Annotated in this window: 207 protein-coding genes, 7 tRNA genes and 5 pseudogenes (1 of these 219 cut by a window edge); 122 read left to right on the top strand and 97 right to left on the bottom strand. The window is 54.6% G+C overall.

Annotated features, from left to right (window positions below; translation table 11 throughout):
• The 5 genes from HFD87_RS16060 to HFD87_RS16040 form a co-directional block, all read left to right on the top strand.
• Positions 1-88: the 3' end of a hypothetical protein gene (locus tag HFD87_RS16060; RefSeq protein ID WP_167423661.1), read on the top strand. 221 nt of this gene lie to the left of the window's left edge; the window shows 88 of its 309 coding nt (coding positions 222-309); the start codon falls outside the window, past its left edge; its stop codon occupies positions 86-88.
• Between the two features lie 72 nt (positions 89-160).
• Positions 161-772: a hypothetical protein gene (locus tag HFD87_RS16055; protein ID WP_167423660.1), complete on the top strand. Its 612-nt coding sequence runs from the start codon at positions 161-163 to the stop codon at positions 770-772.
• Positions 773-842: 70 nt separating this feature from the next.
• Positions 843-1,823 (top strand): ArdC family protein, encoded by a 981-nt coding sequence (locus tag HFD87_RS16050; protein ID WP_167423659.1) that lies wholly within the window; start codon positions 843-845, stop codon positions 1,821-1,823.
• Between the two features lie 94 nt (positions 1,824-1,917).
• On the top strand, positions 1,918-2,865 hold the full coding sequence (locus HFD87_RS16045) for a DUF1281 domain-containing protein (protein ID WP_167423658.1): 948 nt from the start codon (positions 1,918-1,920) through the stop codon (positions 2,863-2,865).
• Between the two features lie 130 nt (positions 2,866-2,995).
• On the top strand, positions 2,996-3,691 hold the full coding sequence (locus HFD87_RS16040) for an SAM-dependent DNA methyltransferase (RefSeq protein ID WP_167423657.1): 696 nt from the start codon (positions 2,996-2,998) through the stop codon (positions 3,689-3,691).
• A 237-nt stretch (positions 3,692-3,928) separates the two neighbouring features.
• Here HFD87_RS16040 and HFD87_RS16035 read toward each other — a convergent pair whose 3' ends face one another.
• Both HFD87_RS16035 and HFD87_RS16030 read right to left on the bottom strand, forming a co-directional pair.
• Positions 3,929-4,540, bottom strand: coding sequence for an NADAR family protein (locus HFD87_RS16035; RefSeq protein ID WP_243207484.1), 612 nt, complete (start codon positions 4,538-4,540; stop codon positions 3,929-3,931).
• Complete coding sequence (locus HFD87_RS16030; RefSeq protein ID WP_167423656.1) at positions 4,537-5,601, bottom strand: hypothetical protein; 1,065 nt, start codon at positions 5,599-5,601, stop codon at positions 4,537-4,539. Before HFD87_RS16030 ends, HFD87_RS16035 begins: the two co-directional genes overlap by 4 nt.
• A 376-nt stretch (positions 5,602-5,977) precedes the next feature.
• Between HFD87_RS16030 and umuD the strand changes: the two genes are divergently transcribed.
• The 6 genes and pseudogenes from umuD (at position 5,978) to HFD87_RS16000 (ending at position 12,519) form a co-directional block, all read left to right on the top strand.
• Positions 5,978-6,412 (top strand): translesion error-prone DNA polymerase V autoproteolytic subunit, encoded by a 435-nt coding sequence (umuD, locus tag HFD87_RS16025; protein WP_167423695.1) that lies wholly within the window; start codon positions 5,978-5,980, stop codon positions 6,410-6,412.
• A gap of 608 nt (positions 6,413-7,020) precedes the next feature.
• On the top strand, positions 7,021-8,244 hold the full coding sequence (locus HFD87_RS16020; protein WP_167423655.1) for an ABC-three component system protein: 1,224 nt from the start codon (positions 7,021-7,023) through the stop codon (positions 8,242-8,244).
• Positions 8,241-8,729, top strand: a complete 489-nt coding sequence (locus tag HFD87_RS16015; RefSeq protein WP_167423654.1) for a three component ABC system middle component — start codon at positions 8,241-8,243, stop codon at positions 8,727-8,729. Before HFD87_RS16020 ends, HFD87_RS16015 begins: the two co-directional genes overlap by 4 nt.
• Positions 8,726-10,690 carry a DUF3732 domain-containing protein gene (locus HFD87_RS16010; RefSeq protein WP_167423653.1) on the top strand — a complete coding sequence of 655 codons (1,965 nt, stop codon included), beginning with the start codon at positions 8,726-8,728 and terminating at the stop codon, positions 10,688-10,690. Before HFD87_RS16015 ends, HFD87_RS16010 begins: the two co-directional genes overlap by 4 nt.
• Positions 10,691-10,837: 147 nt before the next feature.
• Positions 10,838-11,113 (top strand): annotated as a pseudogene (locus tag HFD87_RS16005) (DUF4113 domain-containing protein); the annotation flags it as partial.
• A 65-nt stretch (positions 11,114-11,178) separates the two neighbouring features.
• Positions 11,179-12,519 carry a hypothetical protein gene (locus HFD87_RS16000; protein WP_167423652.1) on the top strand — a complete coding sequence of 447 codons (1,341 nt, stop codon included), beginning with the start codon at positions 11,179-11,181 and terminating at the stop codon, positions 12,517-12,519.
• Between the two features lie 144 nt (positions 12,520-12,663).
• Here the strand turns inward: HFD87_RS16000 and HFD87_RS15995 are convergent, their stop codons facing one another.
• The 5 genes from HFD87_RS15995 to HFD87_RS15975 all read right to left on the bottom strand — a co-directional run bounded on the left by HFD87_RS15995 (position 12,664) and on the right by HFD87_RS15975 (position 18,002).
• Positions 12,664-14,007, bottom strand: coding sequence for a HEPN/Toprim-associated domain-containing protein (locus HFD87_RS15995; RefSeq protein WP_167423651.1), 1,344 nt, complete (start codon positions 14,005-14,007; stop codon positions 12,664-12,666).
• Between the two features lie 381 nt (positions 14,008-14,388).
• Positions 14,389-14,943, bottom strand: coding sequence for a lipoprotein (locus HFD87_RS15990; RefSeq protein WP_167423650.1), 555 nt, complete (start codon positions 14,941-14,943; stop codon positions 14,389-14,391).
• A 47-nt stretch (positions 14,944-14,990) separates the two neighbouring features.
• A complete protein-coding gene (locus HFD87_RS15985) occupies positions 14,991-16,196 on the bottom strand; it encodes a conjugal transfer protein TraF (RefSeq protein WP_167423649.1) in 1,206 nt (401 codons plus the stop codon).
• A 95-nt stretch (positions 16,197-16,291) separates the two neighbouring features.
• Positions 16,292-17,281, bottom strand: coding sequence for a conjugal transfer protein TraE (locus tag HFD87_RS15980; protein WP_167423648.1), 990 nt, complete (start codon positions 17,279-17,281; stop codon positions 16,292-16,294).
• A 172-nt stretch (positions 17,282-17,453) separates the two neighbouring features.
• Entirely contained in the window at positions 17,454-18,002 is a 549-nt protein-coding gene (locus HFD87_RS15975) for a pili assembly chaperone (protein WP_181955685.1), read from the bottom strand.
• 267 nt (positions 18,003-18,269) lie between these two features.
• On the opposite strand from HFD87_RS15975, the gene HFD87_RS15970 reads away from it, so the two are divergent.
• Together HFD87_RS15970 and HFD87_RS15965 are read left to right on the top strand one after the other, a co-directional pair.
• On the top strand, positions 18,270-19,751 hold the full coding sequence (locus tag HFD87_RS15970) for a conjugal transfer nickase/helicase domain-containing protein (RefSeq protein ID WP_371742450.1): 1,482 nt from the start codon (positions 18,270-18,272) through the stop codon (positions 19,749-19,751).
• A 30-nt stretch (positions 19,752-19,781) separates the two neighbouring features.
• Positions 19,782-20,741 carry a tyrosine-type recombinase/integrase gene (locus HFD87_RS15965; RefSeq protein ID WP_167423645.1) on the top strand — a complete coding sequence of 320 codons (960 nt, stop codon included), beginning with the start codon at positions 19,782-19,784 and terminating at the stop codon, positions 20,739-20,741.
• 282 nt (positions 20,742-21,023) lie between these two features.
• Here the strand turns inward: HFD87_RS15965 and HFD87_RS15960 are convergent.
• From HFD87_RS15960 to aspA, 6 genes are all read right to left on the bottom strand, one after another.
• Positions 21,024-21,099, bottom strand: a tRNA-Phe gene (locus tag HFD87_RS15960).
• Between the two features lie 107 nt (positions 21,100-21,206).
• Complete coding sequence (locus tag HFD87_RS15955) at positions 21,207-21,782, bottom strand: transcriptional regulator (protein WP_010672020.1); 576 nt, start codon at positions 21,780-21,782, stop codon at positions 21,207-21,209.
• Between the two features lie 63 nt (positions 21,783-21,845).
• Positions 21,846-23,546, bottom strand: coding sequence for a protein-disulfide reductase DsbD (locus HFD87_RS15950; RefSeq protein ID WP_033787517.1), 1,701 nt, complete (start codon positions 23,544-23,546; stop codon positions 21,846-21,848).
• Complete coding sequence (gene cutA / locus HFD87_RS15945) at positions 23,522-23,836, bottom strand: divalent cation tolerance protein CutA (protein WP_167423644.1); 315 nt, start codon at positions 23,834-23,836, stop codon at positions 23,522-23,524. Before cutA ends, HFD87_RS15950 begins: the two co-directional genes overlap by 25 nt.
• A gap of 64 nt (positions 23,837-23,900) precedes the next feature.
• Entirely contained in the window at positions 23,901-25,202 is a 1,302-nt protein-coding gene (locus tag HFD87_RS15940) for an anaerobic C4-dicarboxylate transporter (protein WP_167423643.1), read from the bottom strand.
• A 111-nt stretch (positions 25,203-25,313) separates the two neighbouring features.
• Positions 25,314-26,750, bottom strand: a complete 1,437-nt coding sequence (aspA, locus tag HFD87_RS15935) for an aspartate ammonia-lyase (protein WP_010251996.1) — start codon at positions 26,748-26,750, stop codon at positions 25,314-25,316.
• 328 nt (positions 26,751-27,078) lie between these two features.
• Between aspA and HFD87_RS15930 the strand changes: the two genes are divergently transcribed.
• The 5 genes from HFD87_RS15930 to HFD87_RS15910 all read left to right on the top strand — a co-directional run bounded on the left by HFD87_RS15930 (position 27,079) and on the right by HFD87_RS15910 (position 31,017).
• Positions 27,079-27,540 carry an FxsA family protein gene (locus tag HFD87_RS15930; RefSeq protein WP_010251992.1) on the top strand — a complete coding sequence of 154 codons (462 nt, stop codon included), beginning with the start codon at positions 27,079-27,081 and terminating at the stop codon, positions 27,538-27,540.
• Between the two features lie 460 nt (positions 27,541-28,000).
• Positions 28,001-28,294: a co-chaperone GroES gene (locus HFD87_RS15925; protein WP_022625257.1), complete on the top strand. Its 294-nt coding sequence runs from the start codon at positions 28,001-28,003 to the stop codon at positions 28,292-28,294.
• Between the two features lie 49 nt (positions 28,295-28,343).
• Complete coding sequence (gene groL, locus HFD87_RS15920; protein WP_010251987.1) at positions 28,344-29,993, top strand: chaperonin GroEL; 1,650 nt, start codon at positions 28,344-28,346, stop codon at positions 29,991-29,993.
• 217 nt (positions 29,994-30,210) lie between these two features.
• On the top strand, positions 30,211-30,366 hold the full coding sequence (locus HFD87_RS15915) for a DUF1508 domain-containing protein (RefSeq protein ID WP_010251985.1): 156 nt from the start codon (positions 30,211-30,213) through the stop codon (positions 30,364-30,366).
• A 303-nt stretch (positions 30,367-30,669) separates the two neighbouring features.
• On the top strand, positions 30,670-31,017 hold the full coding sequence (locus HFD87_RS15910; protein ID WP_052271181.1) for a DUF4156 domain-containing protein: 348 nt from the start codon (positions 30,670-30,672) through the stop codon (positions 31,015-31,017).
• A 53-nt stretch (positions 31,018-31,070) separates the two neighbouring features.
• On the opposite strand, the gene epmB is transcribed toward HFD87_RS15910, so the two are convergent.
• A complete protein-coding gene (gene epmB, locus HFD87_RS15905) occupies positions 31,071-32,099 on the bottom strand; it encodes an EF-P beta-lysylation protein EpmB (protein ID WP_033759609.1) in 1,029 nt (342 codons plus the stop codon).
• A 43-nt stretch (positions 32,100-32,142) separates the two neighbouring features.
• Here epmB and efp point away from each other — a divergent pair, with 43 nt between their 5' ends.
• From efp to HFD87_RS15890, 3 genes are all read left to right on the top strand, one after another.
• Positions 32,143-32,709: an elongation factor P gene (gene efp, locus HFD87_RS15900; RefSeq protein WP_010251979.1), complete on the top strand. Its 567-nt coding sequence runs from the start codon at positions 32,143-32,145 to the stop codon at positions 32,707-32,709.
• Positions 32,710-32,760: 51 nt separating this feature from the next.
• Positions 32,761-32,892, top strand: a complete 132-nt coding sequence (locus HFD87_RS15895) for an entericidin A/B family lipoprotein (RefSeq protein WP_003848306.1) — start codon at positions 32,761-32,763, stop codon at positions 32,890-32,892.
• 102 nt (positions 32,893-32,994) lie between these two features.
• Complete coding sequence (locus HFD87_RS15890) at positions 32,995-33,129, top strand: entericidin A/B family lipoprotein (RefSeq protein WP_003848302.1); 135 nt, start codon at positions 32,995-32,997, stop codon at positions 33,127-33,129.
• A gap of 55 nt (positions 33,130-33,184) precedes the next feature.
• Here HFD87_RS15890 and HFD87_RS15885 read toward each other — a convergent pair whose 3' ends face one another.
• The gene (locus HFD87_RS15885; RefSeq protein WP_010672015.1) at positions 33,185-33,709 is read right to left on the bottom strand and encodes a lipocalin family protein; all 525 of its coding nucleotides are present in this window, start codon (positions 33,707-33,709) and stop codon (positions 33,185-33,187) included.
• Positions 33,710-33,844: 135 nt separating this feature from the next.
• On the opposite strand from HFD87_RS15885, the gene epmA reads away from it, so the two are divergent.
• A complete protein-coding gene (epmA, locus tag HFD87_RS15880) occupies positions 33,845-34,822 on the top strand; it encodes an elongation factor P--(R)-beta-lysine ligase (protein ID WP_003848297.1) in 978 nt (325 codons plus the stop codon).
• Between the two features lie 151 nt (positions 34,823-34,973).
• Here the strand turns inward: epmA and degS are convergent, their stop codons facing one another.
• From degS to zapG, 3 genes are all read right to left on the bottom strand, one after another.
• Positions 34,974-36,035, bottom strand: coding sequence for an outer membrane-stress sensor serine endopeptidase DegS (degS, locus tag HFD87_RS15875; protein ID WP_010251964.1), 1,062 nt, complete (start codon positions 36,033-36,035; stop codon positions 34,974-34,976).
• 89 nt (positions 36,036-36,124) lie between these two features.
• Complete coding sequence (gene degQ, locus HFD87_RS15870) at positions 36,125-37,498, bottom strand: serine endoprotease DegQ (RefSeq protein WP_010251960.1); 1,374 nt, start codon at positions 37,496-37,498, stop codon at positions 36,125-36,127.
• Between the two features lie 110 nt (positions 37,499-37,608).
• Positions 37,609-38,010, bottom strand: coding sequence for a Z-ring associated protein ZapG (gene zapG / locus HFD87_RS15865; RefSeq protein WP_003848291.1), 402 nt, complete (start codon positions 38,008-38,010; stop codon positions 37,609-37,611).
• 178 nt (positions 38,011-38,188) lie between these two features.
• Between zapG and zapE the strand changes: the two genes are divergently transcribed.
• The 5 genes from zapE (at position 38,189) to sspB (ending at position 41,842) form a co-directional block, all read left to right on the top strand.
• Complete coding sequence (gene zapE / locus HFD87_RS15860; RefSeq protein WP_010672014.1) at positions 38,189-39,316, top strand: cell division protein ZapE; 1,128 nt, start codon at positions 38,189-38,191, stop codon at positions 39,314-39,316.
• A gap of 227 nt (positions 39,317-39,543) precedes the next feature.
• A complete protein-coding gene (rplM, locus tag HFD87_RS15855; RefSeq protein ID WP_008925400.1) occupies positions 39,544-39,972 on the top strand; it encodes a 50S ribosomal protein L13 in 429 nt (142 codons plus the stop codon).
• A gap of 15 nt (positions 39,973-39,987) precedes the next feature.
• Complete coding sequence (gene rpsI, locus HFD87_RS15850) at positions 39,988-40,380, top strand: 30S ribosomal protein S9 (RefSeq protein ID WP_008925401.1); 393 nt, start codon at positions 39,988-39,990, stop codon at positions 40,378-40,380.
• A 331-nt stretch (positions 40,381-40,711) separates the two neighbouring features.
• Complete coding sequence (gene sspA / locus HFD87_RS15845) at positions 40,712-41,353, top strand: stringent starvation protein SspA (RefSeq protein ID WP_009092481.1); 642 nt, start codon at positions 40,712-40,714, stop codon at positions 41,351-41,353.
• A 3-nt stretch (positions 41,354-41,356) separates the two neighbouring features.
• The gene (sspB, locus tag HFD87_RS15840) at positions 41,357-41,842 is read left to right on the top strand and encodes a ClpXP protease specificity-enhancing factor (RefSeq protein ID WP_010251939.1); all 486 of its coding nucleotides are present in this window, start codon (positions 41,357-41,359) and stop codon (positions 41,840-41,842) included.
• Between the two features lie 111 nt (positions 41,843-41,953).
• Here the strand turns inward: sspB and HFD87_RS15835 are convergent, their stop codons facing one another.
• Together HFD87_RS15835 and HFD87_RS15830 are read right to left on the bottom strand one after the other, a co-directional pair.
• Positions 41,954-43,711, bottom strand: a complete 1,758-nt coding sequence (locus HFD87_RS15835) for a sulfite reductase subunit alpha (protein ID WP_031592002.1) — start codon at positions 43,709-43,711, stop codon at positions 41,954-41,956.
• A 185-nt stretch (positions 43,712-43,896) separates the two neighbouring features.
• Positions 43,897-49,428: a glutamate synthase-related protein gene (locus HFD87_RS15830; protein ID WP_167423642.1), complete on the bottom strand. Its 5,532-nt coding sequence runs from the start codon at positions 49,426-49,428 to the stop codon at positions 43,897-43,899.
• Between the two features lie 889 nt (positions 49,429-50,317).
• On the opposite strand from HFD87_RS15830, the gene arcB reads away from it, so the two are divergent.
• Together arcB and mtgA are read left to right on the top strand one after the other, a co-directional pair.
• Positions 50,318-52,651 (top strand): aerobic respiration two-component sensor histidine kinase ArcB, encoded by a 2,334-nt coding sequence (arcB, locus tag HFD87_RS15825; protein ID WP_010251930.1) that lies wholly within the window; start codon positions 50,318-50,320, stop codon positions 52,649-52,651.
• An 888-nt stretch (positions 52,652-53,539) separates the two neighbouring features.
• Entirely contained in the window at positions 53,540-54,259 is a 720-nt protein-coding gene (gene mtgA / locus HFD87_RS15820) for a monofunctional biosynthetic peptidoglycan transglycosylase (RefSeq protein WP_010251926.1), read from the top strand.
• Positions 54,260-54,262: 3 nt separating this feature from the next.
• On the opposite strand, the gene npr is transcribed toward mtgA, so the two are convergent.
• The 11 genes from npr to HFD87_RS15765 all read right to left on the bottom strand — a co-directional run bounded on the left by npr (position 54,263) and on the right by HFD87_RS15765 (position 62,243).
• A complete protein-coding gene (npr, locus tag HFD87_RS15815) occupies positions 54,263-54,535 on the bottom strand; it encodes a PTS phosphocarrier protein NPr (protein ID WP_010251923.1) in 273 nt (90 codons plus the stop codon).
• Positions 54,532-55,386 (bottom strand): RNase adapter RapZ, encoded by an 855-nt coding sequence (gene rapZ / locus HFD87_RS15810; RefSeq protein WP_010251920.1) that lies wholly within the window; start codon positions 55,384-55,386, stop codon positions 54,532-54,534. The genes npr and rapZ overlap by 4 nt, the downstream gene beginning before the upstream one ends.
• A gap of 47 nt (positions 55,387-55,433) precedes the next feature.
• Entirely contained in the window at positions 55,434-55,913 is a 480-nt protein-coding gene (gene ptsN / locus HFD87_RS15805) for a PTS IIA-like nitrogen regulatory protein PtsN (RefSeq protein WP_010251916.1), read from the bottom strand.
• Between the two features lie 152 nt (positions 55,914-56,065).
• Complete coding sequence (gene hpf, locus HFD87_RS15800; RefSeq protein WP_010251913.1) at positions 56,066-56,353, bottom strand: ribosome hibernation promoting factor; 288 nt, start codon at positions 56,351-56,353, stop codon at positions 56,066-56,068.
• Between the two features lie 21 nt (positions 56,354-56,374).
• Positions 56,375-57,808, bottom strand: coding sequence for an RNA polymerase factor sigma-54 (gene rpoN / locus HFD87_RS15795; RefSeq protein WP_010251911.1), 1,434 nt, complete (start codon positions 57,806-57,808; stop codon positions 56,375-56,377).
• 48 nt (positions 57,809-57,856) lie between these two features.
• Positions 57,857-58,582, bottom strand: coding sequence for an LPS export ABC transporter ATP-binding protein (lptB, locus tag HFD87_RS15790; RefSeq protein WP_003851107.1), 726 nt, complete (start codon positions 58,580-58,582; stop codon positions 57,857-57,859).
• Between the two features lie 5 nt (positions 58,583-58,587).
• Positions 58,588-59,139, bottom strand: a complete 552-nt coding sequence (gene lptA / locus HFD87_RS15785; RefSeq protein ID WP_167423641.1) for a lipopolysaccharide ABC transporter substrate-binding protein LptA — start codon at positions 59,137-59,139, stop codon at positions 58,588-58,590.
• Positions 59,114-59,686 carry an LPS export ABC transporter periplasmic protein LptC gene (gene lptC / locus HFD87_RS15780; protein ID WP_010251907.1) on the bottom strand — a complete coding sequence of 191 codons (573 nt, stop codon included), beginning with the start codon at positions 59,684-59,686 and terminating at the stop codon, positions 59,114-59,116. The genes lptA and lptC overlap by 26 nt, the downstream gene beginning before the upstream one ends.
• Positions 59,683-60,249 (bottom strand): 3-deoxy-manno-octulosonate-8-phosphatase KdsC, encoded by a 567-nt coding sequence (gene kdsC / locus HFD87_RS15775; RefSeq protein WP_010251905.1) that lies wholly within the window; start codon positions 60,247-60,249, stop codon positions 59,683-59,685. The genes lptC and kdsC overlap by 4 nt, the downstream gene beginning before the upstream one ends.
• Before the next feature lie 13 nt (positions 60,250-60,262).
• Complete coding sequence (gene kdsD, locus HFD87_RS15770; RefSeq protein WP_010251903.1) at positions 60,263-61,246, bottom strand: arabinose-5-phosphate isomerase KdsD; 984 nt, start codon at positions 61,244-61,246, stop codon at positions 60,263-60,265.
• A 16-nt stretch (positions 61,247-61,262) separates the two neighbouring features.
• Positions 61,263-62,243 carry a calcium/sodium antiporter gene (locus HFD87_RS15765; protein ID WP_010251901.1) on the bottom strand — a complete coding sequence of 327 codons (981 nt, stop codon included), beginning with the start codon at positions 62,241-62,243 and terminating at the stop codon, positions 61,263-61,265.
• On the opposite strand from HFD87_RS15765, the gene HFD87_RS15760 reads away from it, so the two are divergent.
• From HFD87_RS15760 to murA, 8 genes are all read left to right on the top strand, one after another.
• Entirely contained in the window at positions 62,242-62,499 is a 258-nt protein-coding gene (locus HFD87_RS15760) for a hypothetical protein (RefSeq protein WP_124889623.1), read from the top strand. The two genes, HFD87_RS15765 and HFD87_RS15760, sit on opposite strands and share 2 nt — an antisense overlap.
• Entirely contained in the window at positions 62,471-63,286 is an 816-nt protein-coding gene (gene mlaF, locus HFD87_RS15755) for a phospholipid ABC transporter ATP-binding protein MlaF (protein WP_010251897.1), read from the top strand. Before HFD87_RS15760 ends, mlaF begins: the two co-directional genes overlap by 29 nt.
• 4 nt (positions 63,287-63,290) lie before the next feature.
• Positions 63,291-64,073, top strand: coding sequence for a lipid asymmetry maintenance ABC transporter permease subunit MlaE (gene mlaE / locus HFD87_RS15750; RefSeq protein ID WP_010251894.1), 783 nt, complete (start codon positions 63,291-63,293; stop codon positions 64,071-64,073).
• A 4-nt stretch (positions 64,074-64,077) separates the two neighbouring features.
• Complete coding sequence (mlaD, locus tag HFD87_RS15745) at positions 64,078-64,623, top strand: outer membrane lipid asymmetry maintenance protein MlaD (RefSeq protein ID WP_010251890.1); 546 nt, start codon at positions 64,078-64,080, stop codon at positions 64,621-64,623.
• 15 nt (positions 64,624-64,638) lie between these two features.
• Entirely contained in the window at positions 64,639-65,274 is a 636-nt protein-coding gene (mlaC, locus tag HFD87_RS15740) for a phospholipid-binding protein MlaC (RefSeq protein ID WP_010251887.1), read from the top strand.
• Positions 65,274-65,579, top strand: a complete 306-nt coding sequence (mlaB, locus tag HFD87_RS15735) for a lipid asymmetry maintenance protein MlaB (protein ID WP_010251883.1) — start codon at positions 65,274-65,276, stop codon at positions 65,577-65,579. Before mlaC ends, mlaB begins: the two co-directional genes overlap by 1 nt.
• Positions 65,580-65,692: 113 nt before the next feature.
• Positions 65,693-65,950 (top strand): BolA family iron metabolism protein IbaG, encoded by a 258-nt coding sequence (ibaG, locus tag HFD87_RS15730; protein WP_010251880.1) that lies wholly within the window; start codon positions 65,693-65,695, stop codon positions 65,948-65,950.
• A gap of 66 nt (positions 65,951-66,016) precedes the next feature.
• On the top strand, positions 66,017-67,276 hold the full coding sequence (murA, locus tag HFD87_RS15725) for a UDP-N-acetylglucosamine 1-carboxyvinyltransferase (protein WP_167423640.1): 1,260 nt from the start codon (positions 66,017-66,019) through the stop codon (positions 67,274-67,276).
• 73 nt (positions 67,277-67,349) lie between these two features.
• Here murA and HFD87_RS15720 read toward each other — a convergent pair whose 3' ends face one another.
• Positions 67,350-67,634, bottom strand: a complete 285-nt coding sequence (locus tag HFD87_RS15720; protein ID WP_022625265.1) for a helix-turn-helix transcriptional regulator — start codon at positions 67,632-67,634, stop codon at positions 67,350-67,352.
• A 237-nt stretch (positions 67,635-67,871) separates the two neighbouring features.
• On the bottom strand, positions 67,872-68,843 hold the full coding sequence (ispB, locus tag HFD87_RS15715; RefSeq protein ID WP_008925415.1) for an octaprenyl diphosphate synthase: 972 nt from the start codon (positions 68,841-68,843) through the stop codon (positions 67,872-67,874).
• A gap of 257 nt (positions 68,844-69,100) precedes the next feature.
• Between ispB and rplU the strand changes: the two genes are divergently transcribed.
• The 3 genes from rplU (at position 69,101) to cgtA (ending at position 71,100) form a co-directional block, all read left to right on the top strand.
• Positions 69,101-69,412 (top strand): 50S ribosomal protein L21, encoded by a 312-nt coding sequence (gene rplU, locus HFD87_RS15710; protein WP_008925416.1) that lies wholly within the window; start codon positions 69,101-69,103, stop codon positions 69,410-69,412.
• Positions 69,413-69,427: 15 nt separating this feature from the next.
• Positions 69,428-69,685, top strand: a complete 258-nt coding sequence (gene rpmA, locus HFD87_RS15705; RefSeq protein ID WP_003851093.1) for a 50S ribosomal protein L27 — start codon at positions 69,428-69,430, stop codon at positions 69,683-69,685.
• Positions 69,686-69,927: 242 nt separating this feature from the next.
• Entirely contained in the window at positions 69,928-71,100 is a 1,173-nt protein-coding gene (gene cgtA / locus HFD87_RS15700; RefSeq protein ID WP_003851092.1) for an Obg family GTPase CgtA, read from the top strand.
• Positions 71,101-71,172: 72 nt separating this feature from the next.
• Here cgtA and HFD87_RS15695 read toward each other — a convergent pair whose 3' ends face one another.
• From HFD87_RS15695 to HFD87_RS15675, 5 genes are read right to left on the bottom strand one after another with little or no spacing between them, the layout of a single operon-like run.
• The gene (locus HFD87_RS15695) at positions 71,173-71,592 is read right to left on the bottom strand and encodes a hotdog fold thioesterase (RefSeq protein WP_029519501.1); all 420 of its coding nucleotides are present in this window, start codon (positions 71,590-71,592) and stop codon (positions 71,173-71,175) included.
• A gap of 2 nt (positions 71,593-71,594) precedes the next feature.
• A complete protein-coding gene (gene dhbA / locus HFD87_RS15690; RefSeq protein WP_033759623.1) occupies positions 71,595-72,353 on the bottom strand; it encodes a 2,3-dihydro-2,3-dihydroxybenzoate dehydrogenase in 759 nt (252 codons plus the stop codon).
• Positions 72,350-73,204, bottom strand: a complete 855-nt coding sequence (locus tag HFD87_RS15685; RefSeq protein ID WP_167423639.1) for an isochorismatase family protein — start codon at positions 73,202-73,204, stop codon at positions 72,350-72,352. Before HFD87_RS15685 ends, dhbA begins: the two co-directional genes overlap by 4 nt.
• Before the next feature lie 18 nt (positions 73,205-73,222).
• Positions 73,223-74,839, bottom strand: a complete 1,617-nt coding sequence (locus HFD87_RS15680; protein WP_167423638.1) for a (2,3-dihydroxybenzoyl)adenylate synthase — start codon at positions 74,837-74,839, stop codon at positions 73,223-73,225.
• Between the two features lie 10 nt (positions 74,840-74,849).
• The gene (locus HFD87_RS15675; RefSeq protein ID WP_062759362.1) at positions 74,850-76,028 is read right to left on the bottom strand and encodes an isochorismate synthase; all 1,179 of its coding nucleotides are present in this window, start codon (positions 76,026-76,028) and stop codon (positions 74,850-74,852) included.
• 177 nt (positions 76,029-76,205) lie between these two features.
• Between HFD87_RS15675 and fepB the strand changes: the two genes are divergently transcribed.
• The gene (gene fepB / locus HFD87_RS15670; protein ID WP_060681576.1) at positions 76,206-77,174 is read left to right on the top strand and encodes a Fe2+-enterobactin ABC transporter substrate-binding protein; all 969 of its coding nucleotides are present in this window, start codon (positions 76,206-76,208) and stop codon (positions 77,172-77,174) included.
• On the opposite strand, the gene entS is transcribed toward fepB, so the two are convergent.
• Positions 77,169-78,413 (bottom strand): enterobactin transporter EntS, encoded by a 1,245-nt coding sequence (gene entS, locus HFD87_RS15665; RefSeq protein ID WP_033770868.1) that lies wholly within the window; start codon positions 78,411-78,413, stop codon positions 77,169-77,171. The two genes, fepB and entS, sit on opposite strands and share 6 nt — an antisense overlap.
• A 145-nt stretch (positions 78,414-78,558) precedes the next feature.
• On the opposite strand from entS, the gene fepD reads away from it, so the two are divergent.
• From fepD to HFD87_RS15650, 3 genes are read left to right on the top strand one after another with little or no spacing between them, the layout of a single operon-like run.
• Entirely contained in the window at positions 78,559-79,548 is a 990-nt protein-coding gene (gene fepD / locus HFD87_RS15660) for a Fe(3+)-siderophore ABC transporter permease (protein ID WP_073832255.1), read from the top strand.
• The gene (gene fepG / locus HFD87_RS15655; RefSeq protein ID WP_167423637.1) at positions 79,545-80,525 is read left to right on the top strand and encodes an iron-enterobactin ABC transporter permease; all 981 of its coding nucleotides are present in this window, start codon (positions 79,545-79,547) and stop codon (positions 80,523-80,525) included. The genes fepD and fepG overlap by 4 nt, the downstream gene beginning before the upstream one ends.
• Positions 80,522-81,313 carry an ATP-binding cassette domain-containing protein gene (locus HFD87_RS15650; RefSeq protein ID WP_033759634.1) on the top strand — a complete coding sequence of 264 codons (792 nt, stop codon included), beginning with the start codon at positions 80,522-80,524 and terminating at the stop codon, positions 81,311-81,313. The genes fepG and HFD87_RS15650 overlap by 4 nt, the downstream gene beginning before the upstream one ends.
• Positions 81,314-81,356: 43 nt before the next feature.
• Here HFD87_RS15650 and HFD87_RS15645 read toward each other — a convergent pair whose 3' ends face one another.
• From HFD87_RS15645 to fes, 3 genes are all read right to left on the bottom strand, one after another.
• Positions 81,357-85,286 (bottom strand): enterobactin synthase subunit F, encoded by a 3,930-nt coding sequence (locus tag HFD87_RS15645; protein ID WP_167423636.1) that lies wholly within the window; start codon positions 85,284-85,286, stop codon positions 81,357-81,359.
• Entirely contained in the window at positions 85,279-85,497 is a 219-nt protein-coding gene (locus HFD87_RS15640; RefSeq protein WP_029519500.1) for an MbtH family protein, read from the bottom strand. Before HFD87_RS15640 ends, HFD87_RS15645 begins: the two co-directional genes overlap by 8 nt.
• A 99-nt stretch (positions 85,498-85,596) precedes the next feature.
• Positions 85,597-86,802 (bottom strand): enterochelin esterase, encoded by a 1,206-nt coding sequence (gene fes, locus HFD87_RS15635; RefSeq protein WP_167423635.1) that lies wholly within the window; start codon positions 86,800-86,802, stop codon positions 85,597-85,599.
• A 250-nt stretch (positions 86,803-87,052) separates the two neighbouring features.
• On the opposite strand from fes, the gene HFD87_RS15630 reads away from it, so the two are divergent.
• The gene (locus tag HFD87_RS15630; protein WP_167423634.1) at positions 87,053-89,320 is read left to right on the top strand and encodes a TonB-dependent siderophore receptor; all 2,268 of its coding nucleotides are present in this window, start codon (positions 87,053-87,055) and stop codon (positions 89,318-89,320) included.
• Positions 89,321-89,384: 64 nt separating this feature from the next.
• Here the strand turns inward: HFD87_RS15630 and dacB are convergent, their stop codons facing one another.
• Positions 89,385-90,818: a serine-type D-Ala-D-Ala carboxypeptidase gene (gene dacB / locus HFD87_RS15625; RefSeq protein ID WP_010251813.1), complete on the bottom strand. Its 1,434-nt coding sequence runs from the start codon at positions 90,816-90,818 to the stop codon at positions 89,385-89,387.
• 249 nt (positions 90,819-91,067) lie between these two features.
• On the opposite strand from dacB, the gene greA reads away from it, so the two are divergent.
• A complete protein-coding gene (greA, locus tag HFD87_RS15620) occupies positions 91,068-91,544 on the top strand; it encodes a transcription elongation factor GreA (protein WP_010251811.1) in 477 nt (158 codons plus the stop codon).
• Positions 91,545-91,650: 106 nt separating this feature from the next.
• On the opposite strand, the gene yhbY is transcribed toward greA, so the two are convergent.
• Positions 91,651-91,944 (bottom strand): ribosome assembly RNA-binding protein YhbY, encoded by a 294-nt coding sequence (yhbY, locus tag HFD87_RS15615; protein WP_010251809.1) that lies wholly within the window; start codon positions 91,942-91,944, stop codon positions 91,651-91,653.
• Positions 91,945-92,071: 127 nt separating this feature from the next.
• Between yhbY and rlmE the strand changes: the two genes are divergently transcribed.
• The 17 genes from rlmE (at position 92,072) to HFD87_RS15530 (ending at position 110,093) form a co-directional block, all read left to right on the top strand.
• The gene (rlmE, locus tag HFD87_RS15610; RefSeq protein ID WP_010251807.1) at positions 92,072-92,701 is read left to right on the top strand and encodes a 23S rRNA (uridine(2552)-2'-O)-methyltransferase RlmE; all 630 of its coding nucleotides are present in this window, start codon (positions 92,072-92,074) and stop codon (positions 92,699-92,701) included.
• Positions 92,702-92,814: 113 nt separating this feature from the next.
• Positions 92,815-94,740 carry an ATP-dependent zinc metalloprotease FtsH gene (gene ftsH, locus HFD87_RS15605; protein WP_167423633.1) on the top strand — a complete coding sequence of 642 codons (1,926 nt, stop codon included), beginning with the start codon at positions 92,815-92,817 and terminating at the stop codon, positions 94,738-94,740.
• Between the two features lie 79 nt (positions 94,741-94,819).
• On the top strand, positions 94,820-95,659 hold the full coding sequence (folP, locus tag HFD87_RS15600) for a dihydropteroate synthase (protein ID WP_010671999.1): 840 nt from the start codon (positions 94,820-94,822) through the stop codon (positions 95,657-95,659).
• Positions 95,656-96,990, top strand: coding sequence for a phosphoglucosamine mutase (gene glmM / locus HFD87_RS15595; RefSeq protein WP_010251799.1), 1,335 nt, complete (start codon positions 95,656-95,658; stop codon positions 96,988-96,990). Before folP ends, glmM begins: the two co-directional genes overlap by 4 nt.
• 216 nt (positions 96,991-97,206) lie before the next feature.
• Positions 97,207-97,545, top strand: a complete 339-nt coding sequence (secG, locus tag HFD87_RS15590; protein ID WP_010251798.1) for a preprotein translocase subunit SecG — start codon at positions 97,207-97,209, stop codon at positions 97,543-97,545.
• Between the two features lie 37 nt (positions 97,546-97,582).
• Positions 97,583-97,669: transfer RNA gene (locus HFD87_RS15585), tRNA-Leu, on the top strand.
• Between the two features lie 59 nt (positions 97,670-97,728).
• Positions 97,729-97,805 (top strand) — tRNA-Met (locus tag HFD87_RS15580).
• A gap of 212 nt (positions 97,806-98,017) precedes the next feature.
• On the top strand, positions 98,018-98,470 hold the full coding sequence (gene rimP, locus HFD87_RS15575) for a ribosome maturation factor RimP (protein WP_167423632.1): 453 nt from the start codon (positions 98,018-98,020) through the stop codon (positions 98,468-98,470).
• A 24-nt stretch (positions 98,471-98,494) separates the two neighbouring features.
• A complete protein-coding gene (gene nusA / locus HFD87_RS15570; protein WP_010251792.1) occupies positions 98,495-99,982 on the top strand; it encodes a transcription termination factor NusA in 1,488 nt (495 codons plus the stop codon).
• 17 nt (positions 99,983-99,999) lie between these two features.
• Entirely contained in the window at positions 100,000-102,693 is a 2,694-nt protein-coding gene (gene infB / locus HFD87_RS15565) for a translation initiation factor IF-2 (protein WP_010251789.1), read from the top strand.
• 65 nt (positions 102,694-102,758) lie between these two features.
• The gene (gene rbfA, locus HFD87_RS15560) at positions 102,759-103,166 is read left to right on the top strand and encodes a 30S ribosome-binding factor RbfA (RefSeq protein WP_010251785.1); all 408 of its coding nucleotides are present in this window, start codon (positions 102,759-102,761) and stop codon (positions 103,164-103,166) included.
• Positions 103,166-104,110 carry a tRNA pseudouridine(55) synthase TruB gene (truB, locus tag HFD87_RS15555; protein ID WP_061901826.1) on the top strand — a complete coding sequence of 315 codons (945 nt, stop codon included), beginning with the start codon at positions 103,166-103,168 and terminating at the stop codon, positions 104,108-104,110. Before rbfA ends, truB begins: the two co-directional genes overlap by 1 nt.
• 131 nt (positions 104,111-104,241) lie before the next feature.
• Positions 104,242-104,511: a 30S ribosomal protein S15 gene (gene rpsO / locus HFD87_RS15550; RefSeq protein ID WP_003851063.1), complete on the top strand. Its 270-nt coding sequence runs from the start codon at positions 104,242-104,244 to the stop codon at positions 104,509-104,511.
• A gap of 310 nt (positions 104,512-104,821) precedes the next feature.
• A complete protein-coding gene (gene pnp / locus HFD87_RS15545; RefSeq protein ID WP_010251767.1) occupies positions 104,822-106,960 on the top strand; it encodes a polyribonucleotide nucleotidyltransferase in 2,139 nt (712 codons plus the stop codon).
• Between the two features lie 129 nt (positions 106,961-107,089).
• Positions 107,090-107,974: a lipoprotein NlpI gene (gene nlpI, locus HFD87_RS15540; protein WP_010251765.1), complete on the top strand. Its 885-nt coding sequence runs from the start codon at positions 107,090-107,092 to the stop codon at positions 107,972-107,974.
• A gap of 105 nt (positions 107,975-108,079) precedes the next feature.
• Positions 108,080-108,136: a protein YrbN gene (gene yrbN / locus HFD87_RS23180; protein WP_098053093.1), complete on the top strand. Its 57-nt coding sequence runs from the start codon at positions 108,080-108,082 to the stop codon at positions 108,134-108,136.
• A gap of 16 nt (positions 108,137-108,152) precedes the next feature.
• A complete protein-coding gene (locus HFD87_RS15530) occupies positions 108,153-110,093 on the top strand; it encodes a DEAD/DEAH family ATP-dependent RNA helicase (protein WP_010251762.1) in 1,941 nt (646 codons plus the stop codon).
• A 55-nt stretch (positions 110,094-110,148) separates the two neighbouring features.
• On the opposite strand, the gene HFD87_RS15525 is transcribed toward HFD87_RS15530, so the two are convergent.
• Positions 110,149-110,895, bottom strand: a complete 747-nt coding sequence (locus HFD87_RS15525; RefSeq protein WP_167423631.1) for an SDR family NAD(P)-dependent oxidoreductase — start codon at positions 110,893-110,895, stop codon at positions 110,149-110,151.
• A 174-nt stretch (positions 110,896-111,069) separates the two neighbouring features.
• Here HFD87_RS15525 and HFD87_RS15520 point away from each other — a divergent pair, with 174 nt between their 5' ends.
• Positions 111,070-111,990 (top strand): AraC family transcriptional regulator, encoded by a 921-nt coding sequence (locus tag HFD87_RS15520; RefSeq protein WP_033770876.1) that lies wholly within the window; start codon positions 111,070-111,072, stop codon positions 111,988-111,990.
• On the opposite strand, the gene HFD87_RS15515 is transcribed toward HFD87_RS15520, so the two are convergent.
• The 3 genes from HFD87_RS15515 to HFD87_RS15505 form a co-directional block, all read right to left on the bottom strand.
• A complete protein-coding gene (locus tag HFD87_RS15515) occupies positions 111,991-113,001 on the bottom strand; it encodes a luciferase-like monooxygenase (protein WP_010251755.1) in 1,011 nt (336 codons plus the stop codon).
• A gap of 120 nt (positions 113,002-113,121) precedes the next feature.
• Positions 113,122-114,000, bottom strand: a complete 879-nt coding sequence (locus HFD87_RS15510; protein ID WP_167423694.1) for a U32 family peptidase — start codon at positions 113,998-114,000, stop codon at positions 113,122-113,124.
• 9 nt (positions 114,001-114,009) lie between these two features.
• Positions 114,010-115,005, bottom strand: coding sequence for a peptidase U32 family protein (locus HFD87_RS15505; protein WP_010251751.1), 996 nt, complete (start codon positions 115,003-115,005; stop codon positions 114,010-114,012).
• Positions 115,006-115,209: 204 nt separating this feature from the next.
• Between HFD87_RS15505 and HFD87_RS15500 the strand changes: the two genes are divergently transcribed.
• Positions 115,210-115,734, top strand: a complete 525-nt coding sequence (locus HFD87_RS15500) for an SCP2 domain-containing protein (protein ID WP_010251750.1) — start codon at positions 115,210-115,212, stop codon at positions 115,732-115,734.
• Complete coding sequence (locus HFD87_RS15495; RefSeq protein WP_010251747.1) at positions 115,728-116,234, top strand: GNAT family N-acetyltransferase; 507 nt, start codon at positions 115,728-115,730, stop codon at positions 116,232-116,234. The genes HFD87_RS15500 and HFD87_RS15495 overlap by 7 nt, the downstream gene beginning before the upstream one ends.
• On the opposite strand, the gene HFD87_RS15490 is transcribed toward HFD87_RS15495, so the two are convergent.
• Positions 116,218-116,511, bottom strand: a complete 294-nt coding sequence (locus HFD87_RS15490) for a GIY-YIG nuclease family protein (RefSeq protein WP_031292823.1) — start codon at positions 116,509-116,511, stop codon at positions 116,218-116,220. The two genes, HFD87_RS15495 and HFD87_RS15490, sit on opposite strands and share 17 nt — an antisense overlap.
• A gap of 75 nt (positions 116,512-116,586) precedes the next feature.
• On the opposite strand from HFD87_RS15490, the gene HFD87_RS15485 reads away from it, so the two are divergent.
• Positions 116,587-117,015, top strand: coding sequence for a YhbP family protein (locus tag HFD87_RS15485; protein WP_167423630.1), 429 nt, complete (start codon positions 116,587-116,589; stop codon positions 117,013-117,015).
• 34 nt (positions 117,016-117,049) lie between these two features.
• On the opposite strand, the gene HFD87_RS15480 is transcribed toward HFD87_RS15485, so the two are convergent.
• Positions 117,050-117,571 carry a type 1 glutamine amidotransferase domain-containing protein gene (locus HFD87_RS15480; RefSeq protein ID WP_010251739.1) on the bottom strand — a complete coding sequence of 174 codons (522 nt, stop codon included), beginning with the start codon at positions 117,569-117,571 and terminating at the stop codon, positions 117,050-117,052.
• Positions 117,572-117,716: 145 nt separating this feature from the next.
• Here HFD87_RS15480 and HFD87_RS15475 point away from each other — a divergent pair, with 145 nt between their 5' ends.
• Positions 117,717-118,352: an NAD(P)H-binding protein gene (locus HFD87_RS15475; RefSeq protein ID WP_033759652.1), complete on the top strand. Its 636-nt coding sequence runs from the start codon at positions 117,717-117,719 to the stop codon at positions 118,350-118,352.
• On the opposite strand, the gene nrdG is transcribed toward HFD87_RS15475, so the two are convergent.
• Together nrdG and nrdD are read right to left on the bottom strand one after the other, a co-directional pair.
• Positions 118,344-118,811, bottom strand: a complete 468-nt coding sequence (gene nrdG, locus HFD87_RS15470) for an anaerobic ribonucleoside-triphosphate reductase-activating protein (protein ID WP_033778405.1) — start codon at positions 118,809-118,811, stop codon at positions 118,344-118,346. The two genes, HFD87_RS15475 and nrdG, sit on opposite strands and share 9 nt — an antisense overlap.
• Complete coding sequence (gene nrdD, locus HFD87_RS15465) at positions 118,808-120,946, bottom strand: anaerobic ribonucleoside-triphosphate reductase (protein ID WP_033759656.1); 2,139 nt, start codon at positions 120,944-120,946, stop codon at positions 118,808-118,810. Before nrdD ends, nrdG begins: the two co-directional genes overlap by 4 nt.
• 249 nt (positions 120,947-121,195) lie before the next feature.
• Here nrdD and HFD87_RS15460 point away from each other — a divergent pair, with 249 nt between their 5' ends.
• Complete coding sequence (locus HFD87_RS15460; RefSeq protein ID WP_167423629.1) at positions 121,196-123,574, top strand: beta-N-acetylhexosaminidase; 2,379 nt, start codon at positions 121,196-121,198, stop codon at positions 123,572-123,574.
• 33 nt (positions 123,575-123,607) lie between these two features.
• On the opposite strand, the gene galR is transcribed toward HFD87_RS15460, so the two are convergent.
• Positions 123,608-124,609, bottom strand: coding sequence for an HTH-type transcriptional regulator GalR (gene galR / locus HFD87_RS15455; protein WP_010251726.1), 1,002 nt, complete (start codon positions 124,607-124,609; stop codon positions 123,608-123,610).
• Positions 124,610-124,799: 190 nt separating this feature from the next.
• On the opposite strand from galR, the gene HFD87_RS15450 reads away from it, so the two are divergent.
• The 8 genes from HFD87_RS15450 to lplT all read left to right on the top strand — a co-directional run bounded on the left by HFD87_RS15450 (position 124,800) and on the right by lplT (position 141,866).
• On the top strand, positions 124,800-127,073 hold the full coding sequence (locus tag HFD87_RS15450) for a molybdopterin guanine dinucleotide-containing S/N-oxide reductase (protein WP_167423628.1): 2,274 nt from the start codon (positions 124,800-124,802) through the stop codon (positions 127,071-127,073).
• A gap of 279 nt (positions 127,074-127,352) precedes the next feature.
• Positions 127,353-129,092 (top strand): penicillin-binding transpeptidase domain-containing protein, encoded by a 1,740-nt coding sequence (locus tag HFD87_RS15445; protein WP_010251720.1) that lies wholly within the window; start codon positions 127,353-127,355, stop codon positions 129,090-129,092.
• Between the two features lie 420 nt (positions 129,093-129,512).
• On the top strand, positions 129,513-130,724 hold the full coding sequence (locus HFD87_RS15440) for an efflux RND transporter periplasmic adaptor subunit (protein ID WP_167423627.1): 1,212 nt from the start codon (positions 129,513-129,515) through the stop codon (positions 130,722-130,724).
• Positions 130,721-133,948, top strand: a complete 3,228-nt coding sequence (locus HFD87_RS15435) for an efflux RND transporter permease subunit (protein ID WP_167423626.1) — start codon at positions 130,721-130,723, stop codon at positions 133,946-133,948. Before HFD87_RS15440 ends, HFD87_RS15435 begins: the two co-directional genes overlap by 4 nt.
• Positions 133,945-137,046 (top strand): multidrug efflux RND transporter permease subunit, encoded by a 3,102-nt coding sequence (locus tag HFD87_RS15430; protein ID WP_167423625.1) that lies wholly within the window; start codon positions 133,945-133,947, stop codon positions 137,044-137,046. Before HFD87_RS15435 ends, HFD87_RS15430 begins: the two co-directional genes overlap by 4 nt.
• Before the next feature lie 3 nt (positions 137,047-137,049).
• Positions 137,050-138,438, top strand: a complete 1,389-nt coding sequence (locus HFD87_RS15425; protein ID WP_167423624.1) for an efflux transporter outer membrane subunit — start codon at positions 137,050-137,052, stop codon at positions 138,436-138,438.
• A gap of 90 nt (positions 138,439-138,528) precedes the next feature.
• Positions 138,529-140,679, top strand: coding sequence for a bifunctional acyl-ACP--phospholipid O-acyltransferase/long-chain-fatty-acid--ACP ligase (gene aas / locus HFD87_RS15420; RefSeq protein ID WP_010671792.1), 2,151 nt, complete (start codon positions 138,529-138,531; stop codon positions 140,677-140,679).
• Complete coding sequence (gene lplT / locus HFD87_RS15415; protein ID WP_010251689.1) at positions 140,676-141,866, top strand: lysophospholipid transporter LplT; 1,191 nt, start codon at positions 140,676-140,678, stop codon at positions 141,864-141,866. The genes aas and lplT overlap by 4 nt, the downstream gene beginning before the upstream one ends.
• A 76-nt stretch (positions 141,867-141,942) precedes the next feature.
• On the opposite strand, the gene ridA is transcribed toward lplT, so the two are convergent.
• From ridA to argF, 4 genes are all read right to left on the bottom strand, one after another.
• Positions 141,943-142,329: a 2-iminobutanoate/2-iminopropanoate deaminase gene (gene ridA, locus HFD87_RS15410; protein WP_033780485.1), complete on the bottom strand. Its 387-nt coding sequence runs from the start codon at positions 142,327-142,329 to the stop codon at positions 141,943-141,945.
• 72 nt (positions 142,330-142,401) lie between these two features.
• Positions 142,402-142,866, bottom strand: coding sequence for an aspartate carbamoyltransferase regulatory subunit (gene pyrI / locus HFD87_RS15405; RefSeq protein ID WP_010251684.1), 465 nt, complete (start codon positions 142,864-142,866; stop codon positions 142,402-142,404).
• 12 nt (positions 142,867-142,878) lie between these two features.
• Positions 142,879-143,814, bottom strand: a complete 936-nt coding sequence (gene pyrB / locus HFD87_RS15400; protein WP_010251681.1) for an aspartate carbamoyltransferase — start codon at positions 143,812-143,814, stop codon at positions 142,879-142,881.
• A 313-nt stretch (positions 143,815-144,127) separates the two neighbouring features.
• The gene (gene argF / locus HFD87_RS15395) at positions 144,128-145,135 is read right to left on the bottom strand and encodes an ornithine carbamoyltransferase (protein WP_167423623.1); all 1,008 of its coding nucleotides are present in this window, start codon (positions 145,133-145,135) and stop codon (positions 144,128-144,130) included.
• A gap of 160 nt (positions 145,136-145,295) precedes the next feature.
• Between argF and rraB the strand changes: the two genes are divergently transcribed.
• The 4 genes from rraB to HFD87_RS15375 all read left to right on the top strand — a co-directional run bounded on the left by rraB (position 145,296) and on the right by HFD87_RS15375 (position 149,024).
• Positions 145,296-145,712: a ribonuclease E inhibitor RraB gene (rraB, locus tag HFD87_RS15390; protein ID WP_010251675.1), complete on the top strand. Its 417-nt coding sequence runs from the start codon at positions 145,296-145,298 to the stop codon at positions 145,710-145,712.
• A gap of 54 nt (positions 145,713-145,766) precedes the next feature.
• Positions 145,767-146,528 carry a tRNA-(ms[2]io[6]A)-hydroxylase gene (locus HFD87_RS15385; RefSeq protein WP_010671789.1) on the top strand — a complete coding sequence of 254 codons (762 nt, stop codon included), beginning with the start codon at positions 145,767-145,769 and terminating at the stop codon, positions 146,526-146,528.
• Between the two features lie 371 nt (positions 146,529-146,899).
• On the top strand, positions 146,900-148,228 hold the full coding sequence (locus HFD87_RS15380; RefSeq protein WP_167423622.1) for an OprD family outer membrane porin: 1,329 nt from the start codon (positions 146,900-146,902) through the stop codon (positions 148,226-148,228).
• Between the two features lie 10 nt (positions 148,229-148,238).
• Positions 148,239-149,024 carry a histidine phosphatase family protein gene (locus HFD87_RS15375; RefSeq protein ID WP_167423621.1) on the top strand — a complete coding sequence of 262 codons (786 nt, stop codon included), beginning with the start codon at positions 148,239-148,241 and terminating at the stop codon, positions 149,022-149,024.
• On the opposite strand, the gene HFD87_RS15370 is transcribed toward HFD87_RS15375, so the two are convergent.
• The 4 genes from HFD87_RS15370 to pepA all read right to left on the bottom strand — a co-directional run bounded on the left by HFD87_RS15370 (position 149,019) and on the right by pepA (position 154,504).
• Positions 149,019-149,528, bottom strand: coding sequence for a GNAT family N-acetyltransferase (locus HFD87_RS15370; protein WP_045140829.1), 510 nt, complete (start codon positions 149,526-149,528; stop codon positions 149,019-149,021). The two genes, HFD87_RS15375 and HFD87_RS15370, sit on opposite strands and share 6 nt — an antisense overlap.
• A 79-nt stretch (positions 149,529-149,607) precedes the next feature.
• Entirely contained in the window at positions 149,608-152,463 is a 2,856-nt protein-coding gene (locus tag HFD87_RS15365) for a valine--tRNA ligase (protein WP_010671782.1), read from the bottom strand.
• Positions 152,464-152,468: 5 nt separating this feature from the next.
• On the bottom strand, positions 152,469-152,927 hold the full coding sequence (locus HFD87_RS15360) for a DNA polymerase III subunit chi (RefSeq protein WP_010251657.1): 459 nt from the start codon (positions 152,925-152,927) through the stop codon (positions 152,469-152,471).
• 65 nt (positions 152,928-152,992) lie between these two features.
• On the bottom strand, positions 152,993-154,504 hold the full coding sequence (gene pepA, locus HFD87_RS15355) for a leucyl aminopeptidase (protein ID WP_010251654.1): 1,512 nt from the start codon (positions 154,502-154,504) through the stop codon (positions 152,993-152,995).
• Between the two features lie 268 nt (positions 154,505-154,772).
• On the opposite strand from pepA, the gene lptF reads away from it, so the two are divergent.
• Both lptF and lptG read left to right on the top strand, forming a co-directional pair.
• Positions 154,773-155,873 (top strand): LPS export ABC transporter permease LptF, encoded by a 1,101-nt coding sequence (gene lptF, locus HFD87_RS15350; RefSeq protein ID WP_010671780.1) that lies wholly within the window; start codon positions 154,773-154,775, stop codon positions 155,871-155,873.
• Positions 155,873-156,949 carry an LPS export ABC transporter permease LptG gene (gene lptG, locus HFD87_RS15345; RefSeq protein ID WP_010251648.1) on the top strand — a complete coding sequence of 359 codons (1,077 nt, stop codon included), beginning with the start codon at positions 155,873-155,875 and terminating at the stop codon, positions 156,947-156,949. Before lptF ends, lptG begins: the two co-directional genes overlap by 1 nt.
• 148 nt (positions 156,950-157,097) lie before the next feature.
• On the opposite strand, the gene HFD87_RS15340 is transcribed toward lptG, so the two are convergent.
• The gene (locus HFD87_RS15340) at positions 157,098-157,733 is read right to left on the bottom strand and encodes an NADPH-dependent F420 reductase (protein ID WP_167423620.1); all 636 of its coding nucleotides are present in this window, start codon (positions 157,731-157,733) and stop codon (positions 157,098-157,100) included.
• Between the two features lie 101 nt (positions 157,734-157,834).
• Between HFD87_RS15340 and HFD87_RS15335 the strand changes: the two genes are divergently transcribed.
• Positions 157,835-158,743, top strand: a complete 909-nt coding sequence (locus HFD87_RS15335) for a LysR family transcriptional regulator (RefSeq protein WP_167423619.1) — start codon at positions 157,835-157,837, stop codon at positions 158,741-158,743.
• A 9-nt stretch (positions 158,744-158,752) separates the two neighbouring features.
• Here the strand turns inward: HFD87_RS15335 and HFD87_RS15330 are convergent, their stop codons facing one another.
• From HFD87_RS15330 to HFD87_RS15320, 3 genes are all read right to left on the bottom strand, one after another.
• Entirely contained in the window at positions 158,753-160,033 is a 1,281-nt protein-coding gene (locus tag HFD87_RS15330) for a DUF445 domain-containing protein (protein ID WP_033759683.1), read from the bottom strand.
• Positions 160,034-160,059: 26 nt separating this feature from the next.
• The gene (locus tag HFD87_RS15325) at positions 160,060-161,562 is read right to left on the bottom strand and encodes a helicase HerA-like C-terminal domain-containing protein (protein WP_031592610.1); all 1,503 of its coding nucleotides are present in this window, start codon (positions 161,560-161,562) and stop codon (positions 160,060-160,062) included.
• A 119-nt stretch (positions 161,563-161,681) separates the two neighbouring features.
• Positions 161,682-163,253, bottom strand: coding sequence for an ABC transporter substrate-binding protein (locus HFD87_RS15320; protein WP_167423618.1), 1,572 nt, complete (start codon positions 163,251-163,253; stop codon positions 161,682-161,684).
• Positions 163,254-163,942: 689 nt separating this feature from the next.
• Between HFD87_RS15320 and HFD87_RS15315 the strand changes: the two genes are divergently transcribed.
• The 3 genes from HFD87_RS15315 to HFD87_RS15305 are packed head-to-tail and all read left to right on the top strand — an operon-like array spanning position 163,943 to position 167,744.
• A complete protein-coding gene (locus HFD87_RS15315; protein ID WP_010251628.1) occupies positions 163,943-164,671 on the top strand; it encodes a gluconate 2-dehydrogenase subunit 3 family protein in 729 nt (242 codons plus the stop codon).
• A gap of 36 nt (positions 164,672-164,707) precedes the next feature.
• Complete coding sequence (locus tag HFD87_RS15310) at positions 164,708-166,477, top strand: GMC family oxidoreductase (RefSeq protein WP_010251625.1); 1,770 nt, start codon at positions 164,708-164,710, stop codon at positions 166,475-166,477.
• Between the two features lie 4 nt (positions 166,478-166,481).
• Entirely contained in the window at positions 166,482-167,744 is a 1,263-nt protein-coding gene (locus HFD87_RS15305) for a cytochrome c (protein ID WP_033769526.1), read from the top strand.
• A 41-nt stretch (positions 167,745-167,785) separates the two neighbouring features.
• Here the strand turns inward: HFD87_RS15305 and HFD87_RS15300 are convergent, their stop codons facing one another.
• From HFD87_RS15300 to HFD87_RS15290, 3 genes are all read right to left on the bottom strand, one after another.
• Positions 167,786-168,454, bottom strand: a complete 669-nt coding sequence (locus tag HFD87_RS15300; RefSeq protein ID WP_010671772.1) for a MarC family NAAT transporter — start codon at positions 168,452-168,454, stop codon at positions 167,786-167,788.
• Positions 168,455-168,478: 24 nt separating this feature from the next.
• Positions 168,479-169,114 carry a hypothetical protein gene (locus HFD87_RS15295; RefSeq protein ID WP_010251615.1) on the bottom strand — a complete coding sequence of 212 codons (636 nt, stop codon included), beginning with the start codon at positions 169,112-169,114 and terminating at the stop codon, positions 168,479-168,481.
• Between the two features lie 132 nt (positions 169,115-169,246).
• Positions 169,247-169,756 (bottom strand): DUF2501 domain-containing protein, encoded by a 510-nt coding sequence (locus HFD87_RS15290; protein WP_010251612.1) that lies wholly within the window; start codon positions 169,754-169,756, stop codon positions 169,247-169,249.
• Between the two features lie 545 nt (positions 169,757-170,301).
• Between HFD87_RS15290 and HFD87_RS15285 the strand changes: the two genes are divergently transcribed.
• Both HFD87_RS15285 and HFD87_RS15280 read left to right on the top strand, forming a co-directional pair.
• Entirely contained in the window at positions 170,302-170,703 is a 402-nt protein-coding gene (locus HFD87_RS15285) for a DUF2382 domain-containing protein (protein WP_010251609.1), read from the top strand.
• Positions 170,704-170,719: 16 nt separating this feature from the next.
• Positions 170,720-171,715, top strand: a complete 996-nt coding sequence (locus HFD87_RS15280; RefSeq protein WP_052271154.1) for a YsnF/AvaK domain-containing protein — start codon at positions 170,720-170,722, stop codon at positions 171,713-171,715.
• A gap of 104 nt (positions 171,716-171,819) precedes the next feature.
• Here HFD87_RS15280 and HFD87_RS15275 read toward each other — a convergent pair whose 3' ends face one another.
• Complete coding sequence (locus HFD87_RS15275) at positions 171,820-172,488, bottom strand: bifunctional 2-polyprenyl-6-hydroxyphenol methylase/3-demethylubiquinol 3-O-methyltransferase UbiG (protein WP_167423693.1); 669 nt, start codon at positions 172,486-172,488, stop codon at positions 171,820-171,822.
• On the bottom strand, positions 172,485-173,498 hold the full coding sequence (locus tag HFD87_RS15270) for an HNH endonuclease domain-containing protein (RefSeq protein ID WP_167423617.1): 1,014 nt from the start codon (positions 173,496-173,498) through the stop codon (positions 172,485-172,487). Before HFD87_RS15270 ends, HFD87_RS15275 begins: the two co-directional genes overlap by 4 nt.
• A 380-nt stretch (positions 173,499-173,878) precedes the next feature.
• On the opposite strand from HFD87_RS15270, the gene HFD87_RS15265 reads away from it, so the two are divergent.
• The 15 genes and pseudogenes from HFD87_RS15265 to HFD87_RS15200 all read left to right on the top strand — a co-directional run bounded on the left by HFD87_RS15265 (position 173,879) and on the right by HFD87_RS15200 (position 189,296).
• The gene (locus tag HFD87_RS15265) at positions 173,879-174,340 is read left to right on the top strand and encodes a hypothetical protein (protein WP_167423616.1); all 462 of its coding nucleotides are present in this window, start codon (positions 173,879-173,881) and stop codon (positions 174,338-174,340) included.
• 29 nt (positions 174,341-174,369) lie between these two features.
• Positions 174,370-174,756, top strand: a complete 387-nt coding sequence (locus HFD87_RS15260; RefSeq protein ID WP_243207483.1) for a hypothetical protein — start codon at positions 174,370-174,372, stop codon at positions 174,754-174,756.
• Between the two features lie 149 nt (positions 174,757-174,905).
• The gene (locus HFD87_RS15255; RefSeq protein ID WP_167423691.1) at positions 174,906-175,937 is read left to right on the top strand and encodes a DUF1176 domain-containing protein; all 1,032 of its coding nucleotides are present in this window, start codon (positions 174,906-174,908) and stop codon (positions 175,935-175,937) included.
• Between the two features lie 210 nt (positions 175,938-176,147).
• A tRNA-Leu gene (locus HFD87_RS15250) sits at positions 176,148-176,232 on the top strand.
• A gap of 953 nt (positions 176,233-177,185) precedes the next feature.
• Positions 177,186-178,547 carry a DNA cytosine methyltransferase gene (locus HFD87_RS15245; protein WP_167423615.1) on the top strand — a complete coding sequence of 454 codons (1,362 nt, stop codon included), beginning with the start codon at positions 177,186-177,188 and terminating at the stop codon, positions 178,545-178,547.
• Complete coding sequence (locus HFD87_RS15240) at positions 178,544-180,142, top strand: ATP-binding protein (RefSeq protein WP_207712411.1); 1,599 nt, start codon at positions 178,544-178,546, stop codon at positions 180,140-180,142. Before HFD87_RS15245 ends, HFD87_RS15240 begins: the two co-directional genes overlap by 4 nt.
• Positions 180,143-180,145: 3 nt before the next feature.
• Positions 180,146-182,404: a Z1 domain-containing protein gene (locus HFD87_RS15235; protein ID WP_167423614.1), complete on the top strand. Its 2,259-nt coding sequence runs from the start codon at positions 180,146-180,148 to the stop codon at positions 182,402-182,404.
• 1 nt (position 182,405) lies between these two features.
• Positions 182,406-183,371, top strand: coding sequence for a PD-(D/E)XK motif protein (locus tag HFD87_RS15230; RefSeq protein ID WP_167423613.1), 966 nt, complete (start codon positions 182,406-182,408; stop codon positions 183,369-183,371).
• A 280-nt stretch (positions 183,372-183,651) separates the two neighbouring features.
• Positions 183,652-184,398: pseudogene (locus HFD87_RS15225) on the top strand (transposase); the annotation flags it as partial.
• A 99-nt stretch (positions 184,399-184,497) separates the two neighbouring features.
• The gene (locus tag HFD87_RS15220; RefSeq protein ID WP_167423612.1) at positions 184,498-184,857 is read left to right on the top strand and encodes a type II toxin-antitoxin system RelE/ParE family toxin; all 360 of its coding nucleotides are present in this window, start codon (positions 184,498-184,500) and stop codon (positions 184,855-184,857) included.
• Positions 184,841-185,164, top strand: coding sequence for a DNA-binding transcriptional regulator (locus HFD87_RS15215; RefSeq protein ID WP_167423611.1), 324 nt, complete (start codon positions 184,841-184,843; stop codon positions 185,162-185,164). The genes HFD87_RS15220 and HFD87_RS15215 overlap by 17 nt, the downstream gene beginning before the upstream one ends.
• Before the next feature lie 524 nt (positions 185,165-185,688).
• Complete coding sequence (gene symE, locus HFD87_RS15210) at positions 185,689-186,018, top strand: endoribonuclease SymE (RefSeq protein WP_033770916.1); 330 nt, start codon at positions 185,689-185,691, stop codon at positions 186,016-186,018.
• Between the two features lie 731 nt (positions 186,019-186,749).
• A complete protein-coding gene (locus HFD87_RS15205; protein ID WP_073970690.1) occupies positions 186,750-187,277 on the top strand; it encodes a DUF2778 domain-containing protein in 528 nt (175 codons plus the stop codon).
• Between the two features lie 878 nt (positions 187,278-188,155).
• Positions 188,156-188,263: pseudogene (locus HFD87_RS23015) on the top strand (hypothetical protein); the annotation flags it as partial.
• 394 nt (positions 188,264-188,657) lie between these two features.
• Positions 188,658-189,296, top strand: a complete 639-nt coding sequence (locus tag HFD87_RS15200) for an acyl-homoserine-lactone synthase (RefSeq protein ID WP_031593697.1) — start codon at positions 188,658-188,660, stop codon at positions 189,294-189,296.
• Between the two features lie 14 nt (positions 189,297-189,310).
• Here HFD87_RS15200 and HFD87_RS15195 read toward each other — a convergent pair whose 3' ends face one another.
• Positions 189,311-190,003, bottom strand: a complete 693-nt coding sequence (locus tag HFD87_RS15195) for a LuxR family transcriptional regulator (protein WP_022625337.1) — start codon at positions 190,001-190,003, stop codon at positions 189,311-189,313.
• Positions 190,004-190,756: 753 nt separating this feature from the next.
• Here HFD87_RS15195 and HFD87_RS15185 point away from each other — a divergent pair.
• From HFD87_RS15185 to HFD87_RS15165, 5 genes and pseudogenes are all read left to right on the top strand, one after another.
• A complete protein-coding gene (locus HFD87_RS15185) occupies positions 190,757-191,113 on the top strand; it encodes a putative T6SS immunity periplasmic lipoprotein (RefSeq protein ID WP_062759409.1) in 357 nt (118 codons plus the stop codon).
• Positions 191,114-191,242: 129 nt separating this feature from the next.
• Positions 191,243-191,668 carry a hypothetical protein gene (locus tag HFD87_RS15180; RefSeq protein ID WP_167423610.1) on the top strand — a complete coding sequence of 142 codons (426 nt, stop codon included), beginning with the start codon at positions 191,243-191,245 and terminating at the stop codon, positions 191,666-191,668.
• Positions 191,665-192,465: a CDP-diacylglycerol diphosphatase gene (locus tag HFD87_RS15175; RefSeq protein ID WP_167423609.1), complete on the top strand. Its 801-nt coding sequence runs from the start codon at positions 191,665-191,667 to the stop codon at positions 192,463-192,465. Before HFD87_RS15180 ends, HFD87_RS15175 begins: the two co-directional genes overlap by 4 nt.
• A 305-nt stretch (positions 192,466-192,770) precedes the next feature.
• Complete coding sequence (locus HFD87_RS15170; protein ID WP_022625341.1) at positions 192,771-193,019, top strand: CopG family ribbon-helix-helix protein; 249 nt, start codon at positions 192,771-192,773, stop codon at positions 193,017-193,019.
• 3 nt (positions 193,020-193,022) lie between these two features.
• Positions 193,023-193,299: pseudogene (locus HFD87_RS15165) on the top strand (type II toxin-antitoxin system RelE/ParE family toxin).
• A 138-nt stretch (positions 193,300-193,437) separates the two neighbouring features.
• Here the strand turns inward: HFD87_RS15165 and HFD87_RS15160 are convergent.
• The 10 genes and pseudogenes from HFD87_RS15160 to HFD87_RS15120 all read right to left on the bottom strand — a co-directional run bounded on the left by HFD87_RS15160 (position 193,438) and on the right by HFD87_RS15120 (position 203,943).
• Complete coding sequence (locus tag HFD87_RS15160) at positions 193,438-194,298, bottom strand: ketose-bisphosphate aldolase (RefSeq protein ID WP_167423608.1); 861 nt, start codon at positions 194,296-194,298, stop codon at positions 193,438-193,440.
• Between the two features lie 5 nt (positions 194,299-194,303).
• Positions 194,304-195,728: a PTS fructose transporter subunit IIC gene (locus tag HFD87_RS15155; protein WP_132499306.1), complete on the bottom strand. Its 1,425-nt coding sequence runs from the start codon at positions 195,726-195,728 to the stop codon at positions 194,304-194,306.
• A gap of 107 nt (positions 195,729-195,835) precedes the next feature.
• Positions 195,836-196,309, bottom strand: coding sequence for a PTS sugar transporter subunit IIA (locus tag HFD87_RS15150; RefSeq protein WP_050498581.1), 474 nt, complete (start codon positions 196,307-196,309; stop codon positions 195,836-195,838).
• 18 nt (positions 196,310-196,327) lie between these two features.
• Positions 196,328-197,533, bottom strand: coding sequence for a PRD domain-containing protein (locus HFD87_RS15145; protein ID WP_229518688.1), 1,206 nt, complete (start codon positions 197,531-197,533; stop codon positions 196,328-196,330).
• Positions 197,534-197,659: 126 nt separating this feature from the next.
• Positions 197,660-197,839 (bottom strand): annotated as a pseudogene (locus tag HFD87_RS23080) (HTH domain-containing protein); the annotation flags it as partial.
• A gap of 282 nt (positions 197,840-198,121) precedes the next feature.
• Positions 198,122-199,513, bottom strand: a complete 1,392-nt coding sequence (uhpT, locus tag HFD87_RS15140) for a hexose-6-phosphate:phosphate antiporter (RefSeq protein WP_010251526.1) — start codon at positions 199,511-199,513, stop codon at positions 198,122-198,124.
• Positions 199,514-199,665: 152 nt separating this feature from the next.
• On the bottom strand, positions 199,666-200,994 hold the full coding sequence (locus tag HFD87_RS15135) for an MFS transporter (RefSeq protein WP_045140806.1): 1,329 nt from the start codon (positions 200,992-200,994) through the stop codon (positions 199,666-199,668).
• Between the two features lie 9 nt (positions 200,995-201,003).
• Positions 201,004-202,503: a signal transduction histidine-protein kinase/phosphatase UhpB gene (gene uhpB, locus HFD87_RS15130; RefSeq protein ID WP_010251520.1), complete on the bottom strand. Its 1,500-nt coding sequence runs from the start codon at positions 202,501-202,503 to the stop codon at positions 201,004-201,006.
• On the bottom strand, positions 202,500-203,093 hold the full coding sequence (gene uhpA / locus HFD87_RS15125; RefSeq protein WP_010251517.1) for a transcriptional regulator UhpA: 594 nt from the start codon (positions 203,091-203,093) through the stop codon (positions 202,500-202,502). Before uhpA ends, uhpB begins: the two co-directional genes overlap by 4 nt.
• Positions 203,094-203,274: 181 nt before the next feature.
• Complete coding sequence (locus HFD87_RS15120; RefSeq protein ID WP_010671734.1) at positions 203,275-203,943, bottom strand: YecA family protein; 669 nt, start codon at positions 203,941-203,943, stop codon at positions 203,275-203,277.
• A gap of 240 nt (positions 203,944-204,183) precedes the next feature.
• Between HFD87_RS15120 and HFD87_RS15115 the strand changes: the two genes are divergently transcribed.
• On the top strand, positions 204,184-205,437 hold the full coding sequence (locus HFD87_RS15115; protein WP_167423607.1) for a serine hydrolase: 1,254 nt from the start codon (positions 204,184-204,186) through the stop codon (positions 205,435-205,437).
• A 132-nt stretch (positions 205,438-205,569) separates the two neighbouring features.
• A complete protein-coding gene (locus HFD87_RS15110; RefSeq protein ID WP_022625353.1) occupies positions 205,570-206,076 on the top strand; it encodes an RcnB family protein in 507 nt (168 codons plus the stop codon).
• A gap of 59 nt (positions 206,077-206,135) precedes the next feature.
• Here HFD87_RS15110 and HFD87_RS15105 read toward each other — a convergent pair whose 3' ends face one another.
• The 4 genes from HFD87_RS15105 to HFD87_RS15090 form a co-directional block, all read right to left on the bottom strand.
• Positions 206,136-207,248, bottom strand: coding sequence for an FAD-binding oxidoreductase (locus HFD87_RS15105; RefSeq protein WP_022625354.1), 1,113 nt, complete (start codon positions 207,246-207,248; stop codon positions 206,136-206,138).
• A 19-nt stretch (positions 207,249-207,267) separates the two neighbouring features.
• Positions 207,268-208,029, bottom strand: a complete 762-nt coding sequence (locus HFD87_RS15100; protein WP_010671731.1) for an amino acid ABC transporter ATP-binding protein — start codon at positions 208,027-208,029, stop codon at positions 207,268-207,270.
• On the bottom strand, positions 208,022-208,828 hold the full coding sequence (locus HFD87_RS15095) for an amino acid ABC transporter permease (protein ID WP_010671730.1): 807 nt from the start codon (positions 208,826-208,828) through the stop codon (positions 208,022-208,024). The genes HFD87_RS15100 and HFD87_RS15095 overlap by 8 nt, the downstream gene beginning before the upstream one ends.
• A gap of 61 nt (positions 208,829-208,889) precedes the next feature.
• The gene (locus HFD87_RS15090; protein WP_022625355.1) at positions 208,890-209,702 is read right to left on the bottom strand and encodes an ABC transporter substrate-binding protein; all 813 of its coding nucleotides are present in this window, start codon (positions 209,700-209,702) and stop codon (positions 208,890-208,892) included.
• Positions 209,703-209,895: 193 nt separating this feature from the next.
• On the opposite strand from HFD87_RS15090, the gene HFD87_RS15085 reads away from it, so the two are divergent.
• Together HFD87_RS15085 and HFD87_RS15080 are read left to right on the top strand one after the other, a co-directional pair.
• Positions 209,896-210,981 carry a LacI family DNA-binding transcriptional regulator gene (locus HFD87_RS15085; RefSeq protein WP_033787430.1) on the top strand — a complete coding sequence of 362 codons (1,086 nt, stop codon included), beginning with the start codon at positions 209,896-209,898 and terminating at the stop codon, positions 210,979-210,981.
• Between the two features lie 149 nt (positions 210,982-211,130).
• On the top strand, positions 211,131-211,844 hold the full coding sequence (locus HFD87_RS15080; protein ID WP_167423606.1) for a GNAT family N-acetyltransferase: 714 nt from the start codon (positions 211,131-211,133) through the stop codon (positions 211,842-211,844).
• Positions 211,845-211,860: 16 nt separating this feature from the next.
• Here HFD87_RS15080 and HFD87_RS22820 read toward each other — a convergent pair whose 3' ends face one another.
• From HFD87_RS22820 to HFD87_RS15065, 3 genes are all read right to left on the bottom strand, one after another.
• Positions 211,861-212,700: a tropomyosin gene (locus HFD87_RS22820; RefSeq protein ID WP_181955684.1), complete on the bottom strand. Its 840-nt coding sequence runs from the start codon at positions 212,698-212,700 to the stop codon at positions 211,861-211,863.
• Positions 212,701-212,918: 218 nt separating this feature from the next.
• Positions 212,919-215,210, bottom strand: coding sequence for a phosphatidylglycerol--membrane-oligosaccharide glycerophosphotransferase (gene opgB, locus HFD87_RS15070; protein WP_167423605.1), 2,292 nt, complete (start codon positions 215,208-215,210; stop codon positions 212,919-212,921).
• 221 nt (positions 215,211-215,431) lie between these two features.
• On the bottom strand, positions 215,432-215,821 hold the full coding sequence (locus tag HFD87_RS15065) for a tautomerase family protein (RefSeq protein ID WP_010671724.1): 390 nt from the start codon (positions 215,819-215,821) through the stop codon (positions 215,432-215,434).
• 102 nt (positions 215,822-215,923) lie between these two features.
• Here HFD87_RS15065 and HFD87_RS15060 point away from each other — a divergent pair, with 102 nt between their 5' ends.
• A complete protein-coding gene (locus HFD87_RS15060; RefSeq protein ID WP_033787426.1) occupies positions 215,924-216,841 on the top strand; it encodes a LysR family transcriptional regulator in 918 nt (305 codons plus the stop codon).
• Here HFD87_RS15060 and HFD87_RS15055 read toward each other — a convergent pair.
• The gene (locus tag HFD87_RS15055) at positions 216,818-217,831 is read right to left on the bottom strand and encodes a glycosyltransferase family 32 protein (RefSeq protein WP_033780546.1); all 1,014 of its coding nucleotides are present in this window, start codon (positions 217,829-217,831) and stop codon (positions 216,818-216,820) included. The two genes, HFD87_RS15060 and HFD87_RS15055, sit on opposite strands and share 24 nt — an antisense overlap.
• Positions 217,832-218,335: 504 nt before the next feature.
• Between HFD87_RS15055 and HFD87_RS15050 the strand changes: the two genes are divergently transcribed.
• The gene (locus HFD87_RS15050) at positions 218,336-219,301 is read left to right on the top strand and encodes a hypothetical protein (protein WP_033759801.1); all 966 of its coding nucleotides are present in this window, start codon (positions 218,336-218,338) and stop codon (positions 219,299-219,301) included.
• Here HFD87_RS15050 and HFD87_RS15045 read toward each other — a convergent pair.
• Positions 219,283-219,837, bottom strand: a complete 555-nt coding sequence (locus HFD87_RS15045) for a histidine phosphatase family protein (protein WP_052271132.1) — start codon at positions 219,835-219,837, stop codon at positions 219,283-219,285. The genes HFD87_RS15050 and HFD87_RS15045 overlap by 19 nt on opposite strands.
• A 580-nt stretch (positions 219,838-220,417) precedes the next feature.
• Here HFD87_RS15045 and HFD87_RS15040 point away from each other — a divergent pair.
• The 3 genes from HFD87_RS15040 (at position 220,418) to HFD87_RS15030 (ending at position 223,913) form a co-directional block, all read left to right on the top strand.
• Positions 220,418-221,806 carry an MFS transporter gene (locus tag HFD87_RS15040; RefSeq protein WP_010251485.1) on the top strand — a complete coding sequence of 463 codons (1,389 nt, stop codon included), beginning with the start codon at positions 220,418-220,420 and terminating at the stop codon, positions 221,804-221,806.
• A gap of 86 nt (positions 221,807-221,892) precedes the next feature.
• A complete protein-coding gene (locus tag HFD87_RS15035) occupies positions 221,893-222,915 on the top strand; it encodes a LacI family DNA-binding transcriptional regulator (protein WP_029519642.1) in 1,023 nt (340 codons plus the stop codon).
• 11 nt (positions 222,916-222,926) lie between these two features.
• Entirely contained in the window at positions 222,927-223,913 is a 987-nt protein-coding gene (locus HFD87_RS15030; protein WP_045140801.1) for a nucleoside hydrolase, read from the top strand.
• A 155-nt stretch (positions 223,914-224,068) separates the two neighbouring features.
• On the opposite strand, the gene HFD87_RS15025 is transcribed toward HFD87_RS15030, so the two are convergent.
• The 3 genes from HFD87_RS15025 to HFD87_RS15015 form a co-directional block, all read right to left on the bottom strand.
• Entirely contained in the window at positions 224,069-224,533 is a 465-nt protein-coding gene (locus tag HFD87_RS15025) for a YbaK/EbsC family protein (protein WP_010671716.1), read from the bottom strand.
• Between the two features lie 94 nt (positions 224,534-224,627).
• On the bottom strand, positions 224,628-225,422 hold the full coding sequence (gene fhuF / locus HFD87_RS15020) for a siderophore-iron reductase FhuF (RefSeq protein WP_010251473.1): 795 nt from the start codon (positions 225,420-225,422) through the stop codon (positions 224,628-224,630).
• A 193-nt stretch (positions 225,423-225,615) separates the two neighbouring features.
• Positions 225,616-226,713, bottom strand: a complete 1,098-nt coding sequence (locus tag HFD87_RS15015) for a diguanylate cyclase (RefSeq protein WP_064690539.1) — start codon at positions 226,711-226,713, stop codon at positions 225,616-225,618.
• 231 nt (positions 226,714-226,944) lie between these two features.
• Between HFD87_RS15015 and HFD87_RS15010 the strand changes: the two genes are divergently transcribed.
• On the top strand, positions 226,945-227,229 hold the full coding sequence (locus HFD87_RS15010) for a DUF1435 domain-containing protein (RefSeq protein WP_010251467.1): 285 nt from the start codon (positions 226,945-226,947) through the stop codon (positions 227,227-227,229).
• A 161-nt stretch (positions 227,230-227,390) separates the two neighbouring features.
• On the opposite strand, the gene HFD87_RS15005 is transcribed toward HFD87_RS15010, so the two are convergent.
• The 4 genes from HFD87_RS15005 to rsmC form a co-directional block, all read right to left on the bottom strand.
• Positions 227,391-227,477 (bottom strand) — tRNA-Leu (locus tag HFD87_RS15005).
• A gap of 28 nt (positions 227,478-227,505) precedes the next feature.
• Positions 227,506-227,592, bottom strand: a tRNA-Leu gene (locus HFD87_RS15000).
• Between the two features lie 30 nt (positions 227,593-227,622).
• Positions 227,623-227,709: transfer RNA gene (locus HFD87_RS14995), tRNA-Leu, on the bottom strand.
• A 151-nt stretch (positions 227,710-227,860) separates the two neighbouring features.
• Entirely contained in the window at positions 227,861-228,892 is a 1,032-nt protein-coding gene (rsmC, locus tag HFD87_RS14990) for a 16S rRNA (guanine(1207)-N(2))-methyltransferase RsmC (RefSeq protein ID WP_060681682.1), read from the bottom strand.
• A gap of 106 nt (positions 228,893-228,998) precedes the next feature.
• Here rsmC and HFD87_RS14985 point away from each other — a divergent pair, with 106 nt between their 5' ends.
• The 3 genes from HFD87_RS14985 to yjjG are packed head-to-tail and all read left to right on the top strand — an operon-like array spanning position 228,999 to position 230,520.
• Positions 228,999-229,409: a DNA polymerase III subunit psi gene (locus HFD87_RS14985; RefSeq protein ID WP_022625367.1), complete on the top strand. Its 411-nt coding sequence runs from the start codon at positions 228,999-229,001 to the stop codon at positions 229,407-229,409.
• The gene (rimI, locus tag HFD87_RS14980) at positions 229,381-229,821 is read left to right on the top strand and encodes a ribosomal protein S18-alanine N-acetyltransferase (protein WP_010671713.1); all 441 of its coding nucleotides are present in this window, start codon (positions 229,381-229,383) and stop codon (positions 229,819-229,821) included. Before HFD87_RS14985 ends, rimI begins: the two co-directional genes overlap by 29 nt.
• 18 nt (positions 229,822-229,839) lie before the next feature.
• On the top strand, positions 229,840-230,520 hold the full coding sequence (yjjG, locus tag HFD87_RS14975) for a pyrimidine 5'-nucleotidase (RefSeq protein WP_010671712.1): 681 nt from the start codon (positions 229,840-229,842) through the stop codon (positions 230,518-230,520).
• The last annotated feature ends 166 nt before the right edge of the window (positions 230,521-230,686 follow it).

The following is a 230,686-nucleotide window of genomic DNA, read 5'->3' as shown; positions in this document are numbered from 1 at the left end:
CGGTACTTATGTAACTGCCCGCAAAGCCCTCAGAGCCGGGCGGCTGCTGGCGCAGCAGATGGCGGAGCTTCGCTACCGTTTTGACTGATGTTAACTGAATGACACTTCCCGGAGGGGCCTCCCCTCCAGGGGAGGTCACCTCCTTTTTAAAGGAGCTCTTATGATCCGTTTTACGTCGACTGAACTGCGCCCGCTGCTGACACAGAATCAGGGCAAAGGACGTCCGCTGATACTCGAAAAGAATCTGGGAATTTACATCCGAGTGCCGGATGACAATGGCTGTGCGGAATGGCTGAAAGCCTGGGCTGCCGGCTGCAATTCTGCCAGGGATGCTGACTGGTCAGCACTGTGCGATAAGTTAATACCTGAGAAGGAGTTTTCTTTCACCACATTCCTGGACCACAAAATATACGATGCCGTGCTGAACGAGCATCACGATTTGTACCTGAAGCCCGGAATTAATCAGGTGACTAAATCGCTGACCATTTACAAAGAAACCCAGCCACCACTGAAAGAGTATTTACCGGTTGCGGAATACCGAGATCAAGTACAGTGGCTTAACGAGCAGTCCCGCCTGCATCTTCGCGCCTGCGTGTGCAACGCAGAACGTCTCAGCTGGCGTTTGCAGGCACTGAAGGTTCTCGACAGGGTTATCCGCCTCGATTCTAAGCGTGCTAAACCTGAAGATCGTAAGCGGTTTGACAGCGCCGTTTATAACGTCAAATCAGATATTGACTCAATTATGTTCGACGGTTCAGTACGTCGTTACTGATTTTCCCACTCACCGGTGGCGCATTGTCCGCCACCGGGACAGATGCGCCGTTTTTTTAGAGACGCATCTCATGAAGAAAAAAACAGCCGGCCGTAAGGCCACAACGGAACAACAGACTGACCTTTATCAGCAGGTCACCGACAAAATCATCATCGCACTGGAAAACGGTGTACCGCCCTGGCGTCGGCCATGGCGATCGGCGCAGAAGGTTTACGGCAGCGGCTTACCGGTTAATGCCGTCACGGGCAGGTACTACAGCGGCGTCAACGTGCCGCTGCTGTGGATGGCTGCAGAGGAGGCAGGTTACGGAGCCGATCTCTGGCTGACGTATCAGCAGGCAAAGGCTGTCGGCGGACAGGTCAGAAAAGGCGAGCGGAGCGCGATGGCCATCATCTTCAAACCGTTCGAAAAGCAGCTCCGCGACGGCAATGACAGTCCGGTATTCAGGGACGGTGTGCCGATGATGGAAAAGCTGGCCATGATGAAGCCGCTGCAGCTGTTCAACGTTGCGCAGTGTGAAGGGCTTCCCGATAAGGTGTATGCACCCACGGTGAAGCAACCGGAAAGTGACGCTGAGGAATTCTCAACTGAGCAGCAGCAACAGGTTCTGGAAATCCTCAACGCAACCGGGGTGAAGTGCTCTTCTCACCGGCAGAACCGGGCGTATTACAGCCCGGGGGCAGATCGAATTGTGTTGCCCGCAACCTCACAGTTTCGTTCACCTGAAGACTACTGGTCCACGCTGTTGCACGAGCTGGTGCACGCGACCGGCCACCGCAGCCGCCTTGATCGTGAGGGAATAACCTCCTCATCAAGAGAGTTCGGTGATCCCGTATACGCCTTTGAGGAACTGATAGCGGAAACCGGCAGCGCGTTTCTTTGTGCGCATCTCGGCATTTTTGGTGAGGTGCAGCACGAGAGCTACCTGAACGGCTGGCTCAGCGTTTTACGTAACGACAAAAAAGCGTTCTTCCGTGCCTGCCGGCTTGCCCGGGAAGCGTCGGAATATCTGCTGAAGCAGCCGGGTGAAACCCGCATTGAAGCAGCGTAATTAACCCCGGCGACGTCAGTCGCCATCATCCCCCCTGAGGGCATCTTCCTCAGGGAGATGCCCTCTTTTTTAAACGCAAAAGAGGAGTTCAACGATGTTTTCATGGTGCAAAAACCGTCTGGAAATTACCGGTAAGTCTGTCTGCATCGATATCATGCAGTCGTGGATTGCCGGCACGGAAGTGCCGCTTTACCGCCACGCCATACGGCAGGCCATAAAGCTGTTTCTCGCCGGCTGTGCCGGCATACTCAAACCCGTTAAGGCAACGGAATACCGTGCTTATCCGGAGCTGGTTCCATCAGGCACCGGAGGCAGCACATCACCGAACCAGGCGTTTCAGCATTTCCTGGAGCTGCTTGAGAAGGACGCCTGGCTTGACGATACAACGCTCTCGCGAATGGACAAAATATGGGTACAGTCGGGCATCGGCGACGTTAAATGGGAGAGTATCCCTTATGCAGCCCGCCAGAAAATCGCCCGGCTTATGGCCGTTCACTACGCCGACTGGTTTGGCGTCGCCTCTGCGGGCGGTCAGTTTGACCCGCAGGAGCGCTGGGAGTGGCTCAGTATAATGCCGGACACAACCTGTCCGTGCGACATGCTGATGGTGATGCCGTCACGTCTGGCCACCGAGATTAACGGAGAAAATGGCCTCTTCTGCGGTCTTAACACCACGTCAGAACTCTATATCCAGCTTTACGGAACGGAGTTTCCTGCGGGGCATCGGTCGGAGTGTAGCCGTGACGATATCGGTTCGCTGAAGCTGACGTTCTCTTCTCCCTGGTATCCACCGTCGGCGGAAGTCATGGGGCAGATGTCGCAGAAGTTTGACTGTGAAATCCGTCACTACTGGCTCTCTCCGGATGCCGGCACGTCGGGCTATCACTGTTTTGACAGCGGTGACCACGTCGACAGCGGCCCTTATCCGGGGGAGGACGTGCAGTACCCGGTGAGTGAAGGGGCAAGGCTGTATCAGTTCAGTGCTGAAGCAGCTGCGCCGGCCGCCAGTGCCGTTGCACACTACCCCGGCGTTCGTGGTTAACTACCGACAGATCCTAATCACGGGTCTGTCAGACAATGGCCACAGCATCTGCTGTGGCCGCTTTTATCACCCGAAGGGGGAACATCGTTTCCCTTACGGGGCGTGTTCCCTTTTTTTCAGGAAAACACGCATGAGCGTCCGCATCGACAATGAGAAAGAATTTATCTCACTCTTTAACTCCATCGCCCGTGGCACCCGGCGTCTCCAGGTGTTTACAGACTTCATCAGCTGCAGCGTTATCGCCATTCAGAATGGCCTGCATTTTTGTGAAAAGCGCGAACAGAAATACATGGTTATCGTGGGCAAATACAAAAAAGAGGACGTTTCATCGATGGCCAGACTTCTGGCATACGTGGTGAACGGAATGGAAGAAAAAACCTGTGACTTTCTCGGACGCATTTACATGCTGCTTGAGCTGGGTGACAAAGACAAAGATCAATACTTCACTCCGTGGAACGTGGCGCTGATGATGGCGCAACTGCAACTCGGCAGGCCTGAAGAACTGTTCAGGGACAGGCCGTTTATCACGTTTGCTGAGCCCGCGTGCGGTGCAGGTGCCATGACGCTCGCATTTGCCAGCGTTCTCCGGCAGGCCGGTTATTCTCCGCACCGGCATATGTGGGTATCGGTTACCGATATCGATCCGCTGGCGGCGGGCATGGCCTATATCCAGCTTTCACTCTGCGGCATACCCGGAGAGGTTGTAATCGGGAATGCCTTGTGTGACGAACGGCGGCGGGTGCTGCTGACGCCAGTGCATTACTGGGAGGGATGGTCAGCGCGTCTGCGAGCACAGTCTGAAATCAGGAATGACGCAGCAGCCTAAAATGACTGCCCTTGAGGAATTGTGAAACGCGATAAAAGGACTAAATAATAAGTATTTATGGCCGGGTAACCGGCCTTATTTTTGTTAAATCACAGCCCCATCAAAAAAAATCATATCATCAATGTCCATTCCCCCTCATGTAACCAAAGGCTAGCTATTTCATTACGCCTGACTCACTAACATGGTTATCACATTCTAAATAAACACCCTTCGGCGAGGATGTGACTTATTAATCGCTCAAAAAAGTTGTGCTGTCGGTGGAGGTGGTTTATCTGTGGAATTTACAGGGGTAATTTTAGAACCCAATAAGTAAAATTGAGGTATTTTCAACGGCTGAACAATCGAGAATGCTTTCTTCCCATTTACTCTTGCCGCGTTTCTAGTAAACATCAGTATCCTGCCAAGAGCATTTACACCATAGAAATAATCATCTTCCTTTCGTGCTCCCCAAAAAATATCCTTCTCAGAATGCTCAACAATAAACTTGTCACCTGTGGACTCCAGTAAAAGATGGAATGAGTCCCAATTCTGGCAAAGCTTTGAAAAAACACTCCATTTCATAATTGATATTCGATTTGAATCCCATCCCTGTCTGGTGAAGTGCGTATTTTTTCTGGCGATATTTTTAGCTGTCATGGGGTTCGCCTCAGACAAAATCTCCATCTGAAGGGATGGATGGTTTGGAAAGCGACATGCTTGATAAAGAATCTCGCTTGATTGAATACGCATATTGTTAACGACCAAATCAAATCCAGCACACATATTTGAAAGGCCACCCCATTGTTCAGTTGTCTTTCTGAAAACAACTGACTCTGATGATTTATATAAGTTACAAACTTCTTTTTTCAATCGTGATTCCCTCGTCTTTTCATTAAGGGATACCAACAGTCAACAGCTGCATTTCCTGTTTCTTCATAGTTACCCCACCAAAAAACGAGAGGCGTATTGTTAGGGCAATTTCTATAAGAAAAAACATTCCCCCCAAAACCAAAACCATAATAAGTGCTAAACCCTAGCGGCTTCATTGATTTTTTTGGTGAAAGGCTATTACTGATAATGTCGAAGCCAATGGATGAAAAAATTCTTTCAATTCTTCTTCTGTCTGATTCATTGCCAAGAATACACTCATCATGCGAGCCAACTCTAAAGTAACCTGGCGTATATAATTCCACGCCTGTCAAGCCTTTCTCATCCAAGATCTCATTGCAACAACTTTCCTCAGGAAAATAAATGCTAGTATTCCATGAGAAATTATCTGAAATTGAATTTTCCACACGCCCCCAAAACAGAGGGTTGAACTTGAATTTAATATTAAGGTTATTTTCCTTAACAAATTTATCCAATCGTCTCCTTAAGCTATAAAAGCCATGCGAGTGAATAAGAAAAACAACAATTCTTATATTAACGTTATTTAACTCCAAGCGGCTTATAAAGTTTTCAATGTCATCACCAATTAACTTCCCGGAAAAAGAGAAGTCATCAAAATAGGTAATGTAATTAAATCCTGATAAATCAGGAAAATCATCATTGAGGAATATGACTTGGGGCAGAAAATTAATTTCATTCTGTACATACCCAATCAGTTTCTCTAAAACTTCACGTTGACTGCCACTACGCCTCTGAATGCTCAAAAAACAATCATTTCTAAATAGGTTATGGTTGTTTTTATTTTTGGCTACGCCTTGCAATAACTTATCGTAATGAACTTCTGAATAATAATTTTTAGAAAGTAAGTTATATGTATGCCTAAGAACAAACTCCCTGTCGTTCTGTTTGAACTGGGATATCCATTTTTTAACATGTTTATCAACGCTTTCAATACAATCCGCATGAATATCATCCGGTAGATTTCTATAATCTTTTATTATTGAAGATACACCTGAGATTAGTTCATTAATATCCTTGCCCATAACACGCTCCTTAAACAGATAAGGCCTTTAATAGTTACACTTTCATATTGTTTTTTATAATATCATAATTACATAAAACATAAATATTTGTAAAGTAAAATGAAGATCAACGTGAGCGATTCATTCACGGTTACAGATCTGGTATCGACGGACAACCTGGGCCACTTGAAAAAACTGAAGAAAGCTAAGTATGGCCGAAAAACAATTAATTTTTAAAATTTGTGATTATAAGCACACTTATTGTCCAGTAAGGCTTTCCGGTTTATTTTCAACTAATCATCGGCTTATCAGTATGACGTTGGAGTAGTCTTGACTGAGTTACAACTCTCGGGCAGTGCTGTATGTATAAACAGTAAAATTCATGAAATGCTATGACATGCTCATTTTACGCAAATTCCCGTTATGCCCGGTTTCGATAGAAGTACCACTCTATCTAGAATCATGTCAGGCAGGGTTCCCCTCGCCAGCTGTTGACTACATTGAGCGCGAGTTAGACCTGAATGAATACTGCATCCGTCACCCTTCGGCTACGTTTTTCGTCAGAGCATCCGGACATTCGATGTCGGACATCGGCTTGAAAGACGGAGCTCTGATGATTGTCGACCGTCCCGAGACGCCTGCACATGGCGACGTAGTGATTGCCGAAATCGACGGGGAGTTTACCGTGAAGAAACTCTTTATTTCGGCAAGGGAGCCGCGCGTCACGCTGCAGGCAATGAATCCTTCTTGTGCGCCTATTTACCCTGCCCCTGATGTGCTCCAAATCTTTGGGGTGGTAATGTACTTTGCTCACAAGACGCGGGATGCATGATGTTTGGCATTGTGGACGTTAATGGGTTTTATGCGAGCTGTGAAATGGTATTTCGGCCAGAAATTCAGGTTAAGTATTTGATAATTATATTAAATAATTATTTGAGTGGTGAGGGGCGTTAGTTAATTTGATGCTGTTCATGTCAGCAGCTCTGGAGTGTTTTTTTGGGTCTGCTATGAGCAAACATCAGACGTGTATTTATTGCAAAGGACGTCAAAAACAGCCATGCCTCATGATTAGATACGCCCAGAAGCAACAGCTCTCTTTATCGGCACTCTGAGTTAAAATAATATAATTCTTTGTTATTATTATATTTTGCATCATATTATTCCGCCCTTATTCTAAAGGTTGCTTCGCATTGAGGTTGCAATTCATATAGTTTTGACTTTTATAGTCCGGCGCGTTTAAATTTATTCTTCAAACCACTGACCTGCTCATTTCCTCACGGCAAGAGACATGCCTTTTCAGATAGTTAGTTTCTCACGAGTAGGCTTTATTTTCTTATTATCTGTGAGTAGTAATGGTTGAGCATTATGCGAACGGGCAACTGATGTGATTGTCTGATATTTTGCTCCTATTCATTCATACATACGCATAAGGACTCATGCATGTCCGGGACATCTACCGACAAATTTGCTGCCGGGGAGCAGGGGCTGGGATACATTTATCAGGCGCGCCTTGCGCTAATGCACCTGCTCCAAATGCCAGAAAATACGGCTATTTACCTCGAAAAAGATGACGATCTCGATTTTGTTGATTCTAGTGGCGACCAATCTCTGGCATCGCTGAAGCACAAGGCTCCGGGGGATAAGCTCACGGACCTCTCCACTGATTTTTGGAAGTCAGTGAATATCTGGATGGTGCGATACAAACGCGACGGCCGCATCACATCCAACCTCCGGTTCTTTTTGTTTACCACGGGTGTCGTGTCGGCTGACTCATTTCTCACACGCTTCCTGCCGGGCCAGCGCACTACTTCTGAAGACACCCCGACGCTCAGTGAGCGTGCGAGTGCTGTGCTGTCGAAATCAAAGTCGCAGCTTATCAAGCCTATCGCGGAAGCATTTGGTGCACTGGATTCATATGAAAAAGAAGACTTTCTTGAACGCATCCTGATTTTTGATGCGAGCCCTCGCATTGAAGATATCCCGACTCTTATCAGGGATAAGCATATGCGAAGTGTACGGCGTGAGCATCGCGGTTTTATCTTCGAACGACTCGAAGGTTGGTGGACTGATACTGTCATCAACCAGTTGACGGGCAAAAACGCGGACGGGATTTTCGGCTACGAAGTGTCGGACAAGCTGTCCAGCTTCTCTGAGGAATACAAGGCTGACAACTTGCCTATTACCTACCGAGGCAAATTGCCGTCTCAGGAAATTGATACGGACACCGATCCACGCTTGTTTGTTTCTCAGTTGCGTCAGATCGGCATATCCTCTAGCCGTATCAGAAGTGCCATTTTTGACTATTATCGCGCATATGAACAACGTTCGGCTTGGGCACGTGAAAATCTGCTAGTGTCGGGGGAAGTTGAGGAATACGAGGAACGCCTGACCGATGAGTGGGGGCGTTACCGGGATTTTGCGTTTGATCGGTTAACTGAAGGCAGTGCTGATGAAGCGCTGTGTGAGGCTGGAGCAATGCTCTACAACTGGGCCGAATTTGAAACGGGAAAGCTGGAGTCCTTACGCATCCGAGCGCTTGTGACCGAGCCCTACGTGCTTCGAGGTAGCTTCCACATCCTTGCTAACAACAAACCAAGCCCCAGAATATACTGGCACCCACTATTTCTTAACCGCCTTAATAACCTACTCGAAGGTCCCGAATGAAGCCATGGGACCAGAGACCTTTCGAGGTCCGTACTCTTTTCAACCCTGCATTTTGCGGTCTAGTCCTGCACCGGGCCTTGGCTGCTTATAACGAAGAAAAGTCGCAGGGTATGCCATTTTCACTGTCACTACTTGTGCTGCCACTGTGTCTTCACAAGGATTCCCGGGAGATAATTGCCAGTAATCCACGAAGCTACCTGCTGAAAACGATTGAAAATAACCAACAGATAATAGTCGGGTTTGCCAGTCGTGTGACACAAATGCTCCCCTATACATTCGAAGGGTTCGGCCTGCTGATGGAGAAAGGTTGCCTCGTCATAATGGAGGATGGCTGCATGAAAACCATCCCCAAAACAGTCCGCAAGACCATTACAGGGACCGATGAAAACGTCGCTTGCCAGAAAGTTGCGCGTATTGTCGGTAAAGAATTTGCGCGCATCGCCGACCGGGCAACCGTTTATACGACCTTTGGAATTCGTCCATGAAGATCAAATCCATCCATATCTACAGCCATGACGGCCAGCGCCGAGACCTTCCATTCAAGGTGGACGGTCTGAACGTGATTACAGGCAGTTCTTCGACCGGCAAGTCTGCGTTGTCTGACATTATTGAATACTGTATGGGGCGATCTTCATTTAACGTTCCTGAGGGGTATATTCGCGATACGGTAGCGTGGTTTGCTGTTATCTATCAGTTTGAGAATGAACAGGTCCTTGTTGCCAAGCCCACGCCCCCGCGTGGCGGCGCTAGTTGCAGCACAGCGATGCTCCGAAGAGGTGCCGAAGTGCCGGTGCCGGACTCGAACAGCCTGATTGTCAACACGGATGATGACAGCATCGTTGAATTGCTCTCGAGACTCTTGGGTATTCCTGAGAACAGGACCGATGTTGCGCTGGGACACAGCCGGGATAGCTATGATGCAAACGTGAAGCATACTTTTTACTACCTCTTTCAAAAACAAATGCTGGTCGCGAATAAAGATCAGCTTTTTTACCGACAGAATGAAGTTCAGCAGCCGCTGGCGATCCGGGACACACTTCCTATTCTGCTCGGCGTTTCATCGCATGATCGTTACGGTTTAGCAGCCAGCCTGCGAATCGCGCAGCGGGACCTGAAGATAAGCAACAAAAAACTCAACCAAGCGCGGGATGTCATCAGTACGTTGCATGAAAAGGCTATCGGCCTTTATTCGGAAGCATTGACCGTAGGCATAATTAATGAACGCAACATAGAAGCTCACGCAGATGCGGTTATTGACGCGTTAACATCTGTGCTTTCATGGACGCCTGAAACTAAGCTGGTTGAAGACGATGGCTTTATTAACCGTATTTCGCAGCTTGAGGATGAACTGGTTCAGTTACGAAAAAAACGCCGCAATGTTCAGCAAAAAATTGACGCAGCACGACAATTTTCCCGGCGAGCGGGCGGCTACGAAAACGAGGCGGGTGAACAGCGAGATCGCCTTGCCTCTATTAAAGCATTACCTAAAAACTCTGAAAGCGGAGAGTGGCAATGGCCCTTTTGCGACAGTAATTTATCCCTAGAAACTCCGCTAGCGACCGTTCTCCTCAGGGAACTGAAATCTCTCGAAGCAGAACTAAGCATAGCAAGCGGCCAGCGGCCCAAACTGGATGCATACCTGACTGAACTTAGGGAAGAGGTTGACAGGATCGCCGAAAACATCATGCAGAAGGAAGAGGCACTCTCCGCGGCCATTTCAGCCAACCAAACCATTGAAGATTTGGGTACGCGTAATGCCGCGGCAGCACGTGTGGTCGGGCGCATCAGTTTGTTTTTAGAGTCGCATCTGCCAAATGAGGAGCTGCTAAGACTGGAAGCCGAGAATCGACGTTATCAGAACAGGGTAAAAAGCCTGGAAGCGCAAATCGGTACCGATGACAGCGGTGAGCGGATGGCTTCCATACTAAATATCATCTCTGCGCAGGTGTTGAGGTATATTCAGGCACTTGATGGGGAATTCGGCCACTATCCTGCACGTTTAAATCTGACGCATCTGACGATCATATTTGATCTTCCTGAAAGGCCGGTTCCTATGAGCCGCACCGGTGGTGCGGAAAACCATCTGGCCTACCATCTTTCTGCGCTACTAGCCCTTCACCTATACGCTGCGCAGAATAAGCGCCCCTTACCAAAGTTCCTGCTAATCGACCAGCCCAGCCAGGTTTATTTCCCCTCACAGCAAGTATACAAGAGTGTTGACGGAACCGTGCAGAGCACAGAGGCCGATGCAGATATCAAAGCTGTGCATCGGTTGTTCAAGTTTTTACTGAAGTTTACGCAGGAGGATATTCCGGGATTTCAGATAATCGTTACAGAACATGCGAATTTGCGAGACCTATGGTTCCAGGATGCATTGGTTGAGGAACCGTGGACGAAGCCTCCCGCGCTCGTCCCCGAAGGTTGGCCGTCAAAGCCAGCGGGATGAGTCGTTGGCCACTTTTCATCTCATTCACTGTGATGCACGTACAGCGCTGGTGTGCAACCCGGTGGCACGTACATGGCAGTGAAAGAATAAAATAAATCATTTAGCACCCGTGCTGGATTGTATGCACCCTTAAAATGCAGGTCAGCACGGGTATGGATAAGCGGCCATCGCTTTGCGAAAGCAGGTGTTATGTTGAACGACTTCACCCCCTCCGGTGTTACCCACCTCAATCTTTTTGATGACGGTCAACCCAGAGCGAACAGCAAGCCTTTGATGCAGGTTATTGACCATATCAATCTGACTGGCATAGGGAATATCTGGTTTGCTGGAAGAGGCATACCGCCCGTATGGCAGATGAAGCGTGAACTGTTGTCACCTGCCTATACAACAAGATGGAAGGACATACTCGTAGCAAAACTTTAGGAATTCTAATATTGTTAAGAAACTTCGAATTGTTTTATTAACAAAGTTAAATTTAAGGCGGATGCATGGCACCTTTAGCAACTTATTTACCAGAATCACAAGTAATAACCTTAAAAAAAGACATAGATTGTTTTCAGGATCCTGATAATTTAAAGGGTTTTGCTAATCCTCAGAGCCTTAGTGTTTTTTTTCATGAATGGATACACTTCTTACACAACGTTTCAACTATAAATGGCCTTGTAGGTTTTTCGCAACAAATAGTCTTATGGTCCAATTTTAGGTGGTCTATAAATGAAAAAGGACATTGCATAGGATCTTTGCACAGAAATGATAATGAAAGCGAGGATAACTTAAAATTACTTAAGCATTATTTTTCAAGAGTGAAACCTGGTACTGGATATATCCCTAGTCATATAGACCCGCATGATATCAGTTTGCATTCATATGAGCTAAAAGCAGGAGTAATTACTAATGGTTATTGGGAGTTTACATCAAAAATAGCATGTAAGTTTATAAGTCAGGGCTCAATTTTTGATGTTGAGATAGGTGTTCTCGAGATCTTAGAGTCTATTGCTTACATGCTTGAAACTAGACTTGTCGAAAAAATGGATAGTATGCCATTAGCGTCACCAATTAAACCCTATCAACTCGTCTACATTTTTTCTAAAGGAATTTCCCCGAAACTTAAGAAAGATGAGATCATTTGCACCATGCTTACAGCACTACAGAACAATGACCCGGCTGCAATATTATTGGTGGCCTTAGAAACAATGAAGAACAGGAAGCGTAAAAAAAGAAAAAGTTTACTTAATGATATGGCAGTTAAATGCTTGACGTCTTTTGAAGACACTATTGATCAGCAATTTAATCAGATCAAAGATTTGTTACCTGTTAACGAGCCAATGGGTAACTTTGTCAAGTTAACTATAAAGAGGTTAAAAAGGAATTTGAATAAGAGAATTAAAAACCCTTTTTTCGAGTTATCGATAGTAGAGCATACTGCTAAAAATCCTAATTATTTAAATGAATGCATAAGGAAATATGGTGGGTGTGTTGTTATTTCGGAAAGATATGGTGACGATAATGAGGCGGGCCGGGATGTTATTTATGAGTTCATCCTTGATGAGCATGAAGCTGATTACAGCTTGGGACTTCAAATTGCCCGATCAAGTTTCCATTTTTTAGATGCTCATTTAGATCATTCAACGGGAAGTTTTAAAAACTCTCAAAATATTACATACAGCTGCAAATGTCCATTCTACAACACTTGTAGAGTAGTATTGAGAAATGACAGGCCTGAGATTTGTGCTAATAAACCATGGTTATCTATAGATGATAAACAAAATCTTGGATGTGTTTATGCCAGAGCTGTAAGAGCGACAGCACCGCCGCCTGTCAACTTATAGGCTATGAAACAGATAATATGATCTGCTTATAGGGGCAAGAGCTATAAATGGCCTCCTTATATCTCTGTTCTATAATTTTAATTAGAAAAGTGGAAAGAGGGTTTTTATTTCCACTTAACGATAATTTTCATTGTGAAATAAATTTCATTGATTTTTAAATAACCATTTACGCACTTCAGATTCTGCTATTTCACTACTAACTGCAACTATGGCCTTCAATACAGTGTCGAGCTTTTTAGTGTTATATTTGCCATTTTCAATGTCACTTTTTTTTGTTTGTAAGAATTTTTTTACATACCCCTCTTTCATGTGCAATGCACCTTGATACTTTCCAACACCTTCTTTGTAATTAGTCCACCTTATATGAGGAGGAGAGAAACCTTTAATATCGAAATCCAAATAGCACTCAATTGCTACCGCTCGACCATTTATATCTGTTTCCCGAATACCATCAGGACCTTCAGCCTTGAATTGTTTGAAAACATCCATGTCAGGTAAACTAAGGCATGACATATTTGAAGGGAGGTTTAATTTTCGTATCTTTTCAAGGGCTTCACAACCTTCCGCATCGTTATCTAAAAGAAAGATTATATTATTATGGACATCGATGCTAACAAGTCCTTCAGCAAACTTCACTAAGCTCGAAGCTCCTGAAAATGGATGGCGCTCACTAACATCAATGAATGTAAAAAAATCCTCAATGTCAGGCATCAGGAGACTAAACGCATGTCGCAAGATATGTATATCAGACGTACCTTCAGTGGCAATTAAAAACTTCTCAGAACGTGATGCACCGGGTTCAATATCATCTGCACTCGCCCAGCCGTTTTCAACTAAAAGTCCATAAGCCCACGTTAATAAGGTGTCTGCGTTTTTTTCGTTTTCAGCCATAAGTCGAAGAGCCGAATATGGATGTAAAAAACCTATAAGTTCCTTGAAGGATTCAATTTCTGAAGTACTCTGGTTAAAATGCCCACTGAAAAAAGGTATTCTTTTAAGCGTTGCTTCGTCATTAAACCTTCCTGTTACTATTTCTAGCCACTTTGCATTATTATATTCGGAAGTAAATTCATCCTGTAATTCATCAATATTGATGCTTTTTACAAAGGTAAAGAACTCATCGAAATCCATCCAGTCTTTTTTATTCGAGTTAGTAGGCGCATAAAGCTCTATTATCGCTCCCTGATCTTCCGTCACATCTTGGACGTAAAAGTTAAACTCATCTCGAACATTTTTTAGAGTAAAACCTAGAAGCTCAAGACGATTCTTAACTCTGCCTAAATTCCTTTGTAGCGCGATTTCCATAGCGGCCAGTGTGCTTTCGTCATCTGTATCATCGCTTTCGTCAAATGCATCATAATCGATGCCATCACTCTTCACTCTCTTAATGTCCTCTTTCTGAAAAAGAGAACCATGATCAATGCCTAGGCCGTTTTTACTATAAGTCACCGTCATGCCTGACAAATCGAGTGTAATTTCCGTTCCCATGACAACCTCTTGTTAGACCACTTAATTGCTATTATAAAGGTGATGTTGATATCTTAGTGTAATTCGCTCGAAAAATTACTGTATCTATATAGATATGGCGAATTTATCTTATACACGTTTTCATTCAGGCCCGCCCTTGGCAAGGGTCGAATCGCTTTAAGGTTGCTTCTTTACACCATATCAGAATCCAGTAAGTTAATCGTACTCAGCAAACATTCCATAAACCCTCCTGTGTCTCCCCGGAGCCAGTAGTAAATATGGTCATGTACAGTAAAGGGTTTACCGTAATGACTATGTGCATGCTCTGCGCAGAACACCTCATAGTCAGCATGCTCTTTCATGGTTCTGATGCACCGGACAATCCGGTGCCAACTCACAGCATTACTCCGCTTCACCGCGAACTGCCGCATGAATCTGACTGAAAAGACGCTTCGTCCAGGTATCAGTGACGTGCTTCGGATCGGATGAGATATAGGTTGATACAACAAAGCTCCCAGCTTTGTTGCCGGTGGCACCGGTGCCTTTGAACGTCCGGCGAACTTCAATCGTCAGCCTGTCATTTCCCGCCCAGTGCCTGGACATGCGGTAATAGTTGCCGGGCTCTACCGACCAACTTGTGCCCTCTGAAATGGCCGAGGCTGACCAGCCCGCATTCCCCTGTCCGCTGTTGCGCGCGGCAGCCACATCCCCGTCTGAGACGAAACCGAACTTTTCCTTAAGACGCATCGCCACCGTATCGACCGGTATCAGAACCGGCCCATACGCATCGCTGATCTGATTGCGTTTTTCCGGCGTGGTCTGGTCTTTTACATCTGAAGGCATTTGATGACCGTCATTCAGCGAACCGAACTGGCCGAGGCCGTTCATGAAGCTGCTGCAGCCGCTGAGCGAGGTCGCCAGCACAATGGCAGAGAGAGTAAGGGCTTTTTTTGACATGATATTCTCCGGTTCAGGTGCGGGCTGCAACCGGCAGCCCGTGTGCGTCAGAAAGTGAAAGAAAGCTGCGCGGCAGCACCGTAGCTGCTGTCTGTACCGGCCATGCCGGTCAGGTCGAGATGCACCACATTGAAAGGTGAAATCCCCACACCGGCGGTAAACATGCTCCGATCGCTGTTACGCATGTCTGCACGGTAACCGACACGCAGCTGCGCCCAGTCCCAGGCATTCAGCTCGGTGCCTACGCCGGCATACTGTGCTTTTTCATCCGAGGCAAAACCGCTGGCAGGTGTCAGGTCAACATCTGTGGCCAGCGTGACTAAACCATTGCTCCACGCCGTGCCGGCAGTCGCCTGCGGGCGGATCTGGAAAGTGTCAGTGATGCCGTTGATTTCGCGCGTATCAATGTCACGCGCCACCAGGTTCTGTCCGGTCAGTCCGACGGTCCACTCCGGCGTCAGCTGAGCCGCAAATCCGACATCGACGTTTGCGCCGCTTTCTGAACGCTTCCAGTCATTGCTGCGAAAATCTGACGCGCTGTAGTTACCGACGGAAACGTTATAGTTCCAGGTATCCACGCGCTGGACCTTTGGCGTGATGCCGACAGAAACCGGCGTTTCGCCCAGGGTAAACTGATGCGCAGCGGCGATACCGTATTCCGTGACCAGTGCGGCGACGCCCTGCGCCCGTGAGGTCATCTGGTCAATATCCGTCTGAGTGGGCGTGAAAATGCCGCTCTGTGCCGCGTCGAGATACGCCAGGTCACGTTGTGTGATATCGGTCCGGACTTTGGCCTGTCCCCAGCCTTTAACCACAAAGGCGAAAGGGAGGGTGTCATTCGGAATGGCAATCACCGCAGAAAGCCCGGCACTGGCATGCCCGCTGTCGCCGTCAACGTCCTGCAGGGATTGTTTCAGCGCAGCCGCCTGTCGTGAACTATTACCGGTGCCCGCTGAATCGCGGAAGTCGTCAAAGGTGGTTTTTACTCTGTCCAGTCCGTCACGCAGATTATCCGGATCGCTGATTTGTACTCCCACGCCCGGCAGGATAAGTCCGACATCGTCACTTCCATCATGGTGGGTCATCAGCGCGGGGTTGGCCAGCGCAGCGGCCAGATAATTTGAAGAAGCCACCCCGGTTCCCCCCATGGCGTCGTTACGTGCCTCGGTCCAGGTGGTTGCGGCATTCACTGACGGCACGGCCGAAGCCAGTAATGCGAGAATAACACTGCGTGTTAACAGTTTTGCTTTCATCAGTTATTTCCTTTTCTTGTTTTTGACAAAGGAGTTTCCCTGGTGCTGATGCACCAATTAAATAAACAGGCTTAGTTTTTTATTTTTAAATATTGTTAACCGAAGTTCATCACTTCTTTCAGATAGTCTTCCCATTCGGGAGTGGTATAAAAATCCGGGTTTCTTACCGGCTGCAATTCCTCCTCGCTCCACATGGCGCTTTGTCGGGTTATATGGTGACCCTTACTGTTTTCATCAATTACACATGAGGCCGAGTGCAACAAATCAGAGCCACCTCTCAGGCTATCAAAATTTCCGCCCGGCAATTTTCGAAAAGAAATTTCTACAACTCTTCCTTTTAATCGCAGCAATTCACAGAAAGAGAGAAAAGCACTTATCTCTGATTCACTGATAACGGAGTGCGGTATCACGCCGGTGAAGTAATTATTTTCAATGGATACGCCATTAATATATTTAATCCGGGTCGCTGTGATTACCATCTCCTGGCTGAGATTAATCGCTGGCTGACCTGTGTAATGCTGACGTCTGAAAAAGCATAAGGACTGAACCGCTGCACCTTTGTACGGCAGAAGGCATTGAGCAGCCTGCCAGAGGTCACGTAGTGAGATGGTCGGAACCGGAAGGATGTCCTCCCCGGCGAGCCATCCGGACTGAACACCAAACCATGACGAAAGCTGTTCCAGTACAGGCAGGGTCAGATGATCGAGAGTGCGCTCTCGGTTCTCCAGCACGCTCATGCCGATGTTGAGCTCAGAGAGCATTGTGGCCACCTGCGCCACATCAAGGCCGTGGCGGTCCATCAGATGCCAGAAACGCTCATAAATGCGGTTTACCGTGGCTTTGCGGGGCGCGGTCGTTTCAGTCATAACGCCCACGATGATGATATTGACCAGTTGTGAAACAGAGATACCGAGCCTGCTTGAAACCTGTTGCAAAAATTCCCGTGAGGCCGGCGGGAAACGTATAGCCACTGGCGGACTGCCGGTCTTCTTCCCCTCTGCGAACTGCTCAAGCAGCTGTCTCTGCTCGTCGGTCTGCTCTGAGACAAGTCGATAGAGTATTTCTGTCAGGTTGATGCGTTTCATAAAGGCCCTGGTGTTGGCTGAATGATAAAATATTTTGTTAATCTTTTTGTAGCCGGTGTGAATACAGTACCTGGCGGAACCGCGCGTTGTATAACGCGATATTTCGATCGTTCAGATCGAATACAGGCATGTATTCAGTGTGAATAATTCCCTTCAGGCCTGACAGCCGAAATTATTTTTCCGGTTCAGAAGATTTCCACAGCAGCATTACCGGCCATTCGCTGCGTGACGGACAGCGCCAGCGCCACTGCCTGAACAGGATTTCCAGCTGCATCAGGGCTCGGGTAGCGTCCCGGAAAGGTACACTCGTCAGCCGACTGCGGTAAGACCAGCCCCGCGCCGTCAGGTACGCCCTGAGTCTGGCCGCCCGCACCGGCGTCAACAGGTGCGAAGCAATGACAACGGTCTTTCCCTCCTGCAGCGCGGATTCCGCCGCCTCATATACGCCAGACCAGAACCAGCTCACGCGCTCAGGCGTCAGCCCCACGGTGGGCAGCCAGGGAGACAGGTGCACGGTGATGCGTTTTTTCCGGCTGAGCAGGCAGGGCCTGCGGTAGAACTGCCGCGTCACACAGTCGAGCGGCCTGAGCATAAACGGCGAGGCGGCCGTCAGCATCCATAGCGTCAGGACGCCGCCGGGACCAGCTGGCGTCAGCAGGCTGAAAGCCAGCGTGAGCGTCAGCCAGAGAATGAGGGTCAGGATAACCAGTCGTTGCTGCATGGGTGTGCTCAGTTTAATTAACGGAAGGTGCGCACAGCAAAGCACGGGACGTTAATGGCGTCCGTCGTAAACCCTGAATCCGGGGTGAAAAATTAAAGCAAGCGGGATGTCTGCCTGAGGCAGATAAGGGTTTAGGGTTGCAAACGACGCACGGTCTCATAGCGTTACGTCATTTCTGAAGCAGAACGAAAGGCAGTGACGATGGTGCGGGTAATGAAATGGCTGGCAGGCAGGACGGCGCTAAAGTCGACGACACAGCGGCTGAACATGGACGTGAAAGAGGTGGCGTTTCGCCCGGTCCTCACCGGCAGCGAACTGATGCAAACGGCTGAGCGGCGTAAGCTTCTGAAGATGCTGACGGAAAATAGCCCCCTGTCGCAGTCCGTGACGGAGGCCTGGTGGCTTCAGCCGGCACAGGCACTGCTTGCGTACGTACAGGACTGTCCTGCCGCGTGGCGCGGGCCTTACTCCGGGCCGGGGGGATTTGGCGACCTGAGCCTCAGCGTGGCGGTCAGGGCCGTCCGACTGGTCCGGGGCATGATGCTGCCGTCCGGCGCGACTTCAGAGGAGCAGTCTGAGCAGGCGCCGGGCTGGGTCTGTGCGGTGTTCTGGGCGGGGCTGTTTCATCATCTGGCCTGGCTGACGCAGGCCGAAGGTGCCACGGAAAAAGGGCGGGTGTGGTATCCAGGCTTTCAGGAGCCGGACAGCGCGTGGCGAATCCGGCCCGCAAAAGAGGTGCAGGTATCACAACTAACGGGCCAGTACATGGCCGCACGGCTGCTGCCGGCATCCGGCATGCTGTGGCTGCAGCGCTGGCCGGGTATCTCACACTCCCTGCTGCAGTTTATGGCGGGTGAGCGCGGCGGTGTGCTGTACGGCATTATTGCCGAGGCAAAGACAGGTGCAGGGTTCGGTGTCAGCGAATTATCAGATTTATCAGACAGGGCAGGTGTCAGTATTTCACAGGTGACGCAACCTGCTGAAATTCCCCCAAAATTAGCACACAATTCGCCAGTCCTTTTGTCGAGTCACATCATTTCAGCAAATGTTTCTGAATCAATTGGAAACGAAGCGGCAGCGTATACTGCCCCTCAGACAGGCGATGCAGCAGCAGGGGCAGAGAGTATCGTCCCTGCCATCACAGGTCTGGTATCGGCCCTGAGCAGCGTGGATACCAGTCCTGACCCGGATGAGACCGAGCGGAGCGACACGGACAGCGATCCTCAGGCAGACCTGCTGGCGGTACTGGACCGCATGGCGGCGGGACAGTCGCCCGTCAGTGCCGGTGAGGAAAACGCTCCGCTTCTGACAGAGCCTGAGCAAATCCCAAATGCCGTGCTGCTGAGCACGACTCCGGAGGCAACTGAAGTGGCAACAGACGGCGAGCGATTTATGGCGTGGCTGAGGGAAAGCACTGAAGGTGGCACGCTGACGGTAAACGAGCGTGATAGCTCGTTGCACGTCCTGGCCGGTTTTGTCTTTCTGGTGTCGCCGGACGTCTTTTTTAAATGCATTTCATCACAGCCGGAAAATAATGTTGATAAAAACAGGCTGCAGAAAAGCTTTGAGGCGCTGGGCATCCATCATTCACGAAATGGTAAAGGGTTATACCATTACCATAAATATGATTCGCCGGATAAAAGCGGTCGTTTTACCAGCCTGTCGGGATATATGGTTCGGACCGACATTATTTTTAAAAAAGGAAGCTGTCCTGCGGACAGCATATGGCTTTCGCCACGGCGGGAGTAATTACAGGGTTTATGAGATAAAGAGGTCACAGTGTCTGATAACGTATCATTTGATGAATTACTGAATGATTATTTCTTCAGTAAATCACTCCGTGAAGCTACCGAATGGAGTTACCGCAAGGTAGTTAAAACGTTTATTAAATTCGTCGGCGTAAATACAACACCCGAACAGGTGACCAGCCATATGGTACTCACCTGGCGAAGAAAAGTTATTGCTGATGAAAAACTGTCCAAAATAACATGGAATAATAAGCTGACGCACATGCGTGCTATTTTTAATTTTGCCATCAAAAAAGGCTATATCAGCCAGAGAGAAAACCCTTTTAATGGCGCAATCGCCAGGCCCGATGTGAAGCGCAAAAAAACGCTGAGCAATGACCAGATTAAAAGAATTTATCTCATTATGGAGGCAAAGGAACAGGACGAAATTATTGGTGCAGGGGAAGTACGTAAAAATGCCCTGCGGCCGTGCTGGTTCTGGCTCACAGTGCTTGATGCATTACGGCGGACGGGCATGCGGCAAAACCAGCTTCTGCACATCAGGCTCTGCGACGTGAACCTCACCCATAACTGGATAAGTCTCCGGCCAGAGGGGGCGAAAAATCATCGTGAGCACCGGGTTCCTGTCACGAGCCAGTTTCGCCCTCGCCTCGAACGGCTGTACAGTCTTTCTCTTGAAAGGGGAGCAAAAATGGAAGATCAGCTTTTCAACCTCACACGGTTTGACAGCCGAAGAAATGAGGTCAGTGAGAACATGGACAATCCGCCGCTCCGGGCTTTTTTCAGGCGACTTTCTAAAGAGTGCGGGTTTGCTGTCAGTCCGCATCGCTTCCGACACACGATAGCGACGAACCTGATGAAACTCCCTGATCGCAACCTCAAAATGGCACAGGATCTGCTCGGGCATTCGACGCCGAGTGTAACCCTGCAATACGTGGAAAGCGACATTGAGAAGGTGAGAAGCGTGATTGAGGAGCTGGATGTTGACTAAGATAAATCTTAAGGCAAATCTAACTATCTGATTTAAAAAATGGAAAAAATGCGAAGGATTTATTTACATTATCTTGACAGAGAGGATGAAGAACAGGTAAATACTTTGCTGAAGTGTTTTTAATGGATGTGAGAAGTCCAGAGGATGCTGGAACATCCTCTGGACTTTAAAGTCCCGTGTTCAACAAAGGTTCGGTAAGCATATTTACCAACTTTTGGCTGAATGGGACCCTCTGTCTTGCCCGTTAAGGATCTCAACCCTTAACGAACAGGCTCTGAAGAGTGGTGCCCGAACCCGGAATCGAACCAGGGACACGGGGATTTTCAATCCCCTGCTCTACCGACTGAGCTATTCGGGCAACGGGGCGCATTAAACCGTAAAGGCCGCGGGTCGTCAACGGCTTTCACTAAAAAACCCCTGGAAACGTGACTGATTGCCTGATTTTCAGTCAAAGCGGGTAAAACCTCAGGCCAGCGCGCCATTTTTACGGCATAGCGCGATGCTGTAAACATCCTCCGCCAGCCGCTGTGCGGTGGCGACATCCTGCACATTGCGCTTCACCAGCAGCTTGCTGAGGCAGCCTTCAAGAATCAGCTCCATCTGATCGGCCACCATGCTGGGATTGTCCAGCGCCTGCTCCACCAGAATGTCGTGGGTGAACTGCCATGAGCCGCGTTTCTGCTGTTCGGCCAGTTGATGGATGGGCTGATCGGGCTGCGGGTAGAAGCTACAGGCGGCAATAAACAGGCAGCCAGGAAAGCGTCCTTTGCTGACCTGCTCACTCAGGACCTCATAGCGTGCCATCAGCTTCTGGTCGGGCGACAGCGATTCATCCAGCAGGATCTGGCGTCGCCAGGTATCAATCTGCTGCCCGTGATAGCGCAGCGCATCGTAGAGCAGGGCGTCACGATCGGGCCAGAACTGCTGAAGCTGGTCATGGGTTAATTCGGATCCCGCCAGGGTTTCCAATGAGAGGGTGGCGGCGAGGCCGTTCTGTTCAAGCACATTCAATGCATGCTCGAGTATCTGTTCACGCTGCAAGTGACTCTCCTCTGGTATGCAGGCCCGGTAAGGCACCGGGCAATGACCTGACTCCAGTGTTGTTTACGGGGTAAGTTTCTGCAAATGCGCCCGGAACTCGGCGGCATTGAGAAACCCGGTGATGCGCGATCCGGCGATTTCGCGGCCCTGCGCATCAAAGAACAAAATCGTCGGTAAGCCCAGCACCTGAAGGTGCTGCAACAGCGCGTTATCACTGGCGTTGTTGGCGGTGACGTTGGCCTGGAGCAACTGTACCTGACTCAGGCTATCGCGCACGGCGCTGTCACTAAAGGTATATTTTTCAAACTCTTTGCAGGCGACGCACCAGTCAGCGTAGAGATCGACCATGGTGATGCGGCCGCGGGCCTGCTGCAGCGCGCTATCAAGCTGCTGCGGCGTCTGGATAGTATGGAACGGCAGCGGTGCCACAGCCTGCTGCTGCGCCGGTCCGCCAAAGGCCCAGTCCTGCAACGGGCGTGCGCTGATCAGCGCAGCGGCCAGCATGATAATCTGCACTACGCGCCACTTACCACTGCTGGCGCGCAGGCTGACGCTGAACGCCCAGCCAAAGAACGCGACGCCGAGCAGGCTCCAGAGTCGCAATCCCCACGCATCGCCCAGCACCCGCTCCAGCAGGAAGACCGGCAGCGCCAGGATGACAAAACCAAAGCCCTCTTTAACGGTTTGCATCCACGGGCCGCTTTTTGGCAGCAGCCGGTTGCCAAACAGGGTCACGGCGATAAGCGGTAATCCCATTCCGACCGCATAGAGCCACAGCGTCCCGGCACCGGCCCACAGATTTCCGCTCTGCGCGATGTAAAGCAGAATGGCGCTGAGCGGGGCCGTGGTGCAGGGCGAGCAGATCAAACCCGCCAGCGCCCCCATCAGGAAGACGCCGGGCAGCGAGCCACCCTGCTGACGATTACTCCACAGGGTCAGGCGGGTTTGCAGGCTGGCGGGCAGTTGCAGCGTAAACAGGCCGAACATCGACAGCGCCAGCACGATAAAAAGCAGTGAGAGCGTGAACAGCACATAAGGATGCTGCAACGCGGCCTGGAAGCGCAGGCCCGCTGCCGCGACGACCACTCCCAGCAGCGTGTAGGTCAGCGCCATCCCCTGCACATAGACCATCGCCAGCGCGAACAGCCGGCCCAGCGAATAGTGGCGCTGTCCGCCAAGGATAATGCCGGAGATCAGCGGATACATCGGCAGTACGCAGGGCGTAAACGCGACACCGATACCAATCAGTAGCGCCCAGAGCGGCGAGAAAGGCAGCGGGCTGGCGGGCGCGGGCTGAGCGCTGACCGGCGGCGGTGCGCTGCTGGCGGTTACCGCACTTACCGGAACGCTGCGCGTCTCTGGCGGATAACAGAATCCGGCGGCGGCACAGCCCTGATAAGTCACACTGAGCGTGGCGCCGCTGGCCGCCTGTTGCAGCGTCACCGGCAGCGTCAGATCCTGCGGATAGATTTCACTTTTGCCGAAGAATTCATCTTCATGCGGCTGACCAGCCGGCAGCGTTAACGGCGCGATGGTCGCGTTCTGCGGTGTGATGTGGATCTGCTGGCGATAGAGGTAGTAACCCGATTTCACTTTCCAGTGCAGGTTGAGCTGCGCGCCCTGCTGGTCGAAGTCAAAAGTAAAGGCCTGATCGACCGGCACAAAGCGACTGGTCGCCGGATTTGAAAAGAGTGAAGCGTGCGCCTGCAGGCCGATAAACAGCGTCAGCAGAAGCGTAATTAAGCGAGAGATGCGTGCAGCCATGACAAGTATTTACTGTCTCCATATTGAACCGGCAGAGCCAGCAGTTCGGGCACATCGTAAGGGTGAGCGTCTTTGAGCAGATCACACAGCGCCTGCTGATGATCGCGGTCGCATTTCAGCAGCATCTGGACTTCGCTGCTCTGCTCCATTTTTCCCTGCCAGAGATACCAGGAGGTGGCGCCCGGCAGCAGTGTGACACAGGCCGCCAGCCTGGTTTCCAGCGCTAAGCCAGCAAGGTGCTCCGCCGTGGCCTGATCGGGCGTGGTGCAGAGGATAACGACAGCATTCATCCTGTGACTCCTGTTTTAAAGAGCGCCGATGATAGCACGCTCCATCCGTAACACGAGGAGTGCGCTATAGCAGCAATCCACCAAAAACGAAGCCAGAGAGCACCGACAGCGCAATGGCGATCACGCCGGGAATGATAAAGGCATGGTTAAATACATACTTGCCAATCCGGGTTGAACCCGTGTCATCCATCTCGACGGCGGCCAGCAGGGTCGGGTAGGTCGGCAGCACAAACAGCGCCGAAACCGCCGCGAAGGAAGCGATGGCAGTAAGCGGCGTAACGCCCAGCAGTAGCGCGGCGGGCATCAGCGCTTTGGTAGTCGCAGCCTGCGAGTAGAGCAGCATCGAGGCGAAGAACAGCACCAGCGCCAGCATCCACGGATAGGTTTTCAGCGTGTCGCCCGCCAGCATCTGAATCTCCGCCAGATGTGCCTTCACAAAGGTATCGCCCAGCCAGGCGACGCCCATTACGCAGATACAGGCGCTCATGCCGGACTTGAAGGTGCTGGCGCTGAGGATTTCGCTGGTGTCGAGTTTGCAGGTCAGGCTGATCAGCGTGGCGATGGTCAGCATAAACACCACAATTGCTTCATTGCGTGGCAGCGGCGGATTGACGATCAGCCCGACGCTGGCGCTGGTCGCGGTGGCATAAAGCACCACGGCCACAATGCCCGTCAGAAACAGCAGCACCGATTTTTTCGCGCCCGGTTTTGCCTGGTAGAGGCTGGCGCCGCGCAGCGTGACTTCGCCTTTGGCGAGACGCGCCTGATAAACCTCATCATCCTTTAGCTCACGGCCTAAGAAGTTAGTCACCAGAGCCGCCAGGAAGAGGCCCACCATGGTTGAGGGGATGGCAATCGCCAGCAGCGTGATATAGCTGACGCCGCGCGGCTCAAGCAGGGTGGCGAAGAAGACCACCGCGGCTGAAATGGGTGATGCGGTAATCGCGATCTGCGAAGCCACTACCGCAATCGACAGCGGCCGGGAAGGGCGAACGCCTTGCTCTTTCGCCACTTCGGCAATCACCGGTAATGTTGAGAACGCGGTGTGTCCGGTACCGGCCAGCAGCGTCATCAGGTAGGTCACCAGCGGGGCCAGCAGCGTAACGTGGCGAGGATGGCGGCGCAGCAGGCGTTCCGCCAGACTCACCAGATAATCCATGCCGCCTGCCACCTGCATGGCGGCTATCGCGGCGATCACCGCCATGATGATTTCAATCACATCGAACGGAATAGCGCCGGGTGCCATGCCAAATCCCAGCGTCAGGATCAGCACGCCCGTTCCGCCTGCGAACCCGATACCAATGCCGCCAAGACGTGCGCCCAACCAGATCGCCATCAAGACGATAAGCAGCTCAACCACAAACATGAATGACTCCTGAAAGATAAACCGGTAATAGCCGGGTGTGCTGTTTAACAAAAAAAAAGGCACACCGTGTTGATCGCGGTGTGCCTTTGGTTAACCAGCGTCGGTTAAACCTTACTGTTCGTTTTCATCAGTATAACGTTTGGCTTTATAAACCGGGTACATCAGGTTCTGCACCGAGAAGATATCGTCCAGCTCACTTTCCGTCAGCAGGCCGCGCTCCAGCACGACTTCACGTACGCTTTTACCGGTTTCCGCACAGATTTTACCGACGATGTCGCCGTTGTGGTGGCCGATGTAAGGGTTGAGGTAAGTCACGATACCAATCGAGTTGAAGACATAGGCTTCGCACACTGCGCGGTTGGCGGTAATGCCGTTGATGCACTTCTCCAGCAGGTTATAGCAGGCGTTAGTCAGAATGCTGATCGACTCAAACAGCGCCTGGCCAATCACCGGCTCCATCACGTTGAGCTGCAGCTGGCCCGCTTCAGAGGCCATCGTCACGGTGATGTCGTTGCCAATCACTTTGAAGCAGACCTGGTTTACCACCTCCGGTACAACCGGATTGACCTTGGCGGGCATGATAGAGGAACCCGCCTGCAGCTCTGGCAGGTTGATTTCATTCAGGCCAGCACGCGGGCCTGAGGAGAGCAGGCGCAGATCGTTACAGATTTTAGAGAGCTTCACCGCCAGACGTTTCAGCGATGAATGGACCATCACATAGGCGCCACAGTCGGAGGTTGCTTCAATCAGATCTTCCGCTGGCACCACCGGCAGGTTGCTGACTTCCGCCAGACGCTGTACCGCCAGGTGCTGATACCCTTCCGGCGTATTGAGGCGGGTGCCGATGGCGGTCGCGCCCAGGTTCACTTCCAGCAGCAGTTCCGCGGTGCGCAGAATGCTTTTGGTCTCTTCGTTCAGCAGTACGCTGAAGGCGTGAAATTCCTGCCCGAGGGTCATCGGCACGGCATCCTGCAACTGGGTACGGCCCATTTTCAGGATGGTCTGGAACTCATCGGCTTTGTGCTGGAAGCCTTCGGCCAGCTGGCTGATGCCATCAAGCAGTTTCAGTAGCGAGCTGTAGACCGCGATGCGGAAACCGGTTGGGTAAGCGTCGTTGGTGGACTGGCATTTGTTCACATGATCGTTGGGGTTGAGGTACTGATATTCCCCTTTCTGGTGGCCCATCAGCTCCAGGCCGATGTTCGCCAGCACTTCATTGGTGTTCATGTTGACCGAGGTTCCGGCACCGCCCTGATAAACATCCACGGGGAACTGGTCCATGCAGCGGCCGTTGTTGAGCACTTCGTCGCAGGCCTTAATGATGGTATCGGCAATGTTGCGCGGGATGGTCTGCAGCTCTTTGTTGGCCATCGCCGCCGCTTTTTTTACCATCACCATGCCGCGGACAAATTCAGGTATGTCGCTGATTTTGCTGTTGCTGATATAAAAATTCTCAATCGCACGCAGAGTATGAACGCCATAATAGGCATCCGCCGGAACTTCGCGCATACCTAACAGGTCTTCTTCGATACGAATGTTGTTCGCCATGATAACCTTCTTGTTGTTGCCGCTAACCATCACAAAGGATGTGTTTATTTTGTCGTGGTGTACCCGTGCCGACATATTATCCGTCTTCATAGGGGCGTGTGCGATCATATTCTGATGCATATGAAAAGCACGCATGCAGATCACTTAATGCTGCAGCCTGGTTAACGATATGTGAAGTTGGTTACAAAATTAACCCCGCAGGATAAATTTGACAGGATCGGTTGAAAATGGCGGCGCGGGTGCCCATCTCTTTTCTTATCATCCTCAGGATGAACGCTTTCTGCTGACCGGCACGCTGCCGTTCAGCCCCTACTTACAGGAGAGTACGGTGCGCTGGATACCGTTATTAGTCTTTTTCGTTCTGGCCTGGATTGAGATTTCCCTCTTCATTCAGGTTGCACACGTCATGGGCGTGCTGCTTACCATGCTGTTGGTGGTCTTCACCTCGTGCATCGGCGTCTCGCTGGTCAAAAATCAGGGCATGAAAAACTTTATGCTGATGCAGGAGAAGCTGGCACGTAATGAAAGCCCGGCCAATGAGATGATCAAAAGCGTGTCGCTGATCATCGCCGGTTTCCTGCTGCTGCTGCCTGGTTTCTTTACCGACCTGCTGGGCCTGCTGCTGCTGCTGCCACCGGTGCAGAAACATCTGACGCTGAAACTGATGCCTCATCTGCGCGTCTGGCGGGGGCCGGGAGCCGGTCCAGACAGCGGCTACACCATGGATGGCGAGTTCGAGCGTAAAGACAGCGATCGCCTTGAGCATCATGACGATCACAAGGATCGTTAACCGCAGCTGTCACCTTTGAAAGCGCAACCCTCGGGTTGCGTGAGATTGTTGAAAAACCTGACCCGGCCAGCTGTGAGACCGGAGCCGCACAGGGAACAGGGTCAGATCGGAAAGTCGCAAAATCGTCATCCATGACTGCTCGGCCCGCGCCATCCGTGGCGCGGGACGCTTTCCTCTTCTGACCCTGTTTCCTGCGCCCTGAGCTTAGCCGTTGCTGCCAGGGTCATCCTGTTCTGAGTTTGTCAGCACGCTGGCGCAACCTTCGGGTTGCGTTTTTTATTTGTCCCATCATCTGTTCAAAAAGCCATCACTTATCACTCACACGTAAAAAATTTGTTGTCCGCCCCCTTGAAAGTGGGTGGCAGCGGCCCTATCTCTCTGGTCACGAGGCCGGAAGCCATGCAGCCCGGTGTTCAACCCCAAAACTGAATGATTGGACTTCTCAAAGGAGAGCTATCAAATGAAAATTCGTCCATTGCACGATCGCGTTATCGTCAAGCGTAAAGAAGTTGAAGCTAAATCAGCTGGCGGCATCGTGCTGACCGGTTCCGCAGCCGGTAAATCCACCCGTGGTGAAGTACTGGCTGTCGGCAATGGCCGCATCCTTGAGAGTGGCGACGTTAAGCCGCTGGACGTGAAGGTTGGCGACATCGTGATCTTCAGCGAAGGTTACGGCGCGAAAACCGAGAAAATCGACAACGAAGAGGTGCTTATCATCTCTGAGAGCGACATTCTGGCCGTTGTTGAAGCGTAATTTTTACGCGTAATTCACTGAACGAAACGAATTTAAGGGATATTTAAAGATGGCAGCTAAAGACGTAAAATTCGGTAATGACGCACGCGTAAAAATGCTGCGTGGCGTGAACGTACTGGCAGATGCAGTAAAAGTTACCCTGGGTCCTAAAGGCCGTAACGTAGTCCTGGATAAATCTTTTGGTGCACCGACCATCACTAAAGATGGTGTTTCTGTTGCACGTGAAATCGAGCTGGAAGACAAGTTCGAGAACATGGGCGCGCAGATGGTGAAAGAAGTTGCCTCTAAAGCGAACGACGCTGCGGGCGACGGTACCACCACTGCAACCGTACTGGCACAGTCTATCATCACCGAAGGCCTGAAAGCGGTCGCAGCGGGTATGAACCCGATGGACCTGAAGCGCGGTATTGACCAGGCTGTTATCGCTGCGGTTGAGAAACTGAAAGCGCTGTCTGTTCCTTGCTCTGACTCTAAAGCGATTGCGCAGGTAGGTACTATCTCTGCTAACTCCGATGAAACCGTGGGCCAGTTGATTGCTCAGGCGATGGAGAAAGTGGGTAAAGAAGGCGTGATCACCGTTGAAGAAGGCACCGGCCTGCAGGATGAGCTGGATGTGGTTGAAGGTATGCAGTTTGATCGCGGCTACCTGTCACCTTACTTCATCAACAAGCCAGAAACCGGTGCGATTGAACTGGAATCTCCGTTCATCCTGCTGGCTGACAAGAAAATCTCTAACATCCGTGAAATGCTGCCAGTGCTGGAAGCCGTTGCGAAAGCCGGCAAACCACTGCTGATCATCGCGGAAGATGTTGAAGGCGAAGCGCTGGCAACACTGGTGGTTAACACCATGCGCGGCATCGTGAAAGTGGCTGCGGTTAAAGCACCAGGCTTCGGCGACCGTCGTAAAGCTATGCTGCAGGATATCGCTATCCTGACCGGTGGTACCGTAATCTCTGAAGAGATCGGTATGGAACTGGAGAAAGCGGCTCTGGAAGATCTGGGCCAGGCAAAACGCGTTGTGATCAACAAAGACACCACCACCATCATCGACGGTGTGGGTGAAGAAGCGACAATTCAGGGCCGTGTAACCCAGATTCGTCAGCAGATCGAAGAAGCAACGTCTGACTACGACAAAGAAAAACTGCAGGAGCGCGTAGCGAAACTGGCAGGCGGCGTAGCCGTTCTGAAAGTAGGCGCAGCAACTGAAGTTGAAATGAAAGAGAAGAAAGCCCGCGTTGAAGATGCGCTGCACGCAACCCGTGCTGCTGTAGAAGAAGGTGTGGTTGCTGGTGGTGGTGTGGCGCTGGTTCGCGTGGCAGCACAGCTGGTTGATCTGCGTGGTCAGAACGAAGATCAGAACGTCGGTATCAAAGTTGCACTGCGCGCGATGGAATCTCCACTGCGTCAGATCGTTTCTAACGCCGGTGAAGAGCCATCTGTTGTCGCTAACAACGTGAAAGCGGGCGACGGTAACTACGGTTACAACGCGCAGACTGAAGAGTACGGCAACATGATCGACTTCGGTATCCTGGACCCAACCAAAGTGACCCGTTCTGCTCTGCAGTACGCGGCCTCTGTTGCGGGTCTGATGATCACGACCGAATGTATGGTCACTGACCTGCCAAAAGGCGACGCACCTGATTTAGGCGGCGGCGCTGGCGGTATGGGTGGCATGGGCGGTATGGGCGGCATGATGTAATTGCCGTTGACTGCTTAAGTCATCAAAGAACCCCCGATCGGAAACGGTCGGGGGTTTTTCTTTTTCAGCGTCTGAATGCTGGCAGCAGCAGGAAAAACCCATTAACTTTTTTTATGTTCTGCATCATGGTTTAGTCAGGGCGGGATGCTCTAACGTGGATCCCGGCGCAAAATAGCGCGCTCTGAAAGGGATAAACAACAGATTAAGGAAAATTAAAATGCACGATAAATGGGAATTTTATAAGGACGAAGCACACAAGTGGCGCTGGAGAAGAACGGCGCCCAACGGCAATATTACCGGCGCCGCCAGTCAGGGCTACGTTAACAAAGCCGATTGCATCGAAAATGCACGACGTAATGGCTACACCGGTTAAGGGCATCACGCTCTGACATCACCCCCGATCGGAAACGGTCGGGGGTTTTTCTTTTGGGTGGGAAAATAGTATAAGTAAGGCGCAATCGTTCGTCTTTCCTCTTGATATGTCACGCTGTCTGCGGCTGCGCCGACTGATCGACTGGCTTCATTTTATTCACCAGCATCGGCACGCTTGCCAGCCTGCAAGCGGCGTGAAATATTGAGACGATATAACGGGATAAGGGCAATGAATGTGCAGAAAGAAAAATCCTTTTTCTGCTACGCTGCCACCCGACTCTGATGATAATAAATGGGGATTACAATGCGGATTAACCTCTTGCTCGGACTGACGGCTGGCGCGTTATTGCTGGCGGGCTGCAGCAGCTCTACGCAACTCTCTTCAGCAGGACAGCGCGTGACGTTCACCGATCAGCAGCCTGGCAATACCTGTCAGCTTCTGGGCAATATTACCGGCTCTCAGAGCAACTGGCTGAGCGGTGCAGGCGGGGAAACCAGCGCACTGCGTGGCGCAGCAAACGACCTGCGCAATCGCGCAGCGGATATGGGCGGTAACGTGATTTATGGAGCAACCAGTCCGACGCAGAACCTGTTGTCCGCGTTCGCGCCACTCGACAGCAAAATGACCGGCCAGGTCTACAAGTGCCCATAATGTGAATCAGGCAGTCTGCCAAATTGAACCGGCCAGCCTTTTACTGGCCGTTTTTATTCCTGACGTAACTGTAAATCTAACGGTGTTTTACTTGGCTCTCCGCCAATTTCACGCGCCAGCTTTGGCACCAGATAGCCGGAGACCTGTGACAGTAATGCACGCACCAGCTGGCGGGCCTCGTCATCTGACACAAAGAAATGCGCCGCACCCTGTACCTTATCCAGCACGTGCAGATAGTAGGGCAGAATGCCGGCATCAAATAGTGCATTGCTCAGGGTGGCCAGCGTCTGCGCATTATCGTTGATGCCACGCAACAGGACGCTCTGATTCAGCAGGGTGACACCGGCACGCTTCAGGCTGCTCATCGCCTCACGCAGCTCATCATCAATCTCCTGCGCATGGTTGATGTGCGTCACCATCACCACCTGCAGATGCGTCTCGCTGAGCATCTGACAGAGCTGATCGGTAATGCGCGCCGGTATCACCACCGGTAAACGGCTGTGGATGCGCAGACGTTTCAGATGCGGGATCTGTTCAAGCGCGGCGATAAGCCAGGCGAGCTCATGATCTTTCGCCATCAGCGGATCGCCGCCGGAGAAAATGATCTCATCCAGCTCGGGATGATCGGCGATATAGTCCAGTGCAGCCTGCCAGCTACGCTTATTGCCGGGATTATCCTGATAGGGGAAATGACGACGGAAGCAGTAGCGACAGTTGACGGCGCAGCCGCCTTTTACCAACAATAAAGCCCGGTTTCGGTATTTATGCAGCAATCCAGGTACAACGTTGCTTTGTTCATCGAGCGGATCGGTGCTATAACCTGGCGCATCAGTGAATTCCTGGCGGCGGGTCAGTACCTGAAGCAGCAGCGGGTCGTGCGCATCGCCTTTTTTCATCCGGCGGATGAACGCATGCGGTACACGTAAGGCGAAAAGACGCCGCGCATCCGCACCTTCAGCCAGCTCAGTGTGCTGATCAAGGGCTAAAATCCGCAGTAATTCATCAGGTTCGGTGACAACATCCGCAAGTTGCTGCAACCAATCTTCTCTGGAAGGTGTTTTTAGGGTTACAATGTGTGCCATTTTTTTGGCTTAGTACCAGTGTCAATTTTCGTAGAGGGCCTTCATGGCGACTTATTCTAGCAACGATTTCCGTCCCGGTCTTAAAATCATGTTCGAAGGCGAGCCGTATGCCATCGAATCCAGTGAGTTCGTTAAACCGGGTAAAGGTCAGGCATTCGCGCGCGTTAAAATGCGTCGCCTGCTGACGGGTTCTCGCGTTGAGAAAACTTTTAAATCTACCGACTCCGCCGAAGGCGCTGACGTAGTAGATACCAACCTGAACTACCTGTACAACGACGGTGAGTTCTACCACTTCATGCATCCGGAAAGCTTTGAGCAGTTCCAGGTTGAAGAGAAGACGGTAAGCGATGCAGCGAAATGGCTGCAGGATAACGCTGAATGTATCGTTACGCTGTGGAACGGTCGTCCGATCGCCGTTCAGCCGCCGAACTTTATCGAAGCTGAAGTTATCGAAACCGATCCAGGCCTGAAAGGTGATACCGCAGGGACTGGCGGCAAGCCAGCTAAACTCTCTACCGGTGCCGTGGTGAAAGTGCCACTGTTCGTGCAAGAGGGCGAAGTGGTGAAAGTTGACACCCGCTCTGGCGAATACGTGTCACGCGTGAAATAAGATTCGCAGGCGCATCTTCTGGTGCGCCTTTTTCTTGTCTGAGAGAAAAAAATGATCAAGCTGGCAAAATTAATCGCGTTCGCGTTGCTGGTCTCCTCTGCGTTAAGCGCCTGCAACACATTCCACGGTTTTGGCGAAGATGTCTCTCACTTAGGTGGTGCCATTTCGCGGGCAGCAAAATGACCTTAACTGATTGTCCTTTTTAAAGTCTCGCCAGCAGCAACTGCCGGAAATCCGGCTATGCTTAAAGCGCTGTACTTTACATCCATCAAAAAGGACATTGTTATGTTAAAGAAAAGTATTGCTGCAATCTTCTCTGTACTGGTGCTCTCTTCCCTGCTCACAGCTTGTAATACAACGCGTGGCGTAGGTGAAGATGTCGAAGCGGGCGGCCAGGCGATTCAGAACAGCACGAAGTAACCTGTTATTCCAACCGGTACGAAATGCTTTTCGTACCGGCTTGTCAGATTCTGCACTATTTCTGTTTTACCCAGATTAACTCTTCAACCGGGAAACCATCCCGACGCGCCTGATCAACCAGTTTCTCTTTTACGCCCGGTTCCAGTTGTGGTGTGCGTGACAGTATCCAGAGATAGTGGCGATTCGGTCCACATACCAGCGCATAGCGGTAGTCAGGATCGAGAGCAATCACGTTATAGCCGCCATAGAAGGGGCCGAAGAAAGAGACTTTCAGAGAAGCCCGCGTGGGTTCACCGGTAAAGTAGGCTTTGCCGACGCTCTCCTGCCAGCGCTGCTTTTTGACGTTATAGCCACGGTTGATTACCTTCAGGCCGCCATCTTCACGCGGGCTGTAGTTTGCCGTTACCTGTTCAAGGCCGCGCTCAAAAGGGTGGTTAAGGCGGGCAATCTCATACCACTGACCGAGATAGCGCTGGCTGTCAAAGTTATCTACGACCGTGACGTTCTTTGGCGGCGTAGTGCTGCAGGCGACAGAGAGAAAAGCACTCAGGCTGGCAACAACTGTTTTCCATGGAGACATAGTGGGATTCCTTTGTGATTTAACCGCTTAAGTATAGAAGCCGAAACGCTGTTTTTGGCAGTACGGGCACGAGATTGTTTGCCGCAGGCATTGCAGGTAGACTTCCCCCCCTAATTTGTATCAGGAGTCATCACCATGAGCGAAACGGCAAGCTGGCAACCAAGCGCATCCATCGCCAATTTGTTAAAACGCGCCGCTATTTTAGCAGAAGTGCGTCGTTTCTTTGCCGATCGCGGCGTGCTGGAAGTGGATACGCCGGCGATGAGCCAGGCCACCATTACCGATATCCATCTGGTGCCATTCCAGACGCGTTTTGTCGGGCCTGGCGCTGCGCAGGGGCGCGATCTCTGGCTGATGACCAGCCCGGAATATCATATGAAACGCCTGCTGGCGGCGGGCAGTGGCCCGATCTATCAGATGGCGCGCAGCTTCCGCAATGAAGAGGCGGGACGTCACCACAACCCGGAATTCACCATGCTGGAGTGGTACCGGCCGCATTACGATATGTACCGTCTGATGAACGAAGTCGACGATCTGATGCAGCAGGTGCTGGAGTGTGACAGCGCTGAGTCGCTCTCCTATCAGCAGGCGTTTATCCGTCATCTTGAGCTGGATCCGCTGTCAGCGGATAAAGCGCAGTTGCGTGAAGCGGCAGAGAAGCTGGGTGAAGGCGAGCTGGCGCGTGCAGAAGAGGATCGCGATACCTTACTGATGCTGCTGTTTATGCTGGGTGTGGAACCGAAGATTGGTCAGGATAAACCCTGCTTCGTTTATCATTTCCCGGCCAGCCAGGCAGCCCTGGCGGAGATCAGCACCGAAGATCACCGCGTGGCCGAACGCTTTGAGGTCTATTACAAAGGCATTGAGCTGGCGAACGGTTTCCGTGAACTGACCGACAGCCGTGAGCAGCGTCAGCGTTTTGAGCAGGATAACCGTCGCCGTGCGGCACGCGGCCTGCCTGTGCATCCTATTGATACGTATCTGCTGGATGCGCTGGCGCATGGCATGCCTGCCTGTTCCGGGGTCGCACTGGGTATCGATCGCCTGATCATGCTGGCGTTGAAAGCGGAGTCATTGAGCGATGTGATCGCGTTTCCGGTGGATCGCTGCTAATCGGTTAATCACAAACGATGGCGGATTAGAGGGGAAGGGTTGGCCCGGATGAAGAGCAAAGCGTCCGAGCCAGGATGGCGAGGCCGACCGCCATGGATGGCGGCCTTCTTTGCGATCAGCCGGGCCATCCCTGACCTGGCACAGGTTTCAGCTAACTACTGCTGTCAGGAAACTCCTGAATGGTGACCGGCAGCGTCAGTTTCTGATCGTTTCGCAGTACCTGCACATCAATCACTGAACCCGGGCGAATTTCTGCCACCTGATCCATGGTCTCCTGCGCGGAGATGGCCGGCTTGCCATTCACGCTGAGCAGCACATCGTTGGCCTGAATCCCGGCTTTATCCGCTGGCCCATCTGGCGTGACCACGCTGACAATAATGCCCTGAACCCGATCCAGATTGCTGCCCTGTCCATGCAGCGGCGGCAGCTCACGCCCGGTAATGCCGATATAGCCGCGTATCACCCGACCATCACGAATCAGCTTATCCATGATCTTCGAGGCTAAAACGGTTGGAATGGCGAAACCAATCCCTTCCGGGGTTTCACCATCACTACTTTTATCGAAGGTCAGGGTGTTAATGCCCATCAGCTCGCCTAGCGAGTTAATCAGCGCGCCGCCGGAGTTACCCTGATTGATTGACGCATCGGTCTGCAGGAAGTTCTGTCGGCCTGATGAGCTTAAGCCAACCCGGCCCGTGGCGCTGATAATGCCCTGCGTGACCGTCTGACCGAGGTTATAGGGGTTGCCGATAGCCATCACCACATCCCCGATATGCGCCTGGCGATTTGGATTGATGGGGATAACGGGCAGGCCGGAGGCCGTGATCTTCAGTACCGCCAGATCGGTCATACCATCGGAACCCACCAGCGTCGCTTCAAAGAAGCGGCCATCCTGCAGCGCCACGATAATTTGATCGGCATTATTGATCACATGCTTATTGGTAAGGATGTAGCCTTTTGCATTCATGATCACCCCTGAACCCAGGGTCGTGATGCCACGATTGTTGTTGCCGTGGGCGCTACGATTGTAAACGTTCACAACGGCAGGCACGGCGCGGCGCACCCCTTGATTGAAGCTAAAGGGCGTTTCGTCTGTAATATTTTCGTGGTTATAGAGGGCGTCGCTGCCCATACGCAGTGCAGGCAGTGCTGCGAGCAAAATACCCGCCACAATCAGGCCCAGCACCACGGCACGCAAAAGTTTAAGAAACATGGTGTTAAATTACGCCAGGGGAGATCGCAGGGGAGAATAGCATGAGAGCGGCGGACACACACGCGCTTGTGTCCGCCGTAATGCGAGGTTTATCTCAACAACAGATAGATACTCTCATCGCCGCGCACCACATTCAGTGCCAGTACCGGCGGTTTCCCTTCCAGTATTTTACGCATTTCAGCAATGGTCTGAACCCGGTTGCGGTTAACGCCGATAATCACATCATCTTTCTGCAGACCAACCTGTTCAGCCGGTGTGCCTTTTTCGATGGTATCGACCTTCACGCCTTTATCACCGGTTTTAGTCTGTCCATCACTCAGGGTTGCGCCCTGAAGCGCGGGTGACATCAGCTGTGCGCTGGCGGTGCTCTGTGCGCTCTGCTCCAGCGTAACGGTAACCGTTAATGGCTTACCTTCACGCAGCAGGCCAAGTTTAACCTGTTCACCTGGCGGCGTGGTTCCTACTTTCACGCGCAACTCAGCGAAGCTGGTAATCGGCTTATCGTTGATCGACGTAATGATATCGCCTGACTTCACGCCCGCTTTCTGCGCGGCAGATTGCGGTAAGACTTCAGAGACAAAGGCGCCGCGCTGTGCATCGACATTGAATGCTTTAGCCATATCGGCTGTCATTTCAGTGCCTTTGATGCCGAGCTGACCGCGCTTCACTTCACCAAATTTAATCAGCTGCTGCGCGAGGTTCATCGCCATATCACTCGGGATAGCAAAGCCGATACCGATGTTACCGCCGCTGGAGGCGAGAATCGCAGTGTTGATACCGATCAGTTCGCCATTAAGGTTGACCAGCGCACCGCCTGAGTTGCCACGGTTGATCGCGGCATCGGTCTGAATAAAGTTTTCCAGCCCTTCCAGGTTCAGGCCGCTACGGCCCAGTGCGGAGATAATACCGGAGGTGGCCGTCTGTCCCAGCCCGAACGGGTTACCGATCGCCACCGCGAAATCACCCACTTTCAGCTGGTCAGAGTCCGCGACTTTCACCTGCGTGAGGTTTTTTGCGCCCTGAATCTGAATCAGCGCGATATCGGTCTGCTCATCATGACCAATGAGTTTGGCTTCATATTCACTGCCGTCGCCAAGCTGTACGTTGATTTTATCCGCACCGTTGACTACGTGATTGTTGGTGAGCACGTAGCCTTTCGCGGCATCGATGATCACGCCAGAACCTAAACCTTCAAACGGCTGTGGCTGACTATTTCCGCCAGGCATCTGACCAAAAAAACGCTTCAGCGGTTCAGGAATATCCTGAGCCTGTGCACCCGAATCAGTGCCTTCCACATGCACACTGACCACGGCAGGTAACACTTTCTCCAGCATCGGCGCCAGACTCGGCAGCGGCTGGCCCGCAATTTGTGCTGGCAGCGTTGCCATCGCGTCTGGCGCGGCGGCAAGGCTCATCCCAATACTCAGGGCTAATGCGCTAAACAGGCGTGCTTGTTTTTTCATTGCTACAACGCTCTCGCTGCAAAAGGTGGGAGGAATTAATAAGTGTGACAGTCGTTTGCGGTCAGGGTTCGCAAAAACAGCGGGCGCAGACAGGCTGCGCCCCAAAAAGATTAGTCGCGGGCAGGGCGCTCGCCACGCAGTAAACCGGATGCGCCTTCAGAATAGTCGCGCGGCATCTGCACCGGCACCTGATCGTTGTCCGCTTCGGCTTCAGTCAGCTGATAGGCAAACGGATTTTTCTGGCCAGGCAGATTCGGCAGCAGGTCATTTGAGCCTTTTGCCATGTGCTGATAGAGCTGACGATAATCACGCGCCATGTTGTCCAGCAGCTCCGCACTCTGCGCGAAGTGGTTGGTCAGCTCTTCGCGATAATCCGCCAGCTCCGCTTTCGATTTTTCCAGCTCGTACTGCATGCTGCGCTGCTCACGCAGCTTTTTGTTGCCAAAACGCATGGCGACTGCGCCGACAATAATACCAACCACTAAACCAATTAGCCCGTATTCCCAGGTCATAATGACTCCCGTGTTATTTCCATTGTTCCGTAGGGCATTGCACCATTTCAATAATAGTCACTATACCCGTTAATCTTATGGATGTGGAACTCTGGAGCAGCATGGCTTAGTGTAGAACGGCCTTTTTTTCAGCAACCGTGGTATGAATCAGACACCATTCAGGGACTTTGAAACAACAATGCAAACCTCAACTCCGCTTGCACGCTATGAACAGGCGCTGTCGCAGGGCGAATTCAGGCCCGATGACGTACAACGTGAAGCGATTACCCGTTTAGACGCGCTGCAGCAGGCGCTGGTTGCACGGCAACAATCCGCCGCGCCTGCCACATCCGGCCTGCTGGGTCGCCTGTCAAAATTGATCGGTAAAGAGAAAAACGAGACGCCACAACCGGTACGTGGACTCTATATGTGGGGCGGTGTCGGTCGCGGTAAGACCTGGGTCATGGATCTCTTTTTTCAGTCTATTCCTGGCGATCGCAAACTGCGTCTGCACTTCCACCGCTTTATGCTGCGGGTGCATGAAGAGCTGACGCAGCTTCAGGGGCAGAGCGATCCGTTACTGATTATTGCGGACAAATTCAAAGCGGAAACGGATATCCTCTGTTTTGATGAATTTTTTGTCTCCGATATCACCGATGCGATGCTGCTGGGCACGCTGATGGAAGCGCTGTTTGAACGCGGCATTGCGCTGGTGGCCACCTCGAACATTCCGCCTGATGATCTCTATCGTAATGGTCTGCAGCGCGCGCGCTTCCTGCCTGCCATCGAGCAGATCAAACGTCATTGTGATGTGATGAATGTGGATGCCGGTATCGACTACCGGTTACGCACGCTGACCTCCGCGCACCTGTGGAACTCTCCGCTGAACAAAGAGACGCACGCTGAAATGGCGCGGATGTTTAAAGCGCTGTCGGGCAGCCAGCCTGAAGATGCGCCGGTTCTGGAAATTAATCACCGCCAGATGCCGACGCTGGGCGTCAGCGAGGGCGTGCTGGCGATTAATTTCACCACCCTGTGTGGCGAAGGGCGCAGCCAGCATGACTATATTGCGCTGTCGCGCCGTTTCCACAGTGTGCTGCTGTATGACGTGCCGGTAATGATCTACAAAACCGAAGATCAGGCACGGCGTTTCCTGGCACTGGTCGATGAGTTCTATGAACGTCATGTGAAGCTGGTGGTCGCGGCAGAAACGTCACTGACCGAGATTTATCAGGGCACGCGGCTGAAGTTTGAATACCAGCGCTGTTTATCGCGACTTCAGGAGATGCAGAGCGAAGAGTATCTGCGTTTACCGCACCTGCCGTGAGAATAATCGGGATAAATACCGAAATAGGGTTCGATTTTTGTAACCGACTTCTCTATAATCTTGCGACCCCACGTTACAGCAAAGGATTTTTTTCCCAAATCCTCTGTGTTCCAGTAACTCTATCCGAAGGGGTGGCTTGCTGGTCAAAATGGTCGTGTGAGCCTCATTCGTTTACTTAAGCGTTTGGGATTTCACCAACGTGTAACTTAATTTGGGTAAGCTTTTCGATGAAAACTTTTACAGCTAAACCAGAAACCGTCCAACGTGACTGGTTTGTAGTTGACGCAACGGGCAAAACTTTGGGTCGCCTGGCGACTGAACTGGCGCGCCGTCTGCGTGGTAAGCATAAAGCGGAATACACTCCGCACGTTGATACGGGTGATTACATCATCGTTCTGAACGCAGAAAAAGTTGCTGTAACCGGCAACAAGCGTACTGACAAGATCTACTATCACCACACTGGCCACATCGGTGGTATCAAACAGGCGACCTTTGAAGAGATGATTGCTCGCCGTCCTGAGCGTGTGATTGAGATCGCGGTTAAAGGCATGCTGCCGAAGGGCCCGCTGGGTCGTGCTATGTACCGTAAACTGAAAGTTTACGCAGGCAACGAGCACACCCATGCGGCACAGCAACCGCAAGTTCTTGACATTTAATCGGGATTAAAGGCAATGGCTGAAACTCAAAACTACGGCACTGGTCGCCGCAAAAGCTCTACCGCTCGCGTATTCATTAAGCCGGGTAGCGGTAACATCGTAATTAACCAACGTTCTCTGGAACAGTACTTCGGTCGCGAAACTGCCCGCATGGTAGTTCGTCAGCCGCTTGAGCTGCTGGACCTGGTTGGTAAATTCGATCTCTATGTCACTGTTAAAGGTGGCGGTATTTCTGGTCAGGCTGGTGCGATCCGTCACGGTATCACCCGCGCTCTGATGGAATACGACGAATCACTGCGTGGCGAGCTGCGTAAAGCTGGCTTCGTAACGCGTGATGCGCGTCAGGTTGAACGTAAGAAAGTCGGCCTGCGTAAAGCACGTCGTCGTCCTCAGTTCTCCAAGCGTTAATTGTTTGCAGCTCCGGCTGCGGCAATTGGCTCAAAAAACCCGCTTCGGCGGGTTTTTTATTTTCTGCCTTCCCATAAACTGTCCGCGAAAACCGTAACGCCGCGCTCAATTTACCTGCAAAGATTCATTCCACGCCCACAAGCAGCCTAAAATCTGGTAAACTCTGTGTCACTTTGCGCCCGCAGGCCGGTGCGTTATGCGCCTCCCCACTGTCGGGGCGTCAGTATCTGTGACGCAGCTAACCAGGTTGCGTGCGAGTTCGATAAGCAAGTGAGTCGCCGTGTGGTTGGCTATTCGCAGTATCTTTTTGTGAACAAACTTGGAGGTTTTCATGGCTGTCGCTGCCAACAAACGTTCGGTAATGACGCTGTTTTCTGGTCCTACTGACATTTTCAGCCATCAGGTACGTATCGTCCTGGCGGAGAAGGGTGTCAGCGTAGAGATCGAGCAGGTCGAAATGGATAACCTGCCGCAGGATCTGATTGACCTCAATCCGTATCGCACGGTACCGACGCTGGTAGATCGTGAGCTGACGCTGTATGAATCACGCATCATCATGGAATATTTAGATGAGCGCTTCCCGCATCCGCCACTGATGCCGGTTTATCCGGTTGCCCGTGGTGATAGCCGCCTGATGATGCACCGCATCGAGCAGGACTGGTATAGCCTGATGAGGAAAGTAGAGAACAGCAGCGGTCAGGAAGCGGAAGCGGCACGCAAGCAACTGCGTGAAGAGCTGCTGGCTATCGCGCCACTGTTTGGCCGTACGCCTTATTTCATGAGCGAAGAGTTCAGCCTGGTTGATTGCTATCTGGCTCCGCTGTTATGGCGTCTGCCGTCAATGGGTATCGATTTGATCGGCTCAGGTTCAAAAGAGCTGAAAGGTTACATGAATCGCGTATTTGAGCGTGACTCCTTCCTCGCTTCATTAACTGAAGCTGAACGTGAAATGCGGCTGCAAGCCCGGGCTTAACGTATGGAAATGTCGCAACTTACTGCACGTCGTCCCTATCTGCTGCGCGCCTTTTATGACTGGTTGCTCGACAATCAGCTGACGCCGCATCTGGTGGTCGACATAAATCTGCCGGGTGTGCAGGTGCCGCTGGAGTATGCGCGCGATGGTCAGATAGTCCTGAACATTGCGCCACGTGCTGTCGGTAACCTCGATCTGGCAAACGATCAGGTGTCGTTCAACGCCCGCTTTGGTGGCGTTCCTCGCCAGGTTAACGTGCCGATGGCGGCGATTCTGGCAATCTATGCGCGTGAAAATGGCGCCGGGACGATGTTTGAACCGGAACCGGCTTACGAGCTGGGCACGCATGAGGCGTCAGAGGGTCAGGAAGAGACTATGATGTCGGTGATTGATGGTGATCGTCCTGACGATGCCAGCGATGACGAGACACCGCCTGATGACGATCCACCGCCACGTGGTGGACGACCTTCACTGCGCGTAGTGAAATAGCAGTGACATAACAGCGAATACCCGTCCATCCGACGGGTATTTTTTTGCCTGTCGGCCATAAAAAAATCCGGCTGCCTGCGCAAGCCGGATTTTTTCAGCAGACCATCGCGATCAATAGACGTCGCGCAGGTAGCGCTTCTCTTTCTTCAGCTGATCGACATAGTCAGCAGCGCGCTCGGTGGAGAGGCCACCAAACTGGCGAACCACTTCATACAGCGCGTTATCCACATCCTTCGCCATACGCGATGCATCGCCACAGACATAGAAGTAAGCCCCTTCCTGCAGCCAGGCATACAACTCAGCGCCCTGTTCAAGCATCCGGCTCTGCACGTAGATCTTCTTCTCCTGATCGCGTGAGAACGCCAGATCCAGACGCGTCAGTAAGCCATTATCGCGCCAGGCAAGTAATTCATCCTGATAGATAAAGTCATGTTCCTGATGCTGATCGCCGAAGAACAGCCAGTTTTTCCCCTGCGCGCCAGTTGCCTGGCGCTCCTGCAGGAAGGCACGGAATGGCGCAATACCGGTACCTGGTCCCACCATGATCAGCGGTGCGCTGTTGTTGGCAGGCACGCGGAACGATTTATTGGGTGAGATAAAGATGGCGGGCTTCTCACCGCGACGCACACGCTCGGCCAGGTAGGTTGAGCAGACGCCACCGCGATTACGGCCGCCACTGTGATAACGCACCGAGGCAACGGTCAGATGCACCTGATCAGGATGGGCTTTAGAGCTGGATGAAATAGAGTAAGCGCGATGCTGCAGCGGACGCAGCAGCGCGACAAACTCGGGTACCGCCAGCGTGCGCGTCAGTTCAAGCTGTAGCAGGTCAAGGGTATCTTTGCCCCACAGCCACACGCCCAGCGCATCTTTATCATCATGCTGTAACACATGACGCAGCTCCTGGTTGGTGGTGTTCTGTCCGACCCACTCGATTAACTTGCGTGACGGCTCTGAGATCTCAAACTGATAGGTCAGCAGGTCGCCAAGGCTGCGATCAAAGCCGGGCACCGGCGTCTCGTAGTCCGCGTTAAGCTGGGTCAGCAGCAGGCTGACCAGCGACGGCTCGTTGACCGGAATTACGCCCAGCGCATCGCCCGCTTCATACTTCAGGCCGCTGTCAGACAGGTCGAACTCGAAATGACGAATATCTTTGGCTGACTGCTCGCCTGACAAACGCTTGTTAGTGATCAGCGCGGCGGCGTATGGATTGGATTTGTTGCTGCCTGGAATGACTGGCGCTTCAGGCGCGCTTTCCAGCACGGTGCCGCTGCTGCCCGCGCTGGCGGCAAACTGTGGCATTGAGCTGTTCAGCCACTCGCTGGAAGGCTCCTCAAAATCGATATCACAATCGATACGATCAACCACGCGTTTCGCGCCCAACTGCTCAAGGCGCATATCAATAAACTTGCCCGCCTGACAGAAGCCATCGTAGCCGGTATCGCCAATCGCCAGCACGGCGAAATGCATCTGCTCCAGACGCGGTGCGGTACTGGCAGAGATCGCATCCCAGAACAGCTGCGCGTTGTCCGGCATTTCACCTTCGCCATAGGTCGAGGTGACGATCAGTACATGGCGCATGGTGGCAAATACGTCGAGATCGACATCGCCCAGCGCCTGAACCACCGGCACCAGACCTTTAGCGCGCGCAGACTTCGCTGCGGTCTGCGCCAGTGCTTCAGCATTGCCGGTCTGTGAGCCATAAAGAATGTGCAGTTGCGTCGTCGCGGCTGCGCCTGTGCCCGCGGCGGGTTGCTGCTTGTCTTCTAATACCAGCAAACGGGAGTGCAGACCCGCAAGAAAGCCAGCCAGCCAGTACTTCTGATCGCCATTAAAAGGTGCATCTTCTGGAATATAAGGAATTTTCATGGGTACTTTTACTCAATCCCGTTCTCGCCCGTCATCATTGGCATTGTCCGGTGTGAAAGCGGTTCCGCTTTCCCGCGCCGCAGTGTGTGCGACAGGGGAGAGCGGTGCTGCATCTGTCCGGTACAACGATTAATCCGGGCAATGATCAATTAATAATATTCAGTTCAGCCTGATCAGTATCACTGTCAGGAGAGTTTACCCACCGCAGCGGCGATTTCCGGCAATGCCGCACGTGCAAACAGCTCTTCAAAGTCAGGCAGGTGGCCCAGCACTTCCCGGTTACAGGCATCCTGGTACATGATCCAGCCGTAGGTTGCCAGACTGTCCATGGAGCGGATGTTACGTTGCGTCAGCGCCGCTTTGTAATCTGACATGCGTTTGGTTCCAATCAGACTCGCCAGTTCATCATCGCTGTAGCTCTCGATAGCGGAACGTGCATGACGCTGCAGCTTGCTTATCAGCGAAAAGTCTTCCGTCATCAACAGATTACGGACCGCTTTTTCAACTGCCGCATCTTCAACCGGGGTGCCTTTCGGTAATTTGCCCAGCGCCAGCTGCTGGGCAAAACTCAGCACGGTGTAGTTGTTGAGCAGGACAAACATCTCCAGCGTATCGGTCGCGCCATAAGCTGGTACGGCACCGTTGGCGATGGTTTTACCCTGACGCCATGCGGCTTTAAACTTCGCCACCTGATGGCCTGCCAGCGCCGTCGACAGCTCTTCGAGCAGATCTTTGCGGCTCTTGGCTTTCAGAATCTCGCCGCCATCCTGATAGAGCAGCAGCGAGCGCGGCATCACGTAAACAAAGTGGTGACACTCCGTTTCCCAGTTCTCCAGCAGCCAGGCGGCACGCGGTGATTTGGTCGCCTCCAGATGCCAGTTCAGCATGGTCAGCACCGCCTGCTTATGCACCTGGGCCATCTCATCCTGATCGGCAATCGAGCCGAACTGCACCGAATCACCGGCAGCATGGCTGGCCAGCGATCCATAGGGGTCGTACTGGTAGGCGAAGCCGCCGCTCATGCCGTTGCCAAATCCTTTACCGAAGGTGCCCAGGTTGAGGATGGCGCCATTGGTCATATATTCGCAGCAGAAGTCACCGACGCCTTCAACCACGGCGGTGGCACCGGAGTTACGCACCGCGAAACGGTCACCGGCCTGGCCCTGCACGAACAGACGTCCGCCGGTCGCGCCAAACAGCGCAAAGTTACCAATAAGCACGTTGCCATCGGCATCCTGCGCGCCGCCGCCAGGCGACATCACGATCAGTTCGCCGCCACACTGTCCTTTGCCGACACCGTCGTTACAGGTGCCGTAATGGGTCAGCTGCATGCCATCGTTGCAGAAGGCGCCAAACGACTGACCGGCAGAACCGGTGGTGGAAATTTTTACGCTCTCAGGGGCCAGATAGCGGCGACCGCGATCGTCAGTCAATACGGCAGGCATCGCCTGCAGCTGCTCAGAACTCAGCTGATGGTTCAGCATCCGCTCAATATCGATGGCCAGCTGGCCGCCGACACTTTTGTTTCGGTTATTCAGCACGATATTGTTGCCCAGAGTGACGTCAGGATTTCCCTGATCCACCAGCGACAGCTTCAGTTGCTCAATCCAGACATCATCCAGCTCAAAATCTTTTTCCAGATAAACCGGCTTGTCGATTTTCAGCTCAGGCACCACGGTAAGCATGGCGCGTAAGTCGAGCTTGCCCACTTCCAGCGGGTGATCCATCAGGTGCAACAGGTCAGAGCGACCGCGTGCCTCACGCAGGGAGCGCAGGCCCATACGCGCCAGGATTTCACGCACTTCATGCGCCACGTTGAGGAAATACTGCGCCAGCTGACGTGGATCGCCATCAAACGCTTCGGCATTCGTGGTTAAGCCAGCCGGGCACTTAACGTTACAGTTCTTCGCCATCACGCATTTCAGCATCATCAGCGCCGTCGTACCGAACTCAAAGCTGTCGCCGCCCAGCAGCGCAGATTTCACCACGTCGCTGCCGGTCTGCTGTGCGCCAGAGCAGCGCAGCAGCACTTTCTCACGCAGGCCGTTGGCGCACAGCGCCTGGTGGACTTCAGCGATGCCGATTTCAGCCACGCGTCCGGTATATTTCAGGCTGGTCACCGACGCAGCGCCGGTACCGCCGGTGTTACCCGCAACGTTAATCACGTCTGCACCCGCTTTGGCCACGCCAACCGCGATGGTGCCGATCCCTTCAGACGAGACCAGCTTGACGATAACGCGCACCCGCGCGGCTTTACAGTCGTGGATCAACTGCGCCAGATCTTCGATGGAATAGGTGTCGTGATGCGGCGGCGGTGAGACCAGCTCGACGCCAGGCGTACCGCCACGCGCGGCAGCAATCTCGACGGTAACTTTGGCCGCCGGTAACTGACCGCCTTCGCCAGGTTTCGCACCCTGACCAATTTTGATCTCCAGCTCTTCCAGCATCGGATCCGCCAGATAGGCAGCCCAGACGCCAAAACGGCCCGAAGCCAGCTGTTTGATGCGTGAGGCACGAATGGTGCCGTGACGGGAGTAATGCTCGCCGCCTTCACCGCAGTTACTCATGCCGCCGACCATATTGGTGCCGTGCGCGACCGCTTCATGAGCGGGAGCCACCAGCGCACCGTGGCTCATCGCCCCGGAGGCAAAGGTACGGGTAATTTCACAGGCTGGCTGCACTTCGCTCAGCGGCAGTGAAGGCAGGGTGGTGAAGATACGTGACAGATAATCGGCCGCTTTACCGTAAGCGGTCATTTTCAGACCGCCAGTCACCACTTCGCTGCTTTCGATATCGTCGCCGAAACGGGATTTCAGGGCGCGAGACAGGTTCTGCAGGCGTTCGCTCTCAGGCTTCAGTCCTTCAATCGCATCGGTCAGACGCAGCATAAAGTGATTCAGGCTGCCATCTACCGCTTCACACTCCATGCCACGAATGGCAAAGCCATTGTTGGTCAGCGAGTAGCGTCCCAGCTTGCGGCGGAACTCCGCTTCGCTGTCGATGTGGGTCAGGTCAGCCGGGAATGTCAGGATGTCGCGCAGGGCCGCCGGGCGACGTTTACGCTCTTCATACATCAGGCTTGAGAACTGACGGTAATCAGCAGTAATCGCGAAATTATTAATCACCTCATCCGGGATGCGCTCAAAGCTGCTGTCTTTAAAGGTCTCTGGCTTGATGCCAAACGCATTATCCAGTTTAGCCAGCGTCATCAGGCGGATGAAGTTGTCCTCTTCGCGCGCTTTGTCGGCAAAGCGAATCGGCTCTTCGGTCATATCGATAAAGGTCCGCACGGCGATGGTGCCGTAGGAGTGACCTGCGCCTTCTGCACGCTCTTTGAACAGGCCCAGCAACGGAACTTCAGATTCGCCCTGAATCTTCAGTGCACTCTGGTGCCAGTCAACGGCCATCTGCGCGATCGTCGCGAAGCCTGCGCCGCCCACCGGCGTTTTGATATTCGGGAAATACTTTTTCAGCACCGGGTCATCGGTGTTAAGGAAGTTAGGCTCAAAGAACTCGCCGCTGCTGTAGCTCTCAACGGTACAGAGGCCCACTTTGCCCATGGTTTTCATCAGTGCTTTTTCAGCCGCTTTGGCATAGCGCTTAAAGGCTTTGTTACCTTCTTCACCTTCACCAAATTTCTCCTCTGCGCGCATCTGTACGCCCAGCGGATAGATAGCTGACGCCCCAAAGCCAAGTGTGGCGGCAATGTGGTGCGACGAGATGCTCTGGCCGCTTTCAACCACCAGAGAAACATCCAGACGCAACCCTTCCTTTATCAGGCGCTGGTTGATGGCGGAAACCACCAGCAGCATCGGGATCGCGGCGTGCTTTGAAGAGATATGGCGATCGGTAAGTACAGCGATGCCACCCTGGGTACGGGCAAAATCAACCACCTGTTGCGCCAGGTCATCAATCGCTTTTTCCAGGGCATTCGCGTTCGCGGTGGTGCTCAGCAGATCTTTGCCGATCACCGGCTCATAGAGCATCTCAAAGCGGGCATAAGGTGCGATGGTCTGCTCGCGTAAACGCAGCATATCGAGGTGGCTGAGAATCGGGGTCGGCACCACAATCTGACGGCCTTTGCTGCGGCCCAGATGGGGTTTTGCCCCCAGCGCGACACGCAACGTCATGCCATCCACTTCGCGGATTGAGTCCAGCGGCGGGTTGGTGACCTGCGCAAAGCGCTGAGAGAAGTAGTGCGCCATACCGCCTTCATGATCGGATAAGCCGTTGATGGCGTTGCCGTAACCCATCGCGGAGATCTTCTCTGCGCCGGTATTCAGCATCGGATCCATCATGAACTTGAAGCTTTCCTGGTTGTAGTAGTAGGCAACAAAGCGCTGATACGTTTTCAGATCGCCACGATAACGCAGCGGTGAACCCTGTTGTTCTGCCGGGATCTCGGGCAGATCGTCAAGACCGACGCGCGCTTCACGCAGCAACGCCGAATAATCTTTCTCTGCGGCCAGTTTTTCCAGCGCCTGCAGCGTTGTATAGCTGCGTTTTTCACGGTGATCGAAATAGAGCATACCGCCCGCTTCGATACGCCCACGACGCAACACGCTTTCAGGGGGGAAGGCGATCTGGCCCGCTTCCGACATCGCACCGATATAGTCAGCGGTTTCTACTGAACGCAGGGGACGCAGACCCAGACGATCAAGACGGGCGCCAATTACTTCGCCATTACCAAAGATTAAGGCAGCAGGGCCGTCGTTCTTCTCTTCATACAGCGAGAAGTACTCCAGCATGTCACGCACTTCTGGCGACAGCGCGCTGTCGTTTTCCCAGGCGGGCGGCATCATCGACACCACGGCGGTGATCAGATCGAGGTCATCTTCCATCAGACGGCTGTGGATGCTCTGATCCAGGCGCGAACTGTCGGACTGGCCTTTAGGCCGCACGATGGTCTTGCCACGGGCCAGTGCCAGCGCGGACTCAGCGATGCGGTTTTTACGGTCAGTGTTCAGCTCGCCGTTGTGCGCCATCAGGCGGAACGGCTGCGCCATCGTGGTATGGGGATCGGTGTTAGTGGAGAAGCGGGTGTGGAAAAACAGCCCGCGCACCTGATGATCGGGATCGGTCAGATCTTTGAAGTAAGGGATCACTTCATTGGAATTCAGACGGGCTTTGAACACCTGCGTGCGTGACGACAGCGACAGCGGATAGAGGCCGCCAAATTCGCTTTCGGTAAAGGCACGGGCTTCAATGGTTAACAGGGCGCGGTAGATGCGTTTTTCGAAGTCGTTCTGATCAACTACATCCTGTGGCGCAGTGAAAATCCACTGCAGAATCGGTAACTGGAACTGCGCGGCTGCCGGGCGCGTCACGCTGCTGTCGAGCGGCATGTCACGCTTCATAAGTACCGGCAGACCAAAGCTGCTGAGGGTTTCATCCACCAGACGTTCGGCATTCGCGCGCAGCTCAGCATCTTTCGGCACAAAGAAGTTACCGACACCAAAGCGTCCCGCTTCCAGCGGCTGGCCGGTAATCTTGCGGAAGAACTGCAGCGAAAGATCAACGTTGACCCCCGCGCCGTCGCCAACGCCTTCCGCTGACATGCCGCCGCGGTGAGGCACCGTACACAGGGCGCTGTGCGCCATCTGCAGAATCTCGTGGGTCTGCTCGCCGTCCTTACGCGTAATGAAACCTACACCACAGCTGTCACTGCCTGCTGTCGGATCATACAAGCCATAGGATTGAGGTTTTTTAGTGGACATTGAGGGTCTCCTTAAACTGCTTTGACATTACCTGCACTGTTTCAGGGTCTGAGCGCAACGGGGGCGCTATCATTTTCATCGCCATGCTCTGTCGAGCGCGCGTCATAGCCCTGAGCATTTCTCTCCAGACATCGGTAAAACGTCCTTAATTGAGCTGCTCTCTGATTTCCGGTCTCTTAAAGGAGATGACTTAAACCACGCGGGAGTCTTCTTGTTGCATAGATATGCCGAGACAATGGCCCGTCTGGAAAGCTTTCAGCGGATTTCCAACTTATCGGGAAAGCGTAATCAGGTCAAATAGGGCGGTCAGACGGGATTATCAGGCGTTTTATCTGTTTAAGTGTATGAATTTAATAATTTTTCAGGTTTAAAATGTATCACTCTGGTGCCTGGCGACAGGCCGATAAATGTGAACTGACTCACTGTAGTGCAGGCGTCAGATCTCTGCACCATGCTGGTGACAGGGTGTTAAGCAGCATTAAATGCTGTTCAGCACCCATGATGCATAGCATGTATCTGTTTTTCTTATGTCCGGCTATTTGAATGAAACCGCGGTTGGTTATAAGAAAAATTAATCAGCATGGGCATGCTTAAAACAGCATTAAAGATGAATGGCTATGCATATGAAAGGGTGTGCCTGTGCAACAGGACGCTGCCAGGATATTGAAAAAAGGCCGTACAGAGAAATCGGTGATTCGCTGGCGGCCTTACAGATTATTCATTTGGCACAGTCAGTCAAGGGTTTTAACCGCTTTGTCCTTAACGTCGCCGATCGGCGAGGCTGCTGCACCATAAAAGCGCATTTGATCCCTTATCTCCACGCGACGTGCTGCGACGGCAGCGGGTTAACTGCGCTATTATGAGGCTGTTTCTCTTCCAGGGAGTTGTTATGAAACAAATTCGTCTGTTGGCGCAGTACTACGTTGATTTAATGGTGAAGCTTGGACTGGTGAGGTTCTCGCTGCTGCTGGCGTCTGCGCTGGTGGTGCTGGCGATGATTGTCCAGATGGCGGTCACGATGGTACTGCGGGGCCATGTCGAGAGTATTGACGTGGTGCGTTCGGTCTTCTTCGGGCTGCTGATCACGCCCTGGGCGGTCTATTTCCTCTCGGTGGTGGTCGATCAGCTGGAGGAGTCACGGCAACGCCTGGCACGGCTGGTGGATAAGCTGGAAGAGATGCGTACCCGCGATCTGGAACTCAATCAGCAGATGAAAGAGACCATTACGCAGCTGAATCAGGAGATCAGCGATCGTAAAAAGGCGGAACTGGCACGCGAACAGGTGATGGATAAGCTGCGTGAAGAGGTAACGCGTCGTGAGCAGGCACAGATTGAGCTGGAACAGCAATCCTCCTTCCTGCGCTCCTTCCTGGATGCCTCGCCTGACCTGGTGTTCTATCGCAACATCGATAAACAGTTCTCCGGCTGCAACCGTGCAATGGAGCTGCTGACCGGCAAAAGCGAAAAGCAGCTGATTGGCCTGACGCCGCGCGATATCTATGATGATGAAGCGGCCACTAAGGTGCTGGAAACGGACGAGAAGGTGTTCCGCCACAACGTCTCGCTGACCTATGAACAGTGGCTGCAATATCCCGACGGACGCAAAGCCTGCTTCGAGATCCGTAAAGTGCCTTACTACGACCGCGTGGGTAAGCGCAGCGGATTGATGGGCTTTGGCCGCGATATAACCGAACGTAAGCGCTATCAGGACGCGTTAGAGAACGCCAGCCGGGAGAAGACCACCTTTATCTCTACGATCAGCCACGAGCTTCGTACGCCGCTTAATGGCATTGTCGGCCTGAGCCGCATCCTGCTGGACACCGACCTCAATCAGGAACAGCTGAAATATCTCAAAACCATCCACGTCTCCGCCATCACGCTGGGCAACATCTTTAATGATGTGATTGAGGTGGACAAAATCGAGCGCCGTAAAGTACAGCTGGATAATCAGCCGCTCGACTTCACCGGTTTCCTGGCCGATTTAGAAAACCTCTCTGGCCTGCTGGCACAGCCGAAAGGGCTGAAGTTTGTGCTCGCGCCGCAACTGCCGCTGCCGCATATGATTTCGACGGATGGAACGCGTCTGCGCCAGATTCTGTGGAACCTGATTGGTAACGCCGTGAAGTTCACCCAGCAGGGCGAGATCGTGGTGCGGGTAACCTATGAGCAGGACGAGACGCTGCGCTTTGAGGTGCAGGACTCCGGCATGGGTATCCGTCAGGAGGAGCAGGATAAGATCTTCGCTATGTACTATCAGGTCAAAGATCAGCATGGCGGTAAACCGGCTACCGGTACCGGCATCGGGCTGGCGGTATCACGCCGCCTGGCGCAGGCGATGGGCGGTGATATCCGCGTGCACAGTGCGCCGGGACAGGGTTCCTGCTTCACCGTAGAGATTAAAGCGCCACGCATTGCTGAAGAGGTGGAGGATGAAGGCGTGGACGACAGCCTGCCACTGCCTGCGCTGCACGTGCTGCTGGTTGAAGATATTGAGCTCAATGTGATTGTGGCGCGCTCGGTACTGGAGAAGCTGGGCTGCAGTGTAGAGGTCGCCATGACCGGCAGCGAGGCGCTGGCGATGTTTGACCCGCTGGAGTTTGACCTGGTGCTGCTGGACATTCAACTGCCCGATATGACCGGGCTGGATGTCTCACGTGCGATTCGCCAGCAGTACCAGGGAACGCATCTGCCCCCGCTGGTTGCTCTTACCGCCAATGTCCTCAAAGACAAAAAAGAGTACTTCGACGCGGGAATGGATGACGTGCTCAGCAAACCGCTGGCAGTGCCGGCACTCACTGCGATGATTAAAAAGTACTGGGATTATCAGGCAGAACCGGAAGAGGAGATCGCTGATGTCAGCGATGACAAAACCCGGATGCTGCTGGATGTCGCGATGCTCGAACAGTATATCGAGCTGGTTGGTCCCAGCCTGATTACCCAAAGCCTGACGATGTTTGAAAAGATGATGCCGGACTACCTTGCGGTGCTGGAGTCGAATCTGATGGCGCGCGATCAGAAAGGCATTGCTGAAGAGGGACACAAAATCAAAGGGGCGGCGGGTTCGGTCGGGCTGCAGCGTTTGCAGATGCTGGCGAAACAGATTCAGAGTCCGGAGTTACCGGCGTGGTGGGACAATGTGGGTGAATGGATTGATGAGCTGAAGCATGAATGGCGACACGATGTGCAGGTATTACGCGACTGGGTGGCAGAGCAGGATAAGTGATACCCCGGAAAAAAATGACCCCAGCCGAGGCCGGGGTGCGCGAAATACTGCGCCAACACCAGGGAAATCATTGCGGCCGCTATGATTTGAATAATTAATGCAGCCGCAGGGTATTGGTTAACACTGTCATCACCTTAGCAAATTCATCTTCTCATGCGACAAGATTCATTAAAATTTGTGATATTGAGCAGCGTTTAAATACAGAAAACATTAATTTGGCAACACAGTCAAGTAAGGAATTAATTTCTGTGCTGTGTTGCTGCTATTTTAATCAGTTTTGCGCTTTTTCGTGTAGTTTTAATGCTGCCGGGCAGGGAAACTGAGGCTGAGCAGCACCAAAGTGAGCCGCCGTTAACATTTGCCTTTTGAGTGAGGCTAACGCGCTGATATTGCAAGCGCGCTGCCTGAAATGACACGAATTATCCAAAACGATTTGGAATGATAAAAAAGAATCTAAAAGTTTGTCCTTCTGTCGTTCTGCTATCAGGGTTATTACTGGAAGGAAATAGTGCCATTCTGGCAACCCGTGACGCCATTAAGCGCTGCTTATTTATCCGTTATAACGATAATTCTGATTAACCTTTGGGCGCGGCAGGATTAAGAAAATAATAACAGTTAAGCATAGTAAATGATTCATGCGGGCGCTTATTACTCATTATTAAGTGTTTATCTGGAAAGATGCTAAGCAATGGCAATGAATGGAACCGATTCCTTTTTTGCGGAAGTACTTGAACTATTTCGAACTGTTGCAGCATGTTGATGCAAAATGATTGAATAAAGTCTGGAAACAGCCTGTCAGTTTTCAGCGATAATCGTAAAAAGGCTGCTTTTTTAGCAGTGATTACATGAGTGATTGATTAACGTCTGAAACAAGTGTGGGAAGATTGCATGAACAAGCATAAAGGAAGCGTCGGACAGCGTATCAGACGTATTGTTGGTCGTATCGTACTGGTGTGGCTGGGAATATGGCTGGCGGGCATTCTACTCTTTTCGTTCTTACCCGTGCCGTTCTCAGCGGTGATGGCTGAACGACAGATCGGAGCCTGGTTACGCGGTGATTTTAGTTATGTCGCCCATTCAGACTGGGTCGGCCATGACGAGATTTCGCCCTGGATGGGGCTGGCCGTTATCGCCTCAGAAGATCAAAAGTTTCCCACCCATTGGGGCTTTGATGTGGCGGCGATTGAGTCTGTACTGGATAACAGCGATAGCCGGATGCGTGGGGCGTCCACGCTGTCTCAACAGACGGCGAAGAATCTGTTCCTCTGGGATGGTCGCAGCTGGGTGCGTAAAGGTCTGGAAGCGGGTCTGACGGTAGGAATTGAAACGGTCTGGACGAAGCGGCGTATTTTAACCGTCTATCTCAATATTGCGGAGTTCGGGCCCGGCATCTTTGGCGTTGAGGCGGCTTCTCAGCGTTATTTCCATAAGCCTGCCAGCCGGCTGACCGCAGCAGATGCCGCCTTACTGGCAGCGGTGCTGCCTAATCCGATACGTTATCGTGCTGCTGCACCCTCAGGCTACGTCAGAGAGCGGCAGCAGTGGATACTGCGTCAGATGCGCCAGCTTGGCGGGGAAGGCTTCCTGCAGCGTAATCAGCTCGATTAAGCGTTAATCTTCATCGAAACCCGCTTCAAATAACTCAATGACCGCTGCCAGCGCCGGAATCTCCTCCGGGCCGCTGGCTTCAATCTCAATGTGGCCGCCTTTTGCCGAGTCGAGCATCAGCAGCGCAATCACGCTGCTGGCTTCGGCTTCAGTGCCCGCTTCATTGCGCAGTAATACTTCGGCATCAAAGCTCTGCACCAGCTCAAATAACTTCATCGCCGGACGTGCATGCATGCCCAGCTTATTTTTGATTTCTACAGTTTGTCTGACGGTCATGATTTGCGCTTTTCCAGCGTACGATGGCGTGACTGCACATTCTTACCCCGTGAACGGAAGTAATCTGCCAGCTGTTCTGCAATATAGACTGAGCGGTGTTTACCGCCGGTGCAGCCAATCGCCACGGTAAGATAGCTACGGTTATTGGTCTCCAGCATCGGCAGCCAGAGTTCAAGGTAGCTGCGCGTCTGGTAGATAAAATTATGCACTTCAGTGTGGCGATCAAGGAAGGCCGCCACAGGACGATCGAGGCCGGTCATCGGGCGCAGTTTGGGATCCCAGTGGGGGTTGGGCAGAAAGCGCACGTCAAATACATAGTCAGCGTCAATCGGAATGCCATGCTTGAAGCCAAACGACTCAAACACCATGGTCAGCTCACGTTCACGCTTGCCCAGCAGGCGGGTACGCAGCATCTCTGCCAGCTCATGCACCGACATCTCTGAGGTGTCGATGATCAGATCGGCACGTGAACGAAGTGGCTCCAGCAGATCGCTCTCTTCATCAATCGCGCTCTCCAGCGAGAGGTTTTTGCTGGAGAGGGGATGCAGACGGCGCGTATCGCTGTAACGACGAATCAGGGTGTTGCGATCGGCGTCGAGAAACAGCAGCTGAGGGGAAAATGTATCAGGCAGATTATTCAGTGCGGTTTCAAAAATTTCAGGGGATTCGGGCATATTACGCACGTCGATGCTGACCGCCGCCGAAATATTGCGCTCAGCCAGCGAGTTAGCTAACTCAGGCAGCAGCACGACCGGCAGGTTATCAACGCAGTAGAACCCCATATCTTCCAGCGCACGGAGCGCCACTGACTTCCCCGAGCCTGAACGACCGCTAACGATCATCAGCACCATGACCTTCTCTCCCGTTTTAAAACCGGCACCGGGCCGGTAAAGACGCGTTACTGCTCCGACTGGACTTCCGTAATAATGGCATAGAGCTCTTCATCACTCTGCGCTGCGCGCAGACGACGGCAAACCGTTTTATCTGCCAGACGCTTTGCCACCAGTGACAGGGTGTGCAGATGTGTTTTGCACTGGTCAGCCGGGACCAGTAAGGCAAACAACAGATCGACCGGCTGGTTGTCGACGGCATCAAACGCAATCGGCTGTTCGAGGCTGATAAACACCCCAACCGCGCGCAGCGTATCCTCTTCCAGCTTGCCGTGAGGGATGGCTATCCCGTTACCAATACCGGTACTGCCCATGCGTTCGCGGGTCAGGATCGCTTCGAAAAGCGTCTGGTGCGGCAGGTTGAGCTGCTTAGCGGCCAGTTCGCTGATGATTTCCAGCGCACGTTTTTTGCTCTGGCAGTGGACGCCGCTGCGGGTGCAGTCTGGCGAAAGCACTGTGCTCAATTCCAGTGTGAGATCGTTGTTCATTATCGTTTCACTTGCGTGTTCACCAGGCCATTCACCGCCAGCGCGTATTGACGCGTGTGACAAACGGCGCCTGCTCAGATGACAAAACGGGGCGGATTATCCGCCCCATCCTGTCGGCTCTGCGCGCCAGGCGCGCGTCGCTAGCGTGAAGGTTAGTGTTTTTTCAGTTTATCTTTGTGTTTGGTCAGCTGACGGGTGAGCTTATCGATCAGTCCGTCAATGGCCGCATACATATCTTCCGCTTCGGATGTGGCGTGCAGCTCGCCACCATTCACGTGTAGTGTTGCGTCAGCCACCTGCGTGACTTTCTCAACCTTCAGGACAATATAGACCTGATTGATATGTTCAAAATAGTGTTCCAGTTTGGCAAATTTACCGTTGACGAATTCACGCAGAGGTGGAGTGATTTCAACGTGTTGCCCGGTCAGGTTCAGCTGCATAGGTCTTCCTTCTCATTTCTTTCAAACCAGTTGTTTACGCTGGTTCGATGGCGGGATGGATAAAGACTCACGATATTTGGCGACGGTACGCCGTGCCACCATGATCCCCTGATCAGATAACATGGAGGTCAGTTTACTGTCGCTCAAGGGTTTGGCTGGATTTTCCGCCGAAATTAATTTTTTCACCAGGGCACGAATCGCGGTAGAGGAGGCTTCACCGCCACCTTCGGTATTCACGTGACTGGAGAAAAAGTACTTCAGTTCAAAAATGCCACGCGGGCTGTGCAGATACTTCTGCGTGGTAACGCGGGAGATGGTCGATTCGTGCATCTCAACGGCCTGAGCGATATCCGCCAGCACCATCGGGCGCATAAATTCTTCACCCTGCTCGAAAAAGGCCTGCTGCTGCTCAACAATACAGCGCGTCACTTTCAGCAGGGTATCATTGCGGCTTTCCAGACTCTTAATCAGCCAGCGGGCTTCCTGCAGATTACTGCGAATGAACTGGCTGTCGCTGTCGTTCCGCGTCGCGCCGCTCATTGCCGCATAGTGCTGATTGATCTTCAGGCGTGGCACGCTATCGGCATTGAGTTCAACCGTCCAGCGGCTGCCGATCTTACGCACCAGCACATCGGGAATGACATATTCTGGTTCGCCGGTGTTGATCGACTGACCCGGACGCGGGTCCAGCGACTGAATCAGCAGCATCGCCTCTTTCAGCACCTCTTCTTTGAGGCGTGTGACCCGCATCAGGCTGCGGAAGTCGTGGTTTGCCAGCAGATCGAGATGTTCGCTGACGATCAGACGCGCCTCTGCCAGCATCGGCGTTTCGGGCGCATATTGTGAAAGCTGCACCAGCAGGCAGTCACGCAGGTCGCGCGCGCCAACACCAATCGGGTCAAAGCGCTGGATGCGTTTCAGCACCGCTTCAACTTCATCCGCTTCGAGCTCATCATCGCCGATGCTGTCAAGGATCTCCTCAAGCGAAACGGTGAGATACCCGGTGTCATCAATAGCATCGACAATAGAGGTGGCAATGGCGCGATCGGTATCGCTGAACGGCGTCAGTCCGACCTGCCACATCAGATAATCCTGCAGCGACTGGGTCGTTTCGCCCTGATAAACCGGTAACTCATCATCCTGGTAATCGGTGCCGGTGCCGGAAGGCGTACCCGCGGTGTAGATCTCATCCCAGGTCGCATCCAGCGGCAGTTCATCAGGCATCTCTTTCTGCTCAAGCGCTTCGCGTGTATCCAGCGCCTCGGCCTCTGAAGACTCCCGTGAATCGATCTCTTCATGCAGGTCAGTCTGCTCAAGCAGCGGATTACTTTCCAGCGCAAGCTGAAGCTCCTGCTGGAGTTCAAGCGTAGAGAGTTGCAGCAGGCGAATCGCCTGTTGCAATTGCGGAGTCATTGCCAGCTGTTGGCTGAACCTGAGTTGTAAACCTTGCTTCATAGACAGGATGATCGTTCCCAGGTAAACATCGGTATTAACGACACCTTATCAGAGTCTGAACTCTTCACCCAAATAAACCCGCTTAACCTGCTCATCCGCAAGAATTTCATTCGGTGTGCCGTGTGCGATCAGGTGCCCCTGGCTGACGATATAAGCCCGCTCACAGACCGCTAACGTTTCGCGTACGTTATGGTCGGTAATCAGCACACCGAGGCCGCTGTCACGCAGATGCTCAATGATCTTCTTAATATCGATAACGGAGATGGGGTCAACACCGGCAAAAGGTTCATCCAGCAGGATAAATTTAGGATTAGCCGCCAGCGCCCGCGCAATCTCAACACGACGTCGCTCACCACCCGAAAGTGCCTGGCCCATGCTGTCGCGCAGGTGCTCAATGTGAAACTCTTCCATCAGCTCACGAGCACGATCCTGGCGTTGCTCTTCGGTCAGATCGTCACGGATCTGCAAGACCGCCATCAGGTTATCGTAGACGCTGAGGCGACGGAAGATCGATGCCTCCTGCGGCAGATAGCCGATGCCACGACGCGCACGGGCATGCAGCGGCAGGATGCTGATATCTTCATCATCAATAATAATGCGGCCAGCGTCACGCGGCACAATGCCCACTACCATGTAAAAGGTGGTGGTTTTACCGGCACCGTTCGGGCCCAGCAGGCCGACAATCTCGCCGGATTTGACCTGCAGGCTGACATCTTCTACCACGCGACGGCCTTTATATGCCTTCGCCAGGTTTTCTGCGATTAATGTGGCCATAGCTATCAGTTACTCTTCTTTCCGCTGTTGGACGAACCTTTGTCCTGAAGTTGCGACGGCGCCAGTACAGTCGTGACGCGCTTGTTCTGGCCCTGACTGAAAGCCTGCATTTTCTGCTCTTTCACCAGGTAGGTAATACGATCGCCTTTGATGTTGCTGTCCTGCTGCTCAATGAACGCATTGCCGGTCAGTTCAACGAAATCGTTAGCCAGTTCATAGTGCAGTTTTGCGGCATGGCCCTGCACCGGCTTACCGCTGTCCTGCATCTGATAGAAGGTGGCGGGATTACCGTAGGCGTCAACGATGGTTTTCTTGCTGTCGCCGCCCGGACGGGTCACCACGACTTTATCTGCCGTGATTTTAATTGAGCCCTGCGTCACGATGACATTGCCGGTAAAGGTCGCGACATTGCCTTGCAAATCCAGCGCCTGATTCTGCGAGTCAATATTGACGGGCTTGTCCGAGTCACCGGTCAGAGCCAGCGCCGGAACGCTGGTTGCCAGCAGCATGCTGGCCAGTAAAAGCTTCAGGCTATTTTTGTTCATTTTGAATTTCATAAGAGGTTTTGACCTTCTCGATTAACTCGGCGTTTTTTGTCCGTAAATTGCCGCGCATTTTCATGCCGGTGGAGTTAAAACTGCGGCCATACAATGTCACCTGGTCATCAGAGGTAACGTCCTGAGTGACAAGATTAATCTGGGCGTTATCGGTTTTGATCCGCTCAAGCTGAGAATCCTGCGTCAGCGTATTCAGCTCAACATGGCCATACAGGTAAAGCATACGATCTTTGGTGAGCTTTGCTTTATCCGCGCGTAACGTCCAGGTAGGGATTTTGTTCTCATCAAAGGTGGTCATGACCGGATTGTCGAACCAGCTCAGTTCATCATCCGAGAAATAGGTCACTTTGTCAGAGACCAGTTTATATGACAGCGCGCCCTGCGGGTTATAAACCACAGTGTGTGAATCAGCACTGGTGTAGGTCGGTGACTGACTGTCCGTCCCGACTGGCGTGCCATCGTCATCCTGGTTAGTAAGATTCCAGCCGATCAAAACCAGTGCAATCAAGGTCAGAATCAGCGTTATCCAACGCCTGCTTTTACTCATACTGATTGCCCTTTGGCATCCTCAAATTTGTTCTGCGCCATTAAGATCAGGTCACATACTTCGCGAACTGCACCGCGTCCACCGGCAATCCGCGTGACATAATGCGCGCGCGGCAACAGGATCGGATGTGCATCCGCCACCGCCACGCTTAATCCCACTTTTGCCATAACCGGCCAGTCGATCAGATCGTCACCGATGTAGGCGACCTGGTCGTCGGAAAGAGACAGTTTATCCAGAAGTTCACGATAGGCCAAAAGCTTATCCGATTGTCCCTGATAAAGATGACGGATGCCGAGCGTTTTGCAGCGATCTTCCATCAGACGGGCATTGCGGCCGGTAATAATAGCCACTTCCACATCGGAGGTCAGCAAACAGCGAACGCCGTAACCGTCCCGCACGTTGAATGCCTTCAGCTCTTCGCCATTATTCCCCATGTAGATCACTCCGTCGGACATCACGCCATCGACATCGCAGATCAGCAGACGAATCCTGCTGGCGCGCGCCATAACGTCAGCGCTGACCGGGCCGTAGCAGGTTTCAATCGGGTGGGTTGCCTGTTGCATTTTCTCTTCCTGTTCAGACTACGCCAGCGCGCAGCATGTCATGCATATGTACCACACCGAGCAGATGGTCGTCATCGGCCACCAGAATCGAGGTAATGTTTTTGGTCTGCATCAGGTTCAGGGCTTCCACCGCCAGCATATTAGGCCGGACGCGGATGCCACCTGGCGTCATCACTTCCCCGATGGTGGCGCGCTGGAAATCGATGCCCATATCAAAGATGCGGCGCAGGTCACCATCGGTAAAGATACCTTCAATTTTCATCAGGTCGTCGACGATCACCGTCAGCCCCAGATTTTTGCGGGTAATCTCCAGCAGCGCATCGCGCAGCGAGGCGTCCCGTGTGACGTGCGGCAGTTCATCGCCACTGTGCATGATATCAGCCACATGCAGCAGCAGTTTACGACCCAGCGCACCGCCAGGATGGGACAAAGCAAAGTCTTCGGCGGTGAAGCCGCGCGCTTCCAGCAGCGAAACCGCCAGCGCGTCACCCATCACCAGCGTGGCCGTGGTGCTGGTGGTCGGTGCCAGACCCAGCGGGCAGGCTTCCTGCGGAACATGGACACACAGATGCACATCGGCAACCCGGCCCATCGCACTGTCAGGCCTTCCGGTCATGCAGATCAGCGTAATGTGCTGACGCTTTAAAACCGGAATCAGCGCGAGGATTTCGTTCGACTCACCGCTGTTGGAGATGGCGATGACCACATCATTTTTGCTCACCATGCCCAGATCGCCATGGCTGGCTTCGGCCGGATGAACAAAAAAAGCGGGCGTGCCGGTACTGGCAAAGGTCGCCGCCATTTTTTTGCCGATATGGCCAGACTTGCCCATGCCCATCACCACCACTTTACCCTGACAGGCGTAGATCAGGGCGCAGGCGCGGGCGAAATCGTCGTTAATATATTGATCGAGTTGTTCCAGACCTTCGCGCTCAATGCGCAGTACGGTTTTCCCCGCCTGCTGGAAATCAAATGCTGTTGGTTGCTGATATGACATAGTGAGTCTGTCCTTGTTAGCCGTCCATGAATGCCGGCTGCATCCACAGCAGCGTCACCCAGACGAAGAAACCACAGAGTAAAAATAAGCCTGCCGTACGGCCAACGCGGCGGCGACGTAGCAGGCAGAGCAGGGCAAACAGCACGCTGACTCCCAGCATCACCCAGTAATCACGGGCGAAGGCGTGATAATCGACACTGCCAGGGTGAATCAGCGCCGGCAGACCCAGCACAATGGCAATATTATAAATGTTGGCGCCGATCAGATTGCCGATCGCGATATCATCTTCGCCTTTCAGCGCACCGGCAATAACCGTTGCCAGCTCGGGCAGGCTGGTGCCCACGGCGATCAGCGTCAGGCCCATCACCAGCTCGCTGACGCCAAAATAGTCGGCAAACGCAGTGGCATTGTCGATCACCATTCGTGTCGACATCGGCAGGATAATCAGCGCGACGGCCAGCCAGAGAAAGGCCACCGTATTTCCGCTCTCTTCGCGTGGCAGCTCGGCCAGCTGCTCGCGGGTCAGGGTGTCGTTGTTATCCCGTTCTGCTTTACGCGCAATGCGAATCACCACCATCAGATAAATCGCGGCAATGGCGATCAGGCCTATTCCATCCAGTCGACTAAGCTGATTGTCAAACAGCATGAAACCGCTGAGCAGGGTAACCAGCAACATTAACGGCAGTTCACGGCGTATCAGATTAGAATGGACGCTGAGCGGGTGCATAAGCGCAGCGGCACCCAGGATGAGTAAAATATTGGTAATATTCGAGCCGAGCGCGGTGCCAACAGCAAGATCCATCTGGCCATGCTGCGCGGCGGAAAAGGAGAGGATCATCTCTGGCAGCGAGGTGCCGATGCTGACAACGGTCATGCCAATAATCAGTGGCGGGATGCCAAATGATCGACACAGTATAGAGGCGCTAAACACCAGACGATCGGCACCATATGCCAGTAAAAGCAAACCGATAATCAGCAGTGCAGAAGCTACGAACATGAAAAATCCTTGCGTAAAAACCCAGGCCGGCAATGCCTTTCCCGACCGGTTTAAGGTTCTGTTTGGCGAGACAGGCGCTGATTTTGACCGTCCGGACGGCAAAAGTAAATTTAATGACCATTTTCGCCAAATCTTAGCGGTAAGTTTCTGTAAAGCTATCGTGAATCAGGACCGAACAGGCTACCATCGTACCCCATGTTTACGCCCGATCCTTACAAGAGGTTATAATGATCCAGCAGCAATCGAATCTGGTTGAGGTTCGTGGCGTGAGTTTTTCGCGCGGAGATCGCACCATCTTCGATGACATTTCGCTGACCGTGCCAAAAGGCAAAGTGACGGCGATAATGGGGCCGTCGGGGATAGGAAAAACCACGCTGCTACGCTTGATTGGGGGGCAACTTCAGCCGACCAGCGGTGAAATCTTTTTCCGTGGTGAAAACATTCCGTCACTGTCTCGCACTAAATTGTACGAAGCGCGCAAAAAAATGAGCATGCTGTTCCAGTCTGGCGCGCTGTTTACTGACCTGACGGTCTATGAAAATGTTGCCTGGCCGCTGCGTGAACATACCCGTCTGCCTCCTCCGCTGCTGCACAGCACAGTGCTGATGAAGCTGGAAGCGGTGGGTCTGCGTGGCGCGGCCCAGCTGAAGCCCGCGGAGCTGTCGGGCGGAATGGCGCGTCGTGTGGCACTGGCGCGCGCTATCGCGCTGGAGCCGGAACTGATCATGTTTGATGAGCCTTTCGTCGGTCAGGATCCGATCACGATGGGTGTGCTGGTAAAACTCATTGATGAACTGAACCATGCTCTGGGCCTGACCTGTATTGTGGTCTCGCACGACGTACCGGAAGTACTGAGTATTGCGGACTATGCCTATATCGTGGCCGGACAAAAAATTATCGCACACGGCACCACGCCGGAGTTGCGAGCGAACAATGACCCGCGCGTTCGCCAGTTTATTGATGGCGATGCGGATGGTCCGGTTCCCTTCCGTTTTCCTGCCGGCGACTATCTCGCTGATTTAACCGGCTCAGGGAGTAATTAAACTGATGGTGTTGAAGGCGCTGGCGACATTTGGACGTCAGGGAATTGAAACGTGCGCCAGTTTTGGACGCGCAGGACTCATGCTCTTTCATGCGCTGGTGGGCAAGCCAGCGTTCCGCAGACACACGCCGCTACTGATTAAACAACTTTATAGCGTCGGCGTGCTGTCGCTGCTGATCATCGTGGTTTCCGGTCTGTTTATCGGCATGGTGCTTGGCCTTCAGGGTTATCTGGTCTTAAACACCTATGGCGCGGAAACCAGCCTCGGTATGCTGGTGGCGCTGTCATTGCTGCGCGAACTGGGGCCGGTTGTGACCGCGCTGCTGTTCGCCGGACGGGCAGGGTCTGCGCTGACAGCCGAAATCGGCCTGATGAAGGCCACCGAACAGCTCTCCAGTATGGAGATGATGGCGGTTGACCCGTTGCGCCGGGTGGTCTCGCCGCGCTTCTGGGCCGGTTTTATCAGTATGCCGTTACTGACGCTGATTTTTACCGCGGTAGGGATTGCCGGTGGGGCGCTGGTCGGGGTGAGCTGGAAAGGGATTGATCCTGGTTTCTTCTGGTCGGCGATGCAGAATGCCGTCGATTTTCGTGCCGATGTGGTTAACTGCCTGATTAAAAGTGCGGTATTTGCCATTACCGTGACGTGGATTGCGCTGTTTAACGGCTATGATGCGATTCCAACCTCTGAAGGGATCAGTCGCGCGACGACGCGCACTGTGGTGCACGCGTCACTGGCGGTGCTCGGATTGGATTTTGTGCTGACAGCACTGATGTTTGGGAATTGATGCAATGCAAAGCAAAAAAAGCGAAATCTGGGTTGGCATATTTATGATTATGGCGTTGCTGGCGGCGCTGTTTCTCGCGCTGCGCGTCGCCGATTTAAAGTCAATGGGCACCGAGCCGACGTGGAAGCTCTACGCCACCTTTGACAATATTGGTGGTCTCAAAGCCAGTTCGCCGGTCAAGATTGGTGGGGTGGTGATTGGCCGGGTGACCGACATTGAGTTAGAGCCGAAAACGCTGCTGCCGCGTGTCACCATGGACATCAGCGATCAGTATGCGAATAAAATTTCAGACACCAGCTCGCTGGCGGTTCGCACTCAGGGACTACTGGGTGAGCAATTCCTGGCACTCAATTTAGGATTTGACGATCCTGAACTGGGTTCGGCGATGCTGAAAGATGGCGATACGCTGCGCGATACGAAATCCGCCATGGTGCTCGAAGACCTGATCGGTCAGTTCCTTTATAAGAGCGGCGATAATAAACAAAACAGTGAAAACAAGGATGCGCAGGAAGGCGACAGTGCTGCGCCTGCGGCACCGGCTCAACCTTAAAGAAGAGGGTATACCATGTTTAAACGTTTACTGATGATTGCCATGCTGGTGGTTGCGGTACCGCTGACGGCAACCGCAGCCGATCAGAGCAACCCCTACAAACTGATGAATGAAGCGGCACAAAAGACGTTCACCCGTCTGAAAAACGAGCAGCCGAAAATCAAGCAGGACCCTAACTACCTGCGTCAGATTGTGCGTCAGGAGCTGCTGCCCTATGTACAGATCAAATATGCGGGCGCGTTAGTGCTGGGCCGCTACTATCGTGATTCGACGCCCGCTCAGCGTGAAGCCTACTTCAGCGCCTTTGGTGACTATCTGGCGCAGGCTTATGGTCAGGCACTGGCACTGTACAACGGACAGAGCTACCAGATTCAACCTGAGCAGCCGTTAGGCGATGCCCAGATTGTCGCTATTCGCGTTTCCATTATCGATCCCAATGGTCGTCCACCGGTTCGCCTCGACTTCCAGTGGCGTAAAAACAGCCAGAGCGGTAACTGGCAGGCGTATGACATGATCGCTGAAGGCGTCAGCATGATTACCACCAAACAAAATGAGTGGAGCGATCTGTTACGTACCAAAGGTATCGATGGTCTGACGGCGCAGCTGAAATCTTCTGCGGCACAGCCAATCACGCTGGATAAACAACAATAATGCACGAATCGTTACGCTGGGAGCGGGAAGCCAGCACGCTATTACTGAAAGGCGAACTGGATCGCGACACGCTGATGAGCCTGTGGCAGCAACGTGAAACGCTGATTAAAGATGTCGATACCATCGACGTCGCGGCGCTGGAGCGTGTGGACTCTTCCGGGCTTGCCCTGCTGGTGCACCTGCGGGAAATCGCGCGGGCACAGGGTATTACCCCTCGCTTTACGGGCATCAGCGACAAACTGCATTCGCTGATAACGCTTTACAATCTGCAACAGATTATTGTTTCTGCGGATAAAAGCGCCTGATTTCCGGTTGTTATGCTAAGCCCCTGTTTTCAACAGGGGCTTTTGCGTATTTAAGAGTCAGCCGCTTTCCTCTACTATGTCAGCCTTATTATTATTAAGTGAAGTTAAGCCCAATGGAAAACAGTGAAATTCAGGCCGTGCTGATGGCAGCATTGCCTTTAGATGAAGTGCATGTGATGAGCAATGATGGCAGCCATTTTCAGGTGATCGCCGTAGGCGAACTGTTTGGCGAACTGAGCCGCGTAAAAAAGCAGCAGGCTGTCTACGCGCCGCTGATGGAATTTATCGCGGATAACCGCATTCATGCTGTCTCTATCAAAACCTATACTCCCGCTGAATGGGCGCGTGACCGTAAACTCAACGGTTTCTGATCCCCAGCGGGGTGAACTCGTCGCTGGCGAGTCCAATCTTTAGCTAGTTAATTGAGAGCCGTGTTAATGGACAAATTTCGTGTGCAAGGCCCCACCCGCTTAAGTGGTGAAGTAACCATTTCCGGGGCAAAGAACGCCGCGCTTCCTATTCTGTTTGCTGCGCTGCTGGCTGAAGAGCCGGTCGAGATCCAGAATGTGCCAAAGCTGCGCGACATTGATACCACCATGAAGCTGCTGAGCCAGCTGGGTGCGAAGGTGGAACGCAACGGTTCTGTGCATGTCGATGCCAGCGCGGTAGATGTATTTTGTGCGCCTTACGATCTGGTCAAAACTATGCGTGCCTCAATCTGGGCGCTGGGCCCGCTGGTGGCGCGTTTTGGTCAGGGTCAGGTTTCCCTGCCGGGTGGCTGCGCTATCGGCGCGCGTCCGGTTGATCTGCACATCACCGGTCTTGAACAGCTGGGTGCCGAGATCAAGCTGGAAGAGGGCTACGTGAAAGCGTCAGTCAATGGCCGCCTGAAGGGCGCACTGATTGTCATGGACAAAATCAGCGTCGGCGCGACCGTGACCATCATGAGTGCTGCGACGCTGGCGAGCGGTACCACCGTGATTGAGAATGCGGCGCGTGAGCCGGAAATTGTCGATACCGCCAACTTCCTTAACACCCTGGGCGCCAGAATCAGTGGTGCAGGCAGCGATAAAATCACCATCGAAGGCGTAGAGCGTCTGGGTGGCGGTGTTTATCGTGTCCTGCCGGATCGTATCGAAACCGGTACCTTCCTGGTGGCTGCCGCCATTTCGGGTGGCAAAGTGATGTGTCACAAAACCCAGCCGGATACGCTGGATGCTGTGCTGGCCAAGCTGCGTGATGCGGGTGCCGATATCGAAACCGGCGAAGACTGGATCAGTCTGGATATGCACGGCAAGCGGCCAAAAGCGGTCAATGTGCGCACTGCACCGCATCCAGGTTTCCCGACCGATATGCAGGCGCAGTTCACACTGTTAAACATGGTCGCGGAAGGCACGGGCGTGATTACCGAAACCATCTTCGAAAACCGTTTCATGCATATCCCGGAACTGATTCGTATGGGCGGACATGCTGAGATTGAGAGCAACACGGCGATCTGTCATGGGGTTGAAACCCTGTCAGGTGCGCAGGTGATGGCGACCGATTTGCGTGCGTCTGCCAGCCTGGTTCTGGCCGGTTGTATTGCGGAAGGAACGACGTTTGTTGATCGCATTTATCACATCGATCGTGGCTATGAGCACATCGAAGATAAGCTGAAAGCCATGGGCGCAAACATCGAGCGCGTCAGCGAAGAGTAATCCCGCAGATGCTCTGAAAGAGCCAGCCCCCTTTGGGGGCTGGTTTTTTTTCGCCTGAGGATCGCCTGAGTTTTCAGGCGGTATCGGAATGATCGACAGGCGCCCGGATACGTTTTCTGCGATCCAGCAGGCAGTGGGTCTCGGGATCGTAATAGCGGCTGGGCCAGATCTCACAAGGATGAACCTTGATCGCGTCAGCGATCAACCATTCGCCCTTGGGCCATGGACGCGTGAGCGCATTAGCCAGCGTTGATGAACTGAGACCTGCTGCGCGTGATAGCGCCGCGAGTGTCATTCCACGCTTATGCAGCGCCGCGATAATGTCAGCCGGGTGCCAGTCTTCCATCCTTTTTTGCATATCCTGTTCTCCTTTTCCCTGTCATTGCGTCGTCCCGCAGGACGTGAGCTTTCCTTTTTACCTTTATCTGGAAAGATTGAGGTTTTTATAGCAAATAGTTCCCATTAGTTTCCAGTAATATTTGGATCCAGCATCTGATCTGTGGGGTGGCATGCAAAAGGAGTGCAACAGCTAAGAGATAACAAAAAGAAGTGAGAGCAGGGACGTAAAACGGAGCCTGTCAGGCTCCGTGAGGGATCAGAAATCGCGCTGAACTGACATGTGCGCCAGCGACTCCAGCGCACTGCGCCACGGCGATTCGGGCAGAATACGCAAGGCTTCAATGGCTTTATCCGCTTCCTGTTCGGCGCGGCTGCGCGTCCATTCGAGTGAACCACACTGATTCATCGCTTCCAGTACCGGTTCAAGCAGATGGCGGCCATTTCCCTGCTCAATGGCTTCACGGATCATCTTCGCCTGCTCAGGTGAGCCGTGCTGCATAGCATGCAGCAGTGGCAGCGTGGGTTTGCCTTCACTCAGATCATCGCCGGTATTTTTGCCCAGCGTCTCGCCGTCAGCACTGTAATCCAGTAAGTCGTCAATTAACTGGAAAGCGGTGCCCAGATAGCGCCCATAATCCTGTAGCGCTTTTTCCTCTTCAGGTGTGGCTTCAGCCAGTATCGCCGAGGCCTGCGAGGCCGCTTCAAACAGACGCGCGGTCTTGCTGTAAATCACGCGCATGTAACTCTCTTCGGTGATGTCGGGATCGTTGACGTTCATCAGCTGCAGGACTTCGCCCTCAGCAATCACGTTTACCGCTTCTGACATCAGCGCCAGGATACGCAGCGAACCCATGCTGGTCATCATCTGGAAGGCGCGGGTGTAAATAAAATCACCGACCAGCACGCTTGCCGCATTGCCAAACGCCGCGTTCGCGGTCGCTTTGCCACGACGCATATCGGATTCATCCACGACATCGTCATGCAGCAGCGTGGCGGTGTGGATAAATTCGATCAGCGCCGCATTGGTCACGTGCAGATCGCCCTTGTAGCCCATGGCACGTGCGGATAGCACGGCAATCATGGGACGGATACGCTTGCCCCCACCACTGATGATGTAGTAGCCCAACTGGTTGATGAGCGAGACATCTGAATTCAGCTGGTCGAGGATGGTCTGGTTAACGGCAGCCATATCCTGTGCGGTTAATTCATTAATCTGTTCTAAGTTCATTCGTCTTTTCAGCTATGACTCGTTATCTCTGCCATGGTAAGTGCTTTTACCCAGCCAGCGTTCAGGTAATCTGTTACTGATTGTACTTGAATTTTCTGCCTGAGAAACGGTTGCATTCAGCCTGTGTTTTTTTTCTGCAAGAGTGTGCAAAGTGCTCTTGTCTTCTTCTGGAGTTTTGCGTAGAATTCGCGCCCTATTGTGAATATTTAGCGCGCCGCCTGATGAACTAAAAGGCAAGCGCAGAAGCGGAGTTTTATATGTACGCGGTTTTCCAAAGTGGTGGTAAACAACACCGAGTAAGCGAAGGTCAGACCGTTCGCCTGGAAAAGCTGGACATCGCAACCGGTGAAACGATTGAGTTTGACCAGGTTCTGATGATTGCTAATGGCGAAGACGTGAAAATCGGCGCGCCACTGGTTTCAGGCGGAATGATCAAGGCAGAAGTTGTTGCTCACGGTCGTGGCGAGAAAATTAAGATCGTTAAGTTTCGTCGTCGTAAGCACTACCGTAAGCAAGCAGGCCATCGCCAGTGGTTCACTGATGTGAAAATCACTGGTATCACGGCATAAGAGGAGATCTGACAAATGGCACATAAAAAGGCTGGTGGTTCGACTCGAAATGGTCGTGACTCCAATGCAAAACGTCTGGGTGTAAAACGTTTCGGTGGCGAATCTGTTCTGGCAGGTAGCATCATCGTTCGTCAGCGTGGCACCAAATTCCACGCCGGTACCAATGTAGGTTGTGGTCGTGACCACACCCTGTTTGCTACCGCAGACGGTAAAGTACAGTTCGAAGTTAAAGGTCCGAACAACCGTAAATACATCAGCATCGTTGCTGAGTAAGGTTGTCGTGACGCAGACGTTTAACGTCTGAACGCACGAATTGAAGGCCCCGCAGCTCCTGCGGGGCTTTTTACATTCTGCGGTCTGTTGCGGTAAAAGCGACGCATCACAAAAGTTTGCTGTACACTTTATGTACGCACTGGCGAAAGCCAATCCTGATTTATCCGCCGCTGGTCAGCGCAGAAGACCCTGGCGGACCCGTCTGCAGAGTGCTGCAGGCGATTGTGTGACGGAGATAGAAAATGAAGTTTGTAGATGAAGCGACAATTTTGGTCGTCGCCGGTGATGGCGGTAATGGTTGCGTAAGCTTCCGCCGCGAAAAATATATCCCGAGAGGCGGCCCTGATGGGGGTGATGGCGGTGACGGCGGTGACGTTTATCTGATCGCTGATGAAAACCTCAACACCCTTATCGATTATCGTTTCGAAAAATCTTTCCGCGCCGAGCGTGGGCAGAACGGCCAGAGCCGCGACTGTACTGGCAAACGCGGTAAAGATATCGAAGTTAAAGTGCCGGTCGGCACCCGGGTTATCGATCAGGGTACCGGCGAGACACTGGGCGACATGACGCGTCACGGCCAGAAACTGATGGTCGGCAAAGGCGGCTGGCATGGCCTGGGTAACACCCGCTTTAAATCATCTGTAAACCGCAGTCCGCGCCAGAAAACCATGGGTACCCCAGGTGAAAAGCGCGATCTGCAGCTGGAGCTGATGCTGCTGGCAGATGTCGGGATGCTGGGCTTACCGAATGCCGGTAAATCGACCTTTATCCGTGCCGTATCGGCAGCGAAGCCAAAAGTGGCGGACTATCCGTTTACCACGCTGGTGCCGAGCCTGGGCGTGGTTCGTATGGACAGCGAGCAGAGCTTCGTCGTGGCCGATATCCCTGGCCTGATTGAAGGCGCAGCCGATGGCGCAGGCCTCGGCATTCGCTTCCTGAAGCACCTTGAGCGCTGCCGCGTGTTGCTGCACCTGATCGACATCGACCCTATCGATGAAAGCGATCCGGTTGAAAATGCCCGCATCATTCTCGGCGAGCTGGAAAAGTACAGCGAGAAGCTGTTCAACAAGCCACGCTGGCTGGTCTTCAACAAAATTGATCTGATCAGTGAAGAAGAAGCGCAGTCACGGGCTAAAGCGGTGGCTGAAGCGCTGGGCTGGGAAGATAAGTATTACCTGATTTCTGCCGCAAGCCGTACCGGTGTCAACGAACTCTGCTGGGACGTGATGAGCTTCATCAACGCTAATCCGAAAGAAGCGGAGCTTGAAGAGAAGCAGCCGGAGAAAGTGGAGTTCATGTGGGACGATTACCACAAAGAAACCATTGAAAACACGGTTGAAGTGGAAGATGAAGAGTGGGATGACGACTGGGATGATGAAGACGACGAAGGCGTTGAAATTATCTATCAGCGTTAACCGATCGCCTGCTACAGCGTGATATGCAATGCCCCCTTTCAGGCCTGAAAGGGGGCATTGTTCTTTCTGCAGCTAGCTCATCACCGCCACACTCAGTCGCGCACTGCAGCACAGCTGATCCCGACCGTTCCGAATCTCAATCTGCCAGCTCTGACTGCGTTTACCCAGATGCAGTGGACGGCAAATTCCCCGCACCAGACCGGCAGAAACCGCACGATGATGGCTGGCATTCACTTCTACGCCAACCACGCTGCTGCCTTCCTCAACCGCCAGATATCCGGCAATTGAGCCCATCGACTCCGCCAGCACCACGGACGCACCGCCATGCAGCAGCCCGAACGGCTGTTGCGTACGGGCATCGACCGGCATCGTCGCTTCCAGATAATCATCACCTATCAGGGTAAAAACGATACCCAGATGGGCCACCAGAGAGTTCTCACCCAGCGCATTCAGGGCGGGAAGATCGATGGATCGCTTCCAGATCGCTGTCATCATCAGGCTCCCAGGGTTGCGCCACCATCAACCACAATATCCTGCAGCGTCACATGGCTGGCAAGATCCGACGCGAGAAACAGTACGGTGGCTGCAATTTCCTGCGGCTGCGCGATCTTGCCCAGCGGGATACCCAGCTTGAACTGATCCGGGAAGCCGGCAATCATCTCCTGCTCACCCGTCGGTGTGTGCCACAGGCTGCGCTGCATATCGGTGTCGGTGGAACCCGGTGAAACGATGTTGCAGCGGACGCCATAGGGCGCCATCTCCAGACCCACGGTCTGGCAGAGACTGCGGAGCGCCGCTTTTGAAGCACCATAAGCGGACATGCCGATACGCGGGGCGTGAGCCGAATTAGACGCGACGGTGACGATGGCACCGGCGCGCTGTTCGCGAAAGCGTGGCAATGTCTGCTGGAACAGATTAAACGCGCCGCCCGCATTGACGTTAAGACACGCCTGCCAGTCGGCAAACGACAGCTCATCGGTGGCACCAATCCGTAAGATACCGGCTGCGTTGACCAGCACATCAATGCGCGGCTGCGCGGCCAATACGCGCTGGCAGATCGTTTTGACCTGCGCCGGATCGGCTACATCCATCGTGTGGCAGGGAAACGGGTAATCATGGCCCTTAAAACGTTGATCAAAGGCCTCGACCTGTGCGCCAGCCTGATGAAAGGCTAACGCAGTATGATAGCCGATGCCCTGGCCGGCACCGGTTACCCAGACGATCTTACCGCTGAAGTCGAATGTGTGGCTCATTTCGCCGGCTCCCGCGTCAGCAGCGCCCACCAGCCATCAATGCTCGGATTTTTCGCCAGGCTGACGAAATCGATATCACGATGTACCTGACGCCAGCGTGCCGCCAGCGCCATCACGCGTACTGAGTCCAGACCGTAATCAATCAGGTTTTCATCATCTTCCGGCACCTCATCATCTTCCAGCAGCGGCAGGATCAACGCGCGCAAATCATCTTTGCTGAGTGGCACAGGCATCAGATCGGCGGTCATCACCACTTTTCCGCTACGGCCCGCGGTGTAGGTCAGCGCCATTATATGTTCCTCACGGCTGAAGTCAGCCAGCGCATCGGCCACCATAAACGGCTGAATATTGCGCATAAACGCATCGGTGGCGGTGGTCAGGCAGCCAATATGGGCATAGACGCCAGTGATAATTAGCTGATCGCGGCCCATCTCCTGCAGGATCGACTCCAGCGGCGAGCGGTGAAATGCACTGTAGCGCCATTTGGTCAGGACCTGATCGTCCTCATCCGGTGCCAGCGCATCCACGATCTTCTGCTGATCGGGATGTTTATTCAGGCCCGGTCCCCACATGTCGTTGAGCAGCGCACGATCTTCATCGCTCTGCGCGTTTGGCTGAGCGGTGTAAAACACCGGAATACCCTGCGCTTTGCAGTAGCGACGCAGGCGGGCAATATTGTCGACTACCTGCTCAACCAGCGGGCTATTTTCGCCCCAGAAGTTGAGAAAATAGCGCTGCATATCGTGGATCAGCAGGGCGGCACGGTCCGGCTCCAGCATCCATTTCACTTTGTTGTTGGGCAACTCGGTGGCGGCTGGCAGCGGATAAGAGGTCAGTTGTGGAATAGCCATTGAAAATCTCCGGACAGATCAGGCTTGCGCTTGTTGATCGGCAAGTTGTTGGCGCAGACGTTTTTTGTCCACCTTTCCGACCGCGGTCAGCGGCAGGGCATCTACGCAGGTAATACGGTCAGGCAGCTTAAATTCTGCCACGCCAAGTTCACGCAGGTGACGACGCAGCGCCACCGGTTTAACCGGCTGACGGGTGACGATAAAGGCACAACTCTTTTCACCCATCAGCTCGTCGCTCATGGAGACCAGCGCAGCGTGGATCACATCCGCATGGCGCTGCAGCAGGTTTTCGATCTCTTCGGCTGCGATCTTTTCGCCGCCCCGGTTGATCTGATCTTTCTCCCGGCCCTGCACGATGATGTTGCCAGAGGGCGTGATCTCAATCAGATCGCCAGAGCAGTAAAAGCCCTGGTCATCGAAGCTGGCGGCGTTATGTTCCGGGCTGTTGTAGTAGCCGCGGAAGGTATAAGGACCACGCGTCATCAGGCGACCGATGGAGCCTGCTGGCAATGGATTACCCTGATCGTCGGCGACCCACACCTCGTCATCCGGGGAGATCGGGCGTCCCTGCGTGGTGAGAATGGTCTGCTCATCGTCATCCAGTCGGGTGTAGTTCACCAGACCTTCCGCCATACCAAATACCTGCTGCAGGGTGCAGCCGATCTCGTTCTGGATGCGCGCGGCCAGCGTTTCGCCCAGCTTTGCGCCACCGACCTGAATGCGTTGCAGCGAGGCCAGCGCAGCATTGCTGCCCCATTCCTGAATCGCCTGCAGCCAGAGACTGGCGGCGGGCGGGACCAGGCCGGTATCGGTGACCTGATGCTTTTCAATCAGCGGGAAGCAGAGCGTTGCGCTGGGATCGGCGGCTAAGATCACCTGTCCGCCCGCGTAAAAAACGCCCAGCGCGCCCGGCGAACTCATCGGGAAGTTATGCGCGGCGGGCAGGGCGATCAGGTAGCGGGTGTCGGCGGTAACATCGCAGATAACGTCACTCTCACGGATGCTGTAGTAGTAATCATTATGGGTACGTGGGATCAGTTTCGGTGTACCGGTACTGCCACCCGACAGCTGGAAAAAGGCGACTTCATCGCCTGCGGTCGGGGTTGCGATGAAGTTGCCCGCGGGTTCAGCCAGCAGGGCGTCGAGGCTGTTTTCCGTCTGCGCGTCATTACGCAGGATCACCTGCTGCAGTGAAGGCTGATCGCGGCGAAGTTGCGCAATAAACGCATCATCGGCGAACAGTGCGTGGCTGCGATCGGCAATTAACAGGCTCGGCGAGATCTGACTGGCATAGGCGGCCAGTTCGGTGCGCTGATGGCTGAACAGGGCGTTCACCGGGGCGACGCCGATTTTGAACAGGGCAAACAGCGTCAGGTAAAATTCCGCCACGTTGCTAAGCTGCACCAGCGCCGTATCGCCTGACTTCAGGCCGCGACGCTGCAATGCCGCGGCCAGGTTGTAACTCAGCGCCGCCAGCTGGCGATAGGTAAATTGTCGTTCACCATCAATCACCGCCACGCTCTCGCTGTCGCGATGACGTTCCAGGATGTCGGTCATCGGCAGATCGAGCCAGTAGCCTTTTTCACGGTAACGTGCAGCCAGATCGTCCGGCCAGCGGCTGTAGGAAATCGTCATACAGGTTCCTTTATTGCAGTCCAAAAGCGCGAAGCATGGTGTCGAGTTTGACGCCGGTTTCACGCCATTCTGATTCAGGTTGTGAGTCCGCTACGATGCCTGCGCCCGCAAACAGCCGCACCCGCGGGCCATTCACCGTACCGCAGCGAATGGTGACGACCCATTCGCCATTGCCCTGATCGTCACACCAGCCGACGATGCCGCCAAACAGCTGACGTTCAAATGGCTCCAGTCGCTGAATCAGCGCCTGAGCACGCTGATGCGGGAAGCCGCTGAGGGCCGGTGTTGGATGCAGCAGACAGGCCAGTGACAGCGCATTTTCGCGATCGTCCAGCACGTCACCCTGAATCTGCGTAGCGAGATGCCACAATGTTGCGGTGGTCAGCAGTGAAGGTGTCTCGGGGACCGACAGCAGGCGGCTGCGCGGTTGCAGCGTCGCGCGCATCGCATCCGTGACCAGCTTATGCTCATGACGATCTTTTGCTGAGTGCATCAGGCTGTCGCCAGAGGCCTGGTCACGCTGCGGATCGCGATGACGCGGCGCTGAACCGGCCAGCGGACAGGAGCTGAACTGGCGGCCCTGCTTACGAATCATCAGTTCCGGGCTGGCGCCAACCAGCGCGCCGCCATCGGGCAGCGGCAGATGAAAGTGATAGCTGTTAGGGTTCTGCGCCACGATGCGCTGCATCAGGGCGGCCGTATCAACCGGCTGTTCCGCCACGATATCCATCAGCCGCGACAACACCACTTTATCCAGATCGCCGCGCTGCGTAGCCGCCACTGCCTGCGCAACCATGTCGATGAAAATGTCATGGTCCGGCACCGCCGTGCGGCGACGTACCTGCGGCAGTTCAGCCTCAGTTAGAGAGGCACTGGCGTTGAGATCGTCACGGTTAAAGGTCTGATACGACTCAGGGATAAACAGCGCAGCGGGCTGATCCACGTCGAAGGGGATTGCACCCACCAGAATGGGATGGGCAATGCCCTGTTTTCTGGCTGAAGCAAAATGGTGCTGTAGTTGCTGCTGAAACTCCCCTGTCAGCTGCTCACCCTGCCTTACCGGCGCGGTAAGGGTAGTAAAACAGCCCTGTGTGGTCAGGCTTTGCCAGGGAGAGGTAAACAGAAAGCCACGGCAGAGTGCCGGGAAATCCTGCAACAAGGGATGTTCAAACGCCAGCGATTCCACCATAATTTCCACCTATAAATGATAAGATAACTAATAATGATTATCATTTGTATTGTGGGTCAGTAACCTACGTTGATTAGCCGAAAGTGTCAATAATTACGCGGCGATTCAGCTGGCATGGCCGGTTAAATCAGCACAAATGGTCTCTCTCTTTTTCCGGGTAAAAGTGGACGAAAATCTATGAGTAAACATGGTGTCACATCGGCGATAGCGCTGTTTTTCCTGAGCATCAGCCTGTTCAGCGTTACCGCTGCTGCCCAGACCGGCTGGCCGCGAACTGTCGCCGGGACAACAGGCAATATCACACTGACCCAGGCACCGATGCGTATCGTTTCGACCAGCGTTACCCTGACCGGCTCGCTGCTGGCGATTGATGCGCCGGTCGTCGCCAGTGGCGCAACCGCACCCGGCAGTCGGCTGGCTGATAAGCAGGGATTCTTCCGTCAGTGGGGCGAAGTGGCCAAACAGCGCGGCGTAAAACGTCTCTACATTGGTGAGCCCAGTGCAGAAGCGATTGCTGCTGAAGCGCCAGACCTGATTGTGGTCAGCGCCACCGGGAATGATTCGGCGATCAAACTGGTTGAACAGCTTGCGGCGATTGCGCCGGTGCTGGTGGTGAATTACGACGATAAAAGCTGGCAGCAACTGGTGACGTTGCTGGGTGAGGCGACCGGGCATGAAGCGGAAGCTGCCGCCCGGAAAGCTGAGTTTGATGCGCGAGAAAAGGCTCTGAAAGCGAAGCTGACCCTGCCGCCGCAGCCGGTTTCAGCGATGGTGTGGAACGGGGATGGCCGGGCAGTCAATCTGTGGACGGATGCGTCGGCGCAGGGGAAGTTACTGCAGCAACTGGGCTTCACTCTGGCGACGCCGCCGGCCACGCTTCAGTCTGGTCACAGCATGGGACAGCGTAAAGATATCCTGCAACTGTCAGGAGAAAATCTGGCGGCAGGCCTTAATGGTCAATCATATCTGCTGTTTGCCGCTGAAGAGCCCACCGCCGCACAGGTGATGAGCAACCCTTTCCTGGCGCAGACCCCAGCGGTGCGCGCAAAAGCGGTCTATGCGCTGGGGCTGGATAGCTTCCGGCTCGACTACTACAGCGCCAGCAATTTGCTGACGCGGCTGGAGACGCTGTTCGTTAAATCATGATCCCGTTTCCGCCGGTGCAGGCGGTTGATAGCGACGCAGACGCGCCATCAGCAGCCACATGATGATGCCCAGCACGGTGGCTGCCAGACCAGCCAGGCTGGCAGCCTGCTGCGGCAACAGCAGTGAACCCATCGCGCCAATCATCGCTGCACCTATCGCATCGCCGGTGACATTCTGCGCTGTCCAGAGGCTGTTGATCCTGCCGAGCAGCGCATCTGGCGTCAGCGTCTGGATCATCGCGTACTGCACCAGGCTGTTGATGGCACTGAAATAGCCAAAGACCGCGAGGCAGACCAGACTCGCGCTGAACCACGGCATCAGGCTGAACAGAGCCAGCGCGACGAAAGCAGCAATAGCACTCGCCAGAATCAGGCGGCCCGGCTGCGGTGATTGTGCCAGCCGTCCGCTGGTGAGCGCACCTGTGGCAGCACCCAGCGGAACAGCGGCATACATCAGCCCTAACTCCGTCACGCCGACCTGCCAGTGTGGCGCCAGCGCCGGATAGAGCACGCGCACCGCACTGGCTAACGTCACCAGCGCGCCGACCAGCGCCGCCATGCCAACAATCGGGCTGGCAAACAGGAATTGCACGCCGCTGGCCAGTGCTTTCAGCGGATGTTCACGCGGCTGCGGCGGTGGCGCCAGCCGCGGCAACCGCAGCAGGGTTAACACCGTCAGCAACGTGCCGAACGCCGCCAGTCCGTAGTTCCACGCCACACCGCCCTGCGCGATGACCAGTCCGGCAATGGCGGGTGAGAGAATCGCGCCAAATCGCACCGTCAGCATGGTAATCGCACCTGCTTTCATCAGGTTTTCACGCCCGACCAGCGCCGGCGTCGCCGCCAGCAGCGCGGTGACGCCTATCGCGCCGAAAAAACCATCCCACAGTCCCAGCACAAAGACGGCGATCACCGACGGCGAAGGGAGCAGGGCATTGATGCATAAGGCGACAAAGCCCAGGCCACAGGTGGATCGGGCAAACAGGATCAGACGTCGGCGCTCATAGCGATCCGCCAGCACGCCGCCGGTCAGCAGGCCGATAAACATGCCGGCACCGGCCAGCGTCACCGCCAGACCCACCAGCAGCGGCGACTGCGTTAGCTGCTGAATCTGAACCGGTACCGCCACCGCCAGCATGCCGAGAGCAACGATGGAGATAAAGCGGGCGATAAAAATGGCGCGAAAGGCGGGGTGGGTTCTCAGCAGGCTGAGATCGATAAAGTGGGAGGGTTTGTTCATAACGTCGCTTTTTTGCACCCATTTTCCTCATCATTGAGTCCGGGAGTCATGGTAACATACAAAAAATCACTAATAACGATAACAAGTATCATTATCATAATGACTCGTGCTGCGATCTCAATGAATCGGTGAAGGTTTAAACGTTATGCGTCAACTTCGTGCAATAGCAGGTTCAGGGATGCTGCTGTTGTTGCTTCTCGCGCTCAGCCTGATGCTGGGTGCCAAATCTATCCCCTTTCATGATGTCACGCAGGCCTTATTCAGCGACTGTAACCGCGTCGATTGTGTCATCGTGCGCGATGCCCGACTGCCGCGCACCCTGGCGGGTCTGCTGGCCGGGATCAGTTTAGGTCTGGCGGGCGCGCTGATGCAGAGCCTGACGCGCAATCCGCTGGCCGATCCCGGCATTCTCGGTATCAACGCCGGTGCAGGCTTTGCGGTAGTGCTGGGCATCGCCCTGTCTGGCGCCGATTCCCCCGCGGACTGGCTTGGCTTTGCCTTTACGGGCGCACTGCTGGCCTCCCTGCTGGTGGCGCTGACCGGTGCGCTGGGCGGTGGCCGCGTTAATCCGGTGCGTCTGACGCTGGCAGGCGTGGCGCTGGGCGCGGTGCTGGAGGGGTTAACCTCTGGTTTATCGCTGCTCAATCCTGACATCTACGATCATCTGCGTTTCTGGCACAGTGGCTCGCTGGATATCCGCAATTTTGCCATTCTGCGCACCACCTTTCCGGCGGTAGTCGCCGGTAGCCTGCTGGCGCTGCTGCTGGCGCGTTCGCTCAACAGCCTCAGTATGGGCGGTGATATGGCGACCGCGCTGGGTACCCGGGTGATGCGTACCCAGCTGGTGGGATTACTGGCTATTGCGCTGCTGAGTGGGGCGGCGACAGCCGCTGTCGGTCCCATCGCGTTTGTCGGCTTAATGACGCCACATCTGGCCCGCTGGCTGCTGGGTAACGATCATCGCTGGATGCTGCCCGGAACTCTTCTTATCACCCCCTGTTTGCTGCTGGCCGCCGATATTCTGGGACGGCTGCTGGTACCGGGCGAACTGCGCGTGTCGATTGTCACGGCCATATTGGGCGCGCCGATGCTGATTGTGCTGGTGCGCCGCAAGTCGGGAAGAGGGCAGATATGAAACGGGTGATGGTTAATGCGCTGATGCTGCTGGTGGCCTGCGGGGTGCTGGCCTTTCTGAGCATTACGCATGGCACCTTACCGATCTCCGCCAGCCAGTTGTGGGCCCTTATCAACGGCGAGGCGGCGCGTAACATACAGCTGATTGTACTGGAGTGGCGACTGCCGCGCGTCATGATGGCGCTGCTGATTGGTGCGGCACTGGGCGTCAGCGGGGCAATTTTTCAGTCGCTGCTGCGCAACCCGCTGGGCAGCCCCGATATTCTGGGTTTCAATACCGGCGCTTACAGCGGCGTGCTGGTGGCACTGGTGCTGTTCCAGCAAAACATGGAGGGCATGACGCTGGCGGCACTGCTTGGCGGACTGCTCACGGCGAGCGTGGTCTGGCTGTTCAGCTGGCGCAACGGTGTGGAGACCTTTCGTCTGATCATTGTGGGCATCAGCGTGCGGGCGCTGCTGATGGCGCTGAACAGCTGGCTGATTATCAGCGCCTCACTGGAGGCGGCACTGAGCGCCGGGCTCTGGAGCGCCGGTTCACTCAACGGCATTACCTGGGCGAAAACGACGCCGGTGATTACCGTGCTTCTGCTGGCGCTGCTGGCGACAAGCATGCTGGCCCGGCGCATGCGTCTGCTGGAGATGGGTGACGACACTGCCTGCGCGCTGGGCGTACCGGTTGAACGCAGCCGCGTTTTGCTGATGCTGACGGGCGTGATCCTCACCGCCGCCTCTACCGCGCTGGTCGGTCCTGTCTCCTTTATTGCGCTGCTGGCACCGCAGATTGCTCGTCGGCTATGTGGCGGTATCAAAGGCGCGCTGCCGCTGGCTGCCTTGTGCGGCGCGCTGCTGTTAACCGCCGCGGATTACGCCGCGCAGCACTTTTTCCTGCCTTATCAGCTGCCGGTTGGCGTCATCACGGTTAGCCTGGGCGGACTCTATCTGATTGCTTTACTGGTACGGGAGGCGCGACGCCAATGACAGTGAAAACACGTTTGCAGGGCGACGCGCTGACGCTGGGGTATGACAAAAAAATCGTGGCGGAGAATCTCACCGTCGCGATCCCCGACGGTGAACTGACCGTTATTATTGGCCCCAACGCCTGTGGAAAGTCGACGCTGCTGCGTACCTTATGCCGCCTGGTCTCGCCCCTGAAAGGCCAGGTGCTGCTGGATGGCAATGCGATTGCTCACTACGCTACCAAAGAGGTGGCGCGTCGGCTGGGGCTGCTACCGCAAAGCTCGAATGCGCCAGCGGGCATCAGCGTCAGCGAACTGGTCGCGCGCGGGCGTTATCCGCACCAGTCGCTGTTTGGTCGCTGGCGACAGGAAGATGAGACGGCTGTTCAGCAGGCAATGCAGGCTACCGGCGTGGCAGACTTAGCGCAGCAGCAGGTTGATACGCTCTCTGGCGGCCAGCGGCAGCGGGTGTGGATTGCGATGGTGCTGGCTCAGCAGACGCCACTGTTGCTGCTGGATGAACCGACCACCTGGCTCGACATCGCCCATCAGATTGAGTTGCTGGAATTAATGCAGGATCTCAATCAGCAGCATGGCCGTACGCTGGTGGTGGTGCTGCACGATCTCAATCAGGCGTGCCGCTATGCCAGCCACCTGATTGCGATGCGAGACGGGAAAATTATTGCCGAAGGGAAACCGGCGGAGATCGTTACGCCGGAACTGATAGAAGCGATCTACGGCCTGCGCTGCATCATCATTAACGATCCGGTGGCCGGTACGCCGATGATTGTGCCGCTGGGAAGAGGCTGACCTGCGCTTTCTCCACCCGAAGAAAGCGCAAAGTCAGAACGGTTCAGGGATTCAGCGACGCCAGGCACTGCTGCAGTCGTGGCCCAATCTTTTCGAACATGCGCGGTGAGATGATCTCGACGTGCGCACAGTCCAGCGGCCAGATAGTCAGCTCGCCGACATAGGGCGCCCAGGCGCGGCGCGCATCCTGACCGGGCTGCTGCGTCTGTTCCGCCAGGAACAGAGTTGCGTGTCCGGTGAAGCGGGCACTGCGCGCTGTTGCCAGCAGGCGCACTGAACTGGCGTAATTGGCTTCAATGGTGGTAAACAGTGCCTCCATTCCTTCACCGGCCTGCTGCCGTTGCGCAGCGATAAACTGCTCGCGCTCACGATTAACCTCTTCCAGCACCGCCGGATCCAGCACGTTTTCACCGCGCCGTTCATCCCAGTTCTGCGTCTCCGGCGGCCAGGTATCCAGCAGTCCGAGGAAGGCAACGGTTTCACCTTCGGCCTCCAGCCGCGCGGCGATACCCTGCGCCAGCGTGCCGCCTAGCGAGTAGCCCAGGAAATAGTAAGGCCCCTGTGGCTGCTGCTGACGCACCGTCGCCAGATGCGCCTCACACACCGCGTCAAGTTGCTGCGCCTGGTTCAGCGGGCTGGTGATGTCGGGTGACTGAATGCCAAGTAGCGACCAGCGTGCATCCAGATAGCGCTGCAACACGCTGAACTGCCAGGCAAAACCGGAGGCGGGATGGAAGCAAAACAGCGTTGGGCCAGTGCCGCGTCGCAAGGGTAATACCGCTTCAAATCCGGCACGAGCCACATCCGCGGGCTCGCTGCTGAGCAGTGTCGCCAGCTTTTCTACCGTGGATGCCACCATGATCTGGCCCACTGACACCGGCTGATTCAGCGTCCGGCGCAGCTGTGCTGCCAGCCGCATCGCCAGCAGCGAGTGGCCGCCCAGCGAGAAGAAATCATCCTGGGCGCTCACCGGTTCGCACTCCAGCAGCCTGGCAAACGCCTGTGCCAGTGTCGTTTCGAGTCCGGGATGCGGCGCGCGACCAGCCAGCGCTGCCTGCGTTTGCGGCAGCGGCAGCGCTTTGCGATCCAGTTTACCGTTGCTGCTGAGCGGTAACGCCGCCAGCTGAACAATCGCCACCGGCACCATATGCGTCGGTAACTGTGTGGCCAGAGTCTGACGCATTGCGTCGGTATCGATCGGGCCATCAGCCACCACATAGCCGACCAGCTGGCGGGCATCGCCCTGCTGATCGCTGCTGCTCCCCAGCACCACCGCATGTGTGACGGCCTGCTCAATGCCAGGTAGCGCAGCCATGGCGTGGTCGATCTCGTTCAGCTCGATACGCTGTCCGCGAATTTTAAGCTGATCGTCGCTGCGGCCCAGATACTCCACCGCACCATCCGGCAGCCAGCGCGCCACATCACCGGTGCGGTACATCCGGGAGCCGTGACCCCACGGATCGGCGACAAACCGGCTGGCGGTGAGGTCGGGACGATCAAGATAGCCATGTGCCAGCTGCACGCCGGTCAGATAGAGATCGCCAGCCACGCCCGGTGGCACCGGCTGCAGACGCGCATCCAGAATCCGTAAGCCGGTGTTCCAGACCGGGAAGCCAATCGGCACGCTGGCCCCTTCGACGGCCGCCAGCTCCGGGCCAAAGGCCGGATAGTAGCTGACATCAACCGCCGCTTCGGTCGGGCCATAAAGATTATGCAAGGGCACACGGGTCAGCGCCTGCCACTGGCGCGATAACTCTGCGGGCAGCGCTTCGCCGCTACAGAAAACCCGGCGCAGGGTGGCGCAGCGCGCTATCGCGTCACCTTCCTGCAGCGAAGCGACAAAAGCAGCCAGCATCGACGGAACAAAATGGGTGGTGGTCACGCGGTAGCGGGCAAACAGCTGCTGCAGCGCGTCCGGGTCGCGATGAGCGTCGGGCGGAGCCATCACCAGCTGTGCGCCGACGATGAGCGGCCAGAAGAACTCCCATACCGAAACATCAAAGCTGCTCGGGGTTTTCTGCAACACCACATCATCGCTGCCGAGCGGATAGCGATCCTGCATCCATAACAGACGGTTGACGATCGCCTCATGACTGACCAGCACCCCTTTTGGCCGACCGGTCGAGCCGGAGGTATAGATGATGTATGCGCCATCCTGTGGACGCGGGGCCTGCATCAGCACGCTATCAACGGGTGTTAACAGCGCGTCGTAAAACAGCGGCGCGACGGGTGAGAGTGCCGCCAGCCGCTCGGCCAGTTCACGACAGGTGATCAGCGTTTTCGGCGCGGCATCTTCCAGCATCATCTGTAACCGATCGTCCGGGTAGCCGGTATCAAGCGGCAGCCAGGTTGCCCCCACGCTGACGATCGCCTGCAGCGCCAGCGATAAAAAGACCGAACGCGGCAGCGCTACGGCGACGATATCACCCGGCGTCACTCCCTGCGCAATCAACTGTTGCCCCAGCGCGGCGACCTGCTGCTGCATCTGTTGATAGTCAAGCTGATGCCCCTCATCTGCCAGTGCCGGAGCGCGCGGCGAACGCTGTGCCTGACGGAGCAGCAGGCTGCTCAGGGTTTCTGCAGGCAGCATTACGGCAGTCTGGTTGATCGCCACGAGCTGCTGATGCTCTTCCGGCATCAGCATGTCCAGCTCGCCACAGGCACTGGCTGGCCGGACGGCAAGCTGCTGAAGCAGCAGGCCAAAGCGGCTGGCGTGTTGTTTCAGCGTTGTGTCGCTGTAGCGCTGTGCATTAGCCAGTAGCTCCAGCGTCAGGTCGCCCTGTTCGCTGAGGTAGATAGCAATCTCCAGATCGCGTACCGGTCCTGACGCCAGCTGATGGGTTACGCCTTTGATGCCAGCGAAATCGAGCTGGTAATCAAACATCTTCAGGTTGATTACCGGCCCATAGAGCGGATCGCTGTCGCCGGAGCGACCCAGATCGCGCTGCACCTGTTCAGCGTCGTAACGCTGATGACGACGCATTTTTTTGACTTCGCCCGCCAGACGCCCGGCCAGTGCCGTCAGCGGCTGTGCCGGATCGTAATGCACCGCCAATGGCAGCACGTTAATCACCGGACCGGTGGCGCAGAGCGCGGTCGAGCCGATGCGGCGCATAAAGATGAAACCGGCGGCGAACGCATGCTGGCCGGTGAGGCGCGCCAGCCATAACGCCACCAGCGCAAAGGCGGTATCTGCGGCGCTGAGGTTTTGCTGCCCGGTGTGCGTCAGCAAAGCCTGAAACGTGTCGCGATCCACGGCAAACGTGTGGCGCAGCAGGTCGGTACTGGCGCTCTGACCGGCCAGCGGCAGAGCGGACAACGAGGCGGGCGCAGGTAACTGCGCCCCTTTCTCCAGCCAGAACTGGCGATCGCGCTGCCAGCCCGAAGATTGCTGATAGCGCTGATATTCATCAACGACGTCGCTGAACGGCACGAACGGGCTTGGCTCCGGCGTGTCGCCGCGCTGCCAGGTGCTGTAGAGATTGGCGATACGGCGGGTCAGGGCGGTGAAACTAAAACCATCGACCACCAGATGATGGTATCGCTGATACCAGTACCAGTGATCCTCATCCAGCCGAAGCAGGCTGTGATGGTAAAGTGGCGCGCCGCTCAGCACCCGCAGATCGCCGGTCATATCCTGCTGCATCAGCGCACGTGCTGCGGCCACCGGATCGGCGGCGTCACGCAGATCGATCACCTCAGGCTCGCGGAAAGCCTGGGGTTCAGGCCACTGTAGCGGTTCACCCTCCAGCTCGCCAAAGGCCATATTTAGTGTGTCCGCTTCCTGCATGCCAGCAATTATGGCCCGTGATAACAGCGCGCTGTTCAGCGCACCGCGCAGTTCGACAAAATGCGCCACGGCGTAAGCATTGGAATAGGGCGATAGCTGGTCAGCGATCCAGATTCCGGGCTGAGCGGCCACCAGTGGCAGCGTTTTTTGTTCTGTCTGCGGGTTGAGGGTGATCTCAGACATTTTCGCCTCTGTCCTGCGTCATAACCGGACGGATATCGTGCCAGTTTTCATTCAGCCAGCTCAGACAGTCAGCCTGTGGCCCGGGACCAAACACCGGCTGCCATCCTGCCGGAACCGCACAAAAGGCGGGCCATAAGCTGTACTGCTGCTGATCGTTCTTCAGCACCTGACAATCCTGTTGCGGATCGTCGAAAGGGTTAAGTTGTTGCATGTCGGTCTCCTGTCCGCAGTCACCGGGCGCGCTAACGCCGCTGTCCTGCATAGATATCTTTCAGTGGCGCGCAGAAGGCGGAATATAAGCGGGTTAGGGCTATTGCCACATGACTTTAAGGCCTGCCAGCAGTCCGCCGCGCCAGCACAGCGCATCGTGACCGCCTTCGACCGGGTGATAGCTGACCTGATGTCCGGCAGCGTTCAGATCGCGCTGAAACTGCTGGTTTGCTGCCAGAATCAGCCGTTCGCGTCGTCCCGCTTCCAGGTAGAAGCGGCGAGGGGGTGCCTGCAGTAAGCCCTGTTGTAACTGCTGTGGCAGCCAGCCATTGGGATCGCCGCGCGCGGGCCACCAGAACGAACCGGAGAGGCTGATCGCTCCAGCAAAGGTTTCCGGCCAGGTCAGGGTGGCGTAAGCGGCAGAAAGGCCGCCAAAACTTTGTCCCGCTACCAGCGTGCTGTCGGCACGAAACGGCGCCCAGCGCTGAACCTGCGGCAACAGCTCGTGCTGAATCGCCAGCCAGAAGTCAGGGTTACAGGTCAGCTCACGCGTGCGGTGTTCGCGGTCGATGATGTCGATCATGACATAGACCGCAGGGGGCAGTTCGCCTGCCTCTGTCAGTTGCTGAAGCGGGCCGGCAACCGGCATGGTCTGTGCCCAGAACTGACCATCCAGCAGCAGTACCAGCGGACGATCGCCTGCACTGGCGTCTCCGGTAACAGAGATCCAGATCTGACGCTGGTTCCCCAGCCGTTCGCTGCGCCACAAATAGTGTTGCAGCGGAATATCGGCGGCACGGCCTTCATCAACCGCACGCCACACCTGCTGATCCGGCGCGTGTGGCAGGTGCAGTGGCGAGACCCTCATTCCGCGTCCACCCGCCCAGCTTCGCAAAGGATTCAGCGGGTCGCTTTGCGCCTGCGGGAATTTCTGACTCCACCACTGGCGCACTGCCTGCATATCGGCCTGCCCGGTAAAAGTCTCTTCCTGACTATCAGGAATCAGGCAGTAACTGCCGCGCCAGTCAGCGGGCAGGGCGGTCTGCCACCACCAGACATCGGTATCGGGAACAGGCGTTAATGAGGAGGGGACCGCTGAATGATGATGATCGGTTACGCCGGTAATATTGATCCAGACGCGCCGGGTATCGGAGTGCTGCGTGTCACCCTGAGGATCGCGCCAGAAAAAGGTGACCTGACAGGTTCCCTTTTCGCCAGCTTCAACCAGAGGAATGCCCCGTTGCTGCTGCTGTTGCCACCAGCGTTCACTGCCGGTTTCTTCATTTAACCACGTCATACGCGCCATCTTTCGATCACCCTTGATTAGGGTCATGCATGTTATGAATAATAGTATTGATAATTATTTGCATTTGCAATAGGGTGTTTCCGCCCGACAGGGAGCGCGCGCATCCTCTCTGCCGCACCGGCTTTCAGACTGATGCAAAGCGGTTCTGACGCTGGCCCGGCGACAAGGGGAAAACGTTGCAGGCAAGGTTATTACTTTTTTACCGGCACGCCGGCAGTGGCATCCTCGCCGGCACTCCAGGAACAGAAAAATGAAAAAGTTATCCCGGCTTTCGTTAGCCATTATGATTGAACTGGGTTTCACCGCCTCTCTCATTTCTGCCGGTGCCGTGGCTGCCGAAGCCACCCGCGAACCGGCTATCGACAGCAGCACCTCCGATACCCTCCACGACGACACCATGATGGTGACCGCCGCCGAGCAGACGTTGCAGGCACCTGGCGTGTCGACCATCACCGCCGACGAAATTAAAAAACATCCACCCGCACGCGATGTCGCCGAAATTATTCGCACCATGCCTGGCGTCAATCTGACCGGTAACTCCACCAGCGGCCAGCGCGGAAACAATCGCCAGATTGATATCCGCGGCATGGGGCCGGAAAATACCCTGATTCTGATCGATGGATTGCCGGTGACCAGCCGCAACGCGGTTCGGCTTGGCTGGCGTGGCGAGCGTGATACGCGCGGCGACACTAACTGGGTGCCGCCAGAGATCATTGATCGCATTGAGGTAATCCGCGGTCCGGCAGCGGCCCGTTACGGTAACGGTGCAGCGGGCGGCGTGGTGAACATCATCACCAAAAAAGAGATGGATAATCAGTGGCACGGCTCATGGAGCGCCTATTACAACGTGCCGGAACACAAGGAGGAGGGCGCGACCCGTCGCACCAACTTCAGCCTTGAAGGGACGCTGGGCGATGATGTCAGTTTCCGGCTCTATGGTGGACTGGCAAAAACGCAGGCTGATGCTTACGACATTAATGAAGGGCACGCCGCGGACCGCACCGGCAGTTACGCCGGATCGTACCCGGCGGGCCGGGAAGGCTCGATCAACAAAGATATTCATGGCCTGCTGCGCTGGGCATTTGCGCCGATGCAGACGCTGGAAGTGGGGGCCGGTTACAGTCGTCAGGGCAACCTCTATGCCGGGGACACGCAGAACACCAATACCAACGCCCTGGTGAAAAGCAAATATGGTGAAGAGACCAACCGGCTCTATCGGCAGAACTTTTCTGTTAAGTGGACCGGTGCCTGGGATAATGGCATCAGCACCAATACTTACGCGCAATATGAGAATACCCGCAACGCGCGTCTGAATGAGGGGCTGGCGGGCGGCACCGAAGGCATCTTCGCCAACAGCAACTTCAATACCATCCAGCTGGATGATGTGTTGTTGCACAGTGAGATCAGTGTGCCGTTTGAATGGCTGGTGAACCAGACCGCGACTTTCGGGACGGAATGGAATCAGCAGCGGATGAAGGATCCTTCATCGACGACTCAGGCCGCCAGCTACGGGTCGATTCCCGGTATCGCTACGACCGGCCGCACACCCTATTCACAGGCGGAAATCTTCTCGCTGTTTGCCGAAGACAATATTGAGCTGACCGACAGCACCATGCTGACGCCGGGCCTGCGCTTCGATCACCATTCGATTGTCGGCGATAACTGGAGTCCGTCGCTCAACCTGTCACAGGGATTAGGCGATGAGTTCACACTGAAAATGGGTATTGCGCGCGCCTATAAAGCCCCGAGCCTCTATCAGACCAACCCGAACTATCTGCTCTACAGCAACGGTCAGGGCTGTGCCGCCAGTGCCGGTGCCTGTTATCTGATGGGTAATGACGATCTGAAAGCGGAAAACAGCATCAATAAAGAGATTGGGGTCGAATGGAAGCGCGATGGCTACCAGGCGGGCCTGACCTGGTTCCGCAACGACTACCGTAACAAGATCGAGGCTGGCACGGCGCCAACCGGCACCGCATCTAACGGCAAAACCGACATCTACAAATGGGAAAATGTGCCCAAAGCGGTCGTCGAGGGGCTGGAAGGCACGGTCAATGTCCCATTCTCCGACAGCGTGACGTGGAACAATAACTTCACTTACATGTTGCAGAGTAAGAATAAAGAGACCGGCGATCGTCTGTCGATTATTCCGGAATATACGCTCAATTCGACGCTGAGCTGGCAGGCGATGCAGGACCTCTCCCTGCAAACGACCCTGACCTGGTACGGTAAACAGGTACCGAAGAAATATGACTATAAAGGTAACGCCGTTACCGGTAGCGCCACCGATCAGGTGAGCCCCTATTCGGTTGTGGGCATGAGCGGCACCTATGACGTTAATAAATATGCCAGCGTCACCGTGGGTATCGACAACCTGTTCGACAAGCGCCATTTCCGTCAGGGCAACGCGCAGACCACCGGCAATGCCACCACCGGAGCGTGGCTCTATGGCGCAGGGGCCAATACCTTTAACGAGTCGGGCCGCACCTGGTATATGAGCGTGAATACCCGCTTCTGATGGACGGGCAATAAAAAGCGCAGCGGTTGACCTGACCGCTGCGCTTTTTTTTATGACTGAATAATCAGTTGTTCTGATTGATATCGCGGTAGAGACGGCTCTCAAATCGCACCAGCGGAATACGGCGGGTACGCTGATCTTCCGGCGGGACCGCATAACCGGAAAGGAACTGAACGAATGCCACCCGCGCACCACTGGAGGTGGTGATAAAGCCCGCCAGGTTATAGACGCCCTGCAGTGAGCCGGTTTTCGCCGAGACTTTGCCATCCAGCCCCGCCTCATGCAGCCCGCCGCGATACTGCAGCGTGCCGTCGTAACCTGCCAGCGGCAGCATCGAAATATAATCCAGCGTGTTGTCATTCTTCGCAATGAACTGCAATACCTGCATCATGGTTTGCGGCGAAATCAGGTCATGGCGGGAGAGACCTGAACCATCCACCTGAATGCTATTACCCATGTCGACATTGGCTTTGGCTTTCAGGATGCGGCGAACGGCATCCTGTCCGGCGCGGAACGTGCCGGGCACATTGAAGTAGTGATGACCAATGGTGCGAAACACCGTGTCGGCAATCATGTTGTCTGACTTCTTCAGCATGGTGTGCAGCAGCGTATGCAGCGGCGCGGACTGGGTCGATGCCAGCACGGTACCCGGTTCGGTGACCTGCGTCTGTCGCACCAGATGCCCGCTATAGTCAATCTCAGACGACCGCAGTTCCGCCTTGAGGATTTCGCCAGCCCAGGCCGCGCCATCCTGCACCGCAAATGCCAGCGGCAGCGGTTCCGCGCGCTGGCGCATACAGCCCGTGAGGGTGTAGCGGTTCAGCTCGCCCGGCACCACATCCAGCTCGCAATATTGCCCTTCGCCGCTGTTGCGGCCAATGGTGCGCACCTGGCTGTACATATGCGCCGGATAATAGGAGGCGATACGTACAAAGGCATTCTCACCCGGCGTATTAGCACTGTAGAGCGAAACCGAGAAGCAGTTTTTATCAACGATTGCCGCACCCGGCGGAGCACTGAAGCACTGGGTCATATCGTTCCACGGCCAGCCCGGCGCCATATCGTGACTGGCAAAAACGGAGGTGTCGATAACCAGATTGCCTTTGATATGGTTAATGCCCTGCTTCTTTATCGCCGCCACCATGTTGCGCAGATCCTGACGGCTTAAGGTGGGATCACCGCCGAAACGTGCAACTAAATCGCCGTTCAGGGTGCCATCGATAATGGCGCCGCGAGTCTCAAAAGTGGTCTGAAAACGGAAGTCGCCACCCAGTTCCAGCAATGCTGCCAGCGCCGTCACCACTTTCATGGTACTGGCGGGCAGGGCCATCTGTTTTCCGTGATAATCAATAATCGGTGTTGATGCGCCTACTTTTTGTACCATCAGCGCCAGATTGGCGCCGTCTGGCAGGTACTGCATGTATTCATCAACTGGCGCTGCGTGTGCCTGCAGCATAAATGCGCAGCTTAATCCGGTAACAAGTCGTGAAAATCGCATAATCTCGCGGTAACTGGCAGGTGAGGGCGTCAATACTACGTCGCTGGACGGTGCAAAGTAAACGATGACCCGCAGGGAACTCTGGGGTAAAATACGTATCAAATTGCAAAACTCTTTTCTGGCCTGGAAGCATCTCCGGGTCAGGATTCTTTTATTTGCAAAAACGGGCTAATGCGCCGCAGAACGCTTTTTTCTGCAGTCACCGGTCAGGATGACATCGTTAAACAGGAAAGATGGCGAGGAGCTTAAATGAATCAGATTCCGATGACGTTAAGAGGCGCTGAAAGATTGCGCGAAGAGCTGAACGAGCTGAAAACCGTGAAGCGCCCGCGCATTATCGCCTCTATCGCTGATGCACGCGAACATGGCGATTTAAAAGAGAACGCGGAATATCACGCTGCGCGTGAAGAGCAGGGTTTTTGCGAAGGCCGTATTCAGGAGATTGAAGCCAAACTCTCCAATGCGCAGGTTATTGACGTCACTCAGATGCCGAAAACCGGACGCGTGATTTTCGGTGCAACCGTTACCGTGCTGAACGTCGAAACCGACGAAGAAGCCACGTATCGCATTGTGGGCGATGACGAAGCGGACTTTAAGCAAAATCTGATTTCGGTCAATTCGCCGATGGCGCGTGGCCTGGTGGGTAAAGAGGCCGATGACGTGGCTATTGTGAAAACCCCGGGCGGCGACGTTGAGTATGAAATCCTGAAGGTGGAATACCTTTAAGATGTTGCTACGCTTTGAAAAGCGTTAAAGCACAATGTAAAGAAAGGAAAAAGGCCGCATTGCGGCCTTTTATCTGAGGTAAGAGCATGTCACTTTCTTTGCCCACTTAGCGTGGCAGAGAAATTTTGCTCTCTTTAGAGGGGCGATACAGCACCAGCGTTTTGCCGATCACCTGTACGTTGCTGGCACCGGTCTCACGCACGATAGCCTCAACGATCAGCTGCTTCGTTTCACGATCTTCCGAGGCAATTTTTACCTTGATCAGTTCGTGATGCGACAGAGCCTGCTCGATTTCGGCCAGCACGCCTTCAGTCAGGCCATTGCCACCCAGCATAACCACTGGCTTGAGCGGATGGGCGAGGCCCTTGAGGTGCTGTTTTTGTTTGGTACTTAGATTCATCGTAGTTTTTTACTTACTCAGGGATTGAAAACGGTTCATTCTACCGCCATCTCGGGTATATCACCAAATCGACGCAACCCATTGCGTGCAGGTTTATCGCTACGATGACGATTTAGTTGGAAATATTATGACGGGTAAAAAGCGTTCGGCCAGCTCCGGCCGCTGGCTTCAGGAACACTTTAGCGATAAATATGTGCTCCAGGCGCATAAAAAAGGGTTGCGTTCGCGCGCCTGGTTTAAACTTGATGAAATACAACAGGGTGACAAGCTTTTCAAACCCGGCATGACCGTGGTAGATCTGGGTGCTGCACCCGGAGGCTGGTCGCAATATGTGGTACAGCAAATTGGGAACAAAGGGCGAGTCATTGCCTGTGATATCCTGCCAATGGATCCGATAGTCGGTGTCGATTTCCTTCAGGGCGATTTTCGTGAAGAATCGGTGGTCAATGCGCTGCTTGAACGCGTCGGCGATCAAAAAGTTCAGGTTGTCATGTCCGATATGGCGCCGAATATGAGTGGTACACCTGCCGTAGATATTCCCCGGTCGATGTATTTAGTCGAGCTGGCGCTGGAGATGTGTCGGGATATCCTGGCACCTGGCGGCAGTTTTGTAGTGAAAGTGTTTCAGGGAGATGGCTTCGATGAATACCTGCGGGAAATTCGCTCCCTGTTTACGAAAGTGAAAATTCGTAAGCCGGACGCTTCACGTTCACGTTCACGTGAAGTGTATATTGTGGCGACTGGGCGCAAACTATAACCAAATTGCTGGAGAAGTCCGCAGTTTTGCTGCGATTCCATGTATGCGGGATCTATAGTACCCTACGCTATCTGTTAACACCGTTGTAATATGAGGTTAATCCCTTGAGTGACATGGCGAAAAACCTGATTCTCTGGTTAGTCATCGCGGTCGTGCTGATGTCAGTATTCCAGAGCTTTGGGCCCAGCGAGTCGAATGGCCGTCGGGTTGATTATTCAACCTTCCTGTCGGAAGTGAACCAGGATCAGGTCCGCGAGGCACGTATTAACGGGCGTGAAATTAACGTCGTTAAAAAAGACAGCAATAAATACACGACCTACATTCCTGTCAACGATCCCAAGTTGCTCGATAACCTCTTGACCAAAAACGTCAAAGTGGTTGGCGAACCGCCGGAAGAACCAAGCCTGCTGGCTTCAATCTTCATTTCGTGGTTCCCGATGTTGCTGCTGATCGGTGTGTGGATCTTCTTTATGCGTCAGATGCAGGGCGGCGGCGGTAAGGGCGCGATGTCCTTCGGCAAGAGCAAAGCCCGCATGTTGACGGAAGACCAGATTAAAACCACTTTCGCCGACGTAGCAGGTTGTGACGAAGCGAAAGATGAAGTTGCTGAGCTGGTGGAATATCTGCGTGAGCCAAGCCGTTTCCAGAAGCTGGGCGGTAAGATTCCAAAAGGCGTTCTGATGGTGGGGCCACCGGGTACCGGTAAAACCTTGCTGGCAAAAGCGATTGCCGGTGAAGCGAAGGTGCCTTTCTTTACCATCTCCGGTTCTGACTTTGTGGAAATGTTTGTCGGTGTCGGTGCATCCCGTGTGCGTGACATGTTCGAACAGGCCAAAAAAGCGGCTCCGTGCATCATCTTTATCGATGAGATCGACGCAGTCGGTCGTCAGCGTGGCGCCGGTTTAGGCGGTGGACATGACGAACGTGAGCAGACGCTGAACCAGATGCTGGTTGAGATGGATGGTTTCGAAGGTAACGAAGGTATTATTGTTATCGCCGCAACTAACCGTCCTGACGTACTGGACCCTGCGCTGCTGCGTCCAGGTCGCTTTGACCGTCAGGTTGTAGTTGGCCTGCCAGATGTTCGCGGTCGTGAGCAGATCCTGAAAGTGCATATGCGTCGTGTGCCGCTGGCAACTGATGTTGATGCAGCAATCATTGCACGTGGTACGCCAGGCTTCTCGGGTGCCGATCTGGCCAACCTTGTTAACGAAGCAGCGCTGTTCGCGGCCCGTTCAAACAAGCGTGTGGTTTCGATGGTAGAGTTCGAGAAAGCGAAAGACAAAATCATGATGGGTGCGGAACGTCGCTCCATGGTGATGACGGAATCGCAGAAAGAGTCAACTGCCTACCACGAAGCAGGCCACGCCATTATTGGTCGCCTGGTACCAGAGCATGATCCGGTTCATAAAGTAACGATTATCCCGCGCGGTCGCGCACTGGGTGTGACCTTCTTCCTGCCTGAAGGCGACGCGATCAGCGCCAGCCGCCAGAAACTGGAAAGCCAGATCTCAACGCTTTACGGCGGTCGTCTGGCAGAAGAGATCATCTACGGTGTAGAACGTGTTTCTACCGGTGCGTCCAACGATATTAAAGTTGCGACCAATCTGGCGCGTAACATGGTAACGCAGTGGGGCTTCTCTGAAAAACTGGGTCCGTTGCTCTATGCAGAAGAAGAGGGTGAAGTGTTCCTCGGACGTTCTGTCGCGAAAGCGAAACATATGTCTGATGAAACGGCCCGCATCATCGACCAGGAAGTTAAGCACCTGATCGACAGCAACTACCAGCGTGCTCGTCAGATTCTGGGTGAGAACATGGACATCCTTCACGCGATGAAAGACGCGCTCATGAAGTATGAAACCATTGATGCACCGCAGATCGACGACCTGATGGCACGCCGCGAAGTGCGTCCGCCAGCGGGCTGGGAAGATCCAGGCAGCAACTCAGACAGCAACGGTACGCCAAAGGCGCCACGTCCGGTTGATGAACCGCGTACGCCAAACCCAGGCAATACCATGTCAGAGCAGTACAACAAATAAGACGCAACATCGTCAGACAAAACCCCGGCTGGTCCGGGGTTTTTTACATCCAGATATTGATCAGCAAGGAGTTTCCGCTATGAAGTTGTTCGCCCGTGATTCCCATCTCGATTTATCTTTTCCACATGTGATGGGCATTCTTAACGTCACGCCGGACTCCTTTTCAGATGGTGGAAAGCATAACGCGCTGGTTGATGCGCTAACGCATACCAATGAGATGGTCAATGCAGGTGCAACCATCATCGATGTGGGCGGGGAATCAACCCGTCCTGGCGCGGATGAAGTGAGTGTGGAGGAGGAGCTGGAGCGGGTGATTCCGGTCATCGATGCCATTGCCCAGCGTTTCGAAGTCTGGATTTCAGTGGACACCTCTAAAGCTGACGTCATCCGGGAAGCCGCGCGAGTAGGTGCTCACATCATTAACGACGTGCGTTCACTTTCCGAACCCGGAGCACTGGAAGCCGCCGCGTCGACCGGGCTGCCCGTCTGTTTAATGCATATGCAGGGCGAACCGCGCACCATGCAGCAGGCACCGGTTTACGAAAATATTTTAAGCGAAGTGGACACTTACTTCGCTCAGCAGATAGCGCGCTGCGAAGCAGCGGGCATTAAAAAAGAGCGTCTGATACTCGACCCGGGCTTCGGTTTCGGTAAAAATCTCAGCCACAATTATGAACTGCTGGCTCATCTTGGCGATTTTCACCACTTCGGCCTGCCGCTGTTAGTGGGGATGTCGCGTAAATCGATGATTGGCCAGCTGTTAAACGTCGGCCCGTCACAGCGTTTAACCGGCAGCCTGAGTTGCGCGGTGATTGCTGCTATGCAGGGCGCGCAGATTATTCGCGCCCATGATGTAAAAGAGACGGCTGAAGCGATGCGCGTGGTCGAAGCGACCCGAAGAGCAAAAGGAGTATCATGAGTAATCGTAAATATTTCGGTACAGACGGCATTCGTGGCAAAGTCGGTGAAGCACCCATCACCCCCGATTTCGTCCTGAAGCTGGGCTGGGCCGCAGGTAAAGTGCTGGCGCGCCACGGTTCAAAGAAGATCATCATCGGTAAAGATACCCGTATCTCTGGTTATATGCTGGAGTCGGCGCTGGAAGCCGGCCTCGCCGCGGCGGGCCTGACGGCCGCCTTTACCGGCCCGATGCCGACGCCAGCCATCGCCTATCTGACCCGTACCTTCCGCGCAGAGGCAGGCATTGTAATTTCAGCCTCACATAACCCGTTTGACGACAACGGGATTAAATTCTTCTCGTCCGAGGGCACCAAACTGCCCGATGACGTCGAAGAGGCGATTGAGCTGGAGATGGAAAAGCCGATTACCTGCGTTGAATCAGCGCAGTTAGGCCGAGCCAGCCGCATCGTCGACGCCGCAGGGCGTTACATTGAGTTCTGCAAAGGGACGTTCCCCAGCGAACTGAATCTGAATGGCCTGAAAATTGTGGTCGACTGCGCCAATGGTGCCACCTACCACATTGCGCCGAATGTATTGCGTGAACTGGGCGCGACGGTGATTGCTATCGGTGTCCAGCCAGACGGCATGAACATCAACAAAGAGTGCGGTGCCACCGACCTCAAACTGCTGCAGCAGCGCGTGCTGGCAGAGAAGGCTGATATCGGCCTGGCCTACGACGGCGACGGCGATCGCATCATGATGATTGACCATCTGGGTGACAAAGTTGATGGCGACCAGATTCTTTACATCATTGCGCGTGAAGCCCTGCGTCAGGGACAGTTACGCGGCGGCGTGGTGGGTACGCTGATGAGTAACATGGGGCTGGAGTTAGCGCTGAAACAGCTTGGCATTCCGTTTACCCGTGCCAAAGTCGGTGACCGTTATGTACTGGAGAAGATGCAGGAGAAGGGCTGGCGTCTCGGTGCAGAGAACTCCGGTCATGTGATCCTGCTGGATAAAACCACAACCGGTGACGGTATCGTTGCAAGTTTGCAAGTGCTCACTGCGATGGTGCGTAACCACATGAGCCTGCACGATCTCTGTAGTGGCATGAAGATGCTGCCGCAGGTCCTGGTTAACGTACGCTTTGCGGGCGAACATGATCCGCTTCAGAGTGACGCGGTAAAAGCTGTCACGGCCGAAGTGGAAAAAGCGCTGGCGGGTCGCGGACGCGTTCTGCTGCGTAAATCAGGTACTGAGCCATTGATTCGTGTCATGGTCGAAGGCGAAAATGAGGCGCAGGTTACCGAACTGGCGAATCGCATCGCCGACCAGGTCAAGGCCGTTTAAAACCGTAACAGGCGGTCTGCAGGGTGCTGAACTGCCTGTAAAATCACCGGGATGGCGTTTTTTTCTGCAAACAGTATGGGTAGTAAAAATTGCACTTGCAGAGATATGCGCCTTTGGTTAGTATTCACACCCGCTTCTGATGGGTGATGACGAGACTCCCCATCAATACTGGTTGAAGCTTTAACTGTACGATTACCGTGCAAGGAACAGGATGATATGTACCAAGCTCTTTTAGTAGTTTTCCTTATTGTAGCTATCGCCCTCGTGGGTATGATCATGCTGCAGCAAGGCAAAGGCGCTGATATGGGAGCCTCATTCGGTGCAGGCGCATCCGGTACGGTGTTTGGTTCTTCGGGTTCAGGTAATTTCATGACTCGTACAACCGGCATCTTAGCAGCGCTGTTTTTCATCATCAGCCTGGTTCTGGGTAATCTGAACAGCAATAAAGCGTCTAAAGGAAGCGAGTGGGAAAATCTTTCTGCGCCGGCGCAGTCTTCTCAACAGACTGAAAAGCCAGCTCAACCGGTAACGCCGGGCAGCGATATTCCTAAGTAAGGTCGTCAGCACAACGAATCGTTGTGGTCAGTGCAGTGCCGTGGTGGTGGAATTGGTAGACACGCTACCTTGAGGTGGTAGTGCCCGATTGGGCTTACGGGTTCAAGTCCCGTCCTCGGTACCAAATAGCAGTATCCCTTGCATTTTATGCAGGTCTGGCGTATTATTCGCCACGTTTTCGGACGCGGGGTGGAGCAGCCTGGTAGCTCGTCGGGCTCATAACCCGAAGGTCGTCGGTTCAAATCCGGCCCCCGCAACCAATTTTCCCTTTGAGTTCTTTTTCAAATATACTGTATGCATCGACGGACGCATTCACGGTTATTTTTTGAAAGAAAATTCTTTGGATGGAGTCCGGGCCGCATTGCGGCATACAGGGTCCAGTGATTAAAAGCCCCGAATATTCGGGGTTTTTTGTTATTAGCGAATCGTAATACTGGGCTATAGGCCCTTTTTTTATGTCTTGGGGGTGGGCTTGTCCACATTAGAGCAAAAATTGACAGAGTTGGTATCGGCTCCCGTAGAAGCGCTGGGTTACGAACTGGTTGGAATTGAATTCGTTCGTAGTCGCACATCTATCCTGCGCATCTATATTGATAGTGAAGATGGCATCAATGTCGATGATTGCGCCGATGTCAGCCACCAGGTAAGTGCGGTAATGGATGTTGAAGATCCCATTACGGTCCCTTACAACCTAGAAGTCTCTTCACCGGGACTCGATCGTCCTCTGTTCACTGCAGAACACTACACCCGCTTTATGGGTGAAGAAGTGAGTCTGGTGTTGCGTATGGCCGTTCAGAACCGCCGTAAATGGCAGGGAACCATTAAGTCAATTGATGGCGAGATGATCACGGTGCACGTTGAGGGTAGCGATGAAGTGTTCGCACTGAGTAATATTCAGAAAGCGAACCTGGTCCCCCACTTTTAAAAGTCCGGATTGAGGCTAACCAGGATGAACAAAGAGATCTTAGCTGTTGTAGAAGCCGTTTCTAACGAAAAAGCCCTGCCGCGTGAGAAAATCTTCGAAGCGCTGGAGAGCGCGCTGGCGACTGCGACCAAGAAAAAGTACGAGCAGGAAATTGAGGTACGCGTCAGCATTGATCGCCGCAGTGGCGATTTCGATACTTTCCGCCGCTGGGAAATCGTAGAAGAGGTGACACAGCCGACGCGCGAGATCACGCTGGATGCGGCCCGCTTCGAAGATGAAGCATTCAATCTGGGCGAATATGTCGAAGATCAGATTGAATCGGTCACCTTTGACCGTATCACCACCCAGACCGCTAAGCAGGTTATCGTGCAAAAAGTGCGCGAAGCTGAGCGCGCAATGGTGGTTGATCAGTTCCGTGAGCAGGAAGGCGAAATTATCACGGGCGTGGTGAAGAAAGTTAACCGCGACAACATCTCCCTCGACTTAGGCAGCAATGCCGAAGCGGTGATTCTGCGCGAAGATATGCTGCCGCGTGAAAACTTCCGTCCAGGCGACCGTATTCGTGGCGTACTCTACTCTGTACGTCCGGAAGCGCGTGGCGCGCAACTGTTCGTGACGCGTTCTAAACCAGAAATGCTGATTGAACTGTTCCGCATCGAGGTGCCAGAAATTGGCGAAGAACTGATTGAAATTAAAGCCGCTGCCCGTGATCCGGGTTCGCGCGCTAAAATTGCAGTCAAAACCAACGACAAACGTATTGATCCGGTGGGTGCCTGTGTGGGCATGCGCGGCGCGCGTGTTCAGGCAGTTTCCAGTGAACTGGGCGGCGAGCGTATCGATATCGTGCTGTGGGACGATAACCCGGCGCAGTTTGTTATTAACGCCATGGCTCCGGCCGATGTGGCGTCAATCGTGGTTGATGAAGATAACCACACCATGGATATCGCCGTAGAAGCTGGCAATCTGGCTCAGGCGATCGGCCGTAACGGCCAAAACGTGCGTCTCGCTTCACAGCTGAGTGGCTGGGAGCTGAACGTGATGACCGTCGATGATCTGCAGGCTAAGCATCAGGCTGAAGCACATGCAGCGATCGATATGTTCACTAAACATCTCGACATCGACGAAGAGTTCGCCACCGTACTGGTGGAAGAGGGCTTCTCCTCGCTGGAAGAGCTGGCATACGTGCCAATCAACGAGCTGCTGGAAGTCGACGGCCTCGACGAAGAGACCATTGAAGCCCTGCGTGAACGAGCAAAAAATGCGTTAACCACCCTGGCACTGGCGAAAGAAGAGAGTCTTGGAAATCAGGAGCCCGCTGAGGATCTTCTGAATCTTGAAGGCCTCGATCGTGCGCTGGCGTTCCGCCTGGCGTCGAAAGGCGTTTGCACGCTGGAAGATCTCGCTGAGCAAGGTGTTGACGATCTGACGGATATTGAAGGCATGTCTGATGAACAAGCCGGCGCGCTGATTATGGCCGCACGTAATATCTGCTGGTTCGGCGATGACGCGTAATAACAGGAAGGAACAGCATGACAGATGTAACCGTAAAATCGCTGGCCGCAGAAATTCAGACTCCGGTCGATCGCCTGGTACAGCAATTTGCTGATGCGGGGATCCCTAAGTCTGAAAATGACGCGGTGACCCAGCAAGAGAAAGAAACCTTACTATCTCATCTGAACCGTGAACACGGTCAGGTCGGTTCAGCTAAGCTGACGCTGCAGCGTAAAACGCGCAGCACCTTGAATATTCCAGGCACCGGGGGTAAAAGTAAGTCGGTGCAAATTGAAGTCCGCAAAAAGCGTACCTATGTGAAGGGTGATGCAGAGGCTGAGCAAGCTCAGGCAGAAGCTGAAGCCGAGGCGCAGCGTGAAGCGGAAGAGCAGGCGCAACGCGAGGCTGAAGAAAAAGCCCGTCGCGAAGCTGAACAGAAAGCGCAACGTGAAGCCGAAGATAAAGCCAGGCGCGAAGCCGCTGACAAGGCCAAACGTGCAGCAGCGGAAAATGAAAAAGTGACAAATCAACCTACCGACGAAGTGACCAGGGCTGCGCAATCAGACAAAGCCCGTCGCGAAGCTGAAGCTGCCGAACTGAAGCGTAAAGCTGAAGAAGAAGCCCGCCGTAAGCTTGAAGAGGCTGCCCGCCTCGTAGCAGAAGAAGCCCGCCGTCTGGCTGAAGAGAAATCAGCTGAATGGGAAAAACCGGAAGAAGAGGATAAAGGCGACTATCACGTCACCACTTCGACCCATGCCCGTCAGGCGGAAGATGAAAACGACCGTCAGGTTGAAGCAGGTCGTGCGCGTGCGCGTACTACTGCTAAAGCTGCGCGTCCGGCGAAAAAAGGCAACAAACACTCTGAAGCCAAAACTGACCGTGAAGAAGCGCGTGCGCAGGTTCGTGGTGGTAAAGGCGGCAAGCATCGCAAACCTAGCGCACTGCAGCAGGGCTTCAACAAGCCAGCGCAGGCCGTTAACCGCGATGTTGTGATTGGCGAAACTATCACCGTAGCCGAACTGGCTAACAAAATGGCGGTGAAAGGTTCTCTGGTCATTAAAGCGATGATGAGAATGGGCGCCATGGCGACCATCAACCAGGTCATCGACCAGGAAACTGCACAGCTCGTTGCCGAAGAGATGGGCCACAAAGTGACCCTGCGTCGTGAGAACGAGCTGGAAGAAGCGGTAATGGACGATCGTGATACTGATGCTGCGCAGGAGTCTCGTGCTCCGGTTGTCACCATCATGGGCCACGTCGACCACGGTAAAACGTCCCTGCTGGACTATATCCGTTCCACTAAAATCGCCTCTGGCGAAGCGGGCGGTATTACTCAGCACATCGGTGCTTACCACGTTGAAACCGACAACGGTATGGTTACCTTCCTGGATACCCCGGGCCACGCCGCGTTTACCGCGATGCGTGCACGTGGTGCGCAGGCGACCGATATCGTTATCCTGGTGGTTGCAGCAGACGATGGCGTGATGCCACAGACTGTCGAAGCTATTCAGCACGCCAAAGCCGCTAAAGTGCCGGTTGTGGTTGCAGTGAACAAGTGCGATAAGCCAGAAGCGGATCCGGATCGTGTTAAAAACGAACTGACTCAGTACGGTATCATTCCGGAAGAGTGGGGCGGCGAAAACATGTTCGTTAATGTCTCTGCGAAAGCGGGTACCGGCATTGATGACCTGTTAAACGCTATCCTGCTACAGGCGGAAGTGCTGGAACTGACCGCTATCCGTGAAGGTATGGCGAGCGGCGTGGTGATCGAATCGTTCCTCGACAAAGGTCGTGGTCCGGTTGCCACCGTGCTGGTACGTGAAGGTACGCTGAACAAAGGCGACATCGTTCTTTGTGGTTTCGAATATGGCCGCGTTCGTGCAATGCGTGACGAACTGGGTCGCGAAGTCATGGAAGCGGGTCCATCTATCCCGGTTGAGATTCTGGGCCTGTCCGGCGTGCCGGCTGCGGGTGATGAAGCGACCGTGGTACGTGACGAGAAGAAAGCACGTGAAGTTGCGCTCTATCGTCAGGGCAAATTCCGCGAAGTTAAACTGGCTCGCCAGCAGAAATCTAAGCTCGAGAACATGTTTGCTAACATGACCGAAGGCGAAGTGTCTGAACTGAACATCGTTCTGAAAGCTGACGTTCAGGGTTCTGTGGAAGCAATCTCCGACTCCCTGCAGAAACTCTCCACCGACGAAGTGAAGGTGAAGATTGTGGGTTCAGGCGTGGGCGGGATTACCGAAACCGATGCGACCCTGGCTGCTGCCTCTAACGCCATCCTCCTTGGCTTTAACGTTCGTGCCGATGCCTCTGCGCGTCGCGTCATTGACGCAGAAAGCCTGGATCTGCGCTACTACTCTGTCATCTATAACCTGATTGACGAAGTTAAAGCGGCGATGAGCGGCATGCTGGCACCAGAGTACAAACAGCAGATCATCGGTCTGGCTGCGGTGCGCGATGTGTTCAAATCACCGAAGTTTGGCGCGATTGCCGGTTGTATGGTGACGGAAGGTAACATCAAGCGTCACAATCCAATCCGTGTCCTGCGTGACAACGTGGTAATTTACGAAGGCGAGCTGGAATCTCTGCGTCGCTTTAAAGATGACGTCAACGAAGTGCGTAACGGCATGGAGTGCGGTATCGGCGTGAAGAACTACAACGACGTTCGCGTTGGCGATATGATCGAAGTGTTTGAAATCATCGAAATTAAACGCACCATCGAGTAATAGACTGCTGATGTGTTGCAATTTGGGAGGCCTCTGGCCTCCCGAATTATTTGGGAGAAATAATGATGGCGAAAGAATTTGGTCGCCCGCAGCGCGTTTCACAAGAGCTGCAAAAAGAGATTGCGATGATCCTGCAGCGTGAGATCAAAGATCCACGTCTTGGCATGATGGTCACCGTATCAGGCGTTGAAGTCTCACGCGATCTCGCTTACGCAAAAGTGTTCGTGACTTTCCTCAACGACAAAGATGAAGAAGCGATTAAACATGGCCTGAAAGCGCTGAAAGAAGCGTCAGGTTATATCCGCATTCTGCTGGGCAAAGCGATGCGTCTGCGTATCGTGCCTGAGCTGACTTTCTTCTACGACAACTCGTTAGTCGAAGGGATGCGCATGTCCAATCTCGTCACCAGCGTCGTGAAGAACGATACTGAGCGCCGTGGTCCGGACGCCACTGGCGATGACGAGGAGGCGTAATGAGTCGTCCGCGTCGTCGCGGTCGCGACGTCCATGGCGTGTTGTTGCTGGATAAGCCACAAGGCGTCTCGTCGAATGATGTCCTGCAGAAAGTGAAGCGTATCTTTAACGCGAATCGCGCAGGACATACCGGCGCGCTGGATCCTCTGGCTACCGGCATGTTGCCGATCTGCCTGGGTGAAGCGACGAAGTTTTCGCAGTATCTGCTCGATTCCGATAAACGCTATCGCGTGATTGCCCGACTGGGCGAGCGGACCGACACGTCAGACGCCGATGGCAACATCGTGCAGACGCGTCCGGTCAGCTTCAGTCAGGCCGATCTGGACAGTGCTCTGGAGAGCTTCCGCGGCGAAACGCTGCAGGTGCCTTCTATGTTTTCGGCACTGAAGCATCAGGGACGTCCTCTGTATGAATATGCGCGTCAGGGCATTGAGATTGCGCGTGAACCGCGCCCCATCACTGTCTATGAGCTGCAATTTATTCGCTGGCAGGATAACGAGCTGGAGCTGGAAATTCACTGCTCCAAAGGCACCTATATCCGCACCATCATCGATGACCTGGGCGAAAAGCTGGGATGCGGTGCGCACGTGATTATGCTGCGTCGCGTTCAGGTTGCCCGTTATCCGTATGAAAGGATGGTGACGCTGGAACAGCTCAACACCCTGCTGGCGGAAGCCACAGAAGCCGGCATTCCACTGGAAACGCAGCTCGATCCGCTGTTGTTGCCAATGGACAGTCCCGCCTCTGATTTCCCTGAAGTGAATATCCCGCCTGCCGTGGCAGATTTCTTCCGCCAGGGACAGCCGGTACAGGCCAGCAATGCGCCTGCGCAGGGGCTGGTAAGGGTATCGGAAGGCGAAGCGCGTAAGTTTATCGGTATGGCAGAAATTGCCGACGATGGCCGGCTTGCGCCACGTCGTTTAGTGGTTGAGTATCAGGATTGAGCCAGGCGTTCACTTTTCGCTGATGGGGCATTTGCGTTGCTATCGGGCGCAGAGTAGAATAGCGCGGCTTTAAAGCGGGATGCTGAATTAGAGATCGGCACCCATACATTCATTTATTACTGGAGTTTATTATGTCTCTAAGCGTAGAAGCTAAAGCAGAGATCGTTGCTAAATATGGCCGTGGTGCTAACGACAGCGGTTCAACTGAAGTTCAGGTTGCCCTGTTGACCGCGCAGATTACCCATCTGCAGGGTCACTTCTCTGAGCACAAAAAAGACCACCACAGCCGCCGCGGTCTGCTGCGCATGGTATCTCAGCGTCGTAAGCTGCTGGACTACCTGAAGCGTAAAGACGTTGCACGCTACAGCAGCCTGATCGAAAGTCTCGGTCTGCGTCGCTAAGTCTGAAGAATCTGATCGTCGGGGCATTATGCGGGCTTTTGCACTCTGTGCAGCTTACGATCAGATTTGTGCGAGTTTCGTGAAGAGGGGGCCTTTATGGCCCCTTTTTTCGAGCAATCGGCAGCAATCCGGACCAAACTGATGTATTGTTGCTTAGTGTGATCTTTAGTTTGCAGAATTTCGCGCGGCTAATGAGAGGCTTTACCGCAGGGGCGGTCGAGGGTTGTCATTAGTCGCGAGGATGCAACTGAAGATTGGTAATCAATGGCGGGCTACAGATAGCCATGCCCCGAAGTTAAGGACTTTGATTTTGCTGAATCCGATCGTACGCAAATTCCAATATGGTCAACATACCGTCACGCTGGAAACCGGCATGATGGCTCGCCAGGCGACAGCCGCTGTTATGGTGAGCATGGACGATACTGCAGTATTCGTCACTGTAGTAGGTCAGAAAAAATCTAAACCAGGTCAGGATTTCTTCCCACTGACCGTGAACTATCAGGAGCGTACTTACGCTGCTGGTCGTATCCCAGGCAGCTTCTTCCGTCGTGAAGGCCGTCCAAGCGAAGGCGAAACCCTGATTTCGCGTCTGATTGACCGCCCGATTCGTCCGCTGTTCCCGGAAGGTTTTGTTAACGAAGTTCAGGTTATCGCCACTGTTGTCTCTGTGAACCCACAGGTTCATCCGGACATCGTTGCCATGATCGGTGCTTCTGCTGCACTGGCGCTTTCTGGTCTGCCGTTCAATGGCCCAATTGGTTCTGCGCGTGTTGGTTACATCAACGATCAATATGTCCTGAACCCAACCGCAGATGAGCTGAAACAGTCTCGTCTGGATCTGGTGGTTGCCGGTACGCAGAATGCCGTTCTGATGGTTGAATCTGAAGCTGAGATCCTGTCAGAAGAGCAGATGCTGGGCGCCGTGGTCTTTGGTCACGACCAGCAGCAGATTGTTATCGAAAACATCAATGCCCTGGTTGCTGAAGCGGGCAAACCACGCTGGGACTGGCAGCCAGAAGCGGCCAATACCGCACTGATTTCTCGCGTTGCTGCCCTGGCAGAAGCGCGCATCAGCGATGCTTACCGCATCACTGACAAGCAGGAGCGTTACACCCAGGTTGGCGTCATTAAAGACGAAACCATCGCTGCGCTGCTGGCTGAAGATGAAACGCTGGATGGTTCAGAAATCGGCGACATCGTGCATAGCCTTGAAAAAACCGTCGTTCGTACTCGCATCCTGAATGGCGAGCCACGCATCGATGGTCGTGAAAAAGATATGATCCGGGGTCTGGACGTGCGTACTGGCGTATTGCCACGTACACACGGTTCATCACTGTTCACCCGTGGTGAGACGCAGGCACTGGTTACTGCAACGCTGGGTACGACCCGCGATGCGCAGAACCTTGATGAGCTGATGGGCGAACGTACCGACAGCTTCCTGTTCCATTACAACTTCCCTCCATACTCTGTCGGCGAAACCGGCATGGTAGGTTCGCCGAAGCGTCGTGAGATTGGTCACGGTCGTCTGGCGAAGCGCGGCGTGTTAGCGGTAATGCCTAAAGCGGAAGATTTCCCTTACACCATTCGTGTTGTTTCTGAAATCACCGAATCTAACGGCTCTTCTTCAATGGCCTCTGTCTGCGGTGCCTCACTGGCGCTGATGGATGCAGGCGTGCCAATCAAAGCCGCCGTTGCCGGTATCGCAATGGGTCTGGTGAAAGAAGATGAGAAGTTTGTTGTTCTGTCTGACATCCTGGGCGATGAAGATCACCTGGGCGACATGGACTTCAAAGTAGCCGGTAGCCGTGAAGGTATCACCGCGCTGCAGATGGACATCAAAATCGAAGGCATCACGCGTGAAATCATGCAGGAAGCGCTGAACCAGGCCCGAGGTGCGCGTCTGCACATTCTGGGCGTTATGGAACAGGCTATCAGCACGCCGCGTACTGAGATTTCTGAATTCGCACCACGCATTTACACCATCAAAATCAGCTCTGACAAGATCAAAGATGTGATCGGTAAAGGCGGCTCAGTGATTCGTGCACTGACCGAAGAGACCGGCACAACGATTGAAATTGAAGATGACGGCACCGTGAAAATCGCTGCGACTGATGGTCTGAAAGCGAAAGAAGCGATTCGTCGTATCGAAGAGATTACCGCAGAGATCGAAGTGGGCCGCGTTTACAGTGGTAAAGTGACCCGTATCGTTGACTTCGGCGCTTTCGTTGCAATCGGCGGCGGTAAAGAAGGTCTGGTTCACATTTCACAAATCGCTGATAAGCGCGTTGAGAAAGTGACCGACTATCTGCAGATGGGTCAGGAAGTACCGGTTAAGGTGATGGAAGTTGATCGCCAGGGCCGTGTACGTCTGAGCATCAAAGAAGCGACAGAATCTAAGCCGCAGGCTGAAGAAGCTGTCGCGGTGACCACGCCTGACGCTGCTGAATAAGTCGTTGCTGATTTGCCCCTCTCTGCCTGGCAGAGAGGGGCGTTTGTATCATCGCGAGGGCGGGAATCCTTGTGCACAGCAGGCGGATGACAGGATGGTTATCCCAATGTTTGTATTCGGGAGTGGGAAATGAAGCCTTTTCTGCGCTGGTGTTTTGTTGCGACAGCTTTGACGCTGGCAGGATGCAGCAACTCCAATTGGCGTAAGAACGAAGTTCTTGCAGTGCCTTTACAGCCCACACTGCAGCAGGAAGTGATACTGGCGCGCATGGAACAAATTCTTGCCAGTCGCGCTCTCACCGATGATGAACGCGCACAGCTGTTATATGAGCGCGGAGTGTTGTATGATAGTTTAGGTCTGCGGGCATTAGCGCGGAACGATTTTTCGCAAGCGCTGTCTATAAGACCAGATATGCCCGAAGTGTTTAACTACTTAGGCATATATTTAACGCAGGCGGGCAACTTTGATGCCGCCTATGAAGCGTTTGATTCTGTACTTGAGCTTGATCCAACTTACAACTATGCGCATTTAAACCGTGGTATCGCCCTCTATTACGGCGGTCGATACAAGTTAGCGCAAGATGATCTGCTGGCGTTTTATCAAGACGATCCTAACGATCCTTTCCGCAGTTTGTGGCTCTATCTCGTTGAACGTGAGATGGATGTCGACAAGGCAAAAGTCGCGCTTCAACAGCGTCACGACAAAGCGGTCAGAGATCAATGGGGATGGAATATTGTCGAGTTCTACCTTGGAGATATCAACGAGAAAACGTTGATGGAAAGTCTCAAGGCGGACGCAACGGATAACACCTCGCTCGCTGAACATCTCAGTGAAACCAACTTCTATTTAGGTAAGTACTACCTAAGTCTGGGGGAGAAGGACGACGCGAAAGCGTTGTTCAAACTGGCGGTGGCCAACAACGTCAATAACTTTGTTGAACACCGATACGCATTGTTGGAACTGGCGCAACTCGGCCAGGCACAAGACGATTTATCAGAATCTGACCAGCAATAGCTGACGAACTTAATTTGCCTGTAAAACCTGTTAAGTCATCATCTTAAAGGATGAAGGCTTTTCTGTTCGTCAAAACTTTTAATTTGAGCCGGTTCACACTTTTTGATGAAAATGACTGAAAGTTTTCACGACGAGTTATGTAGACTGGCCGCCGCAATCTAAGAGGCACGTGTACTACATGACTGATATTCAAACCACTTTTGCTGACCTTGGCCTGAACGCCGACATCCTTGAATCACTGAATGGCATGGGCTACGTAAAGCCATCCCCAATCCAGGCTGAGTGTATTCCTCACCTGCTGGCGGGCCGTGACGTGTTAGGCATGGCGCAGACCGGGAGTGGTAAAACCGCGGCGTTCTCTCTGCCGCTGTTACATAACATTGATCCTACTGTTAAAGCGCCACAAATCCTGGTGCTGGCACCTACCCGCGAACTGGCGGTACAGGTTGCTGAAGCAGTTACCGAATTCTCTAAACACATGCGTGGCCTGAACGTGGTTGCCCTTTACGGCGGCCAGCGTTATGACGTGCAGCTGCGCGCACTGCGTCAGGGACCACAGGTTGTTGTGGGTACGCCTGGCCGTCTGCTTGACCACCTGAAACGCGGCACGTTAGACCTTTCTAACCTGCGTGGCCTGGTGCTGGATGAAGCAGACGAAATGCTGCGCATGGGCTTCATCGAAGACGTTGAAACCATCATGGCGCAAATTCCAGCCGATCATCAGACCGCGCTGTTCTCTGCAACCATGCCGGAAGCGATTCGTCGTATCACCAAACGCTTCATGAAAGATCCACAGGAAGTGCGTATTCAGTCAAGCCTGACCACGCGTCCTGATATCAGCCAGAGCTACTGGACCGCTTACGGTCGTAAAACAGACGCACTGGTTCGCTTCCTGGAAGCAGAAGACTTTGATGCTGCCATCATCTTCGTGCGTACCAAAAACGCAACCATGGAAGTAGCAGAAGCGCTGGAACGTAGTGGCTATAACAGCGCCGCGCTGAACGGTGACATGAACCAGGCTCTGCGTGAGCAGACGCTTGAGCGCCTGAAAGATGGTCGTCTCGACATTCTGATTGCAACCGACGTTGCGGCCCGTGGCCTGGACGTTGAGCGCATCAGCCTGGTTGTTAACTACGACATTCCGATGGACTCAGAATCTTACGTTCACCGTATCGGCCGTACCGGTCGTGCTGGTCGTGCTGGCCGTGCGCTGCTGTTCGTTGAGAACCGCGAACGCCGTCTGCTGCGTAACATCGAACGTACCATGAAGCTGACCATTCCTGAGGTAGAACTGCCTAACGCAGAACTGCTGGGTGAGCGTCGTCTGGCTAAGTTTGCTGCTAAAGTTCAGCAGCAGCTGGAAAGCAGCGATCTGGATCAGTACCGTGCTCTGCTGGCTAAAATGCAGCCAGAAGACGAAATGGATCTGGAAACACTGGCAGCCGCACTGCTGAAGATGGCACAGGGCGAACGTCCTCTGATTCTGCCACCAGAAGCACCGCGTCCGGCACGTCGCGAATACCGCGATCGTGACGAGCGTGATGGCCGTCGTGACAGCCGTGAAGCGCGTGGCGATTCTCGTGCTCCGCGTGAAAACCGCGAAAGCCGTGATGGCGATCGTCCACGTCGCGAACGTCGTGACGTTGGCGAAATGCAGCTGTACCGCATCGAAGTAGGCCGCGATGATGGTGTTGAAGTTCGTCACATCGTTGGCGCTATCGCTAACGAAGGCGACATCAGCAGCCGTTACATCGGTAACATCAAGCTGTTCGGTACCCACTCGACTATCGAACTGCCGAAAGGCATGCCAGGCGATGTGCTGCAGCACTTTACCCGTACCCGTATTCTGAACAAGCCGATGAATATGCAGTTACTGGGTGATGCACAGCCGAACGAAGGCCGTGGTGACCGTCGTCCAGCTGGTGCTGGCGGTGAGCGTCGCAGCGGTCCAGGTGCAGGCGGTCCGGGCGCAGCTAACCGTGAAGGTGGTCGTCGCTTCTCTTCTGAACGCCGTGAAGGTGGTCGTGAAGGCGGCGGACGTACTTTCAACCGTGAAGGTAGCCGTGGTCCACGTCGTGAAGAGGGCGCAGCCGCCGCTCCACGTCGTCGTGATGCATAACGACTTAGCGTCGTAACAAAAAGGGAAGCCAATGGCTTCCCTTTTTTTATGCCTGTCAGGCACCGCCGCTGATCATCACGCGCTCGCCGCTGACCCAGGCGGACTCTTCAGAGGCCAGAAACAGCGCAACCTGCGCCACATCTTCCGGCAGACCAAAGCGTCCCAGCGGCGTGGCTGCCAGCAGTTGCGCTTTGAGCTGTGGGCTCATCCTCTTCGCGGCCAGTAATCCCTCCGTCAGAATCATGCCTGGTGCCAGGGCGTTAACCCGGATGTTCTTTGCGCCCAGCTCGCGCGCCAGTCCCTGGGTCAGGGTATCCACTGCGCCTTTGGTTGCCGCCCAGAGCACGGAACCCGGCGTGCTGTTTTTACTGTTCAGGGCGCTGAGATTAATAATGCTGCCGCCGTGCGCCGGGAAGTGACGAATCGCCTGCTGACAGACCATCAGCGTACCCAGCAGGTTAACGTTAATCTGCTGCTGCATCTCCTCCAGCGTCAGCGCCGCAAACTCGCCGTGATGAAAACTGCCCGCATTGTTCACCACAATGTCGGGCGCGCCGAAGCACTCTGCGGTGGTGGCGAAGAGCCGTTCCACATCCTGCAGGAGAGAGATATCTGCCTGTACCGCCACGGCTTCACTGCCCAGGTTGGCGATATCGCTGACCACGTCAGCCGCTCCCACTTCATCCTGACGATAATTGACCACGACGCGGGCGCCAGCCGCGGCAAAAGCGATGGCAATCGCCGCACCAATGCCTTTTGAGGCGCCTGTTACCAGCGCGATTTTATTCTGCAGTGCCTTCATTATGTTGTTCTCCGCCGTAATGATTGCGTCGAAAGACTATGCGCGCTGGTGCCGAAAAGCGGGTAGTGCAATCCTGCAAGCTTCTTGCACGATCCTGCAAAAGTAACGCAACGGGCCAGGTATTCCGCTCAGCGTCAGGTAATATCAGCACAGATAGCGGGAGGGGAGAACACAGTGACAGAGAGTGAGAAGTGGCAGGGGCTGGCGCAGTTAATTGCCCGTCATGCTCCGGAGGATGGGCGGCATTCCAGCGCCATAGATTGCCTGTTTTTTGGCCGGGTTTCAGCACCGACTGAGCCAATGCACTTTGCTCAATGGGCCAGTTTTGCCCTGGTGGCACAGGGCGGTAAGGCGCTGCATATCGGTGATGAGGTGCTGCACTATGGTCCGGGCGATCTGCTGCTGGTGACGCTGGATATGCCGGTGCGCGCCTGCGTCACCGTCGCCACGCCGGAAAAACCCAATCTGGGGATTGGTATTGCCATCAATGAATCCCGGCTGATGCGCTACCTCGAACAGTTTCCCCCGACGCTGCCGCTGGTGACACCAGACAGTGAACGCGGCGTCACCGTGCATAAGGTCTCACCTTTGCTGGTGGATGCGGTTATCCGGCTGGTACGCCTGCTTGACCATCCTGAGGACATTGAGGCGCTGGCCCCGCTCATTGAGCAGGAGATTTTCTATCGGCTGCTGACCGGGCCGGAAGGTTCGCGCATCCTGAATATGGCGCTGGCTGAGCGGCCGGGCAACCGGGTCGCGCAGGCTGCCCGCTGGCTGCGGGAAAACTTTCATCAGCCGCTGAAGATCGATCGGCTCGCCAGCAGTGTCGGCATGAGTATCTCTTCGCTGCATCATCACTTCAAAGCCGTCACGGCCATGACGCCGATGCAATACCAGAAACAACTGCGGCTGAATGAGGCGCGACGTTTGATGATGGTGGAAAAGCTGGATGCCGGTACGGCAGGCTATCGGGTGGGGTATCAGAGCGCGTCACAGTTCAGCCGGGAGTATCGCCGCCTGTATGGGCAATCTCCGGCCAGGGATAGTCGTCAGCTGGCGGTGAGCCCGGACAGATTGCGCCCACCGCAGAACTGATTACAGGCTGTTAGCCGCTTCCATCGCAATGGCGAAGGAGCGCAGGCGCGCTTCGGAATCAAAAATCTGGCCATTGACCATAATTTCATCCGCCTGGGTTTCACGCATCAGCGAGGCCAGCCCATGACGCACTTTGTCCGTATCGCCGACCAGCGACATGCTGAGCGCCTGCTGTACGCCATACTGTTCTGATGGCGACCAGAGATTATCCATGTTTTCAACCGGTGCCGGTAACGGGCCCGGTTTGCCGCGGCGCAGGTTAATAAACTGCTGCTGCTGCGAGGTAAACAGGAAGCGCGCATCACGCTCACTGTCTGCGGCGATCACGTTAATGCAGACCATGGCATAAGGCTTGTCGAGACGCGCCGATGGCTGGAAGTTTTCGCGGTAGACGTGCAGCGCCTGGAACAGCTGGTCAGGGGCAAAATGGGAGGCAAACGCAAACGGCAGGCCCATTTTCGCTGAAAGCTGTGCGCTGTAGAGACTGGAGCCGAGCAGCCAGACCGGAATCTGCAGGCCCAGACCGGGTACCGGCTGCACTGGCGGCTGCGCATCCGCTTCGGCATCGAACCAGCTAATCAGTTCAGCCACATCCTCGGGGAACGTGTCGATGTGCATGTTGGCCTGATGACGGCGCAGTGCCATCATGGTGCGCTGGTCAGAACCTGGCGCGCGACCTAAGCCGAGATCGATACGGCCAGGATAGAGAGAGGCCAGCGTACCAAACTGCTCGGCGATCACCAGCGGCGCATGGTTAGGCAACATAATGCCGCCGGAGCCCAGCTTCAGAGTCTCGGTATTCGCCGCCAGATAGCCAATCAGCACGGAGGTGGCTGCGCTGGCAATCCCCGTCATGTTGTGATGTTCAGCCAGCCAGTAGCGTTGATAGCCCAGTTTTTCAGCCTGACGCGCCAGCGCCAGCGAATTATGGAACGCATCCCGAGCGGTCGCGCCCTGTGGAATCGGCGCGAGATCCAGCACGGACAGGCGAAGAGGTTTTTTATCAGACATGACTACTCCCGTTGTATGGCGCAGGCGTTAAGTTAAGGCCTGCACCATTTAGTATTACGCATCATTCCTTATATTAAAACTGCTAACCTCAGCAGGAATATAGCCGGTATGTGCTTTTATTCAGGATGCCAGCGTCATGCCCGCCAGTTTGCGCCAGTAACCGTTACAATCACTGCCTTTTGCGACCATTAGCGGAGCCTGACCGTTTTCATTGGCGCGGAAACGGTCGATCTCTGCCAGCGTTGTCACATCCTGCGGCGAGAGCCGTATGCAATCGACCTGGCCGTGCATGCCAGCCAGATCGTTACCCAGGTTATAGCAGTAACCGCTCATGGTCTGAATGCCATTGAGGACGAACACCTGCTGCCCCTCCTGGGAGTTGACGCGCCGGCCTGTCGGATAGTTGATACAGCAGGTTTCGCAATCATCTTTCGCGCGGTTTTCCGAGCGGGCGGTGAAGCAGCGCGCTGAGAGCGCCAGCGGCAGATGACCGTAGCCCAGCACCTCCACCTCAAACTGCTGCCGGATACCCCGCGTCTCGCACTGCTCCAGTAGCTGTAGCAGCCAGTCACGTGACATCTCCACCGGCATACACCAGCGCGTCATACCCTCTTTGACCAGCAGCTGCAGCGTGTCGGCGTTATAAACATTGAGCGTCGGACCCGCGACAAAGGGCAGATGACGCTCAGCGGCCATGTTTACCGTGCCGATATCATTGGCTTCAATCAGGAACTCACCGTTCTCTACGTAACGCTGCAGCTCTTTCAGCTCAGAGGGCGATTGCAGCAGCGCCAGCGTGCTCAGCACCACCTGTTTGCCGCTGGCCGCGAGTTCACGGGCCAGCGCTATCCAGCGGGCATAGGGCGTGGCGCGACGTTTACTGCACACCGCTTCGCCAAGGTAGATAATATCCGCGCTACTGCGGGCAGCCTGCTGGTAAAAATCTTCCAGCTTATCGGTCGGCCAGTACCAGAGCACCGGCCCAAGGGCATATTGCATCATGACTCCTTATTGCCATTCACGGTGATAAGCACCCAGCGTGGTTTGCGAACCTTCTGAGAGATCGCCCAGCGTCTGCATCCACTGTGGTGCGACTTCAAACTGTTCCGGCTGCGCCTTGCAGCGATCAATTGCCTGACGCCAGACGCGCGCCACGTCAGCGACATAGGCAGGGCTGCGCTGACGGCCTTCGATTTTCACCGAGGCGATGCCTGCCCGCAGCAGTTCCGGCAGCAGCTCCAGCGTGTTCAGACTGGTGGGCTCCTCGAGCACGTGATAACGCTTGTCGTTAACCATATAGCGTCCTTTGCAAAGTGTCGGATAACCCGCGCTTTCGTCCGGGGCGTAGCGATCGATCAACACTTCATTAAGACGTGACTCCATGCCCTGCGGCGTCTGCTGCCAGCGCACAAACTTCGCCGGAGAGCAGGCACCGGCGCTGTTAGGTGATTCACCGGTCAGCCAGGAAGAGAGGTAGCAGCGGCCTTCCGCCATGATGCACAGGCTGCCAAAGGCGAATACCTCCAGCGGCACCGGTGTGCTGCGCGCCAGCTGTTTAACCTGGTGAATCGACAGGACGCGCGGCAGCACCACACGCTGCAGATTGAAGTGGCGATGGTAAAAGCGAATCGCCTCCAGATTGGTCGCCGAAGCCTGTACAGAAAGATGACGTTCAACCTGGGGATAGCGCGTCGCGGCATACTCCAGCGTGGCGATATCCGCCAGGATCAGCGCATCGGCTCCGTTTTGCGCCGCCACATCAATCGCCCGCTGCCAGCGACCCATGCCATCCGGATGGGCAAAGGTGTTGATCGCGACATGCAGTTTGCGACGATGCTGATGAAGATAACGCGCGGCTTCAGCCAGTTTTTTATCGGTGAAATTCAGACCCGCAAAATGACGGGCATTGGTGTCATCTTTCAGCCCCACATACACCGCATCAGCGCCATTCTCTACAGCGGTGCGCACTGCGGGTAAGTTTCCTGCCGGGCAGAGCAGTTCCATAGATATTCCTCTCAACATGCAGATGGGCGTCGAGTCTAGGCATCTGGTCCGGGCTGCGTGTTGATTTGGGGCAGTGAAATTCAAATTCATCCGCCCGGCGGCGCTTTTTTTACCTGCATTGCAGCGGTTTTTATTGATCTCAGAGGAGGCGCGCAGAAAAGGATATGGCAATATACGTAAAATTTTCTGAAGGGAGTGACGAAAGTGTTAGAGCGGATACATGCCCATTGTGTGAAAAACGGTCCTAAAATCTTAGGGTTACCCGCTGCGTTCACCCCATTCCCGGTCAAAAAGCTGCTTCTGCAACAACTCTTAAACTGGCAATTTCGTCATGCTTTGGCTGAAGGTGAGTTAGACTTTCTGGATGGTCGCCTGCTGGGTATTGAAATTGCCGATCTCAATCTGCAATGGATAACCACGCTGCAGGACGGCCGACTGGCGGTATTGCAACAGTCCGAAGCGGATGTCTGGTTTCGGGGCAATGCCAATGATCTGTTGCTGGTGGCAGCACGTAAAGCAGATCCCGACATGCTGTTCTTTCAACGCCGGCTGGTGATTGAAGGTGACACTGAACTGGGACTTGAGGTGAAGAACGTAATGGATGCTATTGAACCCGAGGCTATGCCCACCGCGTTACGCACGGCAATTGAGCAGATGGCGGCATTTGTCGACGCCGGCATGAAACAGGACGCGAAGGCCGCACAGGCGCGCGCAGGTGCTGCATGTTGATTCGTAGTGAAATTGGCGTGGATGCCGCAGGCATCGACGCGCTGCTCAGACGCTGCTTCAGTACCTCTGCAGAGGCGGAACTGACTCAGGCGCTGCGTGAAGATGGCTTGCTGACCTTAGGCGTGGTCGCGACGGATGACGAGGGACAGGTGCTGGGTTATGCCGCATTCAGTCCGGTCAGCGTTCAGGGTGAAGATCGCGGCTGGGTTGGTCTGGCACCGCTGGCCGTCGATGAGACGCTGCGCGGTCAGGGAATTGCCAGCAAGCTGATCTATGAGGGGCTGGATACGCTCAATGAATTTGGCTACAGCGCGGTAGTGGTGCTGGGCGATCCGGCGCTGTTCAACCGTTTTGGTTTTGAACCGGCGGCACGCCACGGCCTGCGCAGCCGCTGGCCGGGCACAGAGGCAACGTTCCAGGTCTACCGTCTGGCGGATAATGCGTATGACGGGGCGGAAGGGCAGATCGACTACGCCGAACCCTTTAATCGCCAGCCGTAATACCCAGCCAGCTCTCCAGACAGCCGGGCTGGCCCGCCACCAGCAGTAATTTCTGCTGGCGGGTCAGTTGCTTGACCTGATACTCCAGCCTGGAGGCGCTGGCGCGATCGCCCGCGTCACAGTGAAACACCAGGTCCAGCGGCCCTTTGCCGCGCAGCGCGCGGGCGCCGCGTCCGCTCTGGTGCTGAGCGACCCGGCGCACCACATCCGTGGTGATACCGGTGTACAGGCTCCCTTTCGCCGTACGGACGATGTAGAGTTGCCACTGCTGACTCATCGCAATCATTTCCCAAAAAAAGGTGCCGGGCAGTGTAGCGCGCTTCACTCTCCGGTGCACCGCCAGGAGTTTATCTTGTCCGATCACGCCCATCTGGTTCGCTATCTGAGAAAGCAGCATGTGCTTTCACTCTGCTGTACCGCCGACGATCAACTGTGGTGCGCTAACTGCTACTACGTCTTTGACGAGACGCGCATGGTCTTCTGGATCATGACGGAACCCGATACCCGCCATGGTGAGTTAATGGTGCAGAATCCGCAGGTTGCGGGCACCGTCAATGGCCAGCCCAGAAGTGTGCTGCTGATTAAAGGGGTGCAATATCGTGGCCATGTCAAACGGCTGGAGGAGACTACAGAGCAGATCGCCAGAGCCGCTTACCAGAAACGTTTTCCGGTTTCACGCAAAGTGTCGGCACCGCTGTGGGAGATTGTGCTGGATGAAGTGAAGATGACGGATAATGCGCTGGGATTCGGTAAGAAAATTGCCTGGCAGCGGGAGCAATAGAAACGCCCTTTTCAGCAGAAAAGGGCGTCGCGGCTTACAGCGCTTCGAGGATCCGCAGGGATTCACGATTAAAAGCCGGTAAATCGGCCGGGGTGCGGCTGGTGACCAGTTTATCGTCGTCTACCACCACTTCTTTATCATGGAAGTCGGCACCGGCATTGATCAGGTCAATGGCGACGGCTTTAACGGTAGTCATCTTGCGACCGCGCACGCCGTTAGCGCTAATCAGCAGCTGTGGCCCGTGGCAGATGGCAAAGATTGGCTTGCCGCTGGCGACAAACTCTTTGGTAAAAGCAACAAAACGATCGTCGCCGCGCAGGGCATCGGGCGAGTGACCGCCAGGCAGGAGCAGAGCGTCAAATTCAGCCGGGCTGACGTCATCAATGCTGCGATCGATGGTCACTTCCGCTTCGCCTTTCTTGCCTTTAACGACATTACCGGCTTGTTTCTCAATGGTAACCACCTCAAAACCAGCGCGTTTGTAAACTTCCGCAGGTGAGGTAAATTCTGAGTCTTCAAATTCATCGGTAATTAAAACCGCCACTTTCTTGCTCATTTTTTTCCTCCTTCAGCATGTGGAGCGCGAGACGCGCTTTCCGGATAACGCTATAAGCCTGGTCGCTGAGAGTGAGAACGCAAGCCAGCCCGTTAAGATCAGCTATCTTTTAACCAGTCAGCAGTGAAATAAGGATGAATCTGAGATGAATCGCGTATTACTGACCGGTGCCACCGGCTTAGTCGGGTCGCATCTGCTGCGCTTACTGATTGAGGATCCACGCGTCGATGAGATCATCGCGCCAACCCGTCGGCCACTGCCCGCGATGAACAAGGTGGTGAATCCGGTTGAGGCCGATCTCACCGATGTCCTCGGGCCGCTGCAAAGTTCGCTGGACACGGTGTTCTGCTGCCTGGGCACCACGCGTAAGCAGGCGGGCAGTAAACAGGCCTTTATCCACGTTGATTACACCCTGGTGGTGGACAGCGGGTTAAGCGGATTACGTCTGGGAGCGAAGCAGATGCTGGTGGTCAGCGCGCACGGGGCCAGTCGTCACTCACCGTTTTTATATAATCGCGTCAAAGGCGAAATGGAGAATGCGCTGCGCCATCAGGGCTGGCCGCGCCTGACGCTGGTGCGGCCTTCATTGCTGCTAGGGGATCGCGCGCAGAAACGCCGGGGTGAAAGCCTGGCGGGACCGCTGTTTTCGCTGCTGCCGGGCAACTGGCGGGCGGTCAGCGCGCACGACGTGGCACGCTGTCTGCACCAGCAGGCTTTTACGCCGGGGAGTGAGAGCGTCAATATCATTGAGTCTGGCGAAATCCCGCGCCACTCAGCGTAACTGCCAGATAATCTGATTACGGCTGCCGCGCCATTGCAGCGTGGCATCCTTCTCCTCTTCGACAAAACGGCCATCGATCAGCACGTCGAGATAGACCAGCACAGCGCGCTGCGCCGCATTCAGCTCCTGCATCCGGTAACCGGTCCAGAGCCAGATATCTTTACCGGGACACGTCTGTCGCACCCGTTTCACCAGACGGCGAATGTGCGGCACGTTATGCGGATGCAGCGGATCGCCGCCGCTCAGCGACAATCCCTGGCGCGGAATGCGGGTGTCCTGCAAATCCGCCAGCAGTTGCTCCTCCATCTCAAGCGTAAAGGGCACGCCGGAGTCGAGCCGCCAGGTGCTCTGGTTATAACAGCCGCGACACTGATGTTCGCAACCAGCGACAAACAGCGTGCAGCGGGTGCCAGGTCCATTAACGATATCCACATCATAGTAGCGATGGATATGCATCATCCCAGCGGTCCTTCAGACAGATGCTTCACCCGACGCTGCACTTCCTGCTGTTTACCGGCATTAAAGGGCCGCGCATCCGGGCTGCCCAGATAGCCGCAGACCCGCCGGGTGACGGAGACGCGCGCCGGATCGTGGTTGCCGCAATTCGGACAGGTGAAGCCGCGGCTGGTACAGGTGAACTCGCCGTTGAAGCCGCACTCGTAACACTCATCAATCGGGGTATTGGTGCCGTAATAGGGCACGCGGTCGTAGCTGTAATCCCAGACATCCTCCAGCGCCTTGAGGTTGTGCTGCACATTCGGGTATTCGCCGTAACAGATGAATCCGCCATTCGCCAGCGGCGGATAGGGCGCTTCAAAGTCGATTTTGTCGTAAGGATTGACCTTCTTCTCAACGTCGAGATGGAAGCTGTTGGTGTAGTAGCCCTTGTCGGTAACGCCTGGCACCAGACCAAACTGCGCCGCATCAAGACGGCAGAAGCGGTCGCACAGATTCTCGCTTGGCGTGCTGTAAAGGCTGAACCCATAGCCTGTTTCAGCTTTCCAGCGCTCGGTGGCATCGCGCATGTAAGCAATGATCTCTACCCCTTTGGCGCGCAGGGCCGCGTCATCGTAAGGATGCTGATGACCGCCGCTGAGCGCATTCAGGGTTTCATGCAGGCCGATATAGCCCAGCGACAGCGACGCGCGGCCATTACGGAAAATAGGACCGACTTCATCATCCGCATTCAGCCGAACGCCACAGGCGCCTTCCATATAGAGGATGGGCGCGACGCGCGCTTTGGTCTTCTCCAGCCGCGCCACCCGCGTCATCAGCGCCCGCTTAGCCAGCTGCAGTCGCGCATCGAGCAGCGTCCAGAAGCGCGCTTCATCCCCGCCCGCTTCCAGTGCGATGCGCGGCAGGTTCAGGCTGATCACCCCGATATTGTTGCGGCCCTCATGAATCTGCTCGCCGTTCTCTTCATAAACGCCAAGGAAGCTACGGCAGCCCATTGGGGTTTTAAACGAGCCGGTGACTTTAACCACCTGATCGTAATTGAGGATGTCGGGATACATCCGCTTGCTGGCGCACTCCAGCGCCAGTTGTTTGATATCGTAATTAACGTCGCCCGCCCGGCGGTTGACGCCTTCGCGAATGCTGAACACCAGTTTAGGGAACACCGCCGTCTTGCGATTTTTACCCAGTCCGGCCAGCCGGTTAAGCAGAATCGACTGCTGAATCAGCCGGGCCGCCCAGTCCGTCCCCAGGCCAAAACCAAAGGTGACAAACGGCGTCTGGCCGTTGGCGGTGTGCAGGGTATTCACCTCATACTCCAGCGACTGAAAGGCGTCGTAGCACTCTTTCTCCGTACGCTGGCGCGCATACTGCTCGGCCTGCGGGATCTGCCACTGCTCAGCAATCGCCAGATGTCGGGCATAGCTCTGCTCAACAAACGGGGCCAGCACTTCATCAATACGGTTAATGGTGGTGCCGCCGTAAATATGGCTGGCGACCTGCGCGATGATCTGCGCCGTCACGGCGGTGGCGGTGGCGATCGATTTAGGCGGCTCGATCTCAGCATTGCCCATTTTGAAACCGTTGGTCAGCATACCTTTCAGATCGATCAGCATGCAGTTGAACATCGGGAAGAAAGGGGAGTAGTCGAGATCGTGATAGTGGATCTCGCCGCGCTCGTGCGCCAGCACCACATCGCGCGGCAGGATCTGCTGCTGCGCGTAGTGTTTTGCCACGATCCCGGCCAGCAGATCGCGCTGCGTCGGGATCACTTTGCTGTCTTTGTTGGCATTCTCGTTCAGCAGCGCCGCATTGGTCTGATCGACCAGTCCGCGAATGGCGTGATGTAACTGGCTCTGACGATCGCGGGCGACGTCGCGATCGTGGCGGTATTCAATGTAGGCGCGGGCCAGTTGAGGGTATGGACCCGCCATCAGCGTCTCTTCTACCGCACACTGAATTTCACGGATATCCACTTCCGGACAATCGGCCAGCCGCAATGCCACGCGCTCAGCGACCTGCGCGCACCAGGCCGCGTCTTCTACTTCGGCTGCCCGTGCCGCCGCCGCCACGGCCTGCTCAATACGCTGCGCATCAAAGCCTGTCCGGCATCCATCACGCTTGATTACCACCGTCGCCATTTCTCTCTCCATAAACTACATATAGGGGTCGAAAGGATTCTATTCGCTACATGTAGTGATTGCTGAGAATTATTGCGATCAGATTTGACCTGAAACAAGGAAGCCTCAACCCGCTGGAAAACTCTGGCTGATGTAAAAAATCGGGTGCTGGTTCAGGTTTCCTGCAGGATCCACTGGCGGATTGGCGTGCAGCAACTTTAATCAACGTTCTGCCCTGTCAAAACGTTGACGTTACAAGGATGCCCGCCAATGTGGTTACCCCGTTCTCTGCTCCTGCTCCTGCTCCCGGCCCTCAGCCCGATCGCTCTGGCCAGTTCGCTGCCGCTGATGCCCTGGCCGCAACAGGTGGAACAGCCCGCCAGCGGCGGCACGCTTATCCTGACGCCGCAGCTTACGCTGCAAATCGCCGGCGATCATCTGGCGGGTGCCGAAGCGCGCTGGCTGGAGCGCATCAGTAATCAGACCGGCTGGCCGCTGTTGCCCGCCACCCAGCCGGTAGCAGCACCGACTATCCGCATCGTCATTGCGAAGGCGGTGGATCCGCAGCCGCTGCCTGATAGCGATGAGAGCTATCAGTTGCAGGTCGATGGCGACGGCGTCCTGTTAACCGCGCCCAGCCGTTTCGGCGCGATGCGCGGCATGGAAACCCTGCTGCAGCTGATACAAAACGGCGCACAGGGGACAACCATTCCTTACGTCACCATCCACGATCATCCGCGCTTTCCGTGGCGCGGCGTGCTGATCGACACGGCGCGTCACTTTATGCCGGTGCAGACGCTTAAACGTCAGATCGACGGCATCGCCGCCGCGCGCATGAACGTCTTTCACTGGCATCTTACTGACGATCAGGGCTGGCGCTTCGCCTCCAGCCACTATCCCCAGCTGCAGCAGAAAGCCAGCGATGGCAACTATTACAGCCAGCAGCAGATGCGGGAGATCGTGAAATATGCCACCGATCGCGGGGTGCGTGTGGTGCCGGAGCTGGATATGCCGGGACATGCTTCCGCGCTGGCGGTGGCGATGCCAGAGCTGATTAGCGCACCCGGCCCCTGGCAGATGGAGCGCGGCTGGGGCGTCTTTAAACCGCTGCTCGATCCCAGCAACGAACAGGTTTATCAGGTGATCGACACGCTGGTGGGTGAGATGGCGGCGATCTTCCCCGATCCCTGGCTGCACATTGGCGGCGATGAGGTGGATCCGACACAGTGGAACGACTCGCCTGCTATCCAGCAGTTTATGCGCGACCACGATCTGAAAGATGCCCATGCGCTTCAGGCATATTTCAATCAGCGGGTAGAGAAGATCCTGGAAGTCCATCACCGTCAGATGGTGGGCTGGGATGAGATTGCCCATCCCGACTTGCCGCGCAGCATTCTGATCCAGTCGTGGCAGGGCCAGGATGCGCTGAGCGCGCTGGCAAAAGAGAACTACCGCGGCATCCTCTCCACCGGTTTCTACCTCGATCAGCCTCAGCCTGCCAGCTATCACTACCGCAATGAGGTCACGCCACAGGGCCTCAACGGCCAGGATCGTCTGCGGCCAGGCGACCAGGCGCAGAGCTGGTCATTCACCATGCCGCGGCTGAAAGGCAGCCCGGTAAAGGGCAGCTTTACGCTGATACAGGGAGAACCAGGCTGGCGCGGTTTTATCGACTTCGATGGCAAAGCCCGCCGGATGGTCAGTCAGATCAACTGGCTCTCGACGCAGCAGGTGCGGTTTAGCGTGGATAGCTGGATGGGGTCGTTCCAGCCGGTGTTCACGCTGCAACAGAACGCCCTCAAAGGTTATGCAGAGGTAGGCAACGTGCGTTATCCCACCACCGGCCAACGGCTGGCTCAGACGCCTGCGGGCATCGCGCCCGCGCTGCCCACACCTGAGCAGGTGCAGCAAAATATGCTGGGTGGCGAGGCGGCGCTGTGGGCGGAAAACATCAACAGCCAGATTATTGATACCAAACTGTGGCCGCGCGCCTTCGTGGTGGCCGAGCGGTTATGGTCGGCACAGGATGTCACCAATACCGACTCGATGTATTCGCGGCTGGCGGCGATGGATCGCTGGAGCAGCGTGTCGGTCGGAACGCTGCAACACGCGCAGACGGAGCAGCAGATGATGCGGCTGGCCAGTGGGCATGACATCGCCCCACTGCGGGTACTGGCCGAGGTGCTGGAACCGGCGCAATACTACACGCGCCAGCATCTCAAGTTTCAGGCGGGCCATTACGACTACCATGAACCCCTGAACCGGCTGGCAGACGTACTGCCCGCTGAGAGTGAGGCGGTACGTCAGCTGGAGCAGCAGGTCGCCGTGTTAATCGCCAATCGTAATAATCCGGCTGCCGCCTCAGCGGTTCGCGCGCCGCTGCAGCGCTGGCAGGCTAACACCAGCGCGGTGCTGCCGATCATTAACGCCAGTGCAACGCTGAAGCCGCTGGCACAGAGCGTGCAGCAGATCGAGGCGCTGAGCGCCATGGGCCTCGCGCTGGTTAATGCTTACGTTCGCAATCAGGCGTTTGGTGCCAGTGAAGTGGCGGAGATGCGTGCGACACTGGATGCCGCCGCAGAGGTACAGGATGAAACAGTGATTGCGCTGGTCAGGCCGCTGGAGACGCTGCTGCGCGCCTTTCAGTAAACGCTGCGGCCGGATAAACCGGCCATAGCGTCCTCAGGCCGGGCCGCTGACCGAGTGGCGGCGCACCAGGGTCGGGCTGAACATGTGGGTCACTTCCGGCAGCGGCTGATTGTTGGCCAGCGCCAGCGCCAGCTGGGCCGCCTGCTGCGCCATGGTGACAATCGGATAGCGGATGGTGGTGAGGCGCGGTCGCACATAGCGCGAAACCAGCACATCATCGAAGCCGATCAGCGACATCTCTTCCGGCACCCGAACGCCGTTATCGCTCAGCACCGCCAGCGCGCCGGCGGCCATTGAGTCGTTGTAGCAGGCGACGGCGGTGAAATTCTTGCCGCGACCCAGCAGTTCCGTCATCGCCTGCTCACCGCCCACTTCATCTGGTTCGCCCCAGGTGACCAGCCGATCGCTGCACGGCAGGCCATGTTCTTTCAGCGCATCGTAGTAACCCTGCAGGCGATCTTCTGCATCGGAGATGGTGTGGGTCGAGCAGATAAAGGCGATATTCTGGTGGCCAAGCTGGATCAGATGACGGGTTGCCAGCCAGGCGCCGTAGCGATCGTCGAGCGCGATACAGCGCTTTTCAAAGCCTTTTATCAGCCGGTTCAGCAGCACCATGCCAGGCACCTGCTTCATCAGCACTTCCAGCTCTGCATCGGGGATTTTCTTGGCGTGAACCACCAGCGCCGCGCAGCGGTGACGCATCAGTTGTTCAATCGCCTGCCGCTCTTTTTGCTCATTATGGTAACCGTTACCAATCAGCAAAAAGTTACCGGTGTCACCTGCAACCTCATCCACGGCTTTAACCATTGCGCCAAAAAAGGGATCGGAGACGTCACCGACAATCAGGCCGAGCGTTTCGGTCGATTGCTGCGCCAGCGCGCGTGCGTTGGCGTTCGGGTGATACTGAAGCTGCTCCATCGCCTGACCTACGGCCTGTCGGGAGCTGTCGCTGGCTTTGGGAGAATTATTGATTACACGGGAGACTGTGGCGACAGAAACGCCAGCCAGTCGCGCAACATCCTTTATGGTAGCCATGCGTTGACCTGCTTTGGGGAAAACGTTTACACATCGCATCAGTGTTACGGAAAAGGGCGGACACATCAACCCGACAGAATGCCAGCGTCGTCGCAAAAAGGGGTAAAAACGGTCGTTCCTGCACGTCTTCTGCTGAGGCGTCGCACCATGCTATGCTCAATCTCCCACCTGGCTACCGTGAAAAACAACGATGAAAACCAAAGTGCCACATCTGGCGCACTGGGGCGCCTTTACCGCCGTCACTGAAAACGATCGCCTGATTGGCTGCGAACCTTTCTTCGCCGATGCCGATCCGTCACCGATGATCCACACCATTCCTGAACTGGTCTATTCCGACAAACGCATTCGTCAGCCGATGGTGCGGCGCTCGTGGCTGAAGTCACGCGAAAAGAGCGACCGTACGCTGCGTGGCCGGGAAGATTTTGTTGCCGTCGACTGGGAAACCGCGCTGGATCTGGTGGCGGAAGAGAATCGCCGCATTCGCGAGCGCTATGGCGCATCGGGCATTTTCAACGGCTCCTACGGCTGGTCATCGGCCGGTCGCGTCAACCACGCCCGCACTCTGGTTCGTCGCTTCTACTTTCAGGGCGGCGGCGGCGTTGATCAGCAGGGTAACTACAGCTGGGGCGCCGCGCAGTTCTTCCTGCCCTATGTGATTGGCACCTACATGCCGCTGACCGGGCGCGTCACCGAATGGCCGCAGGTGGTGGAACATGCCGAAATTTTTGTCGCCTTTGGTGGGCTGGCGCTGAAAAACGCCCAGGTCGCCTCGGGGGGCGCAGGGCAGCACAGCCTGAAACCGGCGCTGATGCAGCTGGCGGCCAAAGGCACGCCGGTGATCAACATCAGCCCGATGCGGGATGACTGCCCGGAATTTGTTAACGCCGAGTGGATTCCGATTCGCCCCAACACCGACGTGGCGCTGATGCTGGCGCTGGGTCATGAGATCACCCAGCGCGGCGCAGTTGACGAAGCGTTTCTCGCCAGCCACTGCGCCGGCTGGCCGCAGCTGCGCGCCTATCTGCTGGGCGAAACCGACGGCGTGGCGAAAACCGCCGGCTGGGCCAGCCGTATCACCGGCATCCCGGCCGATCGCATTGTGCAGCTGGCGCAGCAGCTCACCGGCAAGCGCAGCTTTATTACCTGCTCCTATTCTGTTCAGCGCGCCCATCGCGGCGAGCAGCCTTACTGGATGATGATTGCGCTGTCGTCGATGCTCGGCCAGCCAGGCCTGCCGGGCGCCGGTTTCTCTTTTGGTCACGGTTCGATGAACAGCGTCGGCAACCCGCGCCAGGAAGGTCCGGCTCCGATGATGAGCACCGGCCCCAATCCTTCCGGGCTGTCGATTCCGGTGGCGCGGATCAGCGATATGCTGCTCAATCCCGGCCAGCCTTACCGCTTTCAGGGCGAAACCCTGCACTATCCCGACATTCACATGGTGCACTGGGCGGGCGGCAATCCTTTCCATCATCATCAGCAGCTCAACCGGCTGGTGGAGGGCTGGCAGCGGCCCGATACGGTCGTGGTGCAGGATATCGTCTGGACACCCGCCGCGCAGATGGCGGACATCGTACTGCCCGCGACCACCACGCTGGAGCGCAATGACATCGGCGGCTCCTCCCGTGACCGCTTTGTGCTGGCGATGCATCAGGCGATTAAACCGCAGCATCAGGCGCGCAACGACTTCGATATTTTTGCTGACCTGGCGGAGCGCCTCGGCTACCGCGATACCTTCACCGAAGGGCGCAACGAGATGCAGTGGATCGCCCATCTTTATCAGCAGTGTGCGACGGCGCATCAGCGTAAAGGCATCGATTTCCCGTCGTTTGAGGAGTTCTGGCAGCGCGGCTTTGTGGAGATCCCCGAAGGGGGCAAACCCTATCAGTTTATGGATGATTTCCGTGCCGATCCGCAGGCCAATCCGATTAAAACTGCCAGCGGCAAAATCGAGCTCTTCAGCCAGACCATTGCGGACTACCAGCTGGACGATTTCGCCGGCCATCCGGAATGGCGTGAACCGCAGGAGTGGCTCGGTTCGCCGGTCAGCCGCGACTATCCGCTGCACATGATCTCGATTCAGCCTTCCGACCGGTTACACAGTCAGCTGGATGCGACAGAAACGGTGCAGGGCAATAAAACCGCCGGACACGAAACGCTCTACATGCATCCGCAGGATGCGGCCGCGCGCGGGCTGGTGGAGGGCGACGAGATAGAGGTGAGCAACGCACGCGGCGTGATGCTGGCGGGCGTGCGGATCACCGATGGCGTGACGCAGGGCGTAGTGATTATCGCCACCGGCGCCTGGTTTGATCCCGGCTTTGGCAAGGCGTGGCAGCCGCACGATCGCGCGGGTAACCCCAACGTGCTGACGCTCGATATCGGCACCTCGTCGCTGACGCAGGGGCCAAACGCCATGAGCTGCCTGGTGGAAATCAAAAAACATCAGGATTGCACAATAGCGTAAGGATCTCATGGCTGGTTACATTTTGCCGGTAACTGTTGCGTTTGAGAGATGGCAGCCGATCGATCCCTCTTGCTACATTCAGGGTCCCAGAGGTATTGATGGGTGAACATCAATAGATTTTCTTGATTACACCGACCTGCGCAGATGCGCAGGTTTTTTTTTGCCAGAAATCGGCTGCCGATAACGAACTGATACACAGTTTTCCTGTTATACGGCCAGCGCTTTCTTTATAACTGCTGGCACCAGCCCCTTTCTCTTTATTTTGCGCAGCGGAATGCCATGCCCCGGATTAAAAAACTACTGGGAAAAGACCAGATAAAAGCGCCGTTTAACCCTTTTCGTTTCCGACTGATCTGCCTGGGTGTCACGACCTGTCTGGTGGTGCTGCTGGCGCGCGTCGCGGACCTGCAGTTCCTGAATCAGCCGATGCTGGAGCACGAAGCGGATCAGCGATCGCTGCGTACCGTGACGCTGCCGACCAGTCGCGGCACGCTGCTGGATCGTAACGGTGAAGCGCTGGCGCTCAGCGTCCCGTCGCGCGACGTGATTGCCGATCCGCAGCGCGTGCTGGAGAGCAACCCCGATTTTACCAGTGCCAAATGGGCCTATCTGGCGGCGGCGCTCAACACCCGTCCCGAAGAGCTGGCGGCGCAGATCACCGCCAACCCGAAACGTCGCTTCCTCTATCTGGGGCGTAAAGTCGAGCTGGGCATTGCCAAAGATATTAAAGAGCTGAAGCTGAAAGGCATCAGCGAAGTCTATGACGACAGCCGTTTCTATCCGATGAGCGAGGCCTCTGCGCCGCTGATCGGCATCGTCGGGGCGGATAACGTCGGCCTGAACGGACTGGAAAAGGGCTTTGATAAAGTATTGCAGGGCGAGCCGGGCAAAGAGGTCTATCGGCAGGATGCCGCAGGCAATATCATCGCGATGATCAACTATCAGCCGCCGACCCAGCCGCCGACGGTACAGCTCAGCATCGACAAATATGACCAGTACACGCTCTACAGCAAACTGCGCGACGGCGTACTGATCAACAAGGCGGACTCCGGTGCGGCCGTGCTGGTGAAAATCGACACCGGCGAGATTCTGGCGATGGCCTCCTATCCGTCGTTCAACCCCAACAATTATGAAGGGGCAACGCCCGCGCAGATGCGTAACTCTGCCATCAATGACAGCTACGAACCGGGATCGACCGTCAAGCCGTTAGTGGTGATGGAAGCGCTGGAGCGCCACCTGGTGCGCCCGGATTCGGTGATCGACACCACGCCTTACAGCGTTAACGGCCACCTGATCCGCGACGTCGGCCACTGGCCGCGCCTGACCATGACCGGCATTTTGCAAAAATCGAGCGACATCGGCGTGTCACACCTCGCGCTGGCGATGCCCGCCGAAGCGCTGGTCAACACCTATCATGCGTTCGGCCTTGGCAAACCGACCGGCTTAGGGCTGACCGGCGAAAGCGTCGGCTACTTTCCGTTGCACCGCACCCGCTGGGCAGATATCGAGCGGGCCACCTTCTCCTTTGGCTATGGCCTGCGTGTGACGCCGTTGCAGATTGCCCGCGAATACGCCACGCTCGGCTCCTATGGCATTTACCGTCCGCTGTCGATCACCCGCGTTACGCCACCGGTCATGGGACGCCAGGTCGCCAACCCGGAAACGGTGAAAGAGGTGGTGCACATGCTGGAGAGTGACGTCCTGCCGGGCGGAACCGGGCTGAAAGCTGCGGTGCCGGGCTACCGTCTGGCAACCAAAACCGGTACGGCGGAAAAAATGGGCACCAGCGGCAAGTATGATGGCGGCTACGTCAACTACACCGCCGGTCTCGCTCCCGCCAGCCATCCTGAAGTGGCGCTGGTGGTGATGATCAACCATCCGACGGCGGGCGATCACTTCGGTGGCTCGGTTGCTGCACCGGTGTTCGGCAATATCATGGGGCCGGTACTGAAACACATGAATATTGCACCGGATGCCATCTACACCAAACCGGCCGCCACTCCTTCAGATAAATCTTAGAAAAATCAGAATGTAAGCGCGGCGTGAAGGATATTCACACCTCGTTGCACTTCCCCGAATTCGGTTGCGTTTTCCTGCTGTCTCCGCGCGGTCAATCAGTGCGAGGATAGCAGTCCCAGAGGTATTGATGGGTGTGAAAACAACACCGCTTCGGCAGTGAGACCCTGTTATTACACCGACCCACGCAGATGCGTGGGTTTTTTTTGCCTGCTCGCCTGAGCCTGCCGTTACCGCTGTAAAAACCGCCGCTAAATCAACATCGTTCTTAACGAAACCCTGACAGTTTGCCAATAGAAAGGCGCGTCGCCTTTCACTGATAATGGCCGCCGTGAAGCCTGGCGGTTTTTTGTCCGCCGCCGCTCACTGCCGCATTCCGCACGTTCCGGGATTTCTTTTTCTGCTTATCTGAAGAGTTCGACGATGACTCACCTTTCTCGCCCCGCGCGTTCCTTTGGGCTTAAATGGCTGCTCCTGTTGCTGGTGATGGCGATTATCGCTGGGGTTATCTGGCGTCTGCTGGCGGCGGGTCACGGGCCGGGCGAGGGGATGCCGTCGGGCAGACCGGGTGCGCATGGCATGATGGGCGGAGGGGCGACGCTGGTTCACAGCGGTGTCGCCAGCACGGCGGATGTGCCGGTGTGGCTGAATGCGCTCGGCACGGTCATCCCCAACGCCAGTGTCACGGTGACCAGCCGCGTTGACGGCCAGCTGGAGCAGGTTTTCTTTACCGAGGGGCAGAAAGTCAGCGCCGGGCAGCTGCTGGCGCAGATCGATCCGCGCAGCTTTCAGGCCACGCTGAACCAGTATCAGGGCGAACTCAGCGAAAACCAGGCGCTGCTGAAAAGTGCGGAGCTGACGCTGGCGCGCTACCGCAAACTGGCGGCGCAGGATGCACTGGCGCGTCAGGATCTGGACAGCCAGATTGCCACCGTCGGGCAATATCGCGGTGCGGTCGCCGCCGATCAGGCGCAGATCACCAGTGCCAGACTCAGCATTGAATATGCCCGGATCACCGCCCCGATCAGCGGGCGCGTCGGTCTGCGTCAGGTCGATCCCGGCAACATGGTTCAGAGTGCCAGCAGCACCGGTCTGGTGACCATCACCCAGATGCAGCCCGCCGCCGTGACCTTTAGCGTGCCGCAAAGCGAAATCCCGACGCTGGTCAGCGTGCTGCATCAGGGGCAGAGCCTGCCCGCCACGCTGTATGATCAGGACAACCAGCATCAGCTCGGCAGCGGCGAGGTGAAGTTCATCAGCAACCAGATCGACACCGCCACCGGCACCGTGGCGCTGAAAGCGGTGTTCGCCAACCAGGATGAGTCGCTGTTTGCCAATCAGTTTGTGAATCTGCGGTTGCAGATCCGGGTGCTGAAAGGCGCGACGGTGATCCCGGCCCAGGCGCTGCAGCTGAGCAGCGACGGCAGTTTTGTCTTTGTGATCAATCAGGATCACAGCGTCACGCGCAAAGCGGTCATCACCGGTCCCGCTTTCGGAGACGATCAGCAGGCGATCCTCAGCGGCGTTTCGCCGGGCGATCGGCTGGTGACGGAAGGGATCGATCGTCTGACCAGCGGCAGCAAAGTGTCGCTGGCCGATCAGACGCCCGCCGCTGCGGGTGCTGTGTCGAAATGAACCCGTCACGCCTGTTTATTCTGCGTCCGGTCGCCACCATTCTGCTGATGGTCGGTGTACTGATCGCCGGCATTTTTGCCTGGAAATTCCTCTCTACCTCGGCACTGCCGCAGGTCGACTATCCGATTATTCAGGTCACCACGCTCTATCCGGGTGCCAGCCCGGATGTGATGGCGTCGTCGGTCACCTCACCGCTGGAGCGCCAGTTAGGGCAGATGGCGGGACTGAGCCAGATGAGCTCCACCAGCGCCAGCGGCTCCTCGATCATTACCCTGAAGTTCAGCCTCGATCTGTCGCTGGATGTCGCCGAGCAGGAGGTGCAGGCAGCGATCAATGCGGCGAATAACCTGCTGCCCGACGACCTGCCCAATCCGCCGACCTACAAAAAGGTCAATCCGGCGGACAGCGCGGTGGTGACGCTGGCGGCGAGCTCCAGCACGCTGCCGTTGACCGCGGTGCAGGATCTGGTCAACACCCGGGTGGCGCTGAAGCTGTCGCAGATCTCCGGCGTCGGGATGGTGACGCTGGCGGGCGGCCACCAGCCGGCGATTCGGGTGCAGATGAATCCTCAGGCGCTGGCGGCGCATCATCTGACGCTGGAGGCGGTAAATACGCTGATTGGCAACAGCAACGTCAATGGCTCCAAAGGCGGCTTTGACGGGAAATATCATTCGGTGACCATTGACGCCAACGACCAGCTGCGCACCGCAACCGAGTACGGCAACCTCATCCTCAGCTATGAGAATGGCGCGGCGCTGCGCCTGAAAGATATCGCCCACATTGAACAGGGCCCGGAAAACAGCTTCCAGTCGGCGTGGGCCAACAACCAGCCCGCGATTGTAATCAGCGTGCAGCGCCAGCCGGGCGCGAACGTCATCCAGGTGGTGGACAACATCAAGGCGCAGCTCCCCGCGCTGCAGGCGGCACTGCCGGACGGGGTGAAGATGACCATTCTCTCCGATCGCACCCAGACCATTCGCGCCTCGATCAGTGACGTCCAGTTTGAACTGATGCTGTCGATTGCGCTGGTGGTGATGGTGACTTTCCTGTTCCTGCGCAACGTGGCCGCCACGCTGATCCCGAGCGTAGCGGTGCCGCTGTCGCTGGTCGGCACCTTTGGTGTGATGTATCTGGCGGGCTTCAGCCTGAATAATCTGTCGCTGATGGCGCTGACCATCGCCACCGGTTTTGTCATTGATGACGCTATTGTGGTGGTCGAGAACATCTCCCGGCGGCTGGAGCAGGGCGAGTCACCGATGGAAGCCGCGCTGAAAGGCTCCCGGCAGATTGGCTTCACCATCATCTCGCTGACCTTTTCGCTGATTGCGGTGCTGATCCCGCTGCTGTTTATGGGCGATGTGGTCGGGCGACTGTTCCGGGAGTTCGCGATTACGCTGGCGGTGGCGATTCTGGTGTCAATGCTGGTGTCGCTGACCCTGACACCGATGCTGTGTGCATATCTGCTGCGCCATATTCCGCCTGAACAGCAGTCGACGTTTGCCCGCAAGGGCGGCGAACTGTTTGATGCCCTGGTGCGCGGTTATGATCGGCTGCTGACCGTGGTACTGAACCATCAGAAACTGACGCTGCTGGTGGCGCTGGCCACCTTCGGGCTGACGGCGCTGCTCTACATGATGGTGCCGAAAGGCTTCTTCCCGACCCAGGATACCGGGCTGATTCAGGGCATTACCGTCGCCTCACAGGACGTCTCGTTTAACGCCATGGCAACGCGGCAGCAGGCGTTGTCGGCGCGGATCCTGAAAAACCCGGCGGTGGAGAGCGTCTCATCGACGATCGGCATCGACGGCACCAACACCAGCCTTAACAGCGGGCGGTTACAGATCAACCTGAAGCCGTTTGGCTCGCGTGATCTCAGCGCCAGCGAGGTGATCAGCCAGCTTAAACAGGCCACTGCCGATGTGGCGGGCATCCGGCTCTATCTGCAACCGGCGCAGGATCTCACCGTCAACGATCAGGTCTCGCCGAGTCAGTATCAGTTCACCCTCGATGATGCCGACAGTGAAAATCTGGTCAGCGAGTCGCCGAAACTGGTGGCGGCATTGCAGCAGCGGCCCGAGTTTAATGGGGTGGTGAGTAACCTGCAGGATCAGGGGCGCGTCTCTTACGTTGAGCTGAACCGCGATAAAGCGGCGCGCTTCGGCATTACTGCCTCGGACGTGGACACCGCGCTCTATAATGCCTTTGGTCAGCGGCTGGTCTCGACCATCTTCACCCAGTCGAATCAGTATCGGGTGGTGCTGGAAGTAGCTCCGGCATACCAGCAGGGTCCGGCGTCGTTTGATGATGTCTGGCTGCAATCGTCCGGCAGCAGCAGTTCGGCGTCGTCATCCACCAGCACGGCTTCATCAACGTCAACGTCTTCGTCAACATCTTCGTCTTCGTCGACGTCCACTTCAGCCTCTGACACCAGCGCCAGCCCGACCAGCAGCGGCATGGTCAAACTCACCTCTATCGCCACTATCCACCAGCGCACCGGTTCGCTGATGCACATGCGGCTGAATCAGTTCCCGGCGGTGATGATCTCCTTCAACCTTAATCCGGGCTATTCGCTGGAGGATGGACAGCGGGCGATCGCGGAAGTACGGCAGCAGCTGCATCTGCCGGAGAGCACCACGCTGCGTTATCAGGGGGAAACCTCGGCGTTTCAGAGCGCCACCGGCAACACGCTGTGGCTGATTCTGGCGGCGCTGATCACCATGTATGTGGTGCTCGGCATCCTCTACGAGAGCTTTATCCATCCGGTGACCATCCTCTCTACGCTGCCGTCGGCGGCGGTGGGCGCGCTGCTGACGCTGCTGCTGGCGGGCACCGAATTCAGCCTGATTGCGCTGATTGGGGTGATACTGCTGATCGGCATCGTGAAAAAGAACGCCATCATGATGATCGACTTCGCGCTGGAGGCGGAACACCATCAGCAACTCAGCGCGCGCGACGCGATTCATCAGGCCTGCCTGCTGCGCTTCCGCCCGATTCTGATGACGACGATGGCGGCGCTGCTGGGTGCGCTGCCGCTGATGCTGGCCTCCGGCTCCGGGGCAGAGCTGCGTCAGCCGCTGGGGCTGGTGATTGTCGGCGGGCTGATTGTCAGTCAGGTGCTGACACTCTTCTCCACGCCGGTCATCTACCTCCTGTTTGATGGGCTGGCGCAGCGCGGTAACGCCTGGGTGAAACGCCGTCAGCAGCGGGCGCGGAGCGGGCAATGAATCTGACCCGGCTGTTTATCTTTCGTCCGGTGGCGACGCTGCTGCTGACGCTGGCGATCCTGCTGCTGGGCGCGCTGGGCTACCGGCTGCTGCCGGTAGCACCGCTGCCGCAGGTCGATTTTCCTACCATCATGGTCAGCGCCAGTCTGGCAGGCGCCAGCCCGGAAACCATGGCGGCGACGGTCGCTACGCCGCTGGAACGTTCGCTGGGGCAGATTGCCGGTATTAGTGAGATGACCTCCAGCAGCTCGCAGGGCTCCAGCAGCATCATCCTGCAGTTTGAACTGGACCGCGATATCAATGGCGCGGCGCGCGACGTGCAGGCGGCAATCAACGCGGCGCGCAGCCTGCTGCCCAGCGCAATGGCCTCGCTGCCGACCTATCGCAAAGCCAACCCGTCAGACGCGCCAATAGTGATGCTGGCGCTGACCTCTGCCACCCGCACGCCAGGCGAGCTCTACGATCTGGCGGAGAGCAAAATCGAACAGGCGATGGGGCAGGTACAGGGCGTCGGCGAAGTGTCGCTGATGGGCAGCGCCTTACCGGCGGTGCGGATTGATCTGCAGCCGCTGAAGCTGACCCATTACGGCATCTCGCTGGAGACGGTGCGTGCCGCCGTCGCCAACAGCACCACTAATCTGCCTAAAGGGATCTTACAGGGCAGTGACCAGTCGTGGCTGGTGGACAGCAACGGCCAGCTGGAGAAGGCGGCCAGCTACCGCGATCTGATCATCACTTATCAGCAGGGCAACGCGGTGCGGCTGCGTGACGTCGCCACGGTCTATGACTCGGTGGAAGATCGCTATCAGGCGGGGTTTCTGAATGCCACACCGGCGGTGATGATCGGTATCAAACGTCAGGCGGGTGCCAACATGCTGGAAACCATCGACGCGATAAAAGCGCAGTTGCCGCAGCTGGAAAAGAGCCTGCCCGCTGACAGCCAGCTGAACGTGGTGGTTGACCGTTCGCCTGGCGTGCGCGCCTCACTGTATGACACCGAAGAGACGCTGCTGATCGCGGTGCTGCTGGTGATTGCGGTGGTGTTTATTTTTCTGCGCAATCTGCAGGCGGTGATCATTCCGGCGCTGGCACTGCCGGTGTCGCTGATCGGCACCTGCGCGGTGATGTATCTGCTGGGATACAGCCTGGATAACCTGTCGCTGATGGCGTTGATTATCGCCACCGGCTTCGTGGTGGATGATGCGATTGTGGTGCTGGAGAACATCACCCGTCACATTGAGCGCGGGCTGAGCCCGCTGCGGGCGGCGCTGCGCGGGGCGCAGGAGGTGAGCTTCACCGTGCTGTCGATGACCGTGTCGCTGATCGCGGTGTTCATCCCAATCCTGCTGATGGGCAGCATTGTCGGGCGGCTGTTCCGCGAATTCGCCGTGACGCTCACCGTGTCGCTGCTGATCTCGCTGTTTGTTTCGCTGAGCCTGACGCCGATGCTCTGCGCCCGCCTGCTGAAACCAAAGCCGCCCGTCAGCCAGCGGCCGCATCCGCTTTATCAGTTGATTGAAAACCAGCTAAATCGCCTGCTGGCCGCCTACGGGCGCGGGCTGGCCTGGGTGATGCGCCATCAGAAACTGACGCTGCTCAGCCTGCTGCTGACCGTACTACTGAATGTTTTTCTCTTCGTCGTGGTGCAGAAGGGCTTTTTCCCCAATCAGGATACCGGGCTGCTGATGGGTGCGCTGCGCGCCGATCAGAACATCTCGTTCCAGGCGATGAAGCCGAAAATGCTGATGTTCACGCAGATCATTCAGCAAGACCCGGCGGTAGAGAGTGTGATGTCGTCGATGGGCAGCGGGATGTTTGGCTCCCGTAACAGCGCCAACTTCTTTGTGCGGCTTAAAGATTTTGATCAGCGCGATGCGACCGCCACCGAGGTGGCCAACCGGCTGACGAGAAAAACCAGTCACATCGCCGGGGCGCAGATGTTCCTGATGGCGGCGCAGGACCTGCACATTGGCGGACGCAGCGCCAACGCCACGTATCAGTACAGCCTGCAGGCGGACGATCTCGATCTGCTGCGCACCTGGACGCCGAAAGTGCAGGCGGCGCTGGCGGCGATCCCCGAGCTTAACAGCGTGGACTCCGATTCGCAGACCGGCGGCCAGGAGGTGGAGCTGAACATCGATCGTGATCGCGCCACCCGGCTGGGCGTCAACGTGAACATGCTGGATACGCTGCTGAACAATGCGTTCAGCCAGCGGCAGATCGCCACGCTCTATCACACCCTGAATCAGTATCACGTGGTGATGTCACTGCAGGATAGCGACACCGCCAATCCTGAGACGCTGCAGCAGCTTTATGTGATTAACGACAGCGGTGACCGCGTGCCGCTCTCCGCTTTTGCCCGCTTCAGCGGCGGCAACGCGCCGCTGTCGGTGGCGCATCAGGGCCAGGCCGCGACCAGCACCCTGGCGTTTAATCTCAACGAGGGGGTGTCACTGGAACAGGCGCAGGAACTGATAAAACAGGCGATGGCGAAGCTGGGCCTGCCGTCGACCCTTCATGCCGGTTTTGCCGGCACCGCCGCCGCCTTTTCTCAGCTGACCGCGACCATGCCGTGGCTGATTCTGGCGGCGCTGGCGGCGGTCTATCTCGTGCTCGGCGTGCTCTATGAGAGCTACATCCATCCACTGACCATTCTTTCGACCCTGCCGTCAGCGGGCGTCGGCGCGCTGTTACTGCTGCTGCTGACCGGCACGCAGCTCACGGTGATCGCGCTGATTGGCATCATCCTGCTGATCGGCATCGTGAAAAAGAACGCCATCATGATGATCGATTTCGCCATCGACGCGGAACGGCAGCAGGGCATGTCGCCACAGCAGGCGATCACCCAGGCGTGCCTGATGCGCTTCCGGCCCATCATGATGACCACGCTGGCCGCCTTTTTCGGCGCGTTGCCGCTGGCGCTGGGCAGCGGCGGTGATGCCGATCTGCGCAGCCCGCTGGGCATCGCTATTGCGGGCGGACTGGCGCTCAGCCAGCTGCTCACGCTGTTTACCACGCCGGTTGTTTATCTTTGGCTCGATCGTCTGGGCCGTGCCACTCAACGTCAATGGCGTCGTCTGCGCCCTACGGAATCCTGATCCATGAAACCGCTTATCCCCTTTGTTGTGATGCTGCTGCTGGGCGGCTGTAGCGTCGGTCCCGACTATCAGCGCCCCGCGATGGTGATGCCGGTCCACTATAAAGAGGCCAGAGGCTGGCAGCAGGCGACGCCGCTTGATGCGCAAAGCAAAGGCGAATGGTGGGCGGTTTATCACGACGCCACCCTGAGCGGCCTGCTGAACCAGGTGAGCATCTCGAACCAGAACGTGGCGAATTATGCCGCGCAGTACCGGCAGGCACAGGCGCTGGCGAGTGAGTCACGCGCGGCGCTGTTTCCCTCGCTGGGCTATGACGGCAGCGCGACGCGCAGCGGCAGCCACGCGACTGACAGCAGCGTTCGCACCACCAGCAGCAGCCATCAGGCGGAGCTGAGCGCCAGCTGGGAGCTGGATCTGTGGGGCAAACTGCGACGCACGCTGGAGGAGAACCGCGCCAGCGCCTCGGCCAGCGCGGCGGAACTGGCCAATATCACCCTGAGCGCCCAGTCTGAACTGGCGCAGGACTATTTCCAGCTGCGCATCATGGATCAGAAAATCGCGCTCTATCAGCAGAGCGTTGATGCTTATCAGCGCTATCTGAAAGTGATTACCAGCCAGTATCAGGCGGGCACCGCGTCGCGTGCCACCCTGGCTCAGGCGCAGCTGCAGCTGGAGAGCGCCAGCGCCTCGGCGCAGGATTATCAGTGGCAGCGTGCACAGATGGAGCACGCCATTGCGCTGCTGGTCGGCAAAGCACCCGCTGAATTCAGCCTGACCGCCGCGCCGCTGACGGCCACGCTGCCCGCGATTCCGGCAGCCCTGCCGGGCGAGCTGTTGCAGCGCCGTCCCGACATTGCTTACGCCGAACGTAACATGGCCGCCGCCAATGCTGCGGTGGGCGTGGCGGTGGCCGGTTACTATCCCGACCTGACCCTGAGCGCCAGCGGTGGCGTCAGTTCTTCCGTGCTGCATTCGCTCTTCTCGCTGCCGAATCGCGTCTGGTCGCTGGGGCCGGAGCTGAGCGGCACGCTGCTGGATTTTGGTGCGACCGCAGCACAGGTCGATCAGGCACGAGCGGGCTGGGATGCCAGCGTTGCGACCTATCGTCAGACGGTGCTGACCGCAATGCAGGAGGTGGAAGATAAGCTGGTGGAGCTGAACACGCTGCAGGGTGAGATCGCCGCGCAGCAGCGCGCCACCGACGCGGCGCAGACCTCTGCGCGGGTAACCCGTTTGCAGTACGAGGCGGGCATGATTACGTATCTGGATGTGGCGACCATCGAAAACAGCCGCCTGAGTGCGCAGCAGAGTTTGCTGACGCTGCAGAGCACGCAGTGGGTCAGCAGTGTGGCGCTGATGGCGTCACTCGGCGGTGGCTGGCAGGCACCCTGAAGGCGGCGTCAGGTTACCGATAATTCTGTTGTCGAACCGCGTCAAATCCTGCATCGTGAGGGGCTATTTTCACGATGCTAAGGAGCCGGCATGGTTTTCACACTATTGCGCCTGATATTTCGCCTGTTATGGCGGGTCGAACTGCGTGGCGACGTCGCCGAACTGCATAAGCAGAAGGTATTGATCACGCCGAACCATATGTCGTTTCTCGACGGCATATTGCTGGCGCTATTTTTGCCGATTAAGCCGGTCTATGCGGTCTATTCGACCATCAGCGAAAGCTGGTTTATGCGGCTGGTTAAACCCTTTATCGACTATGTACCGCTCGATCCCACCAAACCCATGGCGCTCAAACAGCTGGTCAGGCTGATCGACAGTGGCCGTCCGGTGGTGATCTTCCCGGAAGGACGTATTACCGTCACCGGATCGCTGATGAAGATCTACAGCGGGGCGGGTTTTGTCGCGGCGCGTTCGGGCGCGAATGTGGTGCCGATGCGCATTGAAGGCGCAGAGTACACGCCGTTTGGTCGTCTGGCGGGCGTGTTTAAACGTCGCCTGTTCCCGCGCATCACCCTGACGATTCTGCCCGCCACCCGCATTCCGATGCCGGAGGCGAAACGGGCGCGCGATCGGCGCGTGCTGGCCGGTGAGCATCTGCATCATGTGATGATGGAAGCGCGCATGGCGGTGCGTCCGCGTGAAACCCTGTTTGAGGCATTTCTGGCGGCGCGTACGCGTTATGGCGCGTTTAAGCGCTGCATCGAAGATGTCAATTTCAAACCCGACAGCTACAACGGACTGCTGAAGAAGGCGCTGGGCGTGGGCCGTATTCTGGAGCGCTACAGCCAGCCGCGCGAAGTGGTAGGACTGCTGCTGCCCAATACCACCGTCACGGCGGCGGCGATTTTCGGGGCATCCCTGCGCGGACGTGTTCCGGCGATGCTCAACTATACGGCGGGCGTGAACGGCATGCGGGCGGCACTGACCGCCGCGCAGATCAAAACGGTCTTCACGTCGCGCCAGTTCCTGGACAAAGGCAACCTGTGGCATCTGCCGCAGGGGCTCGATGATGTGCAGTGGATCTATCTGGAAGATCTGAAAGATACCGTGACCAGTAAGGACAAACTGTGGATCGTCGCCCATCTGCTGATGCCGCATCGCGCACAGCTGCCCCAGCAGCCGGAAGACGCCGCGATGGTACTGTTTACCTCCGGCTCGGAAGGCAATCCTAAAGGGGTGGTGCATTCGCATAAAAGCCTGCTGGCGAACGTCGAACAGATTCGTACCATCGCCGACTTCACCCCGCGCGACCGCTTTATGTCGGCGCTGCCGCTGTTCCATGCATTTGGTCTGACCGTCGGGCTGTTTACGCCGCTGATGACCGGCGCGCAGGTGTTCCTCTATCCCAGCCCGCTGCACTATCGCATCGTGCCGGAGCTGGTCTATGACCGCAACTGCACCGTGCTGTTTGGCACCTCGACCTTCCTCGGCAACTACGCGCGCTTTGCCGCGCCCTATGATTTTGCCCGCCTGCGCTATGTGGTGGCGGGGGCGGAGAAGCTGCAGGAGAACACCCGTCAGCTCTACATGGAGAAGTATGGCATTCGCATTCTTGAAGGCTACGGCGTAACCGAATGCGCGCCAGTGGTCGCGATTAACGTGCCGATGGCGGCGAAGGCGCACACCGTCGGACGCATTCTGCCGGGCATGGATTCGCGGCTGATGTCGGTGCCGGGCATTGAGCAGGGCGGACGGCTGCAACTGCGCGGACCGAACGTGATGAAGGGCTATCTGCGGGTTGAGAATCCAGGCGTGCTGGAAGTGCCGGTCGCCGACGATGGCGAAGGCAATCAGGAAGCGGGCTGGTATGACACGGGTGATATCGTCAGCTTTGATGACGGCGGTTTCTGCCAGATTCAGGGGCGCGCCAAACGCTTCGCGAAGATTGCCGGTGAGATGGTGTCGCTGGAGATCGTCGAGCAGATCGCTCTGAAAGCGTCGCCGGACAAACAACATGCCGCCTCGCTGCGCCCGGATGGTCAGCGTGGTGAGGCGCTGGTGCTGTTCACCACCGACGCTGAACTGGCGCGCGACAGCCTGCAGAAAGCGGCCCGCGAGCTGGGTGCGCCAGAACTGGCGCTGCCGCGTGATATCCGGGTGATGAAGCAGTTGCCGCAGCTGGGCAGCGGTAAACCCGATTACGTCACGCTGAAAAAAATGGCGGAAGAGGAGCAGGCATGAGCCTTGATCGTAATGCGCCGCTGATGTCACGCGGCATGATCGCCGTGATTATCGCCCAGTTCTTTTCGGCCTTCGGCGATAACGCGCTGCTGTTTGCCACGCTGGCCGTACTGAAAAGCCAGTTCTATCCCGACTGGAGTCAGCCGGTGCTGCAGATGCTCTTTGTCGCAGCCTACATTCTGCTGGCACCGTTTGTCGGTCAGGTCGCGGACAGCATGGCAAAAGGGCGGGTGATGATGCTCGCCAACAGCCTGAAGCTGCTGGGCGCGCTGGTGATCTGCTTCGGCTTCAACCCCTTCCTCGGATATACCCTGGTGGGCGCGGGCGCAGCCGCTTACTCTCCGGCTAAATATGGCATCCTCGGTGAGATCACTCACGGCGAGAAGCTGGTGAAAGCCAACGGGCTGATGGAGGGATCGACCATCGCCGCCATTCTGCTCGGCTCAGTGGCGGGTGGGATGCTGGCTGACTGGCATCTGCTGGCGGCGCTGGGGATCTGTGCGCTGACCTACGGCATTGCCGTGGTGGCCAACCTGTTTATCCCGAAACTGCAGGCGGCGCGTCCTGGTCAGAGCTGGCAGCTGGGTATGATGGTACGCAGTTTTTTCAGTGCTGCCGCGCTGCTATGGCGTGATGCGGAGACGCGCTTCTCGCTGCTCGGCACCAGCCTGTTCTGGGGCGCAGGCGTGACGCTGCGTTTTCTGCTGGTGCTGTGGGTGCCGGTGGCGCTGGGCATCAGTGACAACACCACGCCAACGACCCTGAATGCCATGGTGGCGATCGGGATTGTGATTGGGGCGGCGGCGGCGGCGAAGCTGGTGACGCTTGAAACGGTGCGTCGCTGTATGCCAGCCGGTGTGCTGATTGGTGTGATGGTCGTCGTCTTCGCGCTGCAGCATTCTCTGCTGAATGCCTATCTGGTGCTGATGCTGATTGGCGCGCTGGGCGGTTTCTTTGTGGTGCCGCTGAATGCACTGCTGCAGGCGCGGGGCAAAGAGAGCGTCGGTTCAGGTAATGCGATTGCGGTGCAGAATCTGGGTGAGAACAGCGCCATGCTGATCATGCTGGGGCTCTATACGCTGGCGATCAAGGCGGGTGCCCCTGCGGTGGCGACGGGCGTCGGTTTTGGCGTGCTGTTTGCGCTGGCGATAGCGCTGCTGTGGCTGTGGCGTCCGGCTAAGCGTTAAGCGATTCACCGCCTCTCTCCGGGATAGCCGGAGAGAGGCGGGCGCCTTCGTTAACAATAGATGTTAACAACGGAGATTAGCGACGAAGGGCAATCGCTTCGATTTCGATCTTCACATCCTTTGGCAGACGCGCCACTTCGACACAGGAACGCGCCGGGAAGTGAGCTTCATGCTCGGTGAAAAACGCCTCATAAGCCGCATTGACCGTGGCGAAGTCATTTAAATCCTTTACGAACACCGTGGTCTTCACGATGTCGCCGACCTTCAGACCCGCTGCTTCAACAATCGCCTTCACATTTTCCAGTGACTGACGCGCCTGTGCGGCAACGTCATCCGCCACCTGGCCGGTCGCCGGATCCACCGGGATCTGGCCAGAGGTGATGATCATGCTGCCCAGATCGACACCCTGAACATAGGGGCCAATAGCGGCAGGGGCTTTTCCAGTACTGATTTCACGAGACATCATTGCTCCTTTGATTACGTCGTCAGGCGGCCATGCCGCCGGTGTTGCCCATTATAAGGTCGGGCAGGGCGATTACCAGTGACCCAGCACCACATGGCGGGCGAACTCTTTTTCGCAATATTTGCACTTCAGATGCACATCGTCGGCGCGCTGCTTCACGGCAAAGCTGGAGAAGACCGGCTCGCTGCGGCTGATGCAGTTGCTGTTGGGGCAGGTCAGTACCCGTTCAACGTGGTCCGGCAGCGTCGGGGCGATCTTAGCAACTACTTCATAGTCGTCGATGCGGTTTACCGTGGCATGGGGCGCATAGACCGCCAGCTGATTGACCTGATCGTCGGTGAGAAAGGTGTTCTCAATCTTGATCAGATCTTTGCGGCCCATCTCGCCCGAGGGCAGATTCAGGCCAATGGTAATGCGCTGATCGGTTTCGGTCAGCCGGAACAGAGAGAGCAATTTAAAGCCGATCTGCGCCGGAATATGGTCGATGACCGTGCCGCGTTTGATCGCTTCGACCTGCAGTTTGTTGTCCTGCGTCATGGGGGTATCTCCTTACAGGGCGAGTTCGCTGTTTAAAACCAGTGCCAGCAGAGCCTGGCGCGCATAGATGCCGTTACCCGCCTGCTGGAAATACCAGGCATACGGGGTTTTATCGACATCGGTGGTGATTTCGTCGATGCGCGGCAGCGGGTGCAGTACCTTCATATTGTCTCGCGCCGTAGCGAGATCGGCGGCGCGCAGAATGAACTGCGCTTTGACATTGGCATATTCTGACGGATCGAGCCGCTCTTTCTGCACCCGCGTCATGTAGAGGATATCGAGCTGCGGCATCACCTCTTCAAAGCTGTCGTGACGTGACCAGCTGATATTCTTCTCATCCAGCATGTCGGTGATATAGGCCGGCATCGCCAGCGCATCGGGCGCGATAAAGAAGAAGCGGTTGCCGTCAAACTTCGCCAGCGCCTGGGTCAGGGAGTGCACGGTGCGGCCATACTTCAGGTCGCCGACCATCGCCACATTCAGCTGATTAAGACGGCTCTGCGTCTCCTGAATGGTGAAGAGATCAAGCAGCGTCTGGGTCGGATGCTGGTTCGCGCCGTCACCGGCGTTGAGAATCGGGATGCCACCGGAGAATTCGGTCGCCAGCCGCGCCGCGCCTTCCTGCGGGTGACGCATCACAATGGCATCGACGTAGGTGCTGATCACTGAAATGGTGTCGGCCAGGGTTTCGCCCTTTTTGCCCAGCGACGTATTACTGCCGTCAGCAAAGCCCACCGCTGACGCGCCGAGGCGATGAATGGCGGTTTCAAACGACAGGCGGGTACGGGTCGACGCCTCAAAGAAGCAGCTGGCGATAACCTTGTGCTTCAGCAGTTCCGGCTGCGGGTGGGCTTTCAGCTTTGCGGCGGTGTGTAACGCCAGTTCCAGCTCTTCACGACTGAGGTCGTTAATTGAAATAATGTGTTTGCGATATAGCGGGTTAGCCATAGCTTTCTCCTCTGCGCGGCCGGATTGCGGACAAAAAAAAGCCCCTGCTTAAGGGGCTTTTTTAAGATCGGGTCGATGACCGAAAGAAACAGTAGCACCGCCTGCGGTCAGGCGTGATTGAGCGTCAAATTGTCCGCTGTGCTGTAGCATATTTCCTCCGGCAAATTGGGCCGCATTATACCCGTTCGCGGTGGGGCAGCAAGAGGAAAACGTTTGCGCCTGCCTGGCCGATCGGAGGCCGGGCCAGGTCAGGCGGATGAATCGCTGAGTATCAGCGCTCCCTGGCAGCATCAGCCCGTGTCACATCCGTCGGTCAGCGCTGGCCCAGCGTGGCCACCATTACCGCTTTAATCGTGTGCATCCGGTTCTCAGCCTGGTCGAACACAATGCTGTGTGGTGACTCAAATACCTCGTTGCTCACTTCCATGCCGTTGGGCAGATCGTACTGCTCTGCCATCTGCTGGCCCAGCGTGGTCTGATCGTCGTGGAAGGCGGGCAGACAGTGCAGGAATTTAACCTGCGGGTTGCCGGTCAGATCGAGCATCGCGCGGTTCACCTGATAGTCACGCAGCAGCGCGATACGCTCGGCCCACACCGCTTTGGCTTCGCCCATCGACACCCAGACATCGGTGTAGATAAAGTCAGCGCCTTTCACGCCGTCGGCAATATGTTCGGTGAGGGTGATTTTCCCGCCGGTCTGCTGCGCGGCTTCACGGCACTGCGCCACCAGTTGCTCCTCTGGCCAGCAGCTCTTTGGTGCCACCAGACGCAGATCCAGCCCCACCTGTGCGGCGGCTTCCAGCATGGTGTTGCCCATGTTGTTGCGCGCATCACCTACATAAACCAGCGTCATCTCGCTGAGTTTTTTGCCCGGCAGATGCTCCTGCATGGTCAGCAGATCGGCCAGCAGCTGGGTCGGATGAAACTCGGTGGTCAGGCCGTTCCACACCGGCACACCGGCATGTTCCGCCAGCGTTTCCACCAGTTCCTGACCGTAACCGCGATACTGAATGCCATCATACATCCGGCCCAGCACCCGCGCGGTGTCGCTCATCGACTCTTTATGGCCGATCTGGCTGCCACTCGGGCCAAGATAGGTGACGTTCGCACCCTGATCGTAAGCGGCAACTTCGAAAGAGCATCGGGTACGGGTCGAGTCTTTTTCGAAGATGAGCGCGATGTTTTTACCTTTCAGATGCTGCACTTCATGGGCGCTTTTTTTCGCCCGTTTCAATTCAGCGGAAAGGGTAAGCAGGTGATCAATCTCGGCGGGCGTAAAATCCAGAAGCCTGAGGAAATGGCGCTGATACAGCTGACTCATACAACACTCCGGTAATCATTAAAGTGAATTAAAATTCAATCTAACCGTATGAATATGCATTTTCAAGTGCAGGGCTAATAAACTTTTCGTTTTGTGTAGTGGCGCGACGGGCAGTATGGGAAAATAATTGATTATTGCCGAACTCAGAGAGGATATCGTCATGGCATATGAAGCATTACTGGAAGAGCAGCAGGAAGAGACGCGGCAGATTATTGAAGAGCTGCTGGAGGATGGCAGCGATCCTGATGCGCTCTATACCATCGAGCACCATCTCTCATGCAATAATTTTGATTCGCTGGAAAAAGCGGCCGTTGATGCGTTCAAGCTGGGTTATGAAGTGACCGAGCCGGAAGAGCTGGAGCTGGAAGATGGCACCACCGTGATGTGCGTAGACATCATCAGCGAATCCGCCCTGAAGCCTGAACTGATCGATGTGCAGGTTGAGCAGCTGGTGAACCTGATTGGTAAGTACAACGTCGATTACGACGGCTGGGGCACCTATTTTGAAGATCCCGATGCCGAAGATGAAGATGACGACGCCATCGAAGATGAAGATGATGATGGTATTCGCCACTAAGTAGCCGGGGCGGAGAGTTCTCCGCCTGTCACCCCTGCCACCTGTTTTAACATCATGAACTACGCACCCTTACTTGAACCTATCTATCAGTTTCTGCACTGCCGCACGCCACAGGCCTGGATTGATGAGGCGCGCAAGCCGGAAAATCTGACCCTGCTGTTAACCGACCATCTGGTGTGCGAACTGAAAGCCGCGCAGACCGCGGTGTGGTTGATCCGCAAATATGTTGCCGACAAACCCAGTGGCGACGCCATTCTGGCGTGGCTGAAACCTTATGAAGATTTTATCTTCCGCGAAGATGGCGACAGCGACTTTATCAACGCCCATAAGAACCTGACAAAACGTATCATCGTGCGCAATGCGCTGCCGTGGGCGGATGAGCTGGTGGAGAAGATGGTGCTGCTGATTAAAGAGGAGCTGCATCACTTCTATCAGGTGTGGGAAATTATGCAGTCGCGCGGGCTGGTCTATCAGAAGATCACCTCCAGCCGCTATGCCAAATCGCTGCTGCGCGAAGTCACCACCCATGAACCGGAAACGCTGGTGGATAAGCTGATATGCGGCGCTTACATCGAGGCGCGCTCCTGCGAGCGTTTCGCCAGTCTGGCACCTTATCTTGATGATGAACTGGCGAAGTTCTATCTGTCGCTGTTGCGCTCAGAGGCGCGGCATTATCAGGACTATTTAACCCTGGCGGCGCAGATTGCCACCAGAGATATCACGCCGCGGGTGCAGGTGATTGGGGCAACAGAAGGGCGGTTAATTAGCGAACCCGACAACGAATTACGCTTTCACAGCGGCGTACCGGCGTTCTGATTAGAGTAAACGGCGCTCTTACGATGGCCGTTTATTTTTTTATATTGAACCGGGTTGATTTTATTAATAATAAAAAGATAAATATTAACTGTTAATCTAATATGAACGCGTTACCTCCGAAAAATATAATTTGAGTGACCCCTCACAAAATATTTTATCTCTTCTGTTTTTTCTTTGCGGAATAACTATAGTGCTTTTGCCGGATTAGGATTGTTATTTTTCAAGCAAAACCTGATTCATAACGCCTCTTTGCCAGAGAGGGTTGTGAATCAGGTTTTTTTTTGCACCGGGTATAGCCGGGGAAAAGAATCAGCGACTTTTTTTTGGCGTCCAGTTTTGCTAATAAGCATTTAATGGAAGGAGTCATTAACATGAGGGGAAAGCGCGGTATTCCGTTATTTATTTTACTGTTTTTGCAGCCATCTGGCGCATGGGCTGACTTTTCCGACGCATTATCGTTCTCTGACACTGCTTTCCTGCGTGATTCGCAACTCGATCTCAGACTGCGTAATCACTGGAAGTATCTCAAGGAAAATGAAGCGCAGCCTACCGCTGTTCATAATGCCTGGGGACAGGCGGCAAGCCTGAATTTTCGTTCCGGCTATCAGTGGGACTGGCTGGGTTTCGATGCAACCTATACCCGAGCGATCAGGCTGGGAGCCAGCGATTACTTTGCCACGCGCGGCCTGCTTTACGACAGCGGCGGTCATCAGCAAAAAGCTGACGCGCACGGCTTCAGCAAGTTTGGTGAACGCTATCTGAAAGTGAAGCTGGGGGACGCGAATGCGGGATTTAAAGGAAAAGCGGGCTGGCAGGAGTTAAAAAACATCGGCGTGCTGACCACCACGGACCGCTTGTCACGCAACAGTTACTCAGGCTATAGCGGCGCGCTGAACGTGCAGAAGATACGGCTGGATTTGGCTTACGTGACCAAAACGCTTCGCCACGACTCGCCGAAGAGTCTTGCCCTGCAAACCCAGGACCGACGAAAAATTAATGCGATCTATACCGGCGCACTGAGCTATACCGCTGATCGCGGACGTCTCGCCTACGCATTTGGCGAAGCGGAAGCCTACCAGCGGCGTCATGTTATCGAAGCGAATTACTCGCTCTCGCCGGACTGGCGCTTGTCCTCTCAAATTTATGGCAGTCAGGGGCTGGAAAATTATAAAAGCATGGCGGCCAGCAAAAGATCGTTCGATAACCACGCGTGGCACTATGTCGGTGAAGCAGACTGGATTAACGACAGATGGACACAGAAATTCGCTGCCGCCTGGACTTCGGCACCCAAACATAATGCGGTGGGATATTATGTGCGCCCGCTGACAAAAAATACCCGTGGACGTTTCAACGCCCTGACCTCTTCCGGAAAAGATTATACCCGTGATAAAGAACTGGCGCTGGTGTCGCAGACGGAATTTGAAATTTCAAAAGGCATTTTTAGCGGGTTTCAGATTAACTATGGACAGTTTAATTATCGTAATACGCGTATACGTTCGGGGGAAGTCGCGCTCATAAACCGCTTCATCGAACCCCATCCGGTCCTGAAGGATTTATCGGTCTTTACGCTATTCGGTTATGGCTGGTCATATAAGAATAATAAAGAAACGCCGGTTTTTAATGCGCAAGGAAAATATATGCGTTCTCCCAGCCTTTCTGCAGAGATCGCGGTTGAATATAAATTAAATCTGTTCAGATAAGGAAAATACGATGAAAAGAATTTTTAAAGCGTTGCTGATTCTTATTGTGGTTGGGGCTGTCGCAGGCGAAGCCTTTGCCGCCGATGTCACTCTCTACGTTACGCGGCATGGTAAAACGATGTTCAACACGGTGCATCGCGCGCAGGGATGGGCAGATACTCCGCTAACGCCAGCGGGCGTGGAGGTGGCGCAAAAGCTGGGACGCGGTCTGCAGACGACCCCGTTTATTGCCGTCTGGTCCAGCGATTCTGGCAGAGCGAGAGAAACCGCGCAGCTTGTGATGCAGGCATGGAAAACGCCGCTGCCGCTGAACGAACGCCGGGAATTGCGGGAAGTGGGCTTTGGCCTGTATGAGGGCGATCTGAATAATAATATGTTGAACGATGCCGCCCATCAGTTGGGATTTGCATCCGATACGGCGCTAATGGAGGCCTATGGCAAAGGCAAGGTTCATGTCGACAGGATCATAGACGCTATCCGGCAGGCGGAAGCGTCAGGCACGCCGGCACTGAGAGGCATTAAATCAGCAGGCATGGCCGAAAGCTATCAGCAGGTTGCGAAGCGAATGGTCGATAGCCTGACTGAGATAGCGCAGCAGGCCCGGCAGCAGGGCGGCGGTAACGTTCTGGTGGTCACGCATGGCCTGGCGATTACAGCGCTACTGCAGGCGCTTGGCGATACGTCGTTAAACCAGACGCTGGACAATGCGAGCGTAACCCGGCTGCGCTATACCGACAGCGGAGAGTTCGTGATTGAATCCATCAACGATATGAGTTACGTAGAGCGCGGCTTATAACTTCCGCAACATACGCACTTCGCAATCGACATGGCCTGTGCAGCCCATCGCGCTGTCGATATGCTCGAAGCCGAGTGACTCATAAAGTTTAATGGCCCGCGTCAGGCTGGCGGTGGTTTCCAGATAGCAGCGACGGAAGCCGTGGCTGCGTGCATGTTCTATCGCCCGCAGCGCCAGTTCGCGAGCCAGACCCTGACCGCGCACCTCCGGCAGAAAGTACATCTTTTGCAGTTCGCAGATATCGGGCGCGCTGCAGGCGAGCGGCGCAACACCGCCGCCGCCGACCACCTTGCCCTGATACTCAACAATCCAGTAGGCGCTCTGTTCTGCACTGTAGAGCTCAAACAGCTGGTCGAGCTGCGGATCGGAAACGGTGTAGCCCTTGTCAGCCGTCAGGCCGAACTCCGCGGAAACGTCGCGGATCACCTGGGCGATATGCGGATTATCGGCGGCAGTAATCGGCCGCACCTGGAGGTCAATACGCGGGGTGGCGCTGGTCGTCATCATCTCTTCCGGATTTGTACGAGGTCAATAAAAAAGCCGGGCAAGCCCGGCTTTATGAATAAGCTGTCAGCTAAGACGCTTACAATGCCGCAATGACCGCCTGCTGTTCAATCAGTTTTGCTTTTGATTGTTGCAGGTCCGCTACGCGTTCGCGCTCTTTCGCCACCACCGCTTCCGGGGCGCGCGAAACAAAGCCTTCGTTCGCCAGCTTGGTCTCGATCTTCTCGATTTCTACATCCAGCTTAACCAGCTCTTTCGCCAGACGCTCCAGCTCGGCGGTTTTATCCACCAGATCCGCCATCGGGATCAACAGCTCTGCACCTTCAACCAGTTTGGTCACCGACACCGGACCTTTCTCGCCCGCAGGCAGAATGGTCAGGCTTTCCAGACGCGCCAGGCGCGACAGGAAGTTGCGGTTGGCTTCAACTCGACGCAGTGCCGCAGGCGAGCAGTCACGCAGCAGCACATCCAGCGGCTTGCTCAGTGCGATGTTCATCTCGGCACGGATATTACGCACCGCCACGATCGCCTGTTTCATCCACTCGATGTCCGCTTTCGCTTCGGCATCTTCTTTCGCCGCATCGTACTGCGGGAAAGGCTGCAGCATGATGGTGTCGTCGCTGATATTCTTCAGCCCCTTCACGCGCTGCCAGATGGTTTCAGTGATAAACGGAATGATCGGATGCGCCAGACGCAGCAGCGCCTCGAGCACGTGAACCAGCGTATGACGGGTGCCACGCAGTTCAGATTCACTGCCGCTGTTCATGACCGGCTTGGTCAGCTCCAGATACCAGTCGCAGAACTGGTTCCAGGTGAAGTCATACAGCAGGTTAGCCGCGATATCGAAACGGTAGCTATCCAGCGCTTCACGGTACGCTTTCACCGTGTTGTTGAACTCGGTCAGGATCCAGCGATCTGCCAGCGACAGCGTCATTTCACCGCCATTCTGTCCGCAATCCTGCTCTTCGGTGTTCATCAGCACAAAGCGGCTGGCGTTCCACAGCTTGTTACAGAAGTTGCGATAGCCTTCCAGGCGCTTCATGTCCCAGTTGATGTCGCGACCGGTAGAGGCCAGCGCCGCCAGAGTGAAACGCAGCGCATCGGTGCCTGATGGCTCGATGCCGTCCGGGAACTGCTTCTCGGTACGTTTGCGGATTTTCTCCGCCAGCTGTGGCTGCATCATGTTGCCGGTGCGTTTTTCCAGCAGCGCTTCCAGTGAAATGCCGTCGACCATATCCAGCGGGTCAATCACGTTGCCCTTGGATTTCGACATCTTCTGGCCTTCTTCATCACGGATCAGACCGGTCATGTAGACGGTTTTAAACGGTACCTGTGGTTTGCCGTTTTCATCTTTGATGAAGTGCATGGTCAGCATGATCATGCGGGCAATCCAGAAGAAGATGATGTCGAAGCCGCTGACCAGCACGCTGGTCGGATGGAAAGTACGCAGCGCTTCGGTGTTTTCTGGCCAGCCCAGGGTGGAGAAGGTCCACAGACCTGAGGAGAACCAGGTATCCAGCACGTCATCATCCTGACGCAGCGCGACGTCGGCGGCCAGGTTGTTCTCAGCCCGCACTTCGTCTTCGGTGCGGCCGACGTAGACGTTACCGTTGTCGTCATACCACGCCGGGATGCGGTGACCCCACCAGAGCTGACGGGAGATACACCAGTCCTGAATATCGCGCATCCAGGAGAAGTACATGTTTTCGTACTGCTTCGGTACAAACTGGATGTCGCCGTTTTCAACGGCTTCAACCGCGACTTTCGCCAGCGGTGCGGTACGCACATACCACTGATCAGTCAGCATCGGCTCGATAACCACGCCGCCACGGTCGCCGTAGGGCACGGTCAGATCGTGGGGTTTGATCTCTTCAAGCAGGCCGAGTTCATCGACAGCGGCAACAATCGCTTTACGCGCCGCGAAGCGTTCCATGTTCTGGAAAGCCGCCGGGATCTCATCGGAACAGGCATCGCTGGCTTCGCCATTGGTGTCATACACCTGAGCACGATCGCGGATATCGCCGTCGAAGGTCAGGATGTTGATCATCGGCAGTTTGTGACGACGGCCGACTTCATAGTCGTTGAAGTCATGCGCCGGGGTGATCTTGACGCAGCCGGTGCCTTTTTCCATGTCGGCATGTTCGTCGCCAACGATAGGGATAAGACGGCCAACCAGCGGCAGCATCACAAATTTGCCGATCAGATCTTTGTAACGTGGATCTTCCGGGTTAACGGCGACGCCGGTATCGCCCAGCAGGGTTTCCGGACGCGTGGTGGCGACCACCAGATAATCTTTGCCGTCGGCGGTTTTTGCGCCGTCAGCCAGCGGATAGCGGATATGCCACATCGAGCCTTTGCTCTCGCGGTTTTCCACTTCCAGGTCGGAGATTGCGGTACGCAGTTTTGGATCCCAGTTCACCAGGCGTTTGCCACGGTAGATCAGGTTCTCTTTATAGAGGCGAACAAACACCTCTTTCACGGCGTTGGAAAGGCCATCGTCCATGGTGAAGCGCTCGCGCTCCCAGTCGACGGAGTTGCCCAGACGGCGCATCTGGCGGGTGATGGTGCCGCCGGACTCTGCTTTCCACTGCCAGATTTTGTCGATGAACGCATCACGGCCATAGTCCTGGCGCGTCTTGCCCTCTTCAGCCGCAATTTTGCGCTCAACTACCATCTGCGTGGCGATGCCCGCGTGGTCAGTACCGGCCTGCCACAGGGTATTTTTCCCCTGCATGCGCTGGTAACGGATCATGGTGTCCATGATGGTTTGCTGGAAGGCGTGACCCATGTGCAAGCTACCAGTGACGTTCGGCGGCGGGATCATGATGCAAAAGCTTTCCTGGCTGGTATCGCCATTCGGTTTGAAGTAGCCCTGCTTTTCCCAATGCTCGTAAAGCGGCTGCTCGATATCTTGCGGGTTATATGTCTTTTCCATTTCTGCTATGTCGTTTGCGGCTGTGGTGGCGCTGCCGTATTCAATTGGAATCCAACGCTGCGATACGCTTTATAGCGGTCGCGCGCCAGTTGTTTGAGCGTGTCTTCGTAAGGAACGAAGTCTATCACTTCATGGAAAGCAGTAGCAAAATCTGCGAAGTGGGGCAGCAGGCTAATCAGCAGGTCGCGCGGTGAACTGCCGCGACGCTGTGGCCAGGCCAGCTCAACCGGCGCACCGTAGCGCGGGCCTTCACCCGCCAGGTTATGCGGCACGAAGGCGTTTGCCGGTCGTTGCCACAGCGCTTCGTCGAGACGAATGGCTTGCTGTTCATCTTCGCAGGCGATCAACACCCGCTTTCCGGCCCGCCAGCGTGTTTCCGCCAGATTGCACACCAGCGCTTCAACGGCGCTAAGGCCATCGCTCGTTGCATCGGTTTCCAGCACGTAGAAGGTTGCGTTTTTCATCGGTTTGCTCATCAGAAGATCAAGGGCGGAATGATATCCGCCCTTGCTGTCAGAAAAGAGGGCGCTTAATCGTCGCCGTTCAATCCTGCCCGATTCAACAGAAATTGCGACAGCATCGGCACCGGACGTCCGGTGGCGCCTTTGGCCTTGCCGGAGCGCCAGGCGGTACCGGCGATATCCAGGTGTGCCCAGTTATATTTGCGGGCAAAGCGTGCAAGGAAGCAGGCGGCGGTAATCGCGCCGCCGGGACGGCCACCAATGTTCGCCATATCGGCAAAGTTGGACTCCAGCTGCTCCTGGAACTCATCCGCCATCGGCAGACGCCAGGCGCGATCGCCTGACTGCTCTGAGGCGCTGATCAGCTCATGCGCCAGCGGATTGTGGTTCGACAGCAGGCCGCTGATGTGATGACCCAGCGCAATCACGCAGGCACCGGTCAGCGTCGCCACGTCAATCACCACTTCCGGATCGAAACGTTCAACATAGGTCAGCGCATCGCACAGGACCAGGCGGCCTTCGGCATCGGTGTTCAGCACCTCAACCGTCTGGCCAGACATGGTGGTCAGCACGTCGCCCGGACGCATCGACCGGCCATCCGGCATGTTTTCACAGCCCGCCAGCACGCCAACCACGTTCAGCGGCAGATTCAGCTCTGCCACCATACGCATCACGCCATAGACGGCAGCCGCGCCGCACATGTCATACTTCATTTCGTCCATGCTGTCGGCAGGCTTGATGGAGATGCCGCCGGAGTCAAAGGTCAGCCCTTTACCCACCAGCACAATCGGACGCGCTTCCGCATCCGGATTGCCTTTGTACTCAATTACCGACATCAGCGATTCGTTTTGCGATCCGGCCCCGACAGCGAGATAGGCGTTCATGCCCAGCTCTTTCATCTGCTGTTCGCCAATGACGCGGGTGGTGACATTTTTGCTGAAGGCATCCGCCAGCTGACGCGCCTGTGACGCCAGATAGGCGGCGTTACAGATATTAGGTGGCATGTTGCCGAGATCTTTAGCCGCTTTCATACCGGCCGCGACTGCTAATCCATGCTGGATCGCCCGTTCGCCGCTGGTCAGTTCACGGCGGGTCGGCACGTTAAAGACCAGCTTGCGCAGCGGACGACGTGGCTCCGCTTTGTTACTTTTCAGCTGGTCAAAGTTGTAGAGCGCCTCTTTGGAGGTCTCTACTGCCTGACGCACTTTCCAGTAGGTGTTGCGGCCTTTGACATGCAGTTCGGTCAGGAAGCAGACCGCTTCCATTGAGCCGGTGTCGTTGAGCGTGTTAATGGTTTTCTGAATGACCTGCTTGTACTGGCGTTCATCCAGCTCACGCTCTTTACCGCAGCCAATCAGCAGAATACGCTCGGACAGGATATTTGGCACATGATGCAGCAGCAGTGTCTGGCCCACTTTTCCTTCCAGCTCGCCGCGGCGCAGCAGGGCGCTGATGTAGCCGTCGCTGATTTTATCCAGCTGCTCGGCAATCGGTGACAGACGACGCGGTTCGAAAACGCCAACGACAATGCAGGCACTGCGCTGTTTTTCCGGGCTTCCGCTTTTTACACTGAACTCCATGCACTCTCCTGAATCTTAAAGACAACGGCCGCTGCTGCCGCTAGAATGTAGCGCGCTCATGACCCATTTATTCATCGTCGCAGCATGACATTCTGCTGCTGGAGGTCATAATGAATCAGGGTGACAAGATGTTGTTTTTTCACCACCCGGACGCGTTTTTCATACAAATTTAGCTACGGCGACGGCCATTGATGAAGAAAAATGGCTGATAAGCGTTGAAACTAGCGATTTTCCTGCAAAAAGACAAGTTTTCACAGGCGTACTAAGCGTGATCATCATTAGATATCTGGTTCGGGAAACGCTCAAAAGCCAGCTGGCTATCCTGTTTATCCTGCTACTCATCTTCTTTTGTCAGAAGTTAGTCAGGATCCTGGGTGCCGCGGTGGATGGCGAAGTGCCGACAAACCTCGTTCTGACCTTGTTAGGACTCGGTGTGCCTCAAATGGCACAACTTATACTGCCCTTAAGTCTGTTTCTGGCGATCCTGATGACGCTGGGGCGGCTCTACACGGAAAGTGAAATTACCGTGATGCACGCCTGCGGCCTGAGTAAGGCCGTCCTGGTGAAAGCGGCGATGGTGCTGATGCTGTTTACCTCGATCGTGGCGGCCGTGAACGTCATCTGGCTGGGACCATGGTCATCCCGCTATCAGGATGAGGTGACGCAGAACGCCAAAGCGAACCCGGGTGCGGCAGCAATGGCCGCCGGGCAGTTCCAGACCTCCAGCGACGGCAGCGCCGTGCTGTTTGTCGAGGATGTGAAGGGCAACAACTTTGGTAACGTGTTCCTGGCGCAGTTACGGCCAAAGGGTAACGCGCGACCGTCGGTGGTGCTGGCTGACAGCGGTCACATGGAGCAGCATAAAGATGGCTCGCAGGTGGTGACGCTGGATAAAGGCACCCGTTTTGAGGGCACCGCTCTGCTGCGTGATTTCCGTATCACCGACTTCACCAATTATCAGGCCATTGTGGGTTATAAAGCGGCAACGCTCGATCCTAACGATGCAGAACAGGCGAGTCTGACTGACCTGTTCGCGAATAAGACACCTGAGTTTCAGGCCGAGCTGCACTGGCGTCTGACGCTGGTGTTTGCGGTGCTGGTGATGGCGCTGATGGTGGTGCCGCTCAGCGTGGTGAACCCACGTCAGGGGCGCGTGCTGTCGATGCTGCCCGCCATGATGCTCTATCTGATTTTCTTCCTGTTGCAGAGCTCGCTGAAGTCGAGCGGCGCGAAAGGGCGGCTCGATCCGGCGCTCTGGATGTGGGTGGTGAATATCAGCTATCTGGTGCTGGCGGTGCTCCTTAACCTGTGGGATACGGTGCCGATGCGTCGGATTCGCGCCCGCTTTACCCGCGGAGGGTCGGTCTGATGTTTCGCGTACTTGACCGCTATATCGGTAAAACCATTTTCAATACCATTATGCTGACGCTGTTCATGCTGGTGTCGCTTTCCGGCATCATCAAGTTCGTCGATCAGCTGCGCAAGACCGGCCAGGGCAGCTACAACGCGCTGAGCGCCGGTTACTACACCCTGCTGAGCGTTCCCAAAGATATTGAGATCTTTTTCCCGATGGCGGCCCTGTTGGGCGCGCTGCTGGGACTGGGCGCGCTGGCGCAGCGCAGTGAACTGGTGGTGATGCAGGCGGCGGGCTTTACCCGCATGCAGGTTGCGCTGTCAGTGATGAAAACAGCGATTCCGCTGGTGTTGCTGACCATGGCGATTGGCGAGTTTGTTGCGCCATCGGGCGAGCAGATGGCGCGTAATTACCGGGCGCAGCAGCTTTACGGTGGTGCGCTGGTCTCAACCCAGAACGGTCTGTGGGCGAAAGATGGCAATAGCTTTATCTTTATCGAGCGCATTAAAGGCGACAACGAAATTGATGGCGTGAGCATCTACAGTTTTAACGATCAGCGTCGTCTGCAGAGTGTGCGTTACGCGGCGACGGCGACCTGGGATGCGGCTAAGAAGCGCTGGATACTGTCGCAGGTTGATGAGTCTAACCTCACCGATCCGAAGCAGATTACCGGTTCACAGAGCCTGAGTGGCGAGTGGAAAACCAATCTGACGCCGGACAAGCTGGGTGTGGTTGCGCTGGATCCTGACGCGTTATCGATTCGCGGTCTGCATAGCTACAGCAAATATCTGAAGCAGAGCGGTCAGGAATCGGGACGTTATCAGCTGAATATGTGGAGCAAAATTTTCCAGCCGCTGTCGGTGGCGGTGATGATGCTGATGGCGCTGTCGTTTATCTTCGGACCGCTACGTAGCGTGTCGATGGGTGTGCGTGTCGTAACCGGTATCAGCTTTGGCTTCCTGTTCTACGTGCTGGACCAGATTTTCGGTCCGCTGAGTCTGGTTTACGGTCTGCCGCCGATTCTGGGGGCGATTCTGCCGAGTTTTGCGTTCTTCGCTATCAGTATGTTTATGTTGATTAAGCGGCGCTAAGCGCAATGAATGCAGTAAAAGAAAAGGCCGCGCAAGCGGCCTTTTTTGTTTTTAAAGTGAAGGCTCAGGGCAGGCTTCCATCGCTTTACGTTTGGTCTCCGTCTGGAAGATGCGGTTTCAGCGGCTTTATTCTGCGCTGATGCCCTGTTTATGCGGAGTGCCGGGTCGTCTCTTTCAGTGTCCTGATAAGTTGCTCTCTGTTCAGGGCTACACAATAGGCGGGCGTCGCACGCTCGAAACGCCAGCCTTCCGCTAACGAGCCCGCATCTACCGCATCAAATCCAAAGGCTTCATATAATGCCGTGGCGGTCGCTTTCCCTTCGCTATCATCTCCCGCCAGCGGTAACGCCTGCCGGTTAGCATCGCCCGGCGGCAGGCCCTGAGTTTCAAGATCGGTCATGCGGATGGCATTGAATGCCTTGGTGACGCGGCTGTCAGGAAGCAGGCGGGCAAGCCGTTCACTGGTGCTGATGCGGCCATTAAGCAGCTCTTCAATTTCGCCATCGCGGTCGGGATAGTAATTGACTGCATCAAGCACGATTTTTCCCCGCAATTCTGTGGCCGGAAGTTGTTCCGTTGCCGTGAGCGGCACGGCAATCACCACCACGTCGCCGAACTCTGCGGCCTCGGTGGCGGTGCCGGTTTCACAGCCAATCATCGGTTTCAGGCTGAACAGCGTTCGTGGATCGCGCGAGTTGCTGAGCATCACCTGATGTCCTGCCTGAATCGCCAGTTTTGCAATCGCCCGGCCAACAAAGCCTGCGCCAATAATGCCTATTTTCATACGTTTCTCCTTGATGAGTTTCACGCACTGACCTTAATTAAAAACAGGAGGTGAATAAATCGACAAACAGACGCAATATAAACAACCAACAGGAGGGAATCATGGATCGGCTTACCAGCATGAACGTGTTTGTTACCGTCGCGGAATCGGGCTCGTTTGCCGCCGCCGCCGGGCATTTGCAAATCTCACCGCAGATGGTGGCGAAGCATATCGCCATGCTGGAGAAGCATCTCGGTACGCTACTTCTGCATCGCACCACCCGACGACAAAGTCTGACGGATGTGGGCCGCAACTATTTCGAACGCTGCAAAATCGTGCTGGCAGAGGTGCAGGAAGCGGATGCGATCGCGCTGGATATGCAGCAGCGGCCGTCCGGTACGCTGAAGGTCAGCGCCCCGGTCACGTTTGGTTCTTTTAGCCTGGCGCCGTTTGTGACCCGCTATCTTGACCGGTTTCCGGAAACGCAGGTCGATCTTGAACTCAGCGATCGGCTGGTCGATCCGTTTGAAGAGGGTTATGAGGTGGTGATCCGGATTGGTGCGCTGGCGGACAGTTCGATCATCGCCCATCCACTGCAGCCCTACCGGCTGATAGCCTGCGCGTCGCCAGCCTATCTGGCGCGGCACGGTGTTCCCGCCACGCCAGCAGAGCTGGTGAACCACGCCTGTCTCGTTTATGGCATCTGGTCGCCATCAAAACCCTGCCGCTGGGTGTTCAGCCAGGCCGGTAAGGTTGAAGAGGTACATCCGCAGGGGCGCATGCGATCGAATGACTGGAAAGCGCTCCTGCATGCGGCGCTGGAGGGTTATGGCATTACCCTGGGGCCGGCCTCCATTCTCTCTGAAGAGATCAGACAGGGGCGGCTGGTCCAGGTGCTGCCCGATTATGCCGGGCCAGCACGCCCCATGCATGTGCTGATCCCGGCGGGCCGCCGCCAGACGGTGAAAATCCGCAGCTTTGTTAGCGCCATTATTGCCGAGTTTGGCCTCTATCCAACCACATCCGGCTAAACCAGGCGGTTATCGGCTCAGCAGCGGGAGTAACTGGGGCAGCTGCGACAACAGGTAGAGGATCAGCCCGATGGTGCCGCCAACCAGCGTGCCGTTGATGCGGATAAACTGCAGGTCTTTGCCGATATTAAGTTCGATCTGCTGCGACATGTCGCGTGCATCCCAGCTCTTCACGGTGTCGCTGATGTGACGCGTCAGGAAGCCAGCAAACTCTGGTGCAACGCTGCGTGCGGCCTGTTCCAGATGCTGATTCATCGAGTCACGCAATGCCGGGTCGGCCGCCAGGGTTTCGCCCAGCCATAAGGCTGCACCGCGCACTTTCTCCTGCACCCGTGAGTCATCGCTGCTGAGATCCGCTTTGAGCCAGTTGCGCATATCATTCCACAGCTCGCCGATGTAGCGGTTAAACGAGGCATCTTCTTTCAGCCAGCCTTTGATCTCCTCGGCACGTTCAGCCATCTCCGGGTCGTTCTGCAGTTTAACGATCAGCTTGTCGACCGCCCGATTGAACCCGAGGCGTAGCTCATGGCCCTGATCCAGCGCCACATCATCCAGCAGTGAATCGACCGCGTTTGCCACCAGCTCGGCGCTGTGCTCGCCCAGCCATTCGGTCGGCAACATTTTGGCTTTGATCGGATGCTCGCGTTTCAGCCAGCGCACCAGCTGCATGGCAATAAACTCGCGGGTACTCGGCTTATGCAGCAGCTTCAGCAGCTGTTCGATTGCCGCGTCCAGCAGCGCCTGATGACGGTTGTTTTTCGTCAGGCTCTCCAGCAGCAGGGCGCTGGTCTGGCTGAGATCGACCTTGTCGATGGCGCGATGTACTGCGCGGCGCATGAAATTCTGGATCCGGGTGTCATCGGTCAGATCAAGGAAGCCGCGCATCACCTGCAGCAGATGGCGGCCAATGCGGTCAGCATTGCCCGGCGCATTCAGCCATTGCGCCAGCAGGTTGGAAGGATCGTGACGGCGAATCAGATTCAGCAGCGAGTCGGTATCAAGAAACTTCTCCTGCACAAAGCGACCGAGGTTTTCACCGATACGATCTTTGTTGCGCGGAATGATGGCGGTATGACGCGAGATAAAGGGCACCGGCACGCGCCGGAACAGTGCGACCACCGCGAACCAGTCCGCCAGCGCGCCGACCATCGCAGCTTCCGCAATCGCTTTTACGCCGCTGACCCAGAAGCCGGGCGGCAGAAAAAGCGTAACGATAAAGGTAATTGCAGCCAGCAGTAACAGCAGCAGCGCCAGACGTTTCGTCCGTTTCAGTTCGTGTTGTTTATCCATATCCTGATCTTAGCAGAGAGCCGGTTTCATCGGCGACGACCACCCAGCAGGCTGCCGAGTACGCCACGGATGATCTGATTGGTAATCTGGCGCGTGGCGCTTTTCGCCATGGTCTGCACCACGCCATCGTGCTTGCCGCCGCGCGGGCCGGTACGGCCAAACAGGATCTCTTTCAGCCCGCCGAGAATGCCATTGTCTACCGCGACATCGTCGCCTTTCGCCGGGGGCGCGCTGGCCTGATCGCTGGCGGCCTGAAACCCTTTTTGCAGCTTCTCAAATGCCGATTCGCGATCAACTTCGCTGTCATATTTGCCATAGAGCGGTGAATGGTTGATCAGGCCGTTGCGTTCATCGCCTGTGACCGGACCCATACGTGAGCCGGGTGCAATGACCATGGCGCGCTCCACCACCGACGGACTGCCTTTAGCATCCAGGAAGGAGATCAGCGCTTCGCCGGTGCCCAGTGCCTGAATCGCCTCGACGCTGTCAAACGCCGGATTGGCGCGCAGGGTATCGGCGGCGGTTTTTACCGCTTTCTGATCTTTAGGGGTGAAGGCGCGCAGGGCGTGCTGGACGCGGTTGCCGAGCTGACCCAGCACCCGATCGGGAATATCTGCCGGGTTCTGGGTGACGAACCAGACGCCGACCCCTTTGGAGCGGATCAGCCGCATGACCTGTTCTATTTTCTCCAGCAGCACCGGCGGCGCGTCGGTAAACAGCAGGTGCGCCTCATCAAAGAAGAACACCAGCTTTGGCTGATCGAGATCGCCCGCTTCCGGCAGGTGCTCGTAAAGCTCCGACAGCAGCCACAGCAGGCTGGTGGCGTAGAGTTTCGGCATCTGATAGAGCTTCTCAGCAGAGAGGATGTTGATGACGCCTTTGCCGTTGCTGTCGACGCGCATCCAGTCGGCGATATCGAGCATCGGTTCACCAAAGAAGTGCTCCGCGCCCTGTTGCTCCAGCGTCAGTAACCCGCGCTGGATGGCGCCGACCGAGGCGCTGTTGATGTTGCCGTAGTGGGTCTGGAAGCTTTTGGCGTTGTCACCGATGTACTGGGTCATGGCGCGCAGATCTTTGAAGTCCAGCAGCAGCAAACCCTGGTCATCGGCGATGCGGAAAATAATCTGCAATACGCCGCTCTGCACCTCATTCAGGTTCAGCAGCCGCGCCAGCAGCAGCGGCCCGAGATCGGAGACGGTAGCGCGAACCGGATGGCCTTTCTCGCCGAAGATATCCCACAGCACCACCGGATTGCTCTGCGGCTGCCAGTCGGTGACGCCGATTTTCGCCAGCCTCTCCTGCAGTTTTTCGCTGGACTGCCCAGCCATCGCCACGCCGGTCAAATCGCCTTTAACGTCAGCCATAAAGACCGGTACGCCGCTGGCGGAGAACGATTCAGCCAGTTTCTGCAGCGTAACGGTTTTACCGGTGCCGGTCGCGCCGGTGATCAGGCCGTGGCGGTTGGCCATTTGCGGCAACAGATGAAGTTCGACGTCTGGCGTACGGGCAATCAGTAGCGGGGAAGTCATGATTTCCACTCTCAGGCATTGGGTTATGCCTGAAGGATAGCAAGCCGGAGCGGCACAGGAGGAGAACTATTCACCAAAAAAAGGCCGCTGCCCGGGGAGCAGCGGCCAGCAACAGTGGTTTACTTCTGAACCTCTTCAAAATTGAGCAGGCTGACGCCGATGCCCTGCTGCAGATGACTGAGGTTGCTGCGCACCGCGACCTGGGTTGCGCCCTGTAACAGCATGACAAACGGCGAATCCTGCTGGATGCGGGTTTGCAGCCCGGTGTAGAGGTTGCGACGTTTCACCGCATCGCTCTCTCCGGCGGCGGCGCGGGTCTGTGCACTCAGCTCCGGAATCGTCCAGCCGACGCGCCACGCCAGGGTTTTGCCGCCGCCCGGCACGTTATAGGCAAAGGTGCTGGCATTGGTATTGGGATCGATGTAGTCCGCGCCCCAGTAAGTAAAGATGGCCTGGAAGTCCCGGCTGCGCATTTTGCTCCACAGCTCCGATTCCGCCACCGGCTGGATATCAAGCTGCACATCCGCTTTGGCAAAGCTGGCCTGCAGTGCCTGCGCCACATCAATGTAAGGCGGCTGGTTCACCACCGTCAGCGCGATATGGGTGCCAGGTTTGATGCCACCTTTTTGCAGTATCGCCTGCGCCTTTTTCAGATCGTAATGGAATGGTGTCGTGTTCAGCGCACCATCGAAGCCGTCCGGCAGGAAGCTCTGATGAATGCGGTACTGACCTTTCAGCAGCTGGTTCGCCAGGCTGTCATAGTCAACCAGCCAGCGCGCCGCCTGCCACAACGCCGGATTCCCCAGCGCCGGTTGCTGCGGGCTTTGGGTATTAAAGCCGATGTAATAAACCAGGCTTGACGGGAAGGCATCAATACGCACATTGGCGGTGTTCTTCAGCGCGGTAATCTGATCCGGGCCGAGCTGATAGGCGACATCCACATCGCCCTGCTGGATCAGCAGACGGCGGCTGCCCGGATCGGCCACACCTTTCAGCAATACCCGCTTCAGATGCGGCTTCCGGATGCTGTTGGGATTGGCTTCCAGCACCAGCGCCTGCAGCGGGACAAACTGTTTGATGGCATAGGCGGCGCTGCCGGCGGAGTGCACCTTCAGCCAGCTATTGCCGTAATCGTTGTTGCTGGCGTGCTGCTGCGCCAGTTTGCTGTCGACGATGGAGGAGACTGGCGCGGTCAGCAGGCGCAGCGCCAGATCGCTGCCGATCTCCGCTGGCCAGCGCAGTTCAAGCTGGTGGTCATTAATTACCGTGAACTGCTGATCGATGTTTTCTGGCGTCCAGCCAAATTCACCCAGAATAAAAGAGGGCGCTTTATTGAGTTTTACTGCACGGGTTAATGAGAAGACCACATCCTGTGCGGTCACGGGATGACCACTGGCGAAGCGGGCCTGCGGATTAAGATCAAACACCAGGCTATGAGGCGTTTTGCCTGCCTGCCAGCGCGTGGCAGCCAGCGGCGAGAGCTGCTGCGGATTCTGATGATCCGGCTCCAGCAGCGTCTGGTAGATATTGCGCAGGCTACTGTTGCTGACGGTCTCAAAACTTTCCGCCGGGTCGAAACTGATGATGCCATCAAGCGGAACGGCAATTACCAGCGTGTCGCCAGGCGTGGCGGCGTGTGCCGGGTGAACCAGTGCCAGAGCCGTAAACAGGTACAAGAGTGTTTTTCGCATGGAGGGTTATCCTGAGTCGTTGATAGCTCTACTCTATCGGGCGCCGGATAATCTCCAAATGCGGGTTTCTTATGAGCTTTGCACAATTATTAGCGTAGTCATTCAGGCAAAGAGACAAAATAAGATAATGACGGTCAGTAATTATTTTATTGTCATTTTACAGCGGGCGGAATAAAGCCGGTTTTACTCAGCCGATCACAAATTGCGCACAGTCTGATTGTATGACTATCAAAGTCACTATAGTGTTAACGGTGAGAATCATTCTCTTGTATGGAAGTATGATATTTTTTTATCGGTTATCTGGCGTGATGATGTCAGGGCGAAAATAATAACCCTCATTCCTGCGTTAAAAGAGTTAAATACCCGATGTTTATGCGGTTTTACCCCCGATTTCCGCGCTGTAAATCTTTTACCTCTCCGCAACCCTTTCGCAACACCATGATAAACTTTCACTAAGACACATCTTAAATTCAATTTTTACATTCAGACATATCTATATCCCTAATATTGCCAGGTTATTAACCGATAAGTTCCGTTAGTCACCGAACCATAATTCTACCTGCCCTTGTCTGTTCTGCCGTCGTCTGTGCCGCGTGCGTTGATCTCTGCGGGGAATTTTCCGCCTGCACTCAGCCTTTCAGCTTCATAACAAATAAAGCGGGTATTTAGCAGATGAGAGTCGTGCGGATATGCTTTTAGAAAAACCCACCACCAGGCGTAAATTTTTGCTCGGTTCACTGCTGGCGTTGCCATTAAGTGAACTGGTCTTCAAAGGCATTACTGCGGCACAGGCGGCAGAGATGGCCGCACCGGAGTTAGCCGATTACAAACCGATCTTTTTTAGTGCCGATGAGTGGCAGTTTATCCTGGCCGCCACTGACCGTTTGATTCCGGCAGGCGGCAAAGGCAAAGCGCCGGGCGCGCTGGAAACTAACGTGCCGATCTTTATCGATCAGCAGCTGCACAGCGAAGCGTTTGGCAGCGAAATCTACATGCAGGGGCCGTTCAATACGCAGGCGCCCGCAACCATGGGTTACCAGATCCCGTTCCGCCCACAGCAGATGTATCAGACCGGTATCCGGCTGATTAATCAGTGGTCGCAGAACACCCATCAGAAAGCGTTTCATGCACTGACGCTGGAAGAGAAAGATGCGGTGCTGACCCAGGTAAACAAAAACGAGATCGACTTTGCCGCACTGGGCGAAGCCGATCTTAAGCCTGCGCATTTCTTCAGCCAGCTGCTTTCCGATACCAAGCATGGCTACCTTGCTGACCCGATGTACGGCGGTAATAAAGGCATGAAAGCCTGGATCGCCATCGGCTTCCCCGGCGCGCGTGCCAGCTTCACCGAATGGGTGAAACAGCACAACGTTCCTTATCCGCTGGGTCCGGTCAGTGTGAAGGGCGAACGCGCGTAGGGCGCGTCCACATCAGGTATTTGAAACAGGATTATCATGGCACAGGTTACTAAAAAAGAAGTCGACGTCGTGGTCTGCGGCCTCGGCTGGGCAGGCTCGCTGATGAGCATCGAGCTGGCACTGGCAGGTCTGGATGTGCGCGCCCTTGAGCGCGGCGGCGATCGCGATTATGACGAGTTCGCCTACCCGAAACCGGCGGATGAATACGCCTATGCGGTGCGCAACAAAGTGTTTGCCACCCCCGCCGAAGTGGCGGTCACCGTCCGCTACAACAGCAGCCAGACGGCATTGCCAACCCGTAAATGGGGTGCGTTTGCACCGGGCACCGGCGTAGGCGGTTCCGGCCTGCACTGGACAGCAGTACTGATCCGTCCGACACCGACCGATATCAAACTGAAGACCTATGTCGACGAGGCTTACAAGCCGGGCATTCTGCAGGATGATATGCGGGTGATGGACTTCCCGTTCAGCTGGGAAGAGATCGAACCCTACTACTACAAATTCGAACTGATTTGCGGCCAGTCGGGTAACACCGGCAACCTGCGCGGCAAAATTCTGGAAGGCGGCGATCCGTTTGAAGGCCCGCGTTCTGAGCCTTATCCGCTGCCTGCGCTGGATGACACGCTGAACAACGTGATGTTCAAAGAGGTGGCGACCAAACTCGGTTACCATCCGTTCCCGAACCCGTCGGCCTGTGTGTCGCGTGCGTGGAAAAACCCGTACGGCAACCAGATCGCGCCGTGCAACTACTGCGGCTATTGCAGTAAATATCCCTGCCTGAACTACTCCAAAGCGTCGCCGCAGACCGCCGTAATGGATTCACTAAAGCGTATGCCGAACTTCTCCTATGAAGTGAATGCGGAAGTGATCAAGGTCGTGCTGAACGATGATAAGAAAACCGCGAAAGGTGTGATCTACATCGATGCACAGGGCAACGAGTGCTTCCAGCCAGCGAAAATCGTGGTGCTGAGCAGCTTCCAGCTCTACAACGTGCGTCTGATGCTGCTCTCCGGCATCGGCAAGCCTTACAACCCGATTACCGAAGAAGGTGTGGTAGGGCGTAACTACGCGTTCCTGTCCAACGGCGGCGCGACGCTGTTCTTCAAAGATAAAAACTTCAATCCGTATGCCACGGCGGGCGCGACCGGCCAGATGTTTAACGATATCTCGCCAGGCAACTTCGACGGCCCATCACTCGGCTTCCTGGGTGGCGCGAAGATCCACAGCTCACAGGCGACCGGTACGCCGATCAGCACCGCGCTGCCAAAAGGCACGCCGACCTGGGGTATGGGATACAAGGAAGGTCTGGAGGAGTGGTACGGTCATTCGATGAAGATCAGCATTACCACCACCTGTCAGTCTTACCGCGATATCTATCTGGATCTCGATCCGAACTACAACGATCACCGTGGCCTGCCACTGCTGCGCATGACCTTCAACTGGAAAGAGAATGAGCTGAAGCTGCAGCAGCACCTGAAAGGCATCGTCGGCAATATCGCGAAAGAACTGAACCCTGACAGCATGAGCATGAGCTTCCTGCCAATGGGTGCGGATTTCGATCTGACCAAATATGTCTCTACCCACAACGTGGGCGGTGCCGTAATGGGCGATAACCCGAAAACCTCGGCGCTGAACAAGTATCTGCAGAGCTGGGACGTGCATAACGTCTTTGTGCCGGGCGGCAACGCTTTCCCGCAGAACTTCCAGGCGAACCCGACCGATACCATCGGTGCGATTACACTGATGGCGGCACAGGCGATCAAAGATCAGTATCTGAAAAATCCCGGCCCACTGGTACAGGCATAAGCGCATGAATAAGCTGAAACTGAAGTCTTTTATCTTTGCCAACGCGGTGCTGTTAGCCAGCGGATTTGCGCTGCCGGTTCACGCCGAAGATGAAGCGCAACTGATTAAGCAGGGCGAATATCTCTCGCGGCTGGGCGACTGCATGGCGTGCCACTCACTGCCTGGCAAGCCTGACTATTCGGGCGGGCTGGCGATTGAGTCGAACCTTGGCACCATCTTCTCCACCAACATCACGCCCGATAAGCAGCACGGTATTGGCAACTACAGCGAGCAGCAGTTCTCTGACGCGGTGCGCAAAGGGGTATTACCGGACGGTTCGCATCTCTATCCGGCGATGCCTTATCCTGATTATGCCAAAATCAGTGATGCCGACATCCACGCGCTTTACGTCTACTTCATGAAAGGCGTGCAGCCAAGCGCAGAACAGCCGCCGGAAACCGATCTGAGCTTCCCGTTCAGCCAGCGCTGGGGCATGCGTTTCTGGAACTGGGCGTTCGCCTCGGATAAGCCATTCCAGCCGATTGGTGGTGCGTCAGCAGAGGTCAACCGCGGTGCCTATATCGTGGAGAGTCTGGGCCACTGCGGCAGTTGCCATACGCCGCGCGGTCTGGGCATGAACGAGAAAGCGCTGGATAGCGGTGACGATAAATTCCTGGCAGGCGGCAGCCTGAACAACTGGGATGTGCCGTCACTGCGTGGCCTGCCACGCTGGAGCGAGCAGGAAGTGGTGGACTACCTGCAGACCGGCCGTAACGATAAAGCGGCGGTGGGCGGCGAGATGACCTCGGTGATTGAGCACAGCAGCTCACACATGACCGACGCCGATCTGAAAGCCATCGCGGCCTACCTGAAGTTCCTGGGCGGCAACCCGCCATTGCAGGCGTACAACGTGCAGGCGCAGCAGGCAACGGAAGCGAAGCTGACCGCCGCGAAGAACCTGAGCGAAGGCGAGCGTCTTTATCTGGATAACTGCGGTGCCTGTCACTTCGTGACCGGCAAAGGCGCGCCGGGGATCTTCCCGGAGCTGGATCAGGCGACGATCGTCAATGCCAAGGATCCAACCGGTTTGATCCACACCATCCTGGCGGGCGCACAGCAGCCTTCCACCGCGAAGGCCCCGTCGAAACTGGCGATGCCAGGCTTTGGTCAGCGTCTGAGTGATGAAGAGGTGGCGCAGCTGGCGACCTTTATTCGCCAGGGCTGGAGCAACACTGCGCCAGCGGTGAGCAAAGATCAGGTTGCTGAAGTGCGAAAAACGCTGAAGTAATCGAGTTTTCCCCTCTGCCCGTTCGGAGAGGGGAAATCCCATTAATGAAAGGTGCGCACCACTTCCAGCACGCCGTTAATGATAAACTGCACGCCCATACAGACCAGTAAAAATCCCATCAGGCGCGATATCGCCTCAATGCCGCTTTTACCCACCAGCTTCATGATGGCACCCGAACTGCGCAGTGAAATCCACAGGATCAGACTCACCAGCAGGAAGATCAGCACTGGCGCGACGGTGATGACCCAGGCCGGAAAGTCGACGCCGCTTCTTACCGTCGAGGCAGAGGAGATGATCATCGCAATGGTACCCGGCCCCGCCGTACTCGGCATCGCCAGCGGCACAAAGGCGATATTCACCGGCTCTTTGGCTTCATCCAGCTCATCCAGTTTCTGCTTTGCTTCGACAGAATGGCCGGCAGGTTTAGCCGGGAACAGCATCCGAAAACCGATAAAAGCAACGATCAGGCCGCCCGCCATGCGCAGGCCAGGAATGGAGATGCCGAAAGTATTCAGCACCGCGCTGCCCGCATACCACGCCACCATCATGATGGCGAAGACATAGATAGAAGCCTGGCGCGCCTGTCGGTTGCGCTCCTGGAAGTTCATCTCACCCGCCAGCCCCAGGAACAGCGCCACGGTGGTGAGTGGATTGGCGAGCGGCAGGATCACCACCAGCCCCAGGCTGACTGCTTTAATTAACTCCAGCATGACAAATCGCCTTTTCCGTGGTGATTAGTGCTTCGGACGCTCCAGCGCCTCAAGCAGTTCAGGGAAGAAGTCCTGCAGGATTTCAGGCGTCATCAGTTCGGGATACTGCATCAGATGTTCGCGGATACGCTCGTTGATGTCCGGCAGCAGACGCTGGGCCGCGGCGCTGGCGGTGATTTTGTGCTTCTTCATGGCGCGCAGCAGATCGCCTGGCAGCGCGTCTTCGTCGTCGGCGTCATCCACCATCTCCAGCGCGTCCAGCTCATCGAACATCTCCATCAGCGCTTCGGTCTGCGGCGTGCGCGACTCATATTCACGCGGATGTTCATCTTCCAGGAAACGCAGCATGGCGCGCATTGGCGTGCCGTCTGGCGTGGAAGGCGGCTCGGTGGCGAACCAGCTCAGCAGCTGATGCATGGTGACCTGATGGACACGAAAGCCGCTGTCGACCAGCTCATCGGCCAGCAGCTCGGCGGTTTCGTTTTCAATCACGCAGATGTGGGTACGTTTGGGTTCGTACTGCTCCAGCCACTGGTAGATCTCTTCAATCACGCCATCGTCATACTCGAATTTTTTGGTGACATAGCTGTCGTCCTGTTCGTGAACGCAGGCCTGAATCTGATCGGGGTCGAAGTAAAGTGCGATGTTGATGCCTTTCATGCGTGCTGTCCTGTAGAAATCAAAACAACACTATAGCGCTCAACCCCAGGTTAAGGGAATGTCAGGCGTCACAGCATGGGGGGCGTTTAACGCTCCCCTCAGAGCAGAGAGGGGAGAGAGAAGGGAAGGAGATCAGGAGATAAAGTTTTTGCCCTGCTTCAGCACTACGTCACAGGCTTTGGTTTTCAGCTTCTCACCCATTGGCGAGTTGCTCAGGCTTTGCAGATTCAACTGCTGGCCATTACCGGTATTCAGCAGACCGGCCACGCCCTGGGTGTAATCGGTTTTCTGTTCCTGCGCGGTGGTGGTGTTCAGACCGAGCTTGCTCAGCACCTGGTCTTTGACCGACTGCACGTTGTTTTTCACCACGTTGTGTTCGACGCAGTACTGCATCACACCGGCGGCGTTGGTCATGCTGTTGGCGCTGACCGCTTTATCGCCGCCGCCCAGCATGCTGGTAATGGTAGAAAGCGACATGCCGCCATTCTGCTGCGTGGTGCCGGTGGTGCTGCCGTTGTTCTGCTGGCTGAGCTGCGAGGCTGCACTGCTCAGCTGATCCTGCCAGCTTGCCGCTGATGCACTGCCTGCGACCAGAAGTGCCGCCAGTCCCCATCCCCACGCACTACGTTGTGCTTGCTTCATTTCAACCTCGGTATGTGCTTATTCAGTTTTCCTAAGAAAGGCTGACGGGCAGAAAGTTCCTGACTTCCTTTTATAAAAAGCGTCTTAAATAGCACTTTGGGAATCTTCTGTAATAAGAGCGATAAAATATTCAGATGCTTGTGGGTGTTATTATTCTGTGAAGTGATTAACTGAAGGCAGTAATAAGCACATCCCGCGGAAATATTATTTAATATCCTCACGATTTTTATCAGGAATCGTCCTGGTTTAAATTAAAGTTACCGCTTTGCTTATAGCGTGTTTTCTAAGCGCTTGCGTCTGGTCTGGTAATATTTACCTGCGAAATCATCTTAATATAACTTCATGTATTTTAGTTATTTTTTTATTTTTAGCGTAGCGGTGATTTAAGCCAGGTTGCTGTTTTTTGATGCGATTTTCTGTGCCGTAATTAAATTGAGTTGGCAGGGTTTTTTATTATTCCGGCTTGCGAAATCAGCCAGAGTGTTCATGCTTAATCACTGTGTCAGGCAGTTGTGGCAGATATTTAATTTAACGGGAGCGATATTATGGCTGGACAGCCAGAGCACAATAATAATGCAGAGGTCACGCTTAAACTCGCTGAAGAGCAAATAGCCCTGACGAAGCAAAAGATTGTGGATGGACATGTCCGTGTTACCCGTTCCACAACTGAGCATGACGAGGTCATCAGTACACTGCTTAACCGGGAGAAGGTTGAGGTTGAGCATGTAGCGAAAGCGCAACCCGTTGAAACGATGCCCGAAATCAGGGAAGAGAACGGTGTACTGATTGTCCCGGTAGTAGAGGAAGAAATCCAAATCGTCAGAAAGCTGGTGCTTAAAGAGGAGATCCACATCCGAAAAGTGCAGGAGAATGTTCCTTTTCAGGAGGTGGTGACCCGACGTGAGCAGCAGGTGAACGTTGAAAGAGATGACGATCAAATTAGCTAACAGAGAGGAACCTATCATGGCACATGAAAAAATCGTAACACTGTTCGATTCTGCAAATCAGGCAGAGGCCGCGAAAAGAAATCTCGTGAAAGCAGGCTTTTCTGATCGGGACATCAGTCTTATCAGTGGAGAACGTTTACAGGAGGAAGGACACTCTATCCGCCATCCAAGCATCTGGCAGCGTCTGTTTGGTCACTCCGTTGATAAAGAGCAGGCCGATGTTTACACCAGAGCGATGGACAAGGGCGGCGTAGTGCTGACCATCCGCACCGAAGAGGAGAAGCTGGCTCGCGCCATGACCATTCTCCATTCTCATGACTCGGTGGACGTTCCGTCACGTATGCAAAGCTCAGTTGAGAATGGCACCACCGCGCCGGGCATCAACCCGACGACGGCAGGCAAGCAGTTTGCCGGTGAGACCAACGACCGCCAGGTTGAACCGCGACGCACCTCACTGACCGGTGATGAGAGCGAAGCTGACATTCTGCGTCTTGCCGAAGAGCAGGTGGAAGTAGGTAAACGTCTGGTGAGCGAAGGCTCCACCCGCGTACGCCGCTATACCGTGACCGATACCGTATCTGAAGACATCTCGCTGCATGAGCAGCACGCTGACATCTTCCGCCGTTCGGTGAATGAACCCGCGCTGGCTGGTGAAGTGGACTGGTCCGAGAAAACCGTCGAGGTCGCTGAGACCCATGAGCAGCCGGTAATCAACAAAACGACCCACGTGAAAGAAGAAGTAGTGGTACGTACCGACGGCAGCGATCGTACCGAGACCATTAACGACACGGTGCGTCGTCAGGAAGTGGATATCGACCATGCACGAGGTGGTCTGGAGCGCGAACTGCCGGGTACAACCGCAGGGGTAAAACCTGCGACCGCCGCAGCAGGCACGCAGTCACCAGGTGCACATAACCGTGACCACAAAGAGAGCCTGACTGAGAAGGTGAGTGAGAAAGCCAGCGAAGTGAAGGATAAGGTCGGAAACAAACTGCACGATCACTCGCATTGAGGCGCTTATCCTGACAACAACAGGCGCTAACGGGCACCGCTGATGCCCGATGCTGAGCATGCAAGATGCAAGAAGGGGCCAACCGTGAGGTTGGCTCTTTTGCGTTATTTTTTCCTGATAATCGCATTCAGCCAGACTTCGTCACTGCGTCCCGCACGTACATCACCGGTCTGCCAGGTTTTTTCTGTTTCAATAGCGAACCTGTTCCCCATTATGCCCTCAGAGCCAGCCTCTCTTTTTATCCCTATCTTATTTGTAGCCAGAATGTCACCGCCGAGTGTATTAACCCCATCTATGAGTTTCTGTAAGCCAGCCACATCCATATCCGTAAATATTCGCCCATCCTTTTCCCGTTCGCCGTAGCCATGTTTAAAAGAGAGATACCCTACGCCGCCAGGCTTCAGCGCTATGGCCAGTTTTGTCATGACGCCGGGTAGTTCAGCTTCGGAAACATGCAGCAGCGAGGCGCAGCACCAGATACCGTCATATCTTTCAACCGCATCCACATCCTGAAAGCGCATCTGCGCTACAGGCTTTCCGGATAACTGGCGGGCCAGCGCAACCAGCTCCGCCGAGGCATCAAAGGCTTCGACGATAAAACCCATTTCGCTGAAGGCTTTAACGTCACGGCCTGAACCGCAGCCTGCATCCAGAATGCGAGCACACGGTGGCAGGCAGTCAATAAAAGGCGGGTAAAGCGCAGACATATCCACGCTTGCCGTATTGGTAAAAAACCGCTGAGCATTCTGCCGGTAATAATCTTCGTTGTTCAAAACAGGCTGTCTCCCTGTGCCGCTGGCTGCCACTCGTGGAGCAGAGAAAATTTTGCCGTATCCCAGCTGTTTTGCAGGAAACTATGCCGCAGCATCGGCGTTCCGCCGGTCTGGCGGATTAACGTCTCCCGCAGTGGCAGATGACTGTTAATAAAGTATTCGTTTCGATCATGCAGTCGCTGCAAAAGTCTTATCGAAGGGATACGCGCAAACTTACCCTGGGCGCCGCGATTACAGGTCTGGCAGGCCAGCACCAGATTCCAGACACCGTTAAGGTTGCCGATTTGCTCGCTGAGCATCAGCGGCAGAAAGTGATCGACATCCGCCAGGTTCTCTTCGCCACCCGTCACGCCAATGGCGCGAAAGCAGTAAAAGCACCGGCCTTTCTGGTAGCCGTTCAGGCTGCTGCGGCAGCTGGTAATGGTGACGCGGCGACCGCTCTGGCGGCTGAAAAGCATCTTGTCATTATCGTCATAATCAACCGCAATCAGGTTACGTGAAACGTTCATCGCCCAGGCTTCTTCTACCAGCCGCCATCTGGCATCCGTTTCCGCTTTCAGACTGGCAAACTGTTCGTTTTCCGTCAGCTGATAAAAGTTCTCCGTCAGCCGGATGCCTTTATGGCTTCGCCGTTCATCCATAAAAAAGCGTTTGTCGATCTCGGCGTGATTCACATTATGAAAAGCATCGATGACGTTAGCGAACCCGCGCTTAACGGTAATGGCAATTAACTGTTCTTCGCTGATTTCGCCTGCGTTGAATTGTCTGCATGCCTCCAGAAACTCGCTGCTTTTGCTGGTGATCTGCTTTGGCGCATGACGCAGGTGGGCGCACAAATGTCGCACAAAAGGCACGGCCAGCGCTTCCAGCGTAATCAGGTCGTTGTCCGGTTGCTTCAGGTCGTACAGCGCATGGGCGAGGGCAAATTTATAAGAGGCGACGTTTTTGCCAAAAAGGATAACGCCGCGCCAGTAGTTTTCAAGGCGGGGATCGGCCTGGTAAAAGCGCATGCAGGATCCTGTTTTGCGAGACAGCTCGAGGAATTCACGTAACAGGATCACATAACAAATATCGATAAATGTAAACCGCAAAGGTCGGGAGGGGTTGGGTGTTTCTAAGGGCGAACAGGCGCTGTAAGACAATCAAGACACCATCAGCGTGAGAGGTTAGTAGAGAGAGGATGCTCAGGCTAAAACGTTGGGCCATAGCCAGCCGGATTTATTCAGGCAACTCAGTTGTTGGGCAGGTGCACAGCAATGTCTGTCGCTGGTACGCGTCAGACAGATCGTACTGCACTGAAAGATGAGCGGGAAGGGCGGTAAAAACGGATAACGGCGTCATATCTTCTTCGATATAATCAGGAGCTATCCGAACAGGTCGGGTCATTTAAATGCATCAGTTTATTTATTTTATTTTCTCACTGCTGTCGTTAGCTTTCTTCATTTTGCTCATCTGGTATTGCTTCAGGCCTTTGCCCCTTAAAAAAGGGCTCCCTCCTTCTCCTGGCGAGATGAAAAAGATATCGGCTAATACGCCGATATTGAAAAAATTGGGCATGAACACGGAAGATTATTACTATGACAGCGACTTCCTGTATCAGCAGCGTGAAGGCGAAACGCTTTGCAAAGTTCCGCTGGAAAATATTTTCAGGATAAAAGTTACCGGAACTGAAGTCAGCAGTCGCCGGGTATGGTTGGTTCGTTACGTTACCGGAGCTTATAAAACCGAAAGGGAATTCAGAGTCCTGAACAACTACACTCTTTTCAATCGGGATTTTGCCGGTTTTCTTGCCGCCGTGAAAGAGGCCAATCCAGCGGCTGAGGTGCAGGAAATGACCTTAGGACGACTGTAAATTGGCAGGATAGCGCGGAGCGCTTTAGCATGAGCAATGATATGGAACCCTCAATAGCGGACGTTATCGCTTTTGTCCGCGATTTTGCAGGATGCAGACGTGAAATAATCGATGAAAATACCTGGCTGGAAAAGGATCTGGGGATTACCGGCGATGATGGTGTTGAATTGCTGGAGGAGGCCGAAAAAGTTTTCGGCGTGAGCTTTTCTGCAGAAGAAGGTGGTTTCAGGAAGGCGTTCTCTCTGAAAGAAAATGAATATCTTTTCCACAGTGAAGGCATCGATTTTTTTGGCATTGTTTATCTTTGCAGACGACTGCGCGGTATTCCTGCGTCTGTCATCCGTGATCTCTCTGTCGGCCAGCTGCATAGCGTGCTGGTTGAAGCGCTTAACAAAAAAGAGAGAGTTACCCGATAGGCGCATCGCCCAGGATGGGGCGTAGCCTTTTTTCAAAGCCTGGCGGCGATTAACAATGGCTTTGGGTTCCCTCACACCGATGGTGAAAGAGTGATACCTGTGCTGATATCAGAAATACAACCTGAGGGAATAAAGTGAACTGTAAACCGATGCTTTTCGTGCTGGCGATGCTCTCACTGTCGGCTCAGGCCGCTCAGAGCGGAAAAACGCTTGAGCATAAAGACTGGGAAGTTGTCTGTGATAACACCCTGACCTGTCGCATTGCGGGTTATGCCAAAGAAGAGGATCCGTCCGGCTCCATTCTGCTCACCCGTGCCGCTGGACCTGCAACGGAGCCAGTGGGAGAGGTGACGCTGGGCGACACCGAAGATGACAGCGAACCAGCGGAAAAGCTGACGCTGTGGATCGACGGGAAATCAGCAGGCGATCTGGTAGCGGCTGATGACAACTGGCGGCTTTCGGCCAGCCAGACCTCTGCGGTAATCAGCGCCGTCAAAGGCAGCGGTAAAGTCGAATTTAAAGGCGGAACAAAGCCTTTCCTGCTTTCTGGCGAGGGCGCTTATGCCGTGCTGCTGAAAGCGGACGACGTACAGGGCCGTATCGGCACGCCAGGTGCGCTCACCAAAAAGGGCAATAAGCCGGAAAGCAATGTAGCTAAGGCTGTACCCGCACCGGTTATTCAGGCAGCGAAAACCCTCAGCGGCGAACCCCGTTTGCTGACCGCACCAGAAATCGACGCGCTGAAAACCCGACTGCTTTCAACGGTCAATCACAATGACGATGACACGTGCGACAGCCTGTATTCACCTGCAGAAAACAGCGATCCGGAAACTGACGGACTCACGCTTACGCCACTGGATGACACACACGCTTTGCTTTCAGCACTCTGCTGGCGTGCCGCTTATAACGAAGGATATGGCTACTGGGTCATTGATAACCAGCTAAAAGGCAAACCTGAGCTGGTGACGATTTCCGGATCGGATTACGACAAGGGCGAGATTACCAGTGTGCAGAAAGGCCGGGGTATCGGGGATTGCATGAGTCAGGAAAGCTGGGTATGGGATGGCCAGGCTTTCCGCAAAAGTTATGACGGTGGGACTGGTATGTGCCGTTACATCCATGCAGGTGGTACCTGGGATCTGCCCACGCTGGTAACGGATGTGAAGCCTGTTTCGGGTTAAGCTTTTGATATGCCAGTGAAACATGATGGCTGAAGCGACTGCTTTACGGCGGGCGAGGGTGAGTGAAGAATTTCTGACAAGGATGTCACGCAGTGTCCCGGAGAACCCAAGAGACGGTTTTTTCAGCAGTTGCATGTTCGCATGCTGATAAGGGTTGCGGAAACAGGGGGTAACGGTATAATCCTCAACGTTTTCCGCATACCCTTCAGTGCCGAAGTGGCGAAATCGGTAGACGCAGTTGATTCAAAATCAACCGCCGCGAGGCGTGCCGGTTCGATTCCGGCCTTCGGCACCAGGTATGGAAATTAAAGTCGCTCAAGGGCGGCTTTTTTTGTGTCTGGGATTGGGTGCCCTTAAACTTGCCACAATTTTTTCACTTAGCTTACCTCGGTATTTTATACAGAAGTCAGTTAGTAATGTCTGTTCTATTACTATCTAATTTCCAGTTTATCTATCGAATTGCTTACTCAAACGATGTCTGAGAATTAGTGCTGTGTATAAATAGACTCGATGTGAACTTGCCCCCAATTCAATGATTTCGCTGCTATGAACAAAATTGCTGCATCAGTACTAATTCAAGTATTCATCGCGGCAGACACTGGCAAGGCTATAAATTCGTTCTTTGTTGGCTTATCTCGCTAGGTAAACCGTAAGTCTTCGTTAAGTCAAATTTCCTTTTTTTTCAGTAAGTTTTTGGTTAAGTTACAGATTCTAATCGGTTCATTTTGTAGCCGTGTAGTCATGAAACAATGCTGTGCTATCTAGAATGCACATGACTTAAACGGCTGAAATCCTCATGCGTCTATACCCGCTATGCATCGCTCGTGAAGTCAACCATACAAGTAAGCTTCTTAATGTAATAATGTTTTAAACATATAGGTATTAGGGTCATTAGCTTGCTTTCTATTCGTCATTAAAAGAAAATTAGAATACAGGTCAATAGCCGTTATCTGATGAAAAAATGAACATGAATAACTTTACTTGAGCTTACTACTGTGCTTATGTACAGTGTGCGCGGGTAGGGTTTTGCCGTCAAGTGGTAGAGGTGGATTTGAGAACTCTAAGTATCTCTTTTAAAACGCTAATGAATGTAACTTAAGCGATGAGATCACAGCGGCTTTAGTCGTACGAGGACACGGTGTTTGTTGAGAGAGCTTACTTAATAGAAATGCTGCATCGTAGTATGATTTTGGTTGTAACAACACCATCCGATGGCTGCTTCCATCAACTAGATATTGGCTAAAAAATATGAAGACACCATCGTTCACGTTTATCGACTTGTTTGCTGGCTTGGGCGGATTTCACATTGCGTTGAATAGGCTAGGCGGGCGGTGCGTCTTTGCAGCAGAGTGGCAAAAACATCTGCAAGAACTGTACCAAATTAACTTCAATCTACGCCCCGAGGGAGATATCACCCTTGTATCTCCCAATGATGTGCCTGCACACGATGTGCTAACTGCGGGGTTTCCCTGCCAGCCATTCTCTAAAGCCGGCGAGCAGCTTGGATTTGAATGTACTAAACAAGGTGACTTATTTTTCAATGTAGCAGCTATACTCGAGAAGAAAAAACCAAGTTTTTTCATCCTTGAGAATGTTCCAAATTTGTTAAAGCATGATGAAGGTCGCACCTGGAAAGCTATCCAAGATATCTTAGGCGTGGGGCCAGAGGGATTAGGATATCATATTGCCGCAGAACGCTTTTCGCCGCATCATTTTGGTATACCGCAGATTAGAGAGCGTGTTTATATTATTGGGTCACGAAAGCCTCTTGAAAATTTTTCTTGGCCTCAAAGAAGCCCGGCCGAGACATCAATAGACAACATCCTTGATGATTATCCCGCTAATGCTAAACCCCTATCTGCACAGGTGCTTGAGTGCCTTAATGTTTGGGCGGATTTTTTGAATCGTTGCCCTGCAGATGTTGAATTGCCTTCTTATCCGTTATGGTCCATGGAATGGGGTGCGACATACCCATATGAAAAGAATACACCTTACGCCTTAAAGGAGGATTATGGTATTAATGGCCTTAAGGGTTTTTCTGGCAGTCACGGACGCAAGATCGGCTATCTACGCACGATAGAAGAACGCTGGTCGGCATTGCCTAGTCATGCTCGCACACCACAGCGAAAATTTCCCAAATGGAAGATAGATTTTATTAGGCAGAACCGGCAATTCTATGCTGATAATAAAGAATGGATTGATCCTTGGATAAAAAGTATCTTAAAATTCCCTTCTAGTCTTCAAAAACTAGAATGGAATGTTAAAGGTGGGAAGCGCAATCTGTGGGAATATGTTCTGCAATTCCGTGCATCAGGTGTGCGAGTGAAACGCCGTAACACTGCCCCGAGCCTAATTGCCATGACTGACACTCAAGTGCCTATCATCGCATGGCAACAGCGGTACATGACGCCGGAAGAATGTGCCCGTTTGCAAAGTTTAGACGAATTGAAGGCACTACCATCTACTCCTACGAAGGCTTTCCATGCGCTCGGTAATGCTGTCAATTCGACTGTAGTAGAGCGTGTTGCTCGCGCTCTACTTGAAGATTTTATAGGACAACTTCCGGCAGATGGAGATATCAAAATTAGCCATGAAAAGGTCGATGCATGACGGATAGCCGGAAGCCGAATAAATTATCATCAATTGAGATCCGCCCAGAAGTTACTATGCTCTCGGTGCTACGGCACCTAAATTACAAACCATGGTTTGCTATAGCTGAGTTTGTCGACAACGCACTACAAAGCTTAATAGCAAACCACGAGCAGTTGAAAGTATTGCATGGTGATAAATTTCAACTAAGGGTGGATGTCAGAATTGATACCTCCAGCCCTGGGCTAATTGTTATCAGTGATAATGCTGCTGGAATATCTGAGGCTGATTTTCCTAGAGCTTTTAGAGCTGCTCAGGTTCCAGAAGATCGTAGCGGTCTTTCTGAATTCGGTATGGGTATGAAGAGTGCTGCATGCTGGTTTGCTGAGAAATGGAGTGTTCGTACAAAAGCAATTGGCGAATCAATTGAGCGCACGGTGTTTTTCGATGTGAGAAACATCGTCGAAAATAAGATCGAAAGTCTAAATACTGAAACTCGTGAAGTTGATCCTTCTTCACATTATACAGTGGTGACTCTTCGAGGTTTACATCACATACCACAAGGCCGAACTGTCGGTAAGATTCGAGATCATTTAGCAAGTATATATCGTATATTCCTTAGAGACGGAAGACTTTCTCTTAATTTAAACGACGTTCCGCTTGCTTATAAAATTCCAGATATACTAACTGCTGTTGCTTATACATCTCCAGGAGTCCAGGCACAGGGGGATAATGTATTGCCTGTCACATGGCGTAAAGACATCGAACTGGATTTTGGTGGAAAGCAGCGCGTCAGGGGATTTGTTGCTCTTCGAGAAATTGGTTCAACGCCATTAGCCGGTTTTGCTTTATTTCGCCGAGATAGGTTAATAGAAGGTAGCTTTGACGAGACTTATCGGCCAAGTTATATATTCAAACAAACTAACAGTTATCGTTATCAGCGATTATTTGGTGAGCTGCATATTGAAGGCTTTGAAGTTAGCCATACTAAAGACGGATTTCGCTGGGAAGAATATGAAGACATTTTTCTTGAGCTATTGAAAGATCAAATAGAACAGCTCCCACTAAATCTACTTGCGCAAGCCGAGAATTACCGAGCACTACCTTCGAGAAAGAGTATTGAGACGCGAGCTGTAGTAGCGACTACTGCTGTTGCAAGCTACATCGAAAAAGATGTTGCTCCACTATTAGTCGAGGCCAATCAGTTCCCTATAGATGCTAAAGAATTACCCTCAGAACTTATTGCAGGAGAACTTCAAGCATCTGAGCGCACTGTCGAAATTGACGATGGCAATCATCAATGGATAATCACTCTAAGAACGTCCTTAGATCCTGCAACTGACGATTGGGTATCTGTTGGAGTCACACAGCCGTCTACGGACTTGAACGACGATATTAGACGTTTGACTATTGATCTTTCTTTAGCTCACCCTTTTTCAATTGAATTTTTGGGCGTAAATAATGAAAACGTTGAATTATTATTGCGCATTTCAACAGCAATATGCATTGGATTAATCTTGACACAAGATGTTACCGGGCAATCGCCCGAAAGTTTTCTCTATCATTTTAACTATTTGATGAGAGGAGCACTAATGAAAGCCTCTCTGGTGAGATAAAACATGTCAACTTCAATAGAAATCCTAAAGACTCTTCAACCTGCTTTACGCTGGGTTCCTGAAAAAAAAGACATCACAGAAGAGTTTCTTCAGAGCAAGTCCAATGATCCTAATGGTCCTCGCTATGAGGATTTAGTAGACGGAGAGAATTCTGTACTTCAAGAAGCACAACGAATTCTCGGTCGCTGTTTGCCTCCGACAGACCCAGCAGGTCGAGAGACGGGGTTAGTGGTCGGTTATGTACAAAGCGGTAAAACGATGTCCTTTGAGACAGTGATTTCTCTAGCTCGGGACAATGGGTATGGAATCATAATTGTTTTGGCAGGGACAAAGAACAATCTTCGTGATCAATCTGAAAAGCGTTTGAAAAAAGATCTCGGTATAGACGATGGTGAAAATTGGTATCATTATTCTAACCCTACACAAAACCAAAAAACACAGATCGATGCTAAGATCACCGCTTGGAAAAAAAAGCCTACAAAAAAAGCCATTTTGTTTACTGTGCTCAAGCACGGAGGACATCTTGAAAATTTGGCGACTCTAGCCAAAAGGTTATCTGTTTCAGACGTCCCAGCCTTAATAATTGATGACGAAAGTGACCAAGCGAGTTTAAATACGAAGTCAGCAAAGATCCGTAGTGGAAGTGCTGCGTCCTCAGAAAAAAGCACGACTTACGAAAAAATTTGTAAGCTTCGGGATGTCTTCCCGCATCATTCATATCTGCAGTACACGGCTACTCCTCAGGCTAATCTTCTGCTTGCACAGACTGACCTGCTTAATGCATCATTTGCAGAATTGGTGACGCCAGGTGAGGCTTATACCGGAGGGAAATCATTTTTCGTAGATAACCATAGTCTTATCAGGGACATTCCATCTGTTGAAGTACCTAGCCCCACTAATATACTGACAGCATCACCTAAGAGTTTAGTGAGTGCGTTACGTTATTTTTTATTAGCATGTGCCCATCATGCGTTAACGCGCGAGCGAAAGAAAGACAGAAATCGATCAATGATGATCCACCCTGCGATGGCGACCTCATCTCATAATCATTATATGGGTTGGCTTGAGAATTCTTTAAAAACGCTAAAATTATATGTAGAAAAGCAATATAAAACAAAATTCGATACTGTGGCTCAGCTTTTTCAGGAAGAATATAATTCTCTCAAAACAACATTTCCAGAAATAAAAGCATTGAAAGATTTAGTTGGCGCGATGGTTGATGAAGTCTTCAGCGAACTAAATCACGTCGTAGTTAATGGCACTAAGGATGCTGAAAAGAATATAGACTGGAAAGCAACGCCATATTGGATTCTAGTAGGCGGTGCCAAGCTAGATCGAGGCTATACAATTGAAGGTCTTTGTGTAACTTATATGCCTCGGCCTTTAGGAACATCTCCGGCAGCAGATACACTCCAGCAAAGAGCACGGTTCTTTGGCTATAAGAAAGCATATTTAGGTCTGTGTCGTGTGTTCATTCAAAAGAATGTGAGACAGGCTTTTACGGAGTATGTAGAGCATGAAGAATTCGTTCGCGAAGCTTTAGAGAGTTCGCGCGGCAAACCTCTAACAGATTGGCGCCGAGATTTTGTGCTTACCTCAATGCTCAAGGCTACTAGAGCTAATGTCGTAGGGATTGATACGCGTCGGATTCCAGCTAATGGTTGGATGGTTCCTGATGTTATGCAAAGGGACAACATTGCTCTATTATCCAATCAAGAACTGCTATTATCGGTAGTTGAAAAATGGACTGGGGAATATGGTATTCCTGTCAATGCGTCAAAGTTCTCTCAATTCAAAGGCGTTAGAGATTTATCACCACACTTTGTGTTTGAACCTATACCACTCAAAACTGTCCTCGAAGATTTTCTACTTAATGTTAAAGTAAAAGATCCCTTTGATGCCGAAGAGCATAGTGCGATGCTGCTCGCTATAGCTGCGCTTCTTCGACAAGAACCGAATCTTAATGCTAATGTATTTCTCATGAACAACTTAGTTGCAGGTTATCGAACACGAACCTCGGGACGTGGTTTCGATGCCAAACACTGCTTCGCGCCTATTAACCAATATTTTAGCCAAAGTGCAGATACTGTTAATGATAGAACTTTTTGTTCATCTGAGTGCGTTTCTATCCAGTTACGACGATTTAACTTAGGTACGACTCTGCGTGATTCCGAAAGTGCTGATATTAAAGATGTTACTTGGTTTGCATTACACGTGCCAAGAAAATTGAAGAAAGATTTACTGGTCGAGGCACGTAAATAGCATGAATATCTTCGATAAATTCTCAAATTTGCCTTGTGCAACTTCAGAAAATAATTTTACAGCGATTCCTTTATCCACATATCGTAAGGACTTTCTGGCAAAAGGCTTTGATGGCACTCCTATTTTTCTCTTGCACGATGCTAGTAAAGTGCACTATAGCCCGGGTGTAAAATTTAGGTATTTGACAGCGATGTTTCATGCTACGTGCAAAGTGCATACTGAAGAGAAAGAACTATACGATCAATTCGCGCTCGTTTCATGCGATGCTGCTGTAACGGATTTGCATGAGATCTTTGTGCGTTGTTTTAGCGCTGCGATTGAGGAACTTCCCATTAATTCAGGTACGCGGGAATTAAATACATGTATCCAAAAGCTCGTAGATCTTTTCAGGTCTCTTTCTCAGCCAAGTGGTAAAGACGTTTTGGGTTTATGGGGTGAACTCTATGTGATCGCTAATAGCAGTAACGTAGTGAGTGCAATGACACGATGGCATGAAAATCCGTTTGATCGTTTTGACTTTTCATGGGAGCAGGGTTGTCTAGAAGTGAAAGCATCTATGCAATCGACGCGAATTCACACCTTTACGCTTGAGCAGTTGATGAATCCCATACAAGGCATAGGGTATATAGTGTCGTTAATGTTACAACCTTTATCAGGCGGGCTTGGATTGATTGATCTTGGCAATCAAATAGAAATGAAATTGACTAATTCGCCTGTGCTAAAACAAAAGCTCTGGAACAATTTGGCTAAAGCTTTGGGTAATGATTTTTCAGAAAAATTAGACAAGCGGTTTGATGTATCTCATGCAGAGCGTAATGCGATTGTGTTTATGATGAATGATGTTCCAAAACCTGAAAAACCGAGTGATCAGCGAATAATTTCGATACGATTTACTGTAGATCTTACCACGGCTACATCTTCCCTCAAAAAAAACTCATTTTCAGTTTTGAAAGATGTTTTTTTATAAAAATTTTGCTAATTAACTAATAGGTTTTTATTTTAAAAAAAGATGATTTTTTTTAATTTTTTTTCAAAAAAAAGTAGAAAAAATAGTTTAGCTAATGCTTAAGGTTTTTTCTACTGATACTTACTATTACGCTATGTAGTTGACTCAAATTATTGGGTTGTCTAATGAAAATGACAGTGGGGTTTACTGTCGATTTAGCAATTCCACTGTGACCTGCTTCCCGTTGATTAATACACCGCGATGTTAGTAATGTCTTCATCAGTCACATGAGGACATCCTCATGAAGACGCGTTTTTCCGACGAACAAGATCATCAGTATTCTCCGCGAGGCCGAAGCCGGGGTTTTGGCCCGGGAACTCTGCCGCAAGCATGCTATGTCAGAGGCTACCTTCTATACCTGGCGCAAGAAGTTCGGCGGCATGGAAATCCCCGAAGTAAAGCAGCTCAAGTTACCTGAAGAGGAGAACGCCCGACTCAGGAAACTGCTCGCCGAAGCCATGCTGGATAAGGAGGCGCTTCAGGTGGCTCTGAGTCGAAAGTTCTGACGACAGACCAGAAGCGGGAAGCCGTGGAAGTCATGTGTGAGGTCGCCGGTCTGTCGCAACGTCGTGCCTGTAGGCTGGCAGGTCTGTCTCTTTCAACCTGCCGTTATTCAGCTCAGCGACCGGCTGCTGACGCGCAGATATCTCTACGCATCACAAAGATGGCACCTGAACACCGCCGCTTTGGTTAACGGCGCATGTGGCAGTTATTGCGCCGGGAGGGCCTTCACGTCAACCACAAGCGCGTATACCGCATCTGTCACCTTAACGGCTTTGGTGTAAAGCGCAGGCGACGCCGTAAGAGTCTGGCGACTGAGCGGCTCCCGTTTCTTCGCCCGGATGCGCCGAACCTGACATGGTCGATGGATTTTGTCATGGATGTACTGGCCAGCGGCCGCCGGATTAAATGCCTGACCTGCGTGGATGATTTCACGAAGGAGTGTCTGACGATCATCCCCGCTTTCGGTATTCCAGGCGTTCATATACATGGTAAAATTCCGCCTGCTTCCGGCCCTTTGCATCAGTATGCAAAAGGAGTAATGTGGCACCAGGTGCTATAGTTAAGGTAACAGGATGTCAGCCTGATGCGCGTATTCAAAACTAAATGGTTCAGCAAGGCAGCGAAATCTCACGCCATTAAAGATAGTGAGTTATGTCGGACTATAGAGGCAGTAGTGCAGGGGAAGGCTGACGATCTTGGTGGTGGTGTTTATAAGAAGCGCCTGAACCAGAATCGCGATCGCGCCATTATCCTGGCGAAAGGTGGGGAGCACTGGTTTTACACGTTCCTTTATGCCAAACAGGATATGGCAAATATTGATAATCGCGAGCTGGCCGGATTTCGCGAGTTAGCAAAGCACTATGCTGCTCTTAGCGATGAAAAGATCACGGCACTGATTAAGAGTAAAGAACTGGTGGAGATTTGCCATGACTGCAAAAAGTAAATTTAAGAGCCCTGCATTTGAGGCCATCCACAGCGCGGCTTCTGGATTATTAAGCGTCGATGCTATCCCGCAGGAAACGATGCGCAACTTTGATAAAGCGTGCCTCAACAATGTGGATGAGCTGCAACCCATCGAGATTAAGGCGTTGCGTGAGAAGCTGAACGTCAGCCAGCCCGTTTTTGCCAGCTATCTGAATACCAGTGTATCAACGGTGCAGAAATGGGAAAGTGGCGTAAAGCGCCCGAGTGGATTATCGCTGAAACTGCTTACCGTGGTGCAGAAGCATGGGTTGAAGGTATTGGTTTGAGTGAGTTGTACTGGCTGCAGCATTAAATGGAAACCTGACTAAATCACGGCGCAGAAAGAACAATTTTAACCTCGATAATTGGGAGAAATCGGCTTTAAGCCATACACTGAAAAAATTGAGGCCGGGAAAATCCTTAAATGTATTGAAACACCATCTCATGAGAAACAATATGAGATTGTAAGGATTAGTGCAGTAACCTGGGGAGAATACAATGAGGAGGAAAGTTAAACTCTCTCTGATGATTCTCTATTTATTGAGTCAGGAAGAATAGCTGTTGGTAATTTTATGATATCCAGGGCTAATGTTCTTGAGCTATTTTTCCTGGTGCGCTTCTTATTATTTCCTGCCAGATAAAACTTACGGTTTATATTAAAATGATTTTATAAATTACTTATTTCACACTGTTTTTAGCTGGACTTTTCTTCTCTTTCCTGATGATATATACAGGTATTTAGCGCGGTGCGGATGTGCGCCAACACACCCGCGCCGCTAATCACAATCACTATTTAGAAGGAATAGTAATCATGACTGACGCCCATTCTATTGCACAACCGACTGAACCAGAAGTCTCTCCTGCAGATAACCGGCAATTAACCGTTAGCTATGCAAGCCGCTATCCGGATTACAGCCGGATACCTGCCATCACCATGAAAGGACAATGGCTGGAAGCTGCCGGTTTTGCCACTGGCACAGCAGTAGATGTAAAGGTAATGGAAGGTTGTATTGTGCTCACCGCCCGGCAGGAGAGCGAACTGATGCAGTCTCTGCGCCAGGTGTGCAAGTTGTCGGCGCGGAAACAAAAGCAGGTGCAGGAGTTTATTCAGGTCATTGCCGGTAAACAGAAAGTCGTCTGAGTGTAAAACCGCTCCCGACATCGCATCGGGAGCGGTTAAATGTCAGAACGCAATCACTTCCACAAATACATCAGTTGCCTAACTTTCTTCGCTGTTGACCACATTTTCCTCCTTGCAGACCAGCGTCTTATTACCTGACCGCAAAGAAACGTTATCGCTGAACTTAAAGCTATACCGCTGTGATACAAAGTTAATGCACAGTATCCCATTCCCTGATCGAAGCGAATATTCAATACCTGACCATCTTCAGCGGTCATCGCCAGCTTACGATGATATTAAATATTAGGTGGCGAACAGAATGCCATCAATTTGACTGGTTTTGACCTGCTCACCATTAATTAACATATTGCAATGTTAGTGCTGTCTTCATCGGCAATTTGAAGGCGTGCGTATAAAAATGGCTTTCCAAATCAGCATTCTTCGTGAGGCCAGAGCCGATTTTTTTGCCCCGATACTCTCCGTAAGCATACTATTCACAAAGCTACTTTCTAAACCTGGTGCAGGAAATCTGGCGGTAGAATTATAAAGAGTGTCATCTACATTCAGTACTGAGTTATTAAACTCTATCATATTTTTCAGCACGTTGGCGAAATAGAAATACAGGAAGCATTAGATGTATCACTAACTCATGATTGTGTTGAATATTAGACGCAGATCATTTTCATTTTATGATGAGGCATTATGATAAATCACACTCATCTATAAAATGATCAAAGTAGAAGGAGCCAGGCATGGCATTAAAAGGAATTTTCACTGTCAATGATGCAGATTACTCACCTTTACTCATGTATGGGATAGGGACGTTTATGGCGTACTCTGGTAACAGGGAATATCGCAATCGTGCAGGTTGCATTGCAGTTCCAGACAACGGGCCAATACCTGATGGTTTATATCACATCGTTAAGCGCCCAACCGGTGGCTGGAAAGGTATAATCCGAACTGACTTGCATGATTTCTACTCATGGCCTACTTCAACGCCAGTTATCAAGTATGAATGGTTTGCTTTGTATCGTGATGATGGAAGGATAGATGACCATATGTGGGTTAATAATGTAGAGCGCGGGAATTTCAGACTACATCCTCGCGGGCCTCTTGGTGTATCTTTAGGTTGTATCACTTTGCAACACAGAACTGATTTCATCGCTATTCGGCAAGCATTACTCTCTACTTCACAAGTGAAATTACGTAATGGACTAATGTCTTTTGGCACAATTGAGGTGGTTTTAAATGGAAGCAAAACGTGTCCCAGCGGGGTTTAGAATCCTTATCGCAGTATCCTTGTTCGTAATGACGTTCCTTCTGACAAGGCCGTCAGATCCATCGACAGAGGGACAACAGCGGTTTTGGATAAAATTAGCAGGGCTATTTAATCAACGCGATATTGAGGGTTTTGTGGGGATTGCGCTGTTAGTGATATGTACAATGGTAACGCTCATCGGTTATAAGATTATAGTCAGAGTCATTGAGAAGCAACTTAACACTAAGCAATGATTTCATAAGATGTGAATTAATTCTGGCAGAAGTTAAAAAATTACTTATAGATTGAATCATGTAAATTCGCTCACATTGCGCATTAAATTATTATGATATGTACGGCTATATCTTAGGTTTTCTTGCCCAAAATACTTGCATGCGCAATTGATTGAGTTGCATTGTAACCTGCTCACTGTTTTCTGGTGTACCTCCACCGGGACATCGGGTTTTCGTTGCCTGATTGTTTAATTCACTTTCCTGCAGTCCGATTATCCCCCTGGGAATGAAAGAGACAACACAGGGATGTTTATACGGGATTGAGCCTGCCAGAAAACCGTCTTATTTGCCTGTCGAGGAATAATCCGGAACGCTTTCCAGACACGGAGAGCGGTCAAAGGAACAATTAAAAGCCATGATAGAGTGTGGTGATGTGGTATGCCTGAATGGTGCGTCTGTTCTGTCCGCAGGGCTGTTTTACATTGACGACAAAGGTAAGTTAATTTGCGGCAATGAAAATGCCTTCAGATTCGGTGGAGCGAAAACATTATCGGTGCGTTTAATCCTGCAGTGAGTAAGCGCGATCACCGACGCTCTGACGGAATACCTGCGCCAACCTCATTAAGGCAGCTCAGCGTGGGAGGCGGGAGGCAGCCACCCAGTAACCTACGGAACGCTTAACATCAAAAACGTCGGCCGGTTACTCGCTGCTGGCGGTATCTGTAACGATAATAGTGAGGGGTTTCGTATAACGGCTGAACAGTTTGGCGGCGATGTCTTCAGCAACTGATTAGTGTCAGGCGGGGAAACCCCCGGTTAACCTGTATCACAGATTAGATAATAGTTGCTTTAGTCAATTCAACAGGAAAGCTTGCCCCTTAAAATTATAAAGGGCAATAATTAAACTATAGTTAATTGATGTTTTTCGTATTTTAATATAATTATCGTCTGAGCGCTTATTGCACTCTGTACCCGGTACCTGAAATATCAGATAATCGCGGGTGGGTTTTCCCTGGTGTTGACTTGGTCTTTGACCTCCTGACCGCTAAGCATGGTGAGTGCCCGGTGGTCAGGTACTTTTTTAAGTATAGGGTCTGCGCAGGTGTAATAAAAGCTGTCTTAAAAGACAGGGGTAATGGTTCCCATGTGTGATTATCAGGAATGAATGAATGAATTCTGCTATTGAGTTTTTTTTGCGTGATTACGATGAATTTCCGCCAGAATTATCAACCGAACTCTACCGGCTCAGAAGAAAAACATTTCGTGAGAGGCTCGACTGGAAAGTCGAATGCATTGACGGCATGGAAAAGGATCAATTTGACAACGAAAATACGACTTACCTGCTGGGCATGCATAACGGGAAGTTGCTATGTGGTGCACGGTTTATAGATTCGACGCAGCCGACGATGATGAGCGAAATTTTTCATGAATATTTCGAGGGTATAAGTGGTCTCCCCACAGATATCCCCTGTTGTGAGATTAGCCGGCTGTTTTTAGATAAAGAAAGACGTGATTCTGCAGGCCTGCATGGCTTGCCCGCCAGTAAAGTATTATTCCTTGCAATGATTTTTTATTGCATGAAGAGAAACTATCGGGGGATGTACGCTGTGGCAAGTCGCGGCATGTATGCAATATTTCGCCATGCGAACTGGAAAATAGAAGTTATTCAGAAAGGCCTTTCTGAAAAAGGGGAAGTTATCTACTACATTTTCATGCCTGCCAGCATGAGCATCGTGGAAGATATTATCACCAGGGACAAAGCCAGTGGCTGGCTTCGTGAGATGTCCCGGCATTTACGCCATCTTTAACCAGTAATGTTGACTCAGTTGTCCAGCAGCCGGAGCTCCGTCCCTAGTTTTACCGCATGTGTGGCGTTATTCACTCCGAGCTTTTTCATGACGTTGCCCATATGAAATTTTACGGTGCGTTCCGCAATAGATAAAATGACCGCAACTTCGGCGTATGTTTTCCCGGCGCCGACCCACTTAAGTATTTGGCGCTCACGCGGTGACAAAAAAACGTTCTTTTTCTGATGGTGTTGACTGTATAAGTTAAGCGTTTTCTGATGCAATTTAATAAGAAAACTAACTATTTTCGAACGATTTTTTTCCATGTCAATACCAGAATCTTTCTGACTGATAATGGATAGCAAAGCCAGGTTGTTCAGGTAGTCATGCAGAGGGAATGTCTGCCCCTGGAAAATATTATATTGAAAACTTTCATTGAAAATTCGCGTGAGATTGTAGCCGCCTGACAGAATGACGTTGTTTTCCCAAAAAAAATCTTCAACACAACGTAAACTCTGAATGATGACAGGATCAATAAACTGATACTTTCTTTCAAGGTATATATCGAACCACTCAGGGTTGTTATTAATAATACGCATCTGTGAAGGGTCTTTCTTGTTCATAATGGCGTAGGCATAGATAATACCCTTGTAATCCTCAAAGAATGCATTCAGTTCATTCTGGATTAACAAATTGATTCTTGTATCATTGTAGTATGTATCCTTCACGTCAGTTTCTACCTCCGGGATGAGTGGATAAACCAGTATAATCCGCTTCGTTAGCTGTTGCTAATCGTATTTTAAACCAGTTAAAGGACAGTGCAAATCACATCTGCCAGCAATATCCTGGATATTTTTGCTTTACAAAACGGATGGAAAGACCAGCTTACAAGACTACAGATGAATTATCGGGATTCACAAAAATCTGCGGGGACAGCAGGAACATTCGAATAATGATTCGCGATTTTAAGTTATTGCTGACTGGAGTGAACCGACAGCAGCATTTTTCATAACAAAAATCATGCTGGCAGGCGTAATTAAACAGACACCGAGTCAGTATCTGACTGCTGACGGTTTTTAAATCCTGATGCTTATGCTCCCCTTCGGCTCCCCGGCGTTACCGGGTCGTCAGTTCTGCTGCGCTAACCCCTGTGGGTTTCGGACATAGGGCCTGATGGCAAACGTTCAGGTCAACCCTGCAGCCGGCTTAACGTCTGCGCTTTCACTGGCCATATAGGTGATGACAAGCGAGTGTTAATCAGCAGGAGGCACATCAGGTCGTGTAAGTATGCCAGTAATCTGATTACTCTCCTGAACAGCAAGCCTCTATTTTAGCTCACTATTGGTTACTACTGGTTTATGGGATTGATAAGTGGTTTTTCTATCAGAGGCCAGGGGCATGGGGATGTACAGGGGCAATGATATGTTGCAGGATGTCCCCACGCTTTCTCAGAAAATCGTAACAGGGAAGGGGCGTTAATCATGAAAAACATGATGATGCTGGGTGTCGTATTTCTCTTAACGGGATGCCCTGGGCCTGGCGACCGAATGGTGGAGCGCGAATCTACAACGGCATTTATCAAAGACAAGCAAGTTTGTGTGGTGTCGCCACTGGAGCCACAAGAAAGGATTACTGCCATTCAAATCAACAGCGATAAAAGCAACTCCCTTCACAAGGTTTTTGATGACAAACCTGTTTATATTCCAAAAGGTGAGTGCCTTCCTGTGTTTGGATTTAAGTTCACAACTGGAGATCGTTACTATTTCGCCTATGATGTTCAATCTGATAAATCAGCGTCGCATTTAGTCACTGCTGATTTTTCTTATCCAAAAGAATAGGGGCATAACGGCCCTTTGATTCTCATAAACGCACGCATGTCATCAGGCCAGGCTTAACGACTTCACATCTGCGGTAGTTAAGGTAGTTACCAATGATGGGACATCACTCTTATTCATGGGGGCGAGGCAATGAAAAACCTGTTTAAGTGGTCCGCACTTGTGGCTGCCACCGTCCTCATTCTCATTGGCTTGTTTGTCTGGCTTGTTGCATCGGGCTCTGATGAAACGACTGTCTATAAAGAAAATGACTTCTTCAGCTATCACACACTGACAGACAAGGACATTGAAAACGCGCCGCGTATAACGGACAACTACTATTTTGAAGCGCACCTTGGCGACGGTTACTCACCTTCAAATAGCATCATATTTAAGGGGGCTACAGATACTGCATCGCTGCAGGCTTATCTCGAAAAGCTGGGATACATGAAGCAAAATCGCAGTCTGGGCGAGAAGGAAATATGGGCAAGGCCTGATCAGTTGGATGGGGATCAGTTCTATCTGTACTTTAATCCCACAACCCATGAGGTTGAGCTGACCAGGGTTCTGAATAATTGAGTAGCCTGAACGGGAAATTGTTGTGGCGATGCCGTTCTCTGTCGCTGGTCATCGTGCTGCTGCTGGCGGGATGCGCTCGCTCTGACGCGCTGTGGACGGTCACGCATGACCTCTGCATGAATAACTATCACTATCGTCGCGATCCGGCTCCCTGCCAGCAAATCTATCTGCCGCAGGACAACACGCAGGGCTACAGCATCATCCAGAATCCTCGCCACAGGCTGCACTTTATTCTGGTGCCTACGGTGGCGATGTCCGGCATTGAGAGCATTGCGCTGTCGCGCCCCGGACGTCCCGATTATTTCGGCTACGCCTGGTTAATGCGTTATCGTCTGATGGCGGCCTATGGCGCTAAAGTGCCTGAGGATCGCCTCGGCATGGCGCTGAATTCCGCTTATGGCCGCAGCCAGAATCAACTGCATATTCATCTGACCTGCCTGCGGGAAGATGTCTATCGCCAGCTTCAGGCCGAGCGCCCCTTTATTAATAATGACTGGCGACCCTTGCCCGACCGATTGCTGAACCACACCTACTACGTCCGTCGCGTTATGCAGCCGACGGCGATGGGGATCTATCCTGTCTCCTCCGTAGCACGCCATTTCCGGCTGTCGCCGCCGCAGCTGGCAGAGTCTGGTGTGGCGCTCATTCCGGCGACGTTTTCGGGAGAGAAAGGGTTTATCCTGCTAACTACCCGGCGCGGCTGGGATAAGGGCAATCGGGCTTCCGTTGAGTCGCTGCTGGATAAACGCTGCGCTATTCTTTCAGCGCCGCCAACTGACGTTGCAGTCGGGAAGTAACTAAACCTTATCACCCTTAATCCTTCACCGACCCAGCCACTCTGCTGTAATCAAATGCTCTGCCAGCAAGAACCCGACTGACGAGGACGATCGCCCGTCCATCGGTTTCGTAAACATTGAAACAGGTTCGTGTCCGCCCAATATAGTGAGATCGCATAGTCATTTATCAGACCAGTCCATAGGTGACAATTAGTGCGAAACAAACCTCAGGATGCTGCCCGCAAAATAAGCTCTGATGTTTTTATAGACAAACCCAAGTTAGACTTAATAAAAGTTATTAACTGTTATTAAAAGAGGTGATCACTATGGGTTCTCTTACAAAACAGACCATTAGCGCACAAATACCCACCGATTTGGCTAATGCTGTAGAAAATCTGGCTGTGGAGCTGGATCGTTCTAAAAGCTGGATCATCAAGGAAGCGTTGACCACCATGCTGGCTGAAAGGGAACGGCGTCATCAGAGCATTCAGGCTGGTCTTGCCGATGTAGATGCCGGGCGTGTAGTAAGTCACTCTGACCTTGTTGAATTTGGTAATCGTTTAAAGAAAAGCTGATAAATGGAAATTTACTGGACGGCTTAAAGCTCAGGATGACCTGGAACGCATCTACCGTTTTGCTCTTCAGTACAGCCGCCAGCATGCTGATGATGTCTTAGACCGCCTGATAACCGGCAGTGCTGGCCTCAAGGCACACCCAGCAATCGGCATACAGCAGGTTCGATATGAACCTCGGGAAGTTCGAAAGGTGATACTGGATGACTACGAGATTCACTACGAACTTCGTGATAATGCCATCTACATCGTGGATCTCTGGCATACAAAAGAAGAGCGATGAGCAGATCTCTTTTCATTGATGGCTGTTGCTTACTGACCTGATACTTATTTAAAGCTCACTTCTCAAAACCCAAAAAAGACACCGATCCATCAGTGCCTTTCCCATACTCAACTCGCAACCAATCCCCCCACCAACCCCTTACCGATACAACGCCGCTTTCCCCACCGAACTAAACAGCGCCATCTTCGCCGCGACCACTTCACTCGCCGCCTGCATCGGTTTAACAAAGAGGGAATTAGGCTCGTGACTCCCAAGCTTCAGTTCCTGCTCCAGCGCCACGAAGAACGCCTTCTTCATATCACTGGAGATATTGATTTTACCGACGCCATAACGGATCGATTCCGCGACCTCGCTGTCTTTGTTGCCCGAACCACCATGCAGCACCAGCGGAATATCAACCACCTTACGGATCTGCTGCAGGCGCTCGATATCCAGCTTCGGCTGCTTCCCTTTGGGGTAAAGGCCATGCGAGGTGCCGATGGCGACCGCCAGCGTGTCGGTGCCGGTCTCGCGCACAAAGGTCTCGGCCTGCTGCGGATCGGTATAGAGAATCTCGTTACTGCCGCCTTCGCCGCTGCCTTCTGCCACGCCGATGGTGCCCAGCTCCGCTTCCACAGAGACATTAATCGTGTGCGCTATCTCGACAATCTTCTTCGTCAGCGCAATATTCTGCTCAAAAGGTTGAGACGAGGCGTCAATCATCACCGAGGTAAAACCGGCGTAGATCGCTTTCATCACCTCTTCCAGCGAGCGGCCATGGTCCAGATGGATCACCACCGGCACGCGCGCCTGAATCGCCAGCGTCCGCAGATAGCCGATAAATTCCGGGCCTGTAAACGCCATCTCTTCAGGATGGATCTCCAGAATCAGCGGTGAATCCAGTCTCTCGGCAGTCTCAACCGCCACACGTCCAAACTCCGCGCTGGCGATGTTAAACGCACCAACGCCAAACTGATGCTGTCGGGCAACGCTGAGCAGATCTTTCATGTTGTAAAGCATAGGTTTTATCCTTGTTTTGCAGGAACGGAGATATCTTTTTTCAGGAACAGCAGGATCAGCGCTGTCAGCAAACTACCTGCGGCAATCGCAAACAGATAACCCATGACATTGCTGATCACGTTAGGAATGAAGATGACGAAAATGCCGCCGTGAGGAGCGCGGGAAGCACATCCCAGCATCATTGAGAGGGCGCCCGCTAACCCGGAGCCCGCCACGATGGCCGGGATGACACGCAGTGGATCGGCGACCGCGTAAGGGATGGCGCCTTCGGTAATGAATGACAGACCGAGAATGTAGGTGACCTTGCCGGTTTCCCGCTCCTGCTCGGTAAACTTGCGGCGGAAGAGGGTGGTTGCCAGCGCGATGCCCAGTGGTGGCACCATGCCTGCCGCCATACAGGCGGCAATCGGTCCGTAAACCCCGCTCGACATCAGGCCAATCGCAAACATACAGACGGTCTTATTCAGCGGGCCACCCATATCAAAGGCCACCATCATGCCGAACAGCAGGCCGAGAATGGCCGCATTGGTGTTACCCAGCGAACTGAGGAAGTCGGTCAGCCAGCCGAGCAGCATTTTTATCGGCTCACCAATCAGCAGCGCCATCAGTGCGCCGGTCAGCAGCACGCTCAGCAGAGGCACGATTAAAATAGGTTTCAGCCCGGCGACCGCTTTGGGCAGATGGATATGGTTATTGATCAGCAGCGTGATGTATCCGGCCAGGAAGCCGGCAATCAGCGCGCCGAGAAAGCCGGAGCCGGTGTGGATCGCCATCATCCCGCCCACGGCGCCCGCCACGATGCCCGCTTTGCCGCTGACAGACTGGCTGATGCCCAGCGCCAGAATCGGCAGCATCAGGGCAAAAGCGGAACCGCCACCGATGTCAGAGAGCATCTTCGCTATCGGGCTGAAGTTCGCGTCCCCTGGTGTGGCCGCCGTAATCCCGAATGAAAAACTCAGCGCGATCAGAATGCCGCCCGCCACCACAAAGGGGATCATCAGGTTCACGCCGGTGATCAGGTGCACATAAATCTCTGAAATCCAGGAACGGGAACCCGATGTCTCACGGGCACTGTTAGCCGGTTCCGATGCACTGGCCTGCGGGGCGGAGTCGGCAAGTCTCGGAGCCAGTTCGCCGTTAACAATGGCGTTTAACAGGCCTTCAGCGTCCTTCGCGGCACGGGTAACGGGCACTTCAATCACGTTTTTATGCTGGAAGCGCGCCATCTCAACTTTTTTATCTGCGGCGATTAACACTATGTCGGCTTGATGAATATCGTCGTCGCTGAAAATATATTCGCTTTCAATCGCGCCCTGGGTTTCAACTAATACATTCAGGCCCAGTTTTTTAGCCGCTTTTTTTAAATTACTTTCGGCAAGGTAGGTGTGGGCGACACCTGTAGGACAGGCGGTAATGGCAATAATGTTCATAAATGTTCTCCAGTGAAAATTTTATATTTATGTTTTTCGGTCTGAAGGGATGGCTACAACCTGGAATACCTCCTTTATTTTTTAATTCATGCTGCTCTCCGGTTTATTCAGGCTCCCGAACGGGATAACAGTAAATGAAACATCTCTTCGCGATGCGGGACATTAAGTAATTGCTCGACAACATCCTCATCGCCTAACGCAATGGATATTTTGGCGAGCATTTTGATATGGCCCACATCTTTATCGGACTCTTTTACCGCGAACAGAATCACCAGCCGGACTTTAGTGCCGTCGATGGTCTCCCACGGAATATCCTTGCGTAAACGACCCACGGCAATGCGGGTTTTGGCGACGGCAGCAGATTTACCGTGCGGAATAGCAATATGGTTTTCAAATCCGGTGGAGCCTAATTCCTCACGCAGATAAACATCTTTCAGGAAAGCGGCTTTATCAGTGACGGCCCCGGTCTGGCAGAGCAGATCGGTCAGTTGTGAAATAATCTGCTCTTTGGTCTGGCAATCGACATCGAGAATAATGCACTCTTCTTTTAATACTTCGTTAATAGCCACGGCTGTCGTCATTTTGCTTCTCCATTATCATTAATTAATCGAATTCGATACCAGACATTCTGTTACCCGTGCGATATCTTTCGCCGAGAACAGGGCCGAGACATACACCACCGGTTTTTCCAGCGGTTCCAGCCGGATGGTGGAAATCACCACGTCACACTCATGTCGTTTCAGGGAGTCAGCAATATTTTTCCCTGGCACGATGTCGATAATCTTCCAGTCGGGAAAGGCACGGATAATCCGTCCGTAAAGCAGCTGCGAGGTACCCAGACCGCTGGAGCAGACCAGCAAGACCCGTTTTACCTTGATGCTGTTTTCGATGGCTGCCTGAATGTGCACCGTCAGATAAGCCACTTCGTCATCACTGATCTCATCCAGGCTGTACTCCTGCGTCAGCTGGCTGATCACCGCTTTAACGGCGGCAAACACCGTGCCCAGTTCGGTCTGAATATCATGCAGCAGCGGATTTTTAATCCGGATGTGATATCTGAGGCGGTTCAGCATCGGCTTGATATGCGAGGACAATGACGCCTGCAGGTTCTGGTCGGTGGTGATTTCAATGTTGATGCGCTGCGCCACCCGGGCGATCAGCGCCTCAGCAAAGCGGGTTTCACGCTCTGAAATCAGGGAGTCATCGTGCTGTGGTGACTCACCGCCCGCCTTACCGGAAGAGACCAGATACTGATAGATGGAGTGAGACTCCTCGGCCACCAGTACCGTGTTGTAAGCTGTCTCAATGCGTTCTATCACCGCCAGTGAAACCTGCCAGGCGTGATGGTCGCTCACCCGGTTCATCGACACCGCGCGGGCGTCGGTCCTGTGCATCGGCGAGTGACTGCGGTGGATCAGTACCAGAATATGCGTAAATAAATTGATGTAGTAAGGATCGCTTATCGTATATTGCAGTTGCTGTTCAATAAAATTAATTAATTGCAGGGTAAAATGGACAGCCTGCTGACCAAACTTCTCTGAAAGCTCCTGCAGCGTGCTTTCATCCAGACGGCTTTCCATCATGTCCTGACGGTTATAAATCGATTTTAACACCAGCGCTTTCATCGCCATGCGAATATTATGGTCGCTGCCTTTTATGCTGGTCCCGACCCGACTTTTTAACAAGGTTAAATCAAACTGATGTAACCATGCTTCTAATGTTTTTAAATCATTCACTATCGAGGCGCGACTGATAAAATATTTATCCGCCAGTTCGCTGATGGATGAACTTTTTGGTGACAGCATTAATAAATCCGACGCTATTTTCAGCATCCTGAAGTTGCTGCTGAAATCATCCACTTCGGTTGAGAAAATCCGGCGCGCGGCTATTTCCGACTGCGCATCAGCGAATTTAATTGTGATCCCTCTCCCACTTTTTCCGCTGAGATTGATTCCCTGGCCAGAAAGTTTTTCGTTAATGTCTGCAATATCGCGGCGTAGAGTTCTGGGTGTAATAGACGTTTTTTCTGAAATAGCGTGCAGGCTCACATAACTGTTATGAGAAATAAGCTGTCGCATAATCGTCAGTTGCCGTTCAGTCAGCGCCTTCATCATCATCAGGTTCCGCTTAATCCGTTATTCGCCTTGTCAGTTATCATCTAAACAAAGGCACTATGCCATGTAAATATTAAAACATGGCCACAACCTGGTGGTCAGGCTGACCACCTGACAGTGAATTTCTTAAATAATCGGGGACGAGATGAAAGAATAAGTGAAAGGGGATGGGAGGGTTTGGCGGGCTGACTGGCAGTGATCCGATTGGTGGGGCTACATCAATGGCTGAGGGCGGAACCTGGCGGGAAAGCCCGGCTTACGCCGGGCCTGATTCTATCTTTACGCCATCTTTAAACGCTGCAATCGTTTCTCGCGGCGAATCTTACGCTCTTCCATCACCGCAACCAGCGCCATCAGGCAGATACAGGCGATAGCAGCGGCATCCAGTGCGGCAAAGGTGCCCGCCCAGCCGGTCAGGCCAAATATCGGCGTGCCGTCGGCAATCATGCCCAGGCCCAGTTTGGCGAAGCTGTCACCAATCAGATAGGCGAAAGTGCCTTTGATGCCATCCGCTGCGCCGATTGCCTTTTTCGGTACAAAGCCGACCGCGGCGACGCCGATTAACAGTTGCGGGCCAAACACCAGGAAGCCCAGTGCGAACAGCGACGCCAGATAGACATACTGGTTGCTGGCATGCTGATAGATCCCGAGCGTGGCAATAATCAGCGCTAACGCGACGCAGGCCACCAGCGCACGGCGGCCATTGGCCAGATCGGATAACCAGCCCCACATCAGCGTGCCCACCAGTGCGCCCACTTCAAACAGGGTAAAGCCCTGAATCGCCACCTCTTTAGAGAGTTTCAGCTCCTGGAAGGCGTAAACCGTTGACCACTGATCGATCCCGATGCGCACCACATAGAGGAAGATGTTGGCGAAGCAGAGCAGCCAGATCACCTTGTTCTTCAGTACGTACTCAACAAAGATCTGCCATTTGGTCATCGACTCATCTTCAGCTTCTTTGTCCTCATCGCTCAGCTCTTCGTCAAACAGCTCTTCGGCCTTGCCCAGGCCATAAGATTCCGGGGAGTCGCTGCCGTAGCGCAGGCCGATAAAACCAACAATCAGCGCGATAATCGACGGGAAGATAAACATCCCAATCACGTGGCCGTTGAACAGCACATTGGCGCCAAACAGCGCAACGCCTGCCGCACCGGCACCGCCGAGGTTATGCGAGATATTCCACATGCCAAGATAAGTACCTCGTTTGCGGCGCGGCGTCCATTTGGTGATGGTGGAGTAGCTACAGGAGCCGCCGGTACTCTGGAAGAATCCGCTTAAGGCATAAAAGGCGATCATCAGGAACAGGCTGACGGAGCCGGTGCCCATGCTGGCGCTGAAACCCAGCATACAGATGGCCGAGAGGATCAGCATAAACGGCAGGAACTGCTTGGTGTTTTTGCCATCAGCATAATAGGAGACCAGGGTTTTCCCGACGCCATAGGTGATGGAGAAGCCCAGACCGATCATCCCCAGCTGCGTCATGCTCAGTCCGTAGGTGGTGATCATATCGTTCTGCGCGATATTGAAGTTTTTGCGGATCAGATACATGGTCAGGTAGCCGATAAAGACCACCAGATAGGACTGCATAAACGGCTTGAACCACATCTTGCGCCGCAGTTCGATGGGCAGATCCAGCGTCGGTCTGCGCACCTGTTTGAGGAATGCCAGCATGGAAGGGGATTCTCCTGGTTGGAATAGCTGCAATGGGCAGCGAATGGCTGGCATTGTAAAAACCTGCCGCCAGACTGGCCTGAGACAGCATCCAGGCGAAACCAGGAAAATTTCTTAGTTTTGCCTCACTCGGGGCAAAAAGGAGAGGCGTATCACGCTTCAGGCAGGGGACGCGGCGCCTGAGCATTTAAAAACGGCAGCAGCAGCAACGCGGAGATCCCCGCCGCCGTGGCAATCACCGCAAAGAAGCCGCTCCAGTGCCAGACGTCGATAACCCACGCCAGCGGCCAGCCGGAGAGTGACGCACCCAGATAGGCGAAAAGACCGACGAAGCCGGTTGCCGCGCCCGCCGCATCTTTATGGGAACATTCGGCTGCCGCCATACCAATCAGCATCTGCGGGCCGAAGACAAAGAAACCGGTAGTAAAAAAGCAGGCTGCCTGCATCACATAACTGGTAAAGGGCATCAGCCACAGTGAGCCGACGGAAAGCAAAATCCCGGCTGCAAAAATCAGGTTCATCGGCCCACGGTTGCCGTTAAACAGCTTGTCCGAGCCCCAGCCCGCGACCAGTGCGCCTATCACACCGCCCAGCTCAAACAGGGTGACTACCGAGTTGGCCGTGACCAGATCTACCCCCAGCGTGTCGGAGATGTAGAGATTTCCCCAGTCATTAAGCGCCGCGCGAACCACATAGACCAGCACGTAACACAACGACAGCAGCCAGATGTAGGGGTTGAATAGCACGTAGCGGGTCAGGATCGCTTTGCGACTCAGACCTGCGCCTTCCTGCTGCTGCGCCATCTCCATCTCATCCTGTCGCCAGTCGCCTACCGCGGGCAGGCCGACAGTCTGAGGCCGGTCGCGCAGACGCCAGCAGAGAAACAGTCCGGCGAGAATCGCTAAACCGCCCGCAATCATCATTCCGATTCGCCAGCCATAGTGCAGCGCCACTGCGCCGATAACGATCGGGATAACCGCACCGCCAACGTTGTGCGCGGTGTTCCATAATGCCCACCAGCCGCCGCGCTCGTTACGTGAATACCAGCTGGTCAGCAGGCGCGCGCAGACCGGCGCGCCCCAGCCCTGGAAAAAGGCGTTGATGGTCCACAGCAGCGCAAAGGCCCACAGTGAGGTGGAGAAGCCAAACAGGATATTGACCACGCCAGTGGCGATCAGCCCCAGCCCCATAAAGTAACGGGCGTTGGAGCGGTCACTGACAATGCCGGAGAAGAACTTCGACAGGCCGTAGGTGATGTAAAATAGCGTCGCCAGCAGGCCAATATCGGTGCGCATCATCACGCCGCTGGCGATCACTTCCGGCGCTGCCGCATTGAAGCTTTTGCGGGTAAAGTAGAACAGGGCATAGCCGATCCAGATGGTCGACATGATGTGCCGTCGCCAGTAGCGATAGCGGCTGTCAATCTCACTTTTGTCCTGCAGCGGAGCGGCGTTAGCGGGCGTTTTCAGAAAGTTAAACACGGTGGTTCCTCAGGCCGTACGCAGCGGCAGATGCACGCTGACGCGGGTTCCATGGGTGCAGGAGATAGTCAGCGATCCACCCAGCGCACTCACGCGTTCGCGCATCCCGACCAGACCAAAGCTCTGCTGACCGGAACCTGGCGGCAGACCGCAGCCATCATCTTCAATCACCAGCAAAACGCGACCATTCTGTTGCCAGCCTTTGAGCGTCACGGCGCTGGCGCTGGCGTGTTTCACAATGTTGTTCAGCCCCTCCTGACAGACGCGAAACAGTGTGACGCGCTGCGCTTCGCTCAGCAGCGTCTCATCAATACGCCACTCAAGGTGACTGACGATGCCGCAATCCTCCAGCTCCATCTCACGCATCAGGGAGCGAACTGCCTGTTCAAGTGACAGGTCATCTAGCTGGCGGGGTCGCAGACGTCCCAGCAGTCGCCGCACTGAATCGTAGACGCCCAGTGAGAGCTGCTCAATATGGACGCCGCTCTGGATCACCCGGCCATTTTCCGGCGCAAGGCGCTGCACAATGCCCGCCTGGGTGCGGATTGCCGTAATCGTCTGACCGATATCATCGTGCAGCTCGCGCGCCACCTCCTGGCGCACATTCTCTTCTGTCTCGACCAGCCGCTCCGCCAGGCGCCGGTTGCGCGCCAGCTCACTCTGCAGCGACTGATTCAGCTCGCGCAGCCGCTGGATACCGGCACCCAGCAGCAGTCCGGTCAGGCTTTGCGCCAGCAGCGAGAGCAGAAGATCGACCGGATGATCGTGCCAGGTCTGGCTGGCGATCAGCGCGATAGCGTTCATCAGCGTCGCGATCAGTGCACCCTGCCAGCCGTAGTGCCAGGCCAGCGCAATAATCGGCAGCGCCAGACAGAATGGCGTAAAGCGTGACAGTTCAGCGGGCAGGCCAAGCTGCAACCAGAGACTGATGACAAACAGCAGCAGATACCAGATAAGATGCCGGGCGCGCCAGTTGACCGGGTGCGAGACCAGCGCCGGCCCCAGCGGCTGCCAGCGGGTGCTGGTGAGGTAGTGCCAGATGACCAGGCAGGTCGGGGCCAGCGTCAGACCACCGGTGAGCGTCAGCAGCAGGGCGTTCAGCATCTCCTGCTGTCCCGCCCACGCCAGGGATTGCAGCAGCGCTGCGGCGATCAGAGCCGCGCCCTGGCTCAGCAGCGTGCGCCAGTCACGCTGATGGCGGTAATGGGAGATCAGCGCCACCGGCAGCAGCGTCAGTACACTGCCTGCCATTAACAGCGGCAGATGCGCCAGCGCGACCACCTTCGCCAGCCAGATCAGCATGATCCACTCAGCTGCCAGCAACACCGGCCAGTAAGCGCGTGGACATTGCAGCATCAGCCCCAGACGCAGGCCAAACGGGAATAGCAGCACCGCCAGCTCCGGGCGTTCCACCAGGTGCAGGCTGATACTCCACAGGCAGAACCAGGCCGCCGAGAAGATGAAAAAGCTGGCGACAATGGAGATCAGCCGCGAAACACAGGGGCTCATTGCCAGCCATCAAACATGCGGCGCGCCAGCTCCACATCATTGCTGACGCCGAGCTTCTCCATCAGATTCGCGCGATGGACATGTACGGTTTTCGGTGACAGCGCCAGCTCAACGGCAATTTCCTTTACCGCCATGCCCTGTGACAGTTTTTCCGCCACCTGACGTTCGCGTCGGGTCAGCGGGTCCTGCCGACCAGCGGCCAGCTTGATCGCAATCTCTGGCGTCAGATAACAGCCGCCTGTGGAGACCGTGCGCACCGCCGCGATCAGTTCATCGGGACGACAGCGTTTAGAGAGGAATCCGCGCGCACCGGCATTAAGCGCCTGCTCCACCAGGGCCGGACTGTCATGGACTGACAGCATGATGGTGGCCAGGCCCGTCGGCAGCTTGCTCAGCAGCTCCAGCCCGGAGAGATCCGGCATCGAAATATCGCAGATACAGACCTGAACGCCCCGGCCCGGTAAACCTGCCAGCGCCTCACGGCCAGAACCAAATTCCGCTACGACCTGGAAATCCGATTCCAGGCCCAGCAACTGGGCAAAGCCGGAGCGGACGATAAGGTGATCGTCAATAAGCGCGATGGTGATCATGTTTATTCCTGGCGGGTAAAATCGCGCTTACCTTAGCGATAAGCACGAAGCTGTTCAAGTCGTGAGCAGTCTATTCAGGTAAGGGAGTGGACAGAGTGATGCAGGTCAAACCGTCGTGGATCGTGAGAAAAGCATGCCGGGCTGAATTGCCGCCCGGCAGATCGTGAGGCTACGCAGTCGATTAGTGCAGACAGCACTGCTTATATTTTTTGCCGCTGCCGCACGGGCAGGGATCGTTGCGGCCGGGCAGCTTCTCTGCCGCGACAGGCTTCTGGGGAACGGGAATCGCTTCTGGCTGGGAGATCCAGTGATCGTGCAGCGCCAGCGCAGCAGGACGAATAGCTTCAATGCTGGCTTCCATCTCGTCCGGCGTCATGGCATCGATCTTTTCAAGATTCTCTTCCACGCCGTGCAGAGCGATGGCGTCCAGCGCGGGTTGCAGGTCCTGCGGCAGGGCAGTCCAGTCGGTCAGCGCGACACCGCGCATGTAGCCGAAGCACCACTCTTCCACCACGGTAAATTCCAGACCTTCCATTTCGCGGATGCCAAACAGCGGTTCGAACTGCTCAGGGAATTCAGATAAGCGGTCAGCCACATCATTCATATGCTGGAAGCAAAGCGACATAAAGCGCGTCATTTCACGCTCGTTGCTCCATTTTGGGATCTGCTTCTCGCCACCCCACAGTGCCACCAGCCACTGGCTTGGCTCGACGGTGACGGGACCGGAGAGAACGGCAGTCAGCAGGCCGTCGAGCTCGGAGACATCAATAATCGATGCTTCGCTGCCATATTTTTCCAGCATATCTTCCAGCCATTGCAGCTCTTTTTCGGACAGTGGGCCTTCTTTCATGCGGTTGCCTCCCGGGCATTTCAAAAATTTCAGCGGCGTTGAGCCTTAAAACCGCAGCAGTGTACACCCTTGTGGGCTGCAACACAGCTAACCCTGTTCGGGCGAGCTGCGGTGATTAATCCGCGTTTAGCACCACTTTCACCCCGTTGTGCAGGCGATAGCCCACAGCACTTTATGGTACATTTTTGCGATCCAGCCAGACAGTTGCGTGTTAAATAATAATAAGTTAATGATTAATATATGAAAAATGGATTTACTGGCAGGCCGGCTGTTGCAGTCTCCCTTGCACGGCTGACCCCTGGCGGCCAGTGGATCAGCAGATTAATGACGCGATTCATGCCAGCCTTTATCTTCCTGCTGGCGGGATGTGGAACCCTGTCGCAAACCTCCGCCCCGGTGGGCGACCGCGTTTTTCTGACACACGCCACCTTTCATGAAAATGTCGACGACATCGTGCAGCATTACATGCAACAGAAGCAGGTTCCCGGCATCAGCATTGCGGTCATTCATCGCGGTGGGCCGACCCGCTATTACGCTTTTGGCGTCACCGATCGTGTGCATCGCTATCCGATCACGCCCGATACCCTGTTTGCGCTGGGATCGCTGAGTAAAGGCGTGACGGCAGAAGTGATTATCCAGCTGGTTGATCAGGGTAAGCTGCGCTGGAGCGATACACTGGCGGATCTTCTGCCGGAAGGCGTTCGCCTCAGCGCTGACGCGCGGCGCATCACGCTGCTGCAGCTGGTGACGCACACCTCGGGTCTGCCGCGACAGGATATGGATCTGACGATGCTGCAGCAGTTCGTTCGTTATCTGGACACCGGCGAGAACTTCTATGGCAATCTTGATAGCGACAAGCTGCTGAGTTATCTGGCGGACTTCTCTGCACCTGCGGTACGCATGCCACACTACTCTAACCTCGGCTATGCGCTGCTCGGTTATATCCTGCGCACGCGTTGTCATCAGGATATTCAGACGCTGGCATCACAGCTTATCTTCACACCGTTAAAGATGAACCAAAGCAGTTTTGTACCGGAAACGCTGGCGGGCTATCCGCTGCGTGCGCTGGGCCATGCAGGCGATCAGCCGAAATTTATTCGCCGCGGCACGCTGACGCCTGACTGGCATTTTCACGGCAACATGGTGGCCGCGGCCAGTCTCTACAGTAACGCGCGCGATCTGAGTGCTTATTTGCGCGCACATCTCAGCGCTACCGGTGATGCTGCGCGGGACCGGGCTTTCGCGGCGGTAGATCAGGCGTGGTATCAGCAGGGCGCGCAGGCGCAGAATATCGCCTGGGTGACCGACACTTTCGAAGAGCAGCAGATCACCTATCAGGTGGGCTATATCGGCGGCTATGCCAGTTTTATCGGCTACGATAAACGTAACGGCAATGCGATTGTGGTGCTGCAGAACGGCTTTAACTGGAGTAACTATTTAGGCATTGCGTTGTTGGTCGATCTGGCAACTCAGGATAAAGTGGTCGGACAGTGATCCGCTACCTGGCCTGTGTGCAGTAAAGTGAATAGCGCTGTTTTTCCTTACACATAGCGTCAGTGCGCCGGAACTGAAGTGCGATAAACATTGTCTTTAGCCTGACTGTCAAAATTCAACGTGGAAATCATTATGCGCAGGACTCAACGTGTACTTTTATCAATGGGATTACTGGTTGGCTCGCTGAGCCTGATCCCCGCTGTACAAGCCGCTGGCGAAGCAACGGATACCGTTCCGCCACCGCCGCAGATTCAGCCTGCTAATCCGGATGCGCAGCCCGCTACGCCTGATACGGGCAGCGTTCAGCCGGATGCCGGTGCCGCGCAAAGCCAGGCGCCGACCAGCTCACAATCTAATGATGGTATTACGCCGACCACGCCGGCACCTTCCAACGGCGCGCACCCTAATTACGACCTCAGCACCATCATCATCGACTACAAACAGTACCAAATCGGTGACACAGTGCCAGAGAAGTACACCGATAAAACGTACACCATCAATGAGTGGCAAAAGCGTAATCTGCCTGCTCCGCAGGAAAACACCCACTGGGCCTATATCAACGCCAATTACATTCTTATTACTAATGACACCGGCAAAATCGTCATGGGTAAATCTGGCGATATCTTCTTCCGCGGTTAAAATAAGCGCGGTTAAAATAAGCGGTAAAAAAATCAGCCGGTCGTGATGACCGGCTTTTTTTAGCTGAAACGCTCAGCACCAAAGCTTGCCAGCATCGGATGCTTTTCACCGCTTACAATCTCCTCCGCCAGTAATTCACCGACAATCAGCGCCAGGGTTGCGCCCGAATGCGTGAACGCCACATAACAGCCCGGCACCTTCTGCAGTTGCCCCAGCACCGGATCGCCATCGCCCGGAATCGGCTTCAGGCCAATTTTCCAGCTCTGGACGCTGAGCGGCTCGTCACCCCGTAACAGCTGACTCGCTTCCTCGGCCAGCTTTGCTACAACCTGCTTATCAATATGGTAATCGCCTCCGGCCAGCTTCTGGATATCAGCCTCGTACCAGTCATGATCCAGGGCGTAACGGTTGCCGGGGTTTGGCCGGATGGCGGCGCGAGGCGTGTTCAGCACCGCCTTGAGTTCATGTTTGCCCGGCTCAGTGATCACCAGCATGGAGACGGGCGATCCGTTGGGAATCGTCACGCCCAGTGGCGCAATCACATCCGGTGTCCAGGGCCCGCAGGCGACCACCACCGCATCTGCCCGCAGTTCGCCCAGCTCACTGCGAATGCCGCAGGCCCGGCCCTGATCGGTGATCACACTGGCTTTACCGGCGTGTTCAATCACTTCACCACCCCGCGCCCGGAACTGATTCACCAGATACTCTGACAGGTGCGGCAGGCTGACCCAGCCTTCACCGGGGTTAAATATCGCCTGCGACGGCAGCGCGTCAGGATCGATCGTCGCATCCGCCTGCGCCACGTTATCAGGTGTCATGAGTTGTGAGTCGTAGCCGTGTGCTTTCTCATAGGCGTGCCGCGCCTGCGTTCCTGCTGCATCATTGCTGAACCAGCAGACCCCGCCATCAAAACGCAGCCAGTCGAGGGTAGGTTGTTGAGCAAACAGGGTGCGATAGCGATCAATGCCCGCCATGCGCAGCGCGTGATAGGGGCGGGAGCGTTCGCCCGCCGAGTTGAGCCAGGAGAGAGAACGTCCCGATGCGCCAGAACAGAGCGCGGCTTCGGTCACCAGCGTTACCGCCGCTCCCCGTTTTGTCAGCTCCAGCGCCGTCGAGACACCTATTACGCCACCGCCCAGAACAACCACTTTCATTTCAGTTTTTACCGCCATTATCAGGTTCCTTGCTCAGTTACAGCACTTCAGAGAGAAAACGTTGCAGTCGCGGCGACTGTGGCGTATCAAAAATGGCGCCCGGCGGCCCGGCTTCAACAATCTCGCCTTCGTCCATAAACACCACCTGATCCGCCACTTTGCGCGCAAAGCCCATTTCATGTGTCACCACAACCATCGTCATGCCGCGACGACAGAGATCCGCCATCAGCGTCAGGACACCCTTCACCAGTTCGGGATCGAGCGCGGAGGTCGCCTCATCAAACAGCATGACCTCGGGATCCATCGCCAGCGCGCGGGCAATCGCGACACGCTGCTGCTGGCCGCCGGAGAGATCGCGTGGCCGGTGATCGGCGCGCTGACCCAGACCCACTTCTTCCAGCCGCTGACGCGCAATCGCCATCGCCTGCGCTTTGGGCAGGCCCTTAACCCGCCACGGTGCCAGCGCCACGTTCTCCAGCGCGCTGTGATCGGGGAAGAGATTGAAATGCTGAAACACCATGCCGATCCGTAACCGCAGCGCATCTGGCTTGTCGCGCAACACTGACCGATCAGCCAGAAGTACATCTCCCGATTGCGGTTCATGCAGCCGGTTGATGCCGCGCAGCAGCGTCGACTTACCCGAACCGGATGGCCCGATAATGCAGGTGGTGCTGCCGGGCGCGACCCGCAGCGAGACGTTACGCAACACCTCAATCGGGCCATAAGCCAGAGTCAGATCGCGCAGCTCCAGGCTGGCACCGTGCCAGCTCGCGGCAGTGGTGCTGTTCAGGTTATTCATGGTTGCCTCCGATCCGGGGATGAGTGACCAGTGCGCCGCCGGGCGCTCTGACTTCCTCCACCTCTTTTAAGCCACTTTGCGGGGCAGTCAGGCGACGTCGGCCGGTGCGATAACGCACATCGACATAGTTGACCATGTGCGTCAGCGGCACAGTGATAATCAGATAGAACAGCCCTGCCAGCATCAGGGGCGAGAGGTTGCCGGTGAGCACCGCCGCGTCCTGGCCCACGCGAAACAGTTCCCGTTGTTGGGTCATGAGGCCCAGCAGGTAAACCAGCGAGGAATCTTTAATGATGGCGATGAACTGGTTAACGATGGCGGGCAGTACGCGGCGGATCCCCTGCGGGATCACCACCAGTCGCATTGCCCGGCCATAACTCATCCCCAGCGCACGGCAGGCTTCCATCTGGCCGCGTTCAACACTCTGAATACCGGCGCGGAAAATCTCGCCCATGTAGGCGCTGGCGATCAGGCTGAGGGCGAAGATCCCCAGCGGATAGGGCGTAGGACCGAACAGCTGATAGCTGAAGCGCGCCAGGCCCTGACCAATCAGCAGAATGGTCAGAATCGATGGCAGACCGCGGAACAGATCGGTATAGAGCCGGGCAGGCAGACGCAGCCAGCGTGAGGGCGAGATGCCCATCAGCGCCAGCAGAAGGCCGAATAGCGTGCCGAGCAGCGTTGCCGCCAGCGAGATAATCACCGTGTTGACCAGCCCGGTGGTCAGCATCTGCGGCAGTACTTCCATCATTGATGGAAAATCAAAGAAGGTGCGGGAAAGAATCGTGAGCAAGTCCATCGCCGTCTCCATGCAGGGTGGGGGATCCCCCGGTTAACTCAGGACGCGAACGTCCGCATCTTTACTGCCCGCCAGGCAGATACTGTTTTGGCATCGGCGATCCGGGGAACCACTTCTGATAGAGCCGTTGCCAGGTGCCATCCTGCATGGCTGCTTTAATGGCGCGGTCCAGCGCGGCCTTGAAGGCGGGTTTGCCTTTGGCAATGGCAATGCCGGCCGGTGCATCAAACGAGGGGATGTCGGCGGCAGAGACCAGCTTAAAGCGGTCGGCGTAGCTTTTTGCCGCCTCGTAGTCGAGGAAGATCGCGTCGAGCGTACCGTTGTTGAGCGCAGAGACTGCGCTGTTGTTGTCCGGGAAGCGTACGAGATCGGTCTGGGTGAAGTGTTCGACGGCATAGCTCTCCTGCAGCGTACCCTGAACCACCCCGAGCCGGTGTTTTGCCAGGCTGGCGACATTCTTCACGCCGCTGTCGTGGCGGGTCAGCACGGTGAGAAATCCCGCCAGATAGCCGGTTGAAAAATCCACCGTCTTTTCACGCGCAGGGGTGATGCCGATAGCCGCTACCGCCGCGTCATACTGACCGTTGGCCACCGCCGGCATGATGGCCGAGAAGTCCTGTCCAATAAAATCGACCTTATCGATCCCGATACGATGGGCGACATCTTTGAAGAATTCGACGTCAAAGCCGGTGAACTGACCGCTGGCATCCGTGAAGGTGTAAGGTTTTGAGTCGCCGACGCTGGCGATGCGTAGCTGACCCGGTTCGATCAGCCCATAGGGATTGTTATCGCTGGCAGCCAGCGTACAGAACGACAGTGAACAGAGTGCGAGCGTGGTGCCGAGCAGTTTGCCCAGGGTGGTTTGCGATTTCATAGCTCATCCGTTTTTGCAGGTTTAAACATCAGAGACTGTTGAGCCAGCGGTTATAATTGAGACCGGTCTCAACACAGGTGGCACCTTAAGACACTGATGTTGTGAGACCGGTCTCAAGGGGTTACAATGAGTTTAAGCACAGCCTTTTTTCGGCGTCAATATTCCTGTCATCAACCTGTGATTCAAAATAATTATGACCAGCCAGAAACGACAATCTAAAGCGCCCACCGTAGCGGATGTGGCGCGCGCAGCAAAAGTATCCAAAGCCCAGGCGGCGCGTGCGCTGGGTGGCTATGGGGCGGTCAGTGATGAGGTGCAGGAGCGGGTCAACAGCGCGGCCTCCGCGCTGGGCTATCGTCTGAATGCCCTGGCCCGCAGTATGAACACCGGTCGTTCTAATACCATCGGTGTGATTGTCGGCGACATTGAGAATCCCCATTTTGGTCTTGCGCTGCGCGGCATGGCGGATGTGGCGCGCACTGCCGGTTACCATCTGCTGCTCAGTAACAGCGATGAGAAGTTGCAGGCTGAGCAGGATGCGGTGCGGGTGATGCTGGAAAAGCGGGTCGACGGCATCATCGTTGCGCCCTGCTGTTCAGAACACCGTCACAACAGTCACCTGACTCAAGTACTGGAAGAGGGCAGAGCGCTGAAATTATTTGATCGCGCAGTAACTGACCTTGATGTGGAGGCGATCTGTTGCGAATTTACCGAAGTGGCTGCAGAAGCAACCTCGCAGTTACTGGAAGCGGGCCATCGCCACATCGCCTATATCACCAGCATGGCACTGGCAACCGACTACAGCACGCCAGGGGATTTTGGCCTGACGCCGGTCGCCCAGCGCGTGGGCGGCATGATGCAGGCATTTTCTGCCGCGGGCGTGGAATTTGATCCGACGATGGTGAAAGTGAATGCGCTGGACGAAGCGGAGATTGCCCGTATCGTGGCCGAGCTGTGGCAGCGTCCGCAGCCGCCCACTGCGCTGGTGGCTTCTGACAGCGTGGTGGCGATGTGGCTGCTGCGCGAAGTGACGCAGCGCGGACTGCGAATCCCTGCTGATCTCTCATTCGTGATGTATGACAATTTTCCGTGGAGTGAGATTGTCACGCCACCGCTGACGGTGGTAGCGCAACCGGTGTATGAGATGGGCCGTGAAGCGGCACGACGCCTGATCGCGGAGATACGCGGCGAAGCCGTCGGACCGATGCCGCGCTTTGATGCCCGTCTGATGATTCGCCAGTCCATTGCCGCACCGGCCAGCCTCATTAGTGCGGAATGATGCGGTTAACCCGGCCAGCCCGGTAACCGGTATATCGCCTGGCTGATGCGTTCGCAGGCAATGGTTCTATCATTTTCGCCAGTTTTGGTCCTTTTTAATCAATTATGATCGTGGCAATCTGCAGAGATAATCTGTAGCCAGGAGACAACATGCCACAACATACCAATCAGTTCGGACAGCCGGTCGGTGAGCCAATGCCAGACTGGCAGCCCCGACCTCTGCCCCAGCATCAGGTTTTTACTGGCGAAGTTTGTCGGCTGGAGCCGTTCAGTGTGGCGCGTCATGCTGAGGCACTGTTTGAGGCATGGGCGCTGGCTGAAGATGGGCGTGACTGGACTTACCTGCCTGCCGGTCCCTTTACCGAACGTCCGGCATGGCAGGCGTATGCCGCACAGCTTGAAATGAGTCGTGATCCGCTGCATTTTGCCGTGATCGATCTCGCCACCGACCAGGCAGTAGGCAGCCTGTCGTTAATGCGCATCCAGCCTGAACATGGCGTGATGGAAGTCGGGCATGTCATGTTTTCGGCCCGGCTGAAACAGACCCGCATGGCAACGGAGGCGCATTTCCTGCTGATGCGTTACGCCTTTGAGACGCTGGGTTATCGCCGCTATGAATGGAAATGCGATAGCTGTAATGCCCCTTCCCGTAAGGCGGCGGCACGTCTCGGTTTTCGTTATGAAGGCGATTTCCGTCAGGCGATCGTCTACAAAGGGCGTTCACGTGACACCAGCTGGTTCTCGCTTATCGATAGCGAATGGCCGCAGGTGAAAAAGGGCCTGAAGCGCTGGCTGGCGGAGGAGAACTTTACCGCCGAAGGTCAGCAGCGCGAAAAGCTGGAGGCGCTGCGCGACAGACCCTGACCGGGTGATAACGGGATCACATTAAAATATCTTTCAGGACCGCCGCCAGCAGGGTGGTGGTCATGAGAATAGATAACCGTTTGATCCAGCGCATATCGGTGGTCAGGGTAACAACGTCATTTCTGAGGCTGTCCACAGCCGAAGTTAATCGGAAATTCATTTCACTGAGAGCGACATCCAGCTTATCCACCTTGGCTTCTAACTGATTAAAACGGATGGCCAGTTTGTCTGTTTTTCTTTCAACATGGCCAAGCCGCTCGTCTATCTGATGTACTTTTGTTGTGAGCTGACCAAGCTGCTCATCTATCTGATCGACTTTGGTTGTAAGCTGGCCGAGCCGAATGTCTATCTGATCAACTTTTATTGTAAGCTGGCCGAGCCGGTTGTCTATTTGATCAACTTTTATTGAAAGCTGGCTGACCCGGCTGTCTGTCTGGTCGACTTTCAATGTAAGATTGCCGAGTCGATCATCCATCAGGTCGACTTTGGTCGTAAGGTGGCTGACTCGATCGTTTGTTTCGTCGACTTTGGTCGTAAGGTGACTGACCCGATCATTTGTTTCGTCGACTTTTGTTGTAAGGTGTCTGACCCGATCGTTTGTTTCGTCGACTTTGGTCCTGAGCTGACTGACCCGATCGTCTGTCTGGTCGGCTTTTGCCTGAAGCTGGCCGAGCCGAATGTCTATATGGTTGGCTTTGGTCTGAATCTGACCGAGTTGCTTTCCAACCTGCCCGCCTGGCTGCCTCTGCTGCATATCAGTAAACACCTCCACCATCGCCTCCGCTTGCTGATCGTCGATCCCTGCCTGTTGCAGCGCTTTAAAGGCTTTGTGGGTACTCATCATTGTGCTTGTCATCACGACACCTCCCTGTGCACTTCAGCGATAACGGCATCATGACAGGCAAAAGACGTATCGCCACTAAGCCGGTTATATTTTGCGCGTATCGCCGAAAAATATCAATTAGTACAACAAGTAACGTGCAGCAGAGTGCGGGCTGTCTCGCAACATTTAGCTGATGGCAGGATGAGGCGACTCTGCGGAAATCCGCAGAGTCGGAAAGAAAAAAGCGGGCGTCAGGGCTGTGGCACGATTTTAATTTCAACCATGCCGATGCCAAGTTTGCGCGGATCCTGACCGGTGATATTGCCGGTGTTACTCAGCTGTGGTTCAGGTGGTGCAATCACCAGACGATGGCTGGCGCCTGGGTTGTCGAAATGCAGGGTATGGGTCGATATCTCTTCACTCAGCGACAGCAGTTGCTGCTGATCGCCGACCCGAACCGGAATCGCCCGGTGCGCATTGGGGCCATACGCACGCGCGGTGATCACCAGATCGAACTTCGCGGGCAGCGCATCGATATAGTCGATATGAACCTCGGGCGCGAGATTAGCGTTAGACCAGCGTCCCCAGTTCTCTGGCCGTGAGATGCCGCTGAAGCTTTTAACACTCTCCGGTGCGCCAGGCACGTCAAGCCGGAAGCTGTCAGCGCTGTAGCGAATGTTGTTATCTTCAATACGGATCTGCGCGAGGTTCTGCTGGTAACGCGCATCGCTGATAGCGCCCTCCGGGAAACGGACTTTGCCTTTCCATTGCGGTTTGTCGACATGCGTCACCGACGGCGTGCCGCCGAGCTGTCCCATCGCCACACAGAGATCGCCGGAGAGTGCCAGCGAAGGCTGCCAGAGTCGCGCCATTTTAAAACAGCGATCCACCCAGAGGAATTTATCGACTGAGGCGAAATCCGCCAGCTGATAGCGCAGCGGTGCCGAATATTCCCCCTCCGGCATCGGCTCAACGTGCTTATCACTGATGCGGAACAGAATCGGCAATTTGAAGGTGGTTCCCGAGAAGCTGAAGATATTCTTCGCCTGATCCAGCGTGAAGTTGTCTATCTTCTTCGGGAAGTTCCACAACTGGATAATGTCGGGCTTCCAGCTCGCCACCTTACTCTTCATATCGTCGAACTGGGTGGAGAGTGAAAGCGATGAGAGGCTGCTGCGGCCCAGGCCAATCGCGTTATCGCCGCCGAGAATATCGAGCAGCGTGGCGCCGTTATCCAGCGTGCTGCGCTTCGCCTCCATCAATTCCGCCTGCGGCTTGTCACCACGGATCACCATGAAAAGATTGCGACGGGGCTGTTTGACCAGCCACGGATGCGCAGTGTTGTTCATCGCCAGATGATCCGAGCTCACCACAATCACGGTGTTTTTGAACCACGGCGACGCTTTAATGCGCGCAATCAGGCGCGCCACATGTTCCTGCGAGCAGGCGACCGCACTGAATGACTGATTCGGTTTGCCCTCAATGCTGTAGCTCCTGCGATCGCAGCTGCGTGAGATAAATCCGTCAGGATGATGGGTGTCGACGGTCAGCGTAAACAGCGCAAAAGGTTTACCGGCCTGAGAGAGTTCCTGATACTTCTCAAACACCTCATCCATTACCGTATCGTCGTAATAACCCCAGTTATTACGGTAGGTGGGATCGGCGACGCGGCTTTTCAGCTCCTGCGAACCATAAAGGTTAGCGGGATCAAAACCGTGTGATTTCAGGAAGACATCTTTCCCGGCGAAACGCAGATCGGCACCCTGAATAAACCAGTTCTCGTAGCCGGAGTTCTTCAGGATGTCGCCCAGACAGACGTTCTGAGGATAGAAGCTGGAGAGCGATGCTGACGCATTGCCATCAAACGGGGCAAACAGCGGAATGCCACACTGTGAGGCGACCATGCCCGCAATGGTGTAATCGGTACCTGGCAGCTGTTCGGTTTCGCTGAAGTCGATGCTCTGCTCTTTCTGCCGGCTCAGCTCCGGCGCTAAGCCGGGAAAGGCGATAGGGTCAAAATAGGTGCGCTCTAAGCTTTCACCATAGATGTAGACCACGTTGAGGTGCGGCTGTTCAATGCGATTACGCGGCACTTTATAGAAGTTGTCGAAGTCAGAATCTGCCAGTTGGGTATGCGACACAATCAGGGTCGCGACCTGGCGAAAGGCCGGGGTGGTCTGCACCGAGCCGAGTGCGCAGGCGGCGGCCAGCAGCGACCAGCCCATGTGATGCGGACGCTTACGCCGCCGCAGAATCCACGACAGCAGGCAGAACAGCAGAAACAGTACGATGATCAGGCCAATCGCCGGCACTACATATTTACTGACGCCCGCGCCGGTCAGGCTATTGGTCAGGGTATAGAGCACCGCATCGTTGATGCCGTCACCGGTAAAATAGTTGCTGGCATAGAGGGTGGCGTTCAGCACAACGAAAAGCACCAGCAGAATAAGAACGACAATAAACCAGAATTTGTTACGCCCGGCTTTACAGGAATAGATTGCAATAGCGGCCAGAAACAACGCGACGGACACCAATTCGGACAACGGCAAATCCTCTCTTCAGGGCTACGCGAGGCTTCACGCAACCGGCCACCTTCGGGGGATGGTTTTTCGACAATCTATATTGGCTGTAATCCGGCTGCAACATATCCGGCCCGATTTGTGCGGTGAAGAGCAGATTGGTTTATTGTCATTTCAGAAGTGAGGTTATCAGGCGTGACGGTGGCTGGCGCGCACCGTCAGCAGAGCAGAAGTCAGGGCGATTTTCAGAGTTTGCCGGTGAGATATTGTGCTTCGCCGTCGGCAAAACTCCAGTCACCTTTGTCATTGGTGATAAAGCTGATCATTAAATCGTTGCCCTGCACACCACAATGCTCACGCAGCTCACGCGCCAGCTCGGCCATAAACAGCTGTTTCTGTTCACTGCTGCGTGGGCTGGTATAGACCCGCACCATCACCAGATTATCGCTCCGGCTGAATCCCAGTCCGGTATCCTGAAACACCATCTGGTAGTGCTTGTTTTCCTGAACAATCTGGTAGCGATCGCGTTCCGGCACCTTAAAGGCCGTGAGCACGGCGCGGTGTGCCGCATCCAGCAGTGTACGAAGCTCTGATTCTGAACGACCCTGGATAACATCAAATTGCAGCAGTGGCATAGCGGATTCCTCCCGGTGATTAAGAACCTTATGGTGACCCCTTTATCCGGCGGGAAAAAGCGCGTAGCCTGAAATGATTATTCACTATAGTGAACAATCACGATGAAAGAGATGAAAACGGATACGCTGTGGGATCATCTGCACTGGCTGACCGTACTGGCAGAGCAGGGCAGTTTTACCCGCGCGGCAGAGCGGCTCGACGTCAGCAAGGCGGCGATGAGTCAGAAAATTAAAGAGCTGGAGGAAATGGCCGGTGTGTTGCTGGTACAACGTACTACGCGCAGCGTGCGGCTGACTTCTGCCGGTGAGAAGCTGGTGGAGGAGCTACGCGAGCCTTTTGCCCGCATTGAACAGAGTTTTTTCAGCGTGCGGGATACCGCCGGGCCGGTGCGTGGCCTGGTGCGCATTACCGCACCGGTGGCGTTTGCCCGTCAGCAACTGGTGCCGATTATCGGTGAGTTTCTGCGTGATTATCCGCAGGTGCGTCTGCAGCTGGATGTGACTGACCGCATTGTGTCGCTGAGCAGCGAGGGATTTGATCTGGCCATTCGACACAGCGACACCCTGCCGGAAACCCACGTGGCACTGCCGCTGTGTGACACGCGGACATTACTGGTGGCATCCCCCGCCTATCTCAACGAACAGGGGATACCGCAGTCGCCGCAGGATCTGGCGCAGCATAACTGCCTTTACTATCCACGAGGCGTCGAATCACCGCGCTGGCGATTTACCACCTCCGCGGATAGCGAACAGGTCCAGATACGGATCCAGGGCAGCTTTGCCACTAACAACAGCGAGTCGATACGCGATGCGGCCCTGCAGGGATTAGGGATCGCTATGCTGCCCGATTTCAGCGCCCGGGAGGCGCTGGCAGCAGGGTCATTGCAGCAGGTGCTGCCTGCGTGGCAGCCGGTTGAGGCCTTTGCCGCCCGCCTGTGGATCGTACGACCCTGGGCGGCGCAGGTGCCACGCGCGGTTACCACGTTTACACACTGGTTACGCGCGCGCTTTGACCGTTGATGGCAATGCCAGCGCAGGTGGCGTGGTGTGCATCATCTCGCCAATCAGGCTGCTGCGGTTATATAAACCAAGCCGCAGATTGAAGTCGAGATGCAGCCGCTCGTTGCCGGTTAATTTTATAATGGGTGGCGGCGTCTGTGGCCGCTGCTGAAACATCACTGACTGCGCAAAGGCGCTGCTGCTGTCGGCATGCAGGCGCTGATAGAACCAGGCGCTGGCTTCACTTTTACGCAGATAGAGATTCGCCCGCCGGTATTCCCGCATCGCAACCTGCTGCGCCAGCGACAGGAGCTGACGAGACGGATTCTCCATATTCTGCACAATCAGCGGAAAATCATCACGCTTCTTCAGCTCATGGAAATAGTTGCGGATGCCGACGTTTTTAACCGGCGCCAGCTGTTTCAGCCATTCGCGGATAAAGGGATTTTGCGGGGCGGCAGCAAGAAACCAGCTCTCGGTGACCGGCGCAAGCAGATTCAGCGTCGATTGCTCACCATAGTAACCAATGAGATCCATTGACCGCGCTTCGTGAACGCGATGCACCCAGGCGAGATTCTCAAACAGCAATGTGCTGCAATCAATGCCGATGCCGCCATAACGGTGAATCAGCTCAAGCCGGATGATTTCACTTTTATGTGCCAGCGTCAGATCGGAAGAGATAAAGTTAAGATCGGGCAGCCACTGCGACAGGGTGCGCTGCGTAATCAGATAAACCTGGTGGTCGGGGTTGTCCCGCCGGATTTTACTGATATTCAGCGCCATTGAGGCAGGCAGGTGATCGTTATGCCAGACCATCCAGACGATTTTTGGAATCTCCGGCAGGTCTTTCTGCTGTGCGATCAATACGACATTATCTTCCTGACCCGGATCATATTCCGGTGCCCGACAGAGTTTCTGCTGTTTTCTATTCCATAACATCTGGCTACTGAACGATATTCTTTTCCAGTTACGCCAGATTTTATGCGCTGGACGTTGGCGATGTGAAGTCATGGTACACCTGTTATTTTTATTTTCCCGTCATAGTGCAGGCTCTGCCCGTTCCGCCAGCGGCGGAAACGGCCGACATTGCATACTGGCTGCAATCCCGATGAGTGCGGGAATTAATGAATAGTTTTCCCTGGTGGCGACGCAGTGCTGGAGCGCGCGATAGTTTCCTCACGGCTGTTTAATTGCACTGCACCTTTTTAATAAAACATTATTTACACATTAGCTATGTCTTTTTTTGACTTTAGGATAATACGGAAATAATCCGGTCACGTTATGAAAATAATAATGTCGTTACTGTTAATCATTTATTTAAATGCGGGAATAAACGCAGTTAAGGAATATCTGAATATTATTCTTAACCTGCGCGTTATCCTGCGGCCCGGGCCACAGGAACAGTGGCTATTGTACTTAACTGGTGGTGTAAGCCCGGCTCATCAATCCGCGGAATCAGACAGCCTGAAGAGGATTGTCTACGCTTAAGAAGAACTTACTGAGAAAGGAGCGCGCATGCAGAGTGAATCTTACGGGTTACTGGCGGTTGATAAGCAGGGCAATCGCGTCCTGTTTCTTAATCCGGAAACCTTCGCGGTCGAGCGGGAACTGAACGCTTTTCCACCGCGGCCGCATGAACTCCTGATGCTGGCCCCCTGGGGTAAAGCCTATGTACCCATTTTTGGCGACGGCGTTCATGGTAATAACCCGCATCCGGGTCACAAAGTGGCGATTATCGATTTACAGCGTCGGGAGATCAGCGGCTTTATCGATCTGTCGCCGCTGCGGGCACCCCACAGCGGGCAGCTGGGCCGCGATGGCAAAGTCTATCTCTGCTGTGAGCAGAGTGCCGCAGTGGCGGTGATCGATCCGCAGAGCGACAAAGTGGAAAAAATCATTCCAGTTCCTTCTCACAACGCGCATCGCCTGACGCTGTCACCCAGCGGCCGCAAGCTGTTCACCGATAACGAAGAGGATGCGACCATCACCGTGGTGGATCTCTGTGAAGCAGAGGGGCGGGTCATCGACACCATCCTGCTGCCCGGTCCGATTGCGGGCATCGCTGCCTCTCCGAAGCACCCCTATCTGGTCGCCAGCGCCGCTGATGCACCGTTGCTCTATGTGATCGATCGGCAAAGCCACCGCATTCGCCAGCGCCTGACGCTGCCGGGTCATGAGCGGCCCTGTCAGGTGGTACGCTTCAGCGCCGATGGCGAGCAGCTGGTGGCGATAGGGGATCAGGAACCGCTGGTGACGCTGTTTGACGATCTGCTGAATCCGCTGGGCGACATCCGGGTAGGTAACATGCCGATGGATGGCTGTTTTACACCAGACAGGCAACAGCTGCTGATTGCCAATCAGGATGATGGCACGCTGAGCGTGATCGATCTGGCGCAGCGTAAAGTGATTGCCACGCCGCGTGTCGGAACGGGCTGTGAGGTGCTGGGCTATTTTCCAATCGGTCAGATAAACGGACGATGATAGATCGCGGAACTCCAGTGGCGGCTGCTGGCGTGCTTCTCCGCCTGCCAGCCGCGTTTACGTAATTCGCGCGCAATCATCTTATTCATGATGCCGTGGCCCAGCAGCAGCACCGTGCCATGCCGTGAGTGATCGATCAGCTTCTCTGCCGCCGCGGAGGCGCGGCTGCGCGCATGTTGCAGCGACTCCGCTTCACCCGCATACCCGCAGAACCACAATAGCCGCAACAGGGCCAGCCAGCACAGGGTAGGCAACTGCACCGCGCCGGTTCGCAGCAGTGGCACGGCGACTTCGCTGAACACGGCATCAACCTCATGGGGCTGCAGACCGAGCTGGCTCAGGGAGGATTGTGCGCGGGGCAGGGGACTACAGACAATCACCGCGGCCTGACGTGCAATCTCAATACTGCGCGGCGGCGGCCCGTCACTGACCTGTGACTGATCGTAGGCTTCGCACCAGTCTGCCAGCGCCTGCACGCTCTGGCGACCTGCCGCCTGATGATCGGGTTTACCATGTCGCATCAGAATAATGGTCATAACACCTCTGCCCGGACTTTTTGTCAGAGTAACGTATTGTCTGCGCTTACAGCGATTTTTCAGAATAAATACACGTGTCATCTCATGGTCACAGGCGTGTGCGACAACAGAGCCCGATGAAAGGATTTTAGTCAGCCTTATAACGCTTAATCATAAGAGAAAATGGTAACTTATAGTCGATGGTGATTTTTTTCAGGCGATGTGTTGCGGGTAACTGGCTGAATTTGCGCTAAAAATGCGTGATGACGGGATGTGATAGTGAAGTTTTACTAATAATTTTCATCAGGATCTATTGATTTATCTACGCGCGTAGATACACTAGGTCCCCAGTGATTGCTCACGGTGCCCGATGCACAGTAGGCCCATCGATTGTTAAGTTACATTCGCTCAGTTTAAGCGACCGGTGAAAAATACACCGGCGAAATGGGGCGAAGAACAAGATTCCAACACCAGGGAATCCTTTAACCTTTCATCATGGTTAGTCAACTGAACGTCGTCACCGGGGAATTTCCGCTTTTATCAGGGAATCGACCCATGGACGGGCGTTTATCGATCTGCATACTCATTCAGGGATAGGGTTATGACGGCACACAACTCCGTTAATCAGCAGGCATCACTGTCATCCACTTCTGCCGCCGATGAGCGGTTTAACACCCCTTCAGGCCGCAAAGATTTCTGGCGCGCCACTTTCTCATGCTGGCTCGGAACGGCAATGGAGTACGCGGATTTCGCGCTCTATGGTCTGGCGGCCGGTATTATCTTTGGCGACGTCTTCTTTCCGGAATCAACCCCTGCCATGGCACTGCTCTCCAGCTTTGCTACCTGGTCAGTCGGCTTTGTTGCCCGGCCTATCGGCGCACTCTTTTTCGGCTGGCTCGGTGACCGCAAAGGCCGAAAGGTGGTGATGATCTCCACCATCATTCTGATGGGCGCTTCCACGACGTTGATCGGCTTAATCCCGAGCTATGCCTCTATTGGCGTCTGGGCGCCTGCCTGTCTGGTTCTACTGCGCTTTACGCAGGGTTTCGGCGCTGGCGCGGAGTTATCGGGCGGCACGGTGATGCTGGGCGAATATGCGCCCACAGAGCGTCGCGGACTGATCTCATCCGTGATCGCGCTGGGTTCTAACAGCGGCACACTGCTGGCTTCGCTGGTCTGGTTGCTGGTGGTACAAATGGATCAGCAGAGCCTGCTGGAGTGGGGCTGGCGTATTCCGTTCCTCAGCAGTGCACTGATTGCGCTGGTTGCCTTGTGGATTCGACGTCATCTGCGCGAAACGCCGGTGTTTGAGCGCAGAAAAGCGGAGATGGAAGCGGAACGCGCAGGCGTACTGGCCGCTCCGGTGGTGGATCAGCGGCCTTTCTTCCAGCGTACCCGTGCCTTCTGGACCATGGTTGGCCTGCGTATCGGCGAAAATGGCCCCTCCTATCTGGCGCAGGGCTTCATCGTCGGTTACGTCGCGAAGGTGCTGATGGTCGACAAGTCCGTACCAACCACTGCGGTGTTCCTCGCGTCGTTGCTGGGTTTCCTGATCATTCCTTTAGCGGGCTGGCTCTCTGACCGCTTTGGTCGCCGGGTGGTTTATCGCGTGTTCTGTCTGTTACTGATGTTCTACGCCTGGCCCGCCTTTACGCTGCTCGACACGCGTGAACCGATGCTGGTGATCCCGGTTATCGTGGTCGGTATGGCGCTGGCGTCGCTGGGTATTTTTGGTGTGCAGGCGGCATGGGGCGTGGAGATGTTCGGCGTTCATCATCGCTACACCAAAATGGCAGTGGCTAAAGAACTGGGTTCCATTTTGTCCGGCGGAACCGCACCACTTATTGCCGCTGCTATGCTTTCTTATACCGGTCACTGGTGGCCGATTGCGGTTTATTTCTCGGCGATGGCCGCAATTGGGTTCTTTACCACCTTTGTCGCGCCTGAAACGCGAGGGCGGGATCTCAATCTGCCTGAAGATGCCATCTAGCTTTGCCTGAGGATGCCATCTGCCAGGATAGCGCGAAAAGCAGCAGGCCGTGTAAAGCGGCCTGTTTTTTTATGGAGGAACGTGATGTGCCTAAGTCGTTAACGGGAAAAGTGACCCGAAGTGAAGTTGCGAAAGCGGCAGGCACCTCAGTGGCAGTTGTCAGTTATGTCATCAATAACGGGCCTCGCCCGGTTGCCGAGGCGACCCGTCAGCGGGTACTGGAGGCGATTAAAGCCACCGGTTACCGGCCAAATGCGGCAGCACGCGCACTGGCATCCGGTAACACCAAAACCTTCGGATTGGTGGTGCCCAACATCGGCAATCCTTTTGTGGCCTCAATGGCGCACGTGTTGTTGCAGGAGTCGATGAATCACGGCCACGTTATGCTGCTGGGTGATGCAGGTGATGACCGCAAGCGCGAACTGGAGTTAATTCAGGGACTGCTGAATCGGCAGGTCGATGGACTCTTTTACAACAGCGTCGATCGCCATCCTTACATTGACCTGATTAAAGCCAGCGGTACGCCACTGGTCATGCTGGAGCGGGTTGAGCCTCAGCCGGGCGTTAACATGCTGCGGGTCAATGAGCGTCAGGCCGCCTGGCAGGTGACGGCACATCTGTTGAGTCATGGTTATCAGCAGGTCGGCATAATCAGCGGCCCGGTCGATATGCTTAACGCGCAGGATCGTATTCAGGGCTGGCGTGATGCCATGCAGGATCGCGGGCTGCCGATTGATGAATCGCTGATGTTTCCCGCCAGCTACACCCCACAGGGCGGATACGCTGCGGCACAAACCATGATCGCCCGGGGTCGTGTGCCTCGTGCACTGTTTACCAGCAACGAAGGTCAGGCGATTGGCGCGCTTCGCGCCTTTTCCGAACATCAGATCCGTGTGCCACAGGATGTGGCGCTGGTCTGTTTTAACGGTACCAATCACTCCTCGTTTCACGTCCCGACATTAACGACCGTGCGCCAGCCACTGCGTGAGATGGCTCGCTCTGCGATTCATATGCTGAAAGAGGGACAGAGCGAAGCGCAATTAAAGGAGTTTCCACACTACCTTGAAATCGGTGAATCCTGCGGCTGTGAGCCGCAAAGCCAGAGTTAGCCTATAAAAATATGAAAAGAATTATTATTGACTGCGATCCCGGCAACGGTATCGCGGGTGCCAACACCGATGATGGGCTGGCGATTGCGCTGGCCTTAGCTTCACCTGCACTGTCGCTGGAATTGATCACCACCGTGGCCGGTAACACGCCATGTGAAGTTGGCGCGCGCGTCGCCAAAGATCTGATCGTCCGGCTGGGATTATCTATCCCGGTAATCCAGGGGGCGACGCAGGCGCTACAGGAAGATCCTGCGCCGTGGCGCGAGACGCTGGATAACCGGGTCAATCAGCTTGCGCTGGGTGAGATGTGGCAGGGCGTGCGCCAGCCAGCGGATGTCGCGGCGGATGCGATTGATGCCGCTGACGCTATCGGCAAACTGATTTGCGACAATCCGGGCGAGATTACCCTGGTGGCGATTGGCCCGCTGACGAATGTGGCGCTGGCAATGCAGCGCTATCCCGCCATGGCCGACGCTGTGGCGGAAATTGTCATTATGGGCGGCGTATTTACGCTGGATGATTATATCAAAGACACCAATTTTGGACTGGATCCGGAAGCGGCCCATCAGGTGCTGCACAGTGGTGCAGCAGTAACGCTGGTTCCGATGGATGTCACCACGCAGACGCTGCTGACCCAGCAGGATTTGACCCGCCTGACCGCCGTCGATCATCCACTGACCGAATTTGTGCGCGACACGCTGCGTCCGTGGATCGACTATTCGATGGCGACCCGGCATCTGGCGGGATGCTGGATTCACGATGCGCTGGTAGTCGCCTGGTTGCTGAATCAGCGGGTCGCGGCAGGCATCGATTACCGGGTGGATATTGAACTGCGTCCCGGTGCGACGCGCGGCAAAAGCTGGCGTTATCGTCAGCCCCTTCGGCTCACTGTCGGCGTGCCTGAGCAGTGCGGCGCATCGGTGCATGTGCTGCATCGTGTCGATAACACGCTGCTGTTATCGATTATTGAACAGGCATTTAAGCGCCTGAAATCCTGATGTCGTGGGCGATTAACTCGCCCGCGTGCTGGCGGCAGCGGATCGGTTTCCAGAAGGGCGCGGTGGCCATCAAACGCTGACGGTATCCGTCAGTTTGTCAGCCGCATCAGGACGCGGGCAGAAGGTGCAGGGCTTGTGTGAGCTGATACCCGGCATTACATTGCTTCGCACACATCGACCCAGCGGGCGTTAGTCAGTTCAGCCATCAGCTGTGGGGTAATGCGAACGGCGCTGTGGATAGCGCCGGCGGCGGGCAGGACTTCCTCGAAACTGCGCAGTGAAACATCACAGTAAACGGTCAGCGGATTCTCAAGACCGAAAGGACAGACGCCGCCCACCGGATGGCCGGTCCAGTTAATCACCTCGTCCACGCTCAGCATTCGCGCTTTCGCCCCCAGCGCCGCTTTCAGCTTGCGATTATCCAGCCGGGCATCGCCTCGTGTCACAATCAGCACCACGTCGTTTTTCACTTTCAGTGACAGGGTTTTGGCAATCTCTCCTGGCGTCACGCCATGGGCGCGGGCAGCCATCCCGACTGTCGCAGTACTTTCGGCCAGTTCAATAATTTCAATTTCAGGGGCGTGTTCGGCGAAGAACTGGCGCACGGACTCCAGGCTCATCTTTCTCTCCAGGCTGATCGAAGGCGTAAAAATTGCCACAAGCCTCAGTGCCTGTAAACGAGATAAACGGAGAATTCAGCGTAATTAAGTCTGTTTAGCTGCCGCTCAGGGTGCAGTTGCCGCATTGTTCGACATCGGGAATGCGATAACGCTGGCAGCAGCTGCGACGGACCAGTTCGCCGTTGCGCGGGATCATGGTGCGGTAGAGCGGGTTTTCGCTGCCATCCAGCAGCCGCTGGTTGAAGAACAGCGCCTGCTCCAGTTGCAGCACCAGCGACTCATCGATCTGGCTTTTCAGTTCACCCAGGAACCACTGGAATGAGTAGCCCATATTGTTCCAGATGAGTCGGGCGTTGATATCACCATGCTGCGTAATACCATTAACCACCGGGATCAGATGCTGCTGAATCAGCCGATCGATACGCTGCTGAGGGTTAAGGTAGCGCGCTTCTTCATCCTCCTGCACATCGATCCAGAAAGTGGCCGGATGACCATTCTCATGAAAACCGACGCGGATATGCTCTGGCGAGCAGTCCAGCGCACGCGACTCCTGCAACAGCGCCATGATCAGTGTGGGCAGCAGCAGACCAAAATACCATTGCGCCCAGAGTGACAGCACCGGTTTCGCTTCACGAACCGCATCAGGATGATCGCGATAGAGATAATCGCTGTAGCGCTGAATAATTGGGGTAAAGGCTTCTGATTGTGACCAGGCGGCGAGGGTCAGCGTGTCGCGCGGAGCAGGCTGGCTGAGCTTCGTCGATTCAAGCAGATAGCTGCGCTGTTGTTGCAGCCGCTCATGCAGACTTTCCGCCAGTGGACGGTCATTCTGCCGGAAGATCATCGACTGAGCGTTAAAACGCTGTTCCTGAGCTGAAACGGTTGCCATGACGACTCGCGAAAAGTGTAGATAAGAAAGCAAATGATAATCGTTATTGATTAACTCTACAAGTCGTGTAAAAAATCGTCGTTGCGGGTGGGAAAACGGCGGGTTTGAGGTCAGTTATCCGATCGGACAGAGCAGCAGAGAGCCGGGCATATCGCGCCGAAGCCTCCGTTATTACCGATGGCGTTACGTTTAATTAGGCATGTTCACTGGCGGTCTGATGCTGTTTTCGGGGTAAATCCTCCCAGGCGAGAATGGTATTCCGGCCCTGATTTTTAGCCACATATAATGCGCTGTCAGCATTGGCGACCGCCAGGTCAAATTCATTATCGTAAATAGGCGCGATGCCGGCACTGATGGTGACGTGGGTTGAAACGGTTTCATTGAAAAGATGAGGAATTTCTAAATCCAGCACGTACTGACGGATTCGCTCTGCCAGTTTCATGGCGATGGAACTGTTCACATTGGTCATCAATACCAGAAACTCTTCGCCGCCATAGCGGGTGACAACATCGCGTGAACGCACCGCATCACGAATTGCGACAGAGACCCGCGCCAGCGCCTGATCGCCCATCGCATGCCCGTAATTGTCGTTATAGGACTTAAAATGATCGATATCCAGCAGCAGCACATAGTGGCTGCCAGCATGGTTTTCCAGAATATTATCCAGCCGGTTCTTAAGACCACGACGGTTATAAAGCCCGGTCAGCGGGTCGAGCATGCTGAGGTCGCTGAATGTCTCTTTCTCTTCGTAGAGCTGATGCATCAGGCGCAGAGTAAAGTTGTCGGCACGGCGGCGCATCAGATGCTGTAGTGAGAAACCAATCAGCGGCAGCGTAATGGTCAGCAGGATCAGCGGCAGGTGCTGTGCATTGTCGAGCAGCAATACGGTGAGCACCGGTGGCGTGACATGCAGACAAAAAGCCCCCAGATAATCGCTCAGGGCGATGGCACTGATAAATAACACACTGATCAAACTGATAATAAGAAAGCCCCCATCAAAATAGAACACCTGATGAAAGCGATAATTAATATGCCAGGCCCAGAGCATTCCCAGCAGCAGCGCCACAGGATTTAACAGGGGAAGTTTTACTTTAGGCCATATTAAAAGGGAAATTAACATAATGCCGCTAAAGGCCGCGACACTCATTACCGGCAGGGTCGTCTCACTTTGCTCACTGCTCATTATTGGCAGCAGATGAAATAGCGAAACGGCGATATTCAGAAACAGGAAAAGCATCACTGAAAGCCGGTATTTACTCTGCTTCAGCTCTTCATAGGATTGTAATTTCATTATAAGTACTCGTGACGACCCTGAAATACCAAAGCGCACGCCGGCAAAATCAGGTTCTGCCAGACAATGAGCAAATTATTGCTGTTGCTGTTATTAAAGGTGTTATCGGCCGCAATCTAGCATTTTCCAACTGGTCTGTCATCTTCGTTGCCGGGCGTGACAAAAACAGGCTGCAGTGCAGGCAAAACTGTCATATGATAATGGGAATGCTTATCATTTGAGGTTTGTGTCATGGGGATAGCGATTATCGCGGCCTGCGGCCTGTGGGGAGTCAGTTGGGCACTGGGTAAAAAGCTGGATAGTGCGTGGGGCGTGTTGCTGCCGTGCATTGCGCTGCCGCTGTTCGCCTTATGGGAACCGAGCTTCAGCCAGTGGCGGATGGTGATGACGGTTGCGCTGCTGCTGACTGTCGTGATGCTGTTTAACCAGCGGCTGCGTCACTATCTGCTGCTGCCATCCTGTCTGGCGTTAGCGGGCGGACTGGCGGCTGTCTCTGTGAATTTTCATCTGAATTAACATAAGCGGAGTGGGTACAACCGGCGCACGGGGTAAAGCGGCTGGAAAAGATAAAGCGACCGGAAAACAGAACAACTGGAAAAGGTAAAACGAGCAGGGGGTAAAGCGAAACCGCAGGGGAACAGAAGAGATGAGCGGGAAAGGCCTGAAGATGACAACGTTGGTGCGAAGAGAGGGACTTGAACCCTCACGTCCGTTAAGACACTAACACCTGAAGCTAGCGCGTCTACCAATTCCGCCACCTTCGCATCGAGTTGTCTGTTCATATCACCGCAATGGTGCGAAGAGAGGGACTTGAACCCTCACGTCCGTTAAGACACTAACACCTGAAGCTAGCGCGTCTACCAATTCCGCCACCTTCGCGCAGTGCTCGCGATATGAAACTTGTGATTTTGGTGCGAAGAGAGGGACTTGAACCCTCACGTCCGTTAGGACACTAACACCTGAAGCTAGCGCGTCTACCAATTCCGCCACCTTCGCATACCCGTAACACCTTGAGAATGTTACAACCACGGAGGCGCATTCTAGAGATTTTACTCTTTGCGTCAACAACTATTTCGTCGGGCTGAAACGATCGCTGTAAAAAGCAACGTTTTCAGCCCGGCAAAGCAGTTAACGGCAGGAAAAACCCTTAGCGCGTTTTGGCACCGCGACCATAGACGGCACGGTAAACTTTAAAGCGGCCGGTTTGCGCGATGACTTCATGGCTGCCGAAGGCTTCATCCAGCGCCTGCGGGTAGGGCAGGAAGGTGTTGGCAACGATACGCAGTTCGCCGCCGGTATTCAGGTGCTTCACCGCACCACGAATCAGCGCCTGTGCGGCGTCGAGGCTGGTCTGAGTGCCTTCATGGAAGGGCGGATTAGAGATAATCATGTCGAAACGACCGGTTACGTCAGAGAAGACGTTGCTGGCGAAGACTTCGCCCTCGATGCCATTGGCGGCCAGCGTCGCTTTACTCGCTTCAATCGCCGCTGCATGCACGTCACACAGCCACAGACGCACTTTAGGCGAACGGGCAGGCAGCGAGGCGGCAATCACGCCCGCGCCACAGCCCATATCCAGCACTTTACCTTTGGTGTGCGGGGTAAAGGTCGACAGCAGCAGGGCGCTGCCGCTATCCAGACCGTCACGGCTGAAGACGCCAGGCAGGGTATGAATCGTCAGACCATTAAGCTGATACTGGTGACCAAAGGTGCTGGCATCGAATTCAGGCTGTTTGTCGAGGCGACCGTGGTAGAGACCACAGCGACGCGCGCTGTCGATCTTCTCCAGCTTCACCCACGACTCCATCATGCCTTCGGCGCTGCGCACGCCGCTGCGGTTTTCACCGACCACGAACACGTCGCAGCCCACCGGCAGCAGCGACAGCAGGTTCTGCAGCTGGAACTGCACTTCCGGCTTATTCTTGGTCCAGAAGTAGACCAGGGTATCGCAGCCCTGCACATCTTCGGCCTGCGCAACCATTCCGTAACGCGCCTGCTCGCCCATACGGCGGCTCAGGTTTTGCCAGTGATGATATTGCTGGGTGTGAACGCGCGACGAGGCGGTTTCCAGCTGAGCGGGCAGGTCATCCTGCAGATCGCCAGCAAATAAAACATGGCGGGCGGTAAATTCATCACTGTGGCGCAGAATGACTTCGCTGGCCGGGGTAAAAGCAGACATGTAGGGCTCCTGTAAGATCTGAGCGGGGATTATAGTGGTTTGTTGGCGCATGTTCGATGGGTTTGCTAGCATAGCGTCGCATTCAGGCAGCAGAACAGGTAACACCATGACGTCCAGGCGCGACTGGCTTTTACAGCAAATGGGAATTACGCAGTACCAACTGCGCCGCCCGCGCGTGCTTCAGGGCGAAATTGCCGTCACGCTGGCACCGGACACGCAGTTAATTATTGTCGCTGACGCGCCCCCCGGTTTGCATGAACCGCTGATGCGCGATGTGCTGCATGCCCTCAATCTGCAACCCGCTCAGGTAATGACCGTGACACCGGATCAGCTGCAAATGCTGCCGGAGACGCTGAACTGCGCGGGCTGGCTGCTCGGCGTAGAGAGCGAACAGACTTTCAATGGCGTGGCATTAACCAGCGCCTCTTTCAATGAACTGATCAGCAGCGGCGTCGCCAAACGCGCGCTCTGGCAACAGATGTGTAACCATGACAGCCATCTCTTTACTCACCCCTGACGATCTGGCGCAGGCCTTCGCCATTGAGTGTCGTAGCCACGCGTTTCCCTGGAGTGAAAAGACGTTTGCCAGCAATCAGGGCGAGCGCTTTATCAATTTACGTCTCGACGTTGACGGCCAAATGGCCGCCTTTGCGATTACGCAGGTGGTACTGGACGAAGCCTCGCTGTTTAACATCGCGGTCGATCCCGCTTTTCAGCGCCGGGGATTGGGCCGCCAGCTGTTGCAGCATCTGATCGATGAGTTGATCAAACGCGACGTACTGACGCTGTGGCTGGAAGTGCGCGCCTCGAACCTGCCCGCCATCGCGCTCTATGAGCAGCTTGGATTCAATCAGGTCAGTCGTCGCCCCAACTATTATCCCACCGCCAGCGGCCGTGAAGATGCCATTCTCATGGCACTGACGCCGTAGCGGTGTTAAGGAGCTTTAATGATTGATAACTGGGATTGCATCCTGTTTGATGCCGACGATACCCTTTTTCATTTCGACGCCTATGCCGGTTTGCAGCGCCTGTTCGCCGGTTATGACGTGCAGTTCACCGACCAGGATTACAGCGATTATCAGGCGATAAACAAGCCGCTGTGGGTCGATTATCAGAACGGTGCTATCTCCGCGTTACAGCTGCAGACTCAGCGTTTCAATCACTGGAGCGAAAAGCTCAGCGTTGCGCCGGAGATCCTCAACAGCGGCTTCCTCAGCGCAATGGGAGAGATCTGCACGCCGCTGCCGGGCGCGGTCAGCCTGATGAATCAGCTGCATGGCCGGGTGAAAATGGGCATCATCACCAACGGTTTTACTGCGCTGCAGCAGACGCGTCTGGAGCGCACCGGTTTCCGTGATTACTTCTCGGCGCTGGTAATCTCCGAGCAGGTCGGCCAGCCAAAACCGGCGCCAGAGATTTTTGATTACGCACTGAATCTGATGGGCAACCCGGATCGTGAGCGGGTGCTGATGGTGGGTGATACGCCAGAGTCAGACATTCTGGGCGGCATGAATGCCGGTATTAAAACCTGCTGGCTCGATCATGGCACCCGGCCATTGCCGGAACATATTAAGCCCACCTGGCAGGTCAAATCGCTGGGCGAGCTGGAAGCGCTGCTCATCGGCTAACGCAAGACGCCTCGCAAATCAGCATCTTTCCCATAAAAAAGGCCCGCACAGCGGTAATGTCAGTCAGTTAAGCGACAGGTGATAACGCAGTCTGGTGCCGGGCAGGGGCTGGCGGTCCTCGCGCCGCTGCGCGGTTCCTTCACTTCATTCCTCTGCCTGACGGACC

Source organism: Pantoea sp. EKM21T, assembly GCF_011800405.1.
Taxonomy (GTDB): Bacteria; Pseudomonadota; Gammaproteobacteria; order Enterobacterales; family Enterobacteriaceae; genus Pantoea; species Pantoea agglomerans.
Note: the sequence above shows the minus strand (reverse complement) of the source record. Positions and strands in the feature narration are given on the sequence as shown.

Bases quoted from the DNA above. Each gene is read 5' to 3' on its own strand.
- uhpB (WP_010251520.1), bottom strand. From the start codon at position 202,503: ATGAGCCCCTGTGTTTCGCGGCTGATCTCCATTGTCGCCAGCTTTTTC.
- epmB (WP_033759609.1), bottom strand. From the start codon at position 32,099: ATGGCACACATTGTAACCCTAAAAACACCTTCCAGAGAAGATTGGTTG.
- HFD87_RS16015 (WP_167423654.1), top strand. From the start codon at position 8,241: ATGAAGCCATGGGACCAGAGACCTTTCGAGGTCCGTACTCTTTTCAAC.
- lplT (WP_010251689.1), top strand. From the start codon at position 140,676: ATGAGCCTTGATCGTAATGCGCCGCTGATGTCACGCGGCATGATCGCC.
- symE (WP_033770916.1), top strand. From the start codon at position 185,689: ATGACTGACGCCCATTCTATTGCACAACCGACTGAACCAGAAGTCTCT.
- rpsI (WP_008925401.1), top strand. From the start codon at position 39,988: ATGGCTGAAACTCAAAACTACGGCACTGGTCGCCGCAAAAGCTCTACC.
- HFD87_RS15385 (WP_010671789.1), top strand. From the start codon at position 145,767: ATGAACTACGCACCCTTACTTGAACCTATCTATCAGTTTCTGCACTGC.
- HFD87_RS15375 (WP_167423621.1), top strand. From the start codon at position 148,239: ATGAAAAGAATTTTTAAAGCGTTGCTGATTCTTATTGTGGTTGGGGCT.
- HFD87_RS15050 (WP_033759801.1), top strand. From the start codon at position 218,336: ATGCAGAGTGAATCTTACGGGTTACTGGCGGTTGATAAGCAGGGCAAT.
- HFD87_RS15110 (WP_022625353.1), top strand. From the start codon at position 205,570: ATGCGCAGGACTCAACGTGTACTTTTATCAATGGGATTACTGGTTGGC.
- HFD87_RS16055 (WP_167423660.1), top strand. From the start codon at position 161: ATGATCCGTTTTACGTCGACTGAACTGCGCCCGCTGCTGACACAGAAT.
- rlmE (WP_010251807.1), top strand. From the start codon at position 92,072: ATGACGGGTAAAAAGCGTTCGGCCAGCTCCGGCCGCTGGCTTCAGGAA.
- HFD87_RS15180 (WP_167423610.1), top strand. From the start codon at position 191,243: ATGAAAAACCTGTTTAAGTGGTCCGCACTTGTGGCTGCCACCGTCCTC.
- efp (WP_010251979.1), top strand. From the start codon at position 32,143: ATGGCGACTTATTCTAGCAACGATTTCCGTCCCGGTCTTAAAATCATG.
- groL (WP_010251987.1), top strand. From the start codon at position 28,344: ATGGCAGCTAAAGACGTAAAATTCGGTAATGACGCACGCGTAAAAATG.
- folP (WP_010671999.1), top strand. From the start codon at position 94,820: ATGAAGTTGTTCGCCCGTGATTCCCATCTCGATTTATCTTTTCCACAT.
- HFD87_RS15150 (WP_050498581.1), bottom strand. From the start codon at position 196,309: ATGACGACAGCCGTGGCTATTAACGAAGTATTAAAAGAAGAGTGCATT.
- mtgA (WP_010251926.1), top strand. From the start codon at position 53,540: ATGAACAAGCATAAAGGAAGCGTCGGACAGCGTATCAGACGTATTGTT.
- zapG (WP_003848291.1), bottom strand. From the start codon at position 38,010: ATGACCTGGGAATACGGGCTAATTGGTTTAGTGGTTGGTATTATTGTC.
- cgtA (WP_003851092.1), top strand. From the start codon at position 69,928: ATGAAGTTTGTAGATGAAGCGACAATTTTGGTCGTCGCCGGTGATGGC.
- HFD87_RS15445 (WP_010251720.1), top strand. From the start codon at position 127,353: ATGCCCCGGATTAAAAAACTACTGGGAAAAGACCAGATAAAAGCGCCG.
- ptsN (WP_010251916.1), bottom strand. From the start codon at position 55,913: ATGAACAACGATCTCACACTGGAATTGAGCACAGTGCTTTCGCCAGAC.
- HFD87_RS15200 (WP_031593697.1), top strand. From the start codon at position 188,658: ATGAATTCTGCTATTGAGTTTTTTTTGCGTGATTACGATGAATTTCCG.
- HFD87_RS15285 (WP_010251609.1), top strand. From the start codon at position 170,302: ATGGCTGGACAGCCAGAGCACAATAATAATGCAGAGGTCACGCTTAAA.
- HFD87_RS15335 (WP_167423619.1), top strand. From the start codon at position 157,835: ATGGATCGGCTTACCAGCATGAACGTGTTTGTTACCGTCGCGGAATCG.
- HFD87_RS15970 (WP_371742450.1), top strand. From the start codon at position 18,270: ATGGACGTGAAAGAGGTGGCGTTTCGCCCGGTCCTCACCGGCAGCGAA.
- dacB (WP_010251813.1), bottom strand. From the start codon at position 90,818: ATGCGATTTTCACGACTTGTTACCGGATTAAGCTGCGCATTTATGCTG.
- HFD87_RS15915 (WP_010251985.1), top strand. From the start codon at position 30,211: ATGCACGATAAATGGGAATTTTATAAGGACGAAGCACACAAGTGGCGC.
- HFD87_RS15365 (WP_010671782.1), bottom strand. From the start codon at position 152,463: ATGGAAAAGACATATAACCCGCAAGATATCGAGCAGCCGCTTTACGAG.
- HFD87_RS15460 (WP_167423629.1), top strand. From the start codon at position 121,196: ATGTGGTTACCCCGTTCTCTGCTCCTGCTCCTGCTCCCGGCCCTCAGC.
- HFD87_RS15525 (WP_167423631.1), bottom strand. From the start codon at position 110,895: ATGAAGGCACTGCAGAATAAAATCGCGCTGGTAACAGGCGCCTCAAAA.
- pyrB (WP_010251681.1), bottom strand. From the start codon at position 143,814: ATGGCTAACCCGCTATATCGCAAACACATTATTTCAATTAACGACCTC.
- rraB (WP_010251675.1), top strand. From the start codon at position 145,296: ATGGCATATGAAGCATTACTGGAAGAGCAGCAGGAAGAGACGCGGCAG.
- HFD87_RS15950 (WP_033787517.1), bottom strand. From the start codon at position 23,546: ATGGCTGCACGCATCTCTCGCTTAATTACGCTTCTGCTGACGCTGTTT.
- HFD87_RS15695 (WP_029519501.1), bottom strand. From the start codon at position 71,592: ATGACAGCGATCTGGAAGCGATCCATCGATCTTCCCGCCCTGAATGCG.
- HFD87_RS15940 (WP_167423643.1), bottom strand. From the start codon at position 25,202: ATGTTTGTGGTTGAGCTGCTTATCGTCTTGATGGCGATCTGGTTGGGC.
- HFD87_RS15145 (WP_229518688.1), bottom strand. From the start codon at position 197,533: ATGCTGTCACCAAAAAGTTCATCCATCAGCGAACTGGCGGATAAATAT.
- HFD87_RS15185 (WP_062759409.1), top strand. From the start codon at position 190,757: ATGAAAAACATGATGATGCTGGGTGTCGTATTTCTCTTAACGGGATGC.
- fepB (WP_060681576.1), top strand. From the start codon at position 76,206: ATGAGTAAACATGGTGTCACATCGGCGATAGCGCTGTTTTTCCTGAGC.
- HFD87_RS15515 (WP_010251755.1), bottom strand. From the start codon at position 113,001: ATGTCTGATAAAAAACCTCTTCGCCTGTCCGTGCTGGATCTCGCGCCG.
- HFD87_RS15435 (WP_167423626.1), top strand. From the start codon at position 130,721: ATGAACCCGTCACGCCTGTTTATTCTGCGTCCGGTCGCCACCATTCTG.
- mlaB (WP_010251883.1), top strand. From the start codon at position 65,274: ATGCACGAATCGTTACGCTGGGAGCGGGAAGCCAGCACGCTATTACTG.
- HFD87_RS15885 (WP_010672015.1), bottom strand. From the start codon at position 33,709: ATGTCTCCATGGAAAACAGTTGTTGCCAGCCTGAGTGCTTTTCTCTCT.
- secG (WP_010251798.1), top strand. From the start codon at position 97,207: ATGTACCAAGCTCTTTTAGTAGTTTTCCTTATTGTAGCTATCGCCCTC.
- HFD87_RS16010 (WP_167423653.1), top strand. From the start codon at position 8,726: ATGAAGATCAAATCCATCCATATCTACAGCCATGACGGCCAGCGCCGA.
- HFD87_RS15025 (WP_010671716.1), bottom strand. From the start codon at position 224,533: ATGAGCCTGGAGTCCGTGCGCCAGTTCTTCGCCGAACACGCCCCTGAA.
- sspB (WP_010251939.1), top strand. From the start codon at position 41,357: ATGGAAATGTCGCAACTTACTGCACGTCGTCCCTATCTGCTGCGCGCC.
- HFD87_RS15215 (WP_167423611.1), top strand. From the start codon at position 184,841: ATGACTGCAAAAAGTAAATTTAAGAGCCCTGCATTTGAGGCCATCCAC.
- HFD87_RS15100 (WP_010671731.1), bottom strand. From the start codon at position 208,029: ATGAATAACCTGAACAGCACCACTGCCGCGAGCTGGCACGGTGCCAGC.
- HFD87_RS15280 (WP_052271154.1), top strand. From the start codon at position 170,720: ATGGCACATGAAAAAATCGTAACACTGTTCGATTCTGCAAATCAGGCA.
- HFD87_RS15490 (WP_031292823.1), bottom strand. From the start codon at position 116,511: ATGAGTCAGCAGTGGCAACTCTACATCGTCCGTACGGCGAAAGGGAGC.
- HFD87_RS15230 (WP_167423613.1), top strand. From the start codon at position 182,406: ATGAATATCTTCGATAAATTCTCAAATTTGCCTTGTGCAACTTCAGAA.
- HFD87_RS15115 (WP_167423607.1), top strand. From the start codon at position 204,184: ATGAAAAATGGATTTACTGGCAGGCCGGCTGTTGCAGTCTCCCTTGCA.
- nrdD (WP_033759656.1), bottom strand. From the start codon at position 120,946: ATGGCGACGGTGGTAATCAAGCGTGATGGATGCCGGACAGGCTTTGAT.
- HFD87_RS15245 (WP_167423615.1), top strand. From the start codon at position 177,186: ATGAAGACACCATCGTTCACGTTTATCGACTTGTTTGCTGGCTTGGGC.
- HFD87_RS15235 (WP_167423614.1), top strand. From the start codon at position 180,146: ATGTCAACTTCAATAGAAATCCTAAAGACTCTTCAACCTGCTTTACGC.
- ispB (WP_008925415.1), bottom strand. From the start codon at position 68,843: ATGAACTTAGAACAGATTAATGAATTAACCGCACAGGATATGGCTGCC.
- HFD87_RS15450 (WP_167423628.1), top strand. From the start codon at position 124,800: ATGAAAACCAAAGTGCCACATCTGGCGCACTGGGGCGCCTTTACCGCC.
- HFD87_RS15440 (WP_167423627.1), top strand. From the start codon at position 129,513: ATGACTCACCTTTCTCGCCCCGCGCGTTCCTTTGGGCTTAAATGGCTG.
- HFD87_RS15095 (WP_010671730.1), bottom strand. From the start codon at position 208,828: ATGGACTTGCTCACGATTCTTTCCCGCACCTTCTTTGATTTTCCATCA.
- HFD87_RS15315 (WP_010251628.1), top strand. From the start codon at position 163,943: ATGCTTTTAGAAAAACCCACCACCAGGCGTAAATTTTTGCTCGGTTCA.
- rpmA (WP_003851093.1), top strand. From the start codon at position 69,428: ATGGCACATAAAAAGGCTGGTGGTTCGACTCGAAATGGTCGTGACTCC.
- HFD87_RS15220 (WP_167423612.1), top strand. From the start codon at position 184,498: ATGCGCGTATTCAAAACTAAATGGTTCAGCAAGGCAGCGAAATCTCAC.
- nrdG (WP_033778405.1), bottom strand. From the start codon at position 118,811: ATGATGCATATCCATCGCTACTATGATGTGGATATCGTTAATGGACCT.
- rplM (WP_008925400.1), top strand. From the start codon at position 39,544: ATGAAAACTTTTACAGCTAAACCAGAAACCGTCCAACGTGACTGGTTT.
- HFD87_RS15975 (WP_181955685.1), bottom strand. From the start codon at position 18,002: ATGCAGCAACGACTGGTTATCCTGACCCTCATTCTCTGGCTGACGCTC.
- HFD87_RS15760 (WP_124889623.1), top strand. From the start codon at position 62,242: ATGAAAAATCCTTGCGTAAAAACCCAGGCCGGCAATGCCTTTCCCGAC.
- rapZ (WP_010251920.1), bottom strand. From the start codon at position 55,386: ATGGTGCTGATGATCGTTAGCGGTCGTTCAGGCTCGGGGAAGTCAGTG.
- lptA (WP_167423641.1), bottom strand. From the start codon at position 59,139: ATGAAATTCAAAATGAACAAAAATAGCCTGAAGCTTTTACTGGCCAGC.
- HFD87_RS15675 (WP_062759362.1), bottom strand. From the start codon at position 76,028: ATGGTGGAATCGCTGGCGTTTGAACATCCCTTGTTGCAGGATTTCCCG.
- HFD87_RS15720 (WP_022625265.1), bottom strand. From the start codon at position 67,634: ATGCAAAAAAGGATGGAAGACTGGCACCCGGCTGACATTATCGCGGCG.
- lptG (WP_010251648.1), top strand. From the start codon at position 155,873: ATGTTTCGCGTACTTGACCGCTATATCGGTAAAACCATTTTCAATACC.
- mlaE (WP_010251894.1), top strand. From the start codon at position 63,291: ATGGTGTTGAAGGCGCTGGCGACATTTGGACGTCAGGGAATTGAAACG.
- HFD87_RS15015 (WP_064690539.1), bottom strand. From the start codon at position 226,713: ATGAAATTACAATCCTATGAAGAGCTGAAGCAGAGTAAATACCGGCTT.
- HFD87_RS15475 (WP_033759652.1), top strand. From the start codon at position 117,717: ATGAATCGCGTATTACTGACCGGTGCCACCGGCTTAGTCGGGTCGCAT.
- sspA (WP_009092481.1), top strand. From the start codon at position 40,712: ATGGCTGTCGCTGCCAACAAACGTTCGGTAATGACGCTGTTTTCTGGT.
- epmA (WP_003848297.1), top strand. From the start codon at position 33,845: ATGAGCGAAACGGCAAGCTGGCAACCAAGCGCATCCATCGCCAATTTG.
- infB (WP_010251789.1), top strand. From the start codon at position 100,000: ATGACAGATGTAACCGTAAAATCGCTGGCCGCAGAAATTCAGACTCCG.
- HFD87_RS15205 (WP_073970690.1), top strand. From the start codon at position 186,750: ATGGCATTAAAAGGAATTTTCACTGTCAATGATGCAGATTACTCACCT.
- HFD87_RS16000 (WP_167423652.1), top strand. From the start codon at position 11,179: ATGGCACCTTTAGCAACTTATTTACCAGAATCACAAGTAATAACCTTA.
- HFD87_RS16050 (WP_167423659.1), top strand. From the start codon at position 843: ATGAAGAAAAAAACAGCCGGCCGTAAGGCCACAACGGAACAACAGACT.
- HFD87_RS15835 (WP_031592002.1), bottom strand. From the start codon at position 43,711: ATGAAAATTCCTTATATTCCAGAAGATGCACCTTTTAATGGCGATCAG.
- HFD87_RS15320 (WP_167423618.1), bottom strand. From the start codon at position 163,253: ATGCGAAAAACACTCTTGTACCTGTTTACGGCTCTGGCACTGGTTCAC.
- HFD87_RS15045 (WP_052271132.1), bottom strand. From the start codon at position 219,837: ATGACCATTATTCTGATGCGACATGGTAAACCCGATCATCAGGCGGCA.
- fepD (WP_073832255.1), top strand. From the start codon at position 78,559: ATGCGTCAACTTCGTGCAATAGCAGGTTCAGGGATGCTGCTGTTGTTG.
- degS (WP_010251964.1), bottom strand. From the start codon at position 36,035: ATGTTTCTTAAACTTTTGCGTGCCGTGGTGCTGGGCCTGATTGTGGCG.
- HFD87_RS15260 (WP_243207483.1), top strand. From the start codon at position 174,370: ATGAGCAATGATATGGAACCCTCAATAGCGGACGTTATCGCTTTTGTC.
- HFD87_RS15080 (WP_167423606.1), top strand. From the start codon at position 211,131: ATGCCACAACATACCAATCAGTTCGGACAGCCGGTCGGTGAGCCAATG.
- fes (WP_167423635.1), bottom strand. From the start codon at position 86,802: ATGGCGCGTATGACGTGGTTAAATGAAGAAACCGGCAGTGAACGCTGG.
- rplU (WP_008925416.1), top strand. From the start codon at position 69,101: ATGTACGCGGTTTTCCAAAGTGGTGGTAAACAACACCGAGTAAGCGAA.
- HFD87_RS16030 (WP_167423656.1), bottom strand. From the start codon at position 5,601: ATGGGCAAGGATATTAATGAACTAATCTCAGGTGTATCTTCAATAATA.
- murA (WP_167423640.1), top strand. From the start codon at position 66,017: ATGGACAAATTTCGTGTGCAAGGCCCCACCCGCTTAAGTGGTGAAGTA.
- HFD87_RS15170 (WP_022625341.1), top strand. From the start codon at position 192,771: ATGGGTTCTCTTACAAAACAGACCATTAGCGCACAAATACCCACCGAT.
- HFD87_RS15065 (WP_010671724.1), bottom strand. From the start codon at position 215,821: ATGCCACTGCTGCAATTTGATGTTATCCAGGGTCGTTCAGAATCAGAG.
- HFD87_RS15985 (WP_167423649.1), bottom strand. From the start codon at position 16,196: ATGAAAGCAAAACTGTTAACACGCAGTGTTATTCTCGCATTACTGGCT.
- HFD87_RS15085 (WP_033787430.1), top strand. From the start codon at position 209,896: ATGACCAGCCAGAAACGACAATCTAAAGCGCCCACCGTAGCGGATGTG.
- HFD87_RS15240 (WP_207712411.1), top strand. From the start codon at position 178,544: ATGACGGATAGCCGGAAGCCGAATAAATTATCATCAATTGAGATCCGC.
- HFD87_RS15640 (WP_029519500.1), bottom strand. From the start codon at position 85,497: ATGCAACAACTTAACCCTTTCGACGATCCGCAACAGGATTGTCAGGTG.
- HFD87_RS15300 (WP_010671772.1), bottom strand. From the start codon at position 168,454: ATGCTGGAGTTAATTAAAGCAGTCAGCCTGGGGCTGGTGGTGATCCTG.
- yjjG (WP_010671712.1), top strand. From the start codon at position 229,840: ATGATTGATAACTGGGATTGCATCCTGTTTGATGCCGACGATACCCTT.
- HFD87_RS15505 (WP_010251751.1), bottom strand. From the start codon at position 115,005: ATGGAACTGCTCTGCCCGGCAGGAAACTTACCCGCAGTGCGCACCGCT.
- rsmC (WP_060681682.1), bottom strand. From the start codon at position 228,892: ATGTCTGCTTTTACCCCGGCCAGCGAAGTCATTCTGCGCCACAGTGAT.
- uhpT (WP_010251526.1), bottom strand. From the start codon at position 199,513: ATGCTGGCATTCCTCAAACAGGTGCGCAGACCGACGCTGGATCTGCCC.
- mlaD (WP_010251890.1), top strand. From the start codon at position 64,078: ATGCAAAGCAAAAAAAGCGAAATCTGGGTTGGCATATTTATGATTATG.
- umuD (WP_167423695.1), top strand. From the start codon at position 5,978: ATGCTCATTTTACGCAAATTCCCGTTATGCCCGGTTTCGATAGAAGTA.
- HFD87_RS15425 (WP_167423624.1), top strand. From the start codon at position 137,050: ATGAAACCGCTTATCCCCTTTGTTGTGATGCTGCTGCTGGGCGGCTGT.
- HFD87_RS15160 (WP_167423608.1), bottom strand. From the start codon at position 194,298: ATGCTTTACAACATGAAAGATCTGCTCAGCGTTGCCCGACAGCATCAG.
- glmM (WP_010251799.1), top strand. From the start codon at position 95,656: ATGAGTAATCGTAAATATTTCGGTACAGACGGCATTCGTGGCAAAGTC.
- HFD87_RS15030 (WP_045140801.1), top strand. From the start codon at position 222,927: ATGAAAAGAATTATTATTGACTGCGATCCCGGCAACGGTATCGCGGGT.
- uhpA (WP_010251517.1), bottom strand. From the start codon at position 203,093: ATGATCACCATCGCGCTTATTGACGATCACCTTATCGTCCGCTCCGGC.
- greA (WP_010251811.1), top strand. From the start codon at position 91,068: ATGAATCAGATTCCGATGACGTTAAGAGGCGCTGAAAGATTGCGCGAA.
- kdsD (WP_010251903.1), bottom strand. From the start codon at position 61,246: ATGTCATATCAGCAACCAACAGCATTTGATTTCCAGCAGGCGGGGAAA.
- rimI (WP_010671713.1), top strand. From the start codon at position 229,381: ATGACAGCCATCTCTTTACTCACCCCTGACGATCTGGCGCAGGCCTTC.
- pepA (WP_010251654.1), bottom strand. From the start codon at position 154,504: ATGGAGTTCAGTGTAAAAAGCGGAAGCCCGGAAAAACAGCGCAGTGCC.
- kdsC (WP_010251905.1), bottom strand. From the start codon at position 60,249: ATGCAACAGGCAACCCACCCGATTGAAACCTGCTACGGCCCGGTCAGC.
- HFD87_RS15680 (WP_167423638.1), bottom strand. From the start codon at position 74,839: ATGACGATTTCCTACAGCCGCTGGCCGGACGATCTGGCTGCACGTTAC.
- entS (WP_033770868.1), bottom strand. From the start codon at position 78,413: ATGAACAAACCCTCCCACTTTATCGATCTCAGCCTGCTGAGAACCCAC.
- HFD87_RS15105 (WP_022625354.1), bottom strand. From the start codon at position 207,248: ATGGCGGTAAAAACTGAAATGAAAGTGGTTGTTCTGGGCGGTGGCGTA.
- rpoN (WP_010251911.1), bottom strand. From the start codon at position 57,808: ATGAAGCAAGGTTTACAACTCAGGTTCAGCCAACAGCTGGCAATGACT.
- HFD87_RS15990 (WP_167423650.1), bottom strand. From the start codon at position 14,943: ATGTCAAAAAAAGCCCTTACTCTCTCTGCCATTGTGCTGGCGACCTCG.
- cutA (WP_167423644.1), bottom strand. From the start codon at position 23,836: ATGAATGCTGTCGTTATCCTCTGCACCACGCCCGATCAGGCCACGGCG.
- hpf (WP_010251913.1), bottom strand. From the start codon at position 56,353: ATGCAGCTGAACCTGACCGGGCAACACGTTGAAATCACTCCACCTCTG.
- HFD87_RS15325 (WP_031592610.1), bottom strand. From the start codon at position 161,562: ATGACTTCCCCGCTACTGATTGCCCGTACGCCAGACGTCGAACTTCAT.
- HFD87_RS15630 (WP_167423634.1), top strand. From the start codon at position 87,053: ATGAAAAAGTTATCCCGGCTTTCGTTAGCCATTATGATTGAACTGGGT.
- HFD87_RS15890 (WP_003848302.1), top strand. From the start codon at position 32,995: ATGTTAAAGAAAAGTATTGCTGCAATCTTCTCTGTACTGGTGCTCTCT.
- HFD87_RS15330 (WP_033759683.1), bottom strand. From the start codon at position 160,033: ATGGATAAACAACACGAACTGAAACGGACGAAACGTCTGGCGCTGCTG.
- HFD87_RS15380 (WP_167423622.1), top strand. From the start codon at position 146,900: ATGAGGGGAAAGCGCGGTATTCCGTTATTTATTTTACTGTTTTTGCAG.
- aas (WP_010671792.1), top strand. From the start codon at position 138,529: ATGGTTTTCACACTATTGCGCCTGATATTTCGCCTGTTATGGCGGGTC.
- nusA (WP_010251792.1), top strand. From the start codon at position 98,495: ATGAACAAAGAGATCTTAGCTGTTGTAGAAGCCGTTTCTAACGAAAAA.
- HFD87_RS15910 (WP_052271181.1), top strand. From the start codon at position 30,670: ATGCGGATTAACCTCTTGCTCGGACTGACGGCTGGCGCGTTATTGCTG.
- HFD87_RS15340 (WP_167423620.1), bottom strand. From the start codon at position 157,733: ATGAAAATAGGCATTATTGGCGCAGGCTTTGTTGGCCGGGCGATTGCA.
- lptC (WP_010251907.1), bottom strand. From the start codon at position 59,686: ATGAGTAAAAGCAGGCGTTGGATAACGCTGATTCTGACCTTGATTGCA.
- HFD87_RS15360 (WP_010251657.1), bottom strand. From the start codon at position 152,927: ATGAAAAACGCAACCTTCTACGTGCTGGAAACCGATGCAACGAGCGAT.
- npr (WP_010251923.1), bottom strand. From the start codon at position 54,535: ATGACCGTCAGACAAACTGTAGAAATCAAAAATAAGCTGGGCATGCAT.
- fepG (WP_167423637.1), top strand. From the start codon at position 79,545: ATGAAACGGGTGATGGTTAATGCGCTGATGCTGCTGGTGGCCTGCGGG.
- nlpI (WP_010251765.1), top strand. From the start codon at position 107,090: ATGAAGCCTTTTCTGCGCTGGTGTTTTGTTGCGACAGCTTTGACGCTG.
- HFD87_RS15765 (WP_010251901.1), bottom strand. From the start codon at position 62,243: ATGTTCGTAGCTTCTGCACTGCTGATTATCGGTTTGCTTTTACTGGCA.
- galR (WP_010251726.1), bottom strand. From the start codon at position 124,609: ATGGCTACCATAAAGGATGTTGCGCGACTGGCTGGCGTTTCTGTCGCC.
- HFD87_RS15155 (WP_132499306.1), bottom strand. From the start codon at position 195,728: ATGAACATTATTGCCATTACCGCCTGTCCTACAGGTGTCGCCCACACC.
- argF (WP_167423623.1), bottom strand. From the start codon at position 145,135: ATGAGTCAGCTGTATCAGCGCCATTTCCTCAGGCTTCTGGATTTTACG.
- HFD87_RS15370 (WP_045140829.1), bottom strand. From the start codon at position 149,528: ATGACGACCAGCGCCACCCCGCGTATTGACCTCCAGGTGCGGCCGATT.
- HFD87_RS15495 (WP_010251747.1), top strand. From the start codon at position 115,728: ATGTTGATTCGTAGTGAAATTGGCGTGGATGCCGCAGGCATCGACGCG.
- HFD87_RS15120 (WP_010671734.1), bottom strand. From the start codon at position 203,943: ATGAAAGAAGGCCCACTGTCCGAAAAAGAGCTGCAATGGCTGGAAGAT.
- pyrI (WP_010251684.1), bottom strand. From the start codon at position 142,866: ATGACGCAGGACAACAAACTGCAGGTCGAAGCGATCAAACGCGGCACG.
- ftsH (WP_167423633.1), top strand. From the start codon at position 92,815: ATGGCGAAAAACCTGATTCTCTGGTTAGTCATCGCGGTCGTGCTGATG.
- ridA (WP_033780485.1), bottom strand. From the start codon at position 142,329: ATGTCTCGTGAAATCAGTACTGGAAAAGCCCCTGCCGCTATTGGCCCC.
- HFD87_RS15055 (WP_033780546.1), bottom strand. From the start codon at position 217,831: ATGACTTCACATCGCCAACGTCCAGCGCATAAAATCTGGCGTAACTGG.
- HFD87_RS15310 (WP_010251625.1), top strand. From the start codon at position 164,708: ATGGCACAGGTTACTAAAAAAGAAGTCGACGTCGTGGTCTGCGGCCTC.
- HFD87_RS15995 (WP_167423651.1), bottom strand. From the start codon at position 14,007: ATGGGAACGGAAATTACACTCGATTTGTCAGGCATGACGGTGACTTAT.
- HFD87_RS16045 (WP_167423658.1), top strand. From the start codon at position 1,918: ATGTTTTCATGGTGCAAAAACCGTCTGGAAATTACCGGTAAGTCTGTC.
- HFD87_RS15645 (WP_167423636.1), bottom strand. From the start codon at position 85,286: ATGTCTGAGATCACCCTCAACCCGCAGACAGAACAAAAAACGCTGCCA.
- HFD87_RS14985 (WP_022625367.1), top strand. From the start codon at position 228,999: ATGACGTCCAGGCGCGACTGGCTTTTACAGCAAATGGGAATTACGCAG.
- HFD87_RS15295 (WP_010251615.1), bottom strand. From the start codon at position 169,114: ATGAAAGGCATCAACATCGCACTTTACTTCGACCCCGATCAGATTCAG.
- HFD87_RS15510 (WP_167423694.1), bottom strand. From the start codon at position 114,000: ATGCAATATGCCCTTGGGCCGGTGCTCTGGTACTGGCCGACCGATAAG.
- HFD87_RS15530 (WP_010251762.1), top strand. From the start codon at position 108,153: ATGACTGATATTCAAACCACTTTTGCTGACCTTGGCCTGAACGCCGAC.
- truB (WP_061901826.1), top strand. From the start codon at position 103,166: ATGAGTCGTCCGCGTCGTCGCGGTCGCGACGTCCATGGCGTGTTGTTG.
- degQ (WP_010251960.1), bottom strand. From the start codon at position 37,498: ATGAAAAAACAAGCACGCCTGTTTAGCGCATTAGCCCTGAGTATTGGG.
- HFD87_RS15270 (WP_167423617.1), bottom strand. From the start codon at position 173,498: ATGCGCTTTTACCAGGCCGATCCCCGCCTTGAAAACTACTGGCGCGGC.
- HFD87_RS15265 (WP_167423616.1), top strand. From the start codon at position 173,879: ATGCATCAGTTTATTTATTTTATTTTCTCACTGCTGTCGTTAGCTTTC.
- HFD87_RS15925 (WP_022625257.1), top strand. From the start codon at position 28,001: ATGAAAATTCGTCCATTGCACGATCGCGTTATCGTCAAGCGTAAAGAA.
- HFD87_RS15480 (WP_010251739.1), bottom strand. From the start codon at position 117,571: ATGAGCAAGAAAGTGGCGGTTTTAATTACCGATGAATTTGAAGACTCA.
- HFD87_RS15290 (WP_010251612.1), bottom strand. From the start codon at position 169,756: ATGAAGCAAGCACAACGTAGTGCGTGGGGATGGGGACTGGCGGCACTT.
- ibaG (WP_010251880.1), top strand. From the start codon at position 65,693: ATGGAAAACAGTGAAATTCAGGCCGTGCTGATGGCAGCATTGCCTTTA.
- HFD87_RS15830 (WP_167423642.1), bottom strand. From the start codon at position 49,428: ATGTCCACTAAAAAACCTCAATCCTATGGCTTGTATGATCCGACAGCA.
- arcB (WP_010251930.1), top strand. From the start codon at position 50,318: ATGAAACAAATTCGTCTGTTGGCGCAGTACTACGTTGATTTAATGGTG.
- mlaF (WP_010251897.1), top strand. From the start codon at position 62,471: ATGATCCAGCAGCAATCGAATCTGGTTGAGGTTCGTGGCGTGAGTTTT.
- rpsO (WP_003851063.1), top strand. From the start codon at position 104,242: ATGTCTCTAAGCGTAGAAGCTAAAGCAGAGATCGTTGCTAAATATGGC.
- mlaC (WP_010251887.1), top strand. From the start codon at position 64,639: ATGTTTAAACGTTTACTGATGATTGCCATGCTGGTGGTTGCGGTACCG.
- HFD87_RS16040 (WP_167423657.1), top strand. From the start codon at position 2,996: ATGAGCGTCCGCATCGACAATGAGAAAGAATTTATCTCACTCTTTAAC.
- HFD87_RS15090 (WP_022625355.1), bottom strand. From the start codon at position 209,702: ATGAAATCGCAAACCACCCTGGGCAAACTGCTCGGCACCACGCTCGCA.
- HFD87_RS15040 (WP_010251485.1), top strand. From the start codon at position 220,418: ATGACGGCACACAACTCCGTTAATCAGCAGGCATCACTGTCATCCACT.
- HFD87_RS16020 (WP_167423655.1), top strand. From the start codon at position 7,021: ATGTCCGGGACATCTACCGACAAATTTGCTGCCGGGGAGCAGGGGCTG.
- HFD87_RS15980 (WP_167423648.1), bottom strand. From the start codon at position 17,281: ATGAAACGCATCAACCTGACAGAAATACTCTATCGACTTGTCTCAGAG.
- rbfA (WP_010251785.1), top strand. From the start codon at position 102,759: ATGGCGAAAGAATTTGGTCGCCCGCAGCGCGTTTCACAAGAGCTGCAA.
- HFD87_RS15010 (WP_010251467.1), top strand. From the start codon at position 226,945: ATGGGGATAGCGATTATCGCGGCCTGCGGCCTGTGGGGAGTCAGTTGG.
- HFD87_RS15305 (WP_033769526.1), top strand. From the start codon at position 166,482: ATGAATAAGCTGAAACTGAAGTCTTTTATCTTTGCCAACGCGGTGCTG.
- HFD87_RS15650 (WP_033759634.1), top strand. From the start codon at position 80,522: ATGACAGTGAAAACACGTTTGCAGGGCGACGCGCTGACGCTGGGGTAT.
- HFD87_RS15255 (WP_167423691.1), top strand. From the start codon at position 174,906: ATGCTTTTCGTGCTGGCGATGCTCTCACTGTCGGCTCAGGCCGCTCAG.
- HFD87_RS15895 (WP_003848306.1), top strand. From the start codon at position 32,761: ATGATCAAGCTGGCAAAATTAATCGCGTTCGCGTTGCTGGTCTCCTCT.
- dhbA (WP_033759623.1), bottom strand. From the start codon at position 72,353: ATGAGCCACACATTCGACTTCAGCGGTAAGATCGTCTGGGTAACCGGT.
- fhuF (WP_010251473.1), bottom strand. From the start codon at position 225,422: ATGGCAACCGTTTCAGCTCAGGAACAGCGTTTTAACGCTCAGTCGATG.
- zapE (WP_010672014.1), top strand. From the start codon at position 38,189: ATGCAAACCTCAACTCCGCTTGCACGCTATGAACAGGCGCTGTCGCAG.
- HFD87_RS15685 (WP_167423639.1), bottom strand. From the start codon at position 73,204: ATGGCTATTCCACAACTGACCTCTTATCCGCTGCCAGCCGCCACCGAG.
- HFD87_RS15060 (WP_033787426.1), top strand. From the start codon at position 215,924: ATGAAAGAGATGAAAACGGATACGCTGTGGGATCATCTGCACTGGCTG.
- HFD87_RS22820 (WP_181955684.1), bottom strand. From the start codon at position 212,700: ATGACAAGCACAATGATGAGTACCCACAAAGCCTTTAAAGCGCTGCAA.
- HFD87_RS15430 (WP_167423625.1), top strand. From the start codon at position 133,945: ATGAATCTGACCCGGCTGTTTATCTTTCGTCCGGTGGCGACGCTGCTG.
- yhbY (WP_010251809.1), bottom strand. From the start codon at position 91,944: ATGAATCTAAGTACCAAACAAAAACAGCACCTCAAGGGCCTCGCCCAT.
- lptB (WP_003851107.1), bottom strand. From the start codon at position 58,582: ATGGCCACATTAATCGCAGAAAACCTGGCGAAGGCATATAAAGGCCGT.
- aspA (WP_010251996.1), bottom strand. From the start codon at position 26,750: ATGGCGAACAACATTCGTATCGAAGAAGACCTGTTAGGTATGCGCGAA.